This window comes from Rhodopirellula bahusiensis, from assembly GCF_002727185.1.
GTDB classification, from domain to species: domain Bacteria; phylum Planctomycetota; class Planctomycetia; order Pirellulales; family Pirellulaceae; genus Rhodopirellula; species Rhodopirellula bahusiensis.
This window is the reverse complement of record NZ_NIZW01000001.1, coordinates 519043-696791: the sequence shown is the minus strand read 5'-3', so window position 1 is coordinate 696791 and position 177749 is coordinate 519043. Positions and strand designations below refer to the sequence as shown.

The 177749-nt window shown below is 56.7% G+C and carries 114 protein-coding genes and 1 pseudogene; 40 read left to right on the top strand and 75 right to left on the bottom strand.

Annotated features, from left to right (window positions below; genetic code table 11):
* Nucleotides 1–589: 589 nt before the first annotated feature.
* From CEE69_RS02725 to CEE69_RS02705, 5 genes are all read right to left on the bottom strand, one after another.
* Nucleotides 590–1348: a metallopeptidase gene (locus CEE69_RS02725; protein WP_099259140.1), complete on the bottom strand. Its 759-nt coding sequence runs from the start codon at nucleotides 1346–1348 to the stop codon at nucleotides 590–592.
* A gap of 99 nt (nucleotides 1349–1447) precedes the next feature.
* Nucleotides 1448–2161 carry an FkbM family methyltransferase gene (locus CEE69_RS02720; protein WP_099259138.1) on the bottom strand — a complete coding sequence of 238 codons (714 nt, stop codon included), beginning with the start codon at nucleotides 2159–2161 and terminating at the stop codon, nucleotides 1448–1450.
* A 128-nt stretch (nucleotides 2162–2289) separates the two neighbouring features.
* Complete coding sequence (locus CEE69_RS02715; RefSeq protein ID WP_099259137.1) at nucleotides 2290–3414, bottom strand: glycosyltransferase family 4 protein; 1125 nt, start codon at nucleotides 3412–3414, stop codon at nucleotides 2290–2292.
* Nucleotides 3415–3539: 125 nt separating this feature from the next.
* Nucleotides 3540–4898 (bottom strand): Trx7/PDZ domain-containing (seleno)protein, encoded by a 1359-nt coding sequence (locus CEE69_RS02710; RefSeq protein ID WP_099259135.1) that lies wholly within the window; start codon nucleotides 4896–4898, stop codon nucleotides 3540–3542.
* 165 nt (nucleotides 4899–5063) lie between these two features.
* Nucleotides 5064–5294 carry an FmdB family zinc ribbon protein gene (locus tag CEE69_RS02705; protein ID WP_099259133.1) on the bottom strand — a complete coding sequence of 77 codons (231 nt, stop codon included), beginning with the start codon at nucleotides 5292–5294 and terminating at the stop codon, nucleotides 5064–5066.
* A 96-nt stretch (nucleotides 5295–5390) separates the two neighbouring features.
* Between CEE69_RS02705 and CEE69_RS02700 the strand changes: the two genes are divergently transcribed.
* Both CEE69_RS02700 and CEE69_RS02695 read left to right on the top strand, forming a co-directional pair.
* A complete protein-coding gene (locus CEE69_RS02700; protein WP_099259131.1) occupies nucleotides 5391–6107 on the top strand; it encodes an NAD(P)H-hydrate epimerase in 717 nt (238 codons plus the stop codon).
* A 39-nt stretch (nucleotides 6108–6146) separates the two neighbouring features.
* On the top strand, nucleotides 6147–6830 hold the full coding sequence (locus CEE69_RS02695) for an ankyrin repeat domain-containing protein (RefSeq protein ID WP_099259129.1): 684 nt from the start codon (nucleotides 6147–6149) through the stop codon (nucleotides 6828–6830).
* A 153-nt stretch (nucleotides 6831–6983) separates the two neighbouring features.
* Here the strand turns inward: CEE69_RS02695 and odhB are convergent, their stop codons facing one another.
* Entirely contained in the window at nucleotides 6984–8285 is a 1302-nt protein-coding gene (gene odhB, locus CEE69_RS02690) for a 2-oxoglutarate dehydrogenase complex dihydrolipoyllysine-residue succinyltransferase (RefSeq protein ID WP_099259128.1), read from the bottom strand.
* A 330-nt stretch (nucleotides 8286–8615) separates the two neighbouring features.
* Here odhB and CEE69_RS02680 point away from each other — a divergent pair, with 330 nt between their 5' ends.
* Both CEE69_RS02680 and CEE69_RS02675 read left to right on the top strand, forming a co-directional pair.
* Nucleotides 8616–9857: an exonuclease/endonuclease/phosphatase family protein gene (locus CEE69_RS02680; protein WP_099259126.1), complete on the top strand. Its 1242-nt coding sequence runs from the start codon at nucleotides 8616–8618 to the stop codon at nucleotides 9855–9857.
* 26 nt (nucleotides 9858–9883) lie between these two features.
* Complete coding sequence (locus tag CEE69_RS02675) at nucleotides 9884–11071, top strand: cysteine desulfurase family protein (protein ID WP_099259124.1); 1188 nt, start codon at nucleotides 9884–9886, stop codon at nucleotides 11069–11071.
* Between the two features lie 62 nt (nucleotides 11072–11133).
* Here CEE69_RS02675 and CEE69_RS02670 read toward each other — a convergent pair whose 3' ends face one another.
* Nucleotides 11134–11979, bottom strand: coding sequence for a sulfite exporter TauE/SafE family protein (locus tag CEE69_RS02670; RefSeq protein ID WP_099259122.1), 846 nt, complete (start codon nucleotides 11977–11979; stop codon nucleotides 11134–11136).
* Nucleotides 11980–12127: 148 nt separating this feature from the next.
* On the opposite strand from CEE69_RS02670, the gene CEE69_RS02665 reads away from it, so the two are divergent.
* Together CEE69_RS02665 and CEE69_RS02660 are read left to right on the top strand one after the other, a co-directional pair.
* Complete coding sequence (locus CEE69_RS02665) at nucleotides 12128–18184, top strand: alpha-2-macroglobulin family protein (RefSeq protein ID WP_199169773.1); 6057 nt, start codon at nucleotides 12128–12130, stop codon at nucleotides 18182–18184.
* A 238-nt stretch (nucleotides 18185–18422) separates the two neighbouring features.
* Complete coding sequence (locus CEE69_RS02660) at nucleotides 18423–19271, top strand: HAD-IIA family hydrolase (RefSeq protein ID WP_099259239.1); 849 nt, start codon at nucleotides 18423–18425, stop codon at nucleotides 19269–19271.
* Nucleotides 19272–19463: 192 nt separating this feature from the next.
* Here CEE69_RS02660 and CEE69_RS32340 read toward each other — a convergent pair whose 3' ends face one another.
* Entirely contained in the window at nucleotides 19464–19631 is a 168-nt protein-coding gene (locus CEE69_RS32340) for a hypothetical protein (protein WP_158230949.1), read from the bottom strand.
* A gap of 61 nt (nucleotides 19632–19692) precedes the next feature.
* On the bottom strand, nucleotides 19693–21042 hold the full coding sequence (locus CEE69_RS02655) for a 3-keto-disaccharide hydrolase (protein ID WP_099259118.1): 1350 nt from the start codon (nucleotides 21040–21042) through the stop codon (nucleotides 19693–19695).
* Nucleotides 21043–21195: 153 nt separating this feature from the next.
* Here CEE69_RS02655 and CEE69_RS02650 point away from each other — a divergent pair, with 153 nt between their 5' ends.
* Together CEE69_RS02650 and CEE69_RS02645 are read left to right on the top strand one after the other, a co-directional pair.
* A complete protein-coding gene (locus tag CEE69_RS02650) occupies nucleotides 21196–21654 on the top strand; it encodes a hypothetical protein (protein WP_099259116.1) in 459 nt (152 codons plus the stop codon).
* A 21-nt stretch (nucleotides 21655–21675) separates the two neighbouring features.
* Nucleotides 21676–23049, top strand: coding sequence for a sulfatase-like hydrolase/transferase (locus CEE69_RS02645; protein WP_099259114.1), 1374 nt, complete (start codon nucleotides 21676–21678; stop codon nucleotides 23047–23049).
* 73 nt (nucleotides 23050–23122) lie between these two features.
* On the opposite strand, the gene CEE69_RS02640 is transcribed toward CEE69_RS02645, so the two are convergent.
* The 4 genes from CEE69_RS02640 to CEE69_RS02625 all read right to left on the bottom strand — a co-directional run bounded on the left by CEE69_RS02640 (nucleotide 23123) and on the right by CEE69_RS02625 (nucleotide 28750).
* Nucleotides 23123–23485, bottom strand: a complete 363-nt coding sequence (locus CEE69_RS02640; RefSeq protein ID WP_099259112.1) for a 2Fe-2S iron-sulfur cluster-binding protein — start codon at nucleotides 23483–23485, stop codon at nucleotides 23123–23125.
* 88 nt (nucleotides 23486–23573) lie between these two features.
* Nucleotides 23574–24857, bottom strand: coding sequence for a diaminopimelate decarboxylase (locus CEE69_RS02635; RefSeq protein ID WP_099259111.1), 1284 nt, complete (start codon nucleotides 24855–24857; stop codon nucleotides 23574–23576).
* 81 nt (nucleotides 24858–24938) lie between these two features.
* Nucleotides 24939–27206 (bottom strand): polysaccharide biosynthesis/export family protein, encoded by a 2268-nt coding sequence (locus CEE69_RS02630; RefSeq protein ID WP_099259109.1) that lies wholly within the window; start codon nucleotides 27204–27206, stop codon nucleotides 24939–24941.
* A 35-nt stretch (nucleotides 27207–27241) separates the two neighbouring features.
* Nucleotides 27242–28750, bottom strand: coding sequence for a hypothetical protein (locus CEE69_RS02625; RefSeq protein ID WP_099259107.1), 1509 nt, complete (start codon nucleotides 28748–28750; stop codon nucleotides 27242–27244).
* 417 nt (nucleotides 28751–29167) lie between these two features.
* On the opposite strand from CEE69_RS02625, the gene CEE69_RS02620 reads away from it, so the two are divergent.
* Together CEE69_RS02620 and CEE69_RS02610 are read left to right on the top strand one after the other, a co-directional pair.
* A complete protein-coding gene (locus CEE69_RS02620) occupies nucleotides 29168–30133 on the top strand; it encodes a DUF1559 domain-containing protein (protein WP_099259105.1) in 966 nt (321 codons plus the stop codon).
* A gap of 272 nt (nucleotides 30134–30405) precedes the next feature.
* Nucleotides 30406–31746 (top strand): hypothetical protein, encoded by a 1341-nt coding sequence (locus tag CEE69_RS02610; protein WP_233214538.1) that lies wholly within the window; start codon nucleotides 30406–30408, stop codon nucleotides 31744–31746.
* On the opposite strand, the gene wecB is transcribed toward CEE69_RS02610, so the two are convergent.
* Nucleotides 31737–32879, bottom strand: a complete 1143-nt coding sequence (wecB, locus tag CEE69_RS02605) for a non-hydrolyzing UDP-N-acetylglucosamine 2-epimerase (RefSeq protein ID WP_099259102.1) — start codon at nucleotides 32877–32879, stop codon at nucleotides 31737–31739. The genes CEE69_RS02610 and wecB overlap by 10 nt on opposite strands.
* 113 nt (nucleotides 32880–32992) lie before the next feature.
* Here wecB and CEE69_RS02600 point away from each other — a divergent pair, with 113 nt between their 5' ends.
* Both CEE69_RS02600 and CEE69_RS02590 read left to right on the top strand, forming a co-directional pair.
* Nucleotides 32993–33985 (top strand): SDR family NAD(P)-dependent oxidoreductase, encoded by a 993-nt coding sequence (locus CEE69_RS02600; RefSeq protein WP_099259100.1) that lies wholly within the window; start codon nucleotides 32993–32995, stop codon nucleotides 33983–33985.
* Nucleotides 33986–34355: 370 nt separating this feature from the next.
* The gene (locus CEE69_RS02590; RefSeq protein WP_099259098.1) at nucleotides 34356–36113 is read left to right on the top strand and encodes a redoxin domain-containing protein; all 1758 of its coding nucleotides are present in this window, start codon (nucleotides 34356–34358) and stop codon (nucleotides 36111–36113) included.
* A 151-nt stretch (nucleotides 36114–36264) separates the two neighbouring features.
* On the opposite strand, the gene CEE69_RS02585 is transcribed toward CEE69_RS02590, so the two are convergent.
* The 4 genes from CEE69_RS02585 to CEE69_RS02570 form a co-directional block, all read right to left on the bottom strand.
* The gene (locus tag CEE69_RS02585) at nucleotides 36265–36477 is read right to left on the bottom strand and encodes a hypothetical protein (RefSeq protein ID WP_099259097.1); all 213 of its coding nucleotides are present in this window, start codon (nucleotides 36475–36477) and stop codon (nucleotides 36265–36267) included.
* A gap of 25 nt (nucleotides 36478–36502) precedes the next feature.
* Complete coding sequence (locus tag CEE69_RS02580) at nucleotides 36503–37732, bottom strand: DUF1559 domain-containing protein (protein WP_099259095.1); 1230 nt, start codon at nucleotides 37730–37732, stop codon at nucleotides 36503–36505.
* A gap of 394 nt (nucleotides 37733–38126) precedes the next feature.
* The gene (locus tag CEE69_RS02575; RefSeq protein ID WP_099259093.1) at nucleotides 38127–39413 is read right to left on the bottom strand and encodes a DUF790 family protein; all 1287 of its coding nucleotides are present in this window, start codon (nucleotides 39411–39413) and stop codon (nucleotides 38127–38129) included.
* Nucleotides 39413–40777 (bottom strand): DEAD/DEAH box helicase, encoded by a 1365-nt coding sequence (locus tag CEE69_RS02570; RefSeq protein ID WP_158230948.1) that lies wholly within the window; start codon nucleotides 40775–40777, stop codon nucleotides 39413–39415. Before CEE69_RS02570 ends, CEE69_RS02575 begins: the two co-directional genes overlap by 1 nt.
* A gap of 302 nt (nucleotides 40778–41079) precedes the next feature.
* On the opposite strand from CEE69_RS02570, the gene CEE69_RS02565 reads away from it, so the two are divergent.
* The gene (locus tag CEE69_RS02565) at nucleotides 41080–41994 is read left to right on the top strand and encodes a hypothetical protein (protein WP_233214537.1); all 915 of its coding nucleotides are present in this window, start codon (nucleotides 41080–41082) and stop codon (nucleotides 41992–41994) included.
* Here CEE69_RS02565 and CEE69_RS02560 read toward each other — a convergent pair.
* Nucleotides 41976–44915 carry an FG-GAP-like repeat-containing protein gene (locus CEE69_RS02560; protein WP_233214536.1) on the bottom strand — a complete coding sequence of 980 codons (2940 nt, stop codon included), beginning with the start codon at nucleotides 44913–44915 and terminating at the stop codon, nucleotides 41976–41978. The genes CEE69_RS02565 and CEE69_RS02560 overlap by 19 nt on opposite strands.
* 420 nt (nucleotides 44916–45335) lie before the next feature.
* On the opposite strand from CEE69_RS02560, the gene CEE69_RS02555 reads away from it, so the two are divergent.
* The 3 genes from CEE69_RS02555 to CEE69_RS02535 all read left to right on the top strand — a co-directional run bounded on the left by CEE69_RS02555 (nucleotide 45336) and on the right by CEE69_RS02535 (nucleotide 48585).
* Nucleotides 45336–46976: an apiosidase-like domain-containing protein gene (locus CEE69_RS02555; RefSeq protein WP_233214535.1), complete on the top strand. Its 1641-nt coding sequence runs from the start codon at nucleotides 45336–45338 to the stop codon at nucleotides 46974–46976.
* Between the two features lie 842 nt (nucleotides 46977–47818).
* Nucleotides 47819–48196 (top strand): DUF1360 domain-containing protein, encoded by a 378-nt coding sequence (locus CEE69_RS02540; RefSeq protein ID WP_099259082.1) that lies wholly within the window; start codon nucleotides 47819–47821, stop codon nucleotides 48194–48196.
* 5 nt (nucleotides 48197–48201) lie between these two features.
* Complete coding sequence (locus CEE69_RS02535; RefSeq protein ID WP_099259236.1) at nucleotides 48202–48585, top strand: ArsR/SmtB family transcription factor; 384 nt, start codon at nucleotides 48202–48204, stop codon at nucleotides 48583–48585.
* 533 nt (nucleotides 48586–49118) lie between these two features.
* Here the strand turns inward: CEE69_RS02535 and CEE69_RS02530 are convergent.
* From CEE69_RS02530 to CEE69_RS02510, 5 genes are read right to left on the bottom strand one after another with little or no spacing between them, the layout of a single operon-like run.
* On the bottom strand, nucleotides 49119–50159 hold the full coding sequence (locus CEE69_RS02530; protein ID WP_099259234.1) for a class I SAM-dependent methyltransferase: 1041 nt from the start codon (nucleotides 50157–50159) through the stop codon (nucleotides 49119–49121).
* Entirely contained in the window at nucleotides 50152–51939 is a 1788-nt protein-coding gene (locus tag CEE69_RS02525) for an endo-1,4-beta-xylanase (RefSeq protein WP_099259235.1), read from the bottom strand. Before CEE69_RS02525 ends, CEE69_RS02530 begins: the two co-directional genes overlap by 8 nt.
* 8 nt (nucleotides 51940–51947) lie before the next feature.
* On the bottom strand, nucleotides 51948–53246 hold the full coding sequence (tyrS, locus tag CEE69_RS02520) for a tyrosine--tRNA ligase (protein ID WP_099259080.1): 1299 nt from the start codon (nucleotides 53244–53246) through the stop codon (nucleotides 51948–51950).
* Nucleotides 53243–53974, bottom strand: coding sequence for a 2-C-methyl-D-erythritol 4-phosphate cytidylyltransferase (gene ispD / locus CEE69_RS02515; protein WP_233214534.1), 732 nt, complete (start codon nucleotides 53972–53974; stop codon nucleotides 53243–53245). Before ispD ends, tyrS begins: the two co-directional genes overlap by 4 nt.
* Before the next feature lie 15 nt (nucleotides 53975–53989).
* Nucleotides 53990–55267, bottom strand: a complete 1278-nt coding sequence (locus tag CEE69_RS02510) for a Gfo/Idh/MocA family protein (protein ID WP_199169772.1) — start codon at nucleotides 55265–55267, stop codon at nucleotides 53990–53992.
* A 58-nt stretch (nucleotides 55268–55325) separates the two neighbouring features.
* Here CEE69_RS02510 and CEE69_RS02505 point away from each other — a divergent pair, with 58 nt between their 5' ends.
* The 3 genes from CEE69_RS02505 (at nucleotide 55326) to CEE69_RS02495 (ending at nucleotide 60504) form a co-directional block, all read left to right on the top strand.
* The gene (locus CEE69_RS02505) at nucleotides 55326–55967 is read left to right on the top strand and encodes a hypothetical protein (protein WP_099259077.1); all 642 of its coding nucleotides are present in this window, start codon (nucleotides 55326–55328) and stop codon (nucleotides 55965–55967) included.
* 37 nt (nucleotides 55968–56004) lie between these two features.
* The gene (locus tag CEE69_RS02500; protein WP_233214533.1) at nucleotides 56005–56589 is read left to right on the top strand and encodes a DUF2585 family protein; all 585 of its coding nucleotides are present in this window, start codon (nucleotides 56005–56007) and stop codon (nucleotides 56587–56589) included.
* A gap of 123 nt (nucleotides 56590–56712) precedes the next feature.
* Nucleotides 56713–60504: a DUF7133 domain-containing protein gene (locus CEE69_RS02495; protein WP_099259073.1), complete on the top strand. Its 3792-nt coding sequence runs from the start codon at nucleotides 56713–56715 to the stop codon at nucleotides 60502–60504.
* Between the two features lie 10 nt (nucleotides 60505–60514).
* On the opposite strand, the gene mgtE is transcribed toward CEE69_RS02495, so the two are convergent.
* The gene (gene mgtE / locus CEE69_RS02490) at nucleotides 60515–61930 is read right to left on the bottom strand and encodes a magnesium transporter (protein ID WP_099259071.1); all 1416 of its coding nucleotides are present in this window, start codon (nucleotides 61928–61930) and stop codon (nucleotides 60515–60517) included.
* 29 nt (nucleotides 61931–61959) lie between these two features.
* On the opposite strand from mgtE, the gene CEE69_RS02485 reads away from it, so the two are divergent.
* On the top strand, nucleotides 61960–63210 hold the full coding sequence (locus tag CEE69_RS02485) for a M20 family metallopeptidase (protein ID WP_099259069.1): 1251 nt from the start codon (nucleotides 61960–61962) through the stop codon (nucleotides 63208–63210).
* Between the two features lie 33 nt (nucleotides 63211–63243).
* Here the strand turns inward: CEE69_RS02485 and CEE69_RS02480 are convergent, their stop codons facing one another.
* From CEE69_RS02480 to CEE69_RS02470, 3 genes are read right to left on the bottom strand one after another with little or no spacing between them, the layout of a single operon-like run.
* A complete protein-coding gene (locus CEE69_RS02480) occupies nucleotides 63244–63732 on the bottom strand; it encodes a YraN family protein (protein ID WP_099259067.1) in 489 nt (162 codons plus the stop codon).
* Between the two features lie 9 nt (nucleotides 63733–63741).
* Complete coding sequence (locus CEE69_RS02475; protein WP_099259066.1) at nucleotides 63742–65283, bottom strand: vWA domain-containing protein; 1542 nt, start codon at nucleotides 65281–65283, stop codon at nucleotides 63742–63744.
* Nucleotides 65283–65855: a DJ-1/PfpI family protein gene (locus CEE69_RS02470; RefSeq protein WP_099259064.1), complete on the bottom strand. Its 573-nt coding sequence runs from the start codon at nucleotides 65853–65855 to the stop codon at nucleotides 65283–65285. The genes CEE69_RS02475 and CEE69_RS02470 overlap by 1 nt, the downstream gene beginning before the upstream one ends.
* Nucleotides 65856–66112: 257 nt before the next feature.
* Here CEE69_RS02470 and CEE69_RS02465 point away from each other — a divergent pair, with 257 nt between their 5' ends.
* From CEE69_RS02465 to CEE69_RS02455, 3 genes are all read left to right on the top strand, one after another.
* Nucleotides 66113–67729: an outer membrane protein assembly factor BamB family protein gene (locus tag CEE69_RS02465; protein WP_233214532.1), complete on the top strand. Its 1617-nt coding sequence runs from the start codon at nucleotides 66113–66115 to the stop codon at nucleotides 67727–67729.
* Nucleotides 67730–67926: 197 nt separating this feature from the next.
* Nucleotides 67927–70536 (top strand): DNA gyrase subunit B, encoded by a 2610-nt coding sequence (locus CEE69_RS02460; RefSeq protein WP_099259062.1) that lies wholly within the window; start codon nucleotides 67927–67929, stop codon nucleotides 70534–70536.
* A gap of 4 nt (nucleotides 70537–70540) precedes the next feature.
* The gene (locus CEE69_RS02455) at nucleotides 70541–71575 is read left to right on the top strand and encodes an AAA family ATPase (protein WP_099259061.1); all 1035 of its coding nucleotides are present in this window, start codon (nucleotides 70541–70543) and stop codon (nucleotides 71573–71575) included.
* A 148-nt stretch (nucleotides 71576–71723) separates the two neighbouring features.
* Here CEE69_RS02455 and pheA read toward each other — a convergent pair whose 3' ends face one another.
* A complete protein-coding gene (gene pheA, locus CEE69_RS02450; RefSeq protein ID WP_099259059.1) occupies nucleotides 71724–72803 on the bottom strand; it encodes a prephenate dehydratase in 1080 nt (359 codons plus the stop codon).
* A 339-nt stretch (nucleotides 72804–73142) separates the two neighbouring features.
* Here pheA and dnaK point away from each other — a divergent pair, with 339 nt between their 5' ends.
* The 4 genes from dnaK to CEE69_RS02420 all read left to right on the top strand — a co-directional run bounded on the left by dnaK (nucleotide 73143) and on the right by CEE69_RS02420 (nucleotide 79679).
* Nucleotides 73143–75080 carry a molecular chaperone DnaK gene (dnaK, locus tag CEE69_RS02440; RefSeq protein ID WP_099259055.1) on the top strand — a complete coding sequence of 646 codons (1938 nt, stop codon included), beginning with the start codon at nucleotides 73143–73145 and terminating at the stop codon, nucleotides 75078–75080.
* Nucleotides 75081–75304: 224 nt separating this feature from the next.
* Nucleotides 75305–77950: an ATP-dependent chaperone ClpB gene (gene clpB / locus CEE69_RS02435; protein WP_099259053.1), complete on the top strand. Its 2646-nt coding sequence runs from the start codon at nucleotides 75305–75307 to the stop codon at nucleotides 77948–77950.
* A 240-nt stretch (nucleotides 77951–78190) separates the two neighbouring features.
* The gene (locus CEE69_RS02425; protein ID WP_233214531.1) at nucleotides 78191–78769 is read left to right on the top strand and encodes a YceI family protein; all 579 of its coding nucleotides are present in this window, start codon (nucleotides 78191–78193) and stop codon (nucleotides 78767–78769) included.
* Nucleotides 78770–78773: 4 nt separating this feature from the next.
* Nucleotides 78774–79679 (top strand): hypothetical protein, encoded by a 906-nt coding sequence (locus tag CEE69_RS02420; RefSeq protein ID WP_099259051.1) that lies wholly within the window; start codon nucleotides 78774–78776, stop codon nucleotides 79677–79679.
* Between the two features lie 35 nt (nucleotides 79680–79714).
* On the opposite strand, the gene CEE69_RS02415 is transcribed toward CEE69_RS02420, so the two are convergent.
* Together CEE69_RS02415 and CEE69_RS02410 are read right to left on the bottom strand one after the other, a co-directional pair.
* Nucleotides 79715–83083 carry a UTP--glucose-1-phosphate uridylyltransferase gene (locus CEE69_RS02415; RefSeq protein ID WP_099259050.1) on the bottom strand — a complete coding sequence of 1123 codons (3369 nt, stop codon included), beginning with the start codon at nucleotides 83081–83083 and terminating at the stop codon, nucleotides 79715–79717.
* Nucleotides 83083–83985 carry a sugar phosphate nucleotidyltransferase gene (locus tag CEE69_RS02410; RefSeq protein WP_099259049.1) on the bottom strand — a complete coding sequence of 301 codons (903 nt, stop codon included), beginning with the start codon at nucleotides 83983–83985 and terminating at the stop codon, nucleotides 83083–83085. The genes CEE69_RS02415 and CEE69_RS02410 overlap by 1 nt, the downstream gene beginning before the upstream one ends.
* Nucleotides 83986–84212: 227 nt before the next feature.
* On the opposite strand from CEE69_RS02410, the gene CEE69_RS02405 reads away from it, so the two are divergent.
* The 3 genes from CEE69_RS02405 to pgl all read left to right on the top strand — a co-directional run bounded on the left by CEE69_RS02405 (nucleotide 84213) and on the right by pgl (nucleotide 87641).
* Nucleotides 84213–86042, top strand: coding sequence for an arylsulfatase (locus CEE69_RS02405; protein WP_099259048.1), 1830 nt, complete (start codon nucleotides 84213–84215; stop codon nucleotides 86040–86042).
* Between the two features lie 25 nt (nucleotides 86043–86067).
* Nucleotides 86068–86877, top strand: a complete 810-nt coding sequence (panB, locus tag CEE69_RS02400; protein WP_099259047.1) for a 3-methyl-2-oxobutanoate hydroxymethyltransferase — start codon at nucleotides 86068–86070, stop codon at nucleotides 86875–86877.
* Nucleotides 86878–86939: 62 nt separating this feature from the next.
* Nucleotides 86940–87641 carry a 6-phosphogluconolactonase gene (pgl, locus tag CEE69_RS02395; protein ID WP_099259046.1) on the top strand — a complete coding sequence of 234 codons (702 nt, stop codon included), beginning with the start codon at nucleotides 86940–86942 and terminating at the stop codon, nucleotides 87639–87641.
* On the opposite strand, the gene CEE69_RS02390 is transcribed toward pgl, so the two are convergent.
* The 3 genes from CEE69_RS02390 to thpR are packed head-to-tail and all read right to left on the bottom strand — an operon-like array spanning nucleotide 87638 to nucleotide 89829.
* A complete protein-coding gene (locus CEE69_RS02390) occupies nucleotides 87638–88147 on the bottom strand; it encodes a DUF4112 domain-containing protein (RefSeq protein ID WP_008671069.1) in 510 nt (169 codons plus the stop codon). The genes pgl and CEE69_RS02390 overlap by 4 nt on opposite strands.
* Nucleotides 88148–88186: 39 nt before the next feature.
* Nucleotides 88187–89263: a tRNA (adenosine(37)-N6)-threonylcarbamoyltransferase complex transferase subunit TsaD gene (gene tsaD, locus CEE69_RS02385; RefSeq protein ID WP_099259045.1), complete on the bottom strand. Its 1077-nt coding sequence runs from the start codon at nucleotides 89261–89263 to the stop codon at nucleotides 88187–88189.
* Entirely contained in the window at nucleotides 89260–89829 is a 570-nt protein-coding gene (gene thpR / locus CEE69_RS02380) for an RNA 2',3'-cyclic phosphodiesterase (RefSeq protein ID WP_099259044.1), read from the bottom strand. The genes tsaD and thpR overlap by 4 nt, the downstream gene beginning before the upstream one ends.
* Nucleotides 89830–89946: 117 nt before the next feature.
* Between thpR and CEE69_RS02375 the strand changes: the two genes are divergently transcribed.
* Complete coding sequence (locus CEE69_RS02375) at nucleotides 89947–90885, top strand: YheT family hydrolase (protein ID WP_099259230.1); 939 nt, start codon at nucleotides 89947–89949, stop codon at nucleotides 90883–90885.
* Between the two features lie 53 nt (nucleotides 90886–90938).
* Nucleotides 90939–91772, top strand: coding sequence for a hypothetical protein (locus tag CEE69_RS02370; protein WP_099259043.1), 834 nt, complete (start codon nucleotides 90939–90941; stop codon nucleotides 91770–91772).
* Between the two features lie 53 nt (nucleotides 91773–91825).
* On the opposite strand, the gene CEE69_RS02365 is transcribed toward CEE69_RS02370, so the two are convergent.
* Nucleotides 91826–94696 (bottom strand): 2-oxoglutarate dehydrogenase E1 component, encoded by a 2871-nt coding sequence (locus CEE69_RS02365; RefSeq protein ID WP_099259042.1) that lies wholly within the window; start codon nucleotides 94694–94696, stop codon nucleotides 91826–91828.
* Between the two features lie 273 nt (nucleotides 94697–94969).
* Here CEE69_RS02365 and CEE69_RS02360 point away from each other — a divergent pair, with 273 nt between their 5' ends.
* Complete coding sequence (locus CEE69_RS02360) at nucleotides 94970–96763, top strand: ABC-F family ATP-binding cassette domain-containing protein (protein WP_099259041.1); 1794 nt, start codon at nucleotides 94970–94972, stop codon at nucleotides 96761–96763.
* Nucleotides 96764–96814: 51 nt separating this feature from the next.
* Here CEE69_RS02360 and CEE69_RS02355 read toward each other — a convergent pair whose 3' ends face one another.
* From CEE69_RS02355 to CEE69_RS02330, 6 genes and pseudogenes are all read right to left on the bottom strand, one after another.
* Nucleotides 96815–99931, bottom strand: a complete 3117-nt coding sequence (locus CEE69_RS02355; RefSeq protein ID WP_099259039.1) for an FG-GAP-like repeat-containing protein — start codon at nucleotides 99929–99931, stop codon at nucleotides 96815–96817.
* A 107-nt stretch (nucleotides 99932–100038) separates the two neighbouring features.
* The gene (locus tag CEE69_RS02350) at nucleotides 100039–100377 is read right to left on the bottom strand and encodes a transposase (RefSeq protein ID WP_390179955.1); all 339 of its coding nucleotides are present in this window, start codon (nucleotides 100375–100377) and stop codon (nucleotides 100039–100041) included.
* Between the two features lie 30 nt (nucleotides 100378–100407).
* A pseudogene (locus CEE69_RS33610) lies at nucleotides 100408–100503 on the bottom strand (transposase family protein); the annotation flags it as partial.
* A 157-nt stretch (nucleotides 100504–100660) separates the two neighbouring features.
* Nucleotides 100661–101926 (bottom strand): BBP7 family outer membrane beta-barrel protein, encoded by a 1266-nt coding sequence (locus CEE69_RS02345; RefSeq protein WP_233214530.1) that lies wholly within the window; start codon nucleotides 101924–101926, stop codon nucleotides 100661–100663.
* Between the two features lie 464 nt (nucleotides 101927–102390).
* Nucleotides 102391–106950 (bottom strand): beta strand repeat-containing protein, encoded by a 4560-nt coding sequence (locus tag CEE69_RS02335; protein WP_099259034.1) that lies wholly within the window; start codon nucleotides 106948–106950, stop codon nucleotides 102391–102393.
* Nucleotides 106951–107254: 304 nt separating this feature from the next.
* Nucleotides 107255–108895, bottom strand: coding sequence for a BBP7 family outer membrane beta-barrel protein (locus CEE69_RS02330; protein ID WP_233214529.1), 1641 nt, complete (start codon nucleotides 108893–108895; stop codon nucleotides 107255–107257).
* A 365-nt stretch (nucleotides 108896–109260) separates the two neighbouring features.
* Here CEE69_RS02330 and CEE69_RS02325 point away from each other — a divergent pair, with 365 nt between their 5' ends.
* Genes CEE69_RS02325 through CEE69_RS02315 form a run of 3 tightly spaced genes read left to right on the top strand, consistent with a single transcriptional unit; the run spans nucleotide 109261 to nucleotide 114210 of the window.
* Nucleotides 109261–112386: a PSD1 and planctomycete cytochrome C domain-containing protein gene (locus CEE69_RS02325; RefSeq protein ID WP_099259030.1), complete on the top strand. Its 3126-nt coding sequence runs from the start codon at nucleotides 109261–109263 to the stop codon at nucleotides 112384–112386.
* A complete protein-coding gene (locus tag CEE69_RS02320; RefSeq protein WP_099259028.1) occupies nucleotides 112383–113855 on the top strand; it encodes a DUF1501 domain-containing protein in 1473 nt (490 codons plus the stop codon). Before CEE69_RS02325 ends, CEE69_RS02320 begins: the two co-directional genes overlap by 4 nt.
* A gap of 52 nt (nucleotides 113856–113907) precedes the next feature.
* On the top strand, nucleotides 113908–114210 hold the full coding sequence (locus CEE69_RS02315) for a hypothetical protein (RefSeq protein ID WP_099259026.1): 303 nt from the start codon (nucleotides 113908–113910) through the stop codon (nucleotides 114208–114210).
* 77 nt (nucleotides 114211–114287) lie between these two features.
* On the opposite strand, the gene CEE69_RS02310 is transcribed toward CEE69_RS02315, so the two are convergent.
* The 5 genes from CEE69_RS02310 to CEE69_RS02295 all read right to left on the bottom strand — a co-directional run bounded on the left by CEE69_RS02310 (nucleotide 114288) and on the right by CEE69_RS02295 (nucleotide 123559).
* On the bottom strand, nucleotides 114288–117329 hold the full coding sequence (locus CEE69_RS02310) for an FG-GAP-like repeat-containing protein (protein ID WP_233214528.1): 3042 nt from the start codon (nucleotides 117327–117329) through the stop codon (nucleotides 114288–114290).
* A gap of 99 nt (nucleotides 117330–117428) precedes the next feature.
* Nucleotides 117429–118637, bottom strand: a complete 1209-nt coding sequence (locus CEE69_RS02305; RefSeq protein ID WP_099259022.1) for a DUF1559 domain-containing protein — start codon at nucleotides 118635–118637, stop codon at nucleotides 117429–117431.
* A gap of 80 nt (nucleotides 118638–118717) precedes the next feature.
* A complete protein-coding gene (locus CEE69_RS32330; RefSeq protein WP_158230945.1) occupies nucleotides 118718–118891 on the bottom strand; it encodes a hypothetical protein in 174 nt (57 codons plus the stop codon).
* 581 nt (nucleotides 118892–119472) lie between these two features.
* On the bottom strand, nucleotides 119473–120507 hold the full coding sequence (locus CEE69_RS02300) for a tetratricopeptide repeat protein (RefSeq protein ID WP_099259020.1): 1035 nt from the start codon (nucleotides 120505–120507) through the stop codon (nucleotides 119473–119475).
* Between the two features lie 88 nt (nucleotides 120508–120595).
* A complete protein-coding gene (locus CEE69_RS02295; RefSeq protein WP_099259019.1) occupies nucleotides 120596–123559 on the bottom strand; it encodes a hypothetical protein in 2964 nt (987 codons plus the stop codon).
* A 212-nt stretch (nucleotides 123560–123771) separates the two neighbouring features.
* Here CEE69_RS02295 and CEE69_RS02290 point away from each other — a divergent pair, with 212 nt between their 5' ends.
* Complete coding sequence (locus tag CEE69_RS02290) at nucleotides 123772–126234, top strand: LapA family protein (protein WP_233214527.1); 2463 nt, start codon at nucleotides 123772–123774, stop codon at nucleotides 126232–126234.
* 86 nt (nucleotides 126235–126320) lie between these two features.
* On the opposite strand, the gene CEE69_RS02285 is transcribed toward CEE69_RS02290, so the two are convergent.
* The gene (locus tag CEE69_RS02285) at nucleotides 126321–128807 is read right to left on the bottom strand and encodes a hypothetical protein (RefSeq protein WP_099259015.1); all 2487 of its coding nucleotides are present in this window, start codon (nucleotides 128805–128807) and stop codon (nucleotides 126321–126323) included.
* A 142-nt stretch (nucleotides 128808–128949) separates the two neighbouring features.
* Nucleotides 128950–131109: a M13 family metallopeptidase gene (locus tag CEE69_RS02280; RefSeq protein WP_099259229.1), complete on the bottom strand. Its 2160-nt coding sequence runs from the start codon at nucleotides 131107–131109 to the stop codon at nucleotides 128950–128952.
* A gap of 197 nt (nucleotides 131110–131306) precedes the next feature.
* Between CEE69_RS02280 and CEE69_RS02275 the strand changes: the two genes are divergently transcribed.
* Nucleotides 131307–132659, top strand: coding sequence for a Gfo/Idh/MocA family protein (locus tag CEE69_RS02275; RefSeq protein WP_099259013.1), 1353 nt, complete (start codon nucleotides 131307–131309; stop codon nucleotides 132657–132659).
* A 187-nt stretch (nucleotides 132660–132846) separates the two neighbouring features.
* Here the strand turns inward: CEE69_RS02275 and CEE69_RS02270 are convergent, their stop codons facing one another.
* The 13 genes from CEE69_RS02270 to CEE69_RS02205 all read right to left on the bottom strand — a co-directional run bounded on the left by CEE69_RS02270 (nucleotide 132847) and on the right by CEE69_RS02205 (nucleotide 153008).
* Nucleotides 132847–134004 (bottom strand): hypothetical protein, encoded by a 1158-nt coding sequence (locus CEE69_RS02270; RefSeq protein WP_099259228.1) that lies wholly within the window; start codon nucleotides 134002–134004, stop codon nucleotides 132847–132849.
* A 739-nt stretch (nucleotides 134005–134743) separates the two neighbouring features.
* Nucleotides 134744–136210 carry a serine/threonine-protein kinase gene (locus CEE69_RS02260; protein ID WP_099259011.1) on the bottom strand — a complete coding sequence of 489 codons (1467 nt, stop codon included), beginning with the start codon at nucleotides 136208–136210 and terminating at the stop codon, nucleotides 134744–134746.
* Nucleotides 136207–136788 (bottom strand): sigma-70 family RNA polymerase sigma factor, encoded by a 582-nt coding sequence (locus CEE69_RS02255; RefSeq protein ID WP_099259009.1) that lies wholly within the window; start codon nucleotides 136786–136788, stop codon nucleotides 136207–136209. Before CEE69_RS02255 ends, CEE69_RS02260 begins: the two co-directional genes overlap by 4 nt.
* A gap of 145 nt (nucleotides 136789–136933) precedes the next feature.
* The gene (locus CEE69_RS02250; RefSeq protein WP_390179954.1) at nucleotides 136934–139831 is read right to left on the bottom strand and encodes a TlpA family protein disulfide reductase; all 2898 of its coding nucleotides are present in this window, start codon (nucleotides 139829–139831) and stop codon (nucleotides 136934–136936) included.
* Nucleotides 139832–140046: 215 nt separating this feature from the next.
* Nucleotides 140047–141072 (bottom strand): prenyltransferase/squalene oxidase repeat-containing protein, encoded by a 1026-nt coding sequence (locus CEE69_RS02245; RefSeq protein ID WP_099259226.1) that lies wholly within the window; start codon nucleotides 141070–141072, stop codon nucleotides 140047–140049.
* A 47-nt stretch (nucleotides 141073–141119) separates the two neighbouring features.
* Nucleotides 141120–141704 (bottom strand): hypothetical protein, encoded by a 585-nt coding sequence (locus CEE69_RS02240; protein ID WP_233214523.1) that lies wholly within the window; start codon nucleotides 141702–141704, stop codon nucleotides 141120–141122.
* Nucleotides 141705–141916: 212 nt separating this feature from the next.
* Nucleotides 141917–142684 carry a hypothetical protein gene (locus CEE69_RS02235; protein WP_099259005.1) on the bottom strand — a complete coding sequence of 256 codons (768 nt, stop codon included), beginning with the start codon at nucleotides 142682–142684 and terminating at the stop codon, nucleotides 141917–141919.
* Complete coding sequence (locus CEE69_RS02230; RefSeq protein ID WP_099259003.1) at nucleotides 142684–145968, bottom strand: hypothetical protein; 3285 nt, start codon at nucleotides 145966–145968, stop codon at nucleotides 142684–142686. Before CEE69_RS02230 ends, CEE69_RS02235 begins: the two co-directional genes overlap by 1 nt.
* Nucleotides 145965–148229, bottom strand: a complete 2265-nt coding sequence (locus CEE69_RS02225; RefSeq protein ID WP_008664776.1) for a DUF1355 domain-containing protein — start codon at nucleotides 148227–148229, stop codon at nucleotides 145965–145967. Before CEE69_RS02225 ends, CEE69_RS02230 begins: the two co-directional genes overlap by 4 nt.
* Nucleotides 148226–150286 (bottom strand): BatA domain-containing protein, encoded by a 2061-nt coding sequence (locus CEE69_RS02220; RefSeq protein ID WP_099259001.1) that lies wholly within the window; start codon nucleotides 150284–150286, stop codon nucleotides 148226–148228. The genes CEE69_RS02225 and CEE69_RS02220 overlap by 4 nt, the downstream gene beginning before the upstream one ends.
* Nucleotides 150283–151194, bottom strand: coding sequence for a DUF58 domain-containing protein (locus tag CEE69_RS02215; protein ID WP_099258999.1), 912 nt, complete (start codon nucleotides 151192–151194; stop codon nucleotides 150283–150285). The genes CEE69_RS02220 and CEE69_RS02215 overlap by 4 nt, the downstream gene beginning before the upstream one ends.
* Nucleotides 151195–151452: 258 nt before the next feature.
* Nucleotides 151453–151848 (bottom strand): endonuclease domain-containing protein, encoded by a 396-nt coding sequence (locus tag CEE69_RS02210; protein ID WP_233214522.1) that lies wholly within the window; start codon nucleotides 151846–151848, stop codon nucleotides 151453–151455.
* Nucleotides 151849–151970: 122 nt separating this feature from the next.
* On the bottom strand, nucleotides 151971–153008 hold the full coding sequence (locus tag CEE69_RS02205; RefSeq protein ID WP_099258997.1) for an AAA family ATPase: 1038 nt from the start codon (nucleotides 153006–153008) through the stop codon (nucleotides 151971–151973).
* A 245-nt stretch (nucleotides 153009–153253) separates the two neighbouring features.
* Here CEE69_RS02205 and CEE69_RS02200 point away from each other — a divergent pair, with 245 nt between their 5' ends.
* The gene (locus CEE69_RS02200; protein WP_233214521.1) at nucleotides 153254–154948 is read left to right on the top strand and encodes a DUF1559 domain-containing protein; all 1695 of its coding nucleotides are present in this window, start codon (nucleotides 153254–153256) and stop codon (nucleotides 154946–154948) included.
* Between the two features lie 26 nt (nucleotides 154949–154974).
* Here the strand turns inward: CEE69_RS02200 and CEE69_RS02195 are convergent, their stop codons facing one another.
* The 8 genes from CEE69_RS02195 to groL (CEE69_RS02160) all read right to left on the bottom strand — a co-directional run bounded on the left by CEE69_RS02195 (nucleotide 154975) and on the right by groL (CEE69_RS02160) (nucleotide 163902).
* On the bottom strand, nucleotides 154975–156615 hold the full coding sequence (locus CEE69_RS02195) for an L-serine ammonia-lyase, iron-sulfur-dependent, subunit alpha (RefSeq protein WP_099258993.1): 1641 nt from the start codon (nucleotides 156613–156615) through the stop codon (nucleotides 154975–154977).
* 216 nt (nucleotides 156616–156831) lie between these two features.
* A complete protein-coding gene (locus tag CEE69_RS02190) occupies nucleotides 156832–157638 on the bottom strand; it encodes an MBL fold metallo-hydrolase (RefSeq protein WP_099258991.1) in 807 nt (268 codons plus the stop codon).
* Nucleotides 157639–157770: 132 nt separating this feature from the next.
* Nucleotides 157771–158064, bottom strand: coding sequence for an FmdB family zinc ribbon protein (locus CEE69_RS02185; protein WP_099258989.1), 294 nt, complete (start codon nucleotides 158062–158064; stop codon nucleotides 157771–157773).
* A gap of 77 nt (nucleotides 158065–158141) precedes the next feature.
* Nucleotides 158142–158744, bottom strand: a complete 603-nt coding sequence (locus tag CEE69_RS02180; protein WP_099258987.1) for a nucleotide exchange factor GrpE — start codon at nucleotides 158742–158744, stop codon at nucleotides 158142–158144.
* Nucleotides 158741–159922 carry a molecular chaperone DnaJ gene (gene dnaJ / locus CEE69_RS02175; RefSeq protein WP_099258985.1) on the bottom strand — a complete coding sequence of 394 codons (1182 nt, stop codon included), beginning with the start codon at nucleotides 159920–159922 and terminating at the stop codon, nucleotides 158741–158743. The genes CEE69_RS02180 and dnaJ overlap by 4 nt, the downstream gene beginning before the upstream one ends.
* A 211-nt stretch (nucleotides 159923–160133) precedes the next feature.
* The gene (gene groL / locus CEE69_RS02170; RefSeq protein ID WP_099258983.1) at nucleotides 160134–161756 is read right to left on the bottom strand and encodes a chaperonin GroEL; all 1623 of its coding nucleotides are present in this window, start codon (nucleotides 161754–161756) and stop codon (nucleotides 160134–160136) included.
* Nucleotides 161757–161801: 45 nt separating this feature from the next.
* Nucleotides 161802–162107 carry a co-chaperone GroES gene (gene groES / locus CEE69_RS02165; protein WP_007330007.1) on the bottom strand — a complete coding sequence of 102 codons (306 nt, stop codon included), beginning with the start codon at nucleotides 162105–162107 and terminating at the stop codon, nucleotides 161802–161804.
* A gap of 79 nt (nucleotides 162108–162186) precedes the next feature.
* Complete coding sequence (groL, locus tag CEE69_RS02160; protein WP_099259225.1) at nucleotides 162187–163902, bottom strand: chaperonin GroEL; 1716 nt, start codon at nucleotides 163900–163902, stop codon at nucleotides 162187–162189.
* A gap of 590 nt (nucleotides 163903–164492) precedes the next feature.
* Here groL (CEE69_RS02160) and CEE69_RS02150 point away from each other — a divergent pair.
* A complete protein-coding gene (locus CEE69_RS02150; RefSeq protein ID WP_099259224.1) occupies nucleotides 164493–166502 on the top strand; it encodes a hypothetical protein in 2010 nt (669 codons plus the stop codon).
* Nucleotides 166503–166519: 17 nt separating this feature from the next.
* Here the strand turns inward: CEE69_RS02150 and CEE69_RS02145 are convergent, their stop codons facing one another.
* The 6 genes from CEE69_RS02145 to CEE69_RS02110 form a co-directional block, all read right to left on the bottom strand.
* Nucleotides 166520–167251, bottom strand: coding sequence for a hypothetical protein (locus CEE69_RS02145; RefSeq protein ID WP_099258980.1), 732 nt, complete (start codon nucleotides 167249–167251; stop codon nucleotides 166520–166522).
* Between the two features lie 104 nt (nucleotides 167252–167355).
* Nucleotides 167356–173544 (bottom strand): hypothetical protein, encoded by a 6189-nt coding sequence (locus CEE69_RS02140; RefSeq protein WP_099258978.1) that lies wholly within the window; start codon nucleotides 173542–173544, stop codon nucleotides 167356–167358.
* Nucleotides 173545–173819: 275 nt separating this feature from the next.
* A complete protein-coding gene (locus tag CEE69_RS02130; protein ID WP_233214520.1) occupies nucleotides 173820–174968 on the bottom strand; it encodes a DUF1559 domain-containing protein in 1149 nt (382 codons plus the stop codon).
* A 201-nt stretch (nucleotides 174969–175169) separates the two neighbouring features.
* Complete coding sequence (locus CEE69_RS02125; RefSeq protein WP_143549134.1) at nucleotides 175170–175361, bottom strand: hypothetical protein; 192 nt, start codon at nucleotides 175359–175361, stop codon at nucleotides 175170–175172.
* Nucleotides 175362–175649: 288 nt separating this feature from the next.
* Nucleotides 175650–177245 carry an aldehyde dehydrogenase (NADP(+)) gene (locus tag CEE69_RS02115; RefSeq protein ID WP_099258970.1) on the bottom strand — a complete coding sequence of 532 codons (1596 nt, stop codon included), beginning with the start codon at nucleotides 177243–177245 and terminating at the stop codon, nucleotides 175650–175652.
* A gap of 133 nt (nucleotides 177246–177378) precedes the next feature.
* Nucleotides 177379–177726 carry an ArsR/SmtB family transcription factor gene (locus CEE69_RS02110; protein ID WP_099258968.1) on the bottom strand — a complete coding sequence of 116 codons (348 nt, stop codon included), beginning with the start codon at nucleotides 177724–177726 and terminating at the stop codon, nucleotides 177379–177381.
* Between the last annotated feature and the right edge of the window lie 23 nt (nucleotides 177727–177749).

The window sequence follows — 177749 nt, the reverse complement described above, 5'->3', positions numbered from 1 at the left end:
GAGGACACAGAGCTGATTTTTCTGTCCCTCATGCACCACGGTTCAGCTCCATCCTGTTCTCAGTGAACTCTGTGCTCTCTGTGGCTGACAACCAATTGGCTCCGGAGGAGTCCACGTGAGTAGCTTGGGGTGGGAGCCCCGAGACCGTTGGTGGCGATCACAGTATCGCCCCGGACGGGGCCGTCGTGGATGAGCATGGGTGAAGTAGCCGGACCATCGCAGTGTTCGGTCAATGGGTTTCGCCACAGAGATCACTGAGGACACAGAGCTGATTTTTCTGTCCCTCATGCACCACGGTTCAGCTCCATCCTGTTCTCAGTGAACTCTGTGCTCTCTGTGGCTGACAACCAATTGGCTCCGGAGGAGTCCACGTGAGTAGCTCGGGGTGGGAGCCCCGAGACCGTTGTTGGCGATCACAGTATCGCCCCGGACGGTGCCGTCGTGGATGAGCATGGGTGAAGTAGCCGGACCGTCCCAGTGTTCGGTCAATGGGTTTAGCCACAGAGATCACCGAGGACACAGAGCTGATTTTTCTGTCCCTCATGCACCGCGGTTCAGCTCCATCCCGTTCTCAGTGAACTCTTTGCCCTTACTTGCTTTTGCGTTCGCCCCAGAGTCGGGCGAGGAGATCGTGGAGCGCTCGGTCGTGTTGCTTGAGTTCGGCTCGCACGAAGGGGAAGAAGTCGTTGCGATAGAAGTATGCCTCGGTGCCTTCCGCGAAGTACTCCTTGTGGTTGCTCAGTCCGTAATGACGGACGGTTTGGCCGGTGTATAGCAACACGTCTTCGTATCGCTTCGCGGCTTTGGCTTCTTCAAACGCGGCGATGATCTCTGGTTGACCAAAGCTCAAGAATTGATCGTGGTAGGCATGCGCCAGTTCGTGCAGAATCACCGCGGGATGCTTCAACATCTGCACCTTTGATAGCAACTGATCCGCTCGTGGGATATGAACCTTCTTCGCCAGTCGCTCATCGTGCCCGTTGGCCAGCAACCATCCGCGGCTGGGGTGATATTGCATGGCTGCCAAGCTGGGGTGTTCTTCTTCGATCCAAATCTCAACCTGCTGCAATTTCGCAAGTGCGGTTGGATGGAGCAGAATCTGGATACGCTGCAGATGGTTGGCAAGCATCGTCAGCGACCGGTGATCGTTCTGGGAGGTGCTCTCACCCAGGAGAACCGGTTCGATGTGTACCTTCCAGCCTTCGATCTCACGAACAACCGGATCGAACTGCGGGGGCGATTTGGCTGGGCCGTCTTTCGCCAATGTCGGTGACAGAACTGCCAGGCAAAGAAACGGAAGGCCGAGCAGCCTTGCTGGGGCAGGTGTCCACTGGGCTTGTCTCATCATGGCTCTTGAGGCTCAACAGGAGGTTCGACTGCGAACGGTCATCGGTTTCCACCGCGTCCATGAAGCCGAACCATCGTTCCTCGTTGAGAAGATGCCGGTTCAGGCGGCGCGTTTGGGCATCCGGATCACGTCGGCGGGTTTGGACCATTGTTCCCAAACGAATGGGTAGCACCAATCTTCGCCATGTGACTGCGCGAGGTCTCGGCGGATGCTTTCGCGATCGTCGTCGCTGGATTCGCAGAGGTCATGGAATTGGACCTGGATGGTTTCGATCCGTTCCAGCCATCCGAGGCTGGCGAGGTGAGGCAGGATATCGTATTCGCCTCCCTCGATGTTCACCTTCATCAGATCCGCGTGATCGACACCGATCGACTGCAAGTACGCACCGGTTTCGACTCGGCGACCATTGATCGACTTTTCTCCTTCGCGAATCGCGGAGGAGGCGTCGCCGGTATCGGACAGAATCAGCTCTCCGTCGGAACTGCTCAGTGCGACCTCGTGCACATGAATGGATGGGTGGTCGGCGTATTTGGATTGCAGTTCGGATGCGAATCGCGGGTGCGGTTCAAAGACATGCACGGTTGAGCCGTAGCGAGCGTGAATGTCATCGGCCCACTCGCCGCGAAAACCGCCTAGGTCCAAGACGATGGATTTGGATCCGAGGTCATCAAACTCGTATCGCTTGGTCGGGATCCCGTCGCTTCGGAATTGGTTGTACGCCCGTCGAAATTCACGGTAACGAGAGTTGGTGAGCGTCTTCCAAGGCTTGCGAAAGAGCTGAGCGATTCGTTGTCCGATTGTTTTCTTGGGCATTCGTTCTGTCCTCGTTCAACCATGACGCGACGTCAGGGTGAAAGTTTGGCGGGGTGGTCCAGTCGGCATTTTCGACGGAGATTTTTCGGGAGTACCAGCGGTGGGAGCCCAAAGTCAAGCGGCAATCTTCAGGCGGCGCGACGAGCTCGGAAGGATTCGCCTTCCCAAAGCCGGTCGTAGACTTGTTGGTAGCCATCCACTTCGTTGTTCAAACTGAGTGAGTTCATCGCGAATGTTCGGCCAAGCTGGCCAGCGGTTTCAAGCTTGCTCGGATCCTGAATCATGGCTTGGATGGCTTGTTGAAGTCCCGCTCGATCGCCAATCGGCACCACATGTCCGGTCACGCCTTCTTCGATCACAGAGGCATACACGCCGGTATCAGCCGCGACGACGGGAACGCCACTAGAGAGCGCTTCGAGTGGCGTCATGCCGTAACCTTCGTAGCGGGCGGGTGCGACGAGCAACGACAAACTTCGCATCCAAGTTGGCAGTTCGTGACTGGGGACTTCGCCGACAAACACGATGCGGTCGGTCAGCCCGCAAGCGTCGATTTTGGCATTCAACGCTTTCTCAAATGTCGAGTCTTCTGGTTTGGCTCGTCCGATCACGACGGCGGTGAAGTCTGGATTTTGGGGCAGCAGTTCGCACATTGATTCGACGAACAGGTCCGTTCCTTTTTCGGCTCGCACTCGCCCGACGATGCCGATGCCGTGTTTGCCGGGCAGACCCGTGGCTTGCCAAGCTGCGATGCGATCATCGGCGGGAGTGAATTTTTGGGTGTCGACGCCGTGCGGAACGACGGAGGCCAAGTTCGGGACAAAGGATCCGGCTGTTTCCGTGGTCGCAACGACCGCGTCCATTCGCGAAATCAGGGCTCGCGGAAACGCGGAGTGACGGCGAATGGCAGCCGAAGTGAACACGATTCGAATGGGGAGCCGCAGGACATCGCGAGCGAAGATGGCCGCGCTCATTTCCATGTTGCGGCGGACGTGCCAGATCGAAAAGGGCCGATTCGCTGGCCGTTGGTAGCTGGAGCGAAGCGCTTTCTGATAGCTGAGCGGTTCGGGTGCATCCGGGAGAGGGTCACCGACCAAGCACAGATTCAGCCGAGACTTTTGGCCTGAGACCACCGCATTGGCCGTCGCAGAGACGCCCGTGAATCGGCGATGGAAATTGGTCACGAAGACCTCGGGGGTTTGATCAGAGCCCTTCGGAATTTCGACGCCGGAAGCGTGGTCTTTAGAATGATTCATACTGCGTTTCTCCACGGTAGGAATTACCGGGAAACACGCATTGAGATCAAGACGAATCGGAGAAAATGAAAAAAGCGGCGTCCGTGCCGCGGGGCAGATTGCAGACCCGATGAATTCTGTCGGGATTACTTCTGAATTGGGATTTCAACCGTCCGAGGGCGGCCGTTGCGAAGGAACTTCATCTGAACTCGGTCGCCCGGGCGATGTTGTTCATTCACGTGATCGAAGATGTCAGCTTCACGAATCAAATCCGATTGGCCGTCGTACTCGATCAAGATGTCGTCAACGCGAACGCCGGCTTTGTGAGCGGTTGCGTGGAGTCCATACTTGCCGACGTTGGCAACTCGGAGTGCCATCGGCGATTGCAACTTTAGTTTCTGTCGCTCACTTTCGTCCAGAGGTAGTAAACGCATTCCCCCACAGGCGATCCGTCGCATCATCCACGACGATACTCGCCAAGACGGATCGTCCCATCGTCGCCAGCCATCGGGCAACGACAATGTGAGCGTTTGAGCGCCTTCTGCGCGTCTGGTTTTGATCTCAACTTCGGCACCCTTGGCAGGAATTTGGTTGAGGGCCCACTGCGCATCCGCCATGGAAACCAACGGCTGCGATTCGATGCTCAGCAAGTCATCGCCGACTTGAAAGCCCGCTTTCGCGGCTGCCGAGCCCTTCGCGACGCTCTTCACACGAGCCGGGTACCTTGCATCGAGTACCAACCCAATGGATTTGGGGTGAGGGTAAGGATGCAAGACTTCTTCCGGAATCGATTGTCCTTTTTGCCAGTAGTAATCACGCCGGGCTTCGCCGATCTGATGGCAATGAATGCAGCTTTTCGCGACTTGGCCGGCATAGTCGAGATGATCGGGACGGTCCGTCAACGTCGGGTACTTTTCCGGAGAAGCGAACTCCAACGGGTCGCCAGTCTTGCCCGCCAGTGATTCGCGATTCGCGGGATAGGCTTCGTGCAGTTTCAGGCTTTCTCGAAGTGCTGCTGCCATTCCTTCCAGCGAGACATCGCCGAGCCACTCGGTGCGGTGTGAGCGAGTGCCAAAGCGTCCGTAAACGGTCTTGTCAGCGTTCAGCATGAAAACCGCGAAAGACTGGTCGGTGTCGTACTGGAAGACATCGAGGTCCAATCCATTGGTGCCGACCACGCGGACTCGGACGTATTGGTCGAGCAGTCGCTTCAGTTCAGGATCGCTTTCGACCAAGTCGTCGTCGAGCTTGACGCACTCTTCACAGGGCAGACAGCGGAGGACAACCAGGATCGGTTTGCCGGACTGGCGGGCTTGTTCGTACGCGGCGTCTAGATCGTTGTAGATCCAGTAGCCAGTCGCTAAAACGCGTTCACGGTCGTTACGAACGATCGTTTCTCGATCTTCCTTCGCATCGGCTTCACGAACATCGGCGAGCGAGGCCAAGCCGACCGAGAGAAACACGGCGGTCAGTGCATACGCGCGCACGTCAAGAAAGCGGCTCATGAGATTCTCCTGGCGGGATGAAACGCCGTCGCTGATGCCTCGGGGAGCGAAGCATCGACGCGAGGCGTCAATAGAAAGCGTCGGGTGGGGGCGTGGATTGCAAACGATTCCACGCCCCGTTTGAGAATTCGATGAGCTTGCGAAAATGGCTGTCGCCAAAGCGAGCTACATCTGGCAACCGCCGCCGCAGCATCGCGGGGCACCACATGCTTCGCCGCCGCCCGCCATTGGCAAACTCGATCCGCCGCCGCTCATCGAGGGAGCAGCCGTGACGCTGAGGACACGTGTCAACTCAGCACTGCTGCACTTCGGGCAGGCCACTTCTTCACCGGGTGATCGAACCAAAATTTCGATCACGTCATCACACGACTTGCATTCGTATTCGTACAGGGGCATCTTCGGTATCCGAGAGCAACACAATTCAGCAACAAACTGCGGGCACGCCGCCCACGTTCCCATTGTTTCTCACGGAAGACGTTCACACCACTGGGAATGGTCGAAGAAGCCAATTTTTGTCCTTCAAAGGAAGCGATCATGAAACCGATTTTGCAGCTGCCACCCATGACTTGCCAGCGTGTTCGTGAAATTGATCGGATGGCGATGGATCAGTTTCAAATGCCCGGGATTGTGTTGATGGAAAACGCAGGGCGTGGGGCGGCGGAATGCATGGACCAAATCGCACCCGAAGGCAGCGTGCTGATTTTGTGCGGCAAAGGCAACAACGGAGGCGACGGGTTCGCAATCGCTCGGCATCTGCAGTTGGCTGGACGCGAAGTGACAATCCTGGCGATGGCACCGACGGACGAGTTGCAGGGTGACGCGTTGATCCAAGCCAACATCACGAAAGCGGCGGGGATCGAGATTCAGGTTCTTGGTGAGGCGCCTGCGAAAGAATGTTTGCCAATCGCGGACATCATCGTCGATGGCTTGTTAGGTACTGGAGCTAAACCGCCGCTGCGTGGTCGCTACGTTGATGTGGTGGAAGCGGCCAACGCAAGTTCGGTGCGGCGGATCGCTTTGGATATTCCGACGGGGATGAGTGGCGACACGGGAGAAACAGGCGAACCAACTTTTCAAGCTGATCACACGCTGACCTTCGCCGCCCCAAAGATTGGTTTCGCGAAGCGAGATGCGGATCGTTTCACCGGCGAGGTGCATGTGATTTCGATTGGTGCACCGCTGGCGTTGTTGCGTCAATTCAGTGTGTGAGCTTGGCCGGTCTGACTTGCGGCGAGTATGTTAGGGCTCATGCAAAACAATCTGCCTCGGACGCGTCGCGTTCCCGTTCGTTCGTCCACAATTCTTGGCCTCTCGATTCTGGTATCTATCGCTGGATATACCGGATGCGAATCCAAGCGTCTTTCGCCCGAGGATTTTCCGCGTCGAGAACGGGAAGATGTGCTGGCACCTCAGGCTCCCGACGGAATGGCCACGTCCGAAGATGTGCCGCTGCCTGAGACGTCGCCCGAAGACAAGTTTCGTCAGGCTGCGATGATCGGAGACTTGGCGGGCGTGAAGCGACTGGCCGGGCAGGGCGTGGAAGTTTCGTCCACGGATGACAATCAACGCACCGCGATGCAGATGGCTGCCTTTGACGGTCACACTCCAGTGGTCGAATGGTTTTTATCGCAAGAAGTTGAAGTCGATCATCGCGACTCGTTTGGTCGCACGGCGCTGATGTATGCCTCCACCGCTGACAATGCCGAAACCGTCAAGCTGTTGCTGGACGCCGGCGCGGCGGTGGACTTGGTCGACAGCGAAGAACACTTTTCACCGCTGATGTTTGCCGCTGCGGAAGGGCAGATGGAAGTGGTGGAGCTCTTGCTCGACGCGGGAGCCGATCCGACGAAGGCGGACATCGACGGGGAAACCGCAATCGATTTCGCCAGCAGCAATGGTCACACCGAAGTCGTCAAACGACTGAAGCAGTGAGCCGACGGCCGTTGGGCCCGGTTGCTTCAACCCCAAGCACAGTCGACAAAACCGACGATCTCATCACGACGATCTCATCACAACGATCGCGAAACTCTTGCCGAGTTTCGCGGCGTCGTTCATCAAAACGGCGTCCCACGGGACGTCGCCTGATCAGACTTCCAGGAACAATCGGGCTGGGTCTTCGATCGTTTCTTTGATCGCGACCAAGAATCCAACCGCTTCGCGACCGTCGACGATGCGGTGATCGTAGGTCAACGCCACGTACATCATCGGACGGATGACGACTTGACCGTCTTCCGCGACGGGACGTTCTTGGATCGAGTGCAGTCCTAAAATCCCGCTTTGTGGCGGATTGACGATCGGTGTGCTGAGCAGCGATCCGTAGATGCCACCGTTGCTGATCGTGAACGTGCCGCCCATTAAATCGCTGGGTTGCAGTCTGTTTTCGCCGGCCAGACGAGCGTACTCGGCGATGCTGCCTTCGACTTCGGCAAACGACATGCGTTCGACGTTGCGAAGAACAGGAACGACCAAGCCTTTGCCACCGCCAATTGCAATGCCGATGTCTTGGTAGTTGCGATAGACCATCGAGTCGCCACGGATTTCCGCGTTGACGGCGGGGTAACGACGCAGGGCTTCGACGGTGGCCTTGGCAAAGAACGACATGAAGCCAAGTTTGACGCCGTGCTTCTTGGCGAACGCGTCTTTGTATTTGCTGCGGATCGCCATGACAGGTGCCATGTTGATCTCGTTGAATGTGGTCAGCAACGCCGCGGTTTGTTGGGCTTGGACGAGTCGCGACGCGATGGTGCGACGCAGCATGCTCATCGGTTTGACTTCTTCGGATCGGTAGCCACCGCTGGTCATCAACGAAGCGGTTTCCGGTGAAGACATGGGCTGGGCCGGTGCTGCGGGCGCGGCAGGAGCAGCCGGCGGTGCCGCGGGTGCAGGCCGGGAGGCTCCGTTGCGGATGTACGCCAGCACGTCTTCTTTCAGCAAACGTCCCCCGGGACCAGTCGCGGGAACTTGCGAGGAGTCCAGTTTGTGTTCGTCGAGCAAACGCTGAGCGGCGGGCATCACAAAACCACCGCCACCCTTGGCGGGGCTGGATGCGGCGGGTGCCGGTGCTGCAGGAGCCGATGCGGCGTTGCTGGCGGCCGGAGCTGAGCCACCGCTGGATGATCCGCCGTCGCCGTCGGCGGGTTGTTCCGCGACTTGGATCGAGGCGATTTGTTGGCCGACTTCAGCGAATTCGTCGGACTGTTTGGTGATCGACTGCAGGTATCCGCTGGCGGGAGCGGGGATTTGCACCGAAGCTTTTTCCGTTTCAATTTCGACGAGGTCTTCGCCGTTTTTGACCCAGTCGCCTTCTTGTTTGAGCCAATTGCCGATTTGCACTTCGCTGATCGACTCGCCAACGGTGGGAACTTCGACGGGAATGATGTCGCTCACGGGAACGTTTCAACCACTTGATAGAAAAAGCTGGGACGGGAAGAGCAACCAGAATAACGAGCCAATCGCACAGTGTCAGCCGCTCACAAGAGGTTTGGCTCGTTCGGGATCGAAGATTGACCCAGGTTTCCGGGCAAAGCCTCGACCAGCACCCCAGGAAGTTTGCCGGTTGTGCGGGAGGGGGGGATCAGTGTCCTTTTTTTGGGCTGCAACGATGTGGGCGCCGATTCAACACGATGGTGGCCGATGGAATCGATTTGCCACCGTTAAAAGCACGCCCAGAAGAACGTTCTCCGCCCCACATCCGCCCCAATTGTCCCGGAGGCAGTCATGTCCGATGCACCCGAGAAAGGCCATCCAATTCAAATGGCTTTGATCGTCGTGTTGTTGATCGGCGGGGGATGGTACTTCTTCAAGCATTACAACATCGACGGATTGGACGGAGTCGCGATCAAACCCAAGGCCGACTTCGCTTGGGAGAAACTCGACGACCCGTTCACATTCACGTCGTCAACCGACGCTCGCGAATCTCTGGATTGGCCCGTCGACGAATCGGGCAATCCGATCGAAGCGGACCCGGTGATCTACAGCCCCAGCGACTTGCTGCGGTCGGGGCCTTCCACGAATGATCGTGCTTGGGGCAACCCGGTCTATGACGGCAAGGGTTCCGCACCGACCGAACAGATTTCCGCGAAGCGACCTGCTCAGTTCAAGAACCTTCGCATCGCTTCGTGGTCACTGGATGGATTTGGTCCGACGAAGCTGGCCAGCAACATTTGCCGGATGAACTTGATCCGTGTTGTTCGTCAGTTCGACATGGTGGCGTTGCAACAGGTTTCGTCCGTTCATCAAGACCTCGTGCCGCGAATGGTCGATGCGATCAACGAAAGTTCGCTTGGCAGTGGCGGCCCGGTTTACGACTACGTTCTCGGTGGGCCAACTGGACCGGCGGAACGTGGCGAGCAAATGGTGATTCTGTTTCGTCCCGATCGCATTCGTGTGGACCGAACTCAGACGTACACCGTTGCTGATCCTGACCAGCAGATGCTTTACGACCCGTTGGTCGCGTGGTTCCGTGCAGCTCAGCCCAGTGCGGAGCGGGCGTGGACGTTCACGGTTGCCAACGTGCGAATCGATTTGGGACGTGCTCCCGGCGAAGTCGCTCTGTTGGGCCAGCTGTTTGATTCCATTCGGGACGACGGACGCGGTGAAGATGACATCTTGATGATGGGATTGTTTCAAGCGGATGACGCGTACTTGTTGCCGACGATCGCGGGACGCTCGGTTCGCGCCGCGGTGTCCAGCACACCGACGGATATCTTTGGGCGGCATCAAACCGAAAACATCGTGTTCGATTTCAAGTCGACCGCCGAAGCGATTGGTCGCGGTGGAGTCTACGACTTCCTGCGTGTGTACAATCTCAGCCTTTCCGAAGCTCAAACTGTTTCCAGCTACTTGCCGGTGTACGCCGAGTTCTCGGCGCTGGAAGGCTCTCCGATCGTGAATCAAGCGACTTTGGATCAGGCCGTCGTCCAACAAGCGTCGTTGCCGAGCAGCAAAAAGCTTCGCTAGCTGACGATTTCAAGATCGCAATCCCGATGATCTATCTCGACCATCATGCCACCACGCCCTGCGACCCTCGTGTCGTGGAAGCGATGTTGCCCTATCTGACGCAGCACTTTGGCAACCCACACAGTGATTCGCACGAAGCTGGGCGCGAAGTTCGTCGAGCGATCGAACAATCGATCGATTCAATGGCTGCGATCCTGAACGCTCCCAGAGAAAATTTGGTGGTAACATCGGGAGCCACCGAAAGCATCAACCTGGCGATGCGAGGTGTCCTGATGCACCCGCGTTGCAAACGGCATCAAGTGGTCGTGTGCGACACCGAACATCCGGCGGTCTTGGAAGTCGCTGAAGATCTTTCCAAGCAAAGCATCGCCGGTGGCCAGCCCATTGAAATAGTCCGTGCCGGAGTTCATCCGCACGATCATCGCTTCGCCGGACAAGTTGACTTGGACCAGTTGCGGGCAGCGATTGGCGAACACACCGCACTGGTTTCGATCATGTGGGCCAACAACGAAATTGGCTCCATCATGCCCATCAAAACGATCGCGGAGATCACGCATGAAGCGGGTGCACTGCTGCACTGCGACGCAACTCAAGCGGTCGGGCGTTTGCCGGTGGATATGCGTTCGGCTGACGTTGATCTGCTATCTGCGTCAGCGCACAAGTTCTATGGCCCCAAGAGCACTGGCCTGTTGGTGGTCGGCAACGGCAATCGTCGCGTTCGACTGCGTCCCCAAATCATCGGCGGCGGCCAGCAACGCGGGCTCCGTGGTGGAACGCTCAACCCTGCGACCATTGTCGCGATGGCGACCGCGATGCGAATCGCGATTGACGATCTGGATGGTGACACGTCGCGAATTCTTGAGTTGCGAGAGTCGCTTTGGGATCGTTTGAGTTCTGCGATCGAAGGTTTGCAGCTCAATGGCATCGATTGGCGAGAGGAAACTTCACTTCGTTTGCCGGGCAATCTCAACGTGCGACTGCGAGACATCGAAGGCGAATCCTGGATGGCGGCGACTCCGGACGTGGCGTTCAGCAGCGGGTCGGCATGCAGCAGCACCGAGGCTCTTCCAAGTCACGTGTTGTTGGCGATGGGATTGTCCGAGTCCGAGGCCCGCCGCAGTGTTCGATTCGGCATCGGTCGGTTCAACACCACCGCCGAAATCAACTCCGCGGCCGATCAACTGATCGCATCGCATCAAAAATTGGTTGGTTAAAGTGGCATAGGCTTCCAGCCTGTGAGCAGGAATCACAGGCTGGAAGCCTATGCCACTTTTGCCTACATCCAGCCCAGGCGAATGCCCGCGGCCAGCACAATCACAGCGGTGATTCGGCGGAGTGTCAGTTGCGACAGCCAACTCGAGGCGGCTCGGTTTCCAATCTGGCCGCCGATCAAAACGCTGACGAACAACCAAGGCCACCACGGAGCATGCGTTTGAAACTCCGTCGCGATTTCGCTGAGTGACCATGCGTGCTTGCTGGTTTGGCCGACCAATCCTGCCACCGAGTTGACCAGGATGAACAACGAACTGGTCGCCGCGATGTCACGAGCGTGACTCCAGCGAGTCAGATGCAGCACGGGCGACAAAAAAATGCCGCCTCCGATGCCGACCAATCCAGCAAGCAAACCCAAGCCGGCACCAAGGCTCGCTTGCCAGATCACACCGGATCTCCACCAAGAATTCATGCGGCTCGATCCGGTTTGATTTGCTAGCGAAACTTTCTCGGGTTGGTTCTCTCGCGATGACGTTTCGTCGCTGCGTTCTTTCGACCGGCCAATCAAAAGCAAAACGCCAGCGACAATCAGCGTTCCGCTTAGCAACGGCACAAACACTTCCCGGTCCAGGGGGATTGATCCGCCGACCCAAGCCAGAGGGATGGAGCCGACAACCAAGGGAATGCTGCGTGACCACGGGATTTGCCTTTGGGTCGCGAAACGCAAGCATGCACCTGACACGACGAGCAAGTTGCAAGCCAGTGAAAGCATGGGCAGAACGCGATGGTCCACGTCGTTGAGTACCAACAATGCGGTGTAAGTGGACCCGCCGCCGAAGCCTGCGCTGCTGTACACCAAAGCGGCCAAAAAGAACCACGCGACGATCCAAAACTTTCCGCCTAATAACATGCTGGTTCAATCGTTACCCTGAGTGGCAGTGTCTTTTCTTTGCAGCTTCTTGAGGTGATCCGCTATGCGGCAATTTCGTACCGTGACTTGCGTCTTTGTTGTTTTGAGTCTGTTACTCGGGATGCTCTATCTCCCCCTGAGACTCTCTATGGCCGCCGAACCAAAACAAGATGCCTCGTGGCGAAAACAGCAATTCGAAGCGGCCCAGCAAGCGTTGCAAAAAGGACTGCCCAAGACCGCGATCAAGCACTACGACGCCATCGTACCCGCCGCCATCGCCGAAGAAGACCATGACGACGCGATCCTGGCCATGGGGATGCGAGCCTCCCTGCGGGGGCAACTCGACGGAGGCGGCGCCGAAGACCGCATCCTGCACTTACAACAAGACATGGAATCGGCTCCCGTGGCCAGCAAACCGCTCCTGCAGGCGGTGCTGGCCAGTTGGTTCTATTCGTATCAACAACAAAACCAATGGCGGTTCCGAAACCGCACCGAGATCGAAACTCGTGAAGACGATTCGACGCCCATCAAATCCGGTGAAGACCTGAAAACCTGGAGTGCTCAGCGAATCATCCGCCACGCCAGCACGCTGTTTGACGAAGCCTTGGAAGACGCCGAGACCCTGCAAGCGACCGACCTGGAATCGATCCAGCGACTGATCACCGAGGGCAACGCTCCCGAGTCATATCGCCCCACGGTCTATGATTTCGTGGTCAACCAAGCCATCGACCACTTCGTCGACGCCCACTCCATCTACAGCGGACCGATCGAGCGTTTCGAACTGGAAGCAAACTCGCCGATCCTGGATCCGGTTGCTGATTTCCTGGCCTGGGAGATCCCCGAAACGGACCTCGAATCGCCGCTTCGCCGAGCCACCGAGTTGATGCAGGATTGGGTGCGTTTCCGACAATCCAACGCGGACGAACAAAATGACGCGTTCCTCGATGCCAACTGGAATCGTTTGCGTTTCGCAGAACAGAACGCGGTGGGTTCTGAAAAAGAAGAACGGTCGCTAGCCGCGATGCAGCGTTTCCTGAGTGAAAACCAAAGTCATCCCATCAGCGCCCGTGCCAGTTTCCAGCTGGCTCAACAAGAGATGGGGAAAGAGGAGTTCGTTCGGGCTCATCAAATCGCGAAAGCCGCGGCAGCAGCCCATCCGGATAGCTTTGGCGGACAGCAGTGTGCCGCTTTGATCCAACAAATCGAAGCACCACAGCTCAACATCGCGACCGAACGCGTTTGGAACCCGGCCCTCTCCGAGTCCGCTCAAGCGGAAATCGAAATCAGCTACAAGAACATCAACCAGGTGCACTTCAAACTGGTCTCGCTGAACTTTGACGAACTGCTGAATTCAGGCCAAATGGTTCAGAACAACGAGCACGACTGGTTGAGGAAGTTTGGCGAAGAACCCGCCATGCAACAGTGGTCGGTCGACTTGAAAGAAACCGCCGATTTCAAAACCAAAGTTCATCGAATCGAGGTCCCCAAGGATCTGGCAAAGGGAAGCTACATGCTGATCGCCAGTGTCAATGAAGACTTCGTTTGGAAAGAGAACTATCTGGCGGGCAAACAGGTTTGGGTCAGCGAACTGGCGCTCGTCACCGATGGTCGTTGGAACCAAGGCACGCTCGAAGGACACGTGTTGGATTCGAAGACGGGCGAACCGATCCCTCAAGCGACGGTGAAGATTTGGACTTGGACCAACGAAAACCAACCACGCAACAGCCGCAACAATGGTTATCGATACCGATCGCTGCCGTCGTTGACGACTGACCAGAACGGTCACTTCGAGATGAAAGCGGAGCAGGGAACCAACTTGAACAACTTGTTGTTGCTGGCTCAAAACGGCAAGGATCGTCTTCCATCCCAGCAGCATCATTCCATTCGTCATGCACGAACGTCGAATCAACTCAGCGGCCGCACCGTTTTCTTCACCGACCGAGCGATTTATCGACCGGGGCAAACGATTCGCTTCAAAGCCATCGCGACGAATTACGACCAGTCAAAGAATCTGTACCAAACCCACAACCAAAAATCGTTGCAGGTGCAGTTGCTCGACCCCAACAACCAAGTGGTCGAAACGTTGGATCTGGTCACCAACGATCGCGGCAGTTGTCATGGCAGCTTCCATTTGCCGACCTCGGGACTGACCGGCCAAATGCGACTGATCGTCCGCGAGTTCCCTCGCGGTTCCGCCACCGTTCGTGTGGAAGAGTACAAACGTCCGAAGTTCGAAGTGACCTTGGACGCTCCCAAGGATCCGGTGCGACTGGAAGAATCCGTGACAGTCTCCGGCCGCGCTACCGCTTACACTGGCGCGGCAATCAACGACGCGACTGTTCGCTACACCGTCGTTCGCCAAGTCCAATATCCGATTTGGTGGGGATGGCGATGCTGGTGGATCCCGACGCCTCCCGCCGAACCGCAAACGATCGTGCAAGGCGAAACAACCACGGATGAACTGGGACGCTTTGACGTGTCCTTTGATGCCGTGCCAGATGCCTCGGTCGATCGAGACAGCGAACCCACCTTCCGCTACGTGATCACCGCCGACGTGGTCGACACCACCGGCGAAACTCGATCGGACAAACGCACGGTCACGGCGGGCTACACGACCATGTCGGCTCGAATGAGCGTCGCTCAACCCGATTGGCTGACCGAACAAGAGCCGGTCGACATTCAGGTTCACACCACGTCACTCGATGGCGAAGCCCAAGCCGCCGAGGTCAAAATCGAGGTCTGGTCATTGAAGGCTCCCGAAGTCGTTCCGCAACCGCGTTGGGGCTCGTATCAACCGTTGCCAGTGGATGCGGACGACGAAGCGCAACGAGTTCGTCCAGAGGATCCGAATTCGTGGCCACTGGATGAATTGCAATCTTCGAAGACTTTGCAAACCGATGCCAATGGCCAAGGCTCCTGGGAAGTCTCGCTTCCCAAGGGACACTACCGAGCGGTCTTGTCAGCGGTCGATTCAGCGGGCAACTCGGTCTCGGCCTTGTTGCCTTTGCGAGTGATCAATCCCAAAGCGGATCAACTCGGTCTGCCAATCGCCAGCCTGTTTGTGACGCCTCAATCGCAATGGGAACCGGGCGAAACGTTCACCGCGGTTTGGGGTAGCGGCTACGAAGATGCCAAGGCCTTGGTGGAAGTCGAGCATCGTGGCGAGATCTTGCAGCGATATTGGACGTCCGGCGACAAGACACAAATCGAGATCACCCAAGCGGTCGATGAATCGATGCGAGGTGGCTTTGTCGTCCGCGTGATGATGGTTCACGAGAACCGTCTGCATCTGCATCAACAAGTCATCAACGTTCCTTGGACGAACAAAGAGTGGTCCATTCGCTGGGAACGTTTTGTTTCCAAACTCAAACCCGGTGCGGAAGAAACTTGGACAGCGGTCATCGAACCCAAGGTGGTGGATGAGTCGACCAAGGCCCAGCAGGATTCCATCATGGAAATGGTGGCAACGCTGTACGACGCCTCGCTCGACGTGTTTGCCAAACATCGCTTCGCAACTGGCTTCAACGTCTTCTATCGAGATCGAAGCACACGCAGCCCGCACCTGAACAACGGCTGGCAACACTTGTCGACCGTCGTGATGTGGTCGCACCGCGGTTACCCCAGCGGTGAGCTGAGCTATCCCGATTGGGTTTCCGAACTGCAGTTGAACAACCATTTCGGACGTCCCATGCCAATGGCACGCGGAATGGCTTTCGCTGAATCGGACATGATGATGGCCGATGGAGCGATGCCCGCATCAGCTCCCATGCGGAAGAGTGCCGGGCGTGCGATGCTCAGCGTCAGCGCGGCAGAGAACGAGGTCGCATCACGCGAGGAATCAGACGGCACACCTCCCGAATCGAATGATCCCGAGATCGATTTGTCGGGCATTCCGCCTCGCAAAAACCTGAGCGAGACCGCGTTCTTCTTCCCCGAATTGATCGCGGACGAGAACGGGGGGGTGAAGATGAAGTTCACCATGCCGGAAGCATTGACTCGTTGGCAGTTGCTGGGATTCGCCCACGGTGCAAACCTTTCCTCGGGAACCATCTCGGGCACTGCCGTGACCAGCAAAGACTTGATGGTCCAACCCAATCCGCCACGCACGTTGCGGGAAGGTGACGAGATTGAACTGACGGTCAAAGTCAGCAATCAATCCGCCGCAACTCAAACCGGCGTGGTGGCGTTGAACCTGTCGTCAGCAGCCAGCGGCGAGTCCGTCGATGAGCAAGTCGGCAACTCGCAGCCGAAGCAATCGTTTGAAATCCCCGCCGGCCAGTCCAAGACATTCTCATGGCGAATCCAGGTCCCCGATGGCATTGGGTACCTGGTCTACAAGGCCGTTGGTTCGACCGGTCGTTTGTCGGATGGCGAAGAAGGTTATCTGCCGGTTTTGACCCGCCGCATCTTGGTGCACGAATCCATTTCACTGCCAATCGACGGTGCCGAAACGAAAACCTTCAAACTGCCGAAGTTGTTGGAAGGAAACAGCGACACACTGTCGAGCGAATCGCTGACCATTCAGATGACTTCCAATCCGGCTTGGTACGCCGTGATGGCACTGCCGTACTTGATGGAGTATCCCCATGAATGCAGCGAGCAAACGTTCCATCGCTTGTATGCGAACTTGCTCGCACGGCACATCGCCACATCCGACCCGCGAATCGAACGCGTGTTTGAACAATGGCGCAACCAACCCGAGGTCGCTGGCCGAGTGACACTGGACAGTCCCCTGGCACAGAACGAAGAACTGAAGTCGATCGCACTCACCGAAACACCTTGGGTGCTGCAGTCCAAGTCCGAATCGGAAGCACGTCGCAACGTCGGGATTTTGTTCGACACCAATCGTGTCAACGATCAAGCCGATCGACTGACGCGGCGATTGATCGAACTGCAAAAAGAAGACGGCAGCTTCGCTTGGTTCGATGGTGGTCCATCCAACGACACCATCACCATGCTGATTGTCACCGGATTCGGTCGACTGCAACATTTGGGTGTCGATGTTGACATGCAGGTGGCGATGAAAGCGCTCACGCACTTGGACGCTTATGCGACCAAACTTTATGAACGCATCGAGCCAGAGGACCGCAACAAGGCACATGTTTCACCGACGGTGGCGATGCTGTTGTACGGTCGCAGTTTCTACAAGAACCAACCGACCGCTCCGGAGCACAAGGAAGCGGTTGATTACTGGACCGACCAACTCGCAGAACACTGGTTGTCCTTGTCCAGTCGCATGAGCCAAGGGCACGCCGCGATTGCTTTGCATCGACTGGGCCGACTCAAAGAGGCCAAGGAAATCGTCGCTTCATTGATCGAGCGCTCGGTGGTCGATGAGCAGGGCATGCATTGGAATGACGCCAACTCAGGCTGGTGGTGGCACCAAGCACCGATTGAAACGCAGGCGATGATGATCGAGGTGCTCGACGAAGTCGCCGGCGATCTCCAGCGGGTCGAACTCTGCCAGGCTTGGTTGCTGCGTCAGAAAGAAACTCAGTCTTGGGAAACCACCAAATCCACCGCCGACGCGGTGTACGCGTTGCTGCTGCGAGGCACGGACAAACTGGCTTCCGATGAAGTCGTCGACATTGCGGTGGGGCAGCAAGAAGTCCCCAAGGGTAACGTGGAAGCCGGCACTGGTTTCTACCAGCACCGTTTCTCAGCGGATGAGATCACCCCCGAAATGGGTTTGATTCAGGTCAAGAAGACAACCTCAGGCATCGCTTGGGGCGGAGTCCACTGGCAGTACTTTGAGAACATCGAAAACATCACGCCGCACGATGGAACGCCTCTGCAAATCGAGAAGCAACTGTTTGTCGTCCGTGCGACGGATTCTGGACCCGTGCTGCGTCCTATTGGCGACGAACCCGTTCGAGTAGGCGATGAGCTGGTCTCCAGGTTGATCATCCGCAGTGATCGCGACATGGAATTCTTGCACTTGCGAGACCATCGCGGTAGCGGCACCGAGCCCGTTAATGTGTTGTCTCAATACCGGCGACAAGATGCACTGGGTTATTACCAAAGCACCCGAGACGCGGCCGAGCATTTCTTCATTGGTTACCTCAGGAAAGGCACCTATGTATTGGAATCTCGCTGTCGTGTGCAGCTTCGCGGCAACTATCAGACTGGGATGGCGAGCATCGAATCGATGTACGCACCTCAGTACAACAGCCACAGCGAAAGCCACGCACTCGAGGTGAAGTGAGCTGAATTGCTTGATGATTCACCCTGCCTTTTTGTTTCAGTGCAATGTGCTGTTGAAATGAGCAGGGGGGTGTTCAAGGTTCACGCACGTGTTCGGTCGTCCAACCGTGCTGATATGCAGCGGGCACGAATCTACCGTTAGATCATTGGTATGAAAGCTGCGTTCGAGGTCGAGTTCTCAAGATTGGCAAACTATTGTCAATCAAGTTTTCAACTCCCGAACCTCTTGCAGTGATTTGATGAAAACGGGCTTTTTGATCGACATGGATGGTGTCATCTACCGCGGCAGCGAACTGATCCCAGGAGCCGATCAGTTCATCGACGTATTGATTCGACAGGACATTCCTTTTTTGTTCTTGACCAACAACAGCCAAAGGACTCGGCGTGACGTTCAAACCAAACTCCAACGGATGGGGATCTTTGTAGAGGAGTCTCATATCTTCACCTGTGCGATGGCAACGGCACGCTTCCTCGCCAAGTTGAAACCCAATGGCACCGCATACATCATTGGGGAAGGTGGTTTGTTGCAAGCGATGCACCAGAACGGTTTTTCAATCGTGGATCATTCACCGGACTTTGTTGTTGTCGGCGAAGGTCGCACAATCACGCTCAATGCGTTGGAATCGGCGGTCGACATGATCCTTGGTGGTGCCAAGCTGATTGCCACCAACTTGGACCCCAGTTGCCCGACCAAGAACGGCACACGCCCAGGTTGCGGGGCCACGGTCGCGTACCTTGAAGCGGTTACAGGACGCAAAGCCTTCAGCGTGGGGAAACCCAGCCCCATCATGATGCGAGCCGCCCGGAAGGAACTAAAGCTTGCCACATCACAAACGGTGATGGTGGGCGACACGATGGAAACCGACATCCTCGGCGGAGTCCAAATGGGTTACCGAACGGTGCTCACATTGTCCGGCGGCACAAAAAGAGAAGACCTGGGCCAATTCGCTTACGGCCCCGACGTGATCGTCGATTCAATCGCAGATCTCTGCGACGTCAGTGACTTTGTCGAAACCAGTCTGCCAGTCGGCAACCGTGAAGACGACACCGTCACGAACTTCGCCGCCTGGGCCGCTGCCAACGCGTGATGGTTTGCCCTGGACCGCAACGTGCGTCACATCAAGGCTCGTAGGCCAGGTCTCACCTGGCACCCGCGCCGATGCTTCGGCAGAAGCGAGGTGTGATCGGAACTCCGGCTTCGTTTGACGGGGCAGATCCAACGGCCAGTCACCAACGCCAGGTGGAACCTGGCCTACGTCACCTGTCGTCGTGGACGGATTCTACTCTTCGCTGGTTGGGACCAGCATTTCGACTTTGCGGAAGTCGACTTCGAGGTCTTGGTTTCCGTGCAGCAACGTAGGCCAGGTCTCACCTGGCACCCAAGCCGATGCTTCGGTAGAAGCGAGGCGTGATCGCCATTCAGGCTTCGATCGACGGGGTTGATCCAACGGCCAGTCACCAAAGCCAGGTGGAACCTGGCCTACGTCACCTGTCGTCGTGGACGGAGCTCTACTCTTCGCTGGTTGGGACCAGCATTTCAACTTTGCGGAAGTCGACTTCGAGGTCTTGGTTGCCGTGCAGTTGCAAGGCGATCACTCCGGAGTCAGCCAAGTCTTCCACGACATGGTCGACGGCCAAACAATCGTTCAAGTGAACGACGATGCGTTTGCCATGAACGCTGACGGTCATCATGTTCCAAGGCGTTTCATCGTCGCCGGAGGTCACTGGTTTTTTGTCAAGCTGCAAACCTTCACGGGCTTGTTTCCAGTGACGATTGACAACGGCATGCCGGTCTTTGGGGAATCCGGTTTCGAGGTAATGCAGAGGACGCACCAACCAACCCGCTCCGCCAGTTTGGTATAGGCCGCCAACTTCATCGGAGTTATCGATTTCGCACTGGACGCCTTTGACGAATGGTTTGTTCTCAGTGATTTCACTGCGAACGAAGAAGCCACTGTCGCCCTTTTTGAATCGATACTCGATTCGATAGGTCCCGTCGGTCATGGGGTGCTTGCTGTACAGCATGCCGTTGGGCTCGTTGGCTTCGCTGCTGGCGCGGCCTTGCAGAATGCCGTCGACCACGGTCCACGTGCCGCCACCGACGGTTTCCCAGCCGTCCAATGACTTGCCGTCGAACAAAGGTTTCCATTCGTGGCTGCCCAGGTTGCGGACCTTCAAGTTTCGGAACCGATAGGTCTGGCCTTTTTCACCGTGGTGTTGCAGTCCGACTCGGCCGCTCAGATCAACGGGATCAAAGTAGTCGGTGGTGGGGACATCGTTGATGAAAAACTGCAAGTGATTGCCAACACAGCGGATGCGGTAGCGGTTCCAGCGATCTCGATCGAATGCGGCTTGGGCTTCCGGTTGATCCCACAACGGGTTGAGCCACTGGCGACGACGTTCATCGTAGAGGCCACCTGACCAGCGACGATCGGTGGGGTCGGCTTCGGCTTGGTACCCAAAGACTTCGTTCGGTTTGACTTGTCCACGAGCCATGAAGCCGCTGTTGGATTTGCCTTCGGGAAGTTTGACTTCGCCTTCGAATTCGTAGTCGTGGAAGACTTTCTCGGTGACCAGGAAGAACTTCTTGTCGGCGGTCAGGTGGATTTCACCATCGACCACTTCCGTCTTGCCCCATTCGTACGGATTGGTCCAACCGCTGAGTGATTTGCCATCGAACAACGATTGCATCTCGGTTGCGGGAGTTTGCGATTCAGTCTTCGCAGGTGCCGATTGTTTGGGTGCGTCGTCGGCATTGGCGAGCGAACCGCAGCAGGTGCTGACGCAGACGAGTGAGGCAAATGCCCATGATTGGGTGCGAACACGACGGAAGGACGTGAGCCAGGATGATTTCATCATTCGATGGGTTGGTTTTTGTGGGGGGAGGGGAGCAAAGTCGGGCGGAACATAGCCGATGCCCGGACGCCAGTGGCGGTTTGCCGGGGCACCTTCGGCGGATTGTCAGTATACTCCAGGAATTGTTTACCTCCGAGATTCCCGCCCAGGGTGGCCATGCCAAACTATTCACGCATTGCACTGAAGATGCTCGCAGCCGCGGTGGAAACATCGCGTGAAGAGAGCGGGAAAAAGCGTGAACCGGTGGACACTTCCGCTTCGACACCCGAGCGTTCTTGGCGGCGAAATGTCATCGGAATCCTCTCGGCGGTCATGCTTTGTCTGGGCGGAGTGTTCTATTTCGCGGGGATCGGTGAGGAAACGCTGGGATCGGCGTCGACCCATGCCTTCGTGACGGCGGCGTTGCTGCGTGTCGGTTTGGTCCTGGGAGCGTTGTGGCTGGCGTGGGATTCTCTCAAACGCCCCGCCCGATGGTTGCCGCCTGGATTGGCGGTCGCTGGCGTGATTGGCATCGTCGTGGTTGCCGCTCAGCCTCGGTTGCTGCTGGCCATTGGTCCGGCCCTTGGTGTGCTGGCATTGTTATCCGGTGTGATGCGAATCTTTCGAAGCAAATGAACTCCAACTGAGCTGGAACTGATGAGCCCAAACACTGATCCGAGAAACAACATGCTTCAGCAAACTTTGTGGTCCACACTTGGCATCTTGGCCTGCTCATTGGCCTTCACCGCGGCATCGGTCCCGGCTGACGAACCCAGCCCACAACGTTCCGGCGACCGTCCCAACATCGTGCTGATCATGGCCGATGACATGGGATTTGAATGCATTGGATCCAACGGCTCCCTCGACTATCAAACGCCCAATATCGACCGGATTGCCAGCGAAGGTCTGCGGTTCGAACATTGTTACTCGCAACCCATCTGCACGCCGTCGCGAGTCAAGCTGATGACCGGCATGACCAACAAGCGAAACTACGTGAAGTTTGGAATGCTTGACCGGAAGCAGACCACGTTTGCTCATCTGTTGAAGTCCGCTGGTTACCGAACCTGCATCGCGGGAAAGTGGCAACTGGGAAGCGAGCTGGATTCGCCACGGCACTTTGGTTTCGAAGAGTCGTTGTTGTGGCAACACACTCGCGGACGAATGGACAGCCAAAAACGTGACACTCGGTATCCCAACCCACGACTTGAGCGAAACGGTACGAAAGAAGACTACGACGAAGGCGAGTTCTCATCCGACTTGTTCGCGGACTTCCTCTGCGACTTCATGGAAACGAATCGTGATCAGCCATTCCTGGCCTACTATCCGATGGCACTCGTTCATTGCCCGTTTTGCCCCACGCCTGATTCAGAAGATTGGGATCCGACGTCGCATGGATCGAAGACTTACAAAGGCCAACCAGAATACTTCGGCGACATGGTCGCGTACGTCGACAAGATTGTCGGCCGCATTGATCAGAAACTGGGCGACCTCGGTATTCGCGAAAATACGTTGTTGATCTTCACGGGAGACAACGGCACCGACAAACCGATCGTCACCCAGACTCGGTTTGGTGAGGTCGTGGGTGCAAAAGGCGAGATGGTCGACGCGGGCAATCATGTGACCTGCATCGCGAAGTGGCCAGGCGTGATTCAGCCCCAGCGTTTGACATCGCAAATCATCGACTTCAGCGATTTTTTGCCGACGATGTGTGAAGTCGCGGACGCCGAAGTTCCCGCGAATTTGACCATCGATGGGCAGAGTTTTTTGCCGGTGTTGCAGGGCATCGAGGGGCAGGGTCGCGAATCGATGTTCATGTGGTATGAACGAAACGGGCGTCCCAACAAGGCTCGCGAATTTGCTCGCAACCAACGCTACAAACTGTATGGCGACGGATCGTTCTTCGACGTTGAGATGGACCGCAACGAAAAGTCTCCGCTGCAATCCTTGACCGACGATCAAAAAGAAATTCGAAGCAAGCTCCAGGCCAAGATCGACTCTTTCGCCAACATCATTCCACCTCAAGCTCGCTAACGCCTGTGGCATAAGCTTCTAGCTTGTGATTTTGTGCCCCACAGGCCAGAGGCCTATGCCACTTTGAAGTGAACTACTTCGTGGTCCACTCGGGAGCGGGCTGAATTTCATCGGCGACTGCGCCGCCTTGGTCTTTCCGACCACTTCCTTCGAGGCGGCTGATCACACGGACGGTCATGTCGTGGTCGCAGTTGATTTGGCAACTGAGCCGAACGCCGGGCTCGGTCACTTCGCGAACGCGGAGGGTTTCTTTCTCGGCTTCAGTGATCTGCTCAGGTTCGCCTTCCACGAACTCCACTCGGCAAGTCGTGCATCTGGAAACACCACCGCACGCGTGCAATTGGTCGGTGCCAGCTTCTTCGACCAACGCTTTGATCAAACGTTTGCCAGCGGGGACTTCAAAGGTGCCAACGTTTTCGACGGTGAGTTTGGGCATGGAGACTCGATAGGGAAGGGTGGTGATGAAATCAGTCGCCGGGCTCGGGAGCCCAACGTGCTAGGAGGCCCAGCGTGCAAGTGGTTGATTAGCCAACGGTGGCTGACTGTTTGCGATCGACTTTGACGGAATCGAAGTCGACGGTGCAGAAGTAATCGTCGAACGTTTCGGCGCGGCGGATCGCTCGGAACTCACCCGCGTCGTTGAACACGATCTCTGCGGAACGAAGACGACCGTTGTACTGGAATCCCATGCTGTGGCCGTGAGCTCCGGCATCGTGGATGACAGCGATGTCACCGACTTCGGTGGCCGGTATCTTGCGATCGATCGCGAATTTGTCGTTGTTCTCGCAAAGCGATCCGACGATGTCGACGGTGCGATCCGCGGGTTGGTCTTCTTTGCCCATCACGGTGATGTGATGGTACGCCCCGTACATGCCCGGACGCATCAGGTTGCTCATGCAAGCGTCCACGCCGACGTAGTCTTTGTAGGACGATTTCTGATTGATGACTTTGGTGATCAAGTAACCAAAGGGCCCGGTCATCGCACGACCGTTTTCCATCAGGATTCGCACGGGAGCGATTCCGGCGGGAACCAAGATCGACTCATAGAGTTTGCGAACACCATCGCCAAAGGCAGGCAGATCGACAGGGTCTTGGCCGGGCTGATAAGGCACACCGATTCCGCCGCCGAGGTTGATGCACTCGACCGAGATTCCCGTTTCGCGATGGATTTCAGCGGCGAGTTCAAACAGCATTTCCGCGGTTTGCAACAACGCTTCGATATTCAGTTCGTTGCTGACGACCATCGCGTGCAAACCGAATCGCGAAATGCCGAGTTCGGCACAGCGACGGTAGCCATCGATCAGTTGCTCGCGAGTGCTGCCGAACTTGGCTTCCTTGGGATCGCCGATGATGACGTTGCCTTGGCGTTCCGGTCCCGGGTTGAAGCGGAATGAAACCATCTCCGGCAACGGGCTCAGTTGAGCGATTTGTTCAACGTGATGTGGTGTGTCGAGATTGATGATCGCGCCAAGTTTGTTGGCGATCTCGAACTCTTCCATGGTCGTGTTGTTGGACGTGAACATCACATCTTGGCCGGTGATGCCCAGACGCTCGCAGGTGATCAGCTCGGCCACACTGCTGCAATCCGCCCCGCCACCTTCCTCGGCCATCATTGCGACGATGTGCGGGTTGGGGGTGGCTTTGACCGCGAAATATTGCTGGAAACCTTCGTTCCAAGCGAACGCATCAGTCAATTCGCGAGCCCGGTCACGGATCCCGTCTTCGTGATACAGGACAAATGGCGTGGGGTGATCTTCAATGATTCGGTCGATCAATTCGCGATCGAACGGCAATGGTTGATAGTGCATCAGAGGGCTCTGGAATCGGTTGAAAGTGTTCCGAGTGGAGTACCCGAAAGAATAGTCGCCGGAGCAACTTTCGAAAACCGATCAGTTGCCCTCGTCGAACGAGAACCCAAAGCCAGTGAATGGCACAATTCCGTAAACGCCCTCGGTGAAGACTTGGCTGACGAAGCGATCGAACAATCGGATCGGGCTGGGGGGGACGATGACCACGTCGCCGTCCTGCAGCCAAATCTCGTCCATCGGGCGGGAGTCCTTGCCCATGATCGCGCCACGCAAATCCAGCACCGTGGACAGCAATTCCCAGTTCGGACCGCGGCGGAAAATCACGACCTGACGCAGGTTCGCACCCGGCACGTACCCGCTGCCCAACGCGATCCCGCCGAGCACGGTCGTTGGTGCGTCGATCTCAAATCGGCCCGGCGTGGTGACTTCGCCGAGGACATAAACGTAGTGAGGAGCCTGCTGCTCCAGCACAACCTCGACATCCAAGCCGGCCGACATCGAGTCGTATCGCAGGATGATTTCTCGTTTCAATTCGCTGAGTGTCAGGCCTTGAGCGGGCACAGCACCCAAACGAGGCAAGCGAAGCGTTCCCTCGGGCGTGATCGTTTGCACGGTTTGTTGAGGGTTGAATCCTTCGGAACCACTGATGGCTTCGCGAATCTGTCGGGCGATGTTGCCCGTCGCAACGGGAGTCACGTCGATCGAAGGATCGGGGTAGTACTCTTCGTAGCGTTCGTTGAGCAATTCGCGAAGCTGGCTGATCGTTTGCCCAGCCGCGTGAATCTGGCCGATGAAACGCAACGTGATCGTTCCGTCGGGTTGGATTTCCAAACCACGTTCGAGCGTTCCGCGAGTGAGCTTTTCATCGGCTTCAGATTCAATCAACAATTCGTCGCCGACTACTAGTCGATATGCACCCACCGAGCGAACGGTCTTGATTAAAAACGTCAACTGAACTTGGTCGCCGCCACGCAATCGGTATTCGTGCACCGGTGCACTGCGAGCAGGTCCGACGTAGTTGCCGGGTCCGTAAACGTTGAATGGCATGCTTTGAGGGCAGCGCCAGCACTGGCACGCGGGGCGGGTTCCGGTGCAAACACCAAGCGTCTTGCTCAGTCGTTCGGCGCCGACTCCGTTTCGATCCACACATCCACCGCAGGTCGAGCAGGTGACCGAGCTGGGATGACCCGACAAAGGTCCTCCACCGTGCGACGCGAACGAAGCGGGCAATGGCCAACGTGTGACTTCATCTTGCATCAAGTCCGGCCACGAAGGAGTTCCATCCGTGTGGCTTTGAGCGGATCCGTTGTGGTTCGCGTTGGTCGAATATTGCGTCGAGTCCATGGTCTCGGTGTCGACGACCGACCGCGAACGAGGTGCCGGTGAATCAGTGGCCGGTTTCTCGGTCTCCGGTTCACGGTTTGGTTGTTGGGGGGTGTCGCCTCGTTTGGATGGAGGCGTCGGTCGAGTCGATCGTGGTTCTGAAGCAGGCGACTTCCGCGGGGCTTCGAGATCGCTGGAAGATTCGACGGCGGCGTCTTCGTTTCTTAGCGCATCGAGACGCTTGGATTGTTTGTCACGCGTCGACGGTTGGGCTCGATTGCGATTCGGGACTGGACGGAACTCCGGAAGCTCCTGCGTCTTGGTGGATGGCGCGTTGCCGCCCAAGCGTTGCGGACGAGCGGGAGTTGTTCGATCCGTTTGCCGCTGACGAGGGCGCAGCGGTGGCGGCAATTCCAACAAGGTTTCCTCGTCTGCGGCCGGCTGTTCTGTACGAGTCCGTTCTGTACGAGTCCGTTCTGTACGAGGCTGGACGGCTTGCGGCTGCGCTTTTTGCGGCTGAGCAGCAGGCGGCTTCAAGGTCGGTGGGACTGGCGGCGGTGTGGAGGGCATTGCCGGCGCGGGCGTTGGAATCGCTTCGGGCAATAAGTTCTTGCGCGGCGCGGTTGTCTCGGGTGGGGAGGCGCCTGCAGGCAGGCCGGGAATCAGATCGCGAGAGCGTGATTCAAAACGGGCGCGAGCTTCCAACTTGGCTTGCTCAGCACGCAAGTTGTGCTTTTCCAGCCGCTGCCGGTAATCGCGAAGCGAGTTGACCTCGAGCAGTTCGTCTTCATTGACGGGCGGATTGTCCGGCAGGGCGTCCATGGCAAACGACGGTGTGGGCAACGTGCCCGTGCTGCCGCCCAAGATTGTCGGTCGCGCATCGGTTGCGGGAGTCGCTTGTCCAGGTGCGACCAATTCCTGCGCGGACGTGGTGTCCGCGAACACCAACGGCAACAACAAACCGGTTGCCAAGCAAACGCGACGAAACGCCGATCGAAGACGAGTTGGTTTCATGGGACGATCCATCGAAATCGGGTGGACGGTGGGGGCGTTGGTTTGGATTACCAAAACAGACCGCCGCGGGGCGTTGTCGAACGAGAAGGAGCAGCGGGCATCGACGGGTCAACGATTCGTGATTGCGGCGAACGTCCGTTTTGTGCTGGCACGATCAACTGACCTTGGTTGATCGAGTTTCGCGGCATCGGACGCGAAGCCGTTTGAGGGTATGGATGCGACGCAGGTTGCTGCTGAGTCGTCTGCTGGTTCGACACAGCATGTTGCGGCGATGCGCTGTGCTGGCTCGACGCGATGTGTTGACCCGAACCGGCGAACTGCTGGTGAGTTTTCGCGAATTGCGAAGGCGACATCAGTTGAACAGGAAGTTCGCTGGGCAAATTCGTCGAAGCGAGTTGTTGCTGGCACTCAGCAGCCAAATTGGCGTCGCCCGATTCGTTTGCCGCTCGCATCAAATCTTCGACGCTTTGTCGAGTGGGTTTCTGTTGCACGCTCAGCAGCAACAATTCTTTCGCGATCGCAGGCATCGAACGGCTGAGTAGGTTGCGACCGAGCTCGGCGGTGGCTTGTGGGTTGTCGGGGCCGATCTCAACGGCGGCACGTCGATACATCAACGCCAGTTCCGAGGCGTGCAACCGTGAACGTGATTCGGTCAAATCCGAATTTGATTGTGGCGTGAGCGTCGCGGATTCCAGGTCCGCCAAAATCATGGTGGCTTCAGCGGCGAGCGGTCCACCGATGGTGGCTTCGACCCATCGTTGACGGGCGTAGTTCAGGTAAGCTTCGATCGCACGTTCCGCGGTCAACAACGATGTGTTCACACCGTGAAGCGCAGGCGTTTCGTGCACCTCGACCAATCGGTTCAATGCGGCTTGATCGACCGGCCCGTAGCGACCGGTGAAGTCCGTCGATTCGCGAATCGCGGTGATGGCTTCGTTGAGTTGTGACGTGTGCAGGTTGCCTCCCGTTTGGGAGTCTCGCAGCGAGGCGATGATTCGAAGCGTCTGAGTCGCCGACTCTTTCGCGGTATGCAGTGCGCCGCGACGTGCCGCGAAGTGAGCGCTGCGAAGTTGGCTGACGGCCGACTGTGCGAGCTCGGCCGTGCGAGCGTGATGGTTGATCGGGTCTGAAGCGGGCATCGGACGAGAAGTCGATGATGCGGTCTTTCCAAGCGACGCTGTGGCGCTGTCACTTGAAAAGGTTTGGCGGCGCCGTGTGATCTTGGGAGCTTCTTCGGCTGGAACCGGAGCGGTCATGATGATGGTGACCGGCGGAGGAGCCGGAGCCACTATGGCGGGTTGGGCCGACGGTGGTTTCCATGCGGGGGCGGTCGCGGAAGTCGGCGGAAGTGCCAACGGCCGCGGTTGCCAGACTCGGCTGGATTTCGCGTTCCCATTCGACGGCGAATCGGCCGCATGGACGGAAGCGGTGACCGACGCGATCAGGATCGCCAACGAAACACGTCGGACCAGCAAACCACGACGAGACCGGCCCTTGGCGGTTCGATCGGCGCGGTCCTGACCAGTCAGATCTCGTGGTTTCATATTGCGATCCATCGCATTCCCAGCGTGTTTCGGAGGGGAGTTCATCCTTGAAGCCCCTGGTCCATGCGGACCGCGCTCGGCGTGTCGCTTGAAAGTCGAAACTCGGCGTGTGAGCGGCACGAATTTCAGGCGACATGGTCCAGCTACTCGGCGTATCGACGAACCCGAGGGAAATTCTGTACATGGAGCCGCCGCCGCCGGGTGGAATCAATGGTTCGAACACGCGTGACCGTTATCGAGGTATAAATTCGTACAACCGGCACATTCGGACCGTGAGCGTGGGTGAAATCGATCGCGGAAATCTCCGGCGCACCCGGGTGAATCCCCAGTGGGGCTGATTTTTGAAGTCTTTGATCTTGTCGGCGGGTGTTCAAAGCTGTTTTTCACGAGTTCGACAATCGGCTCGCAAACCATTCGTATGATTGAGGTTTGACCGTGAGGACTGAGCGAAACGGGGTGGATCGTCGCGGATTCACATTGGTGGAATTGTTGGTCGTGATCGCCATCATTGGCATCTTGATCGCTCTACTCTTACCGGCGGTTCAAAGCATTCGCGAAGCAGCTCGTCAGACCAAGTGTCGCAATCGAATCCGCCAAATCGCATTGGCTTGTCAAAACTACGAGTCGATGTTTCGCGATCTGCCCGGCTACTCTGGCGAAGTCCCGCCGTTCTTGGTCGATTTCGAGAGTCGGAGGCAGTACGACGCCCGGTTCAACGGAGGCAATTGGTTGGTCCAGGCGATGGCTTTGATGGAGCAAGCTGACTTGGCACCTCCGCTCGCTAAAATCGGTGCTGCACCGATGGTCTCGCCGACTGATCGGGTGCAACAGCATGTTCAGTCTGCCGTCGCGACATTCCATTGCCCAACCCGACGAGATGCGGACGCCTATCCATTGTTGGAACCCTACTTGAGTCGCTACGGCGAATCTGGTGGTCGGACGGATTACGCCATGTGTGGTGGGCCCGCCACGGTGAACGAGGACGACCACCGCATCATCGAGAGCGAGTATGACGGGGTCTGGCGATTGGGTGGTCGGACACGGCTGAATCGGGTTTTTGACGGATTGAGCCACACGTATCTGCTGGGCGAAAAAGCAATGGATTCATTGAAATACACGACCGGAGATTGCTATGGCGACCGAGCCCCGCTGGCCGGTTACACGGGAATTGGAACCACCACCCATTCGTATGTCCGATTCGCGGCCCGGCAACCGGCGCTCGACACACCGGACAATTGTTTGTCCTGTCACGACTTCGGCAGTGCTCACCCACACGGCTGGAATGCGGCGATGGTGGATGGATCCGTGAAAATGTTGACGTACACTCAAGACATCAACATTCACCGCGCGGCCGCCTCGATCGATGGTCGCGAAATTCCTACTTACGACCACTGATTTCAATTTGACTCAATCGAAACTGCCTAAGAAGTCGATTTGCAAGTGGGACAAATCCACCCTCGCAGAAGCTTTGCCATTGCTGGCGGAACAAATTCGATCGGCTAAGTTTGTTTGCCGGAAATGCGGCCGGTCGGCGGCTGAGAAGCGATTGTTGTGCAAAGCAGTTCCAATGGATTCACTGAGCGAAACGAAAGCGTAACGGTTTGATTCGACAGTTCGCGAAATGGATGTTTGCGTGCGGCATGGTCGTGGGAGTCTTCCCATGGACAATGGGATGTTCCCCCTCGTCATCGTCGACCGAAGAAACCGCGACCACGCCTCAGCAGTTTGTAATCGCGCGAGGTGAACCGCGTGACCGACTGCGACAAATCTTTGCTCGGTATCGAGGCAGCTCGTACTACCAAGACACCAGCGAAGTCGTGCTGCGTGTGGTTCCGATGGCGGATGCCTCGTCCGAATTGTTCTCGGGCGGGAAGCAAGAACAACGGGCACCATTTCGCGTGCGTTGGACCGGCCGGCAATTGGATGTCCAAGCGTACTCGGTTCGACTGCGAGCGAGTGAGCCATCTCAATCGAACCAAGTCGAATTGAATGCCTGGTTTGACGAGCCGGAAACGCGGCACTTTGATTCGCAGATGCTGGTCGATGTTTGGCAGCAACCTGAGAACCAACGATTGGACCTCGATCGCGTGCTAGCCGATGAAGTCTTGCGGTCCAAGTTGTCGGCAGGATTGGCGGGCCCGCCTCCGCAATTGGAATGGTTGTTCGCGGGCGACCCGATGTCAGGAATCTTTGAGCCTACTGCTAAGTTGAAGTGGTTGTCCGACGCGAATTTCGCCGGGCAAAAGATGCGACGCATCGCGGCGGAGACGGAAGGCAAGTCCTATGTGTTTTGGATTGATCCCACGGTCAGCGTGATTCGGCGCGTCGAGTTGCCGCTGCCGATGATCGAAGGATTGGACCCACGCCAAAGTTCGTTGACTCTGGAATTTCGACGTGCGGAGTTTGCTCCCGGTCCGGGCGAAGATGCCGCGTCACGGTTTGACTTTCAACCGCCATTCACACCTCAGCGTGTTTCGAGATTTGTGCCCGTGCCACCGCCTCCGCCATCGTCCACGCTGGGGCGACGATTGCCCAATGATGCGATGAGAGCCTTGCGTCCTGATGGCGAAGCGTCGGAATTGGTTGTGTTTCGGTTGTCAGAGGACGAAGAAGTCTCGGCCACGGAACCACGCTGGATCGCTGCGGCGATCACTCAGTCGCGACAATCCAATCTGTCTCGAGTCCGCTGGGTCGTTGCAACCGAAGACGCTGGGTTTCGACGCGAATTGGCAACCGCATGGTCGGGCGCGGTCACCGTCTTGGATGCCAGTTCATTGACGGACGTCTTTGGTTTGCTGCGATTGAGTCCAGGATGTGCAGCAGTGATCGATTCGGATCAAACGGTCTTGTTGACCGAGCGGCAAATCAACGCCAGTTCGGTTGGCAATGTGATGGCTGCCTTGGTCGATGATGCCGCGGGCGTTGATGTGCCGGCGAAGATTCAGGCCGATTACAAACAACTGAGCCGAGCCTACGAAGCGGAGCTGTCAAAAGCTCTTCAGCAGTAGTGTTGTGCGATCGCGTCCATAATCTTTTCGGATGCGGTGCCATCGCCGTACGGGTTCGAGGCTTTGGCCATCTTGTCATAAGCATTGCGGTTACTGAGTAGCTCGCTGACTTCATCGACGATGTTCTGACGCACGGGGCCGACCAAGCGGACTGTTCCGGCGTCGACTCCTTCGGGACGTTCAGTCGTGTCTCTCATCACCAAGACGGGTTTGCCCAGTCCAGGTGCTTCTTCTTGAACGCCGCCGGAGTCCGTCAACACCAACTCACAAGCTTGCATCAACGCGACGAATGGGCGATACGATTGAGGCGGCAACAACAGCACGTTTTTGAAGTCGCCCAACGCCTTCTGGACTGGTCCCGATACATTGGGATTCAAGTGCACTGGGTAAACGAATCGGACGTCAGGAAATCGTTCGGCAAGCTCTGAAATCGCACCGCAGATCTCGTCAAACCCACCACCGAAGTTTTCCCGGCGGTGACCGGTGATCAGCACAAACCGTTGCTCACGCCAATCACTCGGCAAGACCGAACCCAGTTCTTCATCGATCTTCGCTGCAACCGCGGGATCGGATTGTTGTTGGACCTCCAGGTGCAACGCGTCGATCACGGTGTTTCCCGTCACAAAGATTTTCGCCGGGTCGATTCGTTCGTTTAGCAAGTTGGCTTCGCTGACAGAGGTTGGTGCAAAGTGCAGCGTGCTGATCGGGCTGGCCAAAACCCGGTTGGCTTCTTCGGGGAACGGGCTGGCCAAATTGCCCGTCCGCAGGCCGGCTTCGATGTGACCGGTTGGGATGCGTCGATAGAAGCAGGCGAGTGATGCCATCAAAACCGTCGTCGTGTCCCCTTGCACGAGAGCAAAGTCTGGCTGCTCCGATTCGAGGATTTGATCGATCGAGGCGATCAATTTTGATGAGAGGCCTGCCAAAGTCTGGCCGGGCGTCATCACGCCCAGATCGTGGTGCACCGGCAGACCGAAAATGTCGATCACTTGGTCCAGCATTTCTCGGTGCTGTCCGGTCGAAACGGACAGCAGTTCAAATCGGTCATCATTCGCGAGTCGTTTGATCACCGGAGCGACCTTGATCGCTTCGGGGCGGGTTCCAAAGAAGACGGCTATTTTGGGGCGTTTCATGGACTAGACTGCGTGGCAACAAATCGGATGGTGGAACTGGCGGCCCACTATAGTTTGAACCTCGCCAAACCCCAGCGAACTTTCAGAAGCCCCGAACCAAGAGATCAGAACAGATGCCCGATTCGTCGCCCAAATCGTACTTGGTAACGGGATGTGCTGGTTTCATCGCCAATGAAGTCGCCTCGCAGTTGTTGGCGGCCGGTCACCGTGTGGTCGGAATCGACAACGTCAACGATTACTACGATGTACGCCTGAAAGAGCACCGTTTGGAGAAATTGACTTCCCAAGGTGATGCCTTTTCTTTCGTGCGAGGTGACATCGAAGATGCATCGACGCTGCGGAAAATATTTGACGAGAATTCATTCGATGCCGTGCTGAATCTGGCCGCGCGAGCGGGGGTCCGATACAGCATGGAAAACCCGCACGTCTACATGACGACCAATGCGATGGGCAGTTTGAATCTGTTGGATCAAATGCAGCGTGTCGGCGTGAAAAAATACGTCCTCGCGTCAACCTCTTCGTTGTACGCTGGCCAACCGATGCCGTTTGTCGAAACGTTGTCCGTCAACACGCCGATCTCGCCTTATGCGGCCAGCAAGAAAGCCGCGGAAGCGATGGCTTACTCGTATCACCATTTATACGACATCGACGTTTCCGTTTGCCGCTACTTCACTGTGTATGGCCCCGCAGGTCGTCCGGACATGTGCATCTTCCGGTTCATCAAATGGATTGACGAAGGCACGCCGATCGAACTGTTTGGCGACGGCGAGCAGTCTCGCGATTTCACGTACGTGTCTGACATCGCATCGGGCACAATCGCGGCGGTTCAACCGGTTGGATACGAAGTCATCAACTTGGGCGGTGGCGGAACACCGGTTTCGTTGAACGACATCATTGGCCGACTCGAGAACTTGCTCGGCAAGAAAGCCAAGGTGGAACACAAAACGTTCCACAAAGCCGACGTCAAAACGACCTCCGCCGACATCAGCAAGGCGAAGGAATTGATCGGCTGGACCCCCAAGATCGAACTGGACGAAGGATTGGCGGCCTCCGTGGATTGGTATCGAGCGAACCAGACATGGTCGAGCGAACTCAAATTGCCTTAGCAGCCTGTCGATTTAGTGAGCCGTACCGCGTTAGCGGCGGTTAGCCAGACGCCAACCGGGACCAACGCCCATCGGCTAATTGTTGTCATTAGGTATACAACTAAATCAACAGCCCGTTACACCCGAAACCGCCTTGGAGATGGTAGGGTTGGTTCCACCAGCCAGATTGAAACTCAACATCAGGGCGAAACCGGGTGGCTTGCGCCACATCCGCTAAGGGCTTCCGGTAGCCGAATTCGCCAGAATTCGGAGCAGTTTGAAGACCGACAAAGCCCGCCCCGTACAATTCGACACGGAACTGCGGGTGACACGCACCCCGCATTTGACGAAACTACGTCCTCACGTTGATTCTCTTCGCACGAGGTCTCAGATGCATTGTCGTTTGGTTTGTTTCACAGTCGCTTGGTTGGTTGGCGGGATCGTCTCAATCCAATTCGCAAATGCCGCGACGGGGCGCCAGTCAGAGGAATCTTCTGCTTCGCCGGTTGGAACCCAGGTGGCGATGTTTGAGCTGCCCAACGCATATGGCAAACCTGTTTCGCTGAGTGACTTTGCCGGCAAGAAGTGCGCCGCCATCGTTTTCTTGGGGACCGAGTGCCCGCTGGCGAAGTTGTATGGTCCGCGGCTGAACGACCTTCAGGCGAAGTTCGGGGATCGCGGGCTTCAGGTCATTGGAATCAACTCCAACAAACAAGACAGCCTGACTGAAGTGGCCTCCTACGTGCATCGTCACGAGATCAAGTTTCCGATGCTGAAGGACAAAGGCAACGTCCTCGCGGATGCCATGAAGGCCAAACGCACACCCGAGGTGTTTTTGATCGATGCGGATCGCGTCGTTCGCTACCACGGCCGGATCGATGACCAGTATGGAGTCGGCTACGCACGCGACAAGAAAACAAGATCCGATTTGGCGATCGCAGTGGAAGAGTTGCTGTCAGGTGACGAAATCACCCAACCAACGACCGAGGCGGTCGGGTGCCACATCGGACGAACCAAAGAAGTGGCTGAAGTCGGCGAGATCACTTACGCCAAACACATCGCCCCCATCTTCAACGCACGTTGTGTCAGTTGTCACCGTGAAGGCGAGATCGCGCCTTTCACGTTGACCAGTTACGACGACACACAAGGATGGGAAGACACGATTCTGGAAGTGATCGGCAACAACCGCATGCCACCTTGGTCGGCCAATCCAGCTCACGGTGAGTTTGCCAACGACGCTCGTTTGTCCGAAGACGAAAAGGAGTTGATCGGGCAATGGGTCGATGGTGGCATGCCGGAAGGCGATCCAGCCAATTTGCCGGAGCCACCCGTTTTCGCGACTGGTTGGCAGATTGGCGAACCCGACCAAATCATCCAGATGCGGGACAAACCTTTTGATGTGCCCGCCGAAGGAGTGATTGATTATCAGCGGTTTGTGATTGATCCCGGTTGGGATGAAGACAAGTTTGTGGTGGCTTGCGAAGCACGTCCCCAAAACCGAGCCGTCGTTCACCACATCTTGGTTTATGTGATTCCGCCGGGCGGCCGGAATGTGGATCTCCGGAAGGTGTTGGTTGGCTATGCACCTGGAAGCACGCCGGTCGATTTAGATGATGGTGTTGCAATCCACGTGGAAGCGGGCAGCAAGTTGTTGTTCGAGATGCACTACACCCCCAACGGCACCGCCCAGAGCGATTTGTCGTACATCGGAGTGAAATTCACTGACGAAGACAACGTCGACAAAGAGTTGGAAGGTCAGATTGCCGCGAACTCGAGATTTCGGATCCCACCAGGCGAGGCCAATCACATCGTGAACGCCAAGCACACAGTTTCTAGTGACCAGAACCTGCTGGGCATGACTCCGCACATGCACTTGCGCGGCAAAGCGTTCCGCTACACCGCACACTTTCCAAATGGTGAAGAAGAAATTCTGCTGGACGTTCCTGCTTATGATTTCAACTGGCAGATGAAATACATCCTGAAGGAACCACGAAAACTACCTCGAGGAACCATTATTCGCTGCCGTGCGATTTTCGACAACTCGGAATACAACCTAAGCAATCCCGATCCAACCAAAACGGTTGGTTGGGGCGATCAAAGTTGGAACGAGATGATGATCGGCTTCATGGACATGGTCGACGCCGACTGAATTTCTATTGGCTCAATTCTTTGCTGCCAATCAACCAGACTGGCGTCTGGTTGATTGATGCCGTCCCGGAGTTCGCTCCGGCCACGAGCTGTGGCCGTTGCGAACCTATGCTAACGAACGATCGGGCAAGACTCGCTTGCACCCTGGTCAGCTAGCTTTCTTTGGCTTGCTTCGCCATTTCTTTGCTCTTGGTTCGACTTGCCTCTTGGGCCTTGAGCATCCCTTCTCTCAATTCCTCAGGGGTCTGTCGATACTTCGCCATTTCGTCCTCGTCGTAGATGCTTTTGGCACCGCTGTCGTCTCCGCATCCGACGGCGACCGCACTGAATAGAAGCATCACGAAAGAAAATTTGATAACGTTCATATTACTTTTCCAATTGAATCTGTGATTAGAAGTCCGACATGTCGGGGATTTCCTTGCTGGCCCGAGTGCCCAGGGCACCCCAGAGACCATAAGGACTCGGGTATCCCGCATTGTTGGCGGTTGGTGTGACATTTCCGGCGGAGCTGTTGCCGGCCTCAATCGAGTCCGTGACAAACTTCACGGCTCCGTCACCCATCAGAACGTGGACGCCGCCTTGGTGGCGACTCGACGCTCCATAATTTCCACGGGCAGTCATGACTCCGCCCCAGTCCCCCGCACCTGCATCAGTACAGATTTCGCTATTGGGCGCTAGGACCGTGTGAAAGCCACCCATGATGTCAAACGAACTGGCCCATTGAGCACCCCGGCGAAGGCGTGCTTCGCCACCCCAGGTGGTGAAGCTGACGGCTTGGTCCCAGAACTGAGGTCGCTCAGGGTCGAGGCCATCGCGACATGACAAAGGATTGTGTTCCAGTGCCGACGCGCCGTTGATTTGATGAACGGCAGCGTGAGTTCGTTTGTCGTTGTCACCCAAGTCGGTTGTGATCTCGCCGTACATAACGGTGTTGGCGAGGCCGTCCAAACAATCTCGAAAGGCAGTTTGCCGACGGGCAAAGAACATTCCACGATCACCGGCGCGGCCATTCACCACCCAGCTTTGGTTGTCCAGTCGATCTTCCGTGTGCCACCAAACAAATTCGCCATTGGGTTGGCCATAGCTGTCACCCAAACAGGCAGCGTAGTTGGTGCGTCCATAAGCCGGTGCTCCAACACCTGGGTCACTGGGGCATCGGAAGGTTTGAATCTCGGTGACCCAAGGAAGGTATTGATCGTTTCCATCGACGGTGGGTCCCATCGCAGGCCATGGGTCCGTCGCCGCTCGGGTGGTCCCGTTTGAGTTTTCGACGCTGGGGTTGGCGATTCGTTCCCAAAGAGCTTGTTGCTCAAGGAACGGTAAGATTCCAACCAAAGGGTTGAGGTTATAAAGATTGCAGTTGTCGCTGTATCCGGGGGGCCAAGTGGCGCCATCTGTGGTGCCGGTGCGATAGCCTGGCAACTTGTTATAGGCGGAGTGGTAGTTGTGGATCCCCAGGCCGATTTGCTTGACGTTGTTGCTGCAACTCATTCGGCGTGCAGCCTCACGTGCAGCTTGAACTGCCGGCAACAGCAATCCGACCAAGACACCGATGATCGCGATGACCACCAAAAGCTCAACAAGGGTAAACCCTTGTTTGCGATTGCGAAAACGTTCCATCAAAGACTCCAACTGACGATTGCAAGAACAACATGCGAAGCGAAAACAAACACCAGCCAAACGAAAGGGGGTGGTTATAGGTATCGCAGGATTTCAAAGGTTGACCCAATCGATTCTTTATTGCACGTAGCAGATGTCTAGTGCCAAAAATAGAATTGGATTCAGCTCACCGCTGAATGTCGTTTGTGGTGATGCGACCGTCATTGAAGAAAGAGGGGGTGCCGCATCGTTCTGACGATCACATCAAAGTGCCGCTGTGAGCCCTAAACATCAGCGACTCGATTGCATGCCATTTCAGTGTGGGTGCATCCACGCTGCCACCTCTTATATGACAGGCTTCTGTCCCTGAACGTTGCCAGGATGTCCAGTCAATTCGGCGGTTGGCAAAATCGCGTCATGGAGCTTTCGCGATAGCCGTTTCAATCCATTCGGATGGATCTTGTCGTTTGTCGAATCGAAGAAAGGGAAGCTTCAACTGACCGGCAAGTTCGGCCATTCCAGCGGAATGCTGCTTCGGAAACATCAGCAGCCAATGAGAACGGCGGTTCTCCTTTTGATTGCTGTTTGGTTTGGCTGCGGCGTTTTCCACCCAATTCGAAATTCGCTCGGCTTTGTCCTGTAGGTACTCCGGTGTCCAAAAGCCGATCACTTCCAAATGGATGACACGACCGTCGTCATGACGGATCACAAAGTCGGGTGTGAAGACGCTCTGGCCTCGGACCAACAATTCGGTCTCTCGCTCCAGTTGCCATCCAGCTGGGGGATTGCGATGCCAGGCGTCATCCACGGAACGCTCAAACTCAGAATCGAAATCTTCCTCCGGCTTGAGAGGAGAACGGAGGCCGTCTTTCGGTGACAGGGACAATCGAAACGCTTGGTTTTTGGGGCCGAGCACACGTGCCGTCAATCGCCAGTCCTGGCACGTCAGCAGCTTGGGCAGCAACTTTGCGAACCCAATTCCATAGCGAGTCGTTTCACGTAGCGAGGAGCCCGGCCCGTCGAGGTCAAACCGAAGGCCGCGACGGGCTTTCCCGTTCCTCATCGTTTCAATGCGTTCGATGCGATGCATCAATTGGGCGAGTTTCGCGTGCCTAGCAATCGCTTTGAAGTCCGAGCCAGCATCGATTCGAATCGAGGTCGCTCGGTACAAAGCCGCCTGCGTTTGCGCGACGTTGTAGGCCGAAAGCACCTCTCCAGCAGATATGTCGTTGTCAAACGTATGCAAGTGTTGTAACTCGATCACATCCGAAAACATCTTGGACTCGATATCCTCCCACGTCATCCCCAGGGACTCGCAGACCTTTTGTCGAGCCGTAGACAGATCGTGCTCAAAGATTCCCTCGCGAACCGTCACGATTGGATGAAGCGGCGCGGCAGCTTCGAAAACACGCTGACGCAATCGGCTGGCGGATTGCCCATCCCGATCGTATTCACTGAAGTCATCCAGCAGTTTGCAAAAAGCGGCAATGCGTTTGGGCGGACAACCGGGGATGTTCGCGAGGACTTCCGCGACACCTCGGTGCAAGTCTTGTCGGATCTCGCCGACGCCTGTTCGATAGAGTTTCAAACAAGCGTCGACCGCTTCCAAGTACGCAGCGTCACGAACCCTCTGCAGCCGATCCGGTTTCAAGGATCGGTTGTCAAAGTTGAGCTGAACGATCGAATGTTCGCTGCGCAGCATCAGGGTGTCTTCCGGTAGGCATCATTGCGTCGTCGTGTTCGGCTGCGGTTCACTTCGTTGGTCCCATCCGCCACGATCTCATACAGCACCGCTTGTTCATTTCGCGAACCCTTTCGGAGCACACGTCCCAGTCGCTGAATTGCCTGACGCTGACTCGATAACCCTCCCAGCACGATGGCGGTTTTCACTTCGGGGAGGTCAACTCCCTCGTCCAGCACTCGGTTGGCCACCAGCACCGGATAGCGTCCATCGGCAAATCGCTGCAACACCTCGCGACGCTCTTTCTTCGCGCAGTGTGACAACAAGCACGGAACCATGAACCGCATCGACACCGCTCGGGCCATCACGTTTGTTCCCGTGAATACGATCACGGGCTGGCCACTGTGCAACCGAAACAGATCTTCGAGCGTTCGCATCTTCGCTTCGGCTTGGTCCTCGATTTTTTGCTTGGCACGGTAGGCACGCATCGCATTTTGCGCCGCGGCGGCACGTTCCGGTTCGGTGTCCACCGCGGCTGATAGTTTGTGAATGTCTTCCCAGCGGAATGTCGGATCCAGATCGCGTTGAGATGCGACGAACTCCCGCACCGTCTCCGATAGTCCTCGGTAAGCATTCTGTTCCGACTCACTCAGCGAGACGGCGATTCGGTGAACGCGGTATTCCGCTAACGTTTTTCCTTTGGCTTGCCCAATCGTTTGTTGATGCAGCGTCGGGCCAACGAGCGTGTGCAACGCTTGCAAGCGAGTCTCGTCGGATGGCAGCGTCGCAGTCAATCCCATGCGAAAGTTCGCGGTCGACATTCTCGCTGCGTCGCCTCGCCAAACGCCCGAGAGATGATGCACTTCGTCAAAGACCAGCATCTGAAAACGGTCACCAATTCGAGGCATGTGAATTGCCGCCGAGTCATACGTGGCAATGCTGATCGGTGATACTCGATGCACTCCGTCGCCTATCAAGCCCGCGTCGACGCCGGTTGCCTCACGGATTTTTTCGTGCCATTGGTACATCAAGTCACGCACCGGAACGACGACTAAGACGCTGCACTGGGCACGAAGAATACATTCCATCGCGACGACGGTTTTGCCGGTGCCGGTGGGCATGACCAGCAGACCACAGCGTCCACCGGCCTCGAAATCGCTGACCGCTTGTTCCTGGTCCGGACGCAACCGAATGTCGCGTTGATCGCGAAAACTTGGCTGCCATGTTGGATCCGGTCCAGCCAGCCATTCCCATGTCGACACCGAGTCGATCTTGGAGCAATCGGATTCCAAGTTTCTCAAGCGAGCCTGCAATTTTCCGGCCCACATTGCATCACAACGAAAGCAATCGTCGCGATCATCGAAGACGAGAGGAATTCCACTCATTCGCTCGGCAACCGACGCTTGCGACCACCCGACGTCCTGCCAGCCGCGTAGTCGCAGGGTCCCGCTATGAAAATCAACCACCATCAACAATCAGACCAGCACACCGGATTACCCGCCGAACGGAAAGAGAAAGAACAGTCGCGTGACCGTCCAAATCAAATAGAGAAGTGAAAGCTTATCGCAACCGCCTGACAGTACCGACCCACCGCTCCTGATATATTCGAATTGGACATGGCGAATGCCGTCATGCAGTCGCTTCACAATCACTTGCGAGACAAATGATGGGTTCGTCAACCAGATTCATGCAGTGCTTCTTTTTTTGTTTTACCCTTTCCATCTTTTCGCCGCTGGCGAATTCCGAGGATGCCGCCGATGGTTTGGGAATCGATGTCGAGCTGGTACGCGCCGGGAACGAGCCACGACGTCTTGTCCGGTTTTCACCCGAGGTCGGGACGGTTCAAACGTCCGAGATGATCATGGAAATGCAACAGCAAGTGTCCTTGGGTGGTGTCGCAATGCCATCCCAGCCAATGCCGCCGCAGAAATTGACGCTGGAGATCAAAGTCACGGACGTTTCATCGGAGGGCGACGTGTCCTTCGAATTCAAATACACCGACATGAAAGTGATCGATGATCCGAACAACCCGTCGCCATTGAAGGCAACGATCGAAACGATGTTGAAGCCGATGATCGGTTCGATTGGGCGAGGCGTCGTTACGAACCGAGGTCTGACAAAGAGCGGCGAGTATGAAGTGCCCGATGATCTTTCCCCGCAGCTCAAACAGATGCTTGCGGGAATGAAGGACGCGATGAACCGCTTGAGTTCTCCTGTTCCGGAAGAAGCAATTGGAATGGGAGCGGTATGGAAGGTCAGCCAAAGCATCGTTGCCAATGGCATGAAGCTCGATCAAACATCGACACACACGATCACGAACATGACCGACGACGGTTTTCAGATGTCAGTGAAGTTGGAGCAACAAGCCGACCCGCAAGACATCGAAAACCCGATGCTGCCACCCGGCACGAAGCTCAGGTTGGATTCGCTTGAGTCGAACGGATCAGGCAAATCAATCATTAAAGAGAATGCGATTTTCCCGCTGAGTTCAGAAGTGAAGATCGGAACCGCTGCCAACATGTCAATTGATGTCGCGGGTCAGGCCCAGAAGATGAAGACTGACATCACGATGAAGATGAGCCTTCAAAAGGGTGGCATTTGAAAGGGCAGAGAATCGGATTCGGTCAGAAGCCAAGCGGAGTCGATCGAGACATCGTCCCAACGTTGAGTGTGTCCATTTGGCCACCGAACCTCGATTGAAACATCTTCTGAGTGATTGCCTAATCCGATGGTCATTGCCGGCTGGTCGCGGCACAAGAAGCCGTCACCAGCTGTCACCCGGTGCGAAAAAGTGCGTTCGCCCGCCACGACGGTGATCGCTGCACCGATGGCATTCCGCGGAGAGTCTTTGCCCACAAGAGCAAGGCGGATCCAGTGATGGAGGGTGTCGGTCTGATTGACCAGAATCGCTGATGTTTCAGTCAGGTTCGTGATGGCGACGTCGTCTCGGCCATCGCCATCGAAATCCAACCGCGCCATCGCTCGACCCACATGCGGTTTCGCCCAGTATCCACTCGGGTCCATCACTGTTTGAAGACGGTATTTCTTGTCTTGTCGAACCAGCAACTGCATCGGCTGCTCGTACGGCTGATCCTGCTCGGCTGGGTCGTCGATGTATCCATTGGTGACCATCAAATCGGGAAGGCCGTTGAGATCGAAATCCAATGCTGCGGTGCCGAATCCCAATACACTGAAGCTATGCCGGTGAAGACCACTTCCTATGGAATGGTCACGGAAGCCTGAGCGACAGCCATAGAACAGGGAAGCTGGTTCGTCCTGGAAATTGGTGATGTGCAAGTCATCGTGTCCGTCCTGGTTGAAGTCAGCTGCTGCGATTCCCATCGAAGCGGATGGATTGCCGAAGCTGCCAAAAGCGCATCCATGGACCATGGCCGTTTCTGTCCACGCGTTTGCGGTGAGATTGGAATGAGTCCACAAGCGATCATTTTGTTGGTCATTCCCGATGAAGATCGAGTTGACTTGGTTTTCAATATCGTTTGGCTCGGAATGTCGGTTCTTCAAATTCAAGCCGATGATGAGGCCCAGCGAAGTGTCCGCGACTGGTGCCTCCGGTGTACGGATTTCTTCGAAATCAGTCTCCCAGCCAGTCGAAGTTCCGAGCAACGCTAGGTTGGCCGCACCAGAGAAACTCGCCGGCCCGATTAGATATGTCGGCCGACCTTCTTCATTGACCGGTGGTTTCTTCCAGATCCCTTCGCTGTCAGCGTAGGCCAGTGCGATCAGGTCTTGCAGTCCGTCTGCGTTGACATCGGAAATGGCAATCGATGACGGCAACCAGGTCGTTGGCTTTGAAAGCAAAACGTCGCGTCGAAATGTGCCATCGGCACAATTGGTTAACAAGACGATGGACCCAAACTGGTTCACCGCCAGGTCGTCGAACCCGTCTTGGTTCCAGTCGCCCGCAGTGACACCAACCGTGTACGTCGTTTCGCCTGTTCCGGCCAAGTGACTGAAGTCCGTCACTTTCTCGCCGGTGTTCCGGTAGAGCGGGTTGGGCTCGTCGGACCGGAATTCTGGTGGATCAGCAGCTCCTTGGGCACAATAGAGGTCGCAGCGACCATCCAAGTCGTAGTCGATCGCCGCTACACCACCACCGAGCGATTGGTAGATCGAGAATGCTTTGGATTGCGGCGTCTTGGCAACTCGAAACTGGTGATCCAACCCGACGTCCGCGGCGACGTTTCGCCATGACGCGGTTGTAGGAGGTGCCGGCCAAACGCCCGATTGCCGAGAGGCCATCCACCGATGCCGCTTGGAGACGTTGTCTGGCTCTTCAGTTGCGATCGACGTGGGAACTTGCAATGTTTCAGGCAAAGGAGTGAACGGAAATGCGTCGTCTGATTCAGCAAGGCGAGCAAATTGGGTCTGCAGGGTTTGTATGTTGTCACCCGCGTCGGGTTGGTGGCTTGCCGCGATGGTTCGCCACAATACTGCTTCCAAACGCCGGTCGAGTGAATCAAGTGCGTCCGCGAGGTCTTCGATGGCGGTGGCCTCCGAAGGTGACGCCGCAATTTGATTGCTCAGTCGGATTGTTTTGAGGACACGCCGGAATTGTTTGTGCAATCGGTCGGCTGACTCGACATCGCCCGATGTTCGATAGGCTTGGCTGAGACGTTGGAGCGAACTGGCATCGGTTGGGTCGATCGCGATGGCGTTCGAAAACGCTGTGATGGCGGTCTCCACATCCTTTCGCCGAAGCGAATGAATCCCCAGTGCGGCCCAGTAGTCCGAATAGGCTTTTTGTTCGACGCGACCCTGGACGAGTCGCTTTGCAACCATTTTGTCTTGTTGTGTTTCGGCCAGCATTCGAGTTTGAAACGCACTGACGTCAGGTGTTTGGTATTCCGTTTCTGAACGTGCGGCCAGTCGATCAACAGCTCCTTGATAGTCGTGTTGTTTTGCTAAGCGACGTGCTTCGGCAACCGGGCCAATTGGTCGATCGCTGTCGGCCTGGGATATCGAGATCAAAGCTGCGAGTTCTGGTAGCTGAATGTTGCCGCTGCGGCAAAGCTGTCGTAGCGAGGCCTGAGCGAGTGGCGTACGGCCCGTTCGAATCATCAGGCTCGCTAGGCGTCGGTGGATCATCACCGCATCCGGAGCGACTTGCAGCATTCGTCGGTAGCAGTCTGCGGCTTCTTCGGAACGCCCGAGTTGAACCAGCCAATCGGCCGTTGTGCCAAGAGCGGGCAGGGCAGCGTCGGATTCTTCGATCGCAGGATGCCTTAGCGTCTTGATGGCTGTTTCGAGATCGTCTGACGCCGCATGCAATTGAGCCAACGTGAACAATGCGACCGGATCGTTTGGATTGGCGACCAAATGCTGATGCAAGACCTTTCCGGCGGCTTCGAAATCACCTGCCTGAATCAAAGCCTGGACTCGGTCGACTTGAAAGGATTCCGGGGCCGGTTCGGCAACCTGTTTTGGTTTCAGTCTCGTGGTTGAGTCCGATGTTCCCGACGTCTGATCTGGTTCGATCGTGTCTGTCACTCGCGGCGGTTTCACTTCCGCTTGATCAGTCGCCGGTTTTGAATTGCAGCCAATCATCGGAACAAGAACCATCCACAGCGTGATGGTCTTCCATCCAACCCATCTGACACTGCTAGGCCAATTTGGATAACACCGTCGTCCGTGCTGCGGGCGAGGCAGGTGGTATTCTTGGTGTAGCGATAGACGCTCGCCTTTCATTTCCAAACCTTCGAAGAAGACCGATCCGTGCGATTTTTCAACGTGCTACTGAGAGACGTTTTTTGCCTTATTGATGACCAAGGCTATGGCGAAGGTAATCGGTCCTGAGCATCGAATGTGGGTACAATGCCCGCGAGTGCGAAGTATGAATACTGGTGGTTGTGATAGGCTACCTTTTGGTGCTGTGTTCGATGACTTGGGCCGACTTTTCTCGGCTGAACCCCACAGAGAAATTGCATGACGAACAAACTGATTCTCTCGTCCGGTCTGCTCTATTGTGCTGCATGCCTTGGTGCGATCGATGCCGGAGCGGCTGAAGCGATTGCTGAATGTCAGCAGTGGCATGAGGTGGAACTCGACTTCGCAGCAGAGCAGGACGCTCTCAATCCTTACACGGATGTGGAGGCGTGGGTGGACTTCACTCACGACGATGGAATCACGATCCGGCGCCAGATGTTTTGGGATGGTGGCAAAGCATTCCGCGTCCGATTTGCATCACCGCTTTCATCCGGCAATTGGCGTTGGCAATCGTCTGATCGAGACGGAGACCCAGGGCTGAACGGGAAGACCGGTTCGTTCCAATCGGTCGCGTCCAATACCAAAACGCCCACCGCGTTCACGCAGCATGGTTTTTGGAGCATTCCCAAAGGCGGCCGAAACCTGATTCATGCGGACGGAACAGCGAGACTGCTGTGTGCTGACACGGCTTGGGCACTGCCTTGGCGAGCGACCGTCGATCAAGTGAAAACGTATGCGAAGGATCGGCGGGACAAAGGGTACAACGCGGCGTTGTTGATGACGGTGCAACCGGACCTGAAGACCAAAGGGCCGCGTTCTCGCACCGAAGCGGAAGGTTTCGAGGTTGGATTTGAAGACCTACCGAACGGGTCGCTACAAAAGCTGAACCCGGACTACTTTCAGACGTTTGACAAGTTGGTGGATGTGTTGACATCCCATGGGATCGCACCGGTTTATCAACCTGTGTTCCATGGGTACGGATGGAAAGGCGGAGGCACGGCAGGCAACGTGGTCAGTGCGGAAGACTACGCTCGGTATTGCCGTTACCTCGTCGCTCGCTACGGTGCCCGCCCCGCGATTTGGTTGGTGGGAGGAGACGGTCCCGCCGAGAAAGCCTCCATCGTCGAGCAACTTGATACTGCGGGAACGGAAATCGAGAAGTGGGACGCCTATCAACAGCCAACCGGAATTCATTATTCGCCCCATGCAAAGAATCGCACCCATCAAGACAAAGCGTGGCTTGATTTCCAATGGTGCCAAACGGGCCACAGCGGCGAACATATTGCTGAACGTGTCGCTGACATGTGGCGGAATCGTCCTGTCAAAGCGGTCGCCAATGGCGAACCCACTTATGAAAACATTGGTCGTACCGGCAAAGGAGCCGGTTGGTGGCAGGGCCACGAAGCGTGGTGCAATTTGACCGCCGGCGGCACGATGGGGGTGGTCTACGGAGCCGGCAGTCTGTGGCAATGGCGGCTCGATGCCAACGAGCCCGGTCATGCCGATTGGTGCACCGCACCGGGGGCAGGGTGGCGTGAAGCACTCGACTTTGAAGGTTCCAAGTATCCCGGCATCGCAGCGAAAATCTTGGAGGGTTTGCCGCTTGCCAACATGGAGCCGAATTGGGACTGCACTTATGGACGACGTGGTCTGTTGGTGCCAGGGAAACTGTTCGTGTTGTATTTGCCTGAGGGCGGGAACTCGGCGATTCTCTGCAAGGACGTTCCGCGATCGTACCGGGTTTATGATCCGAAAACCGGAAAGGTCATGGCAGAGGGGACGCTCGAAAACAAAGAGACCGCCCATGCCAAGAGTGACGCATCGGGTGAGCCACGTGTGTTGGTGTTCACAGCGAACTGAGGTGGCGAGTTAGGGAGCTTGGCTGGCCACCGAAAACAATGTCCCCTGCCGTAGCTCGCTTCGTTCGGTATGGCCTACGTCGCTGCACGGGACGTTCGAAAAATGAATGGTGGCTGGCGTCTGGGTTTCGCCCCGGATGGGGCCGTCGTGGGAGTTGGGGGCGTTCCTCGATCACGCATCGGGTTGTGATGGGTGGTCTTGGCCGACTCAGGCGGGCAAGAGTGCCCATCCTACGCGTTGAAACGTCGTTTCGGTCTGGAGTCAACGATGCGACCACGCGGATGGCCGAATTAATTGAAGCGGTGAAACTTAATATCACGCAGTCAGCCAATTCGGTTCCGACACCTTTTCCGACACCGACACCCAAAGACCGGGGACTGACGCCCCCGGCAAAGGTTGTGTCGGCCTTTCAGGCCTGGGGCTTGGATGGGGAATTAACTGGTCTTGGGCAAGAGTGTCCATCCTACGGGTTGAAACGTCGTTTCGGCCTGGAGTCAACGATGCGACCACGCGGACGCCCAAAGAAACTGAAGCGATGAAACGAAATATTACCCAATCACCCAATTCGGTGTCCGACACCTTTTCCAGTCCTACGGCTAATGTCCGTAATCCCTTCGGGATAAAACAGCCAGGCCCCAGGGCAATACTCCTGGCAGCAACAATCTTGACTACTGGCTCGCTCCCTCGCCCGTCTTCTTCCTGGCCCCCATCTCAGCCTGACCGCCAATCCGTTTGACAATTCCCATCCGCATGCACACATTCGCACATTCGAATATTCGACTCAATCAATCATTGCCAAACACCCCAAAGATCGTAAACGCAATACAACCCAAACGACAAACATGACAACCGAAACCATCCAAGCGATCTGGGCCTGCGTGGCGATTGCCATCGCCGCCAGCAGTATTTCGATCACCATCACGCAAACCGAAGTCTTCGCCGCATGGCGAAGATTCACCAACAAACTCGGCCACATGCCGGGGTACTTGTTCCAGTGTTTCTACTGCATCAAACACTGGATCGTGTTCCTTGCGATCGCCATCTATCAACCCGTCATCGTCGACAGCGGGTCCCTTTTGGCGGACTTGATCCTGTCAGCGTTCTTCACTGTGACGCTCTCAACCCTCGTCAGTGGCGTGATGTTCCGATCGTTCATGGGCGCGATGAACAAGAAACGTTTGGAAGCTGAAATCAAACTCGCCGATCAACCGAAATCGTGAACACCATGTCAGAACTCACTGAATCTCGATCCACATCCGAACTCTTGAAAGCGTTTTCGCACCCCACTCGGTTGGCGATTCTGCGAGAGTTGGTATCCGGGCCCAAGTGCGTCACGGACATGGAGGACTTGCTGCCAGCCCGACAAGCCAACATTTCCCAGCATCTGTCGGTGCTGCGACATGCTGAATTGGTCGATTACGCGCAAGAAGGCACGCAACGATGCTATTACCTGAGTCGCCATGAATTGGTGGTGGACATGCTCGCGCTGATCAACCGCAACGATCCCGTCATCACTCGAACCCCAGCCGAAATCCGCGTCGAAAAAGAACGCATCGAAAAGGCCCAGGCTCGTGCCAAGAAAGCAACCAGCCGTCCCGCGACTCGGTGAAAAAAGTAAAACGTTTTGACGAGAGCGTGCAAAAGGGGGCGGGGGGCAAAATCAGACGCATCCTTTCAACAATGACCACCGTCCCATGGATCTCGCTCCATTCTGAAAGAAGTTGACGCAGAGGCGGGGAGTCGCAGAGACGCAGGGGAGAGCGGTAACGCCTGATCTTCCGTCTGGTCCCTCACCGCCTTCGCGACTCTGCGTCGAAACCCTTGTGCGGGACGGAGGACCGATCAAACGGGACGGAGTTCTTTTGACCAAACGCATGCCCAGGAGAACTGGGGTAGCAGATCGCCGGATGGTGACACCCAACACCCATTGCTCATTCTCACTTCGGCGTATCATCGGTTTTTCCTCGATGACCAGCGATTCGGAAACGGACGCGATCGCGTTCCGGCTGATGGGAGTGGCCACGCTCGGTCTCAGCCGCCGGGCACTCACTCCGGTTCCATCCTGTGGCAGAAGTCTTTCGACAAGACGACCTGTGTGGGACGCCCAGAATCGATGAAAGCCAAGGACTCATGCAGACGCGCTTACTCGCGGGTGAAACGCAGCAGGTCGTAGGACTGGGCGGTTGTTCGGTCGGTCATTTCGAGCGGCCACCAGTCGTATTCGAGGTAGCGATCGGTTTGCTTGGTGATGACGTAGGCTTCTCCGCCTGATCGCAGTTTCTTCGCGGCGGTGACCATGAAATGCTCGGCGATTCGGAAGTCGCCGTAGTAGGGCGGGTTGAGCAACGCGATGTCGCAAGCTGGCACGTCCGGCAGCATTCCATTGTGGTTGACGATCGCGGTGAGGTTCTTGATTTGGTTTTGAGCTGCCGCTCGCTCGGTGCACTGGACGGCTCGCGAATTGCAATCGACGGCGTAAACGTGACCGGTTTGTGATCGCACGGCGGCTGCCATTGCGACGGCTCCGTTACCGCATCCGAGTTCCAGCACTGTGGATCCTTCGGGGATCGGCGCGTGCCGGATCATTGCCGCGGCGGCTCGGTCGACCGACCGATGAGAGAACACCGATGGACGAGAATGCACGGTCAGGATGCGATCGTCGACTCGGTGAGTGAATTCGGCGTCGAAGGTTTTCGGTTTGAATGTCTCGGATGATTTTCGCACGACGTAAACACGTCCGGTCGCGTGATCGTGGCATCGGACTTTGGGGCCGAGAGCCTGCAACTGGTTCAGCAACCACGTGTCTTTGGGAGCGTTGGCCGAAGCGATCAGTTCACCACCGATTGTCAGCCTTTGCCATGATTGATGAATGAGGTTGCGATTCATCTCCGCTTCGCCGGTTTTCAAGACCGGCAGCAAAGCGAGATCCCACGAGGTGTCGGGAAGATCGGGTTGGCAGATCACATGAACGTCTTCGGAGGTCACCTCGCGAGCCCGTTCGGCGCGGTGCAAATCCACGAACCAACTGGTGACTTTCGAACCTGGGAATGAGTCCGCCAATGCATTGGCGGATTGCCCACGTCCCGGTGACATCACGATCGCGGAGGCGAGCGATGAACGCGTGGAAGAAGCCAGGTGATCGATCAGCAATTGTTCCGACGGAAGCGGTGGCAGGTCACTCACCGCCAACTCCAATTTGCAAGGTGATGGTTTTATCCTCGAGTAGATTCACGGTTTGAATCCGTGCCCAATCCTGGGCTTCGGCTTGAACGCGATGCCTGCCACGAAAGGCTCGGACGGTGGCAATGCCTTCGGCATCCGTTTGAACGGTTTGGTTGGTCCACCAGGTGTTGAGAATCAGTTCTTCCCAAACCTGGCCGTTGGGTTTGATCGTCCAATCCTCGCGAATCATGGCGCCATGGGGACGCCACATGTCGCCTTCCCAAAAACCCCAGGTCGTGAACCCGGTGGTCGCGGGATGGGCAAACACCAGCGTGAGAAAATCGCGAGTGAATTGGGCTTGGGTGGCTTCGTCACGCGTGTCGACATCAAACTCGGTGATTTCGATCGGCAATTGGAATCGTGACAGCTCGTTGAGGACTTTCCAGGCTTCCGGCATCGTGATCAGGTCGGCTTGGAAGTGCCCTTGGACACCGATGCCTTCGACGGTTCCTCCGCTGTCCAAGATTTGTTCGATCTGCTGGATGTAAGTCGTGAGATGTTTTGAGCGTTCGCTGCCGCCGGTCATCAATCCGTATTCGTTGATGAACCAACGAGCATTTGGCTGTGAGCGTTGGCCGCGGTTGAACACGTCGGCGTAGTAGTCTCTTCCCAAGACGTCTCCGACCAGTGACACATCGCGAAGTTCGTTGATGGCATCCCAGACCGCGATTGGCATGTCACGTGTCCGCTCCAGAGCGGCGTCCATCGCGGTTTCGATTTCGGTTTGGAATCGAGCGGGTTGATCGGTGAGTTGTTTGACTCGATCGGGAATGAACTGTGGGTACAGCAGCAAGTGGTTCTTGATTTCGAATCCCGCGTCGATGGCCCACTCGGCGGTCGCATCGGCTTTGACAACCCCGGCGGGACGATCCGTTCCCCAGTCTGCCCAGTAGCGAGGCAGGGTGACACGGTTGAACCAATGCTTGGTTTGGTCGCGAAATTTGGCGGCGTCTTCGCCGGCGTGGATCGGCGTGTTGCCGACGAACGTTCCGAATGCGTAGTCGTGCTTTTGCTGCTGAACTTGAACGGTTGCACCAGCCAGCGGTTGACGAGCGGCATCGACCACTCGGATGGTGAGGTTGCGTTTACGATGGCGATCGATGCTGCGCTGAGCTTCGGTTCGCCAGGAATCGTTGTCCGCGCCTGGGTAGAACAACCGCGTGAACGGAAGGCTCGCGTCGGGAACGTTTCCCAACCCGACCAATTTCAGATCGCGAATTTCGAGTCGTTGCTTTTTCTCGGCGCACTGGATCGAGGCGTAGACACGATTGGCGTCGTAGTCCTGCTTGGCACGAAAGCAGATTCGAAACGGATGCCACTGATTGGGAACGTCGAAGGAGCGAAACCCGTTGGGTTCTTCGATTGGTTCCCAGGGATCGTTGGTCGCCATCGAGACATGAATGCTTCCCAGTCCATCCGTGCTGGATGCGATGGCTCGTGCGTCGAAGGAGACGCAGAACACGTCGGACTCTTGCACGGGAATTGAGATCGGCTTGCACTGAACCTGCAACGCCCAGGCTTCTTCTTGCGGGGCAGGGCAGTTGACCGTGATCAGGTCGTTTTGTCGGTCGATCGAACCGGTGCCGGGGCGGGCATCGAGTCGAAACTCTGCGGTGGGAACGAGCGTGGTTCCCTCCGCCGAAGTTTGCGATTCTTGTGCGAACGCATGGATGAGAGTGGCCGGTGCCCCGAGTGAACTCAGGAGCAAAGCGATTGCCAAAGAGGCCAGCCACCGACGCATGATCAAGCTCAATCTTGGATTTTTAGCAGGGCGTATTTACGTTTGCCGCGGCGAAGCACCAAAACGGATCGGCCGTCCAGGTCATCGGCTGTCAAACGTTTTTGAACGTCTTCCACGCGAGCGTTGTTGACGTACACGCCGCCTTCGGACAAGGCACGTCGAGCATCGCCGCCGCTGTTGCAAAGCTTTGCGGTTTGCAATGCTTCGACGATCCACAGGCCTTCGCCTTCAAGAGCCGATTTTGGCACGTCGCACGATGGAACATCGGCAAAGATCTCACGCAGTTGCGAGTCTGTTGTGTCGCCGAGTTCACCGCCGAACAGAATCTGGGTGGCTCGTTGAGCCGATTGGACTCCGGCTTCGCCGTGCACCAATTCGGTCAACCATTGAGCCAGTCGTTTCTGTGCGGTGCGTTGTCCGGGATCGTTCTTGGTCTTGTCTTCGAGTTCGTCGTATTCGGCTCGCTCGATTTCGGTCAGGTAGGCCAGGCAACGCATCACGTCTTCATCGGCGACGTTGATCCAGTACTGGTAAAACGCGTAGGGGCTGGTTCGATCGGGATCCAGCCACACGGCGCCGGATTCGGTCTTGCCCATTTTGCGACCGTCGCTGGTTGTCAGCAGCGGCGCGGTGATGCCAAACAATTGCTTGCCCAGCATGCGACGACCCAGGTCGATTCCAGCGGTGATGTTTCCCCACTGGTCACTGCCTCCGGCTTGGATTCGGCAATCATGTGTTTGGGCGAGGTTCACGAAGTCGTAAGCCTGCAACAACATGTAACTGAATTCGGTGTAGCTCAGGCCGGCTTCGCTTTCCAACCGGCTGCGGACGGATTCTTTGCCCATCATCGCACCGACGGGAAAGTTCTTGCCGACGTCGCGAAGGAATTCGAGGTAGGAGTAATCCTTCATCCAGTCGAAGTTGTTCAGCAACTTGGCTGCGTTTTCGCCTTCGAAGTCGAGGAAGTGACGCATTTGAGCCGCGACGCCATCGACATTCTTTTGCAGTTGATCCGCTGACAACAGGTTGCGTTCTTCGCTTTTGCCGCTGGGGTCGCCGATCATCCCGGTGGCACCGCCGACCAAGGCAATCGGATTGTGGCCGGCGCGTTGGAAGCGACGCAGCATCATCAACTGCATCATGCCGCCGACGTGCAGCGAGGTCGCCGTGGGGTCAAACCCGATGTAGATCGTTTGCGGGCCGGAGTTGAGCAGCTCAGCGATTCCGTTTTCGTCGGTGGTTTGATTCAGCAAACCACGCCAACGGAGATCTTCGATCAGTGGATTGGTGGCGTTGGAAGTGGTCATACGAATTCGCTTCGGCACTCGTTCAGGATCGCCTCCGCGATGCGGAGATCTTCGGGGAAGGTGATTTTCAAATTGTCAGCGGAACCAGGGACAAGTTGAACTGGGTGAGAGGTTCGCTCCACCAGTTGAGCGTCGTCGGTGGCCATGCGGCCTCGGTCGCGTGCGTAAGCTTGACAAATGACGTCGATCGCGAACACCTGGGGAGTCAACGCGACAAAAGTGTTGCGGCGATCGACGGTTTCCGATCCGTTGCCCGTGGTTCGTTTCAGGGTTCCGGAAACGGGAGCGGCCAGGATGGCGGCGCCGGTTTCAGCCGCCTTGGCGAAGACTCGGTCCAGGTCGGACTGACGAACCAGCGGTCGAGCGGCGTCGTGAATGGCGACCAGCGTTGGCGTGGATGAATTGGCGACCGCGGATTCGGCTGCGAATTTCTTGACCGCGTCCAATGCCGCACCAACGCTTTCGCTGCGTGTCGCGCCGCCACGAACGAGGTGAATCGGAGCGGCGGAGGAGATGGCCGCGATTTGCTCACGAAACGTGGACTCGTCTTCTTCGGAAACCGCCAGCACGATTTGCCGGACGTCGCCGCGATTGTGGAATCGATCGACGGTGTGTTGCCACAGCTGTTTGCCATCCAAGATCGCAAACAGCTTGTTGGACTGGCTGCCAAAGCGTTGCCCGCTGCCTGCAGCGGGCATGATCACGGAAACAGAAGCAGCGCGGTTCATAAGCAGGATCGCCGATCAAACGCGAGCGACGGGGTGCTTCAGGGGCAACCAAGCCGCGTTGTCTTTGTGGCTGGCAACGCACTGCTGGATGAAGTACATGCCTTCGACGCCGTCATGAACGCTCGGGTAGAGCGACTTCTTGCGATCGATGGTGGCTCCTTCGGCTCGTTTGGCCATGTCGTCGAACGCGGCGGCGTAAACGTTTGCGAAGGCTTCGAAGAAGGCTTCGGGATGACCCGATGGCAAACGGCACGATGCCGCAGCGGTTTCGTGCATGTAAGGCGCGTTGGGATCACGCGTGTAGATTTGGTGAGCCTTGCCGTTTTGGCGGTAGTGCAACTCGTTCGGGTTTTCTTGACGCCACTTCAGCGAACCCTTCGTGCCGTCGATTTCGATCTCCACATCGTTTTCGCGGCCGTGGCTGATTTGCGAGGCGGTGACGGTTCCCAAAGCACCGTTTTCGTAGCGAATCACGGCGGTGCCATAATCATCAAGTTGGCGTCCTTCCACGAATGACTTCAGGCTGCAGCTGACCGTTTCAGGCAGCACGCCGGTCATGAAGCGACCCAAGTTGTAGGCGTGGGTGGCGATGTCGCCGAACGCACCCGCGGCACCGCTCTTAGACGGATCGGTTCGCCAAGCGGCTTGTTTCTGGTCGTCGTCTTCCAGTTTGTCGCGAAGCCAGCCTTGGATGTACTGAGCCCGGATCGCGTTGATCTCACCCAACTCGCCGCCCAGGATCATTTCACGAGCTTGGCGAATCAGCGGGTAACCGGTGTAGTTGTGAGTCAGTGCGAAGACGACGTCGGAGTTTTCGACCGTTTTCAGCAATTGTTCGGCTTGATCCAAATCGAACGTCATCGGTTTGTCACAGACGACGTTGAAGCCGGCTTCGACCGCGGCTTTGGCGATTTCAAAGTGCGTGTGGTTGGGTGTGGTAACGCTGACGAAGTCGATTCGTTGGTCTTCTGGCAACCGCGATTCGGCGTCCAGCATGGCTTCGTAGCTGCCGTAGGCTCGCGATTCATCGACGCCGTATCCGGGGGCGGATTGGCGACTGCGTTCAGGGTTGCTGGAGAAGGCTCCGGCGACCAATTCGCTGCGATTGTCCAGTCCAGCGGCAACGGTGTGAACGCGACCAATGAACGATCCCAGGCCACCGCCAACGATTCCCATGCGGAGTTTGCGGTTCAGGGGAGCATTGAGTGACATGATGATTTTCGCGAGAAACGTGGAAAGAGGCGGTCCAGGACACGAGATTCCAATCGTAAAGTTCTCAGCCGATGCGTACAATCACAGGCTGAATCAACTCCATTGTTCCCTCCCACTGCCGCTAGCCGAGAAACGATTCATGAAAGACATTGCTGATCCCGCTCTTTTGCCAGTCGTTCCAACCGAATCAACGCGATGCTGCGGGAATCGCGGATGGATGGTCGGAGTGACGTTGGTTGCCGTTGGGGCGGCCATCTACTTCGCAGGTGTCGCCTCCGAGGCTCGTCGTTCTGCAGAAACCACCGCGGAGGGTTCGAGTTCGTCTGGCCTGGCCGATTGGCAGAATCTGCCCATCGCCAACGCGACCGCCGCGGTCAGCAGCGAGAAGTTCTCGCTCGCGACCGGGCCTGTCAGCGACCAAGCCGATGGATTGTTTGTCCTGGATCACAACTCGGGACTGCTTCAGTGTTCGGTCATGTACCCGCGAGTCGGTCGTTTCGCGGCCACGTTCACGGTGAACGTCGCTGACGCGTTGGGGACCGATGGCAAAGGCGGAACCTACATCATGGCCACCGGACAAGCTGACTTCCCACGAAGCAGCAGCAACCCGGTTGGTCGCTCGGTCATTTATGTCTTGGACACGTCGACGGGCACCTACGCTTGCTATGGTGTTCCATTCAATGCTCAAGCGATGAATGCCAATCGCCCGCAACAAGGTTTGCTGGTTCTAATCGGGCAGGGCACCGCCAACCCGGTGATCGATCGCGACGATTTGCGCTGATCGGAGCCCGGTTCCGTTGACCGCGAGTTCATCCGGCATGCTTGAGAGTACCGACGATCGGTTCTTCGAAAACCGATCGTGGACGGGCGCATGGGTTGCCTGTGCGTTGATCGCTGGCATGGTGTTGGTCCTGGCCGGAATGGGCCGTCGATTTTGGTGTGAGTGTGGTTCTTGGGTGCCTTGGTCCTGGGACATTTGGACCGCCCACAACTCTCAACACTTGATCGATCCTTATTTCTTCTCGCACGTCTTGCATGGCGTGTTGTTTTTCTGGGTGCTCCTTTGGGTGCCGCGTTTGAACGGAACGCATCGGTTCTTGATCGCGGCGGGCCTCGAGGTGGGCTGGGAAATCCTGGAGAACTCGCCCCTGATCATTGAGCGTTACCGCGAAGCGACGATGGCGGTGGGTTACACCGGCGACTCGATCGCGAATTCGATCATGGATGTGGTGGCTTGCATGTTGGGGTTCTGGTTTTCGTCCAAGTTTTCCTGGCGTTGGTCGGTCGGATTGTTCGTTGTCAGCGAGATCGTGATGTTGATCACGATTCGGGACAATTTGTTGCTCAACGTGTTGATGTTGGTGACTCCGATTCCCGCGATTCAAGAGTGGCAGAGCCGCTGATTCGATCTTGCGACCATCCATCGCGAAATGCTATTGCGGAGAGTGAATGTTTGGAAATAGGCGTGTTGGATGCCTTTTTTCACCGAAAATGACTGACTCCACGCCATGGAAGGCTGAATCAGGATGTCTGCTGGACGATTCCATTTGATCGCGTTGACGCTTGCCGTCGGTGCTTTGTGTTTAGGCTGGGATACTCGAACCTTCGCGGCGGAAGCGGAGTGGATTTGGGCGTCCGGAACGACTGCTGATCAAGCCATCCCGAACGGGGAAACGTGCTGGTTTCGCAAGTCATTGAATCTGCGTCACCGTGGCGAAGCGATCATCGAAGTCGCCGCAGACGATGCCTATGAGGTGCACGTCAACGGTCGCAAAGTCGGCGAAGGCGAGTCCTATCGGCAGATGCAAGAGTTCGACATCAGCGACTACATTGAACCGGGACGAAATGTCGTCGCGGTCCAAGTTCAAAACACTCGCGGCAACACCGCCGCTCTCGTCGCTCGAGTTTCCATCCGCCCCGAGACTGGTGAGAAATGGTTCACCTTCAGTTCCGATCGAACTTGGAAAACCAACCTGCAAGAAATCCCCTTGTGGAACACGGCAGCTTACAACGATGGAGCCTGGCAGCCAGCGTCGACCTTTGGTCCGCTTGGTGAAACCGCTCCTTGGGATCGCGAACCCAGCGTCGAAGTCGAGACCGCCAAGCAAAATTCCGAACGCTTTCAAATCCAACGCGGCTTCGGTGTTCAACGCTTGATCAACGACGAACAAGTCGGATCGATCATCGCGATGACGTTTGACGAATTCGGACACGTGTTGCTTTCGCAAGAAGGCGGCCCGCTCTTGATCGTTACCGACAAAGACGATGACGGCGTCCCCGAAGAAGTTCAGACTTACTGCGACAAGGTGGAGTCCATCCAAGGCATCCTGCCGCTCAATGGCGAAGTCTTCGTGACCGCCGATGGGCCAGATGGATCGGCTCTGTATCGCTTGATCGATGAAGATCGAAACGGCGAACTTGAAACAGTGAAAACGATCGTCAAGTTCAGTGGCAACGGTGGCGAGCACGGTCCTCACGGCTTGCGTCTTGGTCCCGACGGCATGATCTATGTTTCGGTTGGTAGCTACGTCAAACCGATTGGAAAAACCGGCAGCGGCCAGACTCTGAAGGATATCTACGAAGGCGACTTGCTGCCTCGTTACGAAGATCCCGGCGGACATGGTCGTGGCGTGAAGGCTCCCGGTGGAACGATCATTCGGACCGACATCGAAGGCAAGGTCATCGAGCGAATTGCCGGTGGACTACGAAACGCATATGACTTGGCATTCCACCCAGAAGGCAACTTGTTCGTGCACGATGCGGACATGGAAGCCGACGTGGAAACTCCTTGGTACCGTCCAACCGCTTTGATGGATGTGACCGAAGCAAGTGAGTTCGGATGGCGAACAGGCTGGGCAAAATGGCCTGAGTACTACATCGACCGTTTGCCAAACGTGTTGGACACGGGACGTGGAAGCCCAACCGGGATCGAGTGCTATGAGCACCACATGTTCCCGGTTCGCTACCACAACAGTTTGTTCATGGCGGATTGGTCGGAAGGCCGGATTCTGAACGTCCGGCTGAAACCAAACGGCAGCGGATTCCAAGCCGACAGCGAAGTGTTCTTGAAAGGGCAGCCGCTCAACGTTACCGATTTGGCGGTTGGTCCGGACGGAGCATTGTATTTCTGCACGGGTGGTCGTGGGACCGCCGGTGGTGTGTACCGCGTTGTCTATCAAGGCAAAATTCCAGACGCGATGAAGCAACTCGGCAGCGGTATCGCCGCCGCGGTACGCCAGCCTCAATTGGATGCGGCTTGGTCGCGTCAACGCATCGCTGCGATTCGCCGTGAACTGGGAAGCAGTTGGGATCAACAGTTGGCCGGCGTCGCTTACAGCGATGAAAATCCGCCTTCCTATCGCATTCGCGCGATGAACTTGATGCAAATGTATGGTCCCGTCCCAAGCGATGATTTGTTGATCGAATTGTCCAAAGCGGAAAGCGAATTGGTGCGACGTCGCGCCGCGATTCAGCTTGGTTTGAACCCGTCATCGCGTGCGAAGGCTCGCTTGAACGAGATGCTGAGCGACAGCGACTTGCGAGTCCGTCGCGCGGTTTGCGAAGCCATGCTGCGAAGCAATCAGATTCCTGACGATCCGCAACCGTTGATCGATTTACTCGCTCATGAGGATCGAACACTTTCCTATGTGGCTCGCCAAGTTCTGCAGCGTATTCCAGCTGCGAAATGGAAAGAAACCGTCATCCTTCACGAAGATACACGGACCGCGTTGGTGGGTATGTTGGCACTTGTTGCCGCTGACACGAACAAGGCGACCGGGTTGTTGGTGCTGAAGCGGACCAGCAACATGATGAAGGACTTTTTGAGCGACAAAGACTTTGTCGACACGCTGCGTCTGTGCCAAGTCACGCTGCATCGTTGCAACATCAAGGCGAGCGAAGTCCAGTGGTTGTCAAAGCAAATTGCGGATGAGTTCCCAGCCGGTGATTCTCGTATGAATCACGAGCTGATTCGTCTGGCGAGCTACCTGCAAGCTGAGTCGTTGGTCCCGCGTGCGATGGAGTACTTGGAATCCGATGCACCGGAGTTGGACCGCGTTCTGGCCGCGATGTGTTTGCAACGCATCGATCGTCAGTGGTCGGCTCGCGAGCGATTCGCATTGTTGAAATTTTACGAAGGCATTGCCGGACGAGACAGCGAAGGCTCGTTGCCCATGTACATGGTCGGTGTGACGCGAGATTTTGCTCGTCACCTTTCCGAAGACGACATTCAAGCGATTCTGGATGAAGGAAGTCGCTGGCGAAACTCCGCCCTTGGTGCTTTGTTCCAGTTGGAGCGACCGATCAATGAGGCAACCGCTGCAAAACTTCGCACGCTGGATGACGAGCTGACCAAAGAGGACAAAGTGGACGACGTTCACCGCCGTTTGCGAACCGGCATCATCGCGATGCTGGCGTCCGCTCCCGACGATGCGTCCTCCGCACACTTACGGAAAATCTGGCGAACCGAGCCCCAACGTCGTGCCGTTGTTGCGATGGCATTGGCTCAGAATCCTGACGGAGAAAACTGGGACTACTTGGTTCGCAGCTTGAACGTCTTGGATGGACCGGCCGCGAATGAAGTCGTCACGCGTCTTCGAGGCGTTCCCATCGCCACGGATGATCCCATGGCACTTCGGTCATTGGTTTTGATGGGGCTGCGAGCTGAAAAAGAAGGCACAACGTTCGAAAGCGTGGAGCAATTGCTTGAACACTGGACCGGAATGCAGCGTCCCGAGGGCGTGAAGCAATCGATGGCTCCGTGGCAGCGTTGGTACGCCAAGACATTCCCGGATCGCCCATCGGCAGAATTGCCGCGGGAAGACGAATCACGCTGGGATTTCGAACAGTTGATTTCTCACCTGGAGAGTGATGAAGGGCAGGGCGGTGACGCTCACGCAGGAGCGGAGGTATACGCTCGTGCTCAATGTGCGAATTGTCACCGAGCTGGCACGCAAGGCACCGTGATCGGACCTGATTTGACCAGCGTCGCTCGCCGATTCACTCGCCGCGAAATCTTGGAGTCCGTTTTGTATCCATCTCACGTTGTGAGTGATCAATACGCCAGCAAAAAGGTACTAACCTTGGATGGCGAGGTCTTCGTCGGCATGGTGAGCAAAGCCGGCAGCGAACTGCAGATTCGCGATTCGAACAACAACGTGACCACGTTGGCTGAGTCGGAAGTGGACCTGATCCAGCCAAGCCGATCGAGCATCATGCCGAGCGGTTTGCTGGACGAATTGTCGTTGCAGGACATCTCCGATTTGATGGCCTACCTGAACGACTCACGCCGAGTCGAAGTCGCAACTCGACCGAAATAGTCTGGACTGCCTAGATCAGTCGATCGAGCATTGCGGTTGCCATTCCTAGAACCAGGAAGAAGCCGCACATGTCGGTCACGGTTGTTAGCAACGGACCGCTGGCGACCGCCGGGTCGAACCCGAGCCGTTTCAAAAGAAGCGGCACGGTGCCTCCGATGGAGACCGCGATCAGCGTGTTCGCACACAAAGCGACTCCGACAACGAGACCCAAGTAGGGATTGCCGTCCCAGACGACCGCGACAACAGCAACCAGCAGTCCCAGCACCGTTCCGTTGATCAGGCCAACGCTGATTTCCTTCAGCCAGACGCGTAGCATCTCGGACGGGCGAACCAAACCGAGCGATAGTTCACGCATGCTGACCGCCACCGCTTGGTTTCCACTGCAACCGCTCATGTCGCTGATGATCGGCAGGAACACGGCAAGCGCGATCACCTTGGATAGCGTGTCTTGGTACACGGCAATGACGCCGGCCGCACCAATGTTCAGCAAAACGTTGATGCTGAGCCAACTGAGTCGTCGATGCGATCGTTGCCAAAGCGGCATCGTTCGTAGCTCTTCGCCACCGATGATCCCTTGGCTTTTCAGAAAATCGTTTTCGGCGGCACGGGTTGATTCGTAGTCGACTGCGTTTCGGTGGACGACACCCAGAAGTTTGTGGGTGTCATCGACAACTGGGACGCCGAGGAAGTGGTGGGCGTCGAAGAAGTCTCGCAGTTCATCCAGCGGCATGCTGGCGGTAATCGACAATGGATCGAGGATCATGATGTCCGCGACAGGGTCGGTGCGTTTGGCAAACAACAGGTTTCGCATCGGCAGCACGCCGACCAGTTTCTCATCGTCGTCGGTCAAGTAGGCGTACTGCACGTCGTAGTCACGAAACTCTTCAGCGTTTTCTGAGAGCGTTGTGATGACTTCGTGAACGAGGCTTTTCTGGTTGAACCGCAGGATCTCACGAACCAACAGACCACCAGCTTGGTCGTCGCTGTACGCGGCCAGTTCTCGAACCGAAGCGGCATCTTCGGGCGGCAGTGCCTGAAGAATCGATTCGGCCTGATCGTCGTCCAAGTCACCCAGCAAGTCAGCCTGTTCGTCGCTGGTCATCTCTTGGACGATGGCGGCCGCGTCCGAAGCACAGAGCGAGTCGACCAATTCGGCCGCTTGCGTTTCGCTCAGGTGACGCAGGATTTCGGCGGCTTCCTCCGCGGGCAGTAGCGTCAGAACCGCGCAGTAATGTTCCTCGTCCAAACGATTGAGCGCCAACGCTTGATCGTTTGGTCCTAACTTTGAAAGGAAGTTTTCGACTCCTTCGGCGTCACCCGCATCGACTAATTCGCCCAGCCGTTCCCACGGTCGCCAATCAGTTTGCTGGGCGGATTCGTCGAGGTCGGAGTTAGTGGAATGTTCGGGGGAGGCGGGGGCATTCACTGGTGCAGGGGGCCGCTTGAAGGTGTAGATTGTCGGATTTGAGTTGCCACGGCTATTCCAACCGAGACCTCGTTTTGTCACTTGCTGTAAGACTACTGTCCGAATTGATCGCTTATCCGACGGTCAGTCATACCAGCAATCAAGCGATCACGGAGTGGGTGGCGGATCGTTTGCGGGCGCAAGGGTTCGAATGTGAGCAAACGCGGTACCTGGATGGCGAAGGTGTCCCAAAATTCAATTTGATTGCCAAGCGTTTGCCAACCGATTCGAGTTCAAAATCGGGGGATTTGTCGACGCAATCCATCGATCGACCTGAGAACGAAACGGGGCTGGCGTACTTTTGTCACACCGATGTGGTTCCCGCGGATCGCTGGGGCGGACCGGGCGGAAACCCGTTCGAAGCCGTGATCGAAGACAATCGTTTGTACGGTCGAGGCTCGTGTGACATGAAGGGATCGTTGGCAGCGATGCTTGCGGCGATCGATGATTTGGATGCGTCGAAGCAATCGGCTCCGCTGTGGGTTGTTTGCACGGCCGACGAGGAAGTCGGGCTTCGCGGCGCCAAGGAATTGGCGCAGAGCAGTCCCGCCTATCGCGAATTGGTTGCTCTGGATCCGGTTGCGTTGATTGGTGAACCAACCGAATTAGGCGTCGTCCACGCCCACAAAGGCATGGGTGGGTTTCGAGTGATCTCCCATGGCAAGGCCGCTCATAGCAGCACGAACCGAGGTGTCAACGCGAATGTGGCGATGATCCCATTGCTGCAAACAATCCTCGAGCTGCACGAACGATCGCAAACCGATCCGATGCTGCGAGACGACCGGTTTGACCCTCCGACGCTGACGTTCAACTTTGGCATCAGCGACCATGCGGATGCGACCAACATCGTTCCGGATCGCAGTGAAGTTTGGGCCAATTGGCGAGCGATGCCCAGTGTGGACGGTGAATGCTTGATGGCGGAAGCGAAGGCCGCTGCGGAGCAACTTGGATTGCAATTTCGTAGCTACAAATCTGTTGCTCCGTTGGAAACGCCCATCGACGATCCAACGCTCGTTCGCATGTGTGAGTTGGCGAGTTCGTACTGCGGACGCGAAAAAGCGGAGACGGTTTGCTATGCCACCGACGGTGCGGTGTTGGAAGAGCTTCGCCACCGAATCGTGTGCGGTCCGGGCAGCATCGAGCAAGCTCACACGGTCGATGAATTCATCGAACTTGAGTCGCTAGAAAACGGAGTCTCGCTTTTCCGAGAGGCGGTCCAGGCTTTCGCGATGAAGGCTTGATCAACAAGTGAACTTGGTCGATTTGCGAAAGTTTCAGCCAAAGAAGGAATCAATCCCGACGGCATCGAACGCGGATTCGTAGTGCTCGACGCGAGTCGGTCGAGGTTCGTCTCGAGGCCACCAAACGGCAACCACGTCAAAGCGACATGGAATCCCAAGTAGTTTCTTTCGCTTCAAGTAGCGAAGGGCAGCCCGCGTGATTCGGGCTTGTTTGTTTTCGTCGACTCGGTCCGCTGGATGGCCCGGACGCGAAGTGGAAAGTGTTTTGACTTCTACAAACACCATCAGACGCGGGTGTTTGCGAAGGGCGATTAAGTCGATTTCACCGGCGCGGTCGGATTCACTTTCGGCGATGACTTGCAAGCCTTTGCGTCTCAGCAACTGAGCGGCAACTTGCTCGCCTCGTTTGCCAAGTTGGGCATGGTCATCGATGGCACCAAACCGATGGTCGTTGTACCACTGCCGCAGACGCTGGCCGCGTGATGCAATCCAAGTGAGCGTTTGAGGAACACGATTGGCCAAGAATTGGCCTCAGGGTTTAGGAACGTGACGGTATTGCCCGAAGTTCTTTTCCGCGATGCGTCGCATTCGGCTTTCACCTTCACGGCTGTAGTAACTGATCGTGTTAACGATGCTGATCGGGTCGGTGTCACCAAACAGATTGGTGGACCGATTCTCTTCGGAGAGCAAGTCCTCGATGCCTTGCGGGAACTCACCGTCGGACAGCAAGAAGATCACATCGGGTTTGAGGTCCAACGCGAAACGCAGTGGGTCGTAGGGAGCTTTGCCGCGATCCATTGAAATCCGCATGGCCCAATTGCGAAGCTGTTGTTTGTTGTTCGCGGTGGCGTAAACACTGCGTGTCTCTGGTTCGGGCGAACCCGACAGTTGCATGTAGTCGCTATCGGTGTCAAAGAAAACGACGTAGAAGCGTTGCTTCTCAGTCAGCATGTCGATCGATTGGAGCAACGCTGATCGAGCGGATGTGAAGGCATCGCCCATGCTGCCCGAACTGTCGACAAGGTAAACAAAGTGGTTGCCGCCGCCTTCGACACCGCAGAATTCCATTTGCGATTTGGCGTCCGATTTCAACTTTTGCATCGCCTGCGAAGCAGCAGACGAAGAGCTGGAAAGCGACGACAAATTGGATGCTGACGCGGCTACCGAATCCATTGCTGTTGATGTGATGTCGACGATCGGCATCTCGCCAATTTCGCTGACGTCGTACTGCGTCTCGTCGGGCTGCGATTGGGTTGGCTCGGTGATGGGTTCGCTGCTTTCGATCGCAAATGTTTCCATCGCCGTCTCTTCACTTTCGCTGGACGCGGAAGCGGAGAACGCCATTTGATCCTTCGGACGAGCGTTGCTGAGTGTGAATGCCGCGAGGATGAAAAGCAGCACCGCGTGAACAATCGCACTGACGATCACCGCGGCAGGTTTTCTCCGGCGACCGCTTGTGTCCGTTTCCTCGTCGTCTTCTATCACGCTTGGAAGCGGTTCGCCCGAAGGCGTTGGTTTGTCTTCGCCGAAAAGGAGCGAGTCTTCGTGAGCGTCGAGTTCAGCGGTCGAGCTCGGCTCAAGCGAACCTGGCTCGGTTGAAAACTCCGGTTCAGGATCAGCGATTGGTGAGGTTGGGATCGCATCCGGTGATTTGGTTTCACCAAGACGCCTCATCTTGGGTGCTCGTACCGAAACACCGTGACTCAGATCACGCCGGGTGCTGACCTTCGTGAATGAATCAAACGCTTCGCGAACTTCGTTCCAGGAAGCAAAGCGGCTGGAGCTTGGAAGCTTCGGCGGATTCAGGTTGTGTCCAGACGCAGTTGTTGAAGGCTCGCCGACGTTGGGCTGCTCGACGGGTTGCCCGGTTTCGATCGATTCCAGTTCGGCCTCGATTTGCGACGCGGTTGCTTCGAGTCGAACGGCATTGGCCTCCAGCCTCGCTGCATGCGCTTCGCGACGGACGCGAAGCAGTTCGGCCTGCAATTGCGATTTCCGATCACGCAACGCATCGGCGTGATCCGGAGAAAGGCCGGAGGCTGGGTCGACGCGGTTGGGATCGGGAGCGTTCATCAATCGGATGGGAGCAGTCGGCAGAATTCTCGCATCCATGCGGGGTGAGCGGGCCAGGCTGGTGCGGTGACCAAGTTGCCATCGACGTGGGCGGTGTCCATGCCCTCGCCGGGAGTCATGTAGGTTCCACCGCCGATCTGAACCTCGGGGGCGACGGCCGGGTAACAGCTGCACTCGCGGTCTTTGAGCACGCCCGCTGCGGCCAAGATTTGAGGCCCGTGGCAGACCGCGGCGATCGGTTTGTTCTGATCCGCGAAATGGCGAACGATGTCGAGGACCTTCTCGTTCAGCCGCAGGTACTCGGGGGCTCGGCCGCCTGGGATGACCAAGGCGTCGTAGGTTTCGGGCTGCAGTCCATCGAAGTCGGCGGTGATTGCGAATCGGTGCCCGGGTTTTTCGCTGTACGTTTGGTGACCCTCGAAATCATGGATCGCCGTGGCCACGGAGTCGCCCGCGGATTTGCCGGGGCAGACGGTGGCCACTTCGTGTTCCAGCATCAGCAACATCTGATAGGGAACCATGGCTTCGTAATCTTCGACGAAGTCGCCGACGAGCATCAAAATTTTGGCCATTCTGCCTGGGAGCGGATTCGAGGGAATGGGAACGACGCCGCTGGGGCTTGCCCGGTAGAGGGGCGGAAGCTGGCGACCTAAAAGAAGAACGCGAAAAAACGGTGTGGATCACGACGTTTGAATCGATCTTTCGGCCTTTTTTTCGCGAGCTGAGTGTACCCAAAATCCTTCAGATTGGGAAATTCGCGGTCGGAGCTTTAGTGGATTATGCTGAACAGTCTTCCGGATGGCTCCCATTCTTTTCTGGTATTGCTGCAATGCACCGCTCTTCTCACTTCCGTCTCATCCTTTCATTGACGCTGGTCACCGCCAATGCGGTCGGTTTTGCTGCGTCCGCGCTCGCTGATCACGAGTTGCTGGGCCCGGTCGAGACCCGCCAGCTTGGGTTGGAAGAAGTGTGGCGCCGCAATCTGAGCGTTCCCGCTGGTCGCCAGTCCATCGTCGATCAAAAGATGGTCGTTCACCAAACACAAAGCCACGTGTTTGTGGAAATCGTCGAAAAGTCGGGCGAGCCAAAGCCGGCCGAATCAGAACCCGTTGCCGAAGGTGAAGACGCAACTCCGGTCATCGACGAAACGGCCGTCATCTACGCTCGTTTTCAGGTCGACAGCGACGCGACCAAACGCGGTGCAATAGACCAAAAAGAAGCCGAGCGATTGGGGCGCAATGAAATCCGCCGCTTAGAACGTCGCGGCATCGAAGCTGAGTCGCGGATTCGTAAGATTCCGATGATTCGGTTCTACACCCTGTCGGACGACGGCACCGTCGAGTGCCGGGACGCTGAGTCAGGTGATTTGATTTGGTTGCAACGGGTTGGATCCGAACGACGTGGCTACGGCGGACTGGGAGTGGACGAAGAGTTCGTCTCCGTCGTCAACGGTGGCGAGTTGGTCAAGCTGGACGTCAAGAACGGACAGGTGTTTGGAGTGACTGCGTTGGAGTACGTGCCAACTCGAGGCGTCGTGCATTGCAATGGGTTCGCGCTCGTGCCATCGATTGGTGATCGGGTGGCTGGTTATGGATTGGTCGACCCGACGATCGATCCGTTCGCGGAGATCGTTGCCGGATCGGCTCTTGAAGTGCCAACACATTCGGCGGATTCCAACAAAGTGGCTTGGGGAACCAGTCAGGGATTTGTCTATGTGATGGAAATGGATGGTGAACCCAACGTTCAGTTTCGATTGAACACGGATGGCATCGTCAGTGGGGCTCTCGCTTCTGCTTCGGGCGAACGATTCTTCTTCGGTTCTGAATCGGGTCAGATCTACGGCATCAAGGCCACTCGCGAAGGCGAAGTGTTGTGGAGCCGTCCGACCGGAGAGCCGATTTACTCCAGTCCGATCTTCTTCGACGAAAAGGTCCTCTTTCCGACGACTTATGGCAATTTGATGTGCGTGTCGGCCAGCGATGGTTATTCGGTTTGGCCACAAACGGTGCCTGGTGTTCAGGAATTGCTTGGCGCGATCGATGGAAAAATCTATGCGAGAAGCCTGTCAGGATCGCTGCTGGTGATGGCGATGGAAGATGGCTCGTTGCTCGGGCGTTTTCCCAGCATTCAGCCCGACTCCTTGCTGGTCAATCGCTACACCAACCGTCTCTATCTGGTCAACAATCGCGGTACGATGCAGTGTCTGCGTCGTCCCGGTTCGGTCATTCCAAAGGTGATCAAATCCTCCGCTCCCGTCGAAACCGAAGAGGAAGCCGAGGATCAACTGGAAGAGAAGAAGCCCGAACAGACCGCTCCCAAGAACACGGATCCCTTTGGTGCACCTGGTGCGGATCCATTTGGCGGCGGTGGAGCGGATCCATTTGGTGACACCATGGAAGATCCCTTTGCTCCCGCGGGGGCGGGAGATCCTTTCGGTGACATCTGATTCGCCCGGGATCGGTCCTCGTGGCTGTCTGCGGAACCGGAAACGTTTCCTGGATTGGCCACGCACGTGATCTAGCGCAAAGTCGTTCTATTTGGTAGACTATTGGCTGCTATTTGACGCTTTTTTTTGACGTGGGGGCGAGTCCGCTTCCGATGTCAAAAACCCCGCATTTGACGGCCTCCACGGGCCGCCCATTCATGAGCGATTCCTCCTCGACTGACCCTGCATCAAACGACCCATCCGAGGATCCAAACGCTGTGCCCGCTGGTGCGGTTTCCGGCGACGGAAATTCAGCCGAGGAGATTGCTGGCCCGCAAAAGCCAATGGAGCGTGTCTCGACCGGGCCGGCGGCAAATTCGGAGTACACCGACAAGGATTTGCTGCACCTGTCGGATCTCGAGCACGTGCGAGAGCGTCCCGGGATGTACATCGGTGACACGACCGTTCGCGGTTTGCACCACCTGGTCTACGAAGTCGTTGACAACTCGATCGACGAAGCCATGGCCGGTTTCGCCAAATCGGTCAGCGTGACGGTTCATACCGATGGCAGCGTCACGGTCGAAGATGATGGTCGCGGTGTCCCCGTGACACGTCATGATCAATTGTCAGAAGAGCTGGATCGCGAAGTCAGCACGCTGGAAGGCGTGATGACGGTTCTGAAGTTCGGCGGCAAGTTCGAAAAGGGTGCCTATCAAACTTCGGGCGGTCTGCACGGCGTCGGTGTGACCGTGGTGAACTTTCTGAGTCAGTGGGCCGAGGTCGAAGTCAGCCGCGATGGTTCGACTTGGACTCAGGGCTACGAACGCGGGATTCCAACGGGCCCCATTCAAAAAGGCCGGCCAACGAAGAAGTCTGGAACGAAGACCACGTTCAAGGCCGACGGGCAGATCTTCAGTGTCACCAAGTACAACTTTGACACACTGCAAAAACGCCTTCAGGAACTCGCGTTCCTCAACAGTGGCGTTCGAATCAAATTCTTGGACGAACGAAACGGCGAAGGCGGCGACTATCAGTACGACCGTGGGATCGTTGAGTTTGTCGAGCATCTCAACCGCGCCAGCGATGTGCTGCACGGGGACGTGATTCAGTTCGTCGGTGAGAAGGACGGCGTCGAGTACGACATGGCGCTGCAGTACAGCACCGAGTTCACTGAAACGGTTCAGTCGTACGTCAACAACATTCATACGATCGAAGGCGGAACGCACGTGTCCGGCTTCCGCTCGGCGTTGACGCGGACGCTGAACAACTACGGCAAAAAAGAAGGCCTGTTCAAGAACACAACTCCGACCGGCGACGATTTTCGAGAAGGTCTGACGGCGGTCATCAGCGTTCGCGTTCCGCATCCACAGTTTGAAGGTCAGACCAAGACCAAGCTCGGCAACGGTGAAGTCGACGGCATCATTACCAGCGGTGTTGGCGAGGCGCTCAACAAATACCTGGAAGAGAATCCTCGAACGGCCAAGGCGATTGTTCGCAAAGGTTTGCTCGCGGCCGAGGCTCGTGAAGCAGCTCGCAAAGCCAAGGATCAACTTCGAAAACGAAAGGACGCGCTCGGTGGCGGTGGCTTGCCCGGCAAGCTTCGCGATTGCATCTCCAAAAACATGGAAGAGTGCGAAGTCTACCTGGTCGAAGGTGATTCGGCCGGTGGATCGGCCGAAGGCGGACGGATGCGTGAGTACCAGGCGATCTTGCCCCTCCGCGGTAAGATCATCAACGCGTACAAGAGTCGCGAAGACAAGGTGCTGGCCAATGAAGAAGTCCAGTCGATGATCCAAGCGATCGGCACCGGGATTGGTGCGGATCAGGATCTCACGCGACGCCGGTACAACAAAGTCATCATCATGACGGATGCCGACGTCGATGGCAGTCACATTCGCACGCTGTTGCTTTGTTTCTTCTATCGGCAGATGTATCAATTGGTTGCCGCCGGGCACGTTTACGTGGCTCAGCCGCCGTTGTTCCGCGTCTCCCAGGGCAAGAACCGGTACTACATTCAGTCCGAAGAGGAGATGAAGAGCCAGTTGCTCGAACGTGGTTTGAACGACACGCGATTCGAGACCGAAGATGGTCGCAGTGCCGAAGGCGATGCGATGCGAGCACTTTGCGTCGCACTGGCATCGATGGAAGACGCGATTGTCGCACTCGAGCGACGTGGTGTCAGTCTGCGTGTGCACAGCGAACGGTTTGATCCTGTGACCGGCAAGCTGCCTCCGTTTTTGCTGACGATCCAAGGCGAAGAGCATTGGTTCATGAAGCAAGCCGACGTTGAGACATATCTTGCCGACAACAACGCAACTTTGGATATCGACCAACCGGATGAAGAGTTGGAAGTGGAAGGCGAGGAACAGCCTAAGAGTGAAGAACCTGAAAAGGTGGTCGCTCACTTGGCCGAGCTTCACGAGGTCCGAACAATCAACAGCGGCTTGAAAGACTTGGACCCACTTGGGTTCGGGTTGCAGGATTTGATCCCTGCTGACCGCACCGGTTCGACCACCGCACGATTCGAGCTCGTTCGTGGGGAAGACTTGCGACGTCCACTCGAAGACTTGCGAGAGTTGTTGCCGGAAGTGCGAGCTGCCGGTGAAAAAGGTCTGCAAGTGACTCGCTTTAAAGGACTGGGTGAAATGAACGCGGAAGAGCTCCGCGAAACAACGCTCGATCCTGCCAACCGCACGCTGGTGAAGGTCAATCTGACCGACGCGGGTGCGGCCGACGAAATGTTCCGTTTGTTGATGGGTGACAAAGTCGAACCCCGTCGCGAATTCATCGAAACCCACGCACTTGATGTGCGAAACTTGGACGTCTAGCACGATGGTCACACCGCCTCCCAGAGACAACACCGAAGGTTCAGACATCGAAACTGCGGAGGCGTTGATCCAAAGCGTTGCCCAGGTCAAAGAACAGGTCGGCCGAATCGTGGTTGGCCAGAGCGATGTGATCGAGCAATTGCTGATTGCGATCTTGGCTCGCGGCCATTGCTTGTTGGAAGGCGTGCCCGGACTGGCGAAAACGTTGATGGTGCGGACGTTGGCCAGTTCGATGAGCTTGGATTTTCGTCGCATTCAGTTCACGCCTGATCTGATGCCCGGCGACATCACGGGCACGGACATCATTCAGGAAGATCACGAAACCGGGCGCCGAGAAATGTTGTTCCGGCCTGGCCCCGTTTTCACGCAAATGCTGTTGGCCGACGAGATCAACCGGACACCACCCAAGACGCAGGCGGCGCTTTTGGAAGCGATGCAGGAACATGAGGTCACCGCGGGCGGCAAGACCTACGCTCTGAAAGAACCGTTCTTTGTTCTTGCGACGCAGAACCCGATCGAGCAAGAGGGGACCTATCCGCTTCCCGAAGCTCAACGCGATCGGTTCTTGTTCCACGTCGTTGTTGGCTATCCGTCACGCGATCAAGAAGCCGAGATTGTTGAGCGAACCACGTCAGGAGATTTGGCGGACGTTCAGCCGGTCGTCAGCGGCGAAGACATTTGCAAATTTCAATCTGTTGTTCGGCGAGTTCCCTTGCCCGAGCATGTGAAGAACTGGGTGATCGATGCGGTTCGAGCGGCGCGTCCGAGTGAGCCTGATGCCAAGGGTTGGGTTAAGGAATGGATCCAGTGGGGGCCGGGACCCCGTGCGAGCCAACAGTTGGTTTTGGCGTCTAAAGCCCGTGCGTTGTTGCACGGTCGCACACATGTAACGCTCGAAGACGCACAGGCTCTCGCGCTGCCGGTCTTGCGTCACCGGATTGTTCCAACCTTTTCTGCCGAAGCGGATGGCATCGCGGTCGAGGATCTGATCGAGCGTTTGGTGGCGGAACAAACCGCTGGCGCGGCATCCGTGCTGTAAGAAGGTAGGCAGGGCTGATTTTGATATAGGTTGGCCACTCTTGGCCGACATCCACAACCTGGCGGGCAAGAGTGCCCATCCCACATGCGTTAAAGCGTCGTTGACGGCTCAATCGACGAGCCGTAACGCTGCGAGTTGTGAATGTCGCTCAGCTTTCTGCTCTCGCCGGTCGGCAGTAGCTTCCTAGCACGTCCGTGTGATGCGTTGCGGATTTCAAGTGTTCGATTGCTTTCGCGACCGCGGGATCTTGGCGATGCCCGGGGAATTCGACGACGAAGAAGTACTCGTTCTTCGTGCCGGGTTGGGGAAAGGATTCGATCCAAGTCAGGTTGAGTTCATGTTCTTTGAAGATGCCCATCGCATCGGCCAGTGTTCCTGGCTGGTGGGCGACTTGGAACAAGAGCGTTGTTTTGTCGTTCCCGGTGGCGGCGGGTTGGTCGTGGCCAAGGACTGCAAAGCGGGTGACGTTGTCGCGGTTGTCTTCGATGTTTGCGCCAATGACGCGAAGGCCGTGGCGGCGACCGGCTGCTTCGCTGGCGATCGCTGCGACGCCGGGTTGTGTGACGGCTAATTTGGCTGCGGCGGCCGTCGAGCTGCATTCGATCAGCTTCGCATTGGGCAAATGGTTGGCCAGCCAAACGCGGCACTGCGAGATCGCTTGCGGTTTGCTGTGCACTTCCTTGATCGCTTCGTGATCGCACATCGCGAGCAGCTGATGGTGAATCGCCAGCTGAACTTCACCAGTGATCGAGACTTCGCCTTCGGAAAGTCGGCCAAAGGTGTCGACCACGCGACCATCGGTGCTGTTTTCGATCGGCACAATTCCGCCGGCGCAGTCGCCTCGACTGACGGCATCGAACACTGCGCCAATCGATGGGACGGGCAGCAAGTTGGCTGCTTCGCCGAAGTAGGCGAGTGCCGCGAGGTGGCTGTAACTGTCCGGCGGTCCCAAGAATGCAAATGTTCCTGACCGCGTCGCTTGCCAGCAAGCCGACGCGACGTGCCGCAAGACACTGCGCTGGACATCCGGGCTGATCGTTGGATCGGCGGACGCGGTGTCTGGTTTCTGTTGGCCAATGAGGCGGTCAATCGAAGCCAACGTGTTTGCCCAATCCGAGTCCGTTTTGGTGCCCGCTTTCTTCGCCAATGCCTGGCAGCGTTGACTCAGCAGGTCAAGGATCTGGGTGTCGATTGATTCGATCGTATCGCGTGGTTCAGCTGAAGTCATGAGAGCAATTTTTCAGGCGTGAGCGAAGTGTGACTGCCGTTTTGGCAAGGCAGCATTGTGGCATGGAGCGAAGTTTTGAGTGGGCTGCCAAAACGGTTTTGAATGATTTTTTTGAAACGTGTGACTCTGGTTTTGGTCGGTGAATCACGTGTTTTTTTGTGTTTGTCGTTTTGGCAAGTGGGCTGTTGTCAGGGCTCTGGCACAGATCTTGCCATATCTGGTGATCCAACCAAAAGGCTGACGAAATGGACCGCTCAGGGGCCGCGGTCGGCCCGGCGAAATCCCAACTCATATCATTTGACACTCACCATCCCGTTCGGACACAGGAGCTCACGCATCATGGCACAAGGCGAAAAAATCATCGGTATCGACCTCGGGACCACCAACAGCGTGGTCGCGATCATGGAAGGTAGCGAGCCAAAAGTTATCCCAAACCCTGAAGGCAACCGGCTGACTCCCAGCGTGGTCGCTTTCACCGACAAACAAGAAACCATCGTCGGCGAACCCGCTCGACGTCAAGCCGTCACCAACCCGAAACGCACCGTGTACTCGGCCAAGCGTTTCATGGGACGTCGTCACAACGAAGTTCAATCGGAAGAAAAGATGGTGCCTTACGGCGTCACCGGTGGAGCTGGCGACTATGTCAAAATTCAAGTTGGCGACAGCGAATACACCCCTCAAGAAATTTCCGCCAAGATCCTTCGTAAGTTGAAGGAATCGGCTGAGTCGTACTTGGGTCACAAGGTCAACAAAGCGGTCATCACCGTTCCTGCGTACTTCAATGACGCGCAGCGACAAGCGACCAAAGACGCCGGCCAAATCGCTGGTTTGGAAGTTGCTCGGATCATCAACGAGCCAACCGCTGCCGCACTGGCTTACGGTTTGGACAAGAAGAAAGATGAAAGCATTATCGTCTTTGACTTGGGTGGTGGTACGTTCGACGTCTCGGTTCTGGAAGTGGCTGACAGTGGCGACGAAGAGCAAGAGAGCCGCGTGTTCCAAGTTGTCAGCACCTCGGGTGACACGCACCTCGGTGGCGATGACTTTGACGAAGCGTTGATCAACTACGTTGCCAGCGAATTCCAAAAGGAAAACGCGATCGACCTTCGCAACGACGCGATGGCGCTTCAGCGTTTGCAAGAAGCTTGCGAAAAGGCAAAGAAAGAACTCAGTACTTTGCCTGAGACCGATATCAACTTGCCCTTCATCACGATGGACGCTTCGGGGCCGAAACACCTGACGATGAAGATCACTCGATCCAAGTTCGAAGAACTGATCGATGCGTTGGTCGAACGTTGCCGTGGGCCTGTTTTGCAAGCGTTGAAAGACGCTGGCATGGACCCCAAAGACATCGACGAAGTGGTTTTGGTCGGTGGTAGCACGCGAGTGCCGAAGGTTCGCGAAGTTGTCAAAAGCATCTTTGGCAAGGAGCCTCACCAAGGCGTGAACCCCGATGAAGTCGTTGCCGTTGGTGCCGCGATTCAAGGCAGTGTTTTGGCCGGTGACCGCAACGACGTGTTGCTGCTCGACGTGACTCCATTGACGCTCGGGATTGAAACCGAAGGTGGCGTGATGACCGCATTGGTCGAACGTAACACGACGATTCCTGCGGAGAAGAAGAACGTCTTCAGCACCGCAGCGGACAACCAAACCGCCGTGACCGTTCGAGTGTTCCAAGGGGAACGCAAGATGGCCAACGCGAACCGATTGCTTGCTGAATTTAACCTGGAAGACATTCCTGCCTCACCGCGTGGCGTGCCTCAGATCGAAGTCAAGTTCGACATCGACCAAAACGGCATTCTGAGTGTTTCGGCGAAGGAACTGAAAACAGGCAAAGAAGCCAACGTCGAGATCAAAGACAGCGGCGCGTTGTCCGACAGTGACATCGAGCAAATGCAGAAAGACGCGGAAGCCAACGCCGAAGAAGACAAGCGACAATTCGAGTTGGTCGAAGCTCGCAACAAGGTCAACCAACAGGTTTACCAGCTTGAGAAGTTGATGAGCGAGAACGACGACAAGCTGTCCGATGATGACAAAGCTCCGATGAACGCTGCGATCGAAAAGGTCAAAAAAGCCGCTGAAGGCGACGACTTGGCCGAGATCAAAGCCGCCTCGGACGAATTGGAAGCCGCCTCGCAAGCGTTCAGCAAAGTCTTGTACGAAAAGACCGATGCTGCTGGCGAAGCAGGAGCTGACGCAGAAGGCGCCGCTGGTGCGACTGCTGGCGGAAATGACGATGACGACGCGATTGACGCGGAGTTCGAAGTCAAAGAGTGACCTAACCGATGCGAGTCGGATGGTTCCATCCTTTCGGCTCGCACGTTTTTGATAGCGGCGAGTCTCGCCCGGCTGTTTCGCAGCCGGGCGGGCGCTCGCTTTTTTTATGCCTGTTGTTTTGTCTCTGGTGATACCGTTCGGCGCGGGAATTGTATCGCTGACCTTTCAAATTGCTTTCGCGACCCACCTCCTTTTCCCACCCACTTCTCTGCTCGGAGACTCCCATGGCTTTTCGAATCGACAAACTAACGACCCAAGCTCAAAACGTCGTGGCCGAAGCGCAGGCTCAAGCCACATCCGCCGGCAACGCCGAAATTGATCCGCTGCATGTTCTCTCCGCCGCTGTGAATCAGCGAGATGGAATCGCAACGCCCTTGCTGGAAAAGATCAACGTCGATGTTTCCAAACTGAAGTCGTTGCTGGCGAGCGAACTGGAAAAGCTACCCAACGCTTCCGGCATGGGCCAGGCTCGTGTCTCTGCCAAGCTGCAAGCAGCGCTCGAGGCGTCGGCGACATCGGCTGAATCTTTGAAGGACGAATACGTCAGCACCGAGCATTTGCTTGTCGGTTTGGCTCGCACCGACAACAAGGCCAAGAATCTGTTGTCATTGTTGGGCGTGTCGGACAACGATCTGCTCACCGCAATGAGTCAAATTCGCGGTTCAGCTCGCGTGACCGATCCGAATGCGGAATCGACCTACCAAGCTCTTGAAAAGTTTGGCATCGACCTGACCCAGTTGGCTCAAAGCGGCAAGTTGGATCCTGTCATTGGGCGTGACAACGAGATCCGTCGCGTGATCCAGGTTCTCTCTCGTCGAACCAAGAACAACCCTGTTCTGATTGGCCAACCCGGCGTCGGTAAAACGGCGATCGCGGAAGGGTTGGCGCTTCGCATCTTTGAAGGTGACGTCCCACAAAGCCTCAAAGGCAAGAAGGTCGTCTCGCTCGACATGGGTGCCCTCGTCGCGGGAGCCAAGTTCCGTGGTGACTTCGAAGAGCGTTTGAAATCGGTGCTACGCGAGGTCAAGGATTCTGACGGCAAAGTGATTTTGTTCATCGATGAATTGCACCTGGTTGTCGGCGCGGGCAATGCCGAGGGTTCGGCGGACGCGGCGAACTTGCTCAAGCCCGAGTTGGCTCGCGGTGCTTTGCGTTGCATCGGTGCCACGACGTTGGACGAGTATCGCCAGCACATCGAAAAGGACGCTGCACTCGAACGCCGGTTCCAGCCCGTGTTCGTGGGTGAACCCAATGCGGAAGACACCATCGCGATCTTGCGAGGCTTGAAACCTCGTTATGAATCGCACCATGGTGTTCGGATCACGGACAGTGCTTTGGTTGCCGCTGCCAACCTTTCAGATCGCTACATCGCGGATCGGTTTCTGCCGGACAAGGCGATCGACTTGATCGATGAAGCCGCCAGTCGTTTGGCGATGGAAAAGGAGAGCGTGCCTGAGCCGATCGACCGTTTGCAACGACGACTGCGTCAATTGGAATTGGTGCATCGTCAGTTGGTGGACGAACAGGAGGCTTCTGCTGTCGCCAAACGTGTCGACGTGGAAGAAGAAATGGAATCCGCGAAGGCTGAATTGGCGAGTTTGAAGGAGCAATGGGAAGCCGAAAAGATGGGCTTGGACGACGTTCAATCGGTTCGCCAAGAGGTGGATCAGTTGCATCATCGTTTCGCTCAACTGGACGCGGACGCCAAGGAGAAGCAACTCCGTGGCGAAAGCCCCGAGGATGCCTACAGTGAGATGCTGCAGGTGCAATCAAGGCTTCGTGAACTGCAGGCTCGAATTGATGAGGCCGAGCAGCGTGATGAGTCAGCGGACCAGTCCAAAGAAGATCCAGGGGATGAGAAACGTCGGTTGCTTCGCAAGGAAGTCACCGAGGAAGAGATCGCCGAGGTTGTTAGCACTTGGACGGGCGTTCCTGTGACTCGAATGATGGAAACCGAACGTGCCAAGTTGTTGGTGATGGAAGAGCGTTTGCATCAGCGCGTCGTTGGTCAAGACGAAGCTGTCACCGCAGTTGCGGACGCGGTCCGTCGCAGTCGCAGTGGTTTGCAAGATCCCAACCGACCGATTGGTTCGTTCTTGTTTTTGGGCCCCACGGGTGTCGGCAAAACCGAGCTTTGCAAGGCACTCGCGGAAGTCATGTTTGATGACGAGTCCGCGATGGTTCGCATTGATATGAGTGAGTTCATGGAACGGCACAGTGTGTCTCGATTGATTGGTGCCCCTCCCGGCTATGTTGGCTACGAAGAGGGCGGCAAGTTGACCGAGGCTGTTCGGCGACGTCCTTATGCGGTGATCTTGCTCGATGAGATGGAGAAGGCTCACCCGGATGTCTTCAATATCTTGTTGCAAGTCCTCGATGATGGGCGACTAACGGATGGTCAAGGACGAACGGTGAACTTCACCAATACGGTGGTCGTGATGACCAGCAACGTTGGCAGCCAAGTGATTCAACGCGTTACCGAGGAAGGTGGAGAGGAAGACGAAATGCGTCAGGCGGTCGAGGAAGCATTGAAGGCGAGGTTCTTGCCCGAGTTTCTCAACCGGATCGACGACACGGTGATCTTCCATCCTTTGCAACAGTCTCAGATCCGCCGGATCGTTGAATTGCAACTGGAGGAGCTTCGTTCGCGATTGGCAGCCAACGGTTTGTCCGTCGAGATCTCGGATGCCGCGATCGACGAAATCGCAGAAGTGGGCTACGACCCAGCGTATGGAGCACGGCCACTCAAACGTGTGATTCAGCGCGAGGTTCAAAACCCGCTTGCATCCGCAATTTTGAAGAACAGCTATCCCGAAGGCACGGTGATCAAGATCGATCACAATGGCGAAGGATTTGTGTTCTCTGGTTAAGCCGATTTGGCCCGAGTAAATGGGACGGTTGCGCCGGAGGTGATCTCCCGTGCATTGCCCGAAAAACAAGCTGATTTGCCTCTCGCGGGGTGGTCAGTTTGTTGTTTGGCGGTCGGACGCGTGCCACAATTGTGGGATCGACGAGCAACGAGAATGTCCGGCCAGAGTTTTCGCCTTCGATAGGCGGATGACGAAGCGATCCGGACATTGACGTTGGAGTCTCGATTCCATGAGATCACTTTGTCCCCATCCTCCGAGGGTTTGTTCAAGATGTTGCAACGTGTTGCCTTGATGTTGACGCTGGTTTGCGTTTCTTCCGTGGTTGGTTCCGCTGAGGAACAACCAACTTTGGATACGGAAAAGTCGAAGATCTCTTTCGTCGGTGCGAAGCCGGATGGCAAGCATGATGGTGGCTTCAAGAAGTTCACCGCGGACGTCAAGTTGAATGTCGAGGACCCCAGCAAGGGCTCGCTCAAGATTGAGATTGATGCGACAAGTCTTTGGTCCGACGATGACAAGTTGACCAACCACTTGAAGAACCCTGACTTCTTTGACGTTCGCAAGCACCCCAAGATCACGTTCGAGTCGACCAAGATCGCACATGACCCAAAGAAAGACACGGTGAACATTGTCGGGAATCTGACAATGCTTGGGAAAACGGTCGAGGTCACGATCCCGTCGATGCCCAAGTTGACGGAAGAGATGCTGGTCTTGGCTGCCAACTTTGACATCGATCGAACCAAGTGGGGCATGACCTACGGCAAGGGCAAGATCAACGACAAGGTTGCCATCCAAACTCTATTGGTCTTCAAGCGATAAGACCGTGGAAACACAAATTCTACTTTGGTCTGTGATGACGCCAGCGATCCTGTCGCTGGCGTTTGTCATTGGTGCTTGGGCGTTTCAGCGATCCAAGCTGACAGTTGGTCAGGAACGCGTGCCAGCGATGCTTGCGGTGCTGGGTTGGTCCTCGGCAGTGGCTGCCTGCATGCTAGCGAGGCAAGAACTGGATTGGTCGGCCCTCGAGTCTTGGCAAATCGTCTTGGCACCGATCTTTGTTTCATCGCTGCTGCTTGTGGGGTGTTCTTGGGCACCTGCAAAAGATCCATCCATCGACGCCAAGAATCACTTTGGGTTTTGGTGGTTGGTCGCGGGATTGGGATCGATCGCCACGGCGATGTGGACCATGCCCACCGGCGATGGTTGGACGGATATGTTGCCGCTTCATCGTCCTTGGATGGCGTCCGTTGCCGGGGCCACCTTGATCAATATTTGGTCGTTGGACCGAATGCGACGAAACGGTGCAGCGTCCTGGGTGCTGTGGGTTGCTTTAGCTGGTTTGGTCGCGCCCACGCTGTTGGCCGCCAGTGCTTACGGTGGTTTGGCGGAGTGGATGGTGAGTGCTTTGGTGGCGACGTTCGTTTTTGCCATCGCAGCTTCGTTGATGTCCAAGTCAAACATCGGCAGGCTGTTTCCAGCCGTGCTCTTGTTAGCGGCGAGCACCACGGCAACCGGTCGGTTTTATACCTATGAGGAGCATCCCGCTTGGTTGTACGGGTTGATCCTTCTGTTGCCGACTTGCATCTCGATCCCTGACGTTTGGCTGAAGAATCGACCGACGTTCATGCGAGTCTCTATCGCGGTCGCTTTTGCAGTGATTTTGCTCGGCGTCATCGGATGGTTCTTACTCGGCGACGCACTGTTGAGTGAGCCTACCGAGGATTGGTGATTCGGGAGTGGAAAGGGCCACAGAGACTCAGAGACTCAGGACTCGTTCCATTTGCAGAGGGCATCGACGTAGGCGGAGCCTCCGTCTCGGTTCCAGCCATCGAGTTGGCTGGGTTCTTTGAGTTGCTGACCGCGACGCATGGGGGTCACAATGAACCGACTGTCGATGTCCGAAAGCGTCGTCATGTCGCCCCATAGTTTTTCGAATTGGGCGACTGGGAACACGTCTTCTTGAGCGTGACCCCAACGTTTCTTGACTTCTTTGAGCGTGATGTAAGTCGGCAAGCGAGCGGCCATTTCGCGAACCGCGGTGTCAACGGCAGACGCATCTTTGAGTGAGTCGCGATCCAAGCCAAACGATTCCAGCAAGGCATCAATGTCGATCCACGTCGTCATCGAGTTGTAATACTTAAGCCCAAACTCGATTCGTTCGTCGGGCATCGCGAGACCTTCGACCAGTCTCGGGCGACCAGCAACCAGGGCCAGACCGCCACCCCGATCTTCCAGGCGGCGCGGGATGACTTCGTAGCTGAGCGTGGCTCCGGATTCGATGTGCAAACCAAACAACGCCGGGTCCACGTTGGCCCCCAGAGTGTCGATGTTATGCAACATCAGGTAGCGAAGTGATGGTTGGTCGCGAAGAAGCTGAGACAGGGTTCCATTTCGGAACAGGTTCGGGACTTCGTACCAGTGTCCAACTGGGTGCACGCACTGTGCAGCGACGTTGTCGGTGTAGTCTGAACCTTCCCCGGTTTGCTCGGCCCAATTGGCGATCGCTGATCGGGCACTTTCACGCATCTTTTGTTGTTGTTGGTCCAGGACCTGTTGAGCGGTTTCTTCCCAAAGGAAATGCAGGTCTCGAACCATCGGAACCATTCGCAATCCAACACTTCGTCCGCTGGAGACATGCACCGGCCCATGGTGGCCGTAGTTTCGTGTGCGATCCAAAACGGTGCGGATTGCTTCGTCGGTCATCCAGCTGGTCGTGATGACGTGTGGGATCACGCCGCCGTGTTGCGACGTGGCAGCCCGGTTTTTCGCGAGGTGTATTTCGAGAAAGCTTCGATGCTTGCCGGCAAACCGGTGAAACGGATGCAGGGCTTTGCAAACGCCGGCGCCTTGTGTCCAGCGGCTTCCGACACCCGCCGCCAACGTGATGACTCCGATTTGTCCGTCGGCAATGGCCTTGGAACCGATGTCCGCCAAGCGGTCGTCCAAACCATCACGAGCGTCGGTGACATGGGTTTCAGCGACGTCGGTGATTTTGAGGTCACGAGAAAGTCGGTTGGCAGCCAAACCAAACTTTCCTGCTCGCATGTCAGCGCGGATCTGTTCATGTTGGGCCCGGTCAAACCCACTTCGTTTTAGAATCGCGGCAAGCGAATCATGGTCTGTTTTCGGATTGTCCTTCTTCTTACCAGCGGCTTGGTTGTCCGATGGCAGAACGCTTCGAAGCAGCAATGCCGCGTCGGCGTCGCGGTCGTTCGGGTCGCTGCAGCGTCGCGAAATGCCGGCCAGTTCTTCGCGGGTTTGAGGTGACAATTCACGCAGCGGTTTGCGAAGCCACTTGGGCATCATCAAAGCGTAATACTTCTGTGGCAAAACAGCGGACTGGGCAGGCAGCAACTCCGCGAAAGTTCCGTGGTCGTTGATTTGGAAATCGTAGACAACCGGATCCATCGCGAACGGCAGGGCGGTTTCCAATTCCCGTTTGACCGACACCATTTCTTGACTGAGCCAATCCTGTGCAGTTTGTTTGATGGTGGGGTCAAAGATGAAACCCATGCCGCCGCCGGACATGCCACCCAGCATCCAGAATCCCCAAAACAGATCCCCGTACTGCTCACGGCAACGCTGGATCATCACATCGGTGAACCGATTGGTCGCCCAGGGAATGATGGTCTGCAGCGGACCTTCGAAGTTCTTGGTCGTCAGCGAACCGAGGCGACGGATGTCACCCTGTTGCAGTGCGTCGACCACTTCGTCGTAAATCGTCATCGCCTCTTGGCGACCGATCCATTGTTCTCGTCCACGAACGAGGTAGTGCTCGGTGACCATCTCTAAAATTGGACCGACGTTTTGGGCCATCCCGCCGTGCACGACGACCAACGAATCTTGCAGTTTTTGTCGGGCGTCGGTGCTGATTCGATCTTCACCGAGGACTTCATGGTCGGGCATCAGACGCCCACGGCTGATGCCGAACTCGGGATCTTCCTCGCCGGAAGTCTGGCCGCAGATGAGTTTGATGCCGGGCCATACTCCGCCGGAATCTTGCCATCCGCCTCCGCTACCGCCGATCCATTCACCGAGGATCGCACGAGCGGCGATCAGGCGTCGATCGGGTTCGGTGAGCTCACCTTGAAGTGATTGAATCTGGCCGGTTGCTCGCATCAAATTGCTGATCAGCGAACCGAGCAAGTTGGTCGAAACGGCGAGTCGTGAACCTTTGGGAATGTCGTTGATCTTGGAGACCAGTTCCAAGCCTTTGCCACGACCGACGACGCGTTCGAGCAGCGAGGCCATGTCGGACCCGCAGCCTTCCAAGCCCGGAGGAACGACGCCGGCCGCGATCACGGCGGCTTTGAGTAGTCCCAGGTAGTCTCTGGCGAAATCGAACATCTCAGCGACCGTCGTGACTTCGACGCTGGCGTTGAGGTCGACGCTGACCAAGCGAAACACCGGTTGATCAATCACTCGCAAATAGGTTTCGATTGGCGGCCGAACCTCATTGTCGCGTCCGCGAACACCCAGGTCGACGGAAACGTTGATGACTCGTGCGCCTTCGGGGTAATCCATTCCCAAAAAGAAAATATCGCTCCAAGCCGAATGCGAGACATCCATTCGCACGGCCGTGGTTTCTTTCAACACTGGCGAGACATGCGGGGTGTTTTCAGTGGGCAGGAGCTCTTTGCGAATTCGGAGTGGATGTTCGGCGACATGCCCCAAACGGAACATCCACTGGTTACCGCGAACGGTGCGAACGCTATGGCGGACTTGATCGGCCAGCGTTTGAAAACCCAGTTCGTGGTAAGCGGACGCGAGAGCGCTGGAGAGCGAATCACTGGGGCCATTGGCAGATTGGACTTCGAGGAAGTCATCAATCGCTTCTTGAAAACGTCTTCCGAGAAGATGTTCGTAGCCCTCGAACGGAATGCTGCCTGACTTGGATTGATCCAGTCGTGGAGGAAGGTGGTAGCGATAGATCGCTGACAGAAAGAACAACGCTCGCACACGCTGATAAAGGTTCTTTTCTTGGCGACGAAAGCGATCCAGTTCCTCGATGTGGTCGAGCAACTCAGCCAGCGAGGCGTTTTCCACCAACGATTCGAGCGACCGGTCTCGCAAGTCGGCTTGATCGGTGGTGATCGTTTCAATCAACGAGTTCATGGAGCGTAGTTCCGGCATCAGTTGGATCCTTCCGTCGAGGATGATTCCGCCGATGGTTCAATCCCCGCCGTGACTGGCTGTTCCGCTCGTGTGGCAAGGAGTTCGACAAGCTCGGTCAGCAACAGGTCTCGATCGCGTCCCGACAGTCCGATTGCCAACTGAGCGATCAAAACGCCGTACTGTTCACCAATGTTGTAGCGACGCCCATGCAGTTGATACGCGAGGTACTTTCCGCGGTGAGGCAGTTTGGCCATCGCATCGGAAAGGGAAGGGCGTTCCATGCTCTTGTCGTCCACGACCTCGTGCAAGCATTCCATGACGGCGGGCGTTAGGACGTGCATTCCGAAGTAGCCGAGGTAGTATCCGCTTCGCAGTCCCGGCGTGATCAGCGATTGTTCGGCGAGCGTTGGGGTTGGTTTCTCGACGACTGTGCGAACGTCATACAAACCATCGAATCGCGGCACGCTGGCTCCCGCGACGATGCCAAAGTACGGCAGGCGATGTTCGCGAGTGGACTGGACAGCAGAGACCGGGCAGGCGTGTTGCTCGGCCATTTCGATCAATTGAGACGCGCAGCTTTTGGTTGTTGCCGACAAATACAGGTGGTCGCCTACCAAATGCAAGAAAGCGTCGTCGCCGCAAAACGATTCGGCTCGCAGGATCGCGTCGGCGTAGCCCAGCGGTCGTTCCTGGTGAACGAATTGGAGGTTGCCGAGTGAGCCACCAGCGGCTTTGCGGTAGTTGTCCTCGTCGCCAGGCTGGATCACGACGCAGATCTCTTCCACGCCCGCCGAAAGCGTTTCCTCGACGATCAGCTGTAGAGCTGTTTTTTCCTCGCCCGAACCATCCACCAAACGTTGCAGCGGGAGAGTGTTTTGGTTGGGGGCCGCGGCGGTGATGACCGCTTTTCGAACTCGCATGGATCGATCTTTGAGAAAAGGAAAAGGCCATGATTGGATGCGTCGACCCACAGAATAGTCGAGGTGCCTAGGACCGCCACCGGATCGCACATATCGAGTGGTCCAAGTGCAGATTCCCCCACGGTGAATCCGGTCAGCTATCCTGTTGGCGTTCCGTCTGGGAGGACTGTGTCAGTTCTTCTGCTTTTGCGGAGTTCGGTTCCATGTCACTGGTGCAAAGGTCGATAGTGCGCGTCATTCCCCTCGTTCGCAAAAATCTTGTTTGGTCGTTGTTGGTTTCGGTTTTCGTTTGCGTTGCGACCTGTGCACAGGCTCAGGCTGATTCGCGACCGAATGTGCTGGTTGTTTTGACCGACGACCAGGGTTGGGGAGATCTCAGTTTGCATGGCAATCCGAACCTGCAAACACCGCACATCGATTCGCTGGCTAGGGATGGCGTGCAGATCAAAAACTTCTACGTGTGTGCGGTTTGCTCGCCGACTCGAGCGGAGTTTCTGACGGGCCGCTATCACACTCGGACGGGCGTGTTCAGCACCTCGGCGGGAGGCGAGCGGTTTGACGTCGCTGAGCGGACCATTGGCGATGCGTTCCAGGACGCCGGCTATGCCACGGCGGCGTTTGGGAAATGGCACTCAGGAATGCAGGCTCCGTATCATCCCAACGCTCGCGGATTTGAGGAGTTCTACGGTTTCTGTAGCGGGCACTGGGGCAACTATTTTTCGCCGATGTTGGAACACAACGGAGAAATTGTGGAGGGAGATGGCTTCATCGTGGATGACCTCACGCAGCACGCGATCGAGTTCATGGAACAACCTCGTGAGAACCCGTTTCTGGTTTATCTGCCGCTGAATACACCCCATTCACCGATGCAGGTTCCCAATGAAGATTGGAAAGAATTCGAAGGCAAGGAGATTGTGCCCGACCCGAGGCCAGAGAATGCAAAGAAGGAAGATGTGCAGCACACGCGGGCAGCGCTCGCTCTTTGCGAGAATATTGACGACAACATTGGACGCTTGCTTGACGCCTTGGAGCGATTATCGCTATCTCAAAACACGATCGTCGTGTTCTTTTGTGACAACGGGCCCAACGGGTCTCGGTTCAACGGCGGGTTAAGAGGTCGCAAAGGCGCTGTTCATGAAGGCGGGTTGCGCTCCCCGTGTCTGATTCGATACCCCGCCAAACTCAAGGCGGGGCAAACCGTTGGTGGAATCGCGGGAGCGATTGATTTGCTGCCGACTCTGGCGGATCTTTGCGACGTGGAGGTGGGAGGCATCGCTGGACCGCTGGATGGTATCTCGCTGCGGGATGCTTTGGTCGACCCACAAACCGAGCCCGCACGCCGTTTGATCTTCACCGCTTGGAAAGGAAAACTCAGCGTTCGATCAAACCAATATCGCTATCACCAAAACGGCGACCTGTTTGATTTGGAGGCCGATCCGGGGGAGACCCGATCCATTGCCAAGACCAAGCCCGTTGCAGCGGCTCGTTTCAAACGGGCTCTTGAAGAATGGGCGGTGGAAACAAAGCCTCGTGGGCGGAATCATTCCGAGGAACAGGTGTTTCCTGTCGGGCACCCCGAGCACGCTTGGACGCAGCTGCCGGCTCGCGATGCCCAGGCGACTGGCGAGATTCGCCGCAGCAATCGGTTTCCCAACAGCAGCTACATGACCAATTGGCATTCCACCGACGATGCAATCACGTGGGATGTTGACGTGCTGGCGAAGGGGCAATTCGAGGTTGAGCTGTACTACGCTTGTCCCGAGTCGGCGGTGGGGACAAAGCTGAATTTGGAATGGAGGCAAGGTGATTCGACGGCGACAATCGGCTCAGAGGTGACCGTGGCGAATCCTTCGGGACCGATTCACTTGGACAAAGACCGATCGGCGCGGGCGGAGAGCGATGAGAAGCACTGGGAGAAGTTGTCGCTCGGCCGGATCGATTTGTCGGAGGGCAGCGGACGCCTCTCATTGACCTGCCCAAGAATCATGGGCGAGGATGGTGAGCCTCGAGGCGTGGAGATTCGGCTGATGATGCTGCATCGCGTTCCCGCCGAATGAGCGACCCCATCGAAAAGCGAACAGAATGACGGAACCGGAAAAGAAGAAATCGCGAATCACCACCCGAACGCTGCAGCGAATGCGTGATCGTGGCGACCGAATCACGATGCTGACCGCGTATGATTTTCCAACCGCGAAAATTTTGGATGAAGCTGGCGTCGACGTTTTGTTGGTCGGCGACACGGTCGGGATGGTTGTCCAAGGCCATTCCACGACCCTGCCGGTGACGATGGATCAAATGATCTACCACGCGGAAATGGTCGGTCGGGCGGCGGAGCACGCGATGGTGGTGGTTGATTTGCCTTTCCCGGATGGCCAACTCGATTTGCTGCACAGCGTCCGTTGCGGGGCTCGTGTTCTAAAAGAAACGCAGTGCCATGCGGTCAAGTTGGAAGGTGGTGCCGAGCAAGCCGAACGCATTCAGGCGATGGTGGGGGCCGGGATCCCGGTGATGGCCCACATCGGGCTTCGTCCACAGAACATTCACGTGGAAGGTGGCTACCGATTGCAACGCGACATTGAGCGATTGGTCGCGGATGCAAGAGCCGCCGAGGCCGCGGGTGCGTTCACCGTGTTGATTGAATGCGTTCCCAGCGAAGCCGCCGCCGCGATCACTGATGCGGTCAGCGTTCCGACGATTGGCATTGGCGCGGGGCGAGATGTTTCTGGCCAAGTGTTGGTGACCCACGATATCCTTGGGCTGACGTCAGGCTACACGCCCAAGTTCACTCGGTTGTTTGCCGATGTCGGCAACAGCATTCGAGAAGCGGCCAAGTTGTATTGCGACGAAGTGAAGGCAGCAAGTTTTCCCAGCGACGCCGAATCATTTGAGTGATTCGCGTCGGCGTCGTCGCCGAATTAGATCTGTATTGATTTCCCCAACATTGAGAATGCAACGTGCAAATTTTTGAATCTTTGGATGAGCTTTCCAACGCCGCCGCGGACGCTTTTTGCAAAGCTGCGAAAGAAGCCATTGATGAGCGAGGCGTTTTCCGAGTGACCTTGTCCGGCGGATCCACCCCCAAACGTCTGTATGAACTGTTGGCGACGAAAGCGTTGCCGTGGCAAAACATCGAGTTCTACTGGGGCGACGAACGCAACGTCACCGAAGACAATCTGGACAGCAACTACCGCATGGTTCGCGAAGCATTGCTGTCTCATTTGCCAGCCGATTCGTTGCGTGCTTTCCCGGTGCCTGTGGACCCTGACAACCCAGCGGCCACGGCGGAAGCTTACGAGAAGACTCTGCGAGAAACCTTCGCGGGATCCGACGTCCCGACCTGGGATCTGGCTCTTTTGGGAATGGGCGACGACGCGCATACGGCATCATTGTTTCCTGAAACCAAGGCGATTGAACAGAACGATCGCTGGTTCGTGGAAAACTGGGTGCCGAAGATGGAAACCTACCGCTACACGTTGACCTCGCCCGCGATCAACTCCGCTCGGCAGCGTTGGTTCTTGATCGGTGGATCGAACAAGCGTCAGGCACTCGCCAGTGTTCGTAGTTCCGCTAGCGACTTGCCCGCGGGATTGTTCCCATCGCGATTGATTGAATCGCCGACTTGGTTTGTCACACGAGATGCAGTGGCGATTTCTTAGAACAGATTCGCAATGGCGTTGATGCACCACACGAAGATCATCACCATCAATCCCAGCAGGATGATGAGCGAAATCACGATCGCCATCAGGATCGGCCAAACGCTGCCGCGGTGTTTGTCTTCGACGTAGTACTCTCGCAACAAAAGCAGATTGCGATGGTTGGCTTTGTAGAACAAGTCAAAGATATTGCCCAAGACGGGAATGGTGCCGACTAATGCGTCCAGGCCCACATTGCCCAGCATTCTCAGTACGAGTCGCGGACTGGCTCCATTTCTCGCCATGGTTGCGATCAGGATTCCGGAAAGGCCCATGCTGATCGCATCGCCGGCTCCAGGAACGAGTCCAAGGATGAAGTCCAATCCGAAACGCACCTTTGTCCCAGGGATCCGGAATCGCGTGTCCAGCAATCGGCTGTAGCGATCGACCCATCGCAGCGATTTGTGGCCGAGTTGCAGTTCGGTCAGCACCGCTGATTCACCGGTGAGCGATTGAGAAGCAGATTTCATAGGTGCGAATGGTCTCGAGATAATGGTTGGTCTGCGTCGTCAGAAGCCTCGTTGCAGTCCGGGGGTGATGTCCAAGTCAAGCGACGCGAATTGTTCGGCTTCGAACTTCTTCCACGCGATCGCGCCCATGACCGCGTTGTCAGTGCACAGGTGCGGCGGGGCGATCCAAAGCTCAAAACCATCTTGATCGGCCGCCGCTTGTAGGTCGCGTCGCAGACGTTGGTTGGCTGCCACGCCGCCGCCGACGATCAGCCGATTGGCTTCGTTTGCATTTGATTTGTTGCGATTCTTGTGCCGCTTGATCGCTCGGCGGCACTTAGAAACCAAAACATCTACTACAGCTGCTTCAAACGAGGCGCAAACGTCTCTTTTGACTTGATCTGAAATCTCCAGCGTAGAAAAGTCCTGGCGTCCGGGACCAGCGATCGCGTACCGAACCGCGGTCTTCAGGCCGCTGAAGGAGAAGTCATCGCCCGGGTCGTGGATCATCGAGCGAGGAAAGGAGTAGGTCTTGTCGTTTCCTTCGGACGCGAGCTTGGCGACTTCGACGCCGCCGGGGAATGGCAGCGACAGCATCGCGGCGACTTTGTCGAAGGCTTCGCCGGCGGCGTCATCAATTGTTCCGCCGAGGTATTCCAGTTCGATGGCGGTGTGGCAAACATAAAGGCTGGTGTGGCCACCGGAAACGATCAGGCCGATCGCCGGATAGATATTCGCGGGTGCCCCGTCGATCAACTGGCACGCGTACAAGTGGGCGTGCAGGTGATTGAGCGCGATGAGCGGTTTGCTCCAAGCCAAGGCGAGCGTTTTGGCAGCAACGACACCGACCAGCAGCGATCCAGCCAACCCAGGTCGATCGGCCACCGCGATCGCGGTGAGATCTTCGCCACATACATCGGCTTGCTTCAGCGCCGTGTCGATCACCGGCAGGATGCGTTCCAGGTGGGCTCGGGCGGCGATCTCAGGAACGACCCCGCCAAACTGTTCGTGCAGCGTTTCTTGGGTGGCGATGCATTGCCCAAGGACCGTGCCGTCACGGCGAATCACTGCTGCTGCGGTTTCATCGCAGGTGGATTCGATCGAAAGCAGCAGTTCAGGTGCGGCGTCCGACGTCATAGTTGGACTCGTCCGAGCACGTTGTAGGTCGGCCCCTGTTTCTCAAGGAAGCTGCCGACAACATGAATTTCTCGGACGTTGAATTCGCCGATTTCATCCTCTTCAAATTTTCGCCAGCGATTAATGACGTCTGAGTTGGCACGACGGGTTCCGCTTCGCGTTCGTCCCACAGTCAGGTGAGGCCGGTAATCTCGGGGTTCGGGTTTGTATCCGAGTGCAGCGAATCGTTTTTCAAGATCCGCGACCAAATGGGTCAGTTTGGATGTGAAATCATCGACGGCCACCGTCAGTACCCGAGGGCGTTCCAAATCGGGGATTCCGGAGGCACCCTCAAGCACCAACCCAAAGGGTTCCAGGTCTTCGCAAGCGTCCTGCAGCGTGTTGCAGACGGCCGGTGTTTCGACGTTGTCAACTTCGCCCAGGAATTTCAGCGTAAGGTGGAGATTCTCGTCGGGAACCCATTTGATTCCGTCTCCTGGGCTTTTGGTTTCCGCCATCCAACGCGATGCTGTGCGGGCGAGATCAGAAGGCAACGGGATGGCCAAAAAGGTGCGAATGGTTTTCATGAGCGAAAGTTTAACGAGATGACGTTTTCAGTGCATCGGTTCGAACCGCCGAGCTTTGTGCCACATCGATGGCGCCGGGGTGGGCACCTGCAAACGTTGCTTGCGCCACGGCCGACCATGACGGTCAATGAATGGCAAAAGCTATCGAGCGGCGTCAAATCAGAAAAGCATCGTTTGCCAGTGTCTGATAACGACACGTTGATTCTGCACGATGATACTCCCGAATCATGGATGGGTGCTCCCCGAGGAAGCGTGTTGCTGCTGCACGGGATTTGTGGCTGCCACGCCGCGGATTACATGGTCCGATTCAAGCGAAGGTTGCTGGCGCTCGGCATCCGCGTGTTCCGGTTGGACATGCGAGGGTGTGGCGAATCAGTCGCGTTTTGTCGTGGCATCACGCATGCGGGACGAAGCGAAGATGTCTTGGCCGCCATTGAGCGGATTGCCGGTTTGACCGGCGATCAAGCTGCCCCGATCGGAGCGGTGGGAACGTCCTTGGGCGGGAACCAATTGCTGCGTGCGGCGGGACGAATCGGTGCGGGGTTGGACGCCAGACCTTCGCATTGGGATCGAGTCGGTCCAATTCTTGCGATCGCACCGCCGATTGATTTGCAAGCGTGCAGTGACCGGATGGAGTCCTGGTCTCTACGGTTTTACAACCACTACTTCATCACACAGTTGCTTCGGCGGGCTAAGTCAACGTTGCAGATGAGAGAAGAACTGGGCAGCCTATTGGACGGTCGGGCTCCAAAGACACTTCGCGAATTTGATCGCCGGATCACCGCTCCGATGGCGGGATTTCCTGATGAGCGAACCTACTACGCGGAGTCTTCGGCTCATTCGGTCGTGGAGCGAATCGATGTTCCCGCGTTAATCGTCACCGCAGCCGATGACCCGTTGGTTCCAGTGGATTCGTTCGTTGCGCTACGCGACCGAGTGCACGAATCAACTCGCGTCTTGACCATGCCCACGGGAGGTCACCACGGGTACACCCAGTCCGACGGCACGGCATGGACCGACGAGTTGGTTGCAAAACTGTACGACTCGGCGTGGTAGCATTGGTTGTTCACCCCTTGATCTGATGTCTCAATCTGGCGAGTGAATGAGTCGTGCTGAACAAGTCCAACAACGCGTTTGCTCTTGGTCGCAGTTGGTGGGTCGTGCCTTTGGTTGTGATGACGGCACAGTTACTGCTGTATCTTGTGCTTGAAGCGACAACCGGTTTCGATGGAGAGTCCGCGGCCGATTGGTGGCTGTTCATTTCGCTGTTTGTGATGTTGCCAACAATGGCCGCCATTTTGCTCTCGCCTGGAGCTAGATGGCCTCATTGGTGCGTTGCGAGCGTTTGTATCTGTTGGGGTGTCGTGATCTTTGGTTTCCAGTCGGGATTCGAGATTGGGATGGTCATTCCAGCGATGGTTGTTTGTGCCATTCAGGCTGCAAATTTTCGTTGGTCTGCCACACCTCCCTGGCGAATTCGTCCATCGAAATCTCGCAAGCCCAGCGTCTCGATCCGGTGGCTGTTGATTTTTACCGCCATCGTCGCGGCGTTGATCACATTGATTCGTGTCTCGGGGCTCAATCGTGAACTTGTTTCCATCGCGAGTTACACGACCCCTGCGGGCGTCCCCGCGTTAATCGCCAACTACCTCGTGATGATGAAATCATGGTCGAAGAGGCTGGGTATATTGTTTGGCGTCTTTCTTCTCGGTGCGTTTTTGCACAGTCAGTCGCAGGCGGGGTGGACGCTGGCAGATGACGTTTGGCGTCAGCTTGTCGGCCAGCATCATTCGAGCCGGTTTGCTTCTCAGATCCTGTTCGTTGCTCCCAGCGCGTCCCTGGTAACGGTCACGTTGATGCAGCTCGCCTTGAAGCGGTTTAGCAAAGGCAGGCAACGTAAGTGGCCTTCAAAACAGCCAGCCAACGTGACGCCGTCGGGATAGACGTCAGCGTTTTTTTTGGTCTTCCCGCAACGGCCGACTGAGCGATTGCACGCTCAGTTGATGCCTTCGAAGGCGGCTTTGAGCAGATCGATTTGTTCCAATTTGTGAGCCGCCATTGACCCGGTGCTGGGGCTGGCCGATTCCGCACGCGTGGCTTTGGTGAACCGGAAACGCTTGTTGAGTTCATCGCCGATCTTGAGTTTCAAGTACGGCCACGCGCCCATGTTCTCGGGTTCTTCTTGTACCCAACGAATCTCCGATCCTTCGGCGAGGCCTTCAAACGCAGCAAAAATTTCATCGGGAGACAACGGGTAGAGTTGTTCCAGACGCATGATCGGAACTCCCTCGATGTTCTTGTCCGTGCGTTCTTGGAGCAGGTCGTAGTAGACTTTGCCAGTGCACAGCACCAGTCGTTTGGCACCTTCGAGTGGCACCTTGCGATCGGGCAAAATCTTGCGGAAGCTGCCTTCCGCGACGACGTCCAGCGGGCTGGTCACTTCCGCGTGACGCAGCAGGCTCTTGGGCGTCAGCACGATCAACGGCTTGCGCCATTTGCGGATGACTTGCCGGCGGAGCAAATGGAAGTATTGAGCCGGCGTGGTCGGTTGGCAGATTTGGATGTTGTCCTCAGCTGCCATGGCCAAGAAGCGTTCGACGCGAGCACTGCAGTGCTCGGGGCCTTGGCCTTCGAAGCCGTGCGGCAGCAACATGACCAAACCGGACAAGCGATTCCATTTGTCTTCGGCGCTGGCGATGAACTGGTCCACGATCACCTGAGCAGCGTTCCAGAAGTCACCGAATTGGGCCTCCCACATGCACAAGCCGCTGGGGCAGTCCAGTGAGTAACCGTATTCAAAGCCGAGCACACCAGCTTCGCTGAGTGGACTGTTGAAAAGCTCCAAGCGAGCTTGGTTGTCGTGCAGATTCTTGAGCGGGCAATATTCGGCTCCGTCTCGCATGTCATGCAGGACCGCGTGGCGGTGGCTGAATGTTCCACGCTCGCAATCTTGACCGGTCAAGCGGATCGGGTGTCCCGCATCCAGCAGCGATGCAAACGCAGCGGCTTCCGCGGTGGCCCAATCCAGCGGACGTTCGCCGCCCGCCATTTCTCGGCGTTGCTGCATGGGCCGTTTGAGTTTTTTGTGCGGCGAGAAACCCTCGGGCAAACGAGTCAGCGAGTCGATCAACTCGCTCAGACGTTTGACCGGCATCGTCGTGTCGACTTCATCGGCCGGTTCAGGGCCACCGAAGTACTCCAGCCAATTCGCGGCCAACGTTTGCGTGTCAGGGACGAACGATTCGTGCTTGCTGGCTTCGAATTCGCTTTCAAGCTTTTCAGTTCGATCGCGACTGATTTCATCCGCTTCTGCTTCGGTGATTTTCCCAAGCTTCAGCAGGCGATTGAGATACTGTTGCCGGACGCCGGGACGACGGTCGATTTCGGCGTACATCTGAGGCTGTGTGAAGCGAGGTTCGTCGCCTTCGTTGTGACCCCAGCGGCGGTAGGCGTACAAATCGATGACCACGTCGCGATGGAATTCCTTGCGGAAGTCCATTGCCAGCGATACGACTTGAGCAACCGCCTCGGGATCTTCGCCGTTGACGTGGAAAATCGGGATCTGCAGCATCTTGGCCACGTCGGTCGCATACGTCGTGCTGCGGCCTTCGTCTGGTTCGGTGGTGAAACCGACTTGGTTGTTGATGACGACGTGCAGGGTTCCGCCGGTGCGGTAGCCCTTCAGTTCGCTGAGGTTCAGTGTTTCTTGGACGACCCCTTCACCGGCGAAAGCAGCGTCGCCGTGAATCAGGACGGTCATGACATCCTGTCGGTCATCGTCGCCGCGATTGTCTTGCTTGCAACGAGTCCGGCCGAGAGCGACCGTGTTGACGTATTCCAAGTGGCTGGGGTTGAAGCACAGCGAAATGTGCAGACGGTCACCCGACGCGGTTTTCCAGTCGCTGCTGTATCCGAGGTGATAGCGGACGTCGCCGCCGCCACGACTGAGTTCGGGCGTCGGGTCATCGAACGACCAGAAGATATTCATCGCCCGTTTTTTCAGGATGTTCGCCATCACATTGAGGCGACCGCGGTGTGCCATCGCCATGACGACTTCTTTGACTTGATGCTGGCCGGCTTTTTCAAGCGCCAGGTCAATCAAAGGGATCAGGCTTTCGGCACCCTCGAGCGAGAATGTTTTGGCACCGACAAATTTCCGACGGACAAATTCTTCGAAGATCGTCGCGTCAGCCAGTCGGGTGTAGATCCGGCGTTGAACTTCGTGTGACAGATCCAAGCGGTTTTCTGTTGTTTCCATCCGACGCTGCAGCCAATCACGAATGTTGCGATTGTCGATGTGCATGAACTGCGCACCGATGCTGCGGCAATAGGTGGACTGCAGCTTGTTCAGGATGACATCGAGCGTGCTGCCCGAAACGTTTTCCAGAATGCTGCTATCAAAAGGACGAGCGAGATCCTGCTTGCTCAGCCCGTGGCTTCGTGGCGACAGTTCGGGACAGGTGTGTTCGAACAATCCCAGCGGGTCCAGGGTGGCAACCAAGTGACCGCGGACACGGTATTCGCGAACGAGTTGGTCCACGCGGTCTTGAATTCGAGCCAACCAGAGGGCCTGATCAACGTTTTGATCGCCGGTGGAACCTGGACGCTCGGAAGTGTCCGCGGAGCTGCCGGGTTGGCCCGAGGCAAATGCGGGAGCCACCACGGAGCGTGCTCCCGACGTCGTCCCATTGGAGACGGAGCCAGTCTGCGCACTCGTTTGGGTGGCAGCAGGAGGAGCGGTGACACGCGCGCCGGCCCCTACCAGGAACTGCTCAAAGTATTGACGCCAAGTTTCCGAAACGCTCGACGGATCACGCACGTATTGCACGTACAGATCGTCGATGTAGTCCAACGAATAGCTATTCATGAGTCCCGCAACGAACCGCCATCGCCAAGCGGCTCGCAAAGGAGGAAAGGAAACGTGGAAGGTGGGAGAAGCGTCAAAAGCACGCTTCCAATCGGGGTGCCGTTGCCGCGCCTGAGTCTACTGTACGGAACCGATCCCGGGGTGGGTAGGACGACCGGGTGAACTTTTCCTCGGTTATCGGTACGTTTGACGCGACGAGGTGGATTTGGGAACGTTTTTTCCGACCGCTTGTCTTTCGTTTGCAACTCTTTCAGTTTTAGAAATTTACTCAGAATGGCCGTTTTAATTCAGCTCCGAGACGCCGAGAAACGGTTCGGCGACCAAGTCTTGCTCGACGGGGCCAACACATCGTTGGTCGATGACGTCAAGGTTGGCTTCGTGGGACGAAACGGAGCCGGGAAATCAACGTTGCTGCGAATCTTGCTTGGCGAAGAAGAGGTCGAAAAGGGCGAGGTGATTCACCATCCGAACCTGCGGATTGGCTATCTGCGTCAGCACGATCCCTTTAAAGAGGGTGAATCGGCACTCGATTTTCTGATGCGAGACAGCGGCGAACCTGATTGGCGATGCGGCCAAGTGGCTGGCCAATTCGAGCTGAAAGGGGATTATTTGGAGGGGCCCGTGAAGGCTCTCTCGGGCGGTTGGCAAACTCGCGTCAAACTGGCGGCGTTGTTGCTGCACGATCCTAATTTGCTGATGCTGGATGAACCGACGAACTTCTTGGATTTGCGTACCCAGATTCTGCTGGAGCACTTCTTGCGGGACTTCGGCAAAGCCGCGTTGATCGTCAGTCACGACCGGGCGTTTTTGAAGGCGACCTGCAGCCAGACGCTCGAACTTTCCCGCGGGCAACTGACAATGTTTCCCGGGAAGATCCAGGAATTTCTCGAATATCGCGAGGAACGACGCGAGCACGAAAAACGCGTCAACGCGACGGTGGTTGCCAAGCAAAAACAGCTGCAGCGTTTCATCGACAAAAACCGAGCCAATGCTTCCACGGCCAGTCAAGCTCGCAGCAAAGCGAAGCAACTCGAGCGATTGCAGACGACGGAGATTGTGGGTGATGAACCAACGGTCAACATCCGCGCGCCGCGTGTTCAGCCTCGACAAGGAACGGCCGTCCGATGCGAAGGGCTAGCGATCGGCTACCCAGGACACGTTGTCGCCGAAGACATCTCGTTGGAAATCGAACATGGCCAACGCGCCGCGATCGTGGGAGACAACGGTCAAGGGAAAACGACGATGCTGCGGACGCTGGTCCACTCGCTCGACCCCATCGAAGGCTCGATGAAATGGGGCCACGGAATCGAGATCGGGACCTACGCCCAGCACGTCTACACGACCTTGGATGAGCGCCAAACGATCCTGGAACATCTGGAGTACGCTTCGGATCCCGAAACAACTCGCCAAGACGTGTTGGCGATGGCGGGCGCACTGTTGTTTCGCGATGAGCACATTCAAAAGAAAATCAAAGTCCTCTCCGGTGGCGAGCGTGCTCGTGTATGCATGGCGAGTCTGTTGCTCGGTACCGCGAATGTCTTGGTGCTTGATGAGCCCGGTAACCACTTGGACGTGGAAACCGTTGAGGCTCTCGCGGATGCTTTGAAGCTCTACAAAGGCACTGTGATCTTCACCAGCCACGATCGTCACTTCATGGCCGAAGTGGCAACCAACGTCATCGAAGTCAGGGACCGCCGGGTTCGCAACTACTTCGGCAGCTATGAGACCTACTGCGAAGCCGTCGAGAAAGAAATTGACGAAGGCGAGCGGGTTCGCAACGCGAACGCGAAGGCGGCAGGAGTTGCTCCGAAGACGGGAGCATCTAAGAGCAGCGGTGATTCACGACAAGATCAGAAGGACCAGCGGAAACGCGAAAAAGAGGTCAAGAATCTCGAGCGAAAAATCGCCAAACTGGACGACGAGAAAAAGGATCTGAACAAGCAACTGTTGACTGAAACCGATCCAGACGAAGCGGTTCGTTTGCACGATCAGATGAAAGAGATCGAATCCGAGTTGGGCGAAGCCGAAGAGCGTTGGATGGAGCTGAGTGCGGACCAATGGGAGTGATGGAAGAATCGTTGGAAAGGATTTTCCGTTGCGACGCAAGTGAGTTGCGAATCAGTTGTCGTCAGACGGCTCAACCAACAAAAGTTCTCGCTGAGGCAACGCAACGGTGATGTTCTGCGTGAGACCTCTCGGCCATTGAACTTCAATGGAGACCTCTGAATCCTTTTCTGGAATCGCGAACGTTAGGATCGGTTCGTTTGAGCATTGGTAACCCGATCCCGCCATTCGTTGTCGCATTTGGGTGCCGTTGCTGCTGGTCACCAAAACGGTTGTCCCGACCGCATCTCGTTCTGATTCGACGCCGACGACTCGCACGGTCATGATCTCGGATACGCGAGGCGTTTGATTGACTAGCAGCGCCGTGGGGCGAAACAAGTCGGTGACGACCAAGTCAGTTTGACCGTCTCGGTTGGCATCCAGCGTCGCCATTGCTCGTCCCATGCGTGGCTCTTCGAAGTATGGTCCGGTGGCCGAATCGCGAACCCATTGCCATTTGTTGCCCTTGTCCAGGGCGAAGAGCTGGGCCGGCATTTCATACTGCAGGCCCTTGTGAGAGAAGTCATCGATGTGACCGTTTGCGACCAGCAATTCATCGATCGAATCACCATCCAAGTCGACAAATTGAGTTCCGAATCCGAGCATGTCTTGGCTGGAGTCACCGAGTTGCACGGAATCCGTCGTGTCCTGAAAGAGCCCGTCTCGAATTTGTTCGTAGAAGGTGTTGGATTCGTCGGTGAAGTGGGTAACAAGCAGATCAAGATCCAGGTCACCATCCGCGTCCGTTGCCGCGATTCCCATGGAGGCTTCGGCGGCGGACTGATGGTTGAACGCAACGCCGCGAATGGTGGCTTGTTCATTCAATGTCTTGGTGACGGAGTCGAAACGCCAGAAATGATTGGCCGTCATGTCGTTTGAAACGTAGAGATCCAACCCTTCGGTTCCATCAATCTGTCCGACGAGAATCCCCAATCCTCGACCCGGGTCGCTGTCGGAGAACCAGGAATCAGTTTGGTCCTCAAACAGAGGCGTCGGTGCGAGAAGGCCCCGGTTGCGATAAACCCGGTCCCGCTCTGTCGGCAGTGAATTCGGCTGACAGGATCGATACGCGTCGATCTTTCCATCCAGGCATCGTTGTTGATACGGCGCACGACCGCCGCAATAGTTGACCTCGATCAGGTCCGTCAATCCGTCTTGGTCAATGTCTGCCATCGCGGCGGATGATGTCCATGTATTGCGAGAGTCCGTTCCGACTTCGGTTCGTGCGTTTCCGTCCGATGTCATTGCTGCATCTGGATCGTCAAACATCCACCGAGTGACATCGGTGAACGTGCCATCGCCGTTGTTTCTGTACAGTGTGTTGATGCCGATGTTCGCGATCACACAATCGGGGAATCCATCCGCATCGAAGTCGCCGATGCTGACACCCTGAGTGAATCCCGTGTCTGCCAGGCCGCTTTCTCTCGAGACGTCGACAAAATTCCCAGCCAAGTTTCGAGCGGTCGTATTGGGTTGGCTTTCACGTTTTCCTGGCTGTCCGCCGCCGGATGCTGTTAAGTGAAGATCGGGCCAGCCATCCAAGTCGAGATCCAGCACCCCGGCGCCACCCAGTCCTGATTGCCACAGCCACAGCCCATCTTTTGCTGATGGGCGTTTCATTCCAACCGTGTGTGATAGTCCTCTCGCAGCGGCTTCATCGATCATTCGATACTTGCGGTCGCTGATGCTTCGAGTCGGAGATTTCCGTGGCGATCCTCCTGAGGATGCTTTTGTCGAAGGATCGGTTGTGGATGTTTGGTTGAACCAACCCTGCTCTTTGATCTTTGCAAACTTTTGGCTTGTTGCTGATTTGTCAAATTTCCACTGTGAGTCGAATGTCTGCCAAGGTGTTTGGCCGGTCAAATTGCTCCTGGCTGCCATGTACGCTGGCTTGATGTTCTCGACCGGGTCTTGCGGCAATGAGAAAGCAGTTCGCAGCCAGACGACAGCTTCCCATTGACGGCCAAGTTGCTGCAGTTTTTCAGCAATCACAACCGCGAGACGTTGCGAGTTTCGCCGCCAGCTTAGAAAACCATCGACGGCTTCTCTTAGTTCGTTGACCTGTCCCGCGCGTTCCGCCACCGTTTGGCTAATCTCGAGATCGCCTGATCTCGCCAACGCGGCGGTCAGCTTGGTCAGTGCTTCATGGTGGTTTGGCGCGAGCCGAACGGCTTCCGAGTATGCAGCGGCGGCGAGCGAGACGTCACCGATTCGATCGGCCCAAACACCTCTCGCCAACCAAACCTGCGGATGTTCCTCGTAGCCTTTTGGGAATTCCTGAGCAGCAATTTGCTGCAAAGTGTCCAGGTCATTCAGTTCAACCGCTGCACGGGTCAGGAATGCCCATGCCGGGACGAATTTTGGATGCGCCGAGACCACAGGTTGCAATTGTTCGTGCACCACGTCCCATCGATGATGGTACGCATCGAATCGCGTCATCGCATATTGAGGTCGCAGATCCGACGGGTTCAATTTCAATGCTTGGCGACACATTTCGTTGTCGGCCTGCGGACGTGACAAGTCACTCGCAATCACAAGTTCGGAAACCCCGGCTTGTCCCCTTTGGATCAGGTAGCGCAGGTGCACCACCGCTTCGCGATCGAGGCCTTGGCTCATCATCAACCCGAGCAAAGAGACCCTGCGCTCGGAGTCTTTCGGATGCAGCTCGACACAGCGTTTCATCAATTCGATCGTATCGAAGGTTCTTCCTACCGACATGTAGGCGTGGCCGGTCTTTTCGAACAGATCTGCCGACGGAACATCTGCCAATTCGATTGCCGCATCGAACATCTTGATTGCATCGTCGGTTTCGCCCAGTGTGTTCCACGCGTTGCCGAGTGTCTCGTAGACGCCTGAGTCATCGCCGGAGGCGAGCATCGCCCGTCGCGAAACGGATCTCAGCAACTGAGGGTCGCGGGCGGCGACGGCGGCGGAGATTTGCTGCCGAATCTGCTGTGAGCTGCCTGGGTTCTTTCCCGTGGAGGTGTCGCCCGAAAGTCCATTGGATGCAGCCGTCGTATCACCCGTTTCGCGGCCCGAATTGGTTTGCGAAGCGTTGGTTTGATCGCTTGGTTGGCAACCAGGCAGCCAAAGAAGCACAAAGACGAAAAGGAGGCTGCCGCCGGATTTCATGAGGATTCGAAAAACGTGTTGCAAATGGATTCCTGAATAAAACTACAGCAGAACGGGGCAAGGGAGTTCGCGTCAAATGCCGAAACCAAAAAAAACGCCATCCGGGTTTATCGTGGGTAGAGATCGAGTCCACCATAGTAGAAGTAAATTGCCGTTTTGAAATTCTCTCGATCTCGGTAGCCGCCTACCCGACGCTTGATGGACATGATCTTGCTGTTCATGCCTTCCGCGACGGCATTGGTGATTCCGTGCATGCAGTAGATCACAACGTTGGGCAATCGTTCCTGGATGGTTTTGGCAATCTTCTTCAGGATGTGCCATGTTTCATCCCAGCTGGATTGTAGAATTCCTTTGGCTACTTGAACTGTTTGAGCGCCCAAGAGCACGTCGATTGCAAATCGCTCAAATAACATCGTGAACTGAATGTTCTTTTCGGGCCATGGCAACTTGGCATTCTTCGTACCATGTGTCGGGCACTTCACTCGCGGCGTTTTCGCAATCAGTACTGTCTTGAACTGACACGAATCGAGGTGTCTCCAACGACGCTCCTCAGCATGGTCGTGGCAAGGACATTCAGGCTCGCATTCTCAGCAACAGAACTTCGCACCACGAGTGTGTTCGACATACACGCGGATCTCCTGGACTTCGTGGTCCAGATGAATGTCAACGACCGCCCAGGGCGAAGAGAGCCCGAGCATCTGTTGATACGGGGCTTCTCGATCCGGTGTGTTAAAATCGAAGCTGTCCGCCAAAACTTAACCCATGAGCCACATAGTCGTTTTGGATGAACCGAAATTCGGGACGTGACGGCGACGTCACGACACCGGGTGGTGCCAGCAGATCGGGATCAACGTCGCGATCGATTTGGTCACCGGGGCGAACGACGTTTGGAAGATAGAGCAGGGAGTAGCCGACCGTCGCGTCCAGGCAACTGGTGAGGTGAACACCAAGTGTGAATCCGACTTCGGGAACCATCGTGAACTCGTCGCGACTGAATGTCCCCGAGTTGTCTCGTTGGGCGTAGAGTCCTCCGGTGTAGTTGTCCGTTACTCCGGATTCGGTGATGGTCGTGTTCCCGTTGATCGAAACGGTTTGCTTGTTTGTGCCGACCGCGACTCGCAAGAGGCTCTCGAGCCAAATTCGTTTCAAGTTGGCTTGGTAAACCACTCCCAGTTGCAACCCGTCGAATTCGTTGCTGGTCCGAAACGCTTCGTTCAGAACGATCGTGCCGGGGGCCGCGGTGAGCTGAGAGTCGAGCGTTTCGGAAAAGGTCAGGGCTTCATCCAGTTCGATGTGTCGATATCCGATCAGCCAGTCGACTCGGTCGGTATTGCGGCAAGCCACACAGTTTCCGCCGCACGTGGGGCACAATGCGACGCGTCCGTTGACCAAGTAGGAATTGAGTTTGGAGCTGGCGCCAATCGACAGGCTGCCATCAACCACACCAGGATAGTTGATCAGCTGAGAGGTCTCGATGTCGGTGTCGGTTCGATAGAAGGGGCGAGCCAGGATTTGAGTGCCACCGTTGCGGCTGAACCCTGATTCGTTGGATCCGATTCGGAAGTATTCTCCTTCAATTCCAAACGCTGAGGTGGGCGTGACAAAGAAGCCACCGCGGAATCGAATTCCATTGGTGCTTTCGTCGTTGATCTCACCTCCATACAGGGTTTGGGTGTTCGCCAATCCTAGGACGCCCGCATCGCTTTGAGCGGTGCCATTGGGGCTGGTCGTCGCCAAAGCGGGAGTCTCCATGCCATCGGCCCACCAACGGATGTAGTCGGTGCGAAGCCAAAAACGATCCTGAGCCGCGACCTCGGTCACAAACAGATTGGACGGAAATTGTTGACTCGGGAAACCCGCGAGAAAACCGCCACCTTGGGAGCCACTGTTGTAGGCCGCGGTGGCGTACGGATCGATTGCATTTCCATTGACCGGAACGACCGCGTACTGTTGACCGCTCGCGTTTTGAGTTTCACAAACCGAAATCAGCAGCAAAACTAATGCAGCAACAAATGCGAGGCAAGAGAATCGAGGGCTGAGAGAGCGAGAAGCAAGTCTAGCGGTAGTTTGATTGGTCGGGGCTGGCATTATTTTTCCGTTCTAGATCGGATTCGCTCAAGATTTTGGCGTGTCCAACCGAACGGATCGTCAATCTAAGTCCATCGCGTCAATACCAAACGCGGTCCGAGTTGCCTGGTGGCCTGTCCGCGATGCGTGAAACCGGTTCGCGTTGATGCGGGACAAGTTAGCTGGCCTGCGGGCGAGTGGCGAAACATCGACTCGACTCTGGACATGGTTCCGGTGACCATCCGCTCTCCTACTCGTCAGCGCATGAAAAAGCCCGACCTTTTCCCCCCGAAAAAGGCCGGGCTTGACTCACGAAATCGATCCGAGCGTTCCACCGGCTCCCCGTTGCCCGGCATCGATTTGTTGTCGCGAGTTCTTCTCAGTCCAATGGATCAACGATCCGTTGGACGATTCTGAATGCCTGGCGTTTGCATGAACGATGCCAGGAAGCTGCGTTTGCTGTTGTCGACAACTGTGAAGTCGGTCAACGCCACAACGGTCGGGTTGGTGCCACCGACATCAATGTCGTCGATGCTTTCACCGTTGCCCAAGGTGCCTTCGGATGTGCTGGGGAATTCGGGCCCGTCACTTGTGCCACTTGGCAAGGACAACCGAGTCACTTGGTACTTGCCAGGCAGCAGGTCCTCGAACAGGTATTCGCCGTTGGCATCCGTGGTCACGGTCACGGGAGTGAAAGTGCTGCCATCGGACAGGGTACCGGTCAGTTGCAACTGAACGCCTTCGTAGCCGACCTCACCCGCGTCGCGGACACCATTGCTATTGGCGTCGCGGTACACGTTGCCGGAGATCTCGTTGATCGCCTGGTCTATCGCCGTGGTGGCCGAAGCCGTGTTGTCGGTCGAGTTGGTTTCTGCGGTTGAGGTAGAAACTGAAACGCTGTTGACTTGGTCAGCCGTCACACCGTCGTTGATCGAAGCAACGATCGTGAACTGGAATGAACTGCCCGAGGCGATCGTTCCACCGTTGACGGTGACTGTCTGACCGGCTGCGGACAAGGCTCCGCTTGGTCCCGTGCCGCTGACGAACGTCAGTCCTGCTGGCAGCGTGTCAACCGCGGTGACGGCGTCTGCTGGTGACGGACCGTCGTTGAAGACGATGACCGTGTAGGTCAGTTCGCTACCGGTTTGAGCCGTGGTCACGTCCACCGTTTTTGTGACTCGCACGTTGGCTTCGGGAACTACTGTGACAGGGACAGATGCTGAGTTGTTGTCGGTCTGCGTTTCGCCGGTATCGGTTGCCAGCGAGACGTTGTTCGTGATCGAACCTGACGCATCATCATCGACCGTTGCGGTGATGGTCAGCGTTCGAGTCGTGCCAGGAGCAAGATCGAATTCAGGGAACACGATTACGCCATTGGTGGTGCTGGTCGGTGTGACCGCGGCACCGCCTGATGTGGCGGATGCGAATGTCAATCCGGCCGGCAGTGTATCGGTGACAATGGCACCCGTCGCCGTCGATGGGCTTTCACCGTTGTCTGCTTCGGTGCCATCGTCATCGGTGTCGTGCGAGACAACGATGTTGAACGTCACCGTGTCATCTGGACCGAATGTGGTGGCACCGCCTTGGACGGTTTTGGCAATCGTCAGGTCGAACTCAGGAGTCACGCCAACGGTCACGGTGTCGGTGTTATTGGTGCTGTCCAGTTCGGTCACACCGGGGACGGCAACGGCAGCCGAGTTGACCAAGTCCGTTGTCACGGTTGGATCGACATCGGCGGTGACCGTGAAGGTCTGAGTCGTTCCGACGGGAATCGAAGCGTATTCGACTTCCAGCAAACGAGTGGTGGTGTTGAAGTTCGAAGTGGATGAACCAGCCGCCGTGATCACAACGTTGGATAATCCGGCAGGCAGCGTGTCAGTGATGCGAGAGTCGATCGCATCGGAGATGCTGTCGTCATCGTGCGATACCGTGAACGTGTAGGTCACAGTGTCGGCACCAGGAACCACGGTGGTTTCGCCAGCCGTCTTTTCTAAGATCAGGTCGATCCGGGCTTCTGGATCGATGTTGACCGTCGAGGTGTTGTTGTTGGAATCCGATTCAGGATCGGTCGTGCTGACCGTCGCCGTGTTGGCGATCACGTCGAGTTCATCCGAGCCGATGCCGACTTCAAATTCAAAGGTCAGCGACTCGCTGGGGTCCAAGTCAGGAACCGTGAAGGTCAGTGTTTGACCGGTTTGAACCACAGTGATTCCGGATGTCCCTGCGTCGAAGCTGCCGGCCACCAGTGTCAATCCAGCGTCCAAGACATCGACGACTTCAACGCCTCGAGCTTCCGATGGTCCCGAGTTGGAAACCACGACTTGGTAGGTGACAAAACCGCCCGCGACAACCTGGAATGGTGAAGTGCTGTCGATGATGTCATCAGCGTCATCGCCATCGGTGCGATCATCGGGAATCCGAGTTTCGATGACCGTTTTCGCGACCGTCACATCGACTTCGCGGACAACGTCGGTTGTGTCATTGGTTGTTACATCGGGTGCGTTGTCGGCCGTTGCGGTGACCGAGTTGTCCAGTGGCGAATCACCGTCGGCGATTGTTGCATCGACCGTGACAATGATCTCGATCGTTTCGTCTTCGCCGGCTGCCAAATCGCCCAGCACCATCTGAATCTTGCCGATGTCAGGGCCTGCGGTCACTTCGCTGACCGAACCCGAACCGTCAGTGAAGCTTGCCGAAACAAACGTCACTCCCGTTGGCAGCGTGTCCAGTGCGGTCACGTTGATTGCGTTGTCGGTACTGGTGTTGGTGACCGTGATTTGATAGGTCAGTTGGTTACCCGCCGTGACGGTCGCCAAGTTGTCCGTTTTGGTCACGCTCAACGTCGCGATTGGAACATCCGCGTTCGCTAACGAAACGTTGTTCAACAGTGGATCGGAGTCATCTGGGTTGGTCGGGTCGTTGTCGACTTCGACTTGGAAACCACTGACGTGAGCTTCATTTTCAGGGTCCGCTGAAACATCGGTGTCGATGTCGGTGAAGACTCGGTAGGTGACCGATCCAGATGCGGCCAAGGCTCCGACGCTGAACGTTCGGATCTCGCGGCCGGCACCACCCACTTCGGTCGTCGTGGTGGTGGCAACTGCCCCGCCGCCACTGTCTTCGATTCGATCGAAGGTCAGGCCATCGGGGATGAAGTCATCCACGCTGACATCGGTGGCATCCAATGGACCCAAGTTTTCAATCACCAAGTCGAAGACCGCAGTACCGCCCGCGATCAAGTTCGATGATGCGGTCACCAATGATTTAGTGATTCGCAAGTCGGTGTTGGGAACCACACCGAAGTCGACGGTTGAGTTGGTGTTGTTGTCGGTTCCGTCAGCGGTGGGTTCTCCGTTGACTTCCAGGGTGATCGCGCCGCTGACCAAGCCGATTCCATCGACGTAGGTGCCGTCGTTATCGTCGTTGGCATTCAGGTCAGTGTCCGCGGCGGCGGTGCCACTGCCGGAGTGTCCAAAGAGCGGTTGGCCGGTTGCGAATTCTGATTCGGGAATCACAACTGCGTAGGTGCCAGGACCAAGTGGATCGCCGCTGGTCAGCGTGGTGAAGGTGTAGGCACCCGAGGTGGCTCCACCGGCGACCGTGGTCGTCGCGATCGGAGTGTCGCCAGCGTCGACCGTGTCAGTTGGTCCGCTCAAAGCGTAGAGTTCCACCACGATTTCATTGCCCGCACCGGGGTTGGGGAAATCGGGTTCGCCAGCGTCACGTGTGCCGTTGTTTTGATTGGTTTGGTTGGTTCCGCCGCCGTCGTCGATGAAGACTTCACCGCCCAATTCCATCGGCTGTATACTGGCCAAGTTCAGCACGTTCTCATTGCTGCTTTGTGATTCCAAAACAGAAACGAACAGGTCCAAACTCGATGCACCCGCACCGCCGTTGCTGCCGACTGCATCGACAAAGACTTCGATGGCACCAACGTCGCCAAAATCGGCTCCCGTACCTACATCCGAGAAAGCACTGAAGGGCACAAACAATTCTTGGGCAGGTCCGGCGATGTTGCTGGGCAAGCTGAGTGTGGCCGTCGAGAAGTTGGCCGCGTCAGTGTAAACCCGAACTTCGATACCATCGGTCACGACCTGGTCGCTGCGAACCGACAGCACGATTCCGGCGGCTGAATCCGAGTTCGAAAGGTCGGCACTGCTCAGTCCGGTGTGATCAAGCGCCAATCCACCACCATCGGCATCCACGCCGTCATATTGCACCAGCAGAGTTGCCGTGACGTCGCCACCATTGCTGAAGACGAGTTCGTTGGAACCTGTGACGATCGAGAACTGGCTATCGCCGCTGGTTCTCGCGTCGATGAAAATCTCCACGTCTCGTTCGTCACCGATCACATCACCACCGGAGGTCAATGCACCACTGCTGCTGGTGGTGGTGCTGCCGGCAACCGTTTCGGTGATTGGTTGTGAAGGTTGATCGATCGAGAATGCATCGATGGTCGCTGCGGTCACACCGGTGTCATCGGTGATGGTCAATGTTGCGGTATCAGGGAAAACCAAACCGCTGAGGTCGGCCCCACCCGGCGCGTCTTCTTGCGTCAGGAAGTACACACCGGTGGCTGTTGTGCCGCTCGCATCGGAACCATCCAGGTTGGTGAAGCGGTACGCTCCATCCGCGACCGTTGTGACGGTGCCCTCGACCACGTCGGTGCCGATTTCCAGTGTTCCGTTGCTGTTGGCATCGCGGTACAAGGTGATCAACGCACCTTCGATGGCGGGTTCACCCCCATCCATCGTTCCGCTGCCATCGCTGTCGATGTAGGCGATGCCGCTGATGGCGGCCAAATCGCTTGCCATCAGTTCACGTTTTTGCAGGGATTCCAATTTCAGACGGCGTCGTCCTCGGCGACCACGACGACTGGATTTCGCTTGATCCGCTTGGTTGGTGCGACGGTTTTGACCGGTCAGACGGTCGATCATGCGTTGGAAGATCATGTCCAATTCCCTGGATACTGTTGTCTAGTTGGGGAGCCTGCGTCTTCGAAGCCCGCCACGCGAAATCAATGGGGATGACGCGACTGGCTCGTTGCTGGGCGATGGTTGGATGCTCTCACTCGGAGAATGGTTTCATCCTTCACCGCTCCGAATCCCTCGGTTTCGGTGTAATCGGCATGTTTGCTTTCTTCGCGTCAGCCGATTCATTGCGAGTCAGCTGAAATTTTCGAATTGTTCGTCCCGGCAACCCATTTAGAATTTCCGGTCGAATCAGCAGGCCTTGCCAAGCCTCCGTGTGTCAGACCTACCAGCGGTACTCGCCACCGAAGCTGATGCCTTGGGCCCAGTAGTCGGTGTTGTCGAATTCGAAGGCGGGGTAATCAGCCAGAACTGGCGTTGCTGGCGTCGTGCCATTGGGCAATTGAGCCGTGTCGACGCGGCGGTCGATGTGATCGCCAGGTCGCACCACGTTGGACCAGTAAAGGAACGTGTATCCGAAGGTGGCTCGCAGTTGTTCGGTGACTTGGTAACCCAGCGTCAGGTCGAGCTGTGGCAGAACTGAGAACTCGTCGCGGCTGTATTCGCCGATGTTGGAGTTCTGAGCAAGCAAGCCGCCTTTTTCAGCCGCTCCACCATCGATGGATGTTTCACCGTCGATCGTGACTCGTTGACGAGTGTTGCCAACGCCCAATCGAATCAAAGCGTCGAACGTCCAGTAGCCTCGGGTTCGTTTGTACATCCAACCCAAGTCCAAGCCGTTGAATTGGTTGCGAGTGCGGAAGTCATCGAAGATGTCGTACTGCAACACGGTGGTGTCAGGAGCGGTTGGGATGCTGGCGAGGTCTTCCGTGATTCGAACGCCTTCACGCAGTTCGACTTGGCGGAATCCGACCAGGTATTCAAATCGTTCGCAGGTGTGTTCTGGGCAACCGCAGAAGACGCCTTGGCTGCAGCTGGTTTCGCTGCGGCGTAGGTGACGCAGGTTGATTCCCCAGCCTCGCAAGCGACTGTCGACATCAACGGCCACGGTTCCCGCGAGTTGATTGGGGAAGGCAACTTGTTGTTGGTCTTCGACACTGCCGTTGGCAACGTTGATGAATGGGCGACCCAAGAATTGCGAGTCAGCACCACTGGCACGATAGCTGTCGGTTTCTTCCCCGATTCCGAAACCTTCCGCTCCAATGCCCCAGGTGTGGCACTTGTCCAACCAGAATCCGAACTTCAGACGCAGTCCGTCCATGTTGTCGGTCAAGACATCTTGGCCGCCGTACAGAACACGACCCGGATCATTCGGGAAACGTTGCGATGGCAGCACATCGGTGGACACCAACGGTGGCAATGCCATGCCATCTTGCCACCACAACAGGTACTCAGCCGAGAACCAACCGTCCTGAGGGAAGCAAAGCGTCATGCATGGTCGCATCGCGTCGCAATCGTTGTATTCGCCGCACATCGGGTCGCCGTTGTGACAAACGCCGCCACCGCAACCGATGCCGTCGCATCCGCCGTAGCTGAGCGAACCGCAACCGCCATCGCACCCATGGTTGCCGCATCCGCAGCTGCCCATTGGCATGGAGTCGCAACCGCCGTCCAGCATCGGGTCGTAGATGACCTGGCCGTCCAGTGGCATCGAATGAGTGATTGGGCCTTCTTCAATGATCGGGTTGATCGAAGGAGGCATGGGCGGAGAAGGCAAGGATGACGTGTGGTCTACCAAGCGAACATTCGCCGACTGCGGGCGATTCGCGTTGGTCGATTGCGAGGTCGTTTTTTGCGAAAGGTCTCGGACTGGCTGCCACGATGCTCGAGCGTTCTGCTCTATATAGCTCGCGTTGCGAACCGAGCCCGATTGGCTCGACCGAGTTGAATTGGTTTGTGCATGCAGTGGGGCTGCCATCACGGCAAGCGTCCCAAAGACACAGAAGTTAAACAGACGTTGCGACACGGGCGTCACCCATCAATGCTGGAGTCGGGGGGGAGGTGAGGCTCGACCCCGTTGGGCTGACCGACAAATGCATGTCGGTCGCGCCGTCGGTCGAGAATCACCGGCTCACCACTCGTATCGACCCAGATTGTTGAGATCCTGCATCTAAAAACATCAAAATCAGAAAAATCGTTACGTTCAACGCTTTCGGAAAAGCCAACTGGAATCGCCTGCCTTGCCAGGGCTGTGCCTTTTTCGGTTTTGCAGCTGTTTGTGCGGTTTCACGGGCGTTTCCGTGAAACGAACGAGTTCTCCTGAAAGAATCCCCAACGCCGCTATAATACAGACGTTCTGATTCCGCCCAGAAACCCGCCTCAACTCCCTCCATGCCAAAACTCTCCACCAGCTTTCCGTCGCTAGTCGGCGGGAATGCCCCGGTTCGTCCTGTGCCCAGTGCTCAAGCTCTCGCGTCCGTGCTCCATCGGAGACGCAATCCGGCATACGCCGCTCAGCTCATTCTGTTAGCGATACTCGGTTGCCTCTGTTTGATTTCGCTTGGAGCCGGCGCGGCTCATGGTGCGGAGCCAGCCACCGGGAATGACCATGCAGTCGACGAACAATCACCCGTCGATTTCAATTCGCAGATTCGTCCGATCCTCGTCGCGAATTGCACTTCGTGTCACGGTGGGGTGAAGCAAGCCGGCGACGTTTCGTTCATCTATCCCGATCAAGTGCTGCCGCCGGATGGATGGATTGTCGAACCGGGCGATCCCGATGCGTCGATTCTGATCGAACGCATTACGACCGACGACGCCGACATTCGCATGCCACCGCCGGACGAGCATCCTGATCCGTTGTCGCCGAAAGACATCGAGTTACTGCGTCGCTGGATTGCGGAAGGAGCCCCTTGGCAAAACATGTGGGCACTCACACCTCTGACGCCCGCCCAATCGGATGCTGTTTCCAAACCGGCCGACTCAAAAGACAGAGACGGCAACAAATGGGGAACGCAGCCACTCGATCAAATCGTGCTGGCAAACTTGCAAGCCAAAGATCGAACGCCCAGCGAACAAGCACCCGCCGAACAATGGCTGCGTCGTGCCTCGTTAGATTTGATTGGCTTGCCACCATCGGAAGAGAAACTCACCGAGTTTCTCGGGAAGGTCGATTCAGCAAAATCACCCAGCGAGACAGAGGCCGTCTACGCAGAGCAAGTCGACGCGATGTTGGCCAAGTCCCATTTCGGCGAACGATGGGCGTCCGTGTGGATGGACCTCGCCCGCTACGCCGACTCGATGGGTTTTGAGAAAGATCCCCACCGCGACATGTGGCCTTACCGAGATTGGTTGATCCAGGCCTTCAACGCGGACATGCCCTACGACGAATTCACGATCAAGCAATTGGCTGGCGATTTGCTCGAAGACGCAAACGCGGAAGACTGGATTGCAACCGCGTTTCATCGCAACACGCAAACCAACACCGAAGGCGGAACCGACGACGAAGAGTTTCGCATCGCCGCGTTGATCGACCGAGTCAACACGACTTGGACGGTGTGGCAGGCAAGCACCTTTGGATGCGTCCAGTGTCACTCGCATCCATACGACCCAATCGAGCACAACGAATACTACGCGTCGTTGGCGATGTTCAATGACACGATGGATGTCGACCTGCAAGACGAGTACCCGACGATTCGCGTCCCCAGTGATCCTTCGCAAATGGAACAGGCGATCGGTGTGCAGCGGCGAGCTGAAGAGCTGCGGCACCAACGCAACGCGGTCGGATGGAATGTCGCTCACACAGCCAACTGGCAGTCGCTGACTCCCGCTACGTTCAAAACCACCGACGGAAAACTGAAGCAAGTCGAAAACCAGATTCTCGCGGATGGTGGCACGTTCCCGCCCGGAACAAAGTACACGGTCGAGCTGGACCTCGAAGACTTGCAAACTCAATTGGGTGAGCAACCGTTGTCGGCGATGAAGCTCGACATTTTGCCGCTCAGCGATGATCCGGCGCAGTGGCCCGAGCAAGGTTCCGTGCTCAGCGAACTCACCACCGAATGGATCGACGCCGAAGGAAACGCCACTCCGGTCGAGTGGGCGGGCGTCATTGCCGATGCGATCACCGGAAGCTCTCAACCGGACGAAGTTCTTCGCGGCAACGCGTCCGGTGCGGGCGAGTATCCGAAACTGACCGGACCGCGGCAAACTGTTTTTGTGATGCGAGATCCAAGTTCCTGGGAATCGCTGAATGAGAAGTCAATCAAAACGCTGCGATTGACCATGCGTCAGTCGCACTCGACGACCGGAAATCTGGCAACACCGATCCGTCGATTGGAATGGTTCGCGACCACGGACGAGGAAGCCAACCAGTTGCTCGAAAGCGACCAATGGAAACAACTCACCGATTCGCTCGCACAAGCCCGCAAGGAAGCGTCGCAGGTCAAAGGCCCCAAGTTGCCGATCGTTTTCAATCGTCCGGCTGAGGCAGCGCGAGACACACGTGTGTTCGTGCGTGGGAACTGGATGGAACGCGGCGAACAGGTCGACCCAGCCATTCCTGTGGCCTTCACCGAGGGAACATCAATCAGTCCGGCTGACGTGAAGAACCGTTTGGAACTGGCTCAATGGTTGGTTTCCAATGACAACCCGCTGACCCCGCGAGTTTGGGCCAACCGAGTGTGGGCTCAGTTGTTTGGAATCGGATTGGTGGAAACACAAGAGGACTTTGGATCCAGCGGTCTGCAGCCGACCCATCCGCAGTTGCTTGATCACCTCGCCTTGCGACTGCGAGACGAACACCGCTGGCACTTGAAACCGTTCTTGCGTGAGTTGGTGTTGTCATCGACTTATCGTCAAACGCATCACGTCAGCGAAGAACTGCAACAGGCTGATCCGCGAAATCAGTGGCTGGCTCGTGGACCGCGAACGCGATTGACGGCTGAAATGGTTCGCGATCAAGCCTTGTCTGTGTCGGGATTGTTGACTGAGCAAATCGGTGGCCCGTCCGTCATGCCGCCTCAACCCGATGGCGTCTGGCAAACCGTTTACAGCGGGGCGTCTTGGAAAACCGCGACCGGTCCCGAGCGTTATCGACGGGCGCTCTACACGTACTGGCGACGGACGAGTCCCTACCCGAGTTTCTTGACCTTCGATTCACCCACGCGAGATCTGTGTGCACCACGGCGAATCGCGACCAACACGCCGCTGCAAGCCTTGGTGACGCTGAACGATCCCGTCTACGCCGAATGCGGGAAGGCTTTGGTCGAACAAACCGCCAAGGCCGAAACCCAGGGCACCAGCACTCCGATCGAATTACAAATCGCTCGCATGTTCGTGCTGGTGACACAAAGCCAACCGACGGAATGGGAACTTCATGAATTGAAGGCACTCTACGACGACTTGGACGAAACCAGTGGCGTCCCACAAGACGACGGCAAACTCAACGTGGACCAGAACGCACTCGCGATTGTAGCCAGCACCATTTTGAACCTCGACAAAGCACTGACCAAATGAATCCTCTCAACGACTCCGCGCGTCTTGGTTTGTTGCAATGGCAAACGCGGCGCCATTTTTTGCAAAACTGTTCGCTTGGTTTGGCTGGGATGTGGTTGGGCAGTCAAGCCAATCCGGTCCACGGTGATGCCGCGCAATCCAGTGACGCAGCACCGAGGTTGGCACCGCACTTTCCACCCAAAGCCAAACGTGTGATCTTCCTGCACATGGCGGGTGGACCGAGCCAGTTGGAATTGTTTGACTACAAACCCGATTTGCAGCAACTGGATGGGAAAGACACGCCGGCCAGCTTCTTGGAAGGAAAGCGTTTCGCGTTCATTCAGGGCGTGCCCAAAATGCTGGGACCGCAGTTTCCATTCGCCCAGCATGGTGAAAGTGGGGCTTGGGTTTCCGATCGTTTGCCGCACTTCCAATCGGTCGTCGACAAAGTCTGCTTCGTCAAATCGATGCACACGACCCAGTTCAATCACGCACCGGCACAGTTGCTGTTGCACACCGGCAGTCAGAATCTTGGTTCGGCGTCCTTTGGTGCATGGACGATGTATGGCCTCGGCAGTGAGAACCAGAACCTGCCCGGGTTTGTTGTCTTGGTCTCCGGCGGAAAAACACCGTCCGCCGGGAAGAGCGTTTGGGGATCGGGCTTTCTGCCTTCCGTGCATCAAGGTGTCCAGTGCCGCAGCAAAGGCGACCCAGTCTTGTACCTTTCTAACCCGGAAGGCGTCAGTCGCATCCAGCGACGACGTGCTCTGGATACCCTGGCGAAGCTCAATCGAGAAACGTTTGAGCAAACCGGCGACGCCGAGGTTCTGACGCGAATTTCTCAGTATGAAATGGCGTTCCGGATGCAGACCAGTGCGACTGAAGCATTTGATCTGAGTCAGGAAACCGCCGACGTTCATGCAATGTACGGCACCAAACCCGGTGAGGAATCATTCGCGAACAACTGCTTGCTCGCTCGCCGGTTGGCGGAACGCGACGTGCGTTTCATTCAACTTTTCCACTGGGGTTGGGACTCACACGGTGCCGGAGCCAACGAAGCGATCAACAAAGGGTTCCACGATCGTTGCCGTGAAGTCGACCAACCGATGACGGCGCTGCTGAAAGATTTGGATCAACGTGGCCTGTTGGAAGACACGCTGGTTGTCTGGGGCGGTGAGTTTGGACGAACGCCGATGCGAGAGAATCGCGGCGGTCGCGAGATGAAGTTGATTGGTCGCGACCACAATCCCGGCGCTTTCACGATGTGGTTTGCGGGCGGCGGAATCAAACCCGGCGTTTCGATCGGGCACACCGACGACATCGGTTATGAGGCGGTCGAGAACAAGGTTTCGCCTCACGACTTGCACGCGACCCTTCAGCATCTGCTGGGCATCGATCACCACAAGTTGACCTACATGAGCCAGGGCCTGCCGCAACGATTGTCCAACGTGACCCAGCCCTCACGAATCGTGACGGACATGTTCGCGTGAGATGATTTGCCTTGCGAGAAAGAGTTTTTGAAGACACATCGGATTCGGACCCATGCATAACAACGAAGATCCGTTTGATTCAACCAGCAGCCAACGCGTCAATGCAGAACCGTGGGGTGCTCCGGACTCTCAGTCGACTCGGTGGCCCTTTCGTATCCTCGCTGCGATTTTGGGCGTGCTTACGATTCGGCTTGCTGTCGCCAATGCGCTCCCATTGAACTGGGGGAACTTCTGTTTCGCATTGTTTTATTCGCTGTTCGGCCTGCAGATGTTGATTGCGTCCGTCACAGGACGCTGGTGGACGGCTTCCGATCTGGATTCGCTCGCGGATCGATATAAGACGGGACGATTGTGAGGTGGATGAGCGGAGTCAGAGTAGAACAGTTGTCCTCAACTGTTCCGTCGGGCAACCCTCAACCGCCGAGCCTCATCTCATTCCGTTTCGACGGCCCCTACCGGGGCGGCACCGTGTGCCACTTGGTCTGCAATCTCGAAGGCCGATTGGTCTTCAATGAGCAGGTAGTCGCGATCGGCGTCGAGATTTCCAAGGGGCTGCGTTTTGCCAGAAGGCCATGTCACCGTGACATTGGTTGCGATGGCTTCGTCACCTAAGCCCACGTGAAGGCAGCACTCGTTAGCACACATGAATCCGTTCCCAGCCAGCAGTTGATAAACGTGCTCATGACCATTGAGTGTCAACGAAACCTTTGCTCCGATCGCGTCGCGGTGCGATTGAGTGGCTTTTAGATAGAAACGAATCGCCGAGCCAACATCGGGAGATTCGTTGATTAACAACGCATTGGGAGTGTCGACGTGCGAGACGGCCAGATCGTTTCGGTGATCACGGTTCAGGTCGGCGATCGCGACTGCTCGGCCGAGATGACTGGATTGAAAGTACTGACCCATCTGATCCGCATCAAGCTGGTTCCAGCGTCCGTCAGCGTCTTGATCGAATAATTGCGGAGGCATTCGAAACGCTTCAGCTGACTGTTCGACTTGGTTGACGTGTCCGTTGGCCACAAAAAGTTGCAGCGAGTTTCGGTTGCCGAGGTCGACCCACTGGGTTCCGAACCCAAGCAAGCGCATTGTTGGATCGAGCAAGCCTTTTTGCACGGTCCGGTCGACCCAGCTACCCGGAGCGACTTGTTCGTAGAATGTGTTGTAGTCGGTCGTGAAGTGAGTGACATAAAAGTCGATGTCGCCATCGTGATCCGGGTCCGCCGCCGCGATACCCATCGAGGCCTGAGCCTTCGAAATTCCGCTCAGCCCCAAGCCGCGAATGGTGCCTTGTTCTCTCAGTAGCTTTTTGGAGTTGCTGCTGGATGCGGACCACAAATGATTCGCGGACATGTCATTGGCGACGTAGCAATCCAGTCCCGGGGCTTCGTCAAGAAACCCGGTCACCAACCCCAGCCCGCGACCGGGGGCGGCGACCGGGCCCAGTTGATCACTCGAGTTGGTGACACCGAGTGTGGCTTGTCCACGCCACAGCACATCTGATTCGGCATCGAATTTGAGCGGCGAACACGTCACCACTTCGCTGTCGCCACCACAGTGCTCGGTGTAGGGATCGGTCCCGCCGCAGTAGCACGTTTCAAAAATGTCAGCGTTCCCGTCGGAATCAAAATCCGCGATCACGACCGACGTGGCCCAACGGCTTCCCGAGATACCGAGCTGTTCCGTCAGGTCGGTGAAGGTGCCATCGCCGTTGTTCTGGTAGTACCGGCTTTCGCCGATGTTGGAATCGTAAAGATCAGGGAAACCATCGCCGTTGACATCGCCAACCGCGATCCCTTGTCCAAAACCAATGTCGTTGTACCCGGCCTCGGAACAACAGGAAACGAACTTGCCGTTCAGGTTTCGGTGCAGTTCATTGGGCGACGACTCACGCTTTAGCGGTTTCCCATCCAAGACCGCGGAAGCCAAATCAGGCCAACCATCTAAGTCGAAGTCGACGATCGAGATGCCACCACCGAGGGCTTGGTAGATCCAGAATCCATGCTTCCCAATTTCTAGCCCAGGGATGGATGTGTGCTCGTAACCCATTTTGATAGCTTGATTAGCCAACACCGGTGGCCGTTGGGAACGCTGCTTGATCGACCTGTTCTGCGTGTTGCTGAACTCCCATTCCAGCGTCGGCATGGTAGAAAGATCGATGCTGCTTGCGAGATTCATCGACGGCTTCTGCCAAGGCGTTTTGACAGTGAGTCGATCCCGAATGGCCTTCAGCTTCGCAACCGAATTCGCAATGGGTTCGTTCGTCATCTTGACGCCCATCCGGGCCCAAGCGTCTGCTTCCCATTGCCGCCCAAGTTGCTGAAGCGTTTCAGCCACCGCAAGTGAGATGCGCTGCGAATTTTGTTCGGCGGCGAAGAAGTCATCGAGCTGGCTTCGAAGTTGTGTTTCCAGTTCGACCACTTCCGCAACTTTCCTCGCTTCTTCGGTGCGATCGGTTTGCAGTAGGGATTGGTGCAAATCCGTCATCGCACGAAAGTGCGTGGGGTCGTGATTCAATGCCGACCAAAAGGCGTGGCAGGCTTGCGGGTAGTTTTGTTGGCTTTGTGCCCAGCGGCCCGCGACGTACCAATACATCGCATTGTCTCGAAGGTGATCGGGCAGTTTCGTGAGCCATTCCTGCAGTTTTTCTCCGTCGTTCATTTCGACCAAGCACCTTCCGTGCAGCAGCCGAGCTTTGTCGAAGTTCGGTTGGCGATCAAGCAACAACTCAAGTTTTTCAGCGGCATCACCGTAGCGAAGGTTGGAAAAGTCGATCGATGCCAAACCGAGTTGCAATTCTTCGCTCCCCGGATAACGACGGACGAGCTCATACAGATACTCCCAGTCCGGTTTGACTCGGTCGGGGTTGGACGCGATGACGAGGGTTTCGACATCCTCCAGTCCGTGCCGGATCAATGTCTTGAGCGACGGGATTGATTCATCCACCACACCGATCGCCGCTGAAATTCCGGCGATGTCATAGTGAAATTGTGTGTGTTTGGGGTAAGCGTCGATGGCTTGCTTCAGAATTTCGACCGCGGTGAACGGACGGCCATTTTGCAGGCAAGCGTCGATGGTCTTGCTGTAGAGAGGCCGAGGAGCATCGGACGGAAGGTCCAGCATCGACCGGTACATTGCGATGGCTTCGTCGGGTTGGTTGCCGACCCAAAGCAGATCACCGCTGAGTTCAAGTGCTCGAAGATTTTCCGGGTCGGTGACGAAGCATCGTTTGAGCAAGCTTTGTGCCTCGGCCAAACGCTTGGCAGCGATCAGGTTCGCGGCTTGGTCCAGATCATCTTCGAGAGTCAACGTTGCAGTCGTCTTTTTGGAACGATCATTCTGACTGAGTGTTTGTTTGGTCGAGGTGTCGGGCTGGATCGTTGTATCGTTTGTCGCCAAATCAGAACTGGATTCGTGAGAGCAGCCCAAGATCGCCATCACGAAACAGCTCAACAAACAACAACGTTGAAAACTCATTCGAAAGAGCACAAAAAAAGGATGCATTGTCACCACCGAAGCAGGGGCAATGCATCCTTTAAAATTCAAGCGAGTCATCGATCTACTTTGAGAGCGAACTTAGAATTCTTCGCTAATGACTTCACGAGATGCCTTGGTGCCGAGAGCTCCCCAAACACCGTATGGGCTTGCGCGACCAGCGCCCAGGTCCGTGGATCCCGGATTGGGCTCGCCGTATGGCACATGAGTTTGGTCACCGGAATCAATCGATTCAGTGATGAACTTCACCGCACCGTCACCCATCAGCACGTGGACACCGCCGGCGTGTCGACTGGATGCACTCAGCAAACCACGACTGCCGTGGTTTTCGACCACGTTGTAACTGTTTGGCGGACGGATGGTCACGATCACCGACGACTGAGGACGGCCATCGGACCAACGACGACCACGACCGTGATTCAGGTTGTTGTCCAACGTGGCGGACTCGGCCCAGTAACCAGGTCGGTCGGGATCCAACGCACCGGAGGTCTCGTAATAGTTGGGTGAACGGCGTTCGACATCACCATCGATCAAGCAAGTGGTGATGACCTCACGCTGTTGTCCGATGTCCGCAGCGTTTTCACCACACATGATCGTGTTGCTCAATCCATCTTGGAAATCGCGAAAACGAGTGAAGTGCCGAGCGTGAAATGCTCCTCGGCCCCAACGCCCGACGTTCTCCACCGACCACGAAGACCAGCCGCCTTCCGATCCAGTGCGTCCATCGTGCCAGATACCGGAGTGATGCTGTTCTTTGATTGCATCGCCAGCACAGGCGGCGTAGTTGCTGAAGGCAACCTTGCCGGCAACGATTTGAGCCGGGTCGCTGGGGCAGCGATACGTTTGAACCTGGGTCAACCAAGGTGCATAGAACTCCTCCCATGGTGGAGGTCCCATCGAAGGGTAGGGAGGAGTGATTGGTGTGACTCGGTCTCGTTCAAAGCCGTAGGGATTGCTGATCTGCTCCCACAAACCTTGTTGTTCAATGAACGGAAGCACGCCGATGGTCCAGCTCAACCAAAGTGAGTTGTTGGGGCCGGAGCCGCCTGATTTCGTTCCGCCAGCATTCATTGGCAAGCGGTTGTATGCGGACTCGTAGTTGTGAAGTCCGAGTCCGATCTGTTTGAAGTTGTTGCTGCAACTCATTCGTCGAGCCGCCTCGCGAGCGGACTGGACGGCCGGGAGCAACAAGCCGACTAAGACACCGATGATTGCAATCACGACGAGAAGTTCGACGAGCGTGAAACCTCTCGACAATCTGTGTGCAATCGGTGGCCGGGAAAAGGTCATCTGATACCTCTTGGAAAGAAAATGAGAATGCGACGAGATTCGACCCTGCTTACCGAAGTCAGGAATCGAATCGAGGAGGGTCAGTTTCCTGGTCGTTCTGTCATCTGCTTGGTGTAGGCATCCGCAGCGGCTCGCTCTTCCTCGGTCGGAGGCTCCACCGGAAGGTAGGTGGTTCCATCGCCGCTGCCGCCACAGCCAGCGAGTGTGCTGAGAGCAACAAGAAGTACAGCGAGTCGAAGAATGGGAGCTTGCATGAATCTGCCGAGAATGAGATGAGGAAAAGCTGACCAACGAACCGCCTTTGCGATTCAAACTAGTCCCTGCGCACACCGTGAAAAGAGCGATTTGCGGCTTCATTCGCTAAGGGGGAAGGCGTTTCCCTAAGAAATTTTGTAGTGGCGGTGCGTCTTTCGTCCACCAGCAAAAAAATTTTGAGCGTGATGGGAAGTTTGAGCGTTTATCGAGCCTGGCGAGCCGATTTTGAGTGAATGATGCGTGGAAGCGGCTAAAACGGGTGTTCAGGCGTGCCGCTCCACCGAGATCGCGTCGCAAATCATTTTCTCGAAAAGTGCGAATGCGTCTTTTATGCGTGCCGTCTGGCGGTTTTAACTCAGGTGCGAGGATAGGCAACGAATGCAGGTGAGATAGAGCGTCACTCGATAGATTGCACGGTGTAGATTGTCTGGACCTTTCTCTTGTCCGGCAAAGATCGGCTTTTCGTGACAGTGACATCCCTCCGCATGGACACGAAAAAGCCACCGCGGTGGAGCGGTGGCTTGGCGTGAATTCAGCTTCGAGCTGTGTGCAGCACGTTGCTGGCGATGCTTAGCTTTGATCAGCCGCTCAGGCCGGGGTAGCGTTGTTGCAGTTCGGAGCGGGCTTCGGCGGCGCGGTCGGGTTTGCCGACTTTGGTCCACAGGTCGGCAAGTTGCTTGAGGGCTTCCGAGTGAGGGCCAGGATGAGTCGAGAACATCAACTGTGTGTGGAGGTAGGCGAGCAAGGCACCTTCGTTGTCGCCCATCGCCGCGTAGCTGGCTCCTTGAGCGTTGTAGATCTCGGCGGCTGTTTCCGTGTCGATCGGATTCAATTTCGCGATGAGCTCGTTGACCATGTCGAGCGCCTCTTGTCCCTTTCCTTGCTTTGCTGTCGCGATGGCAAGGGCGGCTTTGGCGAGAGTTTGCAGGCGTGCACCTTCGGGCGATTGAACGCCGATGTTCACGATTTTTTGCAGGTCACTCGCGGCGTCGGCGTCGTTGTTCTGCGCCAACTTCACCAAAGCATTCAGATACAGCGATTCAATCTTTGTCTCAGCCGACGGAGCGTTTCGGAGGGACCCGTAGTACTTGGAGGCTTGGTCGTAGGAGCCCAACTCGACCGCCAAGTCGCCGAGCAGCTTCGCGGTGTCATAGAAATGGAACGAGTCCGTGTTTTGCTTGATGAAGTTGAGTGCGGCGGTTGCTGAGGCTCGCAAGTCGCCATTGCCCGACAAGGCTTGTCGGGCTTGGCAGTACATCACGTAGTAAGCGAAGTCCACTTTCTGCGGTTCGCGATTGAGCTTCCCCGTATCAACTGATTTGAGTTCCGCGATTGCTTGATCGAATTGGTTGTCCAATGCGAATTCGCGTCCCTGTGTCAGTTCGCTGGGGTCGCCTTGGAAGAGGACTTTTTCAATTGCACCCGCATTGAACGTTTGGTCCTTGCCGGACACCGTCATCACGATGCCGTTTTTGCTGATGGATTTGATCTTTCCCAGAACAACGTCGCTGCCGCTTGGGTACAGACGGTCGGTTTGAGCCCAGACGGGAGAAGCGATCAGCAACCCGAACAATGCGGCACTACAGCGAATCGAAAGACGAGCGTTGGCAATCATGAAGGTCAGTGCTTGAAGAGTGAATGCAGGTTGTGAATGCGGTGGGATCGCGAACGCTGGGTCGCGAAAGATGGTTGGGGTGACGGGTTTACTTCAAACCAGTGGCGGGTTGGCCGGCGGCTTGTTGAATTTGTTTCAGCAACGCGTTGAATTTTCGCTTCTGCTCTTCGCCACCCATTTCTGGATACAGGACAACCAGCCCAGTGATGTCCCGAATGGATTGTTCGATGATCGCATCGCTGTTCATCGCTTTGCCGCGCAAGTAGCGACATAGGGCAACGTGGTAGCGAGACTCAAAGAAGATTTCGCGGAATTGTTCGTTGCGCTGGGTGAGTTGACTGATCCGGCCCCATCCCCAAATTGTGTTCTTCTTGTCAGGTCCGGGGCGACCGCCGCTGAGAGCGGACTTGTAGGCTCGGCCAGCGAATTTTGGGTCGAGTTCACTGGCCCATTGTTCATAGGTGAGCGCCGCTTCCTTCTGTGCGTCCAGCATCATCGACTTCTGCTTCAGAACGCTTTCGAGTTCATTCAGTGCGCTCGAGTACTCGCCGCGAAGACGTTGCGTCTTGCCTAGCAAGAACCGGTTGGCAAGTCCGTCTTCCGATGGGTCTTTCAAATTGGTGAAAGTGTCCGCAGCGGATTTCAGCAACGCAGCAGCCTGTCCATCGGCTTTCTTCTTGCCAGGCGTCATGCTCGCCTCGCCCAGTTCCATCAGCGTTTGACCAACCCACTGCAAAGTCGCTTTGTCATCCGTCGAATCAGCGATGCGAGTCAAGAAAACTTGGAACGCATCGACCAGTTTGGCTTTTTTGGCCGGAGGTGCTGTGTCGAGTTGTTGGCGGATGTCATTTGCCAGTGACACGAATGTGCTGACCAACCGTTTTTCGCCATCGGCTCCCTGCGAGTTCGAACGAAGTTCATCGATCGCGCCCGCGGCGCGGTCCAGCAATTTGTCAGTCCCGTCGTTGCTGGTCGTCATCAGCCCGACGACCGCTTGAAGCTCGGTCCGATACAAATCGGAGATCATCGAGGCGGATGGTTGATCCATCTTGGATCGATTCTTAACGGGACCGTACTTGGGATGGTCGAGTGTCTTGACCGCTTTGGCGGGTGCATCCGTTCGGACGTGTATTTTGGCCAGCGTGAGTGCGGCTTGAAACGCTTCCGTCGAAACCAAGCCACCTGAGATTCCGTCGAGCCCTTTTTGCAGTTCCTTCGCTGCCGCCTTCATTTGCGACTTCGATTCATCGGGTTTCTCTTCCGAGAGCAGCCGAATGGAATCGTTCCACAGAGTTTGGCCAAGCAGACGAGCCAGCATGAACTTCTGTGGTCCATCGGCCATCTCGTCGATCAGTTTACGACTGGCATCAAAGTCGTCGTTGCTCAGTGCCAATCGCACCATGATGTCTTGTGCGGCGGCGGCCTTGGGATCGTCAGGCCAGATTCGGATCAAGTAGTCTCCGACGGATTGCAGTTCTTTGAGCCAGTACTCCGCTTCGCGATCGCCGGACTGCGTGATCAGTTTCTGAGCTGACCCCAACGCCAGGACTCCGCCCACCAATCCGGCGTCAGTGCCGGGTGCGTTCTGTGCCAGGAAACGGCCGGACACAAAGCTGTCACGAAAATAATCTTCTTGCTGAAGCAGGTAAGTCAAGAACTTGCGGGCTTCGTTGACCTGCATGGTGTCGGACTCGGAATCGATCATCGACAAACCGCGACGCAGAATGATTACGCCTGTTTGACGAGCATTGATGAGAGAGGCTTCGACTTCCTTGATTTGATCGGCGGGGGCTTTGTCAGACTGCAGCTTTCGCAGTTGGTCGTTGAGCAACTGAGATGTTTGCACCAATTGATTGGCCGACTTGAACGCTTCGTCAAAGTTGGCTGGATCGTCGGCCGTGGGAAGTTCGACCGTTTCGTCGCTGGATTGCACTCCGAGGTCAGCCAGAAGAGCTTTCGTTTCCTCAGTGTGAGGACCATCGACCTTGCGTGCTGACAACAAGAGTTGCCTCGCATCGCTGGTCGCCCGTTTGCGTTCGTTGGGTTTGGTGTCCTTTTCGTCTTTGCTCTTGGCAACAAATGCCTTGGCGAGTTCGATTCTCAATTCTTGCGTGATCGGCAACCGCTTCTCGTTCGGTCGCAGAGTCTTCTCAAACTCCTCGCCTTGTTTGATCGCGTCTTTGTAGTTTGGTGGGTCTTCGGCAAGCGCGAGTTTGATCAGTCCAATGGTGGCACCGATTTTGGGTTCGCGAAGAGGATCCGCATCCTGCTGTTCCAGCATTCGAGTGTAGCTCTCGATCGCTTTGTCCTTTCGGCCGAGCAAGCGTTCGATGTCACCTCGTTTGTGAAAAGCGGAAGCACCAATGATGTACTTCTCGTATTTCTCGCTGAGCTCCACCATCTCAGCGAGTGCTTTTTCGAGCAAGCCTTGGCCGTCCTTGGATGGATCTTCAAACGTCTTCGCGCCCATCATTTGGGCTTCGCCGGTATTCTGGCGAGCTATCAAATACTCGAACCGATACTGGTCTCGCAGCGACGCTTTCTCAGGATCTTTGACGGGGTCGATCTTCGCGCCCTGCATACCTTCCAGTTTGGTCTTGAGATCCGCCTGAATGTTTTCAAACGTCTTGGCAGCTTTCGCGTAAGTCTCTCGGGCTTTGGATCGTTTGGCCGAATCCAATTCGCCGCTCATGTGCTGGGCGGCGCGGACCATTTGCAGTTTGCCGAGCATCGAGCGCGCTTCGCTGGCTCGTTCGTGAGATGAATTTGCATCCACATAGGCCTGTAGTTCTGCTTCGGCCTTTTCAAATGCCTGGTCTTGCTGGTTTCTGCTGCGAGATGCGATGGCGGCATCGATGGATGTTTGCGCTTTTTCCAGCGGGATCGCTGAGAGAAAACTCGGGGCCACACCAGGCGTTTTTTGCAGTCGATCGAGATAGGCGTCCGCCATGTCGTAGTAGCCGGCCGCACGAAGACGTTTCAAAAATTCTTCGGCGGGTTCACCTTCCGCGGCAACGTCGGTCGATGAGTACAAAAATGAACTGAAGATCATCGTCGCGGCGACCCGGATGGCTAGTCGAGATCGGCGACGAGACGATGGAGTCGGTGCTGGCATAGTGGGTGCAGACGAGATGAGAGAAGAGCTTCGGATGGTGGTGCCGCGACCCGTGCGGTTGTGTTGCATCGCAAAGGACTAGATTAAAGTGCGAAAGTACCGGGAGCAACCTTTTGCGGCCGATGTGTCCACGAATCCAAAGCGTGACCATGCGTATCCCCAACGAAATCAATCGTGACAATCTCTACCGTCGACGCCGGCGTGGTGGACTTACCACCCAAACTTACCGGCGGCTGTTTCGATTGATGCTGGCGTTGGTATTGGTCCTGATGGTGATGAGGCAAGCGGCGCGTCCTGGGGTGTATGCGATCTTCTTTCCCGAAACGATGGTCGCGGTTCAAGCCGAGACGGCCTCGCATTCGGTCCAAGAAACCATCGCGAAAGAGTCCCGGGCCGACGAATCGTCCACCGACGGGGTGCGATCGGAGTGGGAGACTGTTCAAGCCGCCATCGCGGATCAGATCCTTTCAGAAGACCAAACGCTCGAAGACGGCGAACGTACTCCCACCCGAATGGAGCAGGAGTCGCTGATCGCTCAGGTCGACGACGGAACCGTTTGGCGGGCTGCGGACCAGCCCGCTTTGTGCGCCACGTTGGCGCTGCACCGCTCATCTGCGGCGTGGTCCGACGAGCCGCCGTTTGAGTCCGTATTGGAAACCAGTTTGTTGCCTTTGCTGCAGCAACCGGATGTCTACCGAGGCCGAACGGTTCGAGCGACCGGGAAATTGGTGCGACTCGTGTCAGTCCAGGCGAGCACGAACCAATGGGGAATCGATCGCTACTGGGATTGTTGGTTGCAACCCGAAGACGGCAGCCAGCGGCCTTGGCTGGTCATTGTTCCTCAGTTGCCCAAAGGAATTCGCGAATTGGTGCCGGACTTGGTCAGCGATCTGAGTTCGAGTGGTTCGGTTGATGTGACATCGCCGTTGCCGACGATCGTTGTCGAAGGCGAATTTTTGAAACGGCTGTCGTATCAATCAGCCGATGGAGCGGAACTCACTCCCGTCGTGGTCGGTCACGTTCAAGCAGTTCGATCCAACGGCAACGCCGTCGTCGGTTCCGCGATTCAATCCACAACGGCGAATGGTTCCGGAGTGAGACCGGTTGCAAAGAAGCGTTCTCTGTCGATCGGGATGATTGTTTTGATATCGACGTTGATTGGTGTCGCCACTGGATCCTTGGTGATGTGGCGTTCGGCGGTTTCGCATCGGCGTCTGCGAGCGAGGCGTCAGCATGACAATGTCACGTTGCCAGTCCTGATCGCTTTGACGCTAGGGTTTTCTTCGTTGACGATGAACCAGGTTTGGGGCGTCGCACCGCAAGTGGAAACAGTTGATCAAGCGGAAGAGACCAGCAGTTCGGCAAGCGATTCGTCTTTATTGGACATCCTGTCGGGGTTCGATGTCGAGCGGTTGGAGCGGCTTCGCAATCGGATGCGAACAGGAAGCAACGGCAACGCGGCGAGAGATGAACAGGCCAAGTTGGTATTCCGGTTGAAGCGGCTTTCGGCGGCGACCCTGGATCAGCGTTTGCCTGAAGCGAGCGAGTCGCCCATTTCAATCGGCGATGCGATCGACATCGAAGGAACGATCGAGTCGTTTCAGTTTGTGGCCGTTCCAGATGAGTTGACTGAATTCTTGGGGATGCGTCAGTTGGTGGAACTGTCGCTGGTTGATGAAGCTGGTTCGCCGATGCTGGTCGTTGCTGCGCCGCTGCCGAAGCAGGTGGCCGTGGGCGATCAGTTATCGGGTGTTGGTGTGTCTCTTCATGATGGCAGTGAACCGCCGGCCGTTGCCATCGCCGTGGCCGGGAATCTGCGTTGGCGTCCCGCCCAACCTGAGTCGCTCGGATGGCAAGTGCTCAGTGAAATGGACGTCGATATCACTCGATTGCCCGAGATCACGGCACTCAGTCGGCGGCCACTGATGGATGCCGATTCGGAGGTTTTCTTTTCGATCATCGGTGCTGCGGATCGAGCGGGGTCGATGCCGGCGAACGAAGAACCTCTGGGTCCGATTGCGGCTGCCATGCGTGCGGCCGTGGTCGAGGTCAGTCCCACGGATCTGTTGAAGGAGCCCGAGAAGTGGATGGGCCAATGGATCGGAATCGATGTCGAGACCGTGCGATGGACTCGCGTCTCGGTCGAATTGGACGACCGGGCTCGCGAAGTTGGTAGCGATCACTACTATCAGATCGACGCGATTGGGGATCTCGGCAACGTGCAACTGAAAATCGCGACGGAAGATGGCGGCGTGGTCACGATGGAAAATCGTTATCCGGTGACGCTGGTTGCCGCCGAGTTGCCCGCGTTCCTCGCCGACGAGAAGGCTCTGTCGCGAACGATATCCAAACCCGTTCGCGTGGAGGGTTTCTTCTATCGGTTGTGGAGCTATGAGTCCGACTTCATGGCTTCGCACGGCGGGAAGCAGTTTGCCCCATTGTTGATTGCGGGCCGCTGGGCCGATCGAACTTCGGCATCAAAGGATCCCATCGGCGTCAGCTGGATCGGAACCTTCGCTGCCGTGGGAGTGGTTGCATCAATTCTTGCCGCACTTCTGTACGCATGGTTCAACCGGCGAGGTGACCGATTGGCTCGCCAGCAGCGAGCTTAGAATCGACGCCGCCTCTTAGGCCAAACATCGCAGAACAGTTCAGGAACTGTTCTGCGTTAGGAGTCGGCGGGATGCCGATTTCTGATTTAGCGATCTTCGCCCAGTTTGATCTCGAAACCAGTTCGCTCATTCACGGTCTCAAAGAATCCGCGAACGATGTTGGTCGCTCCGTCGTCGCCCATGAGCTGAGCCATGAACCGCTGTTGCGGTTGGCTGAATTGCTCACGCAATTGCTCGATCTCAGGTTGGAACTCGGTGGGTTGAACCACATAGTAAACCGACTGAGGTGCGTTAGGCGTGACTTTGACGTTGCCGACTTCGGTGGTGAAAACCGATTGCATGAAATCGCTTCCGACCGAATTCAGTTCGGGAACGTTGCCCAGCGAAGTTTGCATCATGCCGACCATGTTGAGCCAGCTGAACGGACCCAATCCGGTGTGGATGTTGGCTTCTTTGCCTTCCGGGACAACTTCGGTCAGCTCTTTGCCTTGGCCGACCAATTCTGCGATGTCTTCAGCAGCTTTCTTTGCCAAGCTACGAGCTTCTTGGGTGCGGATCGCCATGATGACTTCGTCGCGAACTTCGTCCAATTCGGGCGTGTAAGCTTCGATGTCTTCGGTCTTCCACGAGATGTATGTCTTTGCGTTTTCCAAGTCGACCGAACGTTGGGGCGAGAACTCGGGCTGAGATGGAATGCTCGATCCATCTTGCATCGCGGCGCCAAACATCATCGCGTAGTAGGGAGCACCACGACGTTGGAGTGATTGGCCCAAACCGTAGGACTCACCAATGGGATCTTCACTGATCGAGATGCGATTGACCAAGCCAGTTGTGTTGTAGCCCAGGCCATTTTCTTCAGCGATGGCTTTCAGGTCCGGACGTTCAGGGGCGTCGCTTTCGTCTGAAACGCCCACGGCAACGTTGCCTTCGTGAACGGCCATTTCGCTGAAGTAGTCTCGCATCAAACCATACATCTTGGTGATGGTCTGGTCGAACTGATTGCGGGCGGTCTCGGAAACCATTTCGGTCGCGATTTGGTCACGGACGTCATCAAACGGTTGTGGTTTGGTCTCGGCGGGTTCATCGTCGAGATCCAACCCGTCGCCCAGTTCCATTTCGTCGTTGCCGGCCTCTTCAGTTGTTTCAGCAGCGTCGTCTTCGGCAGTGTCTGCTTCGTCAGCATCATCTTCCTGCAATGCGACCAGTTGAACGGCTTCGTCACGCGAGCGAATCATCGAACTGTCTTCGGTCGCTGGTTCGCCGGCGTCCTCAGCGGCTTCTTCCGCTGAAGTTTCTTCAGCTGGTGTTTCCTCGGAAGGGCTTTCTTCAGCGGGTGTTTCGCTGGTTTCTTCGCTAGCAGGTTCGGTTTCCGTTTCCGTTTCGGTGGTTTCCTCCGTCATCTCTTCCGCGGCAGGTTCTTCGGTTTCTGCTTCGGGAGTTTCTTCCTCGGCGGCTTTTCGCTCTGCCGCAGCGGCGGTTTCGGCTTCCATCGCTTCGAGTTCCGCGGTGGCTTCCTCGGCCTCTTCGACGGGCAATTGAAAATCACCGCCGGCCAATCGACGCTCGTATTCAACGCGGATTTGTTCTTCGCTCAGTTTTGCTTTTTCGCGTTCAACAAAATCGTTCAAATCTGCGACGAGATACTCGATTTTGGCCGAGTCAGGGCGGCGGAATTTCGGCTCAGGGTCTTGGTCGTCGGGGTAGGCCAGCAAATCTTTGCCAGCTTCGTAAACTTCGGTGATTTGCGACTGAGAGGGCGAATCATCGGTTTGATCAATGTATTCTTCGACCAAAACACCGTAGGCGTTGATGGTTGCCGATTGATTGGTTTTCAAAAAGTTACGCCATTGAGCAAGCGGCGTTGAAACGGGCATGCGACCGTTCATCAGCCCGACCATGGCACTTCGTTGGTACAGATCGGCGAGCAAATGCATCCGCAACTGCTCGTACAGTTGGATCGGGCCCATTTGGTTCTTCGTGAATTGCATCAGCATCGAACTGATTTCGTTGTCGCTGAGCAATCCATCGGTGTAACGGCTGAGCCAGTTTCGGACGGATGTATCGTCCAGTTGGAAGCCAGCTTTTTTGGCTTCGCTGTAGAATCGCATCGAGTTGATGGTGGCTTCTTCGCTCGGATTGGCGTCGATGCCGATCGATTGGATCTGGCCAGATTCCTGGTCGAATTGGAAACCCGGAACCTGTGGAACGCCACCGCGACGCATTGTTTCTTGGCCCAAATCGCTCAAGAAACCCACAACGGCACGGTGTTGCTGGGTCGTGCGAGCGACGCGGCTTTGCGTGAGCGTGATCCCGTCATACTCGGCTGCGACGGGGTCTGAATTGCCTCCGCCTCCGCGCCGCAAGTAAGTGTCCAGCGCAGGCAAGACGACGAACGCGAACAATGCCAACAAAGTCAACAAGACCATCAGTGGCTTAAGGTTGCGTCGAAAAATCTCGAACGGGCTGCTGCTCATCGTTGGGTCCAAAAAACAAAATGGTTGCAATTCAAACCGCAGAGGGTATCCCCACGGGAATTTACTGGTCAAGGTGAGTTGAATCGAGAGCTCACCCATGGGGCAAGCACCCCGCGGCAAATCGGAGGCCGATTGCCCAAAAGGATTGTTAAGATGGGCGGACGAAGCAGAATGGCTGGTTCGTCGCCCGTTTGCGGCGGCTCACAAAGATCATTCGCGAGCCAACCGCGGGGCAATTGCCCTACCAGATCCGAATGCGTTCTTCCGGAGCGATGAACAACGGATCGGTTTCGTCGATCCGGAAGGCTTCGTACCAAGCGTCCATGTTTCGGACGATTCCGTTGACTCGGTATTCGCTGGGACTGTGCGGGTCCGTGATCAAACGTTTCCGCAATTCTGGTTCGCGATACAGCCGACGCCAAATCTGAGCCCAACCGAGGAAGAATCGTTGATCGCCGGTCAAATTGTCGATGACCTTGGCCGATTCGCCCTCGAGTGACAGACGATAGGCCTCGTAGGCGACGCTCAAGCCACCCAGGTCGCCGATGTTTTCGCCCAGTGTCAGCTCGCCGTTGACGTTCATATCTTCGAACGGTTTGAAGTCGCTGTACTGGTTGACCAAGCCCGAAGCTCGCTTTTCAAATTCTTCGCGATCGGTTGGTGTCCACCAATTCACAAGGTTTCCGTCTCCGTCGTACTTGCTGCCCTTGTCATCAAAGCCGTGAGAAAGCTCGTGGCCGATGACCGCGCCGATCCCGCCGTAGTTGACCGCGTCGTCGGCGGCCAAGTTGAAAAATGGCGGTTGCAGGATGGCGGCCGGGAAAACGATCTCGTTCATCGTTGGGTTGTAGTAAGCATTGATCGTTTGCGGCGTCATGTGCCATTCGTTGCGATCAATCGGTCCACCCAACTTGGCGAGTTGACGTTCCGTTTCAAAAATCGACGCGGCGATCAAATTGGTCGCGGGTGACTCGTCGGTGATTTCGAGTTTGGTGTAGTCCTTCCATTCATCGGGATATCCGATCTTGGTGTGGAACTTGCCAAGCTTCGTGAGAGCTTGTTTCTTGGTGCCTTCGCTCATCCATTCGCGAGACTCGATGCGTTCGGCAAAGGCTCGTTTGAGGTTTTCGACCAATTCGTTCATGCGACGCTTGGCTTCGGGAGCGAAGTGTTTCTCGACGTACAATTGGCCGACAACTTCACCCAGCACGCTGCCGGTCAAATCAACCGCGCGTTTCCACATTGGTTGTTGTTCGTCGATTCCCGAGATGGTTTTGTCGTGGAATTCGAAGTGGCGTTTTTCCAGGTCTTCGGTCAACACGGACGCGTAGGCGTCGATGGAGTGGAATTGGAAGTAAGCCTTCCACGCCTTGAGATCGTGATCAGCGAAGACTTCGGTCAGCGATTTCAAGTAGCTCGGCTGCCGCACGACAAAGGCGTCTTGCTCGGTCAGGCCAATCGCCTTGGTCATCGCGGGAACATTGAAGCCTTCGATGGTCTTGTCGACTTCACCGAGCGTGAGTTTGTTGTAGGTCTTTTCTGGATCGCGATTTTCGGTCTTGGTCCACTGGTTCTTTGCGAGTGCTGTTTCGATGGCGACGACTTGCTCAGCCAATTCATCGGCTGATTCAACCGAAAGGGCGACCAACATGTCTTTGACGTAGACCTGCAACGCTTCGCGAGCGGAAACGTATTGCGGGTCGTCTTCGAGGTAGTAATCTCGGTCGGGCAGCGACAAACCGGACTGCGATAGGTACACCGTGTAGGTGTCGCTGGCCTTGGCATCGACGCTGACGTAAGCACCAAAGGGAGCGTCCACACCCAAACGAGACAATCGGCCGATCGTGCTGCCCAGGTCGTCTTTGGATGCCAGTCCGTCGACGACATCCAGAACAGGTTGAATGGGTTTTAGCCCAAGTGAATTGCGTTTCTCAAGATCCAACACGCTGCGGTAAAGGTCGCCGACCTTCTGTGCTGGCGTTCCCTTTTCGGCTTTCTCCTCAGCCGATTTCTCGATCAACGATCGGACTTGGGAACGAGTGGCATCATCCAGAACCGTGAAGATTCCGTAGTTGGATTTGTCCGACGGGATCGGCGTGTTCTCCAGCCATTCTTCATTGGCGTGCAGATAGAAATTTTCGCCGGGTTCCACGGTTGCACTGAACAACGATTGATCGATGCCGGAAACCTTGGAGGCCGACTTTGTGGCGGCCTTGCTGGGTGCTTCCGCTGAGACCGCGGATGGCAGCATGAGGGGCACCAGGGTGGTAAGACCAGCCAGGGCGATTCCGATGCGGCATTGGAGGCGATTGCCGCGGCAGAATCGGGTTGTGGATGGTTGAGGCAAACGAGTGGTCACGAGCAATCCTTTTGTCGAAACGAGTCGATTGAAGGGAATCAATTTGAGGGAGCAAAGTGGGCGGGCAACGACCCATACGATTCCGGGAAAATGCCGGTTCGTGAGGTGCAGCACCCGGGGCATCGTCCCACAAATCCGGGTTGGTGTCAGGTGCCGAAATGCGACACTCACGCGTCTCGGCCGGGTAAGATGTCGGACCCGCCCGCGCTCCCGCCTTTCGTCCCCACTGCGAGGAAATTATGCCAAAATCCCGCCCCACTCCCGAGTCACAATCGGTCTCGCGTCGTCGATTTCAAAAAACTGCCGCGACGACGTTTGTGCTGTCCGCCGGAACGGCTTTGTCGCGTGCTCGAGCAGCAGGGGCCAACGACCGCGTCGGTCTGGGGTTCATCGGTGTCGCTAATCGCGGCAGCCAATTGATGAAAGCATTCGCCGAACACGAGGATTGCCAGCCCGTCGCCGTGTGCGACGTGGATTCCAATGCTTTGGCGGTGGCTGCGAAAAAGGCCGGCGAAACGGCTGGAAGCGGCGTCTATGAAACCGGCGACTACCGCGAATTGCTGGAGCGTTCTGAAGTCGATGCGGTGGTCATCGCCAGCCCTGATCATTGGCACGCGTTGCAGATGATCTCAGCTTGCCAAGCCGGCAAGGACGTCTATGTCGAGAAACCACTTTCGGCGACGATCGTCGAAGGCCGAGCCATGGTCAACGCGGCTCGAAAGTTCAACCGAGTCACGCAGGTCGGCACGCATCGCCGCAGCAGTCCGCTGTATCACGAGTTGGCCGGGCGGGTGCAGGATGATCTGTTGGGCAAAGTCTGCGTGTCACGTGCCTATCGGCTCAGCAACATGGCACCCGGCGGCATCGGCAAGCTTCCCACGTCGAAGCCACCTGCTCATTTAGACTGGGACATGTGGGTGGGGCCGCGGGCCGAGCAACCCTATCAAGACAACATTGCTCCGTACAAATTTCGTTGGTGGCAGGACTACAGTTCGCAAATGGGGAACTGGGGAGTGCATTACCTCGACGCGATTCGTTGGTGCCTGGGCGAAGAGGCACCGTCCAGCGTTTGTGCGATGGGCGGACGTTTTGGTGTCGACGATGACCGCACGATCCCGGACACGATGGAAGTGACATTCCAATTCGCATCGGGGCGATTGGCGGTCTTTGGACAATACGAAACCAGCATGAACCCAACGCTCGCGTCAGGCGAAATCGAGCTGCGTGGCACCAAGGGCACGGCGTACGTTTCTGAACGCCAGTACGAGATTCTTCCTGAACGACGCGGCCAGTTTTCGAAGCAAGAAGACTTTGCCAAACCGGAGACACGTTCGGAGGTTTCGAACAATCACGTGCTGACCGTCAATCACGCTCGCAACTTCCTGGACTGCATGGTTTCGCGCGAACGATGTCACGCCGACATTGAGATTGGTCACCGCAGCACCACGTTCTGTCACCTCGCGAATATTTCACAAACGCTGGGCAAGCGATTGGATTGGGATGCAAAGGCGGAGCAGTTCACCAACGACGAAGCCGCCAACGAGATGTTGCACTACGAGTACCGTGCCCCATGGAAGTTGCCCACGGTTTAAGGTGTCACCCACCGAATTCTTGGCGAATCCGGCTACATCGTTGCTGCGTAGGCCAGGTTCCACCTGGCGATGGTAAAACGCCAGCCCGCGATACGCTCGCGAGCGACGTTGAATCACACGTCTCGCTTTGTTCCAAAGCATCGATTGGGGTAGCCAGGTACAACCTGGCCTACGAATCCGGCTACGGTCATTTCTGGGTGTCTTGCACGCTCTTGTCGATCAATTCCAGTTGCTTTTGAACTCGTTGTTCGATGGATTTGGGGCGACTGAGTTCTTCGATGGATTCACTGATTTGTTGCAACTGCTTTTCCAGTTGCTGAATGTGCAGTTGTTTCATTCGGATCTGCTCCCTTTCAAGTTCGATGAACATCGCCTTGATCCGGTCTTTGACTTTTGATTCTGCTATGTCAGTTGCTTCGTTGTCGCTTGCTTCACTCAAACTCTTGAGCTCTTCGGCGATCTGTTGGCGTATTCTCTGAGTCTTCTCGACAACGTTTGGGATCGAAGCAAGCTTGTTTGCCGGTGGAGCGGCAAACGGATCGGCTCCCGTTCCGGCCCCAAATGGATCTGATCTCTGCGGTGAGGCAGTCTTCTTGGGCGGGGACCCGCCAAACGGGTCGACGGTGGCGGGAGCAAATGGATCGTATTTTTGAGAGGTTGGTGCGAATGGATCTTGGTTGGCGAGTTCTTTTGAAAAGAACAAGTCAATGCGGGGGCGTCGGCCGTTGGTCTCGGAGGACTCGGCTAGGTCCAACGCGATCGCGATGTGTTGTTCCATGTTGGATTTCAAGGCCGTCTGGCTTCCAACCGGGACCTGCAACCACATGCTGCTTTGGTCTTTGGGAATGCTGAAGTCACTGGGCAGGAATGTCACGCGGTTCAAACCAAATCGCAATGCTTTCAGGCGAATCTTGCGTTTCCAAGATTCGACGTCTTCTTCTTTCAAACCCTCCGGCATACGAGCGATGACATGCCGCTCGGGCTTGTCGGGGATCGAGAGTTTCATGTCCAAGTCGATCAACCCCGAGGTGGGATTGCGATATTGGATGGTGGGAGGTGTCATGCCTCCCCTTCCTCTACTGTACTCGTAGTTTGGAAAACACTTCAGGACGTCTTGGACTGTCATGAAGGGTTTGGTCTCGAAGTCATAGTCGGGACCGAGAAGGATTGTGATTTTGAGAGGGAGGCTGGAAGGTGACGGAGAGGCCATTCCTCCCATCATGCTGTCCATTCCCATGTCGCCCATCATCATGTCTCCCTGCGCCTGGAGCGATCGAGCGGGCATGGCGATACCAAGCATCAATGAGAAGACAACCGCAAACAGCAGACTCAGTCGTGTGCACATGAGAATTCTCCGAGTAGGCCAGGTCTCACCTGGCGATGGTGATGGGACTGTTTTTCGTTCTTCATGGGGCAGATCCTTTGTGGGTATCGGCCCGGTGCACCTCTCCCGAAACGAAGGATGGGGAGAGGTCGAGCGACGCCGTTCAGGCTTACGCGAGGGTGAGGGCCGGGGATGGGAGGCGGCGTGCATTGCCTGGACGGTCAACACTTGAGGGGTGACACCGTTCTGGACCGCGCAAGTTCTGTTCCACGACTTCGCCCCAACGGGGGCAGCCCTATAACAGCCCAGGGCGACGCCCTGGGTTGCGGAGGGAACAAGATTGCAAAGCCCCAACGGGGCGGTCCTAGCGTTTTTGAGGGACTCTCTGTTTGGGCCGCCCCGTTGGGGCTCGCGTTGGAGCGTTCGTAACGAAACCCCAGGCGATGCCTGGGGCTATCGTAGAGCTGCCCCTTTGGGGCGTGGGACAGAACTGCGAGGTCGTGTAGTTTTACTTCACCCTCCCTTTGGGAGGGTCGGACCGCTTCGGGCCGGGGAGGGTTACGCGCTGGATCCAATGCTGAGCCCTCCCCTCGCTTCGCTCGACCCTCCCAAGGGGAGGGTGATGAGAAACGCTTTGCAAAACAACAACTTGAAATCTGCACCGCCTCCTGCGCGGGCGGGGTTTGCTGGATGTTACGAGAACGGCATTTCAAAACTGCACGGCCTCTTCGCTCAATCCTCTGAAGCGGGGACGAAGCATTCATGGTTGCTCATTGACATCGAGGCTTTTTTGCAGCGATTCGATCTGCTTCTGGATGAGTTCCAGTTGGGAATCGATCTCGGCCAGCGAGGTGGTTTCGTTCTTTGTCGGTTCGTCCCACACCGATTCGGTGATCGGTCCCGCGAAGGCAAAATCGGGAGCGACGGGCTCGGGTTGGGACGCGGAAGGATTGCTAGCCGGTCGCGTCTTGACGACATTCGGTCGGGGCGTTCTCGATCGGTTCCAGACATTGGTGGCGATCAATGGAACGGTAACCAGAAGCAGAACCGTCAGTAAAATCGCGAGACGGATGTGGGGTCTTTTCGATGCCATCACTTCGCTCGGAAGAGGGATGCTGGGTTGTTGCACGTGGGCCAAGCAGGCTTCCAGCAAACGCTGCGTTTCTTCGGCGCTGCTGACTCGATTTCTTGCGTCCTTGCGAAGCAATTGATCGACCAAGTGGTCCATCCAAACCGGAACGCTCGCTTGGCTTTCCCGCATCGGACGATGAGGATGATCTGTGATCCGGCGCAGAATTCCGTAACTGGTTTCCGAACGAAAGGGCGGGCGTCCCGCGGCCATCGCGTACAGAACACATCCCAGTGCAAACAGATCGCTGCGAGCATCGACCGATTCACCACGGGCTTGTTCAGGTGACATGTACTGCGGCGTTCCCGCGATCACACCGGAGCGTGTGACGGTCACATCATCGGCGGCCCGGGCCAGACCAAAGTCGGTCAACATCGTTCGGTCGACGGCAGGTTCGATCAGGATGTTGGCGGGCTTCACGTCGCGATGCACCAATCCTTGCCGGTGGGCGGCGGCAAGCGCCGCGGCGACTTGGATACCGATTCGCAGCACATCGGTGATCGGCAGCGGACCCTCGGTGTCGATTCGTTGTTGCAGTGTCCGGCAAGCCACATACGGCATGACCAAGTAGGGCAGGGTGGCCGATTCACTGACGGACAAAATCGGCATCACATTGGGATGCACGATCGCCGCGGTCGCCTGTGCCTCGCGAAGAAAACGTTTGCGAGCCGTTCCGATCGAGGCCAAATGCGGCGACATGACTTTGATAGCCACCGGACGATTCAGTTCCGGTTGAAAACCCTTCAGCACAATTCCCATTCCGCCGTGCCCGATCACGGATTGGACTTCGAACTCACCGAGTTTGCCAATCGCATCGGGCTGATCGGTTGGCTGCAGAAACGATACCGCGAAATCGGCCAACCAAGCCGTTTCGCTGGGTGCGGCCAACTTGGGTGTGTCGAGCGCGAGGCTGCCCGACATGGTTTCACGCCGGAGTGATTCGCGAATCGCGTGGGAGGACTCAGCGAATTGTTCGATTCTGGTTTGGCAAAGCTCGCATTCATCGAGGTGGGAGGTGACGTCTTCGTCCGTCTTTGCATCGGCGTGTTCGTCGAGCACCAATCGCAAGACATCGTCGCTGGGGTGCCAAGCGTTCACTGCATCACCTCGTCGAGAACCAATCGAATGCGACGCAAAATGCGGGAACGGGACATGTAAATGCTACCCGCGGAAACGTTCAGTTCTCCGGCGATCTCAGCGACCGGTCGGCCTTCGATCATCGTGCCCCAAAACGCTTGCCAGCTTGTCGGGGCAAATTCGGAGCGGACTTTCTCGGCGGCCCAAACAATCAATTCATGTTGGTACTGATCCTCCAACGCGGGATCATCGATGGCGGGCTGTTGGTCGAGTTGCAACAGTGCGTCTGTGCCGCCCAGGCCAGTGATTTGTTTCCGCTGGCGAGCCATGTACTTGATGACGACGTTGCGGGAGACCTGGTGGACCCAACGCCGGAACGAGGCTTCTTTGCCGTCGTCAGAGAACCCATCAATGCTGCGTGCGATCGAGATCAGGACTTGCTGCGTGACGTCGGCGACGTGCGACGGGGGCGTTCCATGCCGAGCGACCAGGTGCTTGAGAAACGGTTCGTAGGTTTCCACAAACGACCACCAAGCCGATTGGTCTGCCGCACCGCCCAATCGAACGATCAAGCTCGGTCGTGTTTCGGGAGAATGCATGGCTGGGGACCGCCGAAAAGAAAAGCTGCACCTGCTCCGTCACGTGGCTCCTTTTCGAGCGGCGCTGTGAACGAAACGTGTCGTCTAAGAAGAACAGTCCTCCACCGAGCGAGAATCTCACGCCTGTCGAAAAGTTTTTTTAGATTCAGTTTTGTTTCGCGGGTTCACCCAGCGTTTCACGAATGGCGTCGGCCAATTGTTCGCCCAGCTTCGATCCGCCGCCGACGAAGACTCGCGTCACGGTGCCTTCTGCGTCGATCACGACCGTCTGAGGAATCGCGTTGGCTTGGTAGCGTCCTGCCGCGACACCGTCGATGTCCAGCACGACTTCGGGGCTGACTCCGATTCGGTCGAGTGTGTTGCGGACGTCGTCGGCACTTTCTTGCAAATTGACCGCGACCAATCTGACTTGCTCGGGATCAAACTCGGCAACCGCATCTTCGATCACCGGCATGGCTTGCATGCACGGACCGCACCAGGTGGCCCAGAAATCCAAAACCAGCGTTCGACCAGTTTGATCGGCGATGCGGAACGGTTCGCCATCCAAGGTTTTGAGTTTGAAGTCAGGAGCTTTCTGGCCAACCAGCGGGGATCGTGTGCCCGCCATCGAATCGTCGCCACCGCCCGAGTCACCGATGATGGGTTCGGGAGCATTCACCAGTTGCCAAATCGCGTGCGGATCATCGGGGTTATCGAGATCGTCGCGTTTGCCGAGATACAGTTCCTCGCAGTTCGCAAGTGGCAGACGAATCGGGCCGAGGAAAAAGTTTTCGCCAATCATCGTTTGATTGATAACGCTCTCGGGAACCAATGACAATCGATTGCCATCGAGAAGCTTGCCTTGCACCGTCAATTTGTCCGAATCGACGTCTGCTTTCTTGTTTCCAAGTTCTTCGTCTGCCTCCTCGCCGGTTGCTTTGGTTGACTCATCCGTGTCGATCGGCGGTTTCAACCAGATGATCTTTGAGATGACTTTTCGAGGGATCGTGATGGTTTCTAGACGTGATTCGACCTCGGCGTTTTCTTTGGTGAGTGACACCAGTCGACAACGCATCATGTCGCCATTGTCAGCGATCAAGAGGTGGGTTGGTGGGCTGTTTTTTCGATTGCGAGGAACGGTGAGCAAACGTTCGCGTTCTTGCGTGTCGATGACCGGTTCGCTCCCGATCGAACTCAGATGAATCGCACGGATCTGTTCTCTCGGTAGCTTTGTTTTCTGAGTCATCCCGGATTCAAAGGTGACTTCATTTTCGTCAATGGAAATCACTCTGCCCGGGATGACTTCGCCGGTTTTCAGATAGATTGGTCTTCCCGCAATCGCCTTCGCGTTCTCTTTAGGGTCGAAGACTTTGCTGAACACGTTCCAGATGCCAGGCTTTTTTGCTTGCTGGACGGGTGCGCGTCGGACGGCGGCGCGTTGCAGATTGTTTTGCTTTTGGGCTGCCTGTCGAATCTTTTGCAGCCTCTCGATGCGAAGTTCGGTCGCGGATTTGGTGGTTTCCACTTTGGGACGCAGTGTCAGTTTTCCTTCGATGTTGGGACGCATGACAACTGGTGCTGCGCCCGATGTTTCGAACCGGAGTGCCGTTGGCTGACTGTCCGGTTCAGCATCGAGCAAACGCCCGTGAAGCCGTGTGCCGTCCAGTTCCAATCGCATCAGTCCCCGTTGCGACGGCACCAACGGTTGCGATGACTGGAAGTCGATCGTGTCGATGCTAGAAGTTGGGATCGCAACTTTGGTTTGTGTCGCCGCTGCAACGACATGCAAGGACTGATCGTCGATTCGTTCCAAACGGCCACTCAGACGCATCCCATCAAAGGTTCTGATTTGCAACTGATCGATGGTGGATAGCTCTTCGGGAGGATTTTTCGAGGCGGCGTGGAGGAAGTCCATGACCATGATTTGGTCGGCTGCGACGAGACGTTCTTCTTCGCCAACTGAAAACAGCCATTGGTCTTCTTTGATCCCCATCCAGCTTCCTTGAAACGACTCACCGTCGCTCAGGTGCACCGAAACGCCGACGCCGGATTCGTCGGGCGTTTCGTCTGACGTCTGGGATGCTTTGGTGGGCGTCCCTGGCTTGGAGGAGAGATCCGTCGCGTGTAGGACTTGCAAGGAACGAATCCGCAGGACGCCGTCGATGTTGCGAAAGTAGATGCCGGTTTGAGCGACGCGTGGCGTTTTGATTGGCAGTGTGTACTGCGTCAGTGTTTCGCCACGCATCGACTCGATCATCACGCGTCGTTTGACCTGATCGATCTTGAGGGTCACCTGCAGTCGATTGCCAAGGTCTTTGAGTTTCGCGATGGATTCGACACCAGCCAGCGAACCGTCTTCCCAAACGGCAACGATGTCATCATCCCAAACCTCAATGTGAAACGCGTCGGCCCAAGTGTGTTCCGCCGAATCAGGATCGACACCAACTGCGATCACAAAGTTGGGTTTTCCTTCCCAAGCGATGTCCAATTCGATGCTGGCCAATTTCGGGAGTTGCAAATCTCGGAAAATGGTGGCCATCGCGGCGCTGGTTTCGAGCGTGCCCGTCGAATCGGTCCAGCTCTCAAACTGACCGTTCGATTCCCAGTCATCACGTGGGCCGGGACCTTGGAAGACAACGGCGCGACTGTCATCCCAGCGAAAGATCTGGCGAACCATGGCGAGCGGAAGTTTCGACGTTTCTCCGCCGGCGAGTGAAACCGTCAACGGATCGCCCATTTTGACGATGTTGCCGAACAGGCGGTCGCCGTTGAGCAGTTCCAGTGCGAACTGCCCTTGGGTGGCGTTGATTTCCGATGGCGGTGGAAAAGTGGCCGAGGCCAAGGAACCAAACGGAAACGAAAACGGTGTTGCGAATTCAGCGTTTTGCCAATTCACGATGGCCGGGGTTTCTTCCTCGCTGATCCGCGACGCCGCGAAATGGCCTTGCACATGGTCGCCATTGTTCAGCCTCAGGATTCCTGAGAAATCATTCGCGAACAATGGAGGGGGGCACAACGCCCGGTTCAGGAAACCAAAGACGCCCACTAGCAAGATCAGGGACACCCTCGCCGCGGTGGAAGTCCTTCGGTGCCTTGGGGAGAGACGGTCCGCTTCGGGCCGGGGAGTGCGATTGCTGAGTTCAGGCTCGACCCTCCCCTCGCTTCGCTCGACCCTCCCAGCGGGAGGGTGAAGGGTGAAGGCGCCGATGTTTGCAAGGTCTGAACACCGGATGAGCTTGGCGAATGGTCGTTTCATGCGATCGTGATTTTCCAAAATTTTCATCGTTCGTAGATCGGCAGGAAACGGAAGTTGAGCGCCATCGCTAGCAGTGACAAAGAGGTTTCAACGGTGGGGCCAAAGTTGCCTGAAAAGCTGCCGTCCTCGTTTTGGCTGGCCTTGAGCTGACGGATCAAATCCTTGTTCCATTTTTCCCAGGCGTCGACATCGCCCTGGAACAACGCTTGGGCTTGGTAGTAGTTTCCGTAGCTCTTGTAGGAACCGCCGGAAGTATCCATCTGATTGGTCAGTGCGGTGAGGGTGGCTTTGAATTCGGGCATGTCTTTTCGACGCGACACGGCATAGACCAAACAGCCAATTGAAATTCGAGGCGTTGAATTGTCGAACCCTCCCAGTCCGGCGTAGGCGACTTGTCCGGACGAGCTGGTCATGGATTTGAAGTAAGCCACGCCGCGATCGATCGCTTCGTCGGGGACTTTAACGCCAGCATTCCGAGCCGCCAGCAATCCGACCATGACAGCGCCACTGACGGAGGTGTCGGCGTCTTTGGCATCGGCGCCATATCGCCAGCCTCCGTAAGAGTTCTTCTTCTGTGAGGTCACTGCTCCTCGAACGGCGAGTTCCAAGGCTTCACCCAATGACCGGTCCAACTTCTTGCCGCCGGTGGTGAGCAGGCGTTCGTTGACCACACCGTAGGCTTCCGCGAGAGCCAAGGTCGCGAAACCGTGGTTGTACATGCTGGCGTGACCGCCGGGACCGCTGTTGCCACCCAGGATGCCCGAGTTGGGATCTTGCGAGTTGACGATGCTGATCAAGCCGCGGCGAATGTTGCTGCTGTAGATGCCGTAGTTGGGGTCTTCCCCCGAAGCCAGGAACGTCATCACGGCCATGCCGGTCACGCCAGGCCCACCGTAAGAACCTTCGGACCAATTGCCCGATTCGCTTTGAGATTTCGCGAGATACTGAATGCCCTTTTCGTATATCTCACGCACGTCACGCGGCACCACATCGCCGAGTTGTGCCGTTGGGAATTGGGCGCTGGCCTGCGGTGAAAACAGCGTTCCGATCGCAAACGCAATCAGCAAGATTGAAGATGTCTTCGCTCTTCTATTTTTCACTGAATCAGTCCTTCTTTTTTGAGCCTTGGCAGAGCTCCCTGGGCGTTTTTTGCAAGATTCTCAATGACTTTTGTTTGCTCACGGTCAAGAATGGACGTGGCTTCCTCCTCTTGCGATTCAGCGATCCATTTAATGAAAACAGTTTGATAAAAGCTGACATGAAGTTTTCCTGAGGGTGTTTTCTGGATCTGTTCGATCCTCTTTTTTAAGTGACCCTGCAGTTGACGCTGCTGCTTCGCCGTCAACGCCATGCTGCGCCCAAGGGTGGCAAGAAATAAATTGGCCTGGGCGCTGAACAGAGCTCGGAATTGTTCGATCTCTCGTTCTTCCAGCTCCGTTGCTTGCTCTTCGGTCATCACGTAGCGGGTGACTTTCTGAACAAGTGACCCATCACCGAAGATTCCTTGAGTGAGTTCTTGCTGAAGCGGGGAGGCCAGTTGGTAAGCTTCGTTGATGTTTCGATTGTCGTTGTCCTGTTCCATGTTGAGGAACGTCTCACGAGCTTTATTCACACGATCAAAGAACCGCTTGATGTCACCATGTCCGGCCAGACGCAGGGCGTCTTTTTGACCTTCCGTCAATGGAGTGGATTGTTCGATGCGGACGAACCGGAGTTCGATCTCTTTTTTCAGAGCCGAGCGACACCGAGCTTCATCTCGGCCATGCCGTTGGAAGATCCAACTGTCAAACTGAGCCAGGTCGATCTGGTTCTGGGCGACGCACTGATTGGGGGCCATTCCTCCAAGTGTTCCAAGTAGAATGGCGATGAATAAAGCGACCCATCCGAACGGTTTCATGGCAGCCACTCCTTCACCAAAAAACGCTCTGAGTTTTGACCGATCATGACGCCCATGCTGACCTGTTGCAGGGAAGACCACGCTGCCTGTTGGTCGGTTGTTAAGACTTTTCGCAGCAAGTTGCTTGGGATGATCGGCAGAAAGTTTGGGTTGTTGACATAGTTGTTGATCCACTCGACGTCGAGTTCAGTCCAATCGTCGAGGAAAGCGGTTCGAAGCTTCCGTTGCTGGACTTTGGTGAGAATCAATTTCGAGTTCAACAAGGCGACGAGGTAGTCTGCGGCTGCCTCACTTTCGATGCGGTCTCGTTGCGATGATTCTTGTTTGTACTTTTGAAACTGCTTTTCGGTTACGAGCAATGGAAGGAAGTCCATGGTGTCTTTCCGAACTCGACGGATTGGATTCGACTTCAGGGTTTCACCGTTCACTCCGTGGAAGCGCAAACGTGGGCTCTGAGCCATGTTTTGCAGCCTCAGATCTCCCATCTCGTTGAATGCTTCTTGTGCCGATTCGATGATGGCTTTCATCTGTTCGTCGGTCGGCTCGCAAACCCGATGAACGAATGACAGTTCCGCGTTCACTAGCGGGCGAAGACACTCGATCGGTTTGGGGTTCTTTTCGACCGCTTTCAGTTGGCCTCCCGCGAATCGATTGAGTGCATTGAAATCCTGGACCGCCTGCACTCTTCGTTCCTGCGATGAGACCGGGCGACCCATCAACGTAAGCAGACCAAACAACAGAAAGATCCCGCAGCGGATGACCATCAGGTTCCTCCCAATCGGCTGAAGTATTGATCCAGTCCGCGGCGGAATTCTTCGGGGAGTTCCGCGCCGGTCTCGCCGGTCGATTGGGTGACGTTTTTGTTCTCACGCACCTCCTTTTCGTTCTTGCTTTTTCCAAGCAATGCCAAAGCGGAATCAGCACTGTTGCCACCGCCTGATCCGCCACCCGGTGAACTGCCGCCGCCTCCGCCGCCTTTGGGATTGATGCGTTTGGATCGCAGGATCAACTCAATCGCTTCGGTCTCGGCTGCGATGGCTTGCGAGCCCGTGTTGGGTTGCTTCAAGATCGAAGTCGCGTCGGTCATCACAGCATCGACTTGCGCCAGCATCTTGAGCTCTTTCCCGAAGTGCTTGCTCGCGTCCGGCAATTCGCGGATGCGTTCAATCACGTCCACAACGCGTTCGTTGATCTCCGTTTGAGTCTTGGCCAGCGTCTCGGCCGTGGCCTTGTGGTCTTTGGCGTCAACGGCCGCTTTGGCTTGTTCGGCCACGCGAGTTTCGTCACGCAGGTTGACTTCGGATTCCAGGATTTGCATCACGTCGCGAACGATCGATGGCGGCAGACTTTCCGGCGACTTGCCGCCGGGGCAACTGCCGTTGCAAGCGGGATCGACCAGATTTTCAGCCCAACGATCCAGCGAGTCCGACCAGAACTCACACTGTGCGACGGACATGCCTTGTTGGTCTTTGATTGCCGCGGAAAGTTGTCGCAGTCCACCGATCACATCACTGGATTTCATCTCGTCCAAGGTGACTTTGAACTGAGCGAAGCGTCGTCGTTCAAAGTAGGCCTCCATGTCGTCCATGATGTAGGAGATCTGTTCGGTGCTTTCATCCTCGGCGGTTTGAAGTTCCGTGAAGACCTCCTTGACTTCGTCGTCGATGCGCGGGGCACTTTGTCCGAACGCGGGTTCGAGGTGATTGGTCAGTTGCTTGGCGACCAAGTTCTGTTTGCGAGAGGCAGCCTTCAGTCGTTTGACCAACGTGCTGCCTTCTAGGTTTGCCAAGATCAGATTCAGTTCGTCAGCGATTTTGTCGAATTCGTCGAGCAGTTCCTTTTGCTCGGTGATCGCTTGGGCCATCTTCAGCGGCTCATCCTTCTTCGGTTTGTCATCCGAAGGTTGGCTCTTGCCCATCACGGTGGTCGTTGGCAAACGCAGCGCAGGGTTGCTGGGTTTCTTTGGTCCGCCGGGCGAACCTTTGCCTTCGTCGGGTGAGTTGGCGGAGGATTCCATGTCGACCAACTGCGGTGCCGCACGTGGTTTGGGGCCAGGGTGCTTGGACATTTCAGATCCGGGGCCCGGGCCGCCCGCACGGCTTTGACCGGCTTTGGGGCCGCCGGGACTTTTGGGGCCAGGTTTGGATGCAATCTTGGGTGCTTCCTGTGCCGCGTCGTCCAGCAGATTCGCGACGCTGGGCATCCGATTGTCGGAGAGGTCCTGAAGGACTTGCAGCATCTCCGCCCAACTCTCCAGGTGGCCAACTCCGATTTCGGGGTTCTTGGATGCCGCCAAAACCAATTGGTCGCCCATCTGTCCGAGCCGTTCCAATCGACGACCGTTGGACCGTTCCGCGGCGGCTTGGCGTTCGATGTCGCGTTGGTGCTGATCCATTTCCACTTCGTCGGCGGACAACGCTCGAAGTTGCTTGTTCTTCTCGTGGAGTTGTCGTTCCCGGTCGCGAACATCGAGGGCTTGCCGGTGCCATTTGCTCAATTGTTCGGTCATCCAGATCGCATGTTGGTCCGGGGTAAGGACGTACAACAAAAACGGAGGTGACAACACACGAGCACGCTCGGGCAGGTAATCCTCCGCCCAAACTTGCAGTTCGATTGGTTGAGCGGGAATCCCCAGCGACTTGGCCGAGAACGTTCCCATCGCTTCCAAACTGCTGGCCGATGGGTCGCCTGCCGCGAGAGCTCGTTCGCCTTCGGCCGGTTCTTCGACTGCTCCGACGTCCATGCCTTTCCACTGGATGCCAACGCGGCGGATGCCGAAGTCGTCGTTGGCACGGACCTGGAAGGTCAAGGTTTCTGAATCCAACACGACCGCTTGGCGTTCCAGACCATCGCAGATCAGCGTGGGGGCCTCGTCGTCAATCGCTTCGATCGACAACGTGAACGGTTCGCGTCCCGTCAGACCCATCTGGTCACGCCATTGGAACTGCAGCGTTTCCGTTTCGACGGCTTGCACGGGATCACTGGCCAATTGCGGTCCATCGACCGGACGCGATTGTTCGTTGACTTTGCCGTCGGCCAATTCGCGATTGGCGATCGCGGTCACAACAGCTTGGCTTCCGCGAACGACGGTCAAAGAGCCGCCTCGCGTGTCGATTTGTTTGGGTTCGGGTTGGCCGAGGTATTCGGGCAAGTTCACGTCCGCGACAATCTTGGAAAGCTCGGGACGCAAAGTGGGTTTCAGCTTCACCGACTGCTTCACGTCGCCAACGGTGAGCGACATTGGATGTTCGCTGAGTTGAGGCGGCACCGCAAAGGCGTACTGCCCGTCGCGGAGGGTGGCTTGGATTGGTTTTTGTTGACCGATGTGCAGTTCGGCGGACTCAGGTTGCCAGCGTGAATCCTCACTCAATGCAACCGGCAGGACCACGGGTTCGCCGTGTGGGATGTAGACGTCGTTTGCCAACGCGTCGATTCGGGTGAACGTGTACCGTGGCGTGGAACCCCAAGGTGCCAACAACCGAGTCATCGCGTTGCCCGTTGCGGCGGGGTAGGTCACCGCCAAGGCTCCAATGGCCAGCACCGTTGCGGCGGCCAAACCGGTCCAGGCTTTGTACCAGGAGTTCGGTGCCGCGCCGCGGAAGTCTTTGCCCGCCGCGTCGTCGGCGACTTGCGTCATCGCGGCTTGGCAAAGCTCGGGCGAGCGGGCTTGTTCGGACGCGTTGTGAGTCAGCTCGATCACGCCCAACAATCGGTCGCCGATCGAGGGCATCTTTTGGCTCAGCAATTTGGCCAGCGGCTCGAGGGCTTGGTGCTTGTAGACCCATTTGTAGATCGCCCAGGGCACGATGGTCACCAAAGCGAATCCGCCGATCCAGAGCAGGCCTCGCAGAATCGCCGGCGTGTCGGTGAAGCGGTCCATGCCGTAGACGAGCAGGAACGCCAGTCCGATCCCCGCGACCACGATCGCGACGGCTTCGGTCAGTTTGATTTGCCAAACTCGCCTCCGGTAAGCCAGCAATTGCTGCTTGAGCGAATCGGGAATGCGCAGATTTGTTTGCGCGGGTGAATGGTTGTCTGCAATCTTCATATCAATCCGACTCCCTTGCGACCGATCCAAAACAATGCCAACAGAGCGATGAATCCACCGACGATTGCCGGGTGACTCCAAAGTGCGATGCGACGAATCGAAGGCGGACGATCGGGCATGGCGGACAGCCACGCGATCACGTCTTCCACTCGATCGACGGTGAAGACTTGCCCATTGGTGACGCGAGCGATCTCTTGCATCACGTCGGGGCGAGCCGGTTTTCCAATTTGTTCCAAGGCGACTCCCTGAGCAAACACCGTGGTCTGCAATGAGTCACCGGTTTGTTTGCAAAACAAAGTCAACTTGTGTTCGCCGGGTTCTTCCGGTGTGAAGCGGCCTGCGAACGCACCCCAGGCTTCGCCCGAGGATTGCAATTGAATCGTTTGCGAACGACCCGACGGAGCCACAATTTGCAGCGTCACGTCACCACCGGAGAGCGGTTCGCCACTGGCTTCCATCACGTTTGCGTTGACGCTGACCGTTTGGCGGACTTGCGGTTGTTCGGGTGAGTAATACAGCCGCATCGTTTCGCCTTGGGCCATGTTCCGGCGATACGCCATCCAGCGAACAACTTGGCCCCAGAACCGATAGTGGTACAAATCCTCGACGCCTTTTCGCCAACGCCAAGCACCGTCGGTTCCCATGAACAGGACCTTGCCCGCTCCATACGTTCGCGTGACCAGCAGCGGCAGACGGCCGAATCGGTTGCTGACCTCTTGGTGAACGAGCAACGTTTCCGACCCCGGTTTCGCGGCCAGCACCGGGGCGTACCACTGGAAGCCAGGCAGGTTGCCCCAGACTTCCAGGTTGTCGTCGGCGGTGTCGGCGAGTTTGGTCAGCAAACTGCGACGACCCAGTTGTGTGAGTTCGAAGTGCTGTGCGGTGCGTGAACCCCAACCGCCCGGTTGGCCTTCGTCGAGCGTGACTGGCAACAGATCTTTCAGCGGTGTTTCCTGCAGGCTGAACTGGCGGCCTTCCCAACCGGGAATGAAGACGAGACCGCTGGCCTGTTGTTCGACCAAGCCGTGCAACCATTCGCATTGTTCGAGCGTCAGTTGATCGTCGTCCAAGCCCACGTCGCCGAGGAAGACGACGTCGTACTTCGATAGCTCTTCTTTGGTGTCCGGGAAGGTCGCGATGTAATCGGCGTTGCCTCCGCCGCGAGCGTCGAGGCCCGGGTGAAACAGCAAGCACGAAACCTCGACACCGGGGTCTCGCGACAAAGCGTTTCGTAGATACCGGTATTCCCAGCGAGGCACCGATTCGATCACGAGCACACGAAGTTTCTCTTCTCGGATGGAGATCGGTGCGGTGATCTCGTTGTTGTCATCGAGCAGCTCGTTGGGATGTTTGCTGATCGTCAGCGTCAGCGTTTCATCGCCGAGGTCTTCTGGTTCCCAATCGACCGAATCATTGGTGCGGCCCATCGCGGCGATGCGAATGTCCTTGGTGATCGTCTCGCCTTTCGAGGTGGTCATGGTGACCGTCGCGGCGTGGTCTCGCGGCAGCGAACTTTCGATCGAAAACGGGATCCGAACCTTCTTGCCGCCGATCGCAAACGTTGGCACATCGAAGCTGAGCAGTTCGACATCGGGCAAACGTTCTTCGCTGCCAACTGGAACGGTGAACACGGGAATGCCCATCGATCGCAGACGTCCCGCCGCACGCACGGGCGCGTCGCCTTGGTTCCAGTCACCGTCCGATGCCAGCACGACACCGAGCAAATGTTGATGCTTGCGAACCACGTCCAACAGTGGACTGGAAAGGTCGGTGCCTTTCTCTTCCGCGAACTCAGCGGTTTCACCAGGAGCGACTCCGGCGGGGTTGGAGATCGGATTGATGCGGTTGGGATTGTTCGGTTCTGGTTTGGTTTCGGCGAACGGTTCGATGACCACTTCGGCGCGTGACTCGAGTGACTTCCAAGCCTCCATTTGCGTCAGCGATGCGATTGCTTCTTCGCGGGTTTGAGGTTCGGACTGCACCACGTCCCGTGTTTGCATGCTGCCCGAATCGTCGTACAGCACCGCAACGACAGGTTTGTCATCAGGGACGTACTGTTCGACCCATTCGGGGCCGCCGAGCAAAATCGCGGCGACCACGACGACGATCAAACGCAACGCTTCCAGCAGCACGGTCGCTTTGCGGAAATGGTTTCGCCAGCACGCGAGGAAACCAAGCACGAGCGTGGCTGCGATGGCGATCACCGCGATGGCGATGGTCCACGGCGTCCAAGCAAACGAGAGCGAATGAGTTTCGATCATGCCGTGGCACCTCCGACGGATGGGGAGGCCGCTTGGGCGGATTGCCGCGGCAAACACAAGATGGCTTCACCGATCATGGCAATCAGCATCAGAATCAGAAACGCTCGCCAGACTTCGTCGACCAACGAATTGGATTCGCCCGCGGTTTGGTTGACGCGTTCCAACACCAAGCCTTGAAAGAGGTCATCGATCTGAGATTCTTTCAACGTGTCGGTGGCGTCCTCGCCTGCCGAGCGATTGATCGCGTTGTAGCGATCGCCGTCGGCGTAGACCCCTGCGGTGAAAGCATGTTCGGTGGACAGCGACTTGTCAGGGCCTTGCAGTCGTTTCCAGTTCGCCGCCAGTTCTGCATCAACGGTTCCGGCATCTAAGCGACCAGTGTTGGCGAGCGAAGCGGCACCGTCGACCAAGGCTCGCTGGATCATCACGTACAACACCACACCGTCGGACGAAAGAGTCGAATCCTTCGCGGCCGGGGTTGTCCCGCAGAAGTAAACTCCGCCGCGAGGCGTGGGGACTCGGACCAAGACGGGTTCGTCGTTGGACAACTTCGCTAGCGGAGTCGTTTCGCCAGAGAGTGCCGCGAGGCGATGTACTTTCAGCTTTCCAACCGGCAGGGAGGCTCCCGCCAATGTCTTGCCCAGCAAATCCGCTTCGCCTCGCCATGTCGCGATGGATACGTCGTCTTTCAAATCCGTCCAAGGGGAATAGGACACGCCGAACAATTCCGCCTTTGGCTTCGGATTGTCGGGAGGAAAGAAGATCACTCGACCGCCGCGGTCCAAAAATGATTCCAAGCGTTTGCGAAGCTCGGCATTGGATGCGCCGACGGGCAGCGGGGCTTGCCAAAGCAAGAGTGCGGTTTCATCCCAGGCGATCGATGGAACTTCGGCGGGCAGGAGGACCTCCGCGGAAGCGTCGATGTTTGGGTCGGGAGTGATCTCCGCCGCCAATCGCAGCACGTTGGCAACGTCTTCGTTCGAAGACACGACCACCGTTTTTCGCGGCGGTGGCTGGTCGAAGACAAAGTAGTACGTGTTGTCAGCGTTGTTGCCATCAGCAGGCAAAGACACGTGCCCGAGTCCCCGTTCCTGTTCGCGATCCAAGGGGACTCGCAAGTCAGTGAATTCGCCTGAACCAGAATCAAGTGGCAGCTCGACGATCGATTCGGCTCCATCGAGATCCATGCGGATGGATGTGTTTGCCGGTGTGTTCGATGTGTCGCCGTCTTCAGAATCGCTTTGAAGTTTGCCCGACAGCGTCAACACTCGCTCGTCGCCTTCGGTTCGCAGTGCAATGTCGTCGATGCGAATCGATCGGTTGGGCTGGTCAGTTCCCGCGACGGTCAGCAATCGGAAACGAACTCGGCGTCCGAATTGGGCCAGTGCTTCGCGAAGCGTGGGCCAACGCCCGTCTCGCGATTGCCAATCATGCTCACGAGCGTCGGAGCAAATCCAAACGTCGGTTTGACCCATCGAGTTGGCTTGGATGGTGTCCAGTGCCGCCAACATCATCGCCGGGATGTCCGCCGATGCATCGGAAGGTCCGGTCTGCGGGAGATCCAGTAATTCCTCGGGCGACGCCAGTTCTCGAGCAGGAGAAGAGTCCGATGCCGTGACCGTGTTGCTGTCGATCAGCAGGACTCGGCCGGCACCGAGTGTTTGCAGTGTTTCCGCAATTTGAGCGACGCCGGCTTCCAGTTTGGTTCGCGAATCGCCCGCTGCGTTGGCGTTCATCGAAGGCGAACGATCGAGCAACACAATCGTGTTCGCGGACGAACCTCCCGAGAGCGAGCCAACCAGTCCGCCACCAAGCGAACCGCTGGCGAGTGGTCGTCCGATGGCGATGATCAAGGCCAACAGCACCAGCGTTCGTAAAGCCAGGATGGCCCACTGTCGAATTCGAGCGTAACCGCGATTCATCCGGTTCGCGGCCAGCAGGAACATCATCGCCGCCCACTGCGTCGTTTGATAACGACGCTGGTTGATCAAGTGAATGATGATCGGCAGCAGGGCGATCGGCAGAGCGAACAGCATCCAGGGTTGAAGAAAGCTCATCGTCCCCCCTTTGCCATCGCGCGTCGGGTCAAGAAGTTCGTCAGCACTTCGGGGTACGGTTGATCGATACTGACTCGGTGATAGTCGACACCCGAGGACACCACGATTCGTTGCAGTTGATCCAGGTAGTCTTTCAAGGCATCGTGATACCGATCTGCGATCTCACTGGGTTCGGCAAAGATGGCGGTGCCGCCTTCCATGTCGAGGAAGCGAGTCGGCCGCGAAAATTCGAAGTTCAGTTCCATCGGATCGAGCAGATGGAACAGCGACAAATCGTGTTTGCGAAATCGCAAGTGTTCGAAGCAGCTTCGCAGTTGATTGGGATCAACGAAGAAGTCCGAAATCACGATCACCATCGCAGCTTGGCGAGTCGTTTCGGCGAGTTCATGCAAGACGTCGACCAGATGGGTTTCGCCTTGGCCGCGAGTTTCTTCGAGGGCATCGAAGATGGTCTTGAGGTGAGCCGGGTTGCGTCGAGGTGGCAAGTGACCGGTGATGCCATTGCTGACGCACGACAGCCCGACGGCATCGCCTTGTTGCACGGCCAAGTAACCGATCGCGGCGGCGATGCGACGGGCATACTGCAATTTGTTGAGTTCGCCGGAGCCGTATTCCATCGAACCGCTGGTGTCCAAAACCAGTTGCAAACGCAGGTTCGTGTCGGCTTCGAATTCTTTGACGTAGTAGCGATCGCTGCGACCGTGTGCTCGCCAGTCCAATCGTCTCAGGTCATCGCCGGGAACGTACTTTCGGTACTCAGCAAACTCCACGCTCGCGCCCCGCATGGGGCTGGTGTGCCGACCGGAAACATTGCCTCGCATTGGCCGGCGCGCAAACAAAGGCAACCCCGACAAGCCTGCCAAGACCTTCGGTTCCAAAAATTCGCGAGGAGTGTGTTGTTCGGACAAGGGGAGTTGGGAGTTGGGAGTTGGGAGTTGGGAGTTGGGAGTTGGGAGTTGGGTGTTGGGAGTTGGGTGTTGGGAGTTGGGTGTTGGGTGTTGGGTGTTGGGTGTTGGGTGTTGGGTGTTGGGTGTTGGGTGGCTAGGAGCTAGGGGCTAGGAGCTAGGAGCTAGGAGCTAGGAGCTAGGAGCTAGGAGCTAGGAGCTAGTTTCCGAAGGAGCGAAGCGACGCGATGTCCCCTCTCCACCGGCTTCCGGGGGAGAGGGCTAGGGTGAGGGGGATCTCAAAACACAATCACTAGTGACCTTTCCATTCCTCTCCCATAGCCCGCAATATCGCCACACCAACCGCCTCGGTGTTTCCAAGACATCCGCGTTGCAAAATCGCACGACGATCCATCCTGCGCGGTTCAATTGAGCAGTTCGGCTCATGTCTTGTTGCTCTTGATGTTCGTGGTAGTCGCCGTCGAGTTCAACGATCAATCGTTTCTCGACACAGGCAAAGTCGGCGATGAAAGGTGGGATGGGCAATTGCCGTCGAAACTTGTTTCCGTTGAGTTGACGATTGCGGAGGAGTGTCCAGACGAGTGATTCGGCTTTGGTTTGGTTGGTGCGGAGCTTGCGAGCGTTTTGTGTTAGTTGAGGTGGTTGGCGGATTGGCATGGTTTGCTCTGTTTGGTGGATTCCCCCTCACCCTTGCCCTCTCCCCCGGAAGCCGGGGGAGAGGGGACAACGCGTCGCTGACGCTCCTTTGCTAACAGCTAACAGCTAGTAGCTAGTGACTCTCACTCCTCTTCCAGCAACCTTGCGACGATGTCTCGGGCGGTCATGCCTTCGGCTTGGGCGGCGAAGGTGGTGATCAGTCGGTGTGTCAGCACGGGCAGTGCCACTGCTCGGACGTCTTCGGTGCGGACCATGTAGGAACCTTCCAGTGCGGCTCGTGACTTGGCGCCCAAGATCAAATCCTGAACGGCTCGTGGGCCAGCACCCCAGGACACCAACGGCAGCAACCATGACGGAGCGGTTCCGCCGGCCGGTCGAGTCTTGCGGACCAACTGGGCGGCTTCGGTGTAAATGTGATCTGGCACCGGGATCCGGCGGACGAGGTCTTGATTGGCGACGATGTTTTCTGCCGTCATCAAGTGCTGAAGTTCAGGCAACCGTCCGCCCGTCGTTGTACGAGCGATCGCGATCTCTTCTTCTTCGGATGGGTAGTCCAATTCGATCAACGCCATGAAGCGATCCAGTTGAGCTTCCGGCAACGGGTACGTGCCTTCTTGTTCGACTGGGTTTTGTGTCGCAAGCACCATGAAGGGTGGCGGCAGGTCAAAGCCTTTGCCGACAACGGTGATGCGTTGTTCCTGCATCGCTTCCAACATCGCCGCTTGGGTCTTGGGTGGGGCTCGGTTGATCTCATCGGCCAACACGATGTTTGCGAACACTGGCCCATGAGCGAACTGGAATTCGCGACGACCGTCGCCGTTGTCTTGCAGGATGTCGGTGCCGGTGATGTCCATGGGCATCAAGTCCGGTGTGAACTGGATGCGATTGAACTTCAGCGACATCGTTTCGGCGAGCTTGCTGACCAACAGAGTCTTGGCGAGTCCTGGAACTCCCATCAGCAATGCATGTCGTCGTGCAAACAAACACACCAACAACAAGTCAACTGTTTCACGTTGGCCAACGATCACCCGAGCCAGTTCGTCTCGGAGTTGCTGAGTCAATCGCCCGAGACGGTCGACGGCTTGGACATCGTCATCGCTTAGCGATGGTTCCGTCACCGAGGAAGCAGATGAGTTATTGGACACCACCGATTGCGACATCTGTTATTTCCCGTCGTGAACATGGTTGAAGCCAGCGGGTTACTATAACCTCCTTCGGGGGACCGAAGCAAAGTTCTGGCGGCAAGTGATTCTTGATTAGACCAAGACGATCGGACAAAAACCGCCGCATACCAATGAGTTCGGTACACAATTTTTTTGCCACGAGGGAAACGATGATGCGGGACACTGATTGCGATCGGCGTGAAAGCCAGCAAGTAATGCGATTTAGGCGGTCGATGAAGTGGATGGGATTTCTAACGGCACTGGGAATTTCAGCGGTTCTGATTGCTGCCTGTGAAACACAGGCTCAAGACCAACTTCGGGCGGTGGTGCAGTCCGATTTGTTGGCGGAGTCGGGGCCCATCGAGAAGATTGGCGGGCGATATGTCCCCGATGATGCGATTGCGTTGTTAAGGATCACATCTGAATCTTTGTGGGACAATGAAATGTTCCAACTGTTCCCGACGGAAGTTTTCCGGGTGCAGGCACTGGAAACAGTGGGCTTTGATCCGATGGATGTCCGTGAGGTCCGGGCCTCGTTTGCGATTTCCCCGACGACCGGCCAGCCCGAATTTGGCGGCGTCGTGATGATGGATGGAAACGTTGATCAGGCGGTGTTGCTGGAGGCTCTGGATGCCAATCCTCAGCCGATGCAAATCGATGGCCGAACGGTGTACCAGGTGCAGCCTTCGCCTCCGCTCATTCTATGCCAGCTTGAGCAGAACGGTGCCGAGTCAGAAGTTTGGTACATCGGGACTTCTGAATATCTCGAACGTGTGGTTCAGGCGAAGGCGGAAGTGATCGAAGCTGAACGAGGCCCTCTGCCCAATCGCGTCGCGAAATTGCCGGCGCGAGATGGATTGTCTTTGGTGGTCGAAATGCAATCCATTCGTCCGATGGTCAGTGGGCTGGCGATGAATGCAGCCGGAAGTTTGCCGCCTCGGTTGCAGGTGCTCGGTCAGGTTCCTGGTTTGACCGATGCGGTGTTGTTGCATCTTGGGTTGGTCGACCAAAAGACATCAGTGGAATTGACCGTGGTGGCGATCGATGAATCGGCGGCCGAGCAAATCGAGTTAATCGTCAAAGACTCGCTGATTGAAGCGGAAGCGATGGCTGATGCTGCGATTCAAAATGAACTGAACGCGTCGGATATGTCACCGGCAATGCGGCAGGCAACGGAAGCGTATGCCGAGCGAATCACGGCCTTGGTGAAGGATGCGATCCAGCCAATTCGCGAAGGGACAGATCTGTCCATCGCAGTCGAGTCTGAAATGGGGATCGCGACCTCCGGCGTGTTGGTCGGATTGTTGTTGCCAGCCGTGCAAGCCGCCAGGGAAGCGGCTCGTCGAATGCAGTCATCCAACAACGTCAAGCAGATCATGTTGGCGATGCACAACCATCACTCGGCTTACAGAGAATTGCCTTTGTCTGCCATCGTGGATGACGACGGGAACCCATTGCTCAGTTGGCGAGTGGCTTTGTTGCCATTCATGGATGAACAGGAACTTTATAATCAGTTCAAATTGGATGAGCCTTGGGACAGTGACCATAATCTGCCATTGGCTCAGCAGATCCCTTCTGTCTATCAGCCGTTGAGGAAGCCCGTCGAACCAGGGCACACCATTTACCAGGCAGTTGTCGGTGATTCGATTGGACTCAAGCCAATGCAGCGAACTGGGTTCCGTGAATTCTTGGATGGCCTTTCGAACTCAGTCTTGATCTTGGAGACCAATGCGGATCAAGCTGTGCTGTGGACCAAACCAGAAGATCTAAACATCGATCTAGATAATCCACTGAAGGGACTGGGCAGTTCATGGCAAGGTGGATTCCATGTTGGCATGGGTGATGGTGCCGTGAAGTTCATCACTGAGGAGATCGACCCAGATCTTTTCCGGAAAATGCTGACGCGAGCGGGCCGCGAAGTGGTCGATATTCCGTAGAAGTTCATTCCTTCACGCACGGCCGATCAAGTCGCGGTTGGTACCTTGGTGTCCAGCTGCACGGGAGCCGGTCCTCCGCTGCAGCCACAACCAGTGCCGCATTGTTGCAATCGTTTTTCGATCTGCAGCGATGTCGGCGTGGTGGCCAATCCGCCCAAGGCGGTGCAGCGGTGTTCGCGGGGCATGCGTTCGGAAACTCGACGAGCCGCGTCAATGGTTTCGTCCAGTGGAATGACGGGATCAAATCCTGCCAGGCACATATTGGCACATGAGATTGCGTTGCTGGCCGCGATCACGTTTTTGCCCAAGCAGGGGACTTCGACACGGTTGGCAACGGGGTCGCAAATCAAGCCCAGCATGTTTTGCAGAGCCATCGATGCGGCGCCGGTCGCTTGCGTGGTCGTCCCGCCCGCCATCGTGACGAGGGCAGCCGCGGACATTGCAGCGGCTGAGCCACCTTCGGCTTGGCAACCGCCAACTTCCGCAGCAAAGCTCCACGCAGTCGCGATGAAGACTCCAATCAAGCCTGCCGCCAAAAATGCCTTGGCGATTTCTTCGTCGGACAGCGACAGCGATTCACCCATCGCCAGGCAAGTCGCGGGAAGGGCAGCGCAGGCTCCTGCTGTGGGAGCGGCGATGATGACACCCATTGAACTCTTCACTTCCATCATCGCGGTTGTGTAAAGCACGATTTGGTTCAGCGCACCCGCATCAAGCAGTTGCCCTGATTGCAGCTTGTCGCGAAAGCCGCCGGACTGATAACCGAGCACTCGGTCGGCGTATTCGGTTCCGTTGAGGCCGGACTCAATGCTGGTGCGAGCGATCTGGACGATCTCGATCATGCGGTCCAAAACTTCTCGCTCGGTCAGTCCGCCTCGCTGCATCTCATATTCAACCGCCCACTTCCAAAGTGGTTTGGAGTCGACGTCGGCTTGCGATGTCAGTGTGTTGCAATCTTGGAAGGGAATCTCAGCGTTGGGACGCGAGCGGATCGGCAGCACGGGTGCCAGGCGAACAATCGGCTCAGGGCTTTCCCAAGGAAGCGATCGTTGCAGCGTCGCGAATTCAAGGCGTTGGCTGGATTGAATCTGCAACATCACGTTTTGATCGGACGTCCTTACATGGACATGATCAGCCATCAACTCTTTCGCGAGCGATTCGCAATCCAAGGTTTGGATGGCTTCGTTCGAGGCGGGTTCTGCCAGGCGAACAAGGGTCTCGTCAAAGCCACCATCCATGGAGACATCAAAGTCGTCGATCGAGGTGACTTCGATCATGCCGCCGCCGGTGGAGATCGCAATCAGCGTGTGGGATTCTTGTTCGCCGCAAACGGTCAGGCGATAGGTGTTCGGGTGAGCGTCGCCATAGTTGCCGTATTCAAATTCGAATGCGATGCCATTGTCGATCAGATGCTGGCGCGAGTTTGGCAAGCGTTCGTCGTGGGCTTCCCAGCCGAGCAACCCGCCGAACAAGCCCATGTCGGACCCTTGGCTGGTGTGGGTCGCGGGAAGTGATCCCGATTCGTCGAACTGAATCAGCACATGTTGCAGGTCGCCGCCCACCAGGTCGCGGGCCAGGCGTCCAATTCGAAGAGCGGCGGCGCAGTGCGAACTGCTGGGGCCTCGCATGACTGGGCCAATGACGTCATTGAAGATGCTGACCGTCATGGGATCGCTCAACTGCAGCAAGAAAGGAAGAATTGGAAGCGATGACTCTGACTCAATTGACTTGCTGCGTCAAATTTATCGCGGTCCGACGGAATCGGATGGAAGCTTGTTTGCCCTAATGGATTGATTTGGGCGTTCAGGCTGGTCAGCGGGCTCGGAAGTCCATCGTACGGTCGTCCGGCTCAAACGTTTTGCGAAACGGAAGCGTTTGCCGAGTTAGAAAAACATCTGCTGGGTGAGTTTCCGGTTCTTCGAGGGGGAGATCTTCAGCGGCTGAGTGGCGAGATGGCGGTCAGCGCAGACCAAATGCAGGCGATCGCCAAGGCATTCGCGATGGGTTTGCATCACCACGTCAGGGCAATTGTTTTCGTCGGAAAGGTGAGCCAAGCATGCCCATTGCAGTTGGTCGCTGGCGTGAGAGATCACTTCCGCGGCTTCACGATTCGAGATGTGGCCGCCGGATCCTGAGATGCGATCGCGAAGGAAATCGGGGTAGGCGGATGCTGCCAACATGCTTTCGTCGTAGTTGCTTTCGATGAGCAACGCGTCGAGCGTGTTGACGCTGGCGAGCAAGTCGTCGAAGACGCAGCCCAGATCTGTCCACAATCCAAATCGAGAGCAACCGTTGTCGAGCGTGAATGCGGCGCCGTCGACACCGTCGTGCGGTGTGGGCATCGTTTCGATGGCCGTCTCGCCGACAGTGAACGTTTCGCCGGGGACGAAATGCTGGATGTCTTGGGCTGGACCGAGCGGAACGCGACGCTCGGTCGATCGCAAGGTTCGGCGACTGATGTGAATCGGCACTTTCAGCTTGCGGTTCAAAACGCCCAAGCAACCGATGTGGTCGCGGTGATCGTGCGAGATCACAATGGCGTCGATTTCCGATGCGTCACGCCCGGCATCTTTCAAGCGGGTTTGGACTTTACGGAAGCTGATTCCCGCATCGAAGAGTAAACACTCCGAGCCCGTGTCGACAAAGACACAGTTGCCGCTGCTTCCTGATTGCAAACACAGAACATCCATGCCGGCAATCGTAGCAGGTTCTCAAGCAACGTAGGAGCGCTGTTTGATAGCACGGCGGCCAAAATCAACCGGCCGTGTTCCTAACCAATCGTGGTCGGTTGTTGCCCGGCCTTGGATGGCGGAAAGAGCGACTCAGTCCTTGGACTTTGGCGTGGACTTCTTTGCCGTGCTGTCGCCTTTCTTGCCATCGCTTTTGGATTCCGACTTGGGTTTGTCGGCGTTCTGACCTTTCTTGTAGCTCTCGCTTCGGTAGTCGGTTTGATAGAAACCGCTGCCTTTGAACACAATCGCAGCCCCGGTTCCAAACTGTCGTTGCAGTTTGTTCTTCTTGCATTCCGGGCACTTTTTCAGCACTTCGTCGTTGATGCCTTGGAACACTTCCAACTCGTGACCACAAGCTTCACACAAATAATCGTAAGTCGGCATAGGAAAGGATTGAAAGAAAAAGGGTGAAAGTGGAAAACGGAAACGGAGCAGATTCGTTCAGTGACAATGCGAGCGGGTCACGCGGATCCGTCACCGGTGCTGACGACGACCTGAGCCGGACGCACAACTCGGTCGTGCATTTGAAACCCAGGTGTTGCGACGTGAGCCACCATGCCCGATGCGATTTCGGGATGAGGCATCTGTGAGATGGCTTCGTGGAAATTCGGGTCGAACAGTTCGCCTTCCGCAGGGATCTCTTTGATCGCGTGTTTGGCCAACACGTCGTCAAGCTGTTTGCAGACCATCGACACGCCTTCGGTCAGTCCGGCCGCGGATTCGCCGTTGCCAGCGGAGTTGGCTGCATCGATCGCTCGCAGCAAGTTGTCTCGGACTTGTAGGATGTCGGTGACCAGAGGCATGCCGGCAAACTTCAGTTGATCTTCCGTGTCGCGGCGCAAGCGTTTGCGGAAGTTCTCCGCTTCGGCTTGGGCTTGCAGAACGCGTTTGCTGGCGTCTTCCACTTCGCCTCGCAGACGGATCATTTCTTCGTCGCGAGTTTCCTCACCGGCTTCCGCGAATGCTTCGTCGTTGGCTGCGGTTTCGTTTTCAAGCGAAGCGTCGACTTGTGAATCGAGCTGTTCGTCTTCGGATTGAAGTTCTTCGTTGGGTTGTTCGTTCATGAGTCTTTCTCCGTGTCGGTTGAGCCGGTGTTGGCATCTTCCGGTTCGGGGTCAAAAAAGTGACGAAGTTTGTCGAGAAACGATGTGCGTTCGGGAAGCACCGAATCGTGATCGAGATCGGCTAATTCGCGAAGCAATTTTTGTTGTTTGTCGTTGAGCTTTTTCGGGACTTCGATGAAGACCTGAACCAACAGGTCTCCCGTTCTTCCGCTGCGAGGGTCAACGATTCCTTGACCGCGAACGGTGAAGACGTGCCCGGTTGGGGTGCCGGCGGGAACGGTCAGTTCATGCGGTCCGTCGAGGGTCGGCACATTGATTTCAGCACCGAGAGCAGCCTGGGCGTACGAGATGGGCATCTGCAAAATCAGATGCTGGCCTTCGCGTTTGAACAGGTTGTGTTCTTTGACGGAGATGAAGCAGTAACAGTCGCCGTTGGGGCCGCCATCGGGGCTCGGTTCGCCTTCGCCTTGCAAGCGGACTCGCATGCCATCGTCGACCCCGGCGGGGATCTCGACGTTCATCTCAGCTTTTTCGTTCTGCGTTCCCGTGCCACGGCATTTGCCACACGGTTCGCCGATTTGCTTGCCCGCACCTTTGCAGGTTGGGCAGGTCGTTTGGACACGCAGGATGCCCGCGGACTGGATGACTTGTCCCTGCCCGCCGCACATGGTGCAGGTGACTGGTTCGCTGCCCGCGGCGGCGCCGGTGCCGTCACAGGTGTCGCAGGAAACGCGACGTCGGAAGACGATGTCCTTGTGGCATCCGCGAGCGGCTTCTTCGAGCGAGAGCGTGACGTCACAGCGAACATCCGCGCCGCGTCGAACGCGTCGTCGTCCGCCACCGCCACGCCGGGAGCCTCCTCCGAAGAAGTCACCGAAGCCGCCGCCTCCAAAGAGGTCGCCGAATGCTTCGAAGATATCTTCGACGTCGCCGTATTGCTGCGTCGCACCTTCGACACCCGCATGACCGTATTGATCGTAGCGAGCTCGTTTATTCGCGTCGCTGAGGACTTCGTAGGCTTCGGTTGCTTCTTTGAATTTCGCCGTCGCGGAGTCGTCGTCCCGATTGCTGTCGGGATGATACTTGATGGCAAGTTTTCGATACGCGCGATCGACCTGCTGCTTCGTGGCCGTTCGTTCGACCTTCAGCACTTCGTAGTAGCAGGTTTGGGTGGCCATGAGAAATCAAACAGAAAAGTGTTCGTGGTCAGTGATTGCCTCGACGCCGTGTGGATCGTTGGCACAAATGCAGGACAACGATTCGGCGACGGAGGGTCATGAAAACGGGCCGCTCACCGAAGGCGAACGGCCCATTTAAAATTTGCAGTGTCGAAGGCTCAATCAATGATTCAGCCGTTCGACTCAAGCAGTTAGTGGAGGCGACTAGCGATCAGCTAACCATGCCTTCAACCGGACGTTTGTCCTTGTCTTCTTGCTCGAAGTTCGTGACCAAGGCTTCGGTCGTGAGCAACAAGCCTGCGATGCTGGCAGCGTTGGTCAATGCGGTGCGAACCACTTTGACGGGATCGATGACGCCTGCTTTGACCATGTCGGTGTATTCGCCCGTGTGAGCGTTGAAACCGATTTTAGGATTGTTCTTCTGCAGGACTTCATCCACCACGACGCTACCGTCGATGCCGCCGTTGTCGGCGATCTGACGCATGGGAGCGTCGAGAGCACCCAGGACAATGTCGACGCCGATTTTCTCGTCGCCCTTGGCCTTCTTCTTGGCTGCTTCGACTGCTTCGCGGCAGTGAACCAAAGCGACACCGCCACCGGGCAGAATGCCTTCTTCGACTGCAGCGCGAGTTGCGTGCAAAGCGTCTTCCAAGCGAGCCTTGGTTTGCTTCATTTCAGCTTCGGTTTCGGCACCGACACTGATGACAGCCACACCGCCGGCCAGTTTGGCCAAACGCTCTTGGAACTTTTCCTTGTCGTAATCGCTGTCCGTTTGCTCGATTTGAGCGCGGATTTGAGCGACACGCTTGTCGATGTCTTCGCGTTTGCCAGCACCTTCGACGATTGTCGTGTTCGACTTGTCGACGGTGACCTTCTTCGCGCGACCGAGGTGTTCCAGGGTAACGTTTTCGAGCTGCATGCCGAGGTCTTCGCTGATCAGCGTACCGCCGGTCAATGTGGCGATATCGCCGAGCATCGATTTGCGACGATCGCCAAAGCCAGGAGCCTTGACCGCACACACGTTGAGCGTGCCACGCAGTTTGTTGACCACCAACAACGTCAATGCTTCCGCGTCGACGTCTTCGGCGATGATCAACAATGGCTGACCGGTTTGAGCGGTCTTCTCGAGCAATGGCACGAGGTCGCGAATGTTGCTGACCTTCTTTTCGTACAGCAACACGAGTGCGTCTTCGAGGCTCGCTTCCATCGATCCGGAATCGGTGATGAAGTAAGGCGAAACGTAGCCTTTATCGAACTGCATCCCGTCGACGTATTCGACTTCGGTGGTGCGGCTCTTGCCTTCTTCGACGGTGATGACACCGTCTTTGCCGACTCGTTCCAAAGCGTCAGCGAGCAATTCGCCGATCACGTTGTCGTTGTTGGCCGAGATCGCACCGACGTGAGCGACTTCTTGTTTGCCGCTGACAGGGCGTCCCATTTCAACCAGTTGACCGCAAGCGGCTTCGACAGCCTTTTCGATCCCGCGACGGATCGCGGTTGGGTTGCTGCCGGCAACGATGTTTCGAAGGCCTTCTTTGAAGATGGCACGAGCGAGAACGGTTGCGGTGGTGGTTCCGTCGCCAGCCAAGTCGCTTGTCTTTTGAGCAACTTCGATGACGAGTTTGGCACCCATGTTCTCGAAGCGGTCTTCGAGTTCGATTTCCTTGGCGACGGTCACACCGTCTTTGGTCACGGTTGGACCACCGAAGGATTTATCGATGATCACATTCCGGCCTGTAGGACCCATCGTCGTTGCGACGGCCTTGGCCAGTTTTTCCACGCCGGCCAACATGCGGGCCCGAGCGTGATCGTCAAAAAGCAATTGTTTTGCCACGACTGAATTCCTCGTAGATGTTTTGGGGTGAAAGAACGAACCGGATCAGCCGATCTTGGCCAAAATGTCGCTTTCGCGAAGGATCTTCATTTCGTGTCCGTCGACTTCGATTTCGCTTCCGCCGTACTTGCCGTAGATCACGACGTCGCCGACCGAAACGCTGAGTTCACCGCGGTTGCCGCTATCGAGCAGCTTGCCAGGTCCAACAGCGACAACGGTGCCGCGTTGTGGCTTTTCTTTTGCCGAGTCGGGGAGCACGATGCCGCCAGCGGTGGTTTCTTCGGCTTCGCTGGGTTGAACCACGACGCGGTCATCGAGAGGACGCAGGTTGATTTTTTTAGCAGTGGCCATGAGTTGATTCCTGTGAGTTGAAAGTTGAGTTTGAATGTGGGGGTGGAAAAAGGATTGAAAGAGGGTCGCGGGCAGCGGCTTACATCATGCCGCCCATGCCACCCATGCCTCCCATTCCGCCCATGCCACCCATTCCCATGCCGCCCATGTCTGGCATTCCGCCACCCATGCCGTGATCGTGATGATCGCCACCGGCTGGTTCTTCTTCGACGGGGATTTCGGTGACCAAAGATTCGGTGGTCAACAACAAAGCGGCGACCGAAGCTGCGTTGGTCAGCGAGGTGCGAACCACTTTGGCAGGGTCGACGATGCCAGCTGCGACGAGGTCGCAGTACTTGTCAGCGTTGGCGTCGTAACCTTCGGTTTTGCCCTTCATTTGAAGCACGCGGTTGACGACCACGGCTCCGTCCAGGCCAGAGTTGTTGGCGATCGCACGCATTGGCTGGTCGAGCACGTTGCGGATGATTCGCACGCCGAGCTTTTGATCGCCTTCGGTTGCTTTTTCCAGTTTTTCAACCGCAGCACGGCAGCGAAGCAGTGCGGTTCCGCCACCGGGGACGATGCCTTCTTCGAGTGCAGCTTGGGTCGCGGCACGAGCGTCGTCGATGAGGGCTTTGCGTTCCTTCATCTCGGTTTCGGTTGCAGCACCCACGTTGATTTGAGCCACACCGCCGGCCAGTTTGGCCAAACGCTCTTGAAGCTTTTCGCGATCGTAGTCGCTGTCAGTTCCTTCGATTTCACGACGGATTTGAGCGACACGGCCTTCGATGTCAGCTTTCTTGCCAGCACCACCGACGATGGTGGTCGCTTCGCTGGTGATGCGAATTTGTTTGGCGCGACCGAGGTCGGAAACCTTGACGCTTTCCAGGTCGATGCCGAGGTCTTTGAAGATTGCCTTGCCGCCGGTCAGAGCAGCGATGTCGCCCAAGATGGCTTTGCGGCGATCGCCGTAGCCGGGAGCTTTGACGGCACACGCCGACAGGATGCCACGCATCTTGTTGACGACCAAAGTGGCGAGAGCTTCGCCTTCGGTGTCTTCGGCGATGATCAGCAATGGCTTCTTGGCTTTGCTGATGGCTTCCAGCAACGGAATCATCTTCTTGTTGTTGCTGATCTTTTCTTCGAACAACAGGATGTAGCAATCATCTAGTTCGACAGTGACTTCGTCTTGGTTGGTGACGAAGTGAGGCGACAGGAATCCGCGATCGAATTGCATGCCTTCAACAACGTCGACGTAAGTCTCGTTGCTGCGGCCTTCTTCAACGGTGATCACGCCGTTCTTGCCCACCTTGGTGAAGGCGTCTGCGAGGACGTCACCGATTTGTGGGTCGTTGTTGCCAGCGATCGTGGCAACTTGCTTGATGTCGCTCTTGCTCTTCTCGTTGATCGGGGTCGCCATTTTGGCGATTTGAGCGGTCGCGGTGTCGACGGCTTTTTGAATGCCACGCGACAATGCCATTGGGTCGGCTCCGGTCGCGACCATTTTCAGGCCTTCGCGGAAGATGGCTTCGCTGAGCACGGTGGCGGTGGTGGTGCCGTCACCGGCGACGTCATTGGTCTTGCTGGCGGCTTCTTTGACCAGTTGAGCACCGAGGTTTTCGAACGGATCGTCCAGTTCGATGTCCTCGGCAACGGTCACGCCGTCCTTGGTGACTTTGGGCGAGCCCCATCCTTTGTCCAAAACGGCGTTGCGGCCGCGAGGGCCAAGTGTGCTGCGGACGGCACGGGCCAGCTTGCTGACTCCGGCAAGCAATGGGCCGCGTGCGTCATCGTCGAAAACGATCTGCTTTGCCACGATGTAGTTCTCCTGAGGTGGTTTGGATCCGAAAGGCACGCTGGTGTTGGGCGTTTCGCAAAGGTGCGAGCCCAGGCGGCCACGGATTCGATGCCAAGAGGGAAAGAGACGGGGAATGTGTTCGGGTCGAACGAAGCGGTTCGGCCATTCGGGCACGAATGCGTTCGTTGGGGCTCGCAGGTAGCAATCGCCGTACCGCGAGTGGATGTTTTGTCGCAAGTGATGACGAGGTAGGCGTTTACGGGATTCGTAGGTTTGCCGGGGCCTCGTCAGCGGAACCGTTCCAGGGTCGCTGGTTGCCAACGTGGCAGGAGGCCTTTTCGAGCCGCGAAATCTCCATGTGTCCGGTCAGGATCTTTCCCAACCGGTGCAATCGTTTCGACCGGCAGCCGACGGCCCGAAATGCTTGCCAAGCGAAGAACTGCCGCTCAAGAATCATTGACCTTTTGGCTTTCAAAACCTTCACTTGCGGCAACTGCGCGTCGTTGCGTGGTGATCGAAGCGTTGTGTTCGTGTCTGTTCCGGTCCGCAATCTGCGGTGGCTACAGTCCGTCCTGCCCGAAATGATTCAAACCTGATTGGTTGTCCTGATGCGTTGGTGTCATCGCCGATATGTCCTGTCGTTTGCCGTCCTGAGCCAGTTTGTGGGCTCGTTCGCCACTCCTTCTGCCAGCGCCTGTTGTCTGACGGATTGGTTGTACGGCAAGCAACCCGCTTATGTAGCCGGCTACACGCCGGTCGTGGGTGCGCCGGTCACAACGATCACGACCACACCCGGCACAGCCATGGGGGCTCCCGCGATTGCGGCACCTCCGGGATACGCCGCCAACTACCCGGGCTACACCGCGGGTTACACGCCTCTGATGACCGCGGCGCCGAACTCGTCGGTTCTGCCGCTCAATCCATCCAGCATCTACACGCCATCGCAACCTTATTCGTTGCAGCGTCCGGCCTACGGTGCCGTTCCGTTGGACAACCCGTCGGTTTACACGGGATTGCCAACGACGAACTCACCAGTTGTCGCTGGCTACCGCGGAACCGTTTCCACCGGCAGCCCGTTCATGGGAACAGGCAACGTCTATCCAAACAGCAGTTACGCGACCAACGTCGCAGGTGTCCAGCCCGTCACGGCTTACCGTCCGGCAACGACCTACCCGACATCGAATGGCTATCGGACTCCGATCCGTAGCGGTTTGTCGCGGTTCTTCAATTCGTTGCTCGGCACCGGCTATCGCAGTTCGTATTACACGGCACCAATCACCTATTACCGACCCGCGACGACTTTGGATCCGGTCACCGGAACCACGGTCACGGTTCAGCGCGCTTGTGAATCGACGGTTCAGCAACTGCAGCGAACGCCCTACACAACATTCCAAGGTTTGGCATCGCAGCCAGCCATGGTGCCGTCCACCACGATTGATCCGTGCATGACCACGGTCGACTCGTGCGGTGTGGCAACATCGGTGGCTCCGGTGACCAGCCCCTACGGTGCATCGCCTTATGCTGCGTCGCCTTACACGCAATCGGCACCGGTTGATTCGTTTGCGGCCCAGCCAAGTTGGAGCGGTGGTCCTTCGGCGTCCTCGATCCCGAGTTCGATCGACCCGAGTGGCTACGGTGGAGTCGCGCAAACAAGCGACTTGCAACCCATGGCTCCGCCGGCATCCACTCCTTCGAACTTGCAACCATTCGACGCTCAGCAGCAAACGCTTTCGCCGCTGACAGGGTCGCCTTACGCCAGTGAACCACCATCTGAATCACAACCTTCGCCTTCGGATCAACCACCGACGACGCAGTACCGATACAGCATCGAACCACCAGCTCAATCGAACCGTCCGGCCGACGAGCCAGCCGAAACGGAAGACAGCTATCCCAACGATGTTTACGACAGCTATCGCTACCAACCTGAGTCGGAAGGGCAGGGCGGCAGCGAAGAAAGCAGCCAGAACTCGCTGGATGACTACCTTGGCCGAAGTCGGCAAGAAGTCCTGCGAGATCGTGAAGATCTGCGTCGATTGACATCGGGAAATGCTCCCGCCAATCCTTCCGCCGCACCTCGCGTGCGTCCGATCCCAGCACCGGAAGGTTATCGTCACGCGTTCGACGATCGAGGAGTACAAGCCGCCGCACCGGTTGCTCGTCCAAGCACCGCACCGGTTCGTTCCATCCCGTCACTGACACCGCCTGCCACATCGGAAACGGGCCAATTGCGAGCGCCTGATTTGTTGCCCGCTTTGCCGCCTCCACCAAGCACCAACAGCGGAGCTTATGAGCAAGCTCAATCGCGAATGGTTCCATCGGTGGAAGACGAAGGTCCGGTTCAGTGGGGCTACAAAGTCCGCGAAGCATCGCTGACAGAACGTCGGCCTTCGATGCCAGCCACGAAGGCTTTGTCCGAGCCAGTGGGTGACTACCAGCCGGTTCGTCAGCCGATGCAAGATCGATCGACTCGCGTGCAGAGCCTGCGACCTTCAACAGCGTCCAGCAATGCGGCGCAACGAGCTTCACAGCCCATCACGCCAAAGCCCGTCAAGCCAAAACCCGTCAAGCCACAGCCAACCAAGCACAAAGAGTCAGGTTGGCACGCACTGGATCGTTGATCGCCTTGGCCGGCGATTCACTCCGCTGAATCAAGCCGCACGATCGAGCTCTCTTCATCGAGCTCGATCTCTTCGTCTAGTTCGAAGTCATCGAAGTTCTGGGCACCCAACGTTGCCATCGCGAAATCGAAGTTGCCTTCGCCAAGGGTGTCGAGCATTCGGTTGTAGATTCGCGTTTGCCTCGCCATGTCGTCGAATGGGCCCGCGACATAAGTCGGTTTCCCTTCGAAGCCGAACGAGATTGCTTCTCCCACCGATGCGGGCTCGATGTGGTGCCACAACGGCGCGAACTTGTTGTAGTCCGGATGCGGCTGCAGACCGCATGATTCGGCGTAGGCGATCGCTGCTTCCACGACCCCGCGAGCAAACTCGGGCGGGCAAGGTTGCACCATCTGACGCGAACGCATGTCGGCGATCACGTCGTTGTATTCGGTTTGGGTTCGATAGTTGCCTGTCGCGTCTTTGACACCCATGCACCCCAGATCGATCAGGAAGAACGCGGCAGCAATTTGGCCACCCGGTGCGGTTCGCGAAAGCATCACGTGCCCGATCGCGGGGCTGGCTGGTTTTTGAACCAGCAGCTCAGGGCTGATCATGCAGTCCACGATCGATCCGGTGGCTGCCGCTCGCATTTTGCCTGCCATCGACGCCATCATCTGTTGCTGGCGGGCCAGCTCTTTCTTTTTTCGCTGTTCTTTGGCTTTCAGTTTGGCCAGCTTCTTTTGCTTTTGTTGTTCCGACTTCGCCATCGTTGATCCTCCGTGTTTGTGCCGAATTCATCGCTCGTTCGAGCGAGAAGCTCAGTCTAGCGAACTTGGCTCCCGCGACGAGAGACCTGTTTTGCCTGATTGGACTAACTTTCCCAGCTCGCCAGTTGGTTCGCCCATTGGTTCAGCCGCGGGCGGTGCTTCTCGATCATCGCCAGCCCGGTCAGCAGAAGCAGCCCGGTTGTGATTCCAAACGCCCACCACGGCCAAACGGCATCGATCGCTTGAGTCGAATGCCAGACCATGCTGGTCACACCGAGGAACACAAAGATGGTGCCCAAGTAGAGGAAGGGTTTGACTCGCAGAACGACGCCGAGTGCCATCCCGGCCAACGCAAGCAGCACCAGGATCACTGGTCCCCACAGCGAGCGGCCGATTTCTGACAGCAGCATGTCAGCCGTGCTGCTGAGGTAAATCATCAAGGTGCACGCGTAACGAATCGCCGATCCCATGGCCGGGTCCAAACGATCGCGTTGCAAGTGAGCGATTAACAACACACAAACCGCCGGCGGAATCAGCCAGGCTTGCGGGTGCGTGATGAAGTCCCAACCGGGCACCTGAGTCAGCGTCACCCACAGCGCGGCATTGGCCAGCACCACCGTCGCAATTCGCGGCAGACCGTTCTTCCACAGCAGCGACATCATCCCGTAGTAGATCGCACCGACCAGCAGCAAACCTTGGTAGGAAGTCGTGCCTTTGAAAAACGTCCACGACCAAGCTTCCGATTGCGTCACCACCGCGTATGAACCGCTCAGCCAGAAACCGACGACGGGAATCATCGGCAAGAACATGGACGTGCGACGCATCACATCGGCCAGCACTTTATCGCCCCGGCGTATCGCCCACTGAGTCAAGCCAACGCTGGCGAACGCGATCACCATCACAACGTACGGCCAAACTTGTCGCAGTCCTAAGAACGCGATTCCGGTTCGGCAGAGGAACAAGTGCAACCAAGTCGTCGCGGCAACTCCTTGAGCGATGTACAGCAACCATTTCCGCTGCGAATCGGTGAGCTGCACGTTTCGGATCGCGTTTGGCAGTCGCGAATTGGGGCCAGTCAAAACCGCCAAGACACCTGCCATCGCGGCCAGTCCGCCCAGCGTGATTGCAACTGCGATCACGACAGGCATGCTAATCCCGGGAATGCCGATCACCGGTTTGCGAACCGCAGTTTCCAACGCCAACATCACGACCAGTGAACCAATGGCGACGACGCCTGAGATCAGCCCGCCACGCGTCAATGCTTCCTTCCAACGATCCAGGAACGGACCCTTGAGTAGTTTGGGAATCGCCAGCAGCAGAACCGCGACCATCAAAACGTTTGCCACTAACAATCGCATCACCGCGATCAGGGCAGGGTGCTTCAGCGGCAGTCCGGTCAACACCGCCATCAACGCGACCGACCAAAGCACGATGCCGACGGTGATGTGACGGCGTCTGGCAGTGGTGGTGGGATTGTTGGCGAGGTTTCGTTCCGACAATTCGAAGAACACCCACGCGAGCGCACCGGTGGCAAGGATGCAAACACGCGGCCACGGTTCGTCGATGTGATCCACGACCAACCAGCATGCCAGCAGCGAGCTGAGGCCAACCCAAATCAGCGTCACTTGTTCGAGCGAGCCCGCCAATTGCAGGCGAGCTTTTCCAAGCAGCGATGAACCAAACGTCCAGGCCACCAAGACGGCCGACACGACCAAGTGAGTCACCGCGAAACCTTGGTTGGTTGTCAGTCCGGCCTGCGATCCGATCCACAAAGCGACTTCGCTGGCCCCGATGCAAGAAAGCACGAGGCTGACAAACCAAACCGTTCGCCCACTCGGGCGCAGCCAAGCCGACGCGGCGACCAATCCAAGCGAAACCAATGTCAACGTGCCGCTGGTCACGCCAATCCAACCGGAACCGGCAAAGGCGGAGTTGGGCAGCGCCAAATGTGACTCCATCCAACCCAGAGCGGCGATGGGAATCATCGCACAAGCGGTTTCGATGTCGGCCAGTGGAGCCGAGCGATCGCTTCTGACACTTCGCCAAACAATCACCCACAGCGCCATCCAAGCCAACCAAATCGAGGTCGGGTCAAACTTGGCCACCGCAACGATCGGATCCAAAGCGGTGTTCCAAAGCAAGAACCCGCCAACTCCCACGGTGGTCCATCCCAGCAATCGTGGCAAGATAAATCGCCAGTTCCATCCGGCCAGAGAATTGACCGAACCCATCGTTTGCCAAGTGGAACGTCGTGGTTGGGTGGTGTCGGTTTCCGGTTCGTCACTGGTTTCGGGGAGGTCGCTGCTTGCGATCGTTCGCCCGAACCGAGTGCATGAAATCCCCGCGACTGAAAGGCCGGCGACGGCGAGCGACGACAGAGCCCAAGGTGCGGTGTCGTTGTCGAACAAGCCGACCCAAGCCAACGCGAATGTCAGCAGTGTCATGTGCCACGCGTGCAGTGGGATGTTTCGTATCCAGTGCACCACTGCCGAGCCGATCGATGCGGCGAGCCAGATGCTGCCCAACATGGTCAGCGCCGAATCGGGATGAATCCACTGCATCCAAACAACCAGAATCGTCGCGTGTCCGGACAGCAGACTGATCGCGAAAGGCCATGCATCGCGAGCCGGAGTGACATAGCTTCGCATCGCCACCGCGACGGCGATCAGCGACACCAACCCGCCGATGGGCAACGTCCACAATGAAAACGGAAACTGCAGCATCGTTCCCGTTGACGAATAGGCGATGGAGCCAGCGACAACGCTGCACACCAAGCCAACGACCAGGATCCAAGCCCGCGAAAGGTGGGCTCCTGTGGTGAAGCGTGACGAGGTGTTGTCAGGTGAGCCCGATGTCTTGCTGATCAACTGCTGGAGCAGCCACCAGGCGAGCGACCCAAACACCGACATCTGGACCCATACCAAGGGCTGGTTCACGAAAGGAATTCGCGTCGCGATCGCCGGGGTGGCAATGCCTACCGCCGCGGGCAGCAAGACGCTGGAAAGCAGTGCGTTGAATTTTGCTTCGCGAGCAGAGTCCGCTTTGGACCACAGCAATCCGACCGAAGCGATGATCCACCATGCCGTCACCGCGAGGGTGCTGAACCGATCCGGGGATTGGTTGTTCGACAGCGGTGCCAGCCAACGCGTCCCGAGCAAAACCAATGACCCCGCGGCCACCAATCCCGCGATCATCGAGTGGATGGCAAGTCGTTCCGATGGGCTCGGCGAAAGGAAGGCGAGCCATTGCTGAGTCGCGAATCGGGAACGGAACTTCCATGCAAACAAGAACGCACAGGCAAGCGTTGTTGTGACGACCAAGCAGGATGCAGCGGTGCCCGTCCATGCCAATCCAAGCTGGCTCGCCAGATAAAAACTGGCTGCACCGAGCAAGCCCAAGAACCAATCTTGCCAGCCGTCTTTTGACCAGTGCGAGTCTTCAGTGTGGCTTCGCGAAAGAATGAACAACGCCGAGGTGCCGGCGACCAATCCCAAGCACGCGGCTGATTCGAACCAAGCGAAGTCGGCGGCAGCGATCCAGTCGTTGGTGGACCACTGGGCAATCACTTCCAGGGGGCCCGCCACGATCGCGGCGTACTGGCGAGCGACGGTGAAGACGATGGTGCCCGTTGCCAACATCGCGAACAGGCCGTCTGGCATTTGGCCCCAGTTCAGATGAGCTGTTTGAAGTTTGTTGATTGGGAACCATGTTCGCAGTGGCATGGTGGTTCGGACGAGTATCCACAACGCCGAAGTCGACGCGAAGATTGCCGCGACCCACCACGTCGCAATTCCGCCCAGCCAAGACTCCGAATGCCAAACCGTCACGCCCAAGCAGGCGGTGAGCGTGGTCGCGACCGTGATCGCTGACAGGCCCATCGAGGTTTGTAGCCAACCGCGTTCTCGTAACAAAATCGCGACACCGAATAGCGATGCGACCAGCAGCCAAAGTTGACCGCTGGCGGACCACCAACCGGGCGATTCGAGGCCACTGGGGGATAGCGAAAACAAAGCGACCAAACCTAAGGCGGCCGCTGACAAGCAAGCCATCACTCCCGCCGATGAAGCGTGACGTCGCATCGACTGCTCAGCAGTTTGCGATAGCGAGCTGAATCGTTCGAGAGGGTTGGATTGTTCGCCGGAGTTTGATTGACGGAGAAGCAAGGCTTTCGCAAGAGCGGCGGCAACCATCAAAGACACCGTGACCGCCAGTCCGATCCAAGGTGTCAACGTGAAATCGGCGTGAGGTTGACCGTTCGTCCAGGTCAGCAGTCCCAGCACGGAAGTCCAGAACGCAACCAAGATCACCGGTGCTGCCAGCGAGGCTCGCGAATCTTTGAAGGATCCGAGGATGCATCCGAACGCCGATACACCGAGCACCACATCGACCACCATCGGTGGCACCTGTCCCAGCCAAGTTGCCGGGGCGAAGCTGAGCACCAGTGCTTGGACGAATGCGAGTCCGCCCCACACGCATCCGGCGAAACAGCTCGACGCAAACAATTCGCGAGCCCAAGATTTGTCTTTCGCGATTTGGCTCAGGGCAATGCCGGCTCCACCGAGCAACGCGGCAATGCCAAGCGACGTGACCATCGGTTCGCCACCCAAGATCAATCGCCACAGCGGCAGGTCGCCCCAGGTAATGTCGCCCATCCAAACGGGAGACGACAGCATCGCGGCGATCCCCAGCGGCAAGGTCGCACCGACCACGCGAGACGGTTGCCGCAGTGCGATGCTGGCCGCGAGCCATGACGCCGCGGCCACGATCGCATGCATCCAGATCCAATCCAACCTGCGAAGCGACGCGGGTAGGATCGCCAAGACGGCACCCATCGAAAGCAGCGTTAGAACTGTCGCGATCAAGTTCGAGTTGGCCATCCATCCGCGTTTGCTCGACGAAGAATCGGCTGGGCGGCGAAGCTTCATCGAGTCGTTGTGGCAACTCGAAGCAATCGCGATCCAAAACGGAATCGATGCGATCGCGATTTGAATCCAAGCCGTCTGCACTGCGAATTGGTTCTCGAAGTTGCTGAACAGAAACGCTGCGTAGACAAGGACGCTGGCCATCGAAGAAGCGGCGATGCCGAGCGACAGCCAACGGTTCTTCCAATGCCTTCGACCGCCAACTGAATCAGACTGTTCACGCGAATTCAGGCGTGTGCGTCGTTGACGTTGCGGCCAAAGAATCGCTGCGGCGACACAGATCGCGGGAACCAAAACCGCAAACCCAGCGTTGGAACCAAGCAGGCGTGCGGCGGTGGGAAGCAACGGCAATGCCAGCGTCGGTGCGATGACGCTGGCCGTCATCGGCAACGCATCGGCGCGACCCACCAAACTGCGAGAGGATTGAAGCAGCAGCCAGCCGCAACCGGCCAATCCAGCCACGATCGTGCCCAGCGTCGCGGGGTCGGAGAGCGTGACTGAATCCAGTCCCGCGCCTGCCGCGGCCATTCCCGCCAGCACGCACAAGGGAACCAGCAGCGTCGCGATGATCAAAACCGCGCGGCTGGTGTGCCGCAGTTTCCATCGCCGAACCGTGTATAAGCCGGCCGCGAAGATTGCCGCGTCGGCCGACATGAAAATCAGCGACGGCACGACTCGGTGAGCGGAGCTCAGCGGATTCCAAAGGCTGACGACCAAACCGATCGAGCAGACCACGACCAGCAATCCAGCAACCAGTTCGCCCCAACGAATGTTGTTGCGTGCCAGGAACGAAGTGATGACTTCCGACAAAGCTCGCTTGGGCGTCGTTGGGACCGGAGGGTTGTAGACGGCTTCGGCATTGACCGCTTCCGCAATGACGGGTTCCTCGACGATGGGGGCAGGTTCAATGGACCCGAGTTCGATCGGCGGTGCTTCGATCGAATTGGCTGTGACCGCGGTGACGGAATCCGCGATTGGTTGAGGCGTTGTTACGAGAGGGATTGGTTCGATAACCGTCTCGCCGTTTCTCGGCTTCGAGTCCAAAGCCAGGTCTTGGGCGGATGCTTTCAATCGGCCAGCGGTCTGCTCATCGATCTGGTCGGTGGCGGTCAGCGCATCCATCATTCGGGAAAATGCGGCCAGGTCCGCTTCCGCCGAGGGTCGTTCACCGGAATTCGCCGTGCTTTTCTGGCTTTGGGCGGTGAATCGTTGCGTTTCAGGTGTTTCGACCCGAGGATTTGGCGTCGGCGGGTAGAGCGTTTTAGGGGCGAACGCCAGCCGAAAGATGGTCGCGAAAACGACCCAGGTCAGGTGCCCGACCAAAGTGATGATCAGCCACCCAATCGCGATGAAAAACAGCACTTCCATCATGGAAACCGCGGGGAAAAAGCAAGCGAAGGACCAAACTGGCCATGGTCGGGACCGACCAATCTAGGCCAAGTCATTCCCCACTAGAGACCGCGGAAGGGCAAATGCTTCGGGTTCGTTTGATTTTTGTGATGGGAGCGATTGGCGTGGTTTGCTGAGCAACCGAGATCTGGATGCGGCAGCTTTTGAACTGCGCACGAAAAAAGCCACCTCGACCGAAGTCGACGTGGCTTTGTCTTGTGTGTCTCAAGTCAAGCGAACGAGAGTCGCCGGTTCGATCAAAGCTCGGCTTCGTTCGCTCGCGATTCATGAGAGTCGGACGTTCCCAAAGCTCCCCAGACGCCGAAGGGACTTTCGATGTCAGCCGGGTGAACGGGACCCGGTGCGTAGCGTGTGACCGTTGTGTTGGTGTCCATGCCTTTGGTCGACGCGTTGATCGAGTCGGAGACGAATTTGACCGACCCATCGGTCATCAGAATATGAGCACCACCTTGGTGGCGACTGGTAACCGTGTACACGCCGCCGTACCAATCCGATCCTGGTCCAGTGCTATAGGTGCAGCTGACGCTGTTAGGTGCAAAGATTGTGTTGACCGCGGTGTTGCAAGCGATCGGGTCCGCCCACCAGCGTCCTCGGTTGGATTGGCCGCTGAAGCTGCCAAAGCCGATCACTTCTTGGCCAGGCTTATAGAACTGCGGGTGTTCAGGGTCGTAAGTGTTGGCGCACTGTTGCAGATCGGTTTGGAATTGACGGTCGCCGAACACGGCGGCGGTTCCAATGATCGAGCGATCATCCAGGAACGTTGCCATCTCGCCCATGATCATCGTTTGGCTGGTTCCATCCTTGCAATCACGGAATCTCTTTCTTTGATTCCAAGCGAACATGCCGCGGTCGACCGCTTCGTCACCTAACCAGTCGTAAGCTGGGTCGGAGCGATTTTGGTCGGGGTGAAACCAATAGAAGGAAATGTAACGAGCTGCATCGCCATAGCAAAAACCGTAGTTGATGCGACCGATCGTTTTGTTTTCGGCGGGATCGGAGGGGCAACGTAGCGTGGGAATCTGGAAACGGTTGGGTGTGTAATCGACGCTCCATGGGAACCCACCAAAGGCGACGTATTCGGTGCCGCTTTCGCTGGTATGAGGATGGGAAATCATTTCCCACGCGGCTTGTTGTTCCATGAAGGGGAGCATGCCGACGACCGGACCATAGCCGCGCCAGTTGGTGTCGTTGACGATTCGGCTGAACGGGAAGTTGTTGTAGGCGGCGTGATAGTTGTGAAGTGCGACTCCCAACTGTTTGAAGTTGTTGTTGCAGTTCATTCGCCGGGCGGCTTCACGAGCTGCTTGGACCGCCGGCAGAAGCAACCCCGCCAAGGCACCCAGGATTGCGATCACCACCAAGAGTTCGACTAGCGTGAACGCCAATCGGTTCGAACGATTGAAGGCACGCTGCGGGCTTGTGTGTTCGTGTGTTGAGTGCGGAGCGAACATGAAGGCACCTTGAGGTGTGGTGGGTAGGCCGCGGAAAGGTTGGATCGAAAGGAGGGTCAAGAAATTGTCATCAGCGCCAAAGAGCTGATGGGATTTCGCTGTTCCAATTCGGACGTGATTGGTGCACGCCGATGTTCATTCGAAGTCGGATTCACCAGGTTGTTCGGTGACCGTTGTATTGGCTCGGCCCATGGTCGCTTCCACGGACGCTTGATCTTCATCCATCGATGCGACGGGAATGATCTTCGTCTGAGGGTCACCGCATCCGGTCAATGCAGAGAGAAGCAGACCGGCGGTCATCCATTTGCCCACGTTTGCAGTCATCATTCGGTCCTAGAAGGTGAATACCAAATGGCCGGCAAGAGCTTCAATGCTCCGCCGTCGTCTCGCTCGGCCACTGCAATGACCATAGGCGCTTTTTTTCGAGCGCCAAATGTCAAACGCGGCGTGGCCGGAGCCACCGCCGCGTAAATCGATCGACCAGGAGCACGGGGGGCAAACTCAACTGTCGGCATGTTTCCGAAAACGACAGCGAAGGGCGTGTTCCTGGACACTGGTTCTTTTGAGAAGATTTCAGGAAATCTCGGAAATCTTTCGCCAGTTTCCGTCAGAACTCTAAGAAATCGCGTCTTTCGTCCAAGATCCGTCCACCAAACGCCAGGTGTCAGCGGTCGGTGGTGCCGATTGCAACAAAGCAGGAAGGCGCGTTTCTCTAACGTTGTCGAAACTCGTGAGCTTCCCAAATCGAAGCAGCGAGCCGGGAACTCCGACGGCTGTGAAGCCCGGGTGACCGGTCGCGGGATAGGGGCCACCGTGGTTCATCGCGGGGCTGACGGCAACGCCCGTGGGCATCTTGTCGTTCAGCATCCGGCCGACTTTGGGTTCCAACTCAAACGCGATCTGAGAGTAAGCGTCTTCGTCGTCGCCGGTGGTCGCGGTGTAGACGCAGCCGGTCAGGTTGCCTTCCAGATGGCGAATTGATTCACAGAGCTGGTCCAAGTCGTCCGCCACAACGATCAGAGAAGCGTTGCCGAAGGCTTCGGTTTGGAATCCTTCTGGATTGCCGAGGAAGTCGCTGCCACTGGTCTTGAGCAACGTGTTGGCCATCGCACAGCGGTCGGCTTCTGCTTCGCCACCGCCAGCCAAGAGTTCAGCGCCGAATCCAACCAGTTGTTCAATGGCTTTGCCGAGCGACGATGCAACTGCGGGCGAGAGCAACGTTCCCGCTGGAGCACTCGCGAAACGCTCTTTGACCGCAGCGATGAATTTGTCGGTGGCTTCGCCTTTGACCAGCATCACCATGCCGGGATTTGTGCAGAATTGCCCGGTTCCCATCAGGACGCTGGTGATGAACTCATCGACGATTGCATCGCCACGTTCTTCCAGGGCGGCGGGAGTGATGACGACGGGATTGACGCTGGAGAGTTCCAAGTAGATCGGCTTGCCAGCTTTGTCGGCGGCGGCCTTGAGTGTCAGTCCAGCCCCACGACTGCCGGTGTATCCAGTCGCTCCAACGCGTGGATCAGAAACCAGTTTCTCGCCATCCGCGTGGCTGGTTCGGTAAATAAGTTGCACGGTTGCGGCGGGCAATCCAGTTTCCGCCAAGGCGGCCAATGCCAGTTCGGCGAACAGACGTGTGGTGTCGGGGTGCGAACTGTTGGCTTTGCCGATCACCGGGTTGCCGGCCGCGATAGCAGCTGCGAAATCGCCACCGGAAACGCTGCCGAAAGCGAAGGGGAAGTTGTTGGGGCCGAACACGCAGACGGGACCGAGTGGACCGAGGCAGGAGCGAATGCCGGTTTTTGTGTCGACGGTTGGCATGGCCCAGTTGCCGGTCCGGCACGCTTTGGCAGCCGCACGCAATTGGTTGCTGGTTCGAGGCAACTCGACATCGGCCAAGCGGGGTGAACGGCCCAGTCCGGTTTCAGCAAAGGCGGTGTCGACGAGCTGATCTTTGGCGCCGTCGATTTTGTCCGCGTACGCCTCCATGAAATCGGCGATTTTGGCGGGACCAAGTTTGCGAAGTTCAGCGGCGGCTTCCACGGCTGCGTCGAGTGCTTCGTCGCAATCTTTCCAGCTGCTCACAGGAAACGCGGCGTCGAGTTTTTCGTTGCGGTTGGGGTCGGTGGCCTGGAAAGTGGACTCAGCATTGGCTTCACGCCAAGTTCCAGCGATCAAAACAGGGTGCGTGGCGGGAGAAGCGATGGACATAGCAGGCAATCTTTCTGCGACAGAGGAGGCGGACGCGAAGGAACTCCATTGAGTTCGTCCTTATCGTCAATCATTCGCCGGGTTGTCTCAAGCGGTCGCGTTTCAGTTGCCGCGATCTAATTCGCGGGCAGGTTCAAATCTCGGTCAAAAACCGTGATTCCACGCAAGCCATCAGTTTGCTGAGGTGAGGTTCAACCACTTTGTAGTAAACCCGGCGGCCCTCGCGTTCACTGTCGAGAAAACCACAACGCTGCAGCAAGCGCAGGTGCTCGGACGCCAAGTTGTCCGCGATTTCGCAATCGGCCGCGATTTCACCCACCGTGTAACGGCTGTGCAGCAGCAACTGGACGATCCGCAATCGGACCGGGTGAGCCAGTGTTTTCAGGCATTCCGCCGCCTCAGCGAAAGCTTGCACGTCGCCGGCCGGTTTGGTGGGTTCTTCCGAGGCACGTTTGCCGGTGCGTGATTTTGATGCGGCCATGGCGGAGGAGCTGTTGCACGGGA

Bases quoted from the DNA above. Each gene is read 5' to 3' on its own strand.
- CEE69_RS02210 (WP_233214522.1), bottom strand. From the start codon at position 151,848: ATGCCAATCCGCCAACCACCTCAACTAACACAAAACGCTCGCAAGCTC.
- CEE69_RS02195 (WP_099258993.1), bottom strand. From the start codon at position 156,615: ATGACGGTCAGCATCTTCAATGACGTCATTGGCCCAGTCATGCGAGGC.
- CEE69_RS02675 (WP_099259124.1), top strand. From the start codon at position 9,884: ATGATCTATCTCGACCATCATGCCACCACGCCCTGCGACCCTCGTGTC.
- CEE69_RS02565 (WP_233214537.1), top strand. From the start codon at position 41,080: ATGCAGTGCTTCTTTTTTTGTTTTACCCTTTCCATCTTTTCGCCGCTG.
- pheA (WP_099259059.1), bottom strand. From the start codon at position 72,803: ATGACTTCAGCTGAACCACGCGATACGATCGAATCAATCGACACCCAG.
- dnaJ (WP_099258985.1), bottom strand. From the start codon at position 159,922: ATGGCCACCCAAACCTGCTACTACGAAGTGCTGAAGGTCGAACGAACG.
- CEE69_RS02200 (WP_233214521.1), top strand. From the start codon at position 153,254: ATGGGATTTCTAACGGCACTGGGAATTTCAGCGGTTCTGATTGCTGCC.
- CEE69_RS02190 (WP_099258991.1), bottom strand. From the start codon at position 157,638: ATGGATGTTCTGTGTTTGCAATCAGGAAGCAGCGGCAACTGTGTCTTT.
- CEE69_RS02355 (WP_099259039.1), bottom strand. From the start codon at position 99,931: ATGAAATCCGGCGGCAGCCTCCTTTTCGTCTTTGTGCTTCTTTGGCTG.
- CEE69_RS02230 (WP_099259003.1), bottom strand. From the start codon at position 145,968: ATGAAGATTGCAGACAACCATTCACCCGCGCAAACAAATCTGCGCATT.
- CEE69_RS02410 (WP_099259049.1), bottom strand. From the start codon at position 83,985: ATGCGAGTTCGAAAAGCGGTCATCACCGCCGCGGCCCCCAACCAAAAC.
- CEE69_RS02205 (WP_099258997.1), bottom strand. From the start codon at position 153,008: ATGTCGCAATCGGTGGTGTCCAATAACTCATCTGCTTCCTCGGTGACG.
- CEE69_RS02325 (WP_099259030.1), top strand. From the start codon at position 109,261: ATGCCAAAACTCTCCACCAGCTTTCCGTCGCTAGTCGGCGGGAATGCC.
- CEE69_RS02665 (WP_199169773.1), top strand. From the start codon at position 12,128: ATGGCCGCCGAACCAAAACAAGATGCCTCGTGGCGAAAACAGCAATTC.
- CEE69_RS02300 (WP_099259020.1), bottom strand. From the start codon at position 120,507: ATGATTGCCAACGCTCGTCTTTCGATTCGCTGTAGTGCCGCATTGTTC.
- CEE69_RS02655 (WP_099259118.1), bottom strand. From the start codon at position 21,042: ATGATGAAATCATCCTGGCTCACGTCCTTCCGTCGTGTTCGCACCCAA.
- CEE69_RS02570 (WP_158230948.1), bottom strand. From the start codon at position 40,777: ATGAGTGGAATTCCTCTCGTCTTCGATGATCGCGACGATTGCTTTCGT.
- CEE69_RS02275 (WP_099259013.1), top strand. From the start codon at position 131,307: ATGCCAAAATCCCGCCCCACTCCCGAGTCACAATCGGTCTCGCGTCGT.
- CEE69_RS02460 (WP_099259062.1), top strand. From the start codon at position 67,927: ATGAGCGATTCCTCCTCGACTGACCCTGCATCAAACGACCCATCCGAG.
- CEE69_RS02695 (WP_099259129.1), top strand. From the start codon at position 6,147: ATGCAAAACAATCTGCCTCGGACGCGTCGCGTTCCCGTTCGTTCGTCC.
- CEE69_RS02645 (WP_099259114.1), top strand. From the start codon at position 21,676: ATGAGCCCAAACACTGATCCGAGAAACAACATGCTTCAGCAAACTTTG.
- CEE69_RS02235 (WP_099259005.1), bottom strand. From the start codon at position 142,684: ATGGTCATCCGCTGCGGGATCTTTCTGTTGTTTGGTCTGCTTACGTTG.
- CEE69_RS02535 (WP_099259236.1), top strand. From the start codon at position 48,202: ATGTCAGAACTCACTGAATCTCGATCCACATCCGAACTCTTGAAAGCG.
- CEE69_RS02290 (WP_233214527.1), top strand. From the start codon at position 123,772: ATGCGTATCCCCAACGAAATCAATCGTGACAATCTCTACCGTCGACGC.
- tsaD (WP_099259045.1), bottom strand. From the start codon at position 89,263: ATGACGTCGGACGCCGCACCTGAACTGCTGCTTTCGATCGAATCCACC.
- CEE69_RS02610 (WP_233214538.1), top strand. From the start codon at position 30,406: ATGGGATGTTCCCCCTCGTCATCGTCGACCGAAGAAACCGCGACCACG.
- CEE69_RS02670 (WP_099259122.1), bottom strand. From the start codon at position 11,979: ATGTTATTAGGCGGAAAGTTTTGGATCGTCGCGTGGTTCTTTTTGGCC.
- CEE69_RS02640 (WP_099259112.1), bottom strand. From the start codon at position 23,485: ATGCCCAAACTCACCGTCGAAAACGTTGGCACCTTTGAAGTCCCCGCT.
- CEE69_RS02125 (WP_143549134.1), bottom strand. From the start codon at position 175,361: ATGATGACTGCAAACGTGGGCAAATGGATGACCGCCGGTCTGCTTCTC.
- CEE69_RS02295 (WP_099259019.1), bottom strand. From the start codon at position 123,559: ATGATCTTCAGTTCATTTTTGTACTCATCGACCGACGTTGCCGCGGAA.
- groES (WP_007330007.1), bottom strand. From the start codon at position 162,107: ATGGCCACTGCTAAAAAAATCAACCTGCGTCCTCTCGATGACCGCGTC.
- wecB (WP_099259102.1), bottom strand. From the start codon at position 32,879: ATGAAACGCCCCAAAATAGCCGTCTTCTTTGGAACCCGCCCCGAAGCG.
- CEE69_RS02360 (WP_099259041.1), top strand. From the start codon at position 94,970: ATGGCCGTTTTAATTCAGCTCCGAGACGCCGAGAAACGGTTCGGCGAC.
- CEE69_RS02185 (WP_099258989.1), bottom strand. From the start codon at position 158,064: ATGCCGACTTACGATTATTTGTGTGAAGCTTGTGGTCACGAGTTGGAA.
- CEE69_RS02315 (WP_099259026.1), top strand. From the start codon at position 113,908: ATGCATAACAACGAAGATCCGTTTGATTCAACCAGCAGCCAACGCGTC.
- CEE69_RS02320 (WP_099259028.1), top strand. From the start codon at position 112,383: ATGAATCCTCTCAACGACTCCGCGCGTCTTGGTTTGTTGCAATGGCAA.
- CEE69_RS02285 (WP_099259015.1), bottom strand. From the start codon at position 128,807: ATGGGTGAGCTCTCGATTCAACTCACCTTGACCAGTAAATTCCCGTGG.
- thpR (WP_099259044.1), bottom strand. From the start codon at position 89,829: ATGAAAACCATTCGCACCTTTTTGGCCATCCCGTTGCCTTCTGATCTC.
- CEE69_RS02220 (WP_099259001.1), bottom strand. From the start codon at position 150,286: ATGAGCTTTCTTCAACCCTGGATGCTGTTCGCTCTGCCGATCGCCCTG.
- CEE69_RS02710 (WP_099259135.1), bottom strand. From the start codon at position 4,898: ATGAGCCGCTTTCTTGACGTGCGCGCGTATGCACTGACCGCCGTGTTT.
- CEE69_RS02150 (WP_099259224.1), top strand. From the start codon at position 164,493: ATGCGTTGGTGTCATCGCCGATATGTCCTGTCGTTTGCCGTCCTGAGC.
- CEE69_RS02455 (WP_099259061.1), top strand. From the start codon at position 70,541: ATGGTCACACCGCCTCCCAGAGACAACACCGAAGGTTCAGACATCGAA.
- CEE69_RS32330 (WP_158230945.1), bottom strand. From the start codon at position 118,891: ATGCAAGCTCCCATTCTTCGACTCGCTGTACTTCTTGTTGCTCTCAGC.
- CEE69_RS02335 (WP_099259034.1), bottom strand. From the start codon at position 106,950: ATGATCTTCCAACGCATGATCGACCGTCTGACCGGTCAAAACCGTCGC.
- CEE69_RS02575 (WP_099259093.1), bottom strand. From the start codon at position 39,413: ATGCTGCGCAGCGAACATTCGATCGTTCAGCTCAACTTTGACAACCGA.
- CEE69_RS02180 (WP_099258987.1), bottom strand. From the start codon at position 158,744: ATGAACGAACAACCCAACGAAGAACTTCAATCCGAAGACGAACAGCTC.
- CEE69_RS02310 (WP_233214528.1), bottom strand. From the start codon at position 117,329: ATGAGTTTTCAACGTTGTTGTTTGTTGAGCTGTTTCGTGATGGCGATC.
- CEE69_RS02600 (WP_099259100.1), top strand. From the start codon at position 32,993: ATGCCCGATTCGTCGCCCAAATCGTACTTGGTAACGGGATGTGCTGGT.
- CEE69_RS02555 (WP_233214535.1), top strand. From the start codon at position 45,336: ATGACGAACAAACTGATTCTCTCGTCCGGTCTGCTCTATTGTGCTGCA.
- CEE69_RS02720 (WP_099259138.1), bottom strand. From the start codon at position 2,161: ATGCCCAAGAAAACAATCGGACAACGAATCGCTCAGCTCTTTCGCAAG.
- CEE69_RS02475 (WP_099259066.1), bottom strand. From the start codon at position 65,283: ATGAACGCTCCCGATCCCAACCGCGTCGACCCAGCCTCCGGCCTTTCT.
- CEE69_RS02115 (WP_099258970.1), bottom strand. From the start codon at position 177,245: ATGTCCATCGCTTCTCCCGCCACGCACCCTGTTTTGATCGCTGGAACT.
- CEE69_RS02140 (WP_099258978.1), bottom strand. From the start codon at position 173,544: ATGATGGAAGTGCTGTTTTTCATCGCGATTGGGTGGCTGATCATCACT.
- CEE69_RS02110 (WP_099258968.1), bottom strand. From the start codon at position 177,726: ATGGCCGCATCAAAATCACGCACCGGCAAACGTGCCTCGGAAGAACCC.
- ispD (WP_233214534.1), bottom strand. From the start codon at position 53,974: ATGAACCGCGCTGCTTCTGTTTCCGTGATCATGCCCGCTGCAGGCAGC.
- CEE69_RS02225 (WP_008664776.1), bottom strand. From the start codon at position 148,229: ATGATCGAAACTCATTCGCTCTCGTTTGCTTGGACGCCGTGGACCATC.
- CEE69_RS02625 (WP_099259107.1), bottom strand. From the start codon at position 28,750: ATGGATCGCAATATGAAACCACGAGATCTGACTGGTCAGGACCGCGCC.
- CEE69_RS02585 (WP_099259097.1), bottom strand. From the start codon at position 36,477: ATGAACGTTATCAAATTTTCTTTCGTGATGCTTCTATTCAGTGCGGTC.
- panB (WP_099259047.1), top strand. From the start codon at position 86,068: ATGACGGAACCGGAAAAGAAGAAATCGCGAATCACCACCCGAACGCTG.
- CEE69_RS02705 (WP_099259133.1), bottom strand. From the start codon at position 5,294: ATGCCCCTGTACGAATACGAATGCAAGTCGTGTGATGACGTGATCGAA.
- CEE69_RS02680 (WP_099259126.1), top strand. From the start codon at position 8,616: ATGTCCGATGCACCCGAGAAAGGCCATCCAATTCAAATGGCTTTGATC.
- CEE69_RS02365 (WP_099259042.1), bottom strand. From the start codon at position 94,696: ATGAATAGCTATTCGTTGGACTACATCGACGATCTGTACGTGCAATAC.
- CEE69_RS02470 (WP_099259064.1), bottom strand. From the start codon at position 65,855: ATGGCCAAAATTTTGATGCTCGTCGGCGACTTCGTCGAAGATTACGAA.
- CEE69_RS02540 (WP_099259082.1), top strand. From the start codon at position 47,819: ATGACAACCGAAACCATCCAAGCGATCTGGGCCTGCGTGGCGATTGCC.
- CEE69_RS02635 (WP_099259111.1), bottom strand. From the start codon at position 24,857: ATGCACTATCAACCATTGCCGTTCGATCGCGAATTGATCGACCGAATC.
- CEE69_RS02145 (WP_099258980.1), bottom strand. From the start codon at position 167,251: ATGGCGAAGTCGGAACAACAAAAGCAAAAGAAGCTGGCCAAACTGAAA.
- CEE69_RS02715 (WP_099259137.1), bottom strand. From the start codon at position 3,414: ATGAATCATTCTAAAGACCACGCTTCCGGCGTCGAAATTCCGAAGGGC.
- CEE69_RS02270 (WP_099259228.1), bottom strand. From the start codon at position 134,004: ATGTGCACACGACTGAGTCTGCTGTTTGCGGTTGTCTTCTCATTGATG.
- CEE69_RS02500 (WP_233214533.1), top strand. From the start codon at position 56,005: ATGCTTGAGAGTACCGACGATCGGTTCTTCGAAAACCGATCGTGGACG.
- CEE69_RS02725 (WP_099259140.1), bottom strand. From the start codon at position 1,348: ATGATGAGACAAGCCCAGTGGACACCTGCCCCAGCAAGGCTGCTCGGC.
- CEE69_RS02465 (WP_233214532.1), top strand. From the start codon at position 66,113: ATGCACCGCTCTTCTCACTTCCGTCTCATCCTTTCATTGACGCTGGTC.
- CEE69_RS02650 (WP_099259116.1), top strand. From the start codon at position 21,196: ATGCCAAACTATTCACGCATTGCACTGAAGATGCTCGCAGCCGCGGTG.
- CEE69_RS02630 (WP_099259109.1), bottom strand. From the start codon at position 27,206: ATGGATCGTCCCATGAAACCAACTCGTCTTCGATCGGCGTTTCGTCGC.
- CEE69_RS02660 (WP_099259239.1), top strand. From the start codon at position 18,423: ATGAAAACGGGCTTTTTGATCGACATGGATGGTGTCATCTACCGCGGC.
- CEE69_RS02525 (WP_099259235.1), bottom strand. From the start codon at position 51,939: ATGCGTCGGTGGCTGGCCTCTTTGGCAATCGCTTTGCTCCTGAGTTCA.
- CEE69_RS02580 (WP_099259095.1), bottom strand. From the start codon at position 37,732: ATGGAACGTTTTCGCAATCGCAAACAAGGGTTTACCCTTGTTGAGCTT.
- CEE69_RS02700 (WP_099259131.1), top strand. From the start codon at position 5,391: ATGGTCGAAGAAGCCAATTTTTGTCCTTCAAAGGAAGCGATCATGAAA.
- clpB (WP_099259053.1), top strand. From the start codon at position 75,305: ATGGCTTTTCGAATCGACAAACTAACGACCCAAGCTCAAAACGTCGTG.
- CEE69_RS02305 (WP_099259022.1), bottom strand. From the start codon at position 118,637: ATGACCTTTTCCCGGCCACCGATTGCACACAGATTGTCGAGAGGTTTC.
- CEE69_RS02590 (WP_099259098.1), top strand. From the start codon at position 34,356: ATGCATTGTCGTTTGGTTTGTTTCACAGTCGCTTGGTTGGTTGGCGGG.
- CEE69_RS02505 (WP_099259077.1), top strand. From the start codon at position 55,326: ATGAAAGACATTGCTGATCCCGCTCTTTTGCCAGTCGTTCCAACCGAA.
- CEE69_RS02390 (WP_008671069.1), bottom strand. From the start codon at position 88,147: ATGAAATCTGCTTCTCAATCGCTCACCGGTGAATCAGCGGTGCTGACC.
- CEE69_RS02375 (WP_099259230.1), top strand. From the start codon at position 89,947: ATGACGGTCAATGAATGGCAAAAGCTATCGAGCGGCGTCAAATCAGAA.
- CEE69_RS02495 (WP_099259073.1), top strand. From the start codon at position 56,713: ATGTCTGCTGGACGATTCCATTTGATCGCGTTGACGCTTGCCGTCGGT.
- CEE69_RS02415 (WP_099259050.1), bottom strand. From the start codon at position 83,083: ATGCCGGAACTACGCTCCATGAACTCGTTGATTGAAACGATCACCACC.
- CEE69_RS02255 (WP_099259009.1), bottom strand. From the start codon at position 136,788: ATGCATTCTCCCGAAACACGACCGAGCTTGATCGTTCGATTGGGCGGT.
- tyrS (WP_099259080.1), bottom strand. From the start codon at position 53,246: ATGACCACTTCCAACGCCACCAATCCACTGATCGAAGATCTCCGTTGG.
- dnaK (WP_099259055.1), top strand. From the start codon at position 73,143: ATGGCACAAGGCGAAAAAATCATCGGTATCGACCTCGGGACCACCAAC.